The organism is Aquimarina rubra, assembly GCF_042684305.1.
GTDB classification, from domain to species: domain Bacteria; phylum Bacteroidota; class Bacteroidia; order Flavobacteriales; family Flavobacteriaceae; genus Aquimarina; species Aquimarina rubra.
This window is the reverse complement of sequence record NZ_JBHULE010000019.1, coordinates 100,570-331,255: the sequence shown is the minus strand read 5'-3', so window position 1 is coordinate 331,255 and position 230,686 is coordinate 100,570. Positions and strand designations below refer to the sequence as shown.

The window sequence follows — 230,686 nt, the reverse complement described above, 5'->3', positions numbered from 1 at the left end:
AAAATTAATAGCCGTTCGGCTCCATTATTATGCAAATTTTATTCTAATAAATGTGATCGAAAACGAAAGGGATATGGTAAAAAAACTACTTTTTATTACATTTTTAGCCTTACTTTTTTCTTGTAAGGAAACTTCAGTAACAACAATGACCAGTGCAAGTACAATGGCGTTATTGGAAAAATCGAAAGCTATTCAGTTACGTGCAGAGAAGGTAGAAAAGCATATGCGAGAATGGCAGGACTCTTTAGACCGCTTTGACAAGAAGAAGGCAACACAAATTACCGTCGATGATAATGAATTTGTGGATATAGAGACGCTTTCTAATTATTTTGTCTTAGATATGAAATATGCCACCGAGGATAACTTTTTGAAAAAAGCAGTATATTCTTGTGCAAAATGTTATGTGAGAGGAGTAGTGGCAAAAGCTTTGATTAAAGCCAATAAGGATTTCATGAAGAAAGGTTATAGAATTAAATTGTTTGATTGTTACCGACCCTATAGTGTACAGAAAAAAATGTGGAAAATCTTTCCTAACCCCGGTTATGTAGCGGATCCCAAAGGAGGATCGATTCATAACAAAGGAGCTGCTGTAGACATTACACTTACTGATTTACAAGGAAATCAATTAGATATGGGTACTGCTTTTGACCATTTTGGCAAAGAAGCCCATCATTCTTATAAAGAACTATCGGATGAGGTGATTGCTAATCGTAAATTGCTTAGAGAGATTATGGAAAAACATGGTTTCTCCATCATAAGAACCGAATGGTGGCATTACAATTTCAAGAACAAGAAGTTTAAGATTTCTGATTTCAGATGGAAATGTGATTAATAGTAATCAGTTCTTTCTGGTTATAAAAAAACAGCATCCGCCAATTAGCGGATGCTGTAAGAGCACAATAATAAAATCGGAAAAAATTAGAATTGTTTCACTTCTGTACTATTCGTGATTGATTGCTGTAAAAGATTTAGCTGCAGTTATACTATTCTTGTTCAGCATCAAAGTAAGTAGTACTAACGGATTCTTGATGTTTCACAGCACATAATCCATCTTTTTGTAATATAAGCTCTTCTTAAGTTTTGTTGATTCAGGATAAAGGAAACAAAACATTGTTGTGTTGTGCATGTTTGTTTTGTTTCCCTATTATCAATTGCTCCTGAACTATCTATAAATATTTGTATGCTTTTGTTGTTAAAAATTCTTCAAAGTTTTCTGAAGTAACGAGCTTGTAAAAAATCTGAATAGCGTTCTGATAATTCTCACCCTCGAAAAGAGCTTTTCCTGCCTGCTTCTCAACAGTTTTTAACTCATCCTCAAAAAGCATATGGAACATGTTAGAATTAAGTCGCAAACCATTTTCTAGTTTTACCTCATTCTTAAGCCATTGCCAAATCTGAGTTCTGCTAATTTCGGCAGTAGCAGCATCTTCCATAAGATCGTAGAGAGCAACTGCACCATTTCCTCCTAACCAAGTAGCGATATAATGGATTCCTACATTGATATTTTCACGAATTCCTTTTTCTGTAATAGTCCCTTGAGGGATTTCCAGAAGGTCTTGTTCTGTAACTACCACATCATCTCTTTTTACATCCAACTGATTAGGTTCTTGCATGTGCATATCAAAAACCCCCATCGCTAATGGCACCAATCCAGGATGTGCTACCCAAGTACCATCGTGGCCATTCTTTACTTCACGCTCTTTATCTGCTTTTACTTTAGCAAAAGCAAGTTTATTACGTTCTTCATCATTTTTAATTGGAATCTGAGCTGCCATTCCGCCAATCGCAAGGATATTTCTCTTGTGGCATCGTTGGATCACACGTTTGCTATATGCATCCATAAAAGGGCTGGTCATTGTTACTTGAGCACGATCCGGAACTACAAAACCCTTGTGGTTTCTTAGTTTTTTGATATAACTAAATATATAATCCCATCGTCCGCAATTAAGACCAACAATATGTTCTTTTAAGGCATAGATGATCTCATCTAACTGAAAACTAGCAGTGATCGTTTCTACTAACACGGTCACTTTAATCGTAGCGTGTTCCATCCCCAAATACTCCTCTGTGAAATCAATCACATCGTTCCACCAGATAGCTTCAGTAAAGTGCTCTAGTTTTGGGATGTAGTAATAAGGAGCGGTACCGTTTTCTTTTAATTGCTCATTATTGTGAAATGCGTACAATGCAAAATCAAATAGAGAGCCGCTAATCTCTTTACCTTCTATTAGTAAATGTTTTTCATTAAGATGTAAGCCTCTTGGTCGTACAATTAAGGTAGCTACTTCTTCATTAAGTTGATAGGTTTTGTCTTTCTTAGGATTGTAGAACGAAATAGTTTTATTGACGGCATCCATAAGATTTTTTTGTCCTTGCAAACAGTTTTCCCATAGCGGTGCGTTGCTGTCTTCAAAATCAGCCATAAATGTTTTTGCACCAGAATTTAGTGCATTGATGACCATTTTTCTATCGACAGGACCGGTGATCTCCACTCTGCGATCTTGTAGATCTCCAGGGATCGGAGCGGCTAACCATTCGCTGTTGCGAATCTCCTTTGTGTTTTCCGGAAAGGCCGGAGAAGTTTCCAGATCAAACAACTGTTGCTGTTGTTCTCTGTTTCTTAAAAGTGTTAATCGTCTTCCGTCAAAACGATTATGCAACGCTTCTAGAAAAGCTAAAGCACCATCCGTAAGAATCTCGGGATGATAATTTTTCACCTCTTTCGTAAAGCTAATTTTCTGACTTAGGTTTGTTTGAGTTTCCATAACTATATCGTTTGAGTGAACAATATTAAAAAAAAGTTTTTTATAAAACAAGCGAACGTTCGCTAAATGTGATTTTTTTGTTTTTGAAAATGTTCGCAAAAATTGCTACTTTTGGTTTTATGGCAATAGCAGAAGAATATATTAGATTAATTTTTGGCTTGAAAATCAAGCAGATACGAACGGATAAGGACTTGTCTCTTTTTGGTTTGTCTAAGTTAAGTGGATTGTCTAAGTCCTATTTGAATGAGATAGAAAAAGGAAAAAAATATCCTAAAACAGATAAAATAATTAAGCTTGCAGAAACCTTAGAGGTTCCGTATGATAGTTTAGTTTCGTTAAAATTAGATAAAAACCTGGCTCCTATAGGGGAGATTTTGCAATCCGGGATATTAGATGAAATCCCACTTGAACTTTTTGGCATACAGCAAAGTGACTTGATTGATATTATAGCTAATGCTCCTTCTAAGGTAAATGCATTTATCAGTACCATCATAGAGATTGCCCAGCACTATAATATGAGTAGAGAAGGATTCTACCTGGCTTCATTACGATCGTATCAAGAAGCTCATAACAACTTCTTTAAGGATCTTGAGGATACTGCGGTACGTTTTGCTAATTCTTATCAATTGGATTTATCTGGTAAAATAACCTCTGAAGAATTAGAGGAAATTTTAAAAGAAGAATATGGGTATACTATTAATACGGCTGGAATACCTCACCACGAGGAGTTGGATAATTTGAGATCTGTATTCGTTCCTTCTACAAAGACACTGCTATTATCGGATAGAGTAGATGGACCTCAGAAAACATTTATCTATGCTAAAGAATTAGGGTATCAGTATATGAAAATTAAAGATAGACCTTATACTTTTTCTTGGATACGTTATGATAATTTTGAAGAAGTGTTGCACAACTTTTATGCTTCTTATTTTGCAGGAGCTTTAATTATACCTAGAAATCACTTAAAAGAACATCTCAAAGAACTATTTGCAGCTAAGCGATTTTCTGAGAAAGCTTTTCATAAAATCATGAGGTTGTATAATGCTTCTCCAGAATCTTTTTATCAACGATTAACTAATATATTGCCAAAAGATTTTGGTATGCAGAATGTATTCTTTTTAAGATTTACGCATAAAAAAGGAATGGAGCGCTTTAACTTGGTAAAAGAACTGCATATAACACATCAGCAACAACCTCATGCCAATGAAATAGATGAGCATTATTGTAGACGATGGATGGCTATTAAAACATTACAGCGAACGGCTAATGAAGATTTAGACTATTCTTTTGATATACAGATATCGGATTATGCGGATACTGATCAGCAATATCTTGTGTTTACATCAGCAACTAAAGATCCCTTTAGAAAAGACTATTATCGTAGTATAGGTATTGGGTTTTTAATTTCATCTGCCTTGGAGAAAAAGATCAGTTTTGTGAACGATTCTAAAATCCCAAAGGTAAAGGTTGGCGTTACTTGTGAGTCGTGTTCTATTATGGATTGCGAAGTTAGGAAAGCTCCACCAAAAAGATTATTGGCTAAAGAAAAGTACAAAAGAACGTCTCGATTGGTAGCAGATATTGTGAAAGAGTATTCTTAGCAGCACGTAATTTAGAATATTAGTTAAAGACTTTGCTAAGTTTACTTAAATATTGTGATGTGGTTTCTTTTAGATATAAGCCCATAGCAATAGCAGTTTTGTCTAATAGGTTCATTTTGAAAAATGAATAATCAAAGTGGTGAAGTTGTCCGCTTGTTAAGGAAGTGCGTTTTTGTATTAAAATTTCACATTCAGAACGAGATATATTATTAATTCCTCCTGCATTAATATAGTTACGTAGTCTGTTTTCAGTATTTGTGAGTGCTTCTTCTAAAATAGATAAGCTTGTTGCTGCGTCTGCAAGAATCTTTCGTTGTATGTTAATATGATCAATAGCTATTTCTTTTTCAGATTGTACCTGCTTATCTGACTTTTCAATCGAATAATAGTCTTTGTCAATATCACGATTAAACTGTCTAATAGTTTCTAGGTGTATACTCGCTAAATCTCTCATTGAAGCGATAACGTTCTCAAATTTATTTTGTAACATGGCATAATACTCCCGTTCTCCGGCCAAAGTTCCCTGGTCATATTTGTCATTTGCAATCAGGAAAAAATCGAGTATTCCTTTTTCTACCTCATGATCTATTGCGCTTGTACGAGTAAGTAACTGAGAAAATGGTTCTGCTTTTGCAGTAAACCTTTTGATTAATGATAGTATTTCGTCCAGAGATTCTTTTCCCGTTTCGGAAAAACGATTATTATCAAAGTTTATAGAGTCCAACTTGGGATCGACTGGTTTATTTTCCTTTCCATCCTCTTCAAACAAATCATCATATAAGCCTGGCATATTGTTAGTAAAAGTTAAAGTTGGTTTCGTATTATATTCTATAATCCAAAGATACTGTTTTAGAAAAAGTATGAGTGAATAAAATAGAATCCATGCGAGTATTAAAAACAAACCCCGTTTCGAAAATTCGAAACGGGGTTTTATATTTTTTAGCAATCAGTAATAATTATAAACTTGCTAAAAATTTTTCACTGCAGCTGTGCGATTTACAAACAGGCTAAATAACTTCGCTGTCGTCGCACGTCCTACATCATTCCTGGCATACCTCCGCCCATTGGTGGCATTCCACCTCCGGCAGGAGCATCTTCTTTGATATCAGTTAATGCACACTCTGTAGTAAGAATCATTCCTGATACAGAAGCTGCATTTTCTAAGGCGATACGAGTTACTTTTTTAGGGTCAATAATACCAGCTTTTAACATATCTACATATTCCTCAGATTTTGCATCATATCCAAAATCACCTTTACCTTCAAGTACTTTAGAGATTACAACAGAACCTTCTCCACCTGCATTTTCTACGATAGTTCTTAACGGAGCTTCGATAGCACGGTTTACAATTTGTACACCTGTTGCTTCATCGGCATTTTCAGTTTTTACCTTTTCTAAAACAGATTTAGCTCTAACTAAGGCAACACCACCACCAGCAACAATACCTTCTTCTACTGCTGCACGAGTAGCGTGAAGTGCGTCATCAACACGGTCTTTCTTTTCTTTCATCTCTACTTCAGAAGCAGCACCAACATAGAGTACAGCAACACCACCAGCTAATTTAGCTAAACGTTCTTGTAGTTTTTCTCTATCGTAATCAGAAGTAGTAGTTTCTATCTGTGATTTGATCTGGTTTACTCTATTTTTAATTAAATCTTCTGCTCCGGCGCCGTTTACAACAGTTGTATTGTCTTTATCGATAGCAACTTTTTCTGCTGTACCTAAATGTTCTATAGTAGTATTTTCTAAAGTAAATCCGCGCTCTTCAGAAATTACAGTTCCTCCTGTAAGGATGGCAATATCTTCTAGCATTGCTTTACGTCTGTCTCCAAAACCAGGCGCTTTTACAGCTGCAATTTTTAAGGCACCGCGTAATTTATTTACAACTAAAGTAGCTAATGCTTCTCCATCTACATCTTCTGCAATAATTAAAAGAGGTTTTCCTGTCTGAGCAACTGGCTCAAGTACAGGTAATAAGTCTTTCATTGCGGAGATTTTCTTATCAAATAAAAGAATATAAGGATTCTCTAAATCTGCAGTCATTTTTTCGCTATTCGTAACGAAATATGGAGAAAGGTATCCTCTATCAAACTGCATTCCTTCAACTACATCTACGTGAGTGTCTGTTCCTTTAGCTTCTTCGACAGTGATCACACCTTCTTTTCCTACTTTCCCAAAAGCTTTGGCAATAAGATCTCCGATAGTTTCATCATTATTGGCAGAAATTGCAGCGACTTGTTTGATTTTATCAGAAGAACTTCCTACTTCTTTAGTTTGCTTTTCTAAATCCTCTGTAATCGCAAGAACGGCTTTGTCAATACCACGTTTAAGATCCATTGGATTAGCACCTGCTGCTACATTTTTAAGACCTTCTTTTACGATAGCCTGTGCTAGTACAGTAGCAGTAGTAGTACCATCTCCTGCAAGATCATTAGTTTTAGAAGCAACTTCTTTCACCATTTGCGCTCCCATATTCTCAAGAGCATCTTCTAATTCTACTTCTTTAGCAACAGAAACACCATCTTTAGTTACTTGAGGCGCTCCAAACGATTTACTAATTATTACGTTACGACCTTTTGGTCCTAAAGTTACTTTTACTGCATTTGCTAATGCATCCACACCGCGTTTGATTCCGTCACGTGCTTCTATGTCAAATTTTATGTCTTTAGCCATAATATTTTTTTAATTTTTTAAAACTTCAATATTTCTTTGATTCCAAGATTATCGAAAGTTTTGATTTGTGTTTTTTGATTCAGTTTTAAACGATAGCAAGGATGTCATCCTCACGCATTATTAAATAGTCTTTTCCATCTAATTTTAACTCAGTACCAGAATACTTTCCGTAAAGTACAGTGTCACCAACTTTAACAGTCATTTCGTGATCCTTTTTACCACTGCCTACTGCAGCCACTTTACCTTTTTGTTGTTTTTCTTGTGCTGAATCAGGGATGTATAATCCTGATGCCGTTTGCGTTTCCGCTGGAAGTGGCTCAATAACCACGCGATCCGAAAGAGGTTTAATATTTACTCCCATTATGATTAGTTTTATATTTTAAAATTAAAATGACTTATTCGATGCTATGCATTTCAGAAATTATGCCAGTGGTGTGATACTGACAAATTGAAACAAAAAATGCCGACTGTATGACAAGTCGACATTTTATCTTGGTTTTTCAAGATATATTATTCTTCAGGTGTGTCATCTGTTGTAGGAGCAGGTGCCACAGGTGTGTCAATTACTTCCACATCATTGGTGTCAACCGTTGGATCTTGGCTTGTAGCTCCGTCCATTAAATCTACATTAGATAAAAGGATTAGTGCTAATAATAGCGTTGCTAGTGCCCAAGTACTTTTGTCAAGGAAATCTGTGGTTTTCTTCACACCACCTAATTGTTGAGTTCCTCCACCACCAAAAGAAGATGATAAACCTCCTCCTTTAGGGTTCTGAACCATAATTACTACTACCAGCAAAAATGATACTACTACGATTAGTATTAAAAAGATTGAAAACGTTGTCATTATATATTGTTATTTATTTTCTTGTATTTTTTTTATCGCTCGAATTTGGTCTGCAAAGAAACCACTTTTTTCGGGATTTTTCAAAATTAATATTTTATATGCCTGAATTGCCTTTTTATACTTTTTTTGAGCCAAGTATACCCTGGCTAAAGTCTCTGTCATTAACTCGTCTGGAGCGACCGTATGTTCATTGGCAAGGTTGCGTGCAGGAGCATTTTTTTCAGCAGGTTTGATCTTAGGGTTACTTGCTATAAACTCATCAATCAAATTGAACTTATGTTCCTGATCTGGTGTTGCATCTATTTGCTTTTCTTCCTGGGTTTCTTCATTTTTATGCAGAGGATCTTTCTCTTCTTCAATACCTCGATCGATAGGTTGTATAGATGTAAGCTTTAACCATTCTGCAAAAGAGTGAGATTCTTTTTTGCTAAAATCCAAAGGTTTGTCTACTTGTAACTCTTTTTCAGGATTTTTTTCGTTAGTAGGCGCTACTATCGAATTGTTTTTCTCTGATTGCTCAATGATGGTTTCTGCAATTGTGATATTTCTGGATGTATTCTCTTCTTTTGATGAAAACAGAGATGGATCGAGCACTTCTTCGGCTTCTTCTATTTTCATAGATACAGCGTCATCAAGAGAAATTCTGGAGAGCACTTTAATTTCTTGTGCATCTACTACATCAATATCGGTCTTACTCTTCTTTTCTGCAGTCGATTCTTTAGAGTTTTTATCAAAAACAGGAGAGGTTATAAAATCAAACAAAACTCCTCGATCTGTCGTATATGCTGCGGTTGTTTTTAGCTCTTGATTATATCTAAAACTTTCATCGTCTTTTAGACCTTTTAATACTAAAGCTCTTGCAGACTGAAAATAGGGAAATTCTTGAATGATTTTTTCCAAATTTTCTGTTTGCTCCTTATTAATTAAGGAGGGATTTTGAAACAAATATGTAAGTTCTTTAGTATTCAAAAAAACAATGATTAAATTATTACCATTTTGCCAAAGTAGCGTTTAGTATATCCTGAGTAATTCTATCGTAGATGATTTGTATCGCCTCGTCTCTAACTGCAGTTTCTGCTTGTGATGCGGGATAGTCAAAAAAGAAAGAAAAACGCTGTTCTAAATCCTCCTTTGGATTTTTAGTATCATAAAAACGAACATTGATCGCAATCGTTAATCGGTTTTGCGCAGCTGTATTAGAAGATGTTGCATTCGTAGGAGCTACATAATATTGAACAATTTCTCCTTCGTATACCAAGTCACCACTGGAAGTGGTTAAATCTAGGTTTGTCTGATTGAGAATTATATCCTGTAACTGATTGGTAAACCTTTGGTCAATTCCAGGAATAATTATGGATGCTTGATTTTGAAAAAACTCTACCTGAAATGTCTTAACGTCTGGAGAGATATTAGTTCCTGTAAAAGAATATGCACCACATCCTTGAAGTATTACTAATCCAATGATTGCTACAAAGAAGTATTTTAATTTACGCACCAATTTTCTATGTTTTAAATTCTTTATTTTTTGTAATAAATATCTGATTATTCAGATTTATATAATAATTTCCTCAAACCTCAAACCTCAAACCTCAAACCTCAAACCTCAAACCTCAAACCTCAAACCTCAAACCTCAAACCTCAAACCTCATTAGAGGTCATATTGTTTTATTTTCCTGTACAAAGTTCGTTCACTGATGCCTAATTCCTCAGCGGCTGCTTTGCGTTTTCCACGATGGCGTTCCAGAGATTTTTTAATTAATTCCAGCTCTTTATCGTGTAGTGAAAGTGTTTCTTCTTCTTCAATTTCTTCTGCAAAATGATATTTATCGTCCTCTTTTTTAGTTGTTTCAGCAGGAGTTATTTGTAAAACTTCCGTTGTTGGTGTGATGGGTTCTTCAAAAGGGATTTCTTCTTCATCTTTATCTTCGCGATAAATCTTTCTGATTAACCCTTCGTGCTCCTTTTGTACTTGCTGAGAGTTTCCGCTCTGCATCAACTCCATGGTTAGCTTTTTAAGATCATTCAGATCATTTTTCATGTCAAAAAGAACTTTATATAATATCTCTCTTTCATTACTGAAATCACTATCCTTTTTGTCCGAAGAAATTATAGCAGGTAGATTACTTCCTATATTTGGTAAATACCCGCGCAATGTATTTGCCGAAATCGTTCTATTTTGTTCAAGGACTGATATTTGCTCTGCAATGTTGCGTAATTGTCTGATATTACCACTCCAATGATATTTTTCTAATAACTGAGCCGCATCATCTTCTAATCTAATGGTTGGCATTTTATACTTTGTGGCAAAGTCAGAAGCAAACTTTCTGAATAACAGATGTATATCTTGTTCTCTTTCGCGCAAAGGAGGTAATAGAATTTCTACAGTACTTAAACGATAATAGAGATCCTCACGAAACCTTTCTTTTTTGATGGCTTCAAACATATTCACGTTGGTCGCTGCTACAATCCGCACGTCTGTTTTTTGCACTTTTGAAGACCCTACTTTGATAAACTCTCCATTCTCCAGAACTCTCAGAAGTCTTACCTGAGTGGTTAAAGGCAATTCTCCAACTTCATCAAGAAATATAGTTCCTCCATCGGCTACTTCAAAATATCCACTTCTTGTAGAAGTCGCACCGGTAAATGCTCCTTTTTCATGACCAAACAATTCACTGTCAATAGTTCCTTCAGGTATGGCTCCGCAGTTAACAGCAATATACTTGCCATGCTTTCTATGAGATAAAGAGTGAATAATTTTAGGAATACTTTCCTTACCTACACCACTTTCTCCGGTAACCAGAACCGATATATCTGTAGGAGCTACTTGAATAGCTTTTTCTATAGCACGGTTTAGTTTAGGATCATTTCCTATAATCCCGAATCGTTGTTTTGTAGCTTGAACTGATTCCATTTAATAAACTATATTAGTTGGTTTTCTATATTAGACTTTAATTATTGTCAGAATATCCTATTGCTTCTCCAAGTAGAGTTGCACTTGTACATTCATCGATACGAACCATCACAAAATCTCCTATTTTGTAATCTCCTTTTGGAAAAACAGCTACTATATTTTGAGTATTTCTTCCACTCCAGTGAGCATCAGATTTTTTAGATTCTTTTTCTATTAATATTTCAACCGTTTTACCAATAAAAGCTTCGTGTCTGTAGGTGCTATGATTACGTTGTGCTGTAATTATTTCATTAAGTCGTCTCTTCTTGGTTGCTTCCGGCACATCATCCTCTAGCTTACGGGCTGCAAGTGTTCCAGGTCTTTCTGAGTATGCAAACATAAAGCCGTATTCATATTTTACATATTCCATAAGAGATAAGGTGTCCTGATGATCTTCTTCGGTTTCTGTAGGGAATCCGGTGATGATATCTTGAGAAATGGCACAATCAGGAATTAATTTTTTAATATTATCAATCAATTCAAAATATTCCTCACGTGTATGCAAACGATTCATTTCTTTCAAAATACGATCACTACCACTTTGTATTGGTAGATGAATGTATTTACAAATGTTTTTATGTTTTGCCATCACTTCGATCACATCCAATGTCATATCTTGTGGATTAGATGTGGTAAAACGCAGTCTTATTTTGGGATATTTTTCAGCAACCATATCCAAGAGCTTAGCAAAATTAACCGCTGTTGCTTTTTGGAATTCACTGGCTTTTTCAAAATCTTTTTTCAGTCCACCGCCATACCATAAATAACTATCAACATTTTGACCCAGTAGTGTGATTTCTTTAAAGCTTTTAGAAGCTAAGTCATCTATTTCTTCCATAATACTTTGTGGATCACGACTACGTTCTCTACCTCTGGTAAAAGGTACTACGCAAAAAGTGCACATATTATCACAACCTCTGGTGATAGATACAAAAGCAGATACGCCATTGCTTTGTAATCGAACAGGAGAGATATCTCCGTATGTTTCTTCCTTAGAAAGGATTACATTCACTGCATTACGTCCGGCATCTACTTCTTCAATTAGATTAGGAAGGTCTTTATAAGCGTCCGGGCCTACTACTAGATCAACGATTTTTTCTTCTTCCAGGAATTTACTTTTTAATCGTTCTGCCATACATCCCAGAACGCCTACTTTCATTTTGGGATTAATGCGTTTTACCGCATTATATTTTTCCAAACGTTTCCTAACGGTCAACTCTGCTTTTTCACGAATAGAACAGGTGTTTACCAAAACCAAATCTGCATCTTCCAGGTTTTGAGTAGTGTTAAAACCTTCTTTGGCTAGAATAGATGCTACAATTTCGCTGTCGCTAAAATTCATCTGGCACCCATAACTTTCGATAAAAAGTTTTCTGGTGTTTCCTTCTTTTTTGTCTAGAGACAATGCTTGTCCCTGGATGTTTTCATCAATAATCTTCTCCATGTATGATAATGTCCTTTCCGTTTCAACTCAAATAGTGTGCAAAGATACTCTTTAAAACGATATATGACAAAGTGGCAGAGTTATATTTGTTTAAATATTTATATTTGAGAAAGCTAATCTGCTAAATAACCTTCGGTATGAATACAAACCAGCTCTTCGAAAAAATAGAAAACAGTAACCCCATCGATTTTGGAAACATTTTCAATAAAAGTATTGAGCTTTTTAAGAAAGTCTGGTTGCAAGGTTTTATACACTTGTTAATTTCTATGGTGATTATTATTCCATTAATTATTGTGATGTATATTCCTATTATTGCGATCGCGGGATTGGCAGGCTTTGAAGAATCTTATGGCGAGTATCCAAATCAGTTTGAAGAAATTTCTATTGGATTAGCTATTTTATTTGTGATATTAGTGGTTATCATTTCAATGATAGCTTCGGCTTTTCAATTTGGGATTATTGCCCATTTCTATCAAATTTGTAGACAAGAAGATATAGGGCAACAACAAAGGCCAAATTATTTTATGTTTTTTAAAGGTAAATATCTTGGAAAGATTTTAGTTCTCGCTATAGCAATTACATTGATTTCGCTTGTTGCTACCTTGTTGTGTTTCTTTCCGCTTTTGTATGTTCTGGTGCCATTGCAGTTACTTGGTGTTATATTTTCGTTTAATCCTGATCTTAGCTCATCAGATTTGATAAAGGCAAGTTTTAAATTAGGGAATAGAATTTGGCTAATGGCTTTTCTATTAATTTTTATTTCATCAATATTGGCGGAGATTGTTGGTTTGATGGCTTGTGGTATTGGTATATTTTTTACGGTGTTTTTTGTCCGTATTCCAATTTATTATATGTACAAGGATACTGTCGGTTTGGAAAGTGAAAGCAAACCGGAAGGCTGGAGTGCTATTGTCGAATAATAAACAAAATAAAACCTGCTCCTTTGCAGGTTTTTTTAGTATAATCTTTGAGAAAAAATTTTGATCTCAAAAAATTGATATACTTTTGTTCTCAGAAATAAGCCCTTGTGGCTGGGTTGCCACCAACCAAAAAAATGTTTATTGGCTATTATATCTGTCAATCGATAAACATGAATTATCAACAGATGAAAAAAAAGGATTATGGCTAAGAATTTAGTGATCGTAGAGTCACCAGCTAAGGCAAAAACAATAGAGAAGTTTTTGGGCAAAGACTATACAGTAGCCTCTAGTTTCGGGCATATTGCGGATTTACCTGCAAAAGAACTTGGGGTAGATGTAGAAGAAGGTTTTAAACCAAAATACATTGTTTCCAAGGATAAGAAGGATGTGGTAAAAAAGCTGAAAGACCTCGCTAAGAAAGCCGAAATGGTATGGTTGGCAAGTGATGAGGATCGAGAGGGAGAAGCTATTGCCTGGCATCTGGCAGAAGAGCTAAAACTAGACAAGGATAAAACACGTAGAATTGTTTTTCACGAAATAACCAAAAAAGCGATACTTAAAGCCATTGAAAACCCTAGAAGTATTGATTATAATCTGGTAAATGCCCAACAAGCGAGACGGGTTTTGGATAGACTGGTAGGTTATGAATTATCTCCCGTTTTATGGAGAAAAGTAAAAGGAGGATTGTCTGCAGGTAGAGTACAATCTGTTTCTGTTCGTTTAATTGTAGAGAGAGAAAGAGAGATACTTGGTTTTAAGCCCGTTGCTTCATATAGAATTGATGCAGAATTTGCGAATGAAAAAGGAAAGTCTTTCAAAGCAAAGCTTCCCAAAAATTTCGCGACTAAAGAAGAAGCTGAAGCATTTTTAAAGAAAAACCTGGGAGCTGGTTTTAATGTTGCAGATCTTACTACCAAACCAGCCAAAAAATCACCGGCACCTCCATTTACAACATCAACATTACAACAGGAAGCATCAAGAAAATTATATTTTTCTGTTAGTAAAACGATGACAATGGCGCAACGTTTATATGAGGCAGGACTTATTACCTATATGAGGACGGATAGTGTAAACTTATCAACCGAGGCTCAGAATGGTGCAAAAGCAGAAATTGTTTCTGCATATGGAGAAGAATATAGCAATCCAAAACAATATAAAGGGAAAGCCAAAGGTGCTCAGGAAGCTCACGAAGCGATAAGACCAACAGATTTTTCAAGACATACAGTTCCGGTTGATTATGATCAGCAGCGTTTGTATGAATTAATCTGGAAAAGAGCAATAGCATCACAAATGAGTGATGCCAAGTTAGAAAGAACAAATGTAAAGATTGGTTCTAAATCACATAATGAACAATTTGTTGCAAACGGAGAGGTAATAAAGTTTGAAGGTTTTCTAAAAGTATATCTTGAAGGGAATGATGACGAAGATGAAGAACAAAGTGGAATTTTACCGGCAATGAAGGTCGGAGAGCATTTGTTCAATAATTATATTACAGCCACAGAGAGATTTACAAGACCTCCAAGTCGTTATTCTGAGGCAGCTTTGGTAAAAAAGCTGGAGGAATTAGGTATAGGTCGTCCATCTACGTATGCACCAACAATTTCGACTATCCAAAATAGAAACTATATAGAAAAAGGTTCTAAAGAAGGAGAAGAGCGAGGATATGTTCAGATTACACTTTCTGGTGATGCTGTCAAAGAGAAAAACCTAAAAGAAAAAGTAGGAAGTGATAAAGGAAAATTGATCCCTACGGATGTCGGGATGGTGGTTAATGACTTTTTGGTAAACCATTTCTCTTCCATTTTAGATTATAACTTTACAGCGAAAGTAGAACAGGACTTTGATGAAATAGCAGAAGGGCAGGAAGACTGGACTCATGTGATGAAAGAATTCTATGAAGAATTTCACCCTAGAGTAGAGGATGTAGCTCAGAATGCAGAACGCGAAGTAGGAGAGAGAATTCTGGGAGAAGATCCTGAATCTGGAAAACCAGTAAGTGTTCGTTTAGGGAAATTTGGGCCTATGGTACAGATTGGTACCGCAGAAGACGAAGATAAACCAAGGTTTGCTAGTTTGGCTCCAGGGCAAACATTAGGGAGTATTACTTTTGAAGAAGCAATGGATTTGTTTCAATTGCCAAAAGAATTAGGAGATTATAAGGGAGAAATAGTTACTGTAAATAATGGACGTTTCGGTCCATATGTGAAGTTTGGCGCTAAGTTTGTCTCATTGGATAAAGGAGAAGATCCTTTAAGTACATCACTAGAAAGAGCTATTGAACTTATTGACGCTAAAGAAAAAGCAGATGCTCCTGTATATATATACGAAAATTTACCGGTGCAAAAAGGAACCGGTAGGTTTGGACCGTTTATTAAATGGAATGGGATGTTTATCAATGTGAATAAAAAATATGACTTTGATAACCTTTCTGATGAAGATATCATTCAATTGATTGAAGAAAAGAAACAGAAAGAAATTGATAAAGTAATTCATCATTGGGAGGACGAAGGGATTAGAGTCGAAAAAGCGAGATGGGGACGTAGTAATGTTATAAAAGGTAAAATAAAAATAGAATTACCTAAAACTGTGGACGCTACTAAACTTACTTTAGAAAAAGTAAAAGATCTTATCGAAAAGAATGCTCCTAAGAAGAAGACCGCTGCAAAGAAGAAAACAACAAAAAAGACTACTAAAAAGAAATAGGTATATCATATGTCTTTAGAATTTCTTGCACCAGTTAGTGATATAGTGGCTGCACATGTTGCATTGCTTCCAGATCAATCACTGGGTAAACAAATTAAAATACATACAGCTGATTACGGTGTTCCTGATTTAGATAAAGTTGATATTGCGATTATCGGAGTTAGGGAGAATAGAAACGACATTAATTTCCTGGGAGAAGAAGTTTATTTTGATAGCATACGCAAATCTTTGTACGATCTCTTTCCTGGTAATTGGGATAAGGCAATTGTTGATTTGGGAGATATTGTTCCGGGAGAAGAGGTAAGCGATACTTATTTCCTGATGAAGGATGTGCTTTCTACACTTCTTCAGAAAAATGTAATTCCTTTAATAATTGGTGGAAGTCAGGATTTAGTTTATGGCCAATATCGTGCCTTTGATATTTTAGAAAGGATGGTTAATCTGGTCAATGTAGATAGTAAATTTGATTTAGGAAACACCTCACAACCGATAACTAATACTTCTTTTGTCGGTAAAATTATTGTAGAACAGCCTTATAATCTTTTTAATTATAGTAATATAGGGTATCAGACGTACTTTAATTCTCAAGAAGAAATAGATCTTATCGAAAAATTATATTTTGATGCCTATCGATTAGGAGAAGTAATATCTGATGTTACTATTGTCGAACCGATTATGCGGGATGCGGATATTGTTGCTATAGATCTTGGAGCGATGAGCTCTACATGTCTTAATTATCAGTACGCCTCACCAAACGGTTTTAATGGAAGAGAGATTTGTGCGATTGCAAGGTATGCCGGTATAAGCGATAAGGTAAAGAGTTTTGGTGTTTATGAATTTAAAAATTTCAAACAAGAAGAAACAACTACGCTTTTAATTGCACAGATACTTTGGTATTTTATTGAGGGTGTTAATTACAGATCAAATGAACTGAATATCAAAAATCAATCAGGAACACTTCACTATAATGTACCGGTAGAAGATGAAGTTCTTTCATTTTATAAAAGTCATAAAACAGAAAGATGGTGGATAGAAATACCATTTATTTCATCTGGAAATAATAAATTGAAAAGACACACGTTATTACCTTGCACATACAACGATTATGAGCGTGCTTGTAATCAAGAAATACCTGAAAGATGGTATAAGGCAAAACGAAAAAACGAAGTTTAACATTTTTATTAGGGAGATTTAAGGTTTTTTTTGGAAAAAAATTGTTTTTCTGGAAATAAATAAATAGGTTTACCACCTTAAATCTCGAAGATCTTAACCTAAAACACGTTATGAAGAAATTTGTATCACTCTTTGCTATTGTAGCAATGCTATATAGTTGTGGCGGAGGAAACCGCGGAGAACTAGTTGGAGTAAAGGGTAAAAAATGGCATCCTGAGAAACCTTATGGAATGGCCCTCATCCCCGGAGGATCATTTATTATGGGTAAATCCGATGATGACAAGGCAGCATTAGCCAATGCGCCTACAAAGACAGTTACCGTTCGATCTTTCTACATGGACGAAACTGAAGTTACTAATAGTGAATACAGACAGTTTGTTCGTTGGGTTCGTGATTCTACCGTAAGGATGAAGTTGGCTATAATGGCTGATGAATTGGGAAAAACTCCTGGAGACGATGGAATCGGAGAATATGCATTTCTTGATGCAAATACCGAGGATATGTCTGTATACGAAAAATATGTTTACGACAACTATAGTGGTACCGGAGAAACTGGCTATGAAGGTCGAAAACTTAACAAAGACATAGATATCGAATGGGATACTGAAGATTATCCGGATGAATTTTACACTGAAGTAATGGATTCATTATATATACCATTAGAAGAATCTTATAATGGTAGAAGAACTTTCGATGTACAAAACTTTAAGTTTAGGTTTACTTGGATGGATATTCAGGCAGCTGCCCGAGCTAAAAAAGGAAGAAGGAAAGATTTCGTTAAAGAAACAGTGATCGAGGTATACCCGGATACAACTGTTTGGATTAAAGATTTCAATTATTCTTATAATGAACCAATGCACAATGATTATTTCTGGCATAGTTCATACGATGATTATCCGGTAGTAGGTGTTTCCTGGGAGCAGGCAAAAGCTTTTTGTACTTGGAGGACTATCGAAAAGAATTCTTATCAGAAAAAACGTAATAAGGAGTTCGTAAATTATTTTAGACTACCTACAGAAGCTGAGTGGGAATACGCGGCTAGAGGTGGATTGGAGTCTGGAACATACCCTTGGGGTGGACCTTATGCGTTGAATGACAGAGGTTGTTTCTTAGCTAATTTTAAGCCTTTAAGAGGTAATTATGCAGCGGATAACTTCTTGTATACAGTAGAAGCAAAAACATTTGAGCCTAATGATTATAACCTATACAATATGGCAGGTAATGTTTCAGAATGGGTGCAGTCTTCTTATGACCCTGCAGCCTATGAATATGTATCATCAATGAACCCAAATGTCAATGATGATGAGAACAAACGAAAAGTTGTGCGTGGTGGATCTTGGAAAGATGTTGCTTATTTCCTACAGGTAAGTACCAGAGATTACGAATACGCAGATTCAGCTAGAAGTTATATCGGATTCAGAACCGTACAGGATTATATGGGTACTGACGTTACTGGAGAAGATAATACTAGAAATTAGAATAAGTCCCAAAATTTATCTATCAAAACCCTAATTACTAACCCTTTTTTAATTTAAGATTTTTTAAAAAATTTAAAAAACTAAACACATTTATTATGGCAAATTCAAAATCAAGCAAGAAATTAATGAATATGGTATACGGTCTGGGAGCAGCCGTAGTAATCCTTGGAGCATTATTTAAAATTATGCACTGGCCTTTTGGTAACGAAATGCTTATCATTGGTCTAATTACGGAAGCATTGGTATTTACCGTTTCTGCTTTCGAACCTGTGGATGATGATTTAGATTGGTCTTTAGTATATCCAGAATTAGCTGGAGGTAACAAAAAAGATAAGAAAGAAAATCAAACTCCAGAAGGAATGTTGTCTAAGAAATTAGATGAAATGCTTAAAGAAGCAAGAGTAGATTCTAGCCTTATGAGTAGCCTAGGTGACAGTATCCGTAACTTCGAAGGAGCTGCAAAAGGAATTGCACCAACGATTGATTCTATTCAAGGTCAGAAAAAATATAGTGAAGAAATGCAAAAAGCTGCTGCTTCATTAGAGTCTCTAAATAGTCTTTATAAAGTTCAATTAGAATCTTCAGCGTCTCAGGCAGAAGCTAATCAAGCTATTGCTGATAATGCTCAGAAGCTTAAGGATCAAATGGAAAGTCTTGCTAGTAATTTATCTTCTCTTAATGGAGTATATGGTGGTATGTTAAGTGCTATGAACAGAAACTAGTATTTAACTTAATTTAAAAAATAACTACCAAAATATAGAAATATGGCAGGAGGAAAATTATCACCAAGGCAGAAGATGATCAATCTTATGTACTTGGTATTTATAGCGATGATGGCATTAAATATGTCAAAAGAAGTATTAGCAGCTTTCGGTTTGATGAATGAAAAGTTGTCTGCAGCTAATAGTACAACTACCGAAAGAAATCAAGCTTTCATGGGTGGTCTAGCAGACAAAGTTTCTGAACAACCGGCAAAATATCAGCCTTTAAAAGAAAGTGCCGATAAGATAAGTGCTAGTTCAAATGACTTATATGGTTATATTGATAACTTAAAGTCAACAATTTTAAAGGATGTTTCTGATCCAACTGACTATCAAGTAATGGACAAGAATACCGTATTAGATGAGTACTTTTTCAAAAGTGGTAATATAACTGCAGCTGGTCAGGAGTTTGTTAAGAAAGTTGACGAATATAGAACTAGTGTAAGTGCAGTTATAAGTGAGAAGTATCCAAAAATTGCAGGCGATATTGAAAAAGAATTTTCAACTGATAAAGTTGAGAATAGAGATGAAGTAAAAGTAGATTGGTTAAAGTATAGCTTTGAAGGATTTCCAATGATTGCGTCAATTACTAAATTGACACAAATGCAGAATGATATCAAAACTACAGAAAGTAAAGTACTTTCTGCAATGTTATCAGGACAGTTAGAGTCTGAGGTGTCTTTATCGAATTTTGAAGCAATTGTTGTTCCGGATAAAACGGCTTTTTTTAGCGGTGAGAAATTTAAAGGGCGTATCATTCTAGGTAAGAAAGATAAAACTTTAAAAGCTTATAAAGTGGTTGTTAACGGTAAAGAACTTGAGCCTGAATCTATGCAAGAGGGTCAAACTATTCTTGATTTCCCAGCTGGTAATGTTGGTGAAAGAGATATTAAGGGAGAGTTCCAGTTTAAAGAAGGTGATTCGATAGTTACTATACCTATTGAGAGTTCATATGCGGTAATACCTAAACCTAATTCAGCGGTTATTTCGGCTGATAAAATGAATGTGGTTTATCGTGGAGTACAGAATCCAATGACGATTTCTATTCCTGGTGTTCCTAGTGTAAATGCTACTGCACCTGGTTTAAAAAAGAGAGGTGGAGCCGGTAAATACGTGATGAACGTTACTACGGTTAAGGCTAGAGAGGTAGCGATTAAAGTAAGCGGTAAGTTGCCAAATGGATCTACTGTAAGTGATAGTAAGAAATTCAGAATTAAAGATATTCCTAGACCAGTAGGAACTGTAAGAGGTGAAGATGGTAGCATCAAGATGTCTAAAAGTGGTTTAGATAAGGCTTCGATTGGAGCGATCCTACCGGACTTTGATTTTGATATTAAATTAAAAGTAACAGGCTTTAAGTTTAAAGTAGAAGGTCAGCCAACTGTTAGTGTAAGAGGCGGTAGATTAGATTCAAGAGCAAAATCTGCACTTAAAAAGGCAAAAAGAGGATCTTCTGTTCAGGTAATAGACATTAAAGCACAGTTAACAACTAATGCAGGATATAAATTAAAGAAAATATCTCCGGTTATCGTTGAGTTAACGAACTAAAATAAACTAATGATTATGAATTTGAGAAATTTGTTATTAACCGTTTTTGGCCTATTCGTGACCTTGTTTTCGTTTGGTCAGGCTAACATTTTAAATGCTGATAGTCCAGAAGATATCGGAAAGAAGACAATTGAGCAGATTCAATTGGATAATGACCTTCCGTTAGAGTACGGTTACGTGGATGAGCGTGATGTGCTTTGGGCTAAGACGACTTGGGAAACAATTGATCTTGATGAGCGTATTAATTTTCCATTATATTATCCAATCGATACGGTTAATATAGGAGCAGATAGACGTGCATTATACGATGTTTTGTTATCAAACGTTAAAAATGGTAAAATCAAGAAAATTTATGCAGATTCATATTTTACAGAAACACGTACATTAAGTGATCTTGATGGTACTTTGTCAAAAATTGATACACTGGATTTAGGATATGAGCAATTTAATGCAGGCGAACCTGTAGACCCTCAGTATGTTGAGGTTACTACTATTAGTGCTGCAGATATTGCTGAATATCAGATCAGAGGATATTGGTATTTTGACAAGCGTCAGGGAGAATTAAGATATAGATTATTAGGTATTGCTCCTGTTGCACCGGATGTAAACTTTATAAACGATGATGAGCCGGATATGGTTCCATTATTTTGGGTTTGGTATCCTGATGTAAGAGAGATACTGCATAACGCAAAAGCATTTAATAGAAAAAATACTTCTATGCCTTTTACGTATGATCACGTGCTTAATGCCAGACGATTTAATTCTGTTATATATAAGGAAGATAACATTCAGGGTGACCGGGAAGTTAACGACTATATCATAGATAACGCTTTGATGCAATTGTTAGAAAGCGAAAGAATTAAAGAGAGTATCAGAAACTTTGAAATGGACATGTGGAGTTATTAAGCTCTATTGTTTCTAAATAATATTAAAGACGCCCAACGTATTCGTTGGGCGTTTTGTTATTTTTGATTTATGATAGATTATATAGTTGTTGGCTTTGGATTAGCAGGATTGGCTTTTGTAGATAAACTAGAGAATAACAATAAATCGTACACCGTTTACGAAAATTATTCCGAGAAATCTTCTAGAGTGGCAGGAGGATTGTACAACCCAGTTATACTAAAAAGGTTTACGGCGGCTTGGCTTGCTTCTGAACAATTACAGTTGGCACTATCGGTTTATAAGGGTATAGAGGATAAACTTGGAGAATCTATAATTTCTGAGCTTGCAGTTCTAAGAAGGTTTAATAGTGTTGAAGAGCAAAACCTATGGTTTGAGGCTTGTGATAAGCCTATTTTGGATAGGTTTCTTTCTTCAGAATTAGTTCGTAATGAAAATGACGCACTCGATATTTCTTTTCATTACGGAAAAGTAAAACATACAGGGAGAATCAATGTTAAAAGGATGTTGTCTTTATATCTGCAAAATGTAGAGAAAAAGAAGAAACTTATGAAAGAATCTTTTCAGTATGATCAATTGGTAATTACAGAAGATTTTATAGAATATAAAGGTATAAAAGCAAGAAATATTGTTTTTTCTGAAGGTTATGGAGTCAGAAACAATCCTTTTTTTAACTATTTACCGCTGATAGGTAATAAAGGGGAGTATATAACAATTAAATCCAAAAGGTTGAAATTAGAAGAAGCAGTAAAGTCATCCATCTTTATTATTCCGCTAGGTGATGATTTATATAAAGTAGGCGCTACCTACAACAATCAGGATAAGACTCCGAATACTACTAAATCTGCGAAAGAAGAATTACAAAGTAAATTAGAGCGTTTCCTAAAAGTGGATTATGAGGTAGTGGATCAGGAAGCAGGAATAAGACCTACAACAAGAGACCGAAGACCATTAATAGGTACGCATCCTGAGCATAAAAATATGCACATTATAAATGGACTGGGAAGCAGAGGGATATTGATAGGGCCATATGTGGCAGAAAAACTCTATGATCACATCGAAAAAGAAAAGCTTTTAGACAAAGAAATAGACATCAAACGTTTTGAAAAACTATAATGAGTTTTTCTTTTTTCCATAATGCATAAAAATATTAATCCAGATGTTTCTTGATAATCTAAGGATTATTGGGAAAAATACTATAAGTGTTCCCACAATCGTGAAAAAAGTATTTAGGAGGTTCATTTTTAAAAAAAGATTGCCAATTACAAAAGCTGCTATCGCAAAGGCAATACCCACGCCGTAACTCACATACATTGCTCCGTAAAAAAAAGAAGGTTCTATCTTATATTTAGTGTTACAATGACTACAGCGTTCATGCATTTGGAAAACTTTTCCCAATTTATAAGGATTTTGCTCTTTATACATGCTTTCGTTCTGACAAACAGGGCAGGTACCTGTAAAGATGCTATATATTTTAGTTCCTTTCAAGAAGTTCATAGTACTTTTATTCTATCACAAAATTAGTCATCTTTGCAGAAAATATTCAAAAGCTGATGTTAAACATACATAACCTTTCAATTTCGTTTGGAGGAGAATATCTTTTCGAAGAAATAGCCTTTAGATTAAATGCAGGAGATCGAGTGGGTCTGGTAGGAAAGAATGGAGCAGGAAAGTCAACAATGCTTAAAATTTTATCCAAAGAGCAGGAACCGGATTCTGGGCAGATTGCTATGGATAAAGAGGTAAAGATTGGTTTTCTAAAACAGGATATAGATTTTGTTTTAGGAAGAACTGTTTTGGAAGAGTCATACGAAGCCTTTACTGAAATCAAAAAGATAGAGAGAGAAATTGATGAGATTAATGCACAACTTGCTGAGCGCACAGATTATGAAAGCGAGAGTTATAATCAGCTGATAACAGATTTAAGTGATCACACGCATCAATATGAGATTCTCGGAGGATATAACTATCAAGGAGAAACAGAACGTGTATTACAAGGATTGGGATTTGTTAGAGAAGATTTTGATAAGCTTACTGATACTTTTTCCGGAGGTTGGCGTATGAGGATAGAATTGGCAAAATTATTATTACAAAATAATGATGTTCTTTTATTGGATGAGCCTACTAACCATTTGGATATAGAATCTATCATATGGTTAGAAAGTTTTTTAAAAAACTATCCAGGAGTTGTAGTTATTGTTTCTCACGATAAAATGTTTTTGGATAATGTAACCAATAGAACGATTGAAATATCATTAGGAAGGATTTACGATTATAATAAGCCATATTCTAAATATTTAGTACTTCGCAAAGAAATACGAGATCAACAACTCGCTGCTCAGAAAAATCAATCCAAACAAATTGAGCAAACCGAAAAGTTAATAGAGAAGTTTAGAGCAAAAGCAACAAAAGCTTCGATGGCGCAATCACTTATCAAAAAATTAGACAAAGTAGAACGTATTGAAGTTGATGAGGATGATAACGCTGTAATGAATATTAGTTTTCCGGTAAGTGTACAACCGGGTAAGGTTGTAATCGAGGCTGAGCAAGTGGGAAAAAACTATGGAGAAAAAGAGATTCTGAAGGATATTAATTTATTAGTAGAACGTGGTTCAAAAACTGCGTTTGTAGGACAGAATGGACAAGGGAAATCTACTTTAGCTAAGATCATAATCGATGAGATATCACATACTGGTAATCTAAAACTAGGCCATAATGTGCAGATCGGATATTTTGCACAGAATCAATCCGAATATCTGGATGGCGAAATAACGATTCACGACACGATGATAAATGCGGCAAACGAAAAGACCCGAAGTAAAGTAAGGGATATGCTAGGAGCATTTTTATTTAGAGGTGATGAAGTAGATAAAAAAGTAAAAGTGCTTTCTGGAGGTGAGCGTAATCGATTAGCTCTGTGTAAAATGCTTTTAGAGCCATTTAATGTATTGGTTATGGATGAACCTACAAACCATTTAGATATTAAGTCAAAGAACATTCTGAAAGAGGCGCTCAAAAGTTTTGAAGGCACATTGATTTTGGTGTCGCACGACAGGGATTTTCTGCAAGGGTTAACCAATACAGTATATGAATTTAAGAATAAACAAATTAAAGAGTATCTTGGGGATATTGATTATTACTTAGAGCAGAGACGAGTAGATAATCTTCGCGATATTGAAAAGAAAGATAAACAAGCAAAATCAGCCTCAGAAACAAAAGAAACTGCAAAACAATCCTACGAGAATCAAAAAAAATTAAAATCGCTTAATAATAAGTTAAGTAACGTAGAGTCCAAGATTAATAAAATCGAAAAAGAAATCAAAGAAATAGATGTGGAGTTAGCGATCAATTATGACCAGACTATTGCAGAGCCGGATTTTTTCGATAAGTATCAAGCAAAAAAAGACAAATTAGCTTCTTTGATGGAAAATTGGGAAACTTTACAAGAAGAAATAGATACATTGTCTTAATCCTTGTTTTAGAGGTGATATTAGAAAATTATTCAAAAAACTGAGATGTAAATTAAGACTCTCGCATTGTAACACCTCTATTTTTAAAGATCCTTGAATTATAGTATGTTACCTGAATGTTAAGATGAAAACAAATCATATACTTGATGATAATTTTTATCGTTAGTTTCAGGTTCAACTGAATATTTATAGATATTTTTGTATTTGTAAATTAAATTATACAATGTATGAATGATACAAAAGCCATCGACTTAAATGCTCACGCACTATCTTGGGTTGGAAAGATTCATTATGATTTTGGGTTTTTAGTTCAGAAAGCCTTTGGTGAAAATGGTTTGGATTTATCCAAAGAACAATGGAGTGTTTTGAAGCGTTTGAAGGTAAATGATGGGCAACCGCAAAATGATTTGGCTTTTATTACCCATAGAGATAAGACTTCTATGACCAGATTGGTTAATACTATGGAAAGTAAAAATCTTGTGGTTAGAAAAAGTGATGAAAACGATAGAAGAGTAAATAGAATCTTCCTTACCGATTATGGAAAAGAAGTGATCGAGAAGGTAACTCCTATTATGTATGATCTTATCCCGGCAGTACAGGAAAGTTTGAGTGACGAAGAAATCGAAAATTTGATTAGTACACTTAAAAAGATCAAAGCTAAAATTGCGGAGATAGCAGATTAATAAGTTAAATAGCATACAAACTAAAAAAAGACGTCTAATTACTTTAGATGTCTTTTTTTAGTTTAATTAGGGAGGTGATTTTTTATGAGTTCTTTAACTGCAACAAAAGCTTGTTGTTGATAGATTTGTGTAACTTTTTAAGCGACAAGCTTAAACAAAATTTATCTATGAGAAACATTATACTTGGTATTCTTGGGTTATTACTTATTGCCGGAGCTTTATTTGGTGCAAAAAAAATGATTGATAGTAAAACCAGAGTTAAGCCCAGATCTGCAAAAGTGATTAAAACCGTTTTTGTAGATACCATTAAAAATGGTACGGTGCCAATTAAAATAGCTGCTAATGGTAATTTAACTGCAAAAAGAAGATTAGAGTTGTTTTCTGAAGTGCAAGGCGTTTTTAGAGGTGGTTCTAAACTTTTTAAAACTGGTCAGCAATATAAAAAAGGGCAAACGTTAATCCGAATTGACGCTTCAGAGTATTATGCCTCTGTACAGTCTGCTAAAAGTAATTTATATAACCTGATTACTTCTATAATGCCGGATTTACGACTCGATTATCCCGATATTTACGATAAATGGCAAAACTATCTTACCAATTTTGATATTAATAAAGTAACACCGGAACTTCCGGAAACTTCCTCAGAAAAAGAAAAATATTTTATTACAGGACGTAATATCTATACGACCTACTATAATGTAAAAAATCTGGAACAACGTTTGTCTAAGTATAGAATTTCCGCACCATTTTCTGGAGTGCTAACAGAGGCTTTGGTTACTGAAGGAACACTGATTCGTCAAGGACAAAAACTAGGAGAGTTTATAGATACCAGTGCCTATGAAATTGAAGTGGCTATAGGAAAAGAATATTCAGATTTATTAAAAATAGGAGAATCGGTGGTGCTTTCAGATCTTAATACATCTAAAACATACACAGGCATTGTAACCAGAATAAACGGAAGGGTAGATCAGGCTACACAAACGATTACCACTTTTATTGAGGTCAAAGATGCATCGCTTAAAGAAGGAATGTACCTAGAGGCAAGTCTGGATGCAAGAAAAGCTGAGAATGCTATAGAGATTGATCGTAATTTGCTTCAAGATGGAGACAGGATTTTCGTAGTTAGAGATAGTATTTTAGATATGATTGATGTGCAACCTGTTTATTTTTCTGAAAAAAAAGTCATCCTTACCGGAGTTCCTGATGGAGATGTGATTCTTAATAAACCTGTTCCTGGAGCTTATGCAGGTATGTTGGTGAAAATATATCAGGGTAAAGGAAAGAAACCTACCACTTCTGATAGCAATGTAATTAGTACTAATTCCAAATAAGTAATTATGCGTAAGATCATTTCTTATTTCATCAGATACCACGTTGCTGTAGATGTAATCGTTATTGCATTTATCGTATTTGGAATTTTTGGAGCACTCTCGCTCAAGTCGTCTTTCTTTCCGCTTACTGATTCTAAAAACATAAGTATAAATGTTGTTTATCCCGGTGCCTCTCCATTAGAAGTAGAAGAGGGAATTATTCTTAAAGTAGAAGATAATCTTAAAGGATTAGCCGGTGTTGAACGAGTAACCTCAACCTCAAGAGAAAATAGCGGTAGTATTAATGTCGAAATCGAAAAAGGAAAAGACATTGATTTTATGCTACTCGAGGTCAAGAATGCTGTAGATAGAGTGCCTACATTTCCTACTGGAATGGAGCCTATAGTTGTGTCCAAACAAGAAGCAATTAGGCAAACGATTAATTTTTCTGTTAGTGGTAATGACATCCCTCTTAGTACGTTAAAACAAATTGCTCGACAGATCGAAAATGATCTAAGAGCGATAGATGGGATATCGCAGATTGGTATTAGTGGATACCCTGAAGAAGAGATAGAAATAGCAGTGAATGAAAATAATTTACTGGCATTTAGGCTTAGTTTTAATGAAGTTGCACAAGCAGTAAGTCGGGCAAATATTTTGACTACAGGAGGTACTATCAAAACAAATGCAGAAGAGTATCTTATTCGTGCAAATAATCGATCGTATTACGCCAATGAACTTGCTAACTTAGTCATCCGGGCGGATGCGTCTGGACGAACCATTAGACTGAAAGATGTAGCAGAAATTAGAGATCGTTTCTCAGAGTCACCTAACGCTTCTTATTTTAATGGTGATCTATCCGTGAACATTCAAATAACAAGTACTAATACCGAAGACCTTATTTCTTCCGCAGAAAAAACAAAAGAATACATTACAGAGTTTAATCAAAAGTACAATAACGTTCAGCTAAATGTTATTAGCGATCGTTCTATCACCTTAGTACAACGCACTAAACTACTTACCGAAAATGCTATCATAGGAATGCTCTTGGTGCTTATATTCTTATCCTTATTTCTAAATACTCGTTTAGCATTTTGGGTGGCTTTTGGATTGCCGATTGCCTTTTTAGGAATGTTCGTTTTTGCGGGATATTTTAATGTAACCATTAATGTATTATCACTTTTCGGGATGATCATTGTAATTGGTATTTTAGTAGATGATGGTATTGTAATAGCCGAAAATATCTATCAACATTACGAAAAAGGAAAAACTCCGATACAGGCAGCTATTGATGGTACAATGGAAGTAATTCCACCAATCGTTTCGGCAATATTAACTACTATTATAGCTTTTGGAATTTTCTTGTTTTTAGATGGACGTATCGGTGACTTCTTTGGAGAGGTATCTGTAATTGTGATTCTTACCCTTGCAGTCTCATTAGTAGAAGCTTTGATCATTCTTCCTGCACATTTAGCACATTCTAAAGCCTTAAGAGCAGAAGATGCAAAACCCAAAAAAGGTATCGCTAAGTTGTTTTCAAAATTGCGTTACATCAATACGTTTGGTGATAAAATTATGAGATGGCTACGTGATAATATGTATAGTCCTACACTCAGTTTTGCACTAAAGAATAAATTTTTCACTTTTTCTATTTTTATGGTTATACTCATATTCACCATTGGAAGTATAGGAGGAGGAATTGTTAGAACTTCATTTTTTCCTCGTATTGCAAGTGATGTAATTTCGGTGGATTTAGGAATGCCTAATGGTACCAACGAAAAGATAACGGATTCTATTATTTCTATGATCGAAGAAAAAGCCTGGATCGTTAATAAAGAATTAAGTGAAGAGTTTTTGATAGGTGAGGATTATGAAGGAAAACAATTATTCGAAAATATAATTAGAAGCATAACCTCTTCGTCGAATGCCTCCCTTCGTATTAATATGTTACCGGGAGAAGAGCGACCTAATGTGGTAAACTCCGGATTGGTAGCGAACCGAATACGAGAAAAAGTGGGTCCTGTTTTTGGGACTGAGCGATTAATTTTTGGGTCGGGAGGAAATTTTGGAGGTAGTCCAGTTTCGGTTTCTTTATTAGGAAGTAATATCCAGGAATTAAAAGCTGCAAAAGAAGAGTTTAAAACAGTTTTAGAAAATGATTCCAGGCTCAAGGACGTTGCGGATAATGACCCTGCAGGGATAAAGGAAATTCGACTGGAACTTAAGGAGAGTGCCTATGCACTGGGTCTCAACCTAAGAGATGTAATGGCACAAGTACGAGGTGGATTCTTTGGAGTACAAGCACAACGTTTTCAAAGAGGTCAGGATGAGATACGCGTTTGGGTTCGTTATGATAGAGAGAATCGGTCTTCCATTTTGGATTTAGATAATATGAGAATTTCTACTGCTACTGGCGAGCGAATACCATTAAGTGAAATTGTTGATTATTCTATAGAGCGAGGAGATGTGGCTGTAAACCATCTGGATGGCAGACGAGAAGTTCAGATCTCTGCCGATTTAAAAGATCCAGAAACTACAAGTTCTACAGATGTTTTAGATGAGATCAGAACAGTGATTATGCCGGAGATTATAGCTAAATATCCAACAGTAACGCCCTCATACGAAGGTCAGAATCGAGAGGCCGGTAAGTTTCTCGGATCCTTAGGACCTGTTGGACTTACCGCTTTGGCATTGATCTATATCACTATTGCTTTTACATTTAGAAGCTATAGCCAACCTTTATTGCTTCTATTGTTGATTCCTTTAAGTCTTCCTGCAGTGGCACTAGGTCATTGGATACATGGGTTTCCGATTAACATTTTATCATTATTAGGAATTATTGCACTGATTGGTATTATGGTAAACGATGGATTGGTACTCATAGGTAAATTTAATAGCAACCTTAAAGCCGGAATGACATTTGATAGCGCTATTTATGAAGCAGGAAAATCTCGTTTTAGAGCAATTTTTCTAACGTCTTTAACTACCATTGCAGGATTAGCACCTTTGATTTTTGAAGAAAGTCGTCAGGCAAAATTCTTGATACCAATGGCAATTTCTATAGCATATGGAATTGGCTTTGCAACGGTACTTACTTTGTTAGTATTGCCACTATTCTTATCATTTAGTAATAAGGTCAAAGTAGGCACCAAATGGTTGGCAACCGGAAATAAAATTACCAAAGAAGAAGTAGAACGTGCTATAAAAGAACAAAAAGAGGAAAATGAAGAGCAACTTGAATTACAAGCATAAATATATAGTAAGATTATTCTTGTTTTTGTTTATGGTCGGAGGTAACGCTTTCGCCCAAAAATTAACAAAACAAGAGGCGATCCGCTTGACATTAGAGAATAATTACGGAATTTTAATAGCCACCAATAATATTGAAGCTGCAAAAAATAGCAAAGGAATATTAAACTCGGGATATTTGCCTACATTGGCAGCAAATACAGGTGCAAATTATCAGGAGACATCTTCTACTACTTCATTTCCAGGGGTAATTAACCCAGATACAGGACTACCAAGAGAAGATATTGAAATCTTAGGAGCTGAAACACAAAGATATAATGCTTCACTTAATCTCAATTATACCTTGTTTGATGGTTTGGGGCGATTTTATAATTATAAAAGACTAAAAGAGCAGTATAATCTCACAGAGTTACAGGCCAGAGAAACCATTGAAAACACATTGCTTCAGTTATTTTCTGTGTATTACGAAGTTGCTAGATTGACAGAGAATGAGCAAGTTCTTGAGGAGACACTTAGAATTTCTAAAGAACGAATAACCAGATCTACCTATCAATTTGAGTATGGTCAAAACACAAAATTAAATGTACTAAATGCTGAAGTAGATGTTGCTAACGATAGCATAAACTTGTTAAATACGAGACAGCAGCTTGCTAATACAAAACGAGATCTAAATGTAATTGTCGACAATGAGTTGGAAAAACAATTTACGGTAGATACTATCGTTAGTTTTATTTCGAGATTAGAAATAGATAGTTATTTAGAAAAGTCAGCTGAAAATAATGTGACACTATTACAAAACGAAACCAACATACGCATAAGTGATTACGATGTAAAGGTTAGCAAGTCGGGTTATTTGCCAGTTATCGGTCTGACTGGTTCGTATGGCTGGAATGAAAACAGGAATCCACCCTCAGCTTTTTTTCCTGGTAATATCGGAGATACCTATACCTTAGCAGCAGGCGTAAGTTTAAGTTGGAACCTTTTTGATGGTGGTGGTACGATTACTAGAGTTAAGAATGCCAAAATTGCTTTAGATAATCAGGAATTAGCAAAAATTCAGGTAGAGCAACAGGTAAAAAGAGATATTGCTAATGCCTTGGGGAATTATGAGAACCGCTTAAAAGTATATGAGATTCAGCAGCAAAATGTTTTAACGAATCAAAACAATTTTGAACGATCCAAAGAACGATTTAACCTTGGCCAGATCACTTCTATAGAATTTAGACAAGCTCAGATTAACCTGATACAAGCACAAACAAATAAAACGTTGGCGAAATATGATGCTAAGTTAGCTGAGTTACAGTTACTACAACTCACGGGTCAATTATTAAATATTGAATTTTAGTTTATATGTTCGAACATTTTTTTCAATGTCCTTATTGTTGGGAAGAGATTTCCATGTTGTTGGATCCTTCAGTACTGTATCAAACATACGTAGAGGATTGCGAAGTATGCTGCAATCCCATAGAGTTACATCCTAGGTTTGAAGACCGGGAACTAGTGTCTTTTGAGGCTTTGAGTATTGAGCAGTAGTAGTATGATGTTTTTGTTATTCCGAAGTGTCATATTGAGCTTATCGAAATGTAGGCTGGAATCCATATTAAATAACAGAGTCAAAGAAATAAAGTACAATACGTTGGAAAGTTTTATTTTAGTTGTTGTAATGGTATCAAGCAAGTAGTACAAAAACTAAAATGAAATCACTAAACTTAAATACCTCATATAAACATCATACTATTGTTGCATTTATTATTGGAGTCTGGTTGGCGCTTTTCTTAGTTCTTATTGCTCCTTTTGATGCCTCGGATCTCTCTTTTTTGATTCGTTTGCAAATACTACCTTTTTATGGAGTCATTACATTTTTGAGTTATCTTATACTCATACCAGTACAAAATGTAATCTTTAAAAAAATAAGAACCTGGAATATTGCTTTGGAAATAGCCTATATTATCGTTTACAATATAATAGCCTTAGTTGGATGTTATTTATATTATAAAACAGATATTATAAATGGAACGTACCAGTTTCAATATTTTACGCTGAATATTTATTATCCAATCTTTTTTGTACTGTTGGCAGTTCTAGTTTTTTCCAGATGGTTTTTGAATAAGAAAGTAGAAAGAATCGAAAGCGAAAAAATTTTTTTGAAAGGAGACAATAAATTGGATGTATTACAGATTGAATTATCAAATCTGATAAGTGTATCCAGTGCAGATAATTATGTTGAAATCAATTACCTCAAAGATGGTATTCTTATAAAGAAGCTTTTGCGCACAACACTGAAAAATATACATTCAGTTGTTCCAAGCTTAGTACAAGTGCACCGATCACACCTTATAAATCCATCACAATTTATTGATTGGAAAGATTCTAGCACCTTACGTTTAACTCAGGTAGAAGTGCCAGTTTCAAAAAAATACAAAAAGGACGTACTCTTCTTGAATCATTCACCCCAAAAATCGAATCATTCACCCCAATCCCATTAAAATAGGCATCTATGGGAATTTCCGTTTGTATTTTTGATGTAGAATCAATAATCAATAAAACGAGTAATGAAAGCATTTATAAAACTCTTAACAATTATAGTAGTAACTTCTAATAGCTTCTGCCAGGAAGAAAATCCTGATAAACTTCTCGAACAGATTGTATCAGAAAGTAAGGTGGTTGGTGTTTCGGCAGGATATTCTATTAACGGTGAGACTTTATGGCAAGCGGCTAATGGTTATGCGTATAAAGAAAAGAAACAACAGTTTCTGAAAGAGACCAAAGTAAGAATGGCTTCTATAGCAAAACCAATGACCGCACTGGCTGTTATGCAATTGGTAGAGCAGAATCTTATTGATTTAGACGCTCCTATTCAAGCATATATCCCTGATTATCCAAAACAGCCTAACACACAAATCACCACTAGGCATCTATTATCACATACCTCTGGTATTGGTGGTTATAAAAATGGTAAGGAAGCACAAACAAAAGTTAATTACCCAAGACTTTCTGATGCTATTGAGTTTTTTAAAAATAGACCTCTTCTTTTTGAACCTGGTACACAGTACGGTTATACTACCTATGGATATACCCTTTTAGGCGTTATCATCGAAAAAGCTTCTGGGATTACATATGAAACATATATGCAAAAACATATTTGGGATAAAGCAAATATGACGAATACAGGTATAGAGATATTTGGAAACAACAAAGAAAATGGATCTGGTTTATATCATAAAAATAAGAAAGGAAAAATTAAAGAAGGAAAGGAGAATAACTTAAGTAATCGTATTCCTGGTGGTGGCTTTTACACCACAGTTGGGGATATGCTGAAATTCGGAAATGCTGTGATAAACAACACTTTTGTTAAACCCGAAACCCTAAGTCTTATGCGAGAGCATCATAGTTTAGAGAAAGAAAGAAACGCCTATGGTTTTGGTTGGTTTTTATATAACCCTAAACCTAACGAAGGAGCAATCATAGGTCATTCTGGAGGGCAAACAGGTTGTTCTTCTCAATTATATATTGTCCCTGAGAAAGGAATCGTTACGATAGTACTTGCGAATACTTCGGGCGCATCTAAAGAAGCAACTATATTTGCATCTCAACTATTAAAAATCGCTTTAGATACGTTATAGAAGTTATTAGAATATATGTACAGATATGCCTGTAATCGTATATATTGAAACATTTGTTAAATAAAACCCAGACAGCGCTAATTCACAAGCTGTCTGGGTTTGTTAACTTATATATTCTGCACTAACCAATCTCCAACTTCACTGGTTTTGTAAGCTTTTTGTTCTCCAGCTAAATCCTCAGTAACAACTCCTTCATTTAAAGATTTATCCACTACATTTCTGATAGCTTGTGCTTCTGCGTTTAATCCAAAAGCTGTTTCGAACATCATTGCTGCTGATAGTACTGTTGCCAACGGATTGGCGATGTCTTTTCCTGCTGCCTGTGGATAAGATCCGTGAATAGGCTCGAATAAAGCAGTTTTCTCTCCCAGAGATGCAGAAGGCATTAACCCCATGGAACCTGATATTACAGAAGCTTCATCTGTAAGAATATCTCCAAATAAATTCTCGGTAATCAAAACATCATAAGAATTTGGCCATTGTACCAATCGCATCGCTACTGCGTCAACGAATTCGTAGCTTACTTCAACTTCTGGATAATCTTTTTCCATAGCTTGCACAGTTTCTCTCCATAAACGAGAGGATTCTAGCACATTTGCTTTGTCTACACAACATAGTTTCTTGCTACGTGACATCGCCATTTCGAACCCTTTTTTAGCTAAACGTTTTACTTCTTCTCTGGTATAGCTGCAAGTGTCATAAGCAGTATTTCCATTATCCTCTCTTCCTCTTTTTCCAAAATAGATTCCACTAGTTAACTCACGCAGAAATACCAGATCAGTTCCTTCGATTCGTTCTCTTTTTAAAGGAGATTTGTCGATTAATGAAGGAAAAGTAAACGTTGGTCTTACATTAGCGAATAACCCTAATTTTTGACGCATTTTTAATAAACCTTGCTCCGGACGGACCTTGGCAGACGGATCATTGTCAAATCTAGGATGGCCGATTGCTCCAAATAATACTGCATCTGCATTCATACAAATTTCGTGAGTTTCATCCGGATATGGTTCTCCTACGGCATCAATGGCAGCAGCTCCTGTTAATGCTGAAGTCCAATTTATTTTATGCTCATACTTTTTTGCAACTGCATCACAAACTTTGACAGCTTGATCTATAACTTCTGGTCCAATACCGTCTCCGGCTAGTAGTGCTATGTTTAATTCCATTTTTCGTATTCTATGTTATTCTGTTTTATTACGTTGGGCATTGAGCGTAGCCGAAATGCCGGTTAGGTTACTCTATCGTATTTACAATTCAATAATATTTAACATTTTTTCTGTTGCCTTAATGGCGGAAACCGTTTGATCAGAATCCAATCCTCTGGTTACAAATTCCTTTGCTTCAGTTTTCCAGGTGATCACCGTTTCGCATAGTGCATCAGAATTACTTCCCGGAGGAATCCGAACTGCATAATCAATAAGTTTTGGTAGAGTCTTGTCTTTTTGTTTGTATACTTTTCCTAATGCATTCATAAATGCGTCATATTGTCCATCACCTTGCGCGTGTTGTTCAATCACCTCATCATCCATTTTGATAGCCAATGTAGCAGAAGGTTTTAAACCTTTTGCATGAGTTAAGGCGTAGGATTTAATTTTTACCTTGTCTTTATACAATTTGCTATCCAATACATCCGAAATGATATACGGTAGATCTTCCTGAGTTACGACTTCTTTTTTATCACCGAGTTTAATGATCTTCTGGGTAATTTTTTTAATATCTTCAGGACTTAGCTTTAACCCCAATTCCTGAAGGTTTTTTTCGATATTAGCTTTACCCGAAGTTTTTCCTAAAGCATATTTTCGTTTTCGTCCAAAACGCTCCGGCATTAGATCATTAAAATATAAATTATGCTTCTTATCTCCGTCTGCGTGGATTCCTGCAGTCTGCGTAAATACATTATCACCTACCACAGGTTTATTCGCAGGAATTTTAAATCCGGAAAAGGTTTCTACCAGCTTACTCACCTTATATAGTGCTGATTCTTTTACATTGATACTAACTTCTGGCAGGTAGTCATTAATCACAGCTACCACACTTGCCAGAGGAGCATTTCCTGCCCGTTCTCCCATGCCGTTCATAGTGAGGTGTAGTCCATTTACCCCGGCTTTGACTCCCTCGATAGCATTGGCAACCCCTAGATCATAATCGTTATGCGCATGAAAGTCGAAATGTAAATCAGGATATCTGCTTCGTAAAGAGGATAAGTATGTATATGTCTCAGAAGGAATAAGAACTCCCAGGGTATCAGGCAATAAAACTCTTTTTACAGTTTGTGTTGATAGAAAATCAAGAAACTGATATACGTACTCAGGAGAGTTGCGCATACCATTACTCCAATCTTCTAAATACACATTGGTGATAATTTCTTCCTGTGCTGCTTGTTTAAAAGTGGCTGCAATGTCCTCAAAATGCTGTTCGGGAGTTTTTTTTAACTGATAGGTAAGATGATTTAAAGATCCTTTGGTAAGAAGATTTTGAACTTTGGCTCCGGTATCTTTCATCCATTGTATGGATTTGCCACCATCTACAAAAGTTAGTATTTCTACTTGATCAATGTATCCATTTTCATTTGCCCAATTAATAATGTTTTTAACTGCTTCAAACTCACCTTCAGATACTCTGGCGGATGCCACCTCTATACGATCAACACATAATTCCTCTATCAATAGACGTGCGATCGTTAGTTTTTCTGAAGCAGAAAACGATATCCCAGAGGTTTGTTCACCATCTCGGAGTGTAGTATCCATGATTTCTATTGATCGTTTGGTCATATTTATTTTCTTTATTATCTCTTGCGTTAAGGATAGAAGTGTCATCCTTTTTTAAATTTGTGCCCAGAGGTTCTCGAGGGGTACAAGTTTAAAAAAGATATAACGGACCTGCCTGCTCACCGCAGGTAGGCAGGTAGCCTGCCCGCCTTAGCGGAAACGCCCAAATAACATAATTAAAAAGGTCTTGCTTTAGCGAATTCCTGAATTTCTGATTTCATTTTGGTTAGATAATCAATATCATCATATCCGTTCAGCATGTTCTCTTTTTTGTAACTATTAATATCAAAGGATTCTGACTCACCAGAAGCTTTGATCGTAATCGTTTGCTGAGGTAAATTAACTTCGATTTCTGTATCAGGATTAGTCTCAACAGCTTTGAATATTTTTTCTAAAAATTCTGGACTTACTTGAACCGGTAGTACACCAATATTCAAACAATTTCCTCTAAAAATGTCAGCAAAAAAACTAGAAACTACACATCTGAATCCGTAATCATACACTGCCCAAGCGGCGTGTTCACGAGAAGATCCTGATCCAAAGTTTTTACCACCTACAAGGATTTTACCACTATAGGTTGGGTTGTTTAGTACAAAATCTTCTTTTGGAGTATCATCACTATTATATCTCCAATCCCTAAAAAGATTATCTCCAAATCCTTTACGTTCTGTTGCTTTAAGAAAACGTGCCGGAATAATCTGATCAGTGTCTACATTCTCTATCGGTAATGGTACTGCGGTAGTGGTTAATATTTCGAATTTATCGTATGCCATTTTTTAATTACGAATTATGAATTGAGAATTACGATTTCGGTATTCCAATTCTAAATTAATGTTATGCTAATGCTTCTTCTTTTAAAAGAGTTCTTGGGTCTGTCACAACTCCGGTAACAGCTGTGGCAGCTGCAACTAGAGGGCTTGCTAGTAGAGTTCTGGATCCGGGTCCTTGTCTTCCTTCAAAATTTCTGTTAGAGGTACTCACCGCCAGTTTTCCTGCCGGAATTTTATCAGCATTCATAGCTAGACAAGCAGAACATCCGGGTTCTCTTAGTGTAAACCCTGCTTCTGTGATGATGTCTAGAATACCTTCTTCTTTGATCAATCCTTCGACCTCATGCGATCCCGGAACCAACCAAGCTGTAATATTTTCTGCTTTCTTTTTTCCTTTTACGATAGAAGCAAAAGCTCTGAAATCTTCAATTCTACCATTGGTGCAACTTCCTAAGAATACATAATCTACAGGCTTGCCAATCATCGCATCTCCTTCGTTAAAATCCATATATCCCAAGGATTTTTTATAGGTAGCGACACCACCTTCTACATTGGATGCATCAGGGATATGATTCGTAATACCAATTCCCATTCCCGGATTGGTACCATAAGTAATCATAGGTTCAATATCCGCTCCATTAAACGTAAGTTCTTTGTCAAAAACAGCATCTTCATCTGTTTTTAGGGTTTGCCAATATTCCATTGCCGTATCCCAAGCTTCTCCTTTTGGAGTTAACGGTCTTCCTTTTATATAATCGAATGTTTTCTGGTCTGGAGCAATCATTCCGCCTCTTGCACCCATTTCTATACTAAGATTACATACGGTCATACGACCTTCCATCGTCATATTTCTAAACACATCACCTGCATACTCTACAAAATATCCGGTAGCACCAGAAGTTGTTAATTTAGAAATGATATACAATGCAACGTCTTTTGGTGTTACCCCAAAACCAAGTTCGCCATTCACATTGATTCGCATCTTCTTTGGCTTAGGTTGCATGATACACTGTGTGGATAATACCATTTCTACTTCTGAGGTGCCAATACCAAAGGCAATAGCACCAAAAGCACCATGTGTAGAAGTATGAGAATCTCCACAAACGATGGTAGCTCCAGGTAATGTAATACCATTTTCTGGTCCAACTACGTGTACAATACCATTTTTTTGATGTCCTAATCCCCAATGCGAGATTCCCCAAGCTGCTGCATTTTCTTCTAGTGCTTTTAGCTGGTTTGCCGATAGCGGATCTTCTACAGGCAAATGTTGATTGATGGTTGGCGTATTATGATCTGCGGTAGCGAAGGTACGCTCTGGATATAGAACGGTGTTTCCTCTGCTTTTTAGTCCTAAAAAAGCTACAGGACTGGTCACTTCATGTATGAAATGGCGATCAATAAAAAATACATCAGGTCCATTTTCTATGTTACGTACTACATGTGAATCCCACACTTTGTCAAATAATGTCTTACTCATTTTATGATCTATATTTATGATGCCTTGCGCATTTTCTTATTAAAATGTTAAAAAGGAGGTAAATTTACGAGTTATGGCAGATATCAGCTAATAAAACGGTAAAGAGGAGTGTAGTTTTAAGCATATCTCAATATTAGTTGAAATTTTAGATAATTTGATAAAAAAGGTATTGCTTTTAGCGAAAACTTTTATTTTAAATTGGAGTATATGATTTAAAATCAGACGGTAAGAATAGCAGGTTTAAAAAAAATGTTAGTTTTTGTTAAATATGCTTTGTAAAGCTAAAAAAGATTGTATATTTGCCGTCCGCAAGGGATAATAAGTAGTTTGTCGAGCTCATAACTCGAGGTTTAAGAGACAAGTAAATTACAAATTATATATCGCGGGATAGAGCAGTAGGCAGCTCGTCGGGCTCATAACCCGAAGGTCACTGGTTCGAGTCCAGTTCCCGCTACTAGTAAAGATAAGGCTTCACAGAAATGTGGAGCCTTTCTTTTTTCCAATGGGTACAGAATAGGTACAGAATTGAGCCTTTTTCAAAGCTTTAATAAATTTTGTTTGGGATTAGTTGGATTTGAAATGAAATTGCTGGTAAAAATTTTCTAAAAATTCTTTGAAACTAATGTTATTCTTCAATTATACTTGATTCGAAAGGCTTGTAATAAAAATCTCGCTAAGAAAAAGATGTTCAATTTCAGCACTTTATTAAATTTATAGCAGTGTTTGAAAAAATTGAATCCAACAAGTTCTAACATATCGTCTACAGACAAATCCATTGCCGTATTACCTTTTGTCAATATGAGCAATAACATTGATAATGAATATTTTTGTGACGGTCTTACGGAGGAAATTATCAATGCTCTGGCAAGAATTAAGGAATTGTCAGTTACTTCAAGAACCTCTTCATTTTACTTTAAAAACAAAAAAGTAACCTCACAAGAAATAAGAGAGCAACTAGGGGTATCTATTTTTATTGAAGGAAGTATTAGAGTGTCGAAAGACACAATGAGAATTACGGTTCAGATGATAGATGCTCTTAATGATTTCCATTTTTGGTCAGAAACCTTTGATAGAAACCCAGAAGATGTTTTTGCTATTCAAGACGAAGTAAGTCTATTTATTGCCGAAAAGTTACGTGAACATATAGGTCATATTGAGATTGAAGACAAATTAGTTGAGCCCATTGATGTGCCAACCCATATTTATAGAGAATATCTAAAAGGAAGATATTATTTAATGAAAATGGGGTATGAAAACACGGTTAAAGCAATTTCAATTTTTGAAAGTATTATCCAAAAAGCACCAAACTTTCCGAATGCATATATAGACATAAATCACGGCTACACCTATATGGGAGCTATGGGGCTGATGCCTGCTTTTGAAGGCTTTCAAAAAGCACAACCTTTTCTTAAAAAAGGGTTAGAACTCAATCCAAACCTTTATCGTTCACAATTAAATTTATCTTGGATAGAATGTTGGCAAAACTGGAATCTAAAGAAAGCCTATCTGCACGCAAATAAAGCATTAGAAATTCAACCTGCCGATGAGATTTATCTTACTATATCTAATTATTTAACGGTTGAGGGCAAATTAAATTCTGCTCATAATTATATCGATAAGGCCTTAGAACTCGACCCTTTCTCCGCAATGAATATTCATTACAAGGGCTTTTTATTATACCTTCAAGAAGATTACAACGCGGCACTGCCATACTTTCAAAAAGCGTTAGAGCTAAATCCCATTTTGCCATTTCCACCATTGTATATTGGAGAGTGCCTTTTATTTACAGATAAAAATCAAGAAGCATTAAATTATTACAAAGGGCTAAATGGTGTCTCCATAAACGATTTAACGCAATTAGGCGGCATCACTATGTGCTATGCAAAAATGGGTGACATTGAAAAATGTAATGAAAAGATTCTTGAGTTAGAATCTTACTTAACATCCGAAAAGATGGATAAAGCCTTCAATTTTTTAATTCTGGTAAATGTTTTATTAGGGAATTATGACCAGGCTTTAGAATTTATAGAGCAAGCCTTTGAAAATCATCTACCTCTAATTTTATTATTGAATACTGAACCTATTTTAAAGCCAATAAAAAACCTTGAAAGATTTAAAAAATTAATGGTTCAGGCTATACCAGATAATAATAACTACAAATCACAAAAAAAATATAAGCAAATCTTATTGAGTGATGATGAAATTGAAAGACACGGCAGTGCGTTGAAGAAAATAATGAAAGAACATAAGTTATACTTGAATCCAGATGTATCTTTAAAAGATTTAGCTTCTTATCTAGAACTTCCGACTAACTATGTCTCACAGCTTTTAAATCTGGGGTTTCAAAAAAACTTCTCTGAGTTTATCAATACGTATCGAGTTGAAGAATTTAAACAGCGTGTTATATTAGAGGAAAATAAAGGTTTAACCATTATGGCGGTAGCTTACGATAGTGGTTTCAATTCTAAAACAGTCTTCAATACGTTTTTCAAAAAGATTGAGGGTACTACACCCAATTCTTATCTAAGAATGAATAGAAGGAATTAGTTCCGTTTTCTAAACACGAACTTTTTTCGACTAATCCTACTGTAGATTTGTCTCATATTAATCGTAAAACGAAAAATTATGAGAAAGACTAGAAAAATTATACCAGGAGCACGATTGGCATTCGGTATTATATTAGGTTGTATCGTTGGCTATTTAACTTCGAATACAGAAGTATGGTTTATTTTGGGTATCTCTATTGGTGCTGCCTTAGAGTATGGAAACAAAAAAGCAACAACCAAACAATAGATAAAGTGAGCTAGTTATTTCAGTTGCGGAAAAACAATCTAATTTCAAATAATCATAATCTAGGTTACACTCAATCTTAATAATAGAGTAATGTCCTGAGGAATCGAAAATAAGAACTAATCGTTAATCAATATTAATTCGTCAATAAAAAAACGAAATTTAATAAAGTGTAGGCTTCCCCTATTGTGATAAATAATGAACTGCACATACCTGAATCGACTTTGTTTTACCTTTCAAGGTTTTAGTTCCTAAATTTTCCAAACTATAATCTTCCGAAGTTTCCAGCTTTCGCGAAAGCGGTTCAGAAATTAAGAAATCTTCTTTTAATTTCGTAGTTAATCCTAGTATCCTTGCTGTGGTATTGAGCACATCGCCCGTAAAGAAAATGTCTTTTTTTAATGCGCCTATTTCACCTGTGGTGACTTCGCCGAAGTGCATAGCTGCTTTGAAATTTGGAATAGTGTTATACTTCTTTTCAAAATTCTGTGTTTGTTTTTCTAAAGCAGTTTTCATTTCAAAAAAACATTGAATACATCGGTTTTGTTTTAATCCGTCATCCAAATTCCAAGTGATAACAATCTCATCACCCACATATTGATAGACTTCCCCGTAATTCTTGATGATAGCATCAGAAAAACTTCGGTAATAGTCTTTGAGTAATTTGAAGTAGTTTTTATGACCTAGTTTTTCAGCAATAGTGGTGCTGTCCTTCATATCTACAAACATAAAGATGCGGTTTTCATCTACAGGTTTATGGTAGCGGCCTGTAAAGAAATTATATAAGATGTTTTGACCTAGATTCTCGCTTACTTCGGCATAAATTAATGAGACTAATAGTGAAAATAGCAATTGCACCCAAGTGCTTACGTGCGTTATGCTAGTAAAGAATTGGACATATTGATTCCAGACGGATTTACTGAAAACTGATTCTTTAGATACAATGCTGGCTGCTATCAAGTAAAGTATAAAAACCAGAATAAAAAGTACTGTTGTGTACAGTAGAAACTTACCTATAATTTTTTTTGGAAAGCTTTGATTGGCAAAAAGCTTATTGACTACAAATACCTCAATCGCACCGACTAAGCAGCCCACTATAAAAACACTTACAGAGGAAAATACAAAAATGGCTGGTGTAATGGGTATCACCCATTCATCCACTTGTGATTGGTCTGCCAACACAGCATAGTCTGACCATAACAATAGTAATGAAATAGCAAGCCAAATGATTCCGAAAGGAAGTATGCGTTTAAGATAGTATTTGTTTTTGGCTGAAAGTGACATCATTACAAAGTTCGTAGAATTCAAACCACAATTCCAAAATCAAGGGTCTAAAAAAGTTTTAATGCTTATCATATAGGTTCTGATTTTCATTTCAGAACAATTGTCTTTTTTTTTAAAATTATCTTTGTACCATCAAATTACAAGAGTTTATTCATCAATCAAATCGATACAGTATGAAAACAGATTTTTATTTGCTCGCTACCTACGTTAAAGAGCCGCAACTCTTCGCAATACAACCGCATTTAGATGCTATCGTAGGAAAGGGACAATGGAATTTTGACCTTGAGGATTGTGACAAGGTATTGCGATTGCATTGCAACTACGGCACAAAAGAAAAGATGATTCGTTTTCTTGACCGAAACGAACTTTTTGACAAAGAGCTTCACTATTTAGAAAGTGAGCAATATGCACATATCGGTAAAGTAAGACCGCTATCGGTTTACAATATTGCCATAAACGCTTAAACCTATCAAAAATGAAAGCAATAGTATATTCTAAATATGGCGCACCAGAAGTCCTACAACTAAAGGAACTGGATAAGCCAGTGCCCAAGCCGAATGAAATTTTGGTAAAAGTGTTTGCAACCTCTGTAACATCTGGTGACGTTCGCTTACGAGCTTCAGATTTTCCTCCACTATTTTGGTTACCGGCACGATTGATTTTCGGATTGTTCCGTCCTAAAAAGCAAATCTTAGGTCACGAATGGTCTGGAGTCATTGAGCAATTAGGCAGCAAGGTATCAAAGTTTAAGGTTGGCGATGAAGTGTTTGGCACCACCACTCTGTTGAAGACAGGAGCCTATGCCGAATATATGTGTATTCCTGAACATTGGAGTCAAGGAGTTGTTATCAAAAAACCAAAACAGCTTTCTCACAAAGAAGCTGCGGTTTTGCCTATTGGTAGTATGACGGCGCTGTTTCTACTACAAAAAGCAAACATTCACAGAGACCAAAAGGTACTTATCTACGGAGCTTCGGGTAGTGTGGGAAGCTATGCAGTACAAATTGCTAACTATTTTGGAACACGTGTTACGGGGGTCTGTAGCACTCAGAATATCGAAATGGTTGAACAATTGGGAGCAGAAACCGTAATCGATTACAAAAAACAGGATTATACTCAATCACCAGAGCGCTACGATATTGTATTTGATACCGTAGGTAAAACTTCGAAGTCGGCTGCTAAAAAGGTACTCAAGGACAACGGTAAATTCGTTACCACAAAAATGCTCACAAAAGAAAGCACAGAGCTGCTTTTACAAGCCTGTCAATTGGCAGAAACAGAAAAAATAAAACCATTTATAGACAAAGAATACAACCTAGAAAATATAGTTGAAACACACCGATATGTAGATTCTGGCAGAAAACGAGGTAACGTCTCAGTAGTCGTCCATCATCAAAATATCTAAATCAAGAACATTATGAAACCACTCATTGTACTTATTGTAAGTTTTGCTATCTCAATTTTAGCTATCAAAATCATCAAAAAAGAATATGATTTTGCTTTGTCTGCAAGAATAGCGATGGCCATAATGCTCGTTTTCACAGCCATTGGACACTTTGTATTCACCAAGGGAATGACAATGATGATACCCGATTTTATTCCTTTTAAGGAGAGCTTTGTTCACTTTACAGGAATATTTGAAATCATTATGGCTGTTGGCCTTCTTATTCCAAAGTATCAGTCACTATCTGGTTGGGTACTCATCATTTTTCTATTGCTAATGTTACCAGCCAATATTTATGCTTCAGTACATAAAATAAATTATCAAACAGGAACATTCGACGGACACGGTCTTGCTTATTTGTGGTTTAGAATTCCATTGCAAATTCTTTTTATAGCCTGGGCGTATATCAGTTCCATCCGAATGTAATACTACTAAAACCAAAACATATTATGAAAACACTAGTCCTCATTTTAACAATATTCCCCTTCCTGCTCAATGCACAGGAAATTTCAGAACTTTTACAGGAGAAACTTATTGATAGTACAGAAAACCCTGTTCACGGTATATCATTTCTTATTGAAAAAGATGGAAATGTGTTGGTCAATGAAGCTGTAGGGCAACTTCAAAAAGACGGAGATGCTCTACAGGTAACAGACCAGTTTAGAATAGCTAGTAGCACCAAGACATTTACTGCAACTGTAATATTACAACTAGAAGAAGAAGGCAAGCTTTCCCTTTCAGATAACATCTATTCGTATTTAAAAGATATTGAATATTTAAGACTGGACGATTTTCATTGGTATGAGAATTCCGCTTTCGCGAAAGCAATAAGCATACAACAGTTGCTATCACACAAAAGTGGATTAGCTGATGTTTTCAATGACAAACAAGAAGAACTGTTGGGGCTGGTGATGCAAAACCCAGGACAACAGTATCTACCCAAAGATGTGGTTGATTGGTATTTTGAATTCGGGCTTCATAAAGAAGCAAAATTCAAACCGGGAGAAGGTTGGCATTATTCGGATATGAATTATGTACTACTCGGGTTATTGATTGAAAAGTTAGACCAAAAACCACTAGCGCAATCCATAAGAGACCGCATTCTCAAGCCCCTTGATTTAAAAGACACCTATTTAGAATATTATGAGAGTGCGAGAGACAGCAAACCTAGATTGCATCAGTACGTAGGCACCATCGATTTTAATAGTGTAAATACCTCTTTTGATTGGTCAGGTGGAGGGCTGGTCAGTACACATCAAGACGTAGCTACATTTATCAAGGCGCTGTTCAATGGAATGCTTATTTCTGAAAAGTCATTACAAAAAATGATAACCACGGAAGCAACTTTTGAAAACCACCTTCCCTATGGGCTTGGAGTCTATGAGTCGGTTTATAATGGTCAAACCTTCTATGGACATTATGGCTTTTTTGGTACGTATATTGGCTATTGTCCAGAAACCAAAACGGTATTGTCTTATTGCATCACTCAGGCAATGCCTTCTTTTAATGTGTATGAATTTGTAAATTACATTGTCGAAAATTCAAAATGAATATACGTAAATCCATAGCTATTTCTTTCTTTTTAATCGCCTTGGTGATGGGTGTTGTATTCTATTCATATTTGAATTTTCCTGTAGGTTTAGAAGGGTATTTCACAAGATCGTATTATGCCCAGTTTGGTGCGCTTGCCATTGCCATAGAATTGATAATCGCATCATATTATTTGTTTCGGGGAAATAACAAAGCAAATTTCTATCTAGCACTATACGGTTTTACAGCTGTTTTGGATATACTATTTCATATCAGCGGTTTTCTCACCAGTAATGTTCCGATTTATGGAATGATTATGTTTGGAATCTGTACTATCCTCTCCTTTTACATTTCATTTTCAAACTCTTTTAATTTAGGCAAGATATCCCTTTGGGGTGCCTTATTGAGCTTTGTAATGGGGAACGTTATTGAGTGGTTTTTTAATTTTAGTTGAATAGTTTACACTATTACTTGATGTGTAAATAGCTTGAATGGGAGTATCGAATTTTAGTTTATTTTCTCTTGAGTAAGGTAATGCCGTAATTACATAATGTCTCTCATTTTTATGTTTTTTATTATCACATACAAATTCATAATAAATGTGATTATCTGAAACCCAAGTAAGTTGGCTTTGGTCATTTACTAATGCATAATGCGGATTTTCATAATCTAGCTTTCCTTTTGCATTAAAATGATATACGTGGCCTAAGATGATTATTTCCTCTCCTTTCTGAATCAAATAATTCCATCCAAATCCATCTCCTGTAAAACAAGTTTGAAAACCGATTATTTTAAAAAATTCATTAATTTCAAGATTAATTTCTTTGAATGAAAGCCAAAGATGTCTTACAGGCATCGATTTCCATTTACCACTCCATTCACCAGAAAATGTATTTAAAACATCTGAATCTTTTAAGGTTTTGGAAGGATGCTTTGATAGTTGCTTTATTGGATGTTTTACGTCTAGATGATGAATGAGTTTCTTTTCAATTATTCTATTTAATTTTGATTGTTTTATATAATAAGATGACTGATGGAAATTGAAGGACTTTATCGCACCATTGTGAAAATAGGTTTCAAAGTTCTCTTGTGTCACTCCATATAATCTCATTTTTTCAGAAAACTCTAAAATTTCTTGGAAATCCGTTGCCAATTGTTCTCTAAGCCTTGAAGATTTCAATTTGCCATTTACAGTATCAAATTGATTACTCGAAAAACAAGTCATTAATACTATCAGTCCTTTGATATAGATTTTGGCAATCATAACTGACTATTAGAGGGAGTGATTTTTTTAGATTGTGGTAATTTCCACGCTATTCGTAAAATGATGATAAGAAGAATATTTTCAACAATCACAAAGAAAATATCATCCATATCAGCTGCTGGTAAAGTACTTAAGAAACCCAAAGATGTAATTACTGCAGCAACAGTATTGTACCATTTGTTGGCCTTGTTTTTTAATATTCTTGACAAGAGTATCATAAGAATGGGTACTTGAGCCACAAAACCATAAAACAACATATTTATTTCCGGCACTTGAAGTGACATCATTTGTTCTATATAGCCTTCACGTAAAAACTCGTGTAGGTCTCTTACTATCATATTAAACAGTATGACAATCCATAAGGTAGATAGTAGTACTTTTGGGTCTATGTTTTTTGTGTTCATAATGAATTATTTTGTAAATTATTAGTTGTGAACCATTAGTTTGCTTGTACTAAATTTTGAATGGTTATGAATTTTAAATCATCTATTACGGCATTAGATTGCCCCCAATAATAACTATCATCACTGCCAGATATAATTTGAATGACAATAGTTAAATAATTACCCTTAGGAATTTTGTTGATATCTAAATGAAACCACTCAAATTGTGCTTCAGGCGTAGTTATGTTCAGTATTGTAGCTTTTTCAGGAAGTATAATGGGAGTTTCATCCATTGAACTTTCAGAAGAAAAAACTGCAATGCGTAAAGTATCCTTAGCAGTATCAATATCTGAGCCTGAAAATTTATATCGCCCAACTAGTCGGAGGTTTTTTTTGTTTTGAGGAATTGAAAAACTTGTGATTATACTATTAGCTTGTGCATCATATGTTCTGTGTAACGCCAAAGCATTTTCGTTGGCATCTGGTAAGTAATATTTGTACGCAAAACCGTGTCCATCATCTAGTCTTGAAACTTCATTTTTTGGATGCTCTTTCCAACCTACAGGAACGTCATAAGTGTGTTTGTTGGTGATAATGGTTTCAAATAGATTAAAGTCACCATTTGGAACTTCTATTTGCGCTACCATTTCAAATGATACGCAGAGAATTAATAGTATTATTTTATACATAATAAAGTATTTTGAAAGATTTTGTTTTGAATGCCAATTAGAAAGGCGAAAGGGATGCAGTAACAAATTGCTAAGTGAGCTTTATTGGTTTCATCAAAATTTATAGCCTATGAAAAACCAAAAATTGTTTACGAATTTATGAGCTGAAATTGTTGTATCTCCCCATTCTGTTTCTGGAATGTCATTAAAATAGTATCGAAACGGTATAGATATATTAGCATATAAATGCTTAAGACCAAATAACTTCTCTTTTCTATAGCCAATGGCAAACCCGACCGTAGCAGTTTCATTTTCTAGGCTGTTATCCGAAATAAGGTGATTGTATTCGTCCTTGACGTAGGCTATACTGCCACTGTAATAAAAATTCTTACGTTTTCCAAAATATCGGTCGTAGTATAATTCATAGATTCGGAAGTACCCTTCCACATTATTTCCATCTACAGCTGTAGATTCCCATTTACTAGACAAGTGTCTTTCTGTTAGATTGACTTCCCCAATCATTAATCTTATTTGATTTTTATCATCGAAACGATAGCCTACCTCACCTGCAAAATTTTGAAACTTATTCATAGTCATTTCAAAGGTTTCATAACCAATAAAAAATGATGACTGGTCCTTGTCCTGAGCATTAATTGAACTTGCTAGTGAGCAAATGATAAACCCAACAATTATTTTGAATTTATTGCTAATTGAATTTGTTTTTTTAGTCATAATAAAAGATTTTAACCTGATAAAAGGTTGATTATGAGGCAAATATTAGCATATTCAAATGACTAAAAAATTGTATTATGCAAGGTCTGTATAGCTATCTGCGAAATGGTCTTTTTAATCTGCAAAAGATTTTGCTTTAAGAGCTGTTTTAAAAAAAAGTAATGGGGAATTCTGAAGTGGTTACCATAAATATCTCAGTGGTAAACCAATACTATAATTCTAACTTTTTAATTATATAGTGAAAAGGTATGATGCGCAAGTACCCAATAAAAAAGCGATTAGTTTCTAATTTGAAACTAATCGCCATATATGAAAACCCATTTACAGGCTTTGTTTTGTATTATTTTATGAAATCACCATTTACTGTTACTTATTTGCTCAAAAAAACTAGTTTTATACGTTTCTGAAATAGGAATGAGCTGGTCTGCAATTCTTATTCTATTTCTTTCTATGGAATCGATTTTACTTAAGGAAACCATATAGGATTTATGTACTCTACATACCAAATTGGGCGGTATAATTTGTTCAAATTCTTTGAAATTTTGTAAGGTCATAATCCTTTTATCAATGGTATGAATTCTTCGATAATCACGCATTCCTTCAATGTATAAAATATCTTGAAGGTTAATTTTCTCTAATCGATTCTCTGTCTTAACAAAAATAAATTCAGGAGTAGAATTTGTCCCTACTTTGTTTAAATTATCCAGAGCTTTATTAGCTGCTTGAAGAAATCTATTAAAAGTAAAAGGTTTTAGTAAGTAATCGGTAACGTTTAGCTCATAGCTTTTTAGTGCATATTCTTGGTAAGCCGTAGTAATGATTACTTGACTTTCTATTTTTGAACTTTCTAGTAATTCTACTCCAGTTAACTCATCCATATTAATATCTAGAAAGAGGACATCTACTTTGTTAGCTTTAAGGTAAGCGAGACCATCTAATGCATTGTCAAAAGTTGCAGATACTGCAAGAAACGGTACTTTATGAGTGAACTCTTTGGTTCTCTCGAGCGCCAATGGTTCGTCTTCTATGATGATGCAGTTATATTGTTTCATTAGTGATGTGGTTCTTTATAAAATCATTGACTAATCGATAATTTGACGCTGTATAATTCGTTTTCTTTTTCAACTTTTAAATTGTGTTTTTCAGGGTATAAAAGATTTAGTCTTCTTTCAATAAGCGTATTGCCCAAACCACTGTTTTTCTGACTTATTTTTCTATTTGGATTGAATTTGTTTTTACATTCAAATGCTACAGTTTCTTTACCTATAATAATATTAATTGTAATTGCATTGTCTAACTTCTTATTAGTAGTATGCTTAAAAGCGTTTTCAATAAATGGAAGAAAAACCATTGGGGCAATAGTTTTACCTTCTGGTGAACCTATAATTTCAAAGTTTACATAGTTAGAATTTACTGTTCGTATTTTCTGCAGCGCAATGTACTTCTCAATATATTCAAGTTCTTTGTAGAGTAGAATTTTATCCGTTTTTGTTTCAAACAACATAAACCGCATAATATCGGACAGTTTGTTTAAGTAAGTAGAAGCCTCTTCTGAATTTTTAAGAATTAGAATATCAATATTGTTCAATGTATTAAACAAAAAATGTGGGTCTAGCTGCGATTTAACCAACGCCATCTCCATTTCGTGATTTTTTTGCTTCAATTCCTCTTTCAATTTTAATTCTTCGTACCAAGAAATAAACCCTTTAGTAATAAGAGCCACTACACCAGTTGCAAGACAGACAAAAGAACTGAAAATTATACCAACAATCATAGATTGTCCACGTTCCGTTAAGCTCTCTATCCCTAAGAAAATATAAATTAGAAGATTCCCCAATAAAGATGCCCCAATTGCAAAAGACAGTGCATAAATAAAGGACAGTACAAATTTCTTTTCACGAATTTTTGGAAAGACAAGAAAATAGAATAAATAATAAGAAATAACAGACGGAATTACCGTAAAATACAAAACTCTTTCTGTTGTTTCATCAACAATGGTATTATTATCCTCTCCTTGCAATGAAAGGACAACTAATACAATGGTTAAAACCAAATAACATAGCCAAAACCCAATATGTAATCCTATGATAATTGATTTTTTCACGATTATAAAATACTAAATAATTTTTAGCAAATATCAATTTATTTATTACCCAGAAAAAAACCATTCTGCAAATTGGAACTATTTATCTGCGAAATGGTATTCGTTTATTGCTTTCAGATTTTAACAATAGCTGGCAAGATGGAAAACACCAGAGTTTTGGAGTGCGAATTGGGTCGAATTTTTAAATCTGCTAGTAATTATTTAAATTGCTTTCACTTAAACATCGTATGTAATTGAATTATAAAGAATCTCATAAGCTTTTACTTAGCAATGTATCTCGGTTTATCAACTTAACTGAGTTAGAAAAGCAGAAATACATCTCTTTACTCACCGAAATAAAGGTGAAGAAAAAAGATTTTTTGATGCAAGCAGGTGAGATTACTAAATATGAATATTTTATCACCAAGGGATGTTTGAAAGTGTATACTTTAGATGAGGAAGGCGCACCTCATATCTCAATGTTTGCTATTGAAGATTACTGGACTGGTGATTTGTCAAGCTTTATGACCAAGGAACCTTCAAGATATTATATTAAAGCAACGGAACATTCAGAACTTCTGGGAATTTCGAGAGAGAATTATGATTTGTTGTTTCGAGAGATTCCAAAATTTGAACGTTTTTATCGCATCTTATATCAAAAGTCTTTAATCAGTTATATCCGTCGTTCAAACTACGGCATATCTTTAACAGCTGAAGAACGATATTTAGAATTCAAAAAGAAATATCCGCAAATTGTCAGTAGAATTACTCAAAAAGACTTAGCCGCATACATTGGGATTACTCCAGAATTTATGAGCAAAATAATTACAAAAGTCAACCGAAAGTAAAAGTCTTAAACTAGTTCATTTTTTTTCACACTTCACCATCGCAATTTTGAAGTGTGAAAAGAATAGGACTCATATCGGCAACATTCCTAATTGGTTTTGTAAGCACCTTACAAGCTCAATTTACCCAACTAGAACTCTTTTCGGGTTTTGAGAAAACAGACTTCACTTTGCTGTCTAATTATTCAATTAATGACAGCAACACCTTAAGCATAACTACCCTAGCTTTCTTTCAGAAATTTAGAAAAAAAGAAAATCAAATCTTTGATGAAGTAGGCGTACAACCTACATTATTCTGGAATTTTAATGAGACTATATCCGTCGGACCTTCCCTATACTATAATAGTTTCGGAGGGTTTTCAGAAAGACTATCAGCTAAGTTCACCTTAAAGAATTCCAACGCTCTATTTATTGTTATTCCAACTCTAGCATATTCAGAAAAGAAACAGGCTAGTCAAGCCGAAATATTTACCCAATTTCAAATACAAAAACTACTTAATGCAAAATTTAGTCTATGGCTAAACGGGCAGTTGTTAACTGTTTGGGATAAGTTCAAATCACATTCCCGAAGTTTTCAACAATTACGTTTAGGTCTAGCCTACAAAGGACATCAATTTGGACTTGGGGCAGATTTTGACCAATATGGACATAAACCTATTCAAAAATCCTCTTTCGGATTGTATTACCGTAAAACATTTTAAACCATAAATATTATGAAAAATCTATTCAAAAAATTAATTACGACACACCCTAATTTGGGGTTTAGTATTGCACGTTTAACGCTAGGATTAGTCATATTTCCGCACGGAGCACAAAAGTTATTAGGACTCTTTGGTGGATATGGTTATTCCGGTACGATGGAGTCGTTGACTACCCAAATGGGTTTGCCCAGTATTGTAGCATTCTCAGTGATTATGATTGAGTTTTTTGGCTCTATTTCATTGGTTCTTGGACTCTTTTCAAGGTTTTGGGCAATGTCTCTTGCAGGTATGTTTACTGGCATCATAATTACTACGCAGTTAGAACACGGATTTTTTATGAACTGGTATGGTAACCAAGCAGGTGAAGGTTACGAATATTCTCTTTTAATAATTGGTCTTGCATTGAGTGTGTTATTAAATGGAAGCGGAAAATGGTCAATTGATTCTATAATCTTAAAAAATAAATAATTATGAAAAAAGTAATCACAATTGCAGGCAGCAACAGTCAAAAATCCATCAACAAAATGCTCATAGAGTACACTGTCACGCTTCTGAAGGATGTGGAAATCTTGACCATTGATTTAAATGATTATATACTTCCCATCTATGGAGAGGACTTTGAAGCAGAGAATGGCATCCCCACAGCCGTCAAGAGACTAGATGAAATCATCAATACGGCAGATGCATTTATTATCTCTTTAGCAGAACATAATGGTTCCTATGCCGCAGTATTTAAAAATACCTTAGACTGGTTATCACGTTTAGATATGAAAATTTGGAAGGAGAAACCTATGCTGCTTATGGCAACTTCACCTGGAGGAAGAGGCGGTGCAACTGTACTGCAAGGGGCAAGCACCTATTTTCCATTTCTTGGAGCAAAACTCATAGGAACATATTCGTTACCATCTTTTTATGACAACTTTAAAGAAGGTGAAATCATAGAGGAGAGTTTTAGAAAAGAATTAGAAGATAAAACAGTCAGATTTTCTAAAGAACTCTAAACCAGTTTATGGGAATGAACTTTTCGAACAAATCATATTTCCGCTCGAATAAATGATGTGGAGTATATCTACGCAACTTTGTACCATAATTACCAATCAACCTTTTAACAATGACAACATTAGTAAAATTAATTATCGCCATCTGTCTAGCAATTATGACAGGGAAAAATGACCCTCAAGCATTATCTGATAGATATGAAAGTCTAGCGTATGCAGGTCTATATAAAGAAGACCCGATAGAGGAAAGAGCGTTTACGGTTCTTACAAACAAATGTAATGTCTGCCACGAGAAACGCAATCGTAGACGTGTCTTTACTGAAGATAATATGAATGACTGGTCGAGTGATGTGTACAAGCAGGTATTCATAAAGAAACGAATGCCTAAAGGCAAGAAAATCAAACTCACCAGCGAAGAGTATCAAGATTTACTAACCTGGATATCATCCATAAAAAATAATGAAAATGGAAATCAACTTTAAAATTATCGTATTGATGCTAGGCGTCTTATTTACAGGGCTTACCGCAGGATTATGTTTTACGTGGTCTAATGCCATAACCCCAGGAATCGGTAGACTGGATGATTTAGGGTTTCTGCAATCATTTCAGGCGATGAACCGAGCCATCATTAACCGCAGTTTTCTCATCACCTTTTTTGGGCCAGTAATACTACTATTCATCAATGCCTATTTGCATCGTAATGCACATCCCACGACATTTTGGTCATTTATGCTAGCTGCTATTTTATTCTTAATAGGAATCGGATTGATAACGGTTTTCAAAAATGTACCGCTTAACGAACTGTTAGATAAAACGGTGCTTGAAGACCTTTCGACTATAGAGCTTAAGGACCTACGAACCAAATTTGAGCAGCCTTGGAATCGTTGGCATATTCAGCGTACCATTGCTTCTTTCACATCCTTTTCGCTACTGCTTATAGGATTGATTTACTCAAAATTTTAGTGCTTTTGCTAAAGCAAGTAGAAGTAACAACAGCATAAATACAGAAATTATGAAAACAGATTTTTATTTACTCGCTACGTATGTTCAAAAGATACAGCTTCTAGCTATCCGACCCCATTTGGATGTTATAGCGGGTACTGGTCAATGGAATTTTGACCTAGAGGATAATGATAAGGTTTTAAGATTACACAGTAGCCATTCAACTAAAGAGAAGGTGATTCGTTTCCTAAAACGAAATGAACTCTTTCATAAGGAACTTCATTATTTGGCAAGTGAGCAATTTGCGCATATAGGTCAAGTAAGACCACTTTCATTTTACAATCAATCAAAAACGAACAGTTATGAAATATTTTAGAGCTATCAGTATTGGAATTATTATCTGGATAATTGGGGTGAGCGTATACAATATATCGTTTTTCATCCCCATCTTAGAAAACCCAGCAGAACAAGCAAACACTACGTTATTCATTGCGGTAATACCCTTGGTGTGGCTTGGAGCAAAGCGGTATTATGAGAAGGAAAATCATACCCAAGGATACAGGGTTGGACTAACATTCTTTTTAATTGCGGCCATTCTGGATGCATTAATAACAGTACCTCTTTTTATTATTCCAAACGGAGGTTCTCATTACGAATTTTTTACAGACTTGGGCTTTTGGCTGATAGGTCTTGAGTTTATAGCCATCGCTACACTCTATTGGTTTGCTAAAGTCTATACCAAAAGAACCATATCAAATTTTCAAAAATAGAATCAAAAAAGACTTCAAGAGGTGAAGTATAATTATTTATCAATTTAAAAACAAATAAAAATGAAAACTGAAAACATCGTAGTCATCGGAGGAACGGGAAAAACTGGTCGCCGAGTAGCAAAAAAATTAGAAGCATCTGGATACAACGTTCGAGTTGTCGGCCAAAAAACGAGTCCCGCTTTAGATTGGGAAAATCCAGAAACCTATGACGCCGTACTAGAAGGTATGGATAGAGCTTATATTGTGTATTACCCAGACTTAGCTGTACCAGGCTCGAAAGAAGCAATAACTACCTTAACGAAAAAAGCTATAGCTGCTGGTTTGAAAAAAGTAGTATTGCTTTCTGGTAAAGGGGAAACCGAGGCTGAAGCCTGTGAACAAATTGTGGCTAATTCAGGCTTAGATTACACCTTGGTCAGAGCGTCTTGGTTCAATCAGAATTTTAGCGAAGGTGCTTTTATAGATTTTGTATTAGATGGTGTTGTGGCATTGCCTATGCCTGAAGCTAGAATTCCCTTTGTAGATGCTAATGATATCGCAGATGTGGTCTCTAAGGTACTGGTAGATGATTCTTACAATGGACAAACTATAACGGTTACAGGTCCAAAAATGAGAACTTTTGAAGAAGTTGTCGGGATTATGGCGGATGCCTCTAACAGACACATACAATTTGTACCTATTTCTATTGATGAATTTAAGGATGGAATGAGAAAAGCGGGATTGCCAGATTCTTATGTTTGGCTATTTGGTTACTTATTTAAAGAGGTTCTAGGAAATCCAGATAACCAAGAGATTTCTTATGACGTTGAAAAAGTGTTAGGTAGAAAAGCTATCGACTTTACTGAGTATGCTGTAAAAGTGGCAGCTACAGGTGCTTGGAAACAAAAGAGTTTAGTATAAAAACGTAGAATAATAAGGCTGTGTTCACGTCATAGGTGTAACACAGCCAATAAAAATGATAAAATGAAAAAGAAATTGATATTAGGGTTGATTTTTGGAGCAGGAATCGGGCTTTGCGTCGGCATCTTCACCAATACGATTGCAATAGGACTAGCACTTGGAGCTGGCGTTGGTTTGGTTTTTGGCAGTCTTATTAAAAGATAATTATGAAACGTTTTTTCAAATATTCTTTTCTGTCATTTATACTCATAGCAGTATGGGTGATAGTGATTTTCTTAGGCACAGACAAAGGCTGGTGGCACTCACCATTTACTCAAGAAAATAAGCCTAATGAGTTTATCTCCTCAGTACAAGGGGAACTCCAAAATGAATTCGTCGGAAGTATGGCTATTGGAGTATTTAAAGATGGAAAAATAGTAAAGGAATCTTTTCACTCGAATGGTAAGACTGTAGATAGAAACACCGTTTTTCAAGTGGCATCATTATCTAAGTTTGTTTCTGCCATTGGCGTGATGAAACTTGTACAAGATGGAAGATTAGATTTAGATGTTCCAATAAACCAATACCTGACCAGATGGCACTTACCAAAAAGTGACTTTGACAATTCAAAAGTAACAGTAAGATATTTGTTAAGTCATACCGCAGGATTAACCGATGGTCTCGGTTATGCGGGTTTTGAAAATACAGAAGATGTTCAAACTTTAGAAGCATCCTTAACCAAAGCGAAAGATGCAGACTCAGGTAGTGATGGTAGAACGGTCGTTGGTATCGAGCCAGGAATTGAGTGGCGATACTCAGGTGGTGGTTTCACCCTTTTGCAACTTATTGTTGAAGAAGTAAGTGGGCAATCTTTCGATACGTATATGAGAACGGAAATTTTTGAGCCATTACAAATGATATCGTCCTTTTATGAATGGGATGAACACTTTCGCGAAAGCATAGCAGATTTCTACAATTCAGATGGTTCAAAAGCAAGACATCGCTATTATACAGCGCAGGCAGCAAGTGCGCTTTACACCACTTTGGCTGACCTAGAAAAGCTCTTCTATTCTTTGAATGAAGATGAGCGCAAACAAAAACCGTTGTCAGTACAATTTCAAAAAATGATGTGGCAAGCCGAAGCAGAAACGCTGGGGACACCCATCTATGGGTTAGGCACTTTTTTGTATGCCGAACTAGAAAACAATTCTTTCATCATTGGTCACGATGGCAAAAACAATCCACCAATTAACACCGCTTTTCGATACAATCCTGTTTCAAATGACGGCATTATCATTTTGACAACGGGCAGTACAGATTTTGCTACGAGAATTGCTAGTGACTGGGTCTTTATAAATACAAGAAAGATAGATGCACTCCTTTTTAAAATGCAACTGAACAAAATGATTCAAACGATAATAGTTGGGGGGATAGCTATTCTAATTCTAGTAATATCTGTTGCCATCTTACGCAGAAAGCGAAGTAATTCTTAATAACAAGATGATGATATCCTATCCATTAATTAAACCAAAATATTATTGGTCTTTGATAAATGATTTATACAATTTTATTAAGTCGCCCAATTATAAGACAGGACAAGAAAAAAGCACGAGAAACAAAGTCTATGATACCATTGGCCTCTTTTTAATCAAGGTGGTTTTCTCAGTAGTAGTCGCATCATTACTTCAGTTTATCTATGACCCTGAAAACTTGACGTCCACAAGTATGGCGGAACGTTTTTCTCCATTACTCTTACTGCTAGTAGGTGGAATTGTGTTACCTCTATTCGAAGAAGTGACCTTTAGACTGTCATTAAAATTTAATCCAATGTATCTAGCCCTGACTGCGGGAGGGTTTACCTATTATATTCTAACTAAGGCAATCTTTAAAAGCAGATTATCTCTTGTGGATGATACGTTTTGGTACAGAGTAATTAGCGCTGTTATAATTGTTTTGATTGCTTATGCGGTCTGTAGTAGAAATACCGTCAATGTCAATGCACAGCAGTTTTGGGAAAAGCATTTCAGAATGATATACTACTTGTCTTGTCTAAGTTTTGCTTGGTTACACATTTTCAATTTTGAGTTGAGTTTAGTCAATCTATTGTGGATGCCTATTCTAACACTTCCACAATTATTTAGTGCTACCATAGCTGGTTATACAAGAGTAGCTTTTGGATTTCAATATCCACTTTTAGTGCATATGATAACCAACATTTTCTTTTTAAGTCTCACATTTTTACCGATAGACTAAGTTGGAAAGACTAATGAAAAAAGGTTCAGCTATTTAATTTGACTTGGTCGATAGCCAAACTTTTTCGCGAAAGCGTTAGAAAATGAACTAAGGCTGTCGTACCCCACTTGCCAAGCGGCTTCTTGCACTGTGGCTTCGTTCTCACTAATCAGTTTGTGGGCGGAAGTGAGTCTTTCGTTTTGAAGATATTTAAAAACGGGGACGCCAAAGATAGCTTTAAATTCCTTTTTAAGTCGAGTCGTGTTAAATCCAATGGCTTTGGAAAGCTCTGAAAGTGAAGGTGGATTTTCTAAATTTTCCAAAAGAATCTCTTTTGCCTTATTCAATTGTTCTCTATGCAGCGGTTTTGAAGCTCCTTCCTGCTTCAATGCAAGCTGACCAAAGAAATGCGATAGTAAAGCAGTAATCTGACTTCTAAAAAACATCATTTTGGTTTTTCCCGAATAACTATTTGAGAAAAAGGCATCAACGATGTTTTCCATCTCTGGTGTCATAAAGAAACTTGGTCCTTCTACGTAATGGTCTTTTGGGTTTACCAATTCGTTCAAAAGGTCTGAAAATAATTCACCCTCTTCATTGGGAAGTGTTTCAAGCTTACTCATCTTTGTAGCCACGACAATACATCTTAAACTTTTATCTGGGCTAATGGTATGCTCAAATTCTACTTTTTCGTCTGCGTAAAAAGCAAAGGATAGTCCTTTGGTATAGTGAAAATCTTTTTTCTTTTCCCCATACTTAACTGCTAAATCTACATTACCAGAACCATAAAAAGCGATAGCTACTATGGGTTCATCAAAATAACACGTATCGACTTCTACCTTAGTTGAATTTGCTTCTTCAACTAAAATTACAAAGTCATTGATATGGATAAAATCACGGGTCATTTTTCGAATGTTAATTTAATAAATTTTGACGTTTTCTCATACACTGTCTCTCCAGTTTTAGGTTCGGCAGGTTCTTCTATAAAAACCGAGATACAATGCCGTTCAGCACATTCCCTTTCATTTCGTTGCTCTTTATTTCAGGAAAAGAGCTTCACTACACAAATCTTGGACACAATCCCCACTTTTGACTTTTCATTTCGCTAACCCTTTCCGTTATGCTAGAAAGGAACACTTCACTTCGACTAAGCTCAACGCAGGCATTCCCAAGTAAAAAGTGTGAATTAAGTCCGCTTTTTTTATAAGGAAAATTGCATTTGCATATTGTTCCGCTGCCTATGCTTTTGTACTTCACAAGAAGTTTAGACTCACCTCCCGAGTCATCACCGCTATACCTTTTTTTGACAGCAAAATAACAACATTCACCCTTGGACGACGGCATAAACCAGGCTCGTGCCTCGCTCTTTTTTATACGTCTTACCAAGCTTGAATATTGAACCGCACCAAGCAACAAAAAAAGGTAACAGTGACGGCTCTATGGGAAGTAAATCTAAAATGAATCTTATGAAATCTTACAAAAACATCAAAAAGGAAGCGGAACAAAAGTTAAAAAAACAACAAAAGGAAAACGCTCTGGATATAATAAGTAAATCAATAATTCAAACCTGCCCGAATATGTCAGGCGGGCAAATATTAATCTTTAAATCTTTTATTATGAGTACGCTAAAAAACAAAGTACAGTTAATTGGAAACGTGGGAAACGAACCCGAAGTTAAAACCTTAGAAAGTGGTAAAAAAGTGGCTAATTTTTCAATGGCTACGAATGAAACTTACAAGAATTCTAATGGGGAGAAAGTGCAAAACACACAATGGCATAATATCGTTGCTTGGGGTAAGATTGCTGAAATTATCGAGAAGTATGTCGGTAAAGGAAAAGAGGTAGCAATTGAAGGTAAATTAACTTCAAGAAACTATGAAACTGAAGCAGGAGAAAAACGATATGTTACTGAAGTGGTAGCAAACGAAATCTTGTTATTGGGTATCAAAGGCGAAGAAACTGCCGAGTAGTTAAAAAGATAAAGAGGGCGTACCTGTGGAAAGTTTCGCCCTCTTTTTCATTTATAATCACGTTAAGTAAATTACAATGAGAAACAAAGTTAATGAAATAAAAATAAGTTATGAGGGTGGTATCAAATCCAAAAATTGGGTGCAAGTATCTACCTCGGCACAAGCTGCGGAAGTCCTATTTGAACATTGGGATAAAAGCACAATGCAATTACAAGAGACGTTCAAAATAGTACTCTTAAATAACAGTAATAAAGTGAAGGGTATTTGCCAAATTTCGCAAGGCGGAATTGCAGGAACTTTGGTAGATATTCGCATCCTTTTTGCCACTGTTTTAAAATCGCTTTCTGTGGGTTTGATATTAGCACATAACCATCCAAGCGGAAAGTTGGAACCGAGTGAAGCGGATATAAAATTGACTAAAAAAATCAAGAAAGCGGCATCTGTTTTTGACATCAGATTATTAGACCATTTAATTTTTGCACCTGATGGCGATTATTACAGTTTTGCCGATAGTGGGAGACTTTAAATTTTATGCTATGGTCTATATAAATTTTACAAACCTAGATAATGAGACGCAACAAAAATTGTTGTCTGATTCCAAGGAAGATGTGAAGCGAAAATTTGGAAATCAATTGAAACGATATGCCCAAGAAAATCATATTAATTATGATACACTTTTGGAACAGGAAGCGATGCGAAATTTATATTCTTACAATTTTGTTTTTAATATTTAGAACGCACTATTTTAACCTAATAGACCTTTGAAATTTCAAGGGTCTTTTTTTGTTTTATTTTGAAATTCGCAACGATATTTCAATTCTGTTAGTGATTGTTTTAAAATACCATTTTTCACTTCTTAAAAAACAGAGCTTTCTTTTTAAGCAGATAAAAAGCCATTACATTTTTGGATGTAATGGTACTTGTTTTTTGTCCCGTGCGCGGGACGAAAAGGAATAGCAAGAGGATAACACGCTGGCGCGATGTTTCATTATTCCTTTTCTTCGAAACCCTTATAAACAGGGCTTTTTCAACCATTACTTGTTTTGAATTTTGATTTTTAAGCTCGGTTTTTTCAGAAAAAACATTCGCAGCCCAATAAAATCAAGCAATTTTTTCTGAAAAAATGGATAGAGGTTATGAAAAAGAACGATTTGAAAAGCTGGGAATTAAGGTTTCCGTAGCGCAGAAATTTAGGCAATTCTGTAAAAAAATGTCGCTATCTCAATCGATGACTTTGTTGTTAATGATTGAGTTTTTTGAAGATAATGGCATCTCACCACACGAGTCTGTTGGACCAAAAATGCAGACACTAGAATCTTTAATCAAGAAACGAATTAATGGTGTGATTGCCATTATGAAGGACATCGAAAAGAATCAAACCAAACCTACGGTTGCGATGATACAATCGCTATTTCAACAGGCAAAGCCAGAACAAAAAAAGCTGCTTTTGGAAAAAGAAATTCCAGAGGAAAAGAACACAATACGCTTTCGCGAAAAGCTAGAAACGGACAATGAATTGTAAAATAAATAGCTATGTACATTACAATAACAGCTCAAAAAATAGCTGCTAATTATTCGCAAAGTTCTGGTGATTTTGTGGCGTATCTGGAGAAAGAAAATCAAGGATTGGAACAAGAAGAAATGGAACATTTTTTCAATCAATATGGTGATGAAATTGGAGCTGCAGAAGTGGTAAAAGATATTGATAGTAACAGTGCAAAACTCAAAAAGAAAGAGCCAAAATTTTATTCAATAACTGTAAGTCCTAGTAAATATGAATTGAGAAAATTGGAGAATAATCGAGAGGATTTGAAGCGATATACGAGAGCAATAATGAAAGATTATGCAGCATCTTTTAATCGCGAAATAAACGGTAAAAAAGTATCGGTAGATGACATAAAATATTATGCCAAAATTGAACATCAACGCACCTTTAAAGGAACAGATAAACAGGTGAGAGAGAATCAACCTTTTGCTACAAAAATCTTAAAGTTGAAACAAGAGGTACGCAAAATTCAGCAGGGAGAAGCAACTGGAAATATTGAACGATTGAAAATGAAAATAGGTAAACTAGAAAAAGAAGCACCACATCAGCAGGATGGGAAACGAATTGTTCAAGGAATGAAAAAAGCAGGCGACCAAAGTCATATTCATATTATCGTGAGTAGGAAGGATATGTCTAATTCTGTAAGTCTATCACCAGGGAGTAAATACAAAGCTTCGGAAGTAATTATGAATGGTAAAATGGTAAAGCGAGGATTTAATAGGGATTCATTTTTCGCGAAAGCTGAACAAACATTTGATACCACATTTGGGTACAAACGCAACTATGCGGAATCCTACAAATCGAAAAAGGATTTCATTAAGAATCCGAAGTTGTACTTCTCAATTTTGGTAGGATTGCCAGCAAATGAAAAAGCAGTAGCCTTTAAAATTTTAGGGAAAGCAGGTGTGCCAATAGCCAGCATTCCAACTAATAAAGTACAACTCGCCTTAAAGACCATTCGGTATTTGAAACGAGGTGTGGATGTGGCAATTAAATCTGGCTCGATAGGCATATAGTGATGGAAGGATTGGTATTTAGCATAGCGATGTATATTGGAATGAGTTTGATGTTTTACAGTTTGTTTAAACTAACACGCTATGCCTTTACATTAAATCTAATATTGATAGTGGGCAGTTTTGTATTCCTATTTCATAATGAGTTATTCCTGTCGAGCTTCTTTCATTTTGTGTTGTATTTGGGTTGTCCACTGTTGTTGACCAATACGGTTATGTTGGTGTATTTGGTCAAGGATAGTAAACCAAAATCGGGAGATAAATTTCAAGTGCATTTTAAAACCAAAGGCGCATCATTTAAGGTAGATAATATCAAACGTGGGGCTTCCGTAATAGGAGCAGCTGGTAGCGGAAAAACAGAAAGTGTAGTGTACACCTTTCTGTTTCATTTTAGTTCTAATTCTTTTTGTGGGGTCATTCACGATTACAAACATTTTGAAATTACCGAAATGGCATTCCCACTCTTTCAAGAGAACGGGGTTGATTTTAAGATTGTATCGTTTGATAGAATTTTTAATCGAGTGAATCCCATTGCACCTCGATATATGCAAACTGAAGAAAGCGTGAATGAAGTAGCTCGTGTCTTGATTGAAAACCTTTTGGAGCAAAAAGAAAGTGGAAGTACCGGAACGAGCAAATTCTTTAATGATGCTGCCGAAGGTTTAATAGGTGGAATGATTTGGAAACTACGTACTTCTTATCCCCAATACTGCACCTTGCCGCATCTCATAGCGATTTATCAATTACTTGACACAGATAGTCTCATTGCCTTTTTAAGCTCTAATACGACCTCTAGAGCTATGGCTGATGCTTTTATTAGTGGGAAAGATTCTGACCGACAAACCGCAGGAGTTAAAAGCACCCTGGCCAATGCGCTCAAAAAGATAAGCACCAAGCGTATTTTTATGGTGCTCTCTGCAGATGAGACACCTTTAAATGTGAATAGCCAGGAGCGACCGATGGTCGTTTCGGTAGTTAACAATCCACAATTTGAAACCGCCTATTCCCCAATCATTGCAACCGTTATTCATACAATTACCAAACAAATGAGCATTCGAGCTGCGAAACCTTCTTTTTTAATGATGGAAGAAGCACCAACTATTCGACTTTTGAATATGCATCGTATTCCTGCAACTTTACGGAGTTACAACATCGCTACCATTTATGTGATGCAAGATAAAATCCAGAATGATATGATGTATGGCGATAAGGCAAGCAAAGCCATTTTAAGCAATCTATCCTATCAGTTCTTTGGAAAAGTAAATGACCCTGACACCGCTAAATATTACGAACGCTTTTTCGAAATCATTAAAAAGGAGACCACAAGCGTAAGTCGCGGACACAATCTCAATTTTGACTCTCGCATTACTACTGGAGAACGTGAAGTTGCGAAAAGACGAGCTGATGTATTTTTTAGGTTAAAACAAGGTGAGTTTATCACTTTTGCTGATGGTGAGGACAAGAAAATACAGTTTAAACTCCCAAAGATTGTGAAGCAATTACCATCTGATGTTATAGATTATACCGAAGCTGATTTGGATGAAAATTTTGAACGGATTTATAGTGAGGTGAGGGGGATTTTTAACGGATGATATTCATTTCATAAATAAAATTGTATTTATTCAATAATAAAGTATAGAAAATTTTTATTTTAAGCTCTTGTATTTAAGTAACTGTATTAAAGAATGATTGAATGAAAAACTTAATTTATTACCCAAACTTTGAATCTAGTGATTTAGAGTGGTTAAAATTCTCATTACTATATCTTGATAGCTTCAGTCCAATTATTCCAGATACAGGAATTCCCTTTTTGTCGGAGTTGTATAAGAAATTGCAAAATGAAACAGATTTACTTAAACTGCAAAGTCCAGGTTATGGAGCTGGAGAAAGAGCAACTAGAAAGGCTATAGATTATGTTACAAAAGTTTTACAAAACCCTCATTCTTATGCAAATGAATTACATTCTGCGAACATAATTCGTGTATGGAAAAATCCAGAAAAACAAAATTACACTCTTTTTGATGAGAAATTTGTTGGGCAATGGCGATGGTTTTGTGAAGAGAATGATTTTGTCAAAGATTCTAAATTTGGAATAGATATTTCAAAAGATTTAGGTCAATTGTATATGACCTTTCTGGCTCAGGAAGTTGCATATGAAAAAGAGGCCTCACCAATTACAGATAACAAAAAATTAGATGACTTATCTATTGCAATAAGAACAAAAGATGTTACCAATGACAATAAAATTTTAGTGGCAAAAAGTATAATAGAGCACCAGCTTCCGTTAGATTTTAGTGAAATAGAAATTGATAAAGTTATTGCTATTCGGAATAGTGCTGACTTCAAAAAAAAGCAATCAGCTTTTCATTCTGAGTTAGATAATGCATATACAAAATTAGGCAAGGGAATTGACCCGTCAGAATTCAGTAAGTCTTTTAACAAAACACTAAAAGAATGGACTGGAGAATTAACAAGTTTAGGGATAAAGACAATAAGTTATGGCCTTTCGACATACGTATTATTGGAAAATATTGAAGCGTCAAGTGTCGATTACATCAGGAAAGTTTTAGAGGCAGGTCTGATTCTTCAAGGAGGAAAAAGTCTGATTAAAAATATTAATAAAAATCACGAAAGAAAATATTGTAGACAATATTTAACTCAATTAGAATCTTTATAAATGAAATTAGAAGCAGAAATTAAAAACATTAAGAAGATACTGGTAGATGACGAGAATTTCTTTCAGATTCCAGATTATCAAAGACCTTATTCTTGGGATAAGGAAAATATATCAGACTTAATCGATGATTTATTAACTGCTTTTCAAAGGAATAATGATGAACACTATTTTTGTGGTTCACTTGTATTAGTAGATAACAAATCTGATAATAGATATGATATTATTGATGGTCAACAACGAATCACAACCTTTACAATAATTGCTTGTGTTTTTAGGGAGTTATTTGGAGTCAGTCTGGGAAAAAAGGCATCGAAGTATATATCAAACTCCATACAGGATGAATATGAAGAGGATAAAAGAAAATTAAAGTTTTTGACTAATGAGAAGTATCAGATTGACTTTGAAGAGACGGTTTTGAAGAGAATTAGTTTTGTTGAAACGAAGAATATTGAAAAGACTTTTCCGGATAATAAATATTTGCAAAATGCTCATTATATAAGACAGTTTTTGAAAGAAAGAGTTGAGCAAGACAACATCAATATTGAGGATTTCGTTATTTGGTTTTACGAAAGTGTCGTTCTAACAAGCATAACTTGCCCTTCCCAAGATAGTGCAATTCAAATTTTCAATGTTCTTAATGATAGAGGAATGCCTCTCAGTTCGATAGACATTTTAAAGTCTACTTTGATGTCTAAATTGTCCTCAAAAGAGGACAGAACTGCCTTTAAGACTAAATGGGAATTAATTAATTCGAACTTGAAATTTTCCGAGTTAGAGATAGATAATATGCTCAACACATATTTGTATTACAAGATATCTTCTAACCCAAAAAACAGATTAGACAAAGAGTTAATTGATGTATTTACAAAAGAAGAAAAATCTTCATTAGAAATCATCAAAGAGATAAGTGATTTTTCTGATGCGTTTATTTTGATGTCAAATCAAGAGGATAAATACATTTACTGTTTACGATATCTAAGACACAAAATATATTGGAATAGTATCTTAACAACAGCCATTTTTGAAAAGTATAGTCATATTGAAAAGTTGAAAGAATTAATGGTTGCATACTATTATCAAAATTGGGTAGCTGGCGCTACCGTTGCAAGAATTAAACAAACTTCATTTAATGTTCTAAAATTGGTTAAAATCAATGCAGCGATAGAGAAGATTGTTGAGGAGTTTAAAACGAATATTGATAAATATTCAACAACAAAAACCTTTAAAGAATCAATAGAAAGCTCTTCTGTTTATGGAAGAAAATGGGATAGGGCTATTTTGCTTTTAATTGAATATTTTTCATCAGATGAGGATAAAAATAATTTTATACCACTTGGACCTAAATTACACTTAGAGCACATCTTGCCTCAAACACTTACCAAAACTTGGGAAGAAACTTTTTCTGCTGAAGAAATTCTAGAGTGGACAAACTCAATATCTAATTTGACGCTATTATCTTTGAGGAAAAATGTCCAAGCTAAAAACAATAGTTTCCAAGAAAAAAAGTTAGCATACAAGAATAAAGATAATGTGTCAACGTCTTATATAATTACTCAACAGATTCTTGAAGAAGAAAATTGGAATGTACAATCCTTAAAGGATAGAAAAATAAAGTTGCTTGATAAAGTTTATAGTAAAACATTACTATTCAATTAGGAATACAAACGAAAAAGAATAGTCTAGAAAATATTGAAAATTCTACTGAACGAAATAATACCTGATTCACTTTTCAAATACCGAAATTTTCAATCGGATTTACACAGGCGTATAATTACCCACCAGGAAATCTATTTTGCAAAACCTTCAGAGTTTTTAGCTGCTTATGATTGTGAGTATACTATTGACAGGGACTATTTAAAAAATGAAGATAATCGTAGAGAGTATTATTCTAAGTATTACGATATAAGCGACCCAAATCATCCATATGTTGATTCTTTGATAGAATCTAATCCCATAACAGATGAACTTATTGACGGCATAGAACTAGCAACTCGAAAAAAAATTGATGATATTTCAGGAATATTCTCAGGAAGTTTAACCAATAGAAACGCAAATTTATGGAAGGTATTTGGTGGGAATCATAAGGGGTTTTGTGTTGAACTAAACTTGTTAGATACTTTTCCTCTTAATTTTGGCTCAAAGGGTTACGTGAAATATGTTAAGGATGCGGACCTTCCTAAAAGCAAAGTTCTTAATCACGATAATATTCCAGAGTATTTTAGTTTCATTACGGACTTAATATTTAATCTTCCATTAAGGTATAGTGAAGAACAAGAATACCGAATTGAAAAGTTATTTTTTGAAGATTCACAAAGAGCGAAAAAAATAAGAAAAGAGCAAATTAAATCTATTACTCTCGGTTATAAAATGTCTAAAACGCAACAAGAAGAAATCATTGAACTCATAAGAGAACACTTACCCCACGTTACAATTCGAAGATTGAAATATGACCGACCAAACTTAAAAGAAGTAATAATTAATTAAGAAGTTTGGAGGTGCAAAGGCTTATAAGAAAACCTACCTATAGATACTGGAGCAACAGCTTGGTATACATTTGCTTTTGAGTACTTTGTTTTTACAATATTAATTACTGCCTCTACAAATTTTGGTTGGGCGTCATATCCTAAAATAATATTTAAAAGTGAAGTAGAATCAAAAGAGATTCTTCCTGTCCTGTCTTTAAGAAGTCTCAATTCTTTTTCATAAGACCATTTTTCAGTTTTCTTGTAAAATAGGTCTATAATATGGTTAGGCTCAGAAATAGCGTTGTATTCTCTCTTTTTTATATCTGAAACATAATGCATTGGTAGAACATTATGGAAGAATGTTGGGTCAGCTGCACTATCAAAATGAAGACAAACACCTTTATGATTATCGGCATAGATTTCCCATAAATCCTTATTCATTGGATACATAGTAAAACAAGCTATCCCGAAACTAGATACAAATGGTTTGATTTTCGTTTCCGCAAATTCTTGAAGCGTTTTTAAATCCATATTTCTATCAAAATATAGCTTTGTTTTTTCGTCAAGAATACTCTCAGCAATTGTATTGTATAACAATTGAAGCTCTTCAGGATTTGTTGAAAGTTTAACAAATTCTGGATTAGAATCTAATTCATCATTCAATGAATCTCTATCAGAAAACCAAACATAATTTTCTGCTAGTTCACTTAAAGTATTTTCGTTAGGTGGTCTAAAACGAAATACATTGGGAGGTCCCATTTCAATTGAAAGAGGATGGTTTTGGTTGAAGATAGAATACATAAGGACAATGTACTCATAAATTGAAATAGATAATGCAAAGAAACAAAGATTCTATTTTTAAAAAGGCGCAACCTCACGTCGTCCTTTCTCAGTTACGTTCCATTGTCCATCTTCCTTCCGAAGATTTTTAAGAATTTACCATCTGATGTTATAGACTACACCTAATCTGATTTGGAGTAAAATTTTAAGCGGATTAAACGGGAGGTGAGGTCAATTCTTAAAAGCTAAAAATTACCCATTATCGAGTATTTTAACAATTCATAGAATTGTTAATTTTATTAAATAAAAAAATGTAACTTATACTTTATAAACTAATTACCAAAAAAATATGAAATTCTTTATTGTACCTGCAGTAGTTTTAGTTTGCTTTATTTTATTTATGCTTTTGTCTGGATGCTCGGTTGTGAAAACTTCGGAACTGAGTAAAACAGGTGAAAAAGCAAATATGTATTATCATTTACCAAAAGGATTACTGAAAATAACCAGTACTGTAAAGATTTTTATTTACACGGATAAAAAAACGAAACATCTAAAAAAGATAGATATTGTTTCTCAGTCCTTTGACTATGAAAAGGAAATTGTTCCCGATAACAGTCAAACTCTAAAGCTTAATTATATCAATAATCCATTGTCAAAAGACGATGTTGATATTAAAATTAATGATAAAGGTCTTCTTACGAATGTTGATATTACTACCGAAGATAGGCTACCTAATATAATTGAAACTCTTGCTAATGCACCTTCGGAAATTCTTGGAGTTGGTGGCGCAAGTAAAGGTGATGATGAAGATGACGTATCAGTAAAGGAGATAACAAAAACCTTTATAGTTGACCCAGAAAATTTCCCAAAAGACCAAATATGGGTAATAGCTGAAAATGATAAGTATGGTAACTCAAAAGATTTGAACGTTAGTTTTAAAATAAGCTTAGTCTCACCAGCAACTGTTTCAGCTTCTTCCAAAATAGATAGCAAAGAAAAGATAGATGGAATAGTTACACGGCCAATGTCTCTTTACAAATTCTCGATAGAACCAAAAGCCACTAAACTCAATGGTTACTTGGTTGAATTCTATGAATATTTACCAAATAACACACTTAATATTACCGTACCTCTTAGTAGAGCTCTTTTTGCAAAAAAGACAACCAACATAGTGTTAGTAGATGGTTTAATGAAGGAAAATAAAATAAATAAGCCTTCAGAAGTTGAAGGTTTCATTTCTATTCCGATAAACTTGGCAAAAGCTATCGTATCGGTACCTGGACAAATTTTTCAATTTAAAATTGATAATACAAAGCGTAAAACAGAATTGGAAAAAGAGATTCTTAATCTTGAAAAAGCAATAACAGATAAAGAAAGAAATGATTTATTGTCTGCTCTTGAGACTCAAAAAAAACAACTAGAGGCAGACAAGAATTTACTTACTGTTCAAAAAGACTTAGATGCACTTAAAAATGAAATTTCATTAATGCCTCAAGTTTCAGAGTTAGAAAATCAAAAAAAGCTTTTAGGTTTAGAAAAAGAAGTCAGCACATTAATTAATGAAACGAAAATTTTAAAAGAAAAACAGGTACTACAAAATGAAAAGACCATATTACAATTACAGAAGGAAATAAAAGTACTAAAAGACGAAATTGATAAACTAAAAGGCTAGAATGATGGGTAAAGTAATTGGTTTACATTTTGGATTGAATAAGCTTGGTTTTAAACCTCCAAAACCAGTTGATGAGTTAAGGTATGCCGAAAATGATGCTTTGGCATATCATCAAATTTGCGCAGATTTGGGCTGGTCATCGAAATATTTCCTGGGTTCCAACGCAACTCTTTCAACTTTTTTGGAAGAAATTATAAAACTATCTCATAATAGTGTAAAGGATGATTTAGTTGTAATTACTTTTTCAGGTCACGGAACAAGAGTAGAAGATATAAACCTAGATGAAAAGGATGAATATGATGAAATTTTAGTCTTTTACGACAGACTACTCTTAGATGATTTGGTGAAGGTGCAGTTCTCTCGATTTAAAAGAGGAGTAAACATTTTGTTTATAACAGATTGTTGTCACAGTGGAACTATTTCTAGGTTATTTGGAGAAGAAGAGAAAGATGAAGAAGAATTTATAACAAGAGGGTTTGACGCGGAAACTGGGCAGCTAATATTTGATGCAAATCCAGAATATAAAATTATGAAGCAAAGTATAAATGAAAGAGCAGTTAATATAGAAGCATCAATAATCCATTTAGCGGCTTGTCAAGACGACGAAACCGCTTATGATGGGAGCGTTATTATGAAACACGGTCTATTAACTCATCGCTTACTCAAAACTTGGGATAAGGGTAGTTTTTCCGGTACTTATTCAGATTTTTTTTTACATATCGAGTCTCAAATGGGCGGAAATCAAAATCCAAAATTAAATTTTGAAGGAGTGGTAAATGATAGCTTTATCCAAAGTAAGCCTTTCAACCAAATTATATCTTAAAAAGGACTTTTTTCCCGTCTACCTTTCTCGGTCACTTTCCATTGCCCATCTTCCTTAACTAGCTTGAAAATTTCAGGAGTTTCTTCATACGAGGTTGAGAATTGTACCCAGGCAATGTCGCCATCTACAGTTTCCTGTAATACTTTAAAATTTGATGCTCCTGTAGCTGGCTCACTGGGAACCATCACAGCTTGTATGGACATAAAGGAAGCATAGCTTTCTTCTGTGGTATGTTTCTTTAGTTTGCTATTGTCCTTTTGGTAGAAACTTTCAACGACAACCTTGGCCGTATCAGTATGAGACAATTGACCTTGACTGCAGGAAGGCACAGCCAAGGTCAGGAGGTAAAATGCTATTTTTTTCATAATACTATCAATTAGGATGATTTATAAAATGGTCTGCTATTAACAGCGCCAAATTACGTTCGCCATTGGTCTCATTTAGTTCTACTACTACTCGACGTTCGTTACTAATAGAAAACTTGGGTAGTACAAAGACCATTCTAGCTGATGTGCCTTTCTTTATTTTAGTGGGCTTTTTATGAACATAACTCGGTGTTTGATATAGCTTCTGCAAAGACTTCTTTTTTCCTTTTTTACGAGTGGTAATCGAGAAGTCCATAAAATTCAGGTCATAGTCTAACGACGACCTATTATCGACTTGTACAACGAAGTACAATTCTTCCTTATCAAAAACAATATTTTCAACGGCCATAATAATACCGCTTTGTCTTGTTTTTATCCTTCCGATGCGCTGTGTTCGCTTTATCAGATATGAGCAAAATCGTTCATAGTATGCTGACTTATCAAAGCGTGGCGCAGGTAACGTATCAAGGTTAGTTAGTAGGTCTTTCTTTGGCTTTTCATTGCCAATTGCGGTCGAAAGCGGTATAAAGTAGTTGTACCGTTTTAAGTGGTTTTTATACTTTACAATATACGAAAAAATATCACCATTATTGTTGATTATCAGTAAATTGCTTTCCTTTCCAGGCTTGGCTTGAAGCAGTCCAAAATGCTGTTCTCTTTCACGGTTATATGTAAATACGAAGTGATTTGCTCCAGTAATTCCCTGGCGTATGGGATTAGGGAAAAACAGGGCTACGTTCTTATCATCATTGGCATAAATAGTGTCCAAAACTTCAGGAGTGTGCTTGGTGGTTTGTGCTTTCGCGAAAGCAGTATAACAAATAAGACTGCATATTAAGATTAACTTTTTCATATTGTATAATTTTAATACCCCTAGAGGGCGATTATTCTTGTTTTAAAATGAGTTTGTAATTGTTTACAATCGTTGCTTTTACATTGCGATTACTACGTTGGAAGAGTTGCTTAATACCGCTAACTTGTGGTACTCCACCAATATTGATATCGTTTACGACATCTTCGACAATTTCACGTCTGGCATCAGCCCGAAAGCTATTTTCTACATAAATACCCTCGCTGCCATCTTCATAATCGAATGCTGTTAGATGTACTGATGTATTCTGAATATTTTCAATCTCAATTAAAACACGATTAGGCTGAAAGCTTATAAAGCCAAACACAGGTGTGTTTTTTGGGATGAGCCTGTTATTGATTATGGCATCCTTATCAAGTCGCATACGTAATCTGAAATCCGCCTTAACGGTCTGATTGCCGTCCACAGCTACATATATCTGATTGTCGGTTTTCACATTGGCAGATAGTTCGTTTTTAAGAGGATTGGAAGCAAAGAATAGTTGATGTTCTAAGCCTAGTTCTTTGGCTTCAATAGTTGGGTCAACCTCGGTAACGATGCTATCTTTTTTAGGAGGAATGGGCTTTACTTTGATTTTCGGAGCGGCATCCCGATATCGATTTTCTTTGTAATCAATTTTTCCAAGTCGGTAAATGCTATCTACAATGCGCTCCTTTTCTTTGATGGCATTTTCTGGGTCATAGTAACCAAGTGAGTCCAAAAGGCTTTCATCGTAGATACTCGGTGCATTGGTTTCCCGTACTTCCTTAAGGTCGTTAATGGCATCCAACTTTGAAGTGTAATCTTCCTGCTCTTGTTCTAGTTCTGGAACGAGGGTTTGCTTTAGATTTTCGGTATCATCTTCGTCATCTCCCAAAGCAATGAATGAGTAGGAAATCAAGAAAATCACAACTACTGCGATGACTCCCCCAAAGACTAATTTATTCTTTTCAATTTTCATAATTAAGTGTTTTAATCCCTATGATTAGGGGTTTGTGTTTTCAATTTTCTTCAAACTACTTTCAAAGTAGTTGGTGATGAGTAGTCCGTGTGTGTTATGTGGAAAGTTGCGATTCACATTGATTAGGTTTCCAGTAGAAACCAGTTCATACGTATCGACTACAGTACCACGATTAATTTCAAAAAGGGTGGTGGTTCTAAAAGCAAAGGATTCTGCATTAAGGTCGAGTTGAGTATCAATACTCAGCACTTTTTGGACTAGGGAATATTGGAGTAGTCTGTTATAAACCCCATCTGCTTTTTTCTGTCGGTAGAGATTATCCACAGAACTATTACCAAGCCATAAAGCTTTCTCCAAGTTCTTCTCATAATTGCTTGCATCGATATTGTAGAAGTAGGTATGAAATAACTCCAAATGTGCGAGTGCTTCCACTTGAAAATTTTCCTTTTGCGCTACCCATTTCAAGGGTATAACCGTGCCATCTGTATTAATGGCAAAGGAACTGTTCAATGCTTCGGTGTGGGTTTTGTGAATTAGAAACCCGCAAAACCCACTTGTCCCCAAAGCACACACAACAACCGATAACACAATGAAGCGATTGATTCGTAATACAGCGTATATGTTTTTATAAGATGTTTTCATTTTAAGTGAATAATTTAAAGGTGAAGGTCGTGGCACGTTTGTATAGTTTGAACTTTAGAAATACAATGAAAATGATAGACCCAAGTTCCACCACAGGCGCAAAGAAGTTGCTGCCTACGTCTGTACCGAATAAGTCCACCCAAAAAGTGGTGTTGATTTCAGTATAAATGGCATTGATAAAAACATTGACTAAAAAGAACGCTGGTACGAGCATATACACAGCAGCATATAACTTGAAGAAGTTATAGGCCATAGACCTGAATTTTTCAAAAACTGCAAGACTCAATACTAAAGGGAAAAAGGCTTGCATTATACCTAGTAAGAAATAGCGTTCTGCTAGGAACAGTGGATAAATGAAAAGGTCCAAAATCCATAGTCCTAAACTGATGATGAACGATATGATTTTCCAACCGAACAAAGGTGTAACCAAAGCATCGTAAAGGAGCGCCATTGCCTTTTTGGCGGCTTCCAATGCGCCCACATCTTCTTCAATAGGAATGTCCTGTAATTGTAGCGGAAGGAGCGCAGGAGCCGTGTTTCGGTATTGCCCCTCGATGGCGACTAAAATGCCGTCAAAGAAACCGAGGACTTGTGTAGAGAAGATAACCAGGAGAACAACCGCAAAGTTTTTGGCAAGTTCTCCTGGACTCAATCCCCAAGTATAACCATCCTTGTTTGCAATACCTTCATTGTACTTCTTTAGGATATTGACCAAGAAAAACAGTACCGCAAGGGTTTTCATTCCTGCAATAGTGTACTGCGAGAAGTCACTGTTTTTTATCACTTGAAAAACAGCATCTATATACTCTAGTCCTATTCCTAAAAAGATATTTGCTATCATCTTTAGTATGATGTTGCGCGATTATTAATCTTATCCTGCATTTTTCTAAAGGAGATAATGTCTTGATAGCGTTTTGTCTTTTGGTTGATTTCGGCAACCATTTCAGCAGACTCACGTTCTTTTGCTTTCAGAATTTCGGCACGCTCAGCATCTGTCATTTTTAAATAATCGCTCGATAGAATTTCATCAATAAAGTCTACAGTGTCGAGTGAGCTTTCCACAATAGCATTAAAGGAATTGGTAATCGCGTTTACTTCCTCTACTTTGATGTATGGGGAGCTTAAAATATCATTGAGGTCGCTTTGTAATACATTGAACAGCTGTTGATGATTGTTGGCTATTTCCTGTACAGCTTTTAACTGTCTCACAACATTTGTTACTTTCTCGATGCTCTCCTTGGCATCTTTCATAAACTGAACAGTCTTTAATAACTGTGAAGTTTGCTTTGCAGATTCTATAAGCGACTTGGCAAGGCTTATAAAATTGGTGTTGTCATATACCGGCATTCCCTGAGCGGTTGCATTGAAGCTGCCCAGGAATAGCATTACGATAATTAAGATTTTTGCTTTCATTTGTTTTTGTTTTAAGATGAATATTCATTTTTAAGGTATTCGGTGATAGCCTTTTCCATACAGTTATGCTTATTATAAATCGCCATTATGGCGTCGTTTTCTTCGCCGTCGGTTAAGTAGGCGGCAAAGACTTTCTTCGGAACTTCTAACCGGAAGATGTTACTCTCCTTTCCAATTTTGATGAACATTTCGGTGTACTTTCGAGCTCCTGTGAGATTATTTTTAATAGATTTTAGTTGGTTCAAGTCGTGGCTTGAAAGATTGAGACGTTTCTGTAATTCATCATAACCTTTTTCATTATTCAGACTGTAAATGACCTGCGTGTTTTCTAGTATACTTGCCGAAGTAGAATTATTAGGCAACTGATTGATGGATTGTAAAATGATACCGATGGCACCATTCTGTTTTCTAATCGCTTGGTAGTAGAATTCAACACTCTCCAATACATTATCGAACTTCAGTTGTTTTGCAAACTCATCGAAAAGGATGATGCCTTTTTCAGCGCGGTTTCTCCAAATGGTCCGTTGGATGGCAGACTTAATGAGCTTAAGCATTACAGAAAGGATTTCCTTGTTATCCTTTACTTCGTCAAGCTCAAAAACGATTAAACGCTTGTCTTCAATTTTGTAAGTCTGGTCTTCGCTTACTTCAAAAAGGAAACTGTATAATCCGTCACCAACATATTCAGACATTATGTGTAAGAAGTTCGTAATATTGAAATAGTCCTCGTGGATTTTCAACTGCTGCAGTAGTTGGTCTTTGTTGGCTTCGATAAAAGCATAAAAGTTATTTAGGGAATGTCCTAAAGCTGTTTGCTTATAGTAATGCCGAAGAATCTTTTTTACAGAAACCGATTGCGCTTTGGTCACTTTTAAATCTGAAGCAAACAACTCGAATAAGAAAACCGAAAGGTCTTCTAATCGCTCCGGTGTGATATCCTTTTGATTGCTGATGTAAAACGGATTGATACCAAGGTTCTTTCCGCTTTCATAACGAAGTACTGTGTACTGTTCTGGATAGAGTTTGGCAAACTTGGTGTATGAACCACCTAAATCAATAATGACTAGGCGTACACCACTTTCAAAGTATTGACGTAGGATGTTATTAGCTAAAAAAGACTTTCCTTCTCCTGTAGGAGCGAAAATGGCAAAGTTCCGAGCTTTGATGCGCTTCTTTCGTTCGTCCCAAACATCCTTTAGAACCGGAATATTGTGTTCACGGTCATTGAATATGATGCCTGTTTTATCTGATTTATAATTGCTGTTATTAATCAGTAAGCATAAAGCGTGTTTCAAGTCGGTTACGTAAACATCCTCGTTTGAAAAATTTGAAGAATGGCAGAAGTAACTATTTAAAAAATAGTTCTTCCGTTCTTCACCGCGAGGATAGTATGGGATGATATCAAGCTCTTTAAACTCTGTTTTGATTTTGGATGCGATGCGGTTGAGTTGTTCGGGATTCGTATGCCAGTAAACAATATTCAAATGTCCTCGAATAACACGAGCACGGTCATCAGCATTAATCTGGTCTAGGATGTGTTGTATTTTTCCAAGAACGACTTTATTCTGTGAACCAAAGTTGGAACTCTTGTTGAGTTCTTCTACTTTCTTATCGAGCAGCTTGCGCCATTTTTGTTTGTCATCGAGATAGATGATTTGATTGACAATATGATTCTCATTTAAAGTCAATCCCAATCCATCAATATATCCTTGATGAAAGACAAAATCATCCGAAGTGAATTTGTCATTTGTTTTACTCGTTTGTACGCTTTCGCCAAAGCATAATTCGCTATTTACGGCAAGCGCATCAAAGTAATGCTCACCGATATTGGCATTGGCTTTATCTAGAATAATATCTGTGTCCAGACCATTGTTAAATCCGTTGAAGTAGTTGTTTGTAAGCGTATGGATTTCCTGTTCTGTCAAGGGTAAGAATTCCATTTTTCGACTATTGTTAATAAACGAAATGGAGTCATTCACAGCACTAACAAAAGCGTTCACGTTATCATCCATTTCCCGAATTGCTTTTTCAGAAACTTTGCGAAAAGGATTTACATATTTGCTGTTATTTAATGCATTGTTTTTGGTGAGAATAAAGAACAGATACGATTGATGTTCCATATATTCCCGACCTTTAAAATGAGCGTGTGTCGCTCTCTCAAGAAAGGTTTTGTTAGGTAGTTGCTCCGCATCATAGTTTTGCTTTATGTACACCTCTTGCTTATGAACTACGCAGCCAGTAGGCAACGATTTTAACGCCTGAAACCAGGAGCTGTGCATATCTTCAAAGTCTTTTTCAGATAAGGAATAGATTTCGGGTAAACTACCTTTGTAGCATAGTACTACATTACCATTATTGGCAAATACCACATTGTTTTGAATGTCAATGATGGGATGATATGCAGCAAGATTTATTTTATTCATAATACAAGGCAGATGATTTTTTATTACTGATGATTCTTGGGAAAACCTTTGCGAATTGAAGCAGCTGCGGATTGTGAGCAAATCGGGTAAGACCTATATAAAGTCCAGCGTTGAAAACGAGTACACCGATGATGATACCGAAGCTGAATGAAAAGATGATGACTAAAAGCGATGCAATGACAGCTACCATCATTAATGCAAACAGGGATACGGGCAATCCAAAAATCATTGCCCGCTTCCGTATGTTTTTATAGACCTCGAACTTTTTCATAATGCGCTTTTAATAAAGCCCTCGATGAGGGTCATTATACTACGATGCCTATTAGGTAAGTGAAGATGCCTACTACAGCTCCTGCGATAAGTACAAACACTAATACTCTGGTAATTCCTTTCTTCAGGTCGGCATTCTCTCCAAAGAAATGTCCTGCATTAAATAGAAAGCCAACAAGAAAGATGACCCCCAAGAGAATCGGGAAGATGGCTCTTATGGTATCGCCAACATCGTTTACGGAGTCTTCAATACCACCAATTTGCGCAAAGCTAGGAGCGGTTACAAAGAGTAAAGCCAATAGCTTAAGAATTGATTTTTTCATAATGATTTCGATTTAGCCTTACGGCATTGATTATTAGAATTTTGCGAAATCTATTATGAGAGGATGATTATGTAGAAAATCTACTAAAATTTAACGTAGCGCGCTGTTAAATTTTGTAAGATTCCTATGGAAATATTGAAATCATTGCATTTTGTGTAAAACAGAATTTAAAAAATGAGAGTTCATTTGCTTACCATACTATGTTTAATTTCTTGTGGTATATTAATGCCTATTCAGAGTCAAAGATTGGCTAGAAAACCAATCGTAATTATTGACCCTGGACACGGTGGAACAGACTATGGAGCGGTTAGCGGTAATAGTATCAAGGAAAAGGATATAGTATTGAATATTGCCTTGAAGATTCTGCGATTAAATACACTGGTTTTCGAGAATAGCTTTGAAATATATCTTACCAGACATATAGATACTTTGATAGCTCTCGGTGATAGAACAAAGCTATCCAAGGTTTTAAAACCAGACGTTTTTATTTCCCTGCATTGCAATCAAGCAGATAACGCTTTCGCGAAAGGAATCGAAGTGTATGTCTTTGATAATAGTATTTACAAAAGAAGCTCGACGTATATAGCTTATCAAATTCAAGCAGAAGCCAAAGAGAAATTAGGTTTTAAAACTAGAGGTGTAAAGCAAGCCAGTTTTCAAGTGTTACGAGAGACACAATCGGTTTGTCCTGCGATATTGTTAGAGCTTGGTTTTTTGTCCGCTGCGGACGAAGGTGGTTATTTGGAACGAAGTGATAAGCAGGATGCACTGGCCTTGGTGGTCTTGGAATCACTTATTAAATATTTTGAGTAATGACAGAACTATATATAGAAGTTGTTAGGTGTTTGAAGAGTATTACCGTATCTACTTTAAAGGAAATAAAGGTTTTACTTAGCAAATAAAAGCTTATTTATTCTTCCATTTCCAAGTACAATTTGGGGAGAATAGTTCTGGCTCAAAGTAGGCTTTATTTATCATATTAAGAAATTGGTTGCTTTTTAAAAGTCCTCCACAATGTTCAGGCTCTGTAGCTATTGTAAAGCCGAGTAATCTATTAAATATCCAATTCAATAAAGGCCTTTTATAGTTGAGAATATCTTCAATCTCATTGTTCTTTAAATAAGTGAAATCAAAATTGCCATTATGTAACCCGCTATCTAGAACAAAAAAATCTAAATCAATATCAAAAAAAACTTTCTCTTCCTTGGATTCAAGAAGAAAATTCTCAAGCTCCTCAATTTCTTTAAACTTTTTAATTAAGTGAATATTACCAAACTTATCAACTAATTCTTCATCTTCCCAAGCTTCTTTAAATGAGGCTTGTCTGCAATGTACATAAATATTACCAACAAGATTTAAATATGCCGCTGCCAGAATATGCCCATCATTTAATCCATTAAGTTTTGCCCAAGAAAATATTGAAGTATCAGCATCACTTGATAAATCCAAACTGTCTAGCCATTCTTTTTCAGTCTCACAAGGATAGCATAAATCCTGATGCCAGTCTAAAGAAACTAAGCACGGAGGAATAGTCATTCGTTTTTCCCTAATCCATTTATTCCAAAAGAAAAATGCATAACGATGTTCTTGAAAAAGAGCTAATTCAACTACTCCATTTTCTTTTACCGGATGCGATAAGATTTGACGTAAAGAACCAGGTGGTTCAATGTGATACGGGTTTCTAAATTCTATCATTTTATTCCTTGCTCCATTTCATATTCACTGCCCATTTAGTATGAATGCCAATATCATATACTTGCTTTTTTTCTCTATTGTCGTGACCCAAACATTGAATTAATTCTGTATCAGCCCATTTATGATATTTTTTATCTCCCTTTTCTTGTAGCTTCCTTAATTCTTGCCTTTGCTCAGGAGTAGGAATGATATCAAGTATATCATACTGTAGAATTTCATAGCAGTCCCATCCTGGAGTCCTTTTTACAGGTGTTCGCACTCTTCCTTTGAAGTTGTAATTTATATATGGAAATTTTTCTTTATCCAATAATTTTGCTTTGCCTTCAATTAGTTCTTCGTAAAATTCTCTCCAATGACTAATTTCACGGTCCTCTCCTTGATTAAACCAGTCCAAAAACTTAATTGCTTTACCTGCAGGAATAAATAAGGCAAAGTCATCTTTCATTAAGTCTTTATTCGGTAGCTTAGGGTCATCAATAGCGTCAAATTCCTTTTGTAGAAATGACCTCGTACCATCCAAAATTTTATATTTTCCGCCAACCAATTGGTAATGTGGAAAATTACTGTTTTTAACTAAAAGATATTTGTCATCTACCTTTATTCGATAAAGGTATGACATTGAAAACCTTATCCTCTGTTTTTTTAGACTCAACCATTTACAATAAATTATTAGTCCTAACCTTTTTCGATTCGTTATAATAGATTCAACAAGTAAAGCTAGAAGAGTGAGCAAACCTATTACACCAGCTCCTATGAATTCAGGTTGTAAGTCCGAGCCGGATAAAAAGAAATAGCCATATATTAACAGACCTATTGCAAGTATTGCTTGGAGTATTTTTCTTATCATTTTATTTCTGGACTTGGTTTAATTGAATTAATAGTTTCTTTTAGAATAGAAAAAGATAATGGCTCATTTGGAAAGGCGTTAGCAATTGCTTCTGGTAAAACTTTTAAGCGAATATCGGAGAAAGAATAACCTAGGCCTGATTTACCTTCAGCTACAGACATTTTTGCCAACTCATCTAATTGTTCAGTTGTAAAGTTTAATCCCTTCAAACTTTGTGAATACAACTCTTTACATTCCTCAAAAGTAGGTCTTTCAAACTCTAAGATAACCGCTGCTCTTCTTAAAATTGCTTCATCAATGAAATGTAGCCTATTGGTTGACATAAAAATTATGGCTCTACCATTCATTTCCCTTATTTCGTCAATTTTTTGAATTAATGTGTTTACAGCAGCTTTTTCTTCTTGATGCATCTGGTTTGTAGCTCTTGTGGTAGCAATAGCATCGGCTTCGTCTATCAATAAAAAGGCAAAACGTCTTTTACCTGCTTGTTGCTTCAATTGTGAAAAAGCTTCATTTACTAGTTTTCCCATTTCCCCGTGGAGGCCTTCCCCTCTAACTCTAGTACTTAGTTTAAGAAAAAAACCTTCTTTTTTAAGCTCTCTGGTCATTCTATCCGCTATTGCGGCAGCAGAAATAGTTTTACCAGTTCCAGCATCACCAGCCAGTATAATCAAAGGATACTTCTCCTTTAATTGTTTTATAATTGGAAGTTCTACTGAATGATGTTTCTTACTCCATACAGTTAAACTATCTTGGTCTAGAAGTAATTTAAGATTATTGTAAATTCTATTAAACTTGCTTTCAAAACCGACTAAAAATTCAGTTTGAGCTTGAATTTCCTTATTTGGAAGTTCTATAGTATTATCAAATATTGTCGCCATTATTTATAATTGGTTTTTTGTAGTTCGTAACCTTTACTGGAATATAGTTGAGCATTGCTGTTGCTTAGATGTGGAAAGGAATTGTCAATAGATGATGAACTCCAACTTACTTTAAAATTATTATTGTTCTGAAAATCTCTTTTTTGCTGAGAGGTCAAATTATGCCATTTTGAAGAATATGATAAGATTACTGTTAGATGGGTATTATCTATATTCTGCCAATCATTATTACGTCCAGCCCTGTCACTATCTGTTGAATTCCCGTCTTCATTTATTTTAAACTTGGAAGCTCTTAAGACCTTGTTATCTGAATCTCTCAATAAAGCGATATCTACTGTATTCAAATATTTATTTTCTGCAAGCTTAATAACGTCGTGCATTATATTATCTACATAGTCGGTAGACCACTTTCCAGTTCTTCGAGCTATTGTGCGAATATCAGCTTCGCAATTTTCAAAAGTTTTACGAATATCTACCACGGTATAAGTATTCGTATTTGTTTGTGTACTATACATATTAATTTAAACTAAAAGTTGGACCAAAAACACGCTTCCATTCTTCAATAGTTGCGCCTTCATTATTTCTTGATTGGGCTAGATTTAATGAGTCAAAGGCATCTTCTGCTTCTTCGATTATTTCATTCCATCTAGTACTATCAATTTTTTTAGCAGCGTTATTTTCATTATTGGTATCGTCTGCTATATAAATAGGTGTATTATAATAGGGTATACTGTTTATTGCGTGGTCAAAATTTATATTTGGAAAATCTGATTCGCTTAAAAATTGAAAAAACCTAATAATACCTTCTTCGATATCTGTTTCAATACCTCGATTTTCATCTAAATAAGCTACAATTAACTCGATAGAAAATGAAGAAATTCCTGGTTCATCATCATACGGTTTAAGTTCCTTATAATTTTTCCACCATTTCAGTGCTCTGACTATTGATGTATACGATGGATTATTTTTTCTCAGGCTAACTGAAAAATCCAAATGATTTTCAACGCTTGTAATATATTTTCCTCCTCCGCCACGTTGCGGTTGCCAAACATATTTATCTGGACTTTCTAACGGTACAACAGGCACGATATCTACTTCTAGTCCTGACCCAGAAAAGCGAATCTTTATTGATTTTGTATTACCCTCAGCATCAACATCTCTATTGATGTCTTTTTGTGGGTAAATCTCTTTCAAGTATTCAACGATAAAATCGTGCAGCTTGGATAGGTCGTTTTGTATATTATCATCACCAGAAACAAAAAGAACTAAGTCAATATCAATCGGGTTATCTCCAGTAGGTCTGAGAATGGTATGTTTTTTCCAAGAACCAGCTAAAAGATATTTTGTAACCTTAAGACCATTACTATCGTCATTTTTAATTTTGTCTTCTAGTTTTGTTTTTAAGTTATTAATCTGGTCTCTATATTTTGTCATATTGTCTTTGTGTAACCTTATTTTATCAATAAAAGGACGAAGACTGTTATTATCTAATTTCATTTTTCTTTAATATTTTCTTAACAAATTGTTTCAATTTTCGCACCATTCTTGAAATTCTTTAAACTATGACAAAATGGCTTCTTTTTGTGTTGATTTTTAATTATTTAGCTATGATGTTCATTTGTGTAAGACCATCATAGCTAAATTTTTAATTGGATTGCTCCAATAATGTAGATATGCCACTTATAACAACAAGGGTTGCAATACCAAAGACGATAGCTTTTGCTATATCACCCTTAACATTCACACAATTGTTATTATGACAAACTCTAAGCTCTCCTTTGGAGAAATTAATGCTATTCATAAATGAATTATTTAAATTATACATTCTCCATTCAGAGCTGTGGAGTTCCGCTCGTTATTTAAGGAATTTACTCCTTAGTAATTCTTGCTGTTTCATATTCATTATATTGGTCCTTCAAAAAACATATGCTTGCCGAATTGTTTTTTTTGCCATCTACTGGATAATTTTTTATTTAAGCAAGCATAATTATAATAGAGAGCAATTATATGTGGGAATCCAATAAAGATGTTGCTGAAATTTTTAAGCGATATGGTACAGATGAATTAGACGAACTCATTTTGAGGATGAGAGCGTACGCTAATAAAAGGCTAGGCAACTTTAATGATAATCACGATGGACAACAGAAGTTAGATTTTGTTTTCAAAGTATTCGAAAAAGCACTTACTAATATCAGAAAATGGAAAAAAGATGAATTTGAATTTGAGGATTTTCTTTTTGGTGTTTTAAAAAGTGAGATAAGTGCGTATCACGAAAAAATTAAGAGAAGGGAACCTGCCAACGAAGATACAGAAGAGAATGAATCTTACATTCTCGATTTACCCGTATATGGGGAGGAGGTGGGTTATGACGACCAATCATTCAACGAAATAGATAATAAAAAACAAAAGGACAGCTATGTTAAATTACTTGAAAACTCCGGTGCATCGGATTTGGAGATGCTAATTTTTGAATGTTGGTGCGACGGTATGGATAAGCCTGCTGAGATTGCAGATTTTCTAGAAACCGACATTACAGATATTTACAATGCCGTAAAAAGGCTTGAAAGAAGAAAAAGTAAATTAAACAGTCCGGCGAAATGAGCGATTTAAAAAACAAAATAGATAAAGGGATTACCGAATTTTATCTGAATTCAGATATTGATTTAATAAAGAAATCTCTTATTGATGAAGGTGTAAACCTTGAAAGCGAAAGTGCAGAAATAACAAAGTTTGTAAAGCGATTAAAGTTTACTCAAAGTGCAATTAAGATAAAGGATAGCAACAAATTACTATTAGATAGAATTGTCGAAAAATTCCAAGATGCAATTAATAGAAATATAGATAAACCTATATCTACATTAATGGGTATGATTGAATCTAAAGAAATGCAAGTGCAGTTTAGAAACTTAGATAAATTGACTCCGGAAGAGATAAAAGAAATAATTAAAGGAAAAAATTTGGTTGATTTAATGGATGAATTGGATGAATTGGATGAAGAATAATCTTCGATATAATAGAGGTTCTGCTGCTGCCAAGGATTTATTAGAACAAAATGGTTTTGATAATTTACTAGATTTCCCACTTGATTTGTTTGCAAGTGGTTTGGGTGCAACAGTTATAGAAAAAGAACTTTTAAATTCAGATGGGAGAATAATCTTTGGTAAAAAACATACAATTATTGAAATCAATGAAGAGATTGAATTTGAGCAAAAGAAGCGATTTACACTTGCTCACGAAATAGGACACCTGGTGCTTCATAAAGGAATTGAAATTCATAATGATAATGAATCAACCACTTCTTGGTTTAATAATAAAGAAAAGCAAGCAAGAAACGGTCGGGTAGAATACGAAGCAAACCAGTTTGCATCTGAACTTTTAATCCCTAGCCTTTTATTTATTGAAAGACAAGAGGGTAAAAAGTTTTCACCGCAGTTATTAAGAGATTTAGCCGTTTATTTTAAAGTAAGTATAACTGCCATAGCTTTTAAATATTTTCAATTAGGCGACCATCCTATTTGTTTATTTCATTCTCATAATAAGAAAGTAAGCTATTGGATGTGGCCAGACAATTACCCTCATTATATAATAGATAGAACAAGGCTTACTCCCCCAGAGGATTCGGTAGCTATGGAATTTTTTGAAAAAGGAAAGATTTATTCAAAACATCAATCCAAACAACAAATATGGAAATCAACTTGGTTCGACTTGAAAAGTTCGCAAAGTGATACTGACTTTAATTTTTATGAATATTGTATTGTTTCAAATGCTTATAATTCTGTTTTAAGCGTGGTTTGGGAGGAATAAATTAAATCTCAATCTTCCCCCAAACCACAGGATGCTCGCTAGCTGCTAGGGTTTTATTCGTAATGCTTTTATAGATAGACCATTGCGGGCGTTTTACTGGCCAAACCGCCTTGCGGTTGAGACCACTATCCGTCATCTTTTTGTAAAGTGCTGGCGACAGCAACATATAGTCTTTTTGCTTTATGTTTACGCCCAATCGATATGCCCCTAGTCTAAAGTAAGTAGCGTCATCTCCCTCATCTATATCCACTTCAAAAGAAAGATGTTTTGTAATGTCTTTTACATCGGTTTGTTGCACCAATGGTGACAACGAATCACAATAGGATGGTGCATTAAATGTCCCTGTGATGATGACATTTTTCTTTCCTTCGGTAATCAACTTTTCATAAATACTAGCAATGTTCTTGACTTGACTTTTTCTAATAACATCTGCGGTTTTTACATCAACATCTTGCTTGGCTAAATAAATACCTAGCACCCAAATTTTTTGAGCGGTGGGTGTAGTGATTTCAAATTCTAAAAGATGTTGAAAGGCATCGCTATAACCACCAATCAAATGCGTTTTTACACTTTGCAGCTTATAACCGTCTCGCAGTAGAATTGCCGTTTCCAATCCTTTCATATCATTGCTTTGTATGACGAACGATTGGGCATAAGGTTTGCATTTTATTTCTGGTAAAATTACCTGATTAAACTCTTCAAGAGAAGAGCGGTCTTCCACTTCGTGTAGTAACAAAATATCGGCATTTACATCTGCAATGACTTGGGCTTTATGTTTAGTTGCTAATGGTTTTATAGGTAGTGTTTGTAGAGCAATCCATCCGTTCCAATTAGTAAGTTCACTGGCTTTGGTTTCAATGGAGTGGTGTATGCCTTTCATATAAAGCAATCCTGCTTTTCTACGCATTATAGCATAAGGTTTTTGGCTTGTTTTTTCAAACCCAATCAAGAAAGATAATTCGCGTATGCGGTCTTGTTCTGGCACGTTAGTAGTTGGTTTTCGCATAAGCGTATCAAGTTCGGTTATCCAATCGCTCATTGATTTGCTTATGGATTGCTTCATAAGGCTCTTATCTCTATGGAAAAGGTTCTGAATATTGTACGTGGCTATTTTCATAATTACTTTCTTTTGTCATTGGCATTTTTGTGAAATGCAATAAGGTTGAACAATTGGCGCATACGGCTTCGCACTCGATTTCCATAGAGGTCTTCCAGTTCTTGCGCATTAAGGTTGGTAGTGGCGTGGGTTTTTATTTTGGTTGAAATAAAGAGCTCGTAACGTGATAGAATGACTTCACCCATAACATTGCAATCCTTACCGTAATGCCTACCTATGGGTTCTACACCCAAATCGTCAAAACAGAAAAATGAGCCATTGCCATAATCTTCAATAGTTTTGTAACCAATATGGTTGAAGGCAAAGACGATATTTCGGGAAGGGATAAGACTATACGGTCGTTGGTGCGGCACTAGATGCTTGAGAAGTTGCATTAGGCTCGTTTTACCGCATCCAACAGGTCCAGAAAGCAAAATACCTTTGTCCAGGTCTATTTCGTTGGTCTCACAAGCTCTTTTATCTTTCACGAAATAGTTGCAGAGCTTCAAGATGATATCACGGTCATCACTATAAATTTTAAAGTGCTTACCGAAAAGCAGCTTGCCTTTAGCATCGAGATAGACGAGGATTTTCTGAAAGTCATATTCTACACTTTTTCCATCAAATGTCCCTATCGAATATTCGATACCACCTTCGGTTATTTTAGAGGGGTTGACCATAATCTTTCACTTTAGTAGTTCTTAAGTTGTCCTTATTTTGAGACAGTTCTTTTTCGTTTTCAATGGCATCTGCTTTTAGTACCCAATTGCCTGCTGACGCTTGCCAATCCACAATTTTTATTTTGCCGCCAATTTTCCAACCGATGGCTTGATAGTGGTTATAAAATTTCAAGGCTTCCGTAGCCGACCATTCTTTGGATTTAAAAAAATCAATGACTTCCATTTCATTTTTTGGTAGCTTAGTTTGTTTACTGTTTTCTATAGTTTGATTATTGTTTGTATTAGATACTTGTGCTTGTTCATCACTTGTTTCGTACTGGTGTAGCGCTTGTTCAGAGGTTGTATCAAAAATGAGCATCTTAACCTGGCTACCTTTAAATGGGTTGTGTGAGGGCAAGTATTTTATGTACTCCCAAGTATCTAATTGTTGTAAGCAGCGATGGTATGTAGCTTTTGAACCAATTTTTGAAAGCTGCATTACTTCTTGACGATTGATGTAGAAACAGTCTGTAAAACGGCTGATATTCCAGAATTGAAATAGAGCAACATATAGACTGACGTGCGTCGGGTTGAGCCTTGAATCCTGTATGAATTTCTGGAAAGTGGCGTTGAGATGTTTTATGTAATTCATACATCTTTAATCGATTTTATGTTGAACACGATTAGCCGACATTACCTTTTGGATTTCATCGGCCTCGTAGTAGATAATACCGCCCATTTTTGTGTAGGGTAGTGTGCCATTAATACGGAGATTTTGAAGTGTGCCGGGACTAATCTGGAGCAAGTCCATCACTTCTGAAGATTTCAGATATTTTTTGAGTCCACTATTGGAATGTTTTTGGAGTAGCTTCTTTATTTCATTGAGTAAATCCAGTTTGAAATCAATGAGGTCGTCTGTGGTAATGATACTTGTTGGCATAATCGAACGTGTTTTGCATTTCGTAAATAGCACTTAGAGCTACTTGATACGTTTTGCATATTGTTCGACAAAATTGAAGGTGTTTGACAAGATTTGTTCACAAGATGTACCCGACTATGGTGAAAATTTAACATCTTGAAATTTGCTGCGATTTAATTGGATTTGATGGAAAAGAGTACGCTTTCGCGAAAGCGGAATACGAAAAACCGATAGAAAAACTAGAAAGCAGGAGGTAAACCCGAGTCGGGTTAAAATGTGACTACTCTTCGGAGTTGTTCATCTGCGTGATAAGACCAGCGGAGAGGTCGTCTAAGAATTTGGTACGGCTGATTTTTCGTGATTTTATCTCAGAGTAAATTTTGTAGAAATCGCCTAAATCGAATTGAATCACTTTTTGAAGAGAGGCAACTATCTCTTTGATTTCTACATTACCGTTATTGATAACACGGTTGCAATGCAAAGCGTAAATCAGCTCGGTTAGACCAGTTTTTGAGGCTGTCCATTTTAGCGGTGTATTGGTGCCGTTGTGATAACCATTTACCTGACCATTTTTAGGTTGCTCCAATCGCTTCTGAAGATACTGTACAAGCATTTTATTAGCTTTCACTTTGCCAAGAAGCATATCCCTGGGCGTGGTAAATTCTGGGTCTTGAAAATAAAAATCCGACGAAGTAATATGATAGAAGTCTATAAAATTTCTCGTGTAAAATTGTAAGTCAAAATGCTTTAGACCATTATCTACATACTGAACAAAGTCCAGGTTATGAGAAAAAAAACGATTCAGCTTCCTCATTTTTATGCCCACAAATTTCTCTTGAGTTTTGCGGTTTACTTTAGGGAACTGAAGCTCAAATGAGCGGATTTCGGAATAGTAAATTAAGGGGGTTAAGGGTATTTGTTTGGTATGTTTAAAAAAATGGATTTCAGCCTCTACTTTCTTAAATTCGTTGCTTTGGATGTACTTTTTAAAAGTGCTTAAAATGTTTCTGGCGAGAATGATAATCTGATTGGCACAATCAAGAATACTAGAGCTGTTTTGCTCGATATTTGAGACTTCGATTTTAAAGTCGTTTGTTATTTGTTCGAAATCCAAAACCATCCTATCAATCAGTATAGCCAACTGTAGTGGAGGTCAATTAAGAAGTTCGTTAAAGTCTCGTCAATTCAAATCCAAAATCACAGTAGGTTAGGAATATCCAATTCCTCTTTTTTTTAGCAAATCAATATCCATATTGAATATTGATACATAAATGTAAACTATTGAGAATAAATTAACAGGAAAACACAGCGTATTTATATACGGATTCAGATTTAATAAGCCTTAGCGGTTTTATTTTGAACCAAATCTCTTGGTGAATTGCGTTCTATTTTTCACTCCTGTTTTCTTAAATATGTTTGAAGCGTGTTTTGATACGGTACTTTCAGCAATATATAAGTCTTCGGCAATTCGTTTATAACTTAACTTGCTTAATATGGAAACAGCAATTTCAATCTCCCGACGCGTAAGATTACCATTGATAACTTCTGATTCGTTTATAGCTTCAGTTCTACCTTTATTGAAAAGAAATACCTCATATAATTTGTTCTTGTTCTCAAGAAAAAATAAATGTCTATCTACTTCAATAACACTTATGGCATAAAAAGCAATATTCATAATTGTAAATGTTATCCATTGATAGTCTCCTATAACCGTGCAAATGGGTAATAAAGCAATAGCAGTAACACTTATAATTGAAAGTTTATTTCTTCTTACTATGAATGAATTAGGATTTTTGGGATGAGAAATTCGTTTGTAAAAGATACCAAGAAAGATAAATGCAACTATCGATATCGGAACAGTGTAAAGTAATCGTGCTGTATTCAAAGACGTTGTAAAGAAGTAGGGTATGAGATAAAGGATAATAAAACCCCCAAATGCAACAATAGCCAAATTCCTGATAGATGAGCGAAATGCAAGTACTACAAAATCATATTCTTTGTATAAATAGTAAACAATATAAACACATAAGGTAATGGCAACACCGTACGTAATGATGTATTGAATGATTAATGGGCCAGGGAAGCTCTCCGTGGGTAAAAATCCTCCTGAGGCATTATAGGCAATAAATAATAACCCAAGGTATAAGAATCTTTTGAGGCTATTACGATTTAGCTTTCGAGATTGGTAGAATGCAAACAATACAATGACCGTATCTATTAAAAGATAGAAGAACGTTGTCCAATGTATTTCTGTACCAAACATTATTCATCATCATTACGCTCAAATGTGTTAGTTTCTAAATTTTTTGTAACGTTTTTCCAGTGAAATACCTGGCCATTCATTGCGATAAAAACATCGGGTTTTAGAAATTGTAATGAGCTTATTGCATAACCTAAATTAAATGGAGCATCAGTATTAGCTAATGTTCCTAATATAAACGAACCTACAAGTACTATCGTTTTGCCAAGTTGCATTTGCCCGAGAAAACGGGCAGTATGCTCCATAGTGAATGTACCGTGGGTGATTAGTATTTTTTGAGAATCTGAGGCCTCAATTTTATCGAGAAGTAATTTCCTATCTGCATCATTTATATGCCTACTATCTTTTCGGAAAACATTCTCGATAGTATAGTCGATTGAAATGTTAGATGCTTTCAGAAAACTATCAATAGTGGTTATAGGTTGGCTTTTCGAATTTTTATCATCTACATAATCCAATCCTTCAATAGTTCCGCCTGTGGTGAAAATATGTATCATAAGGATGTATTAAGTATCTCAATATCAGTTATTAATATTGTTGAAATTCACTTTAAAGTTACGGAATTAAAAATTTATCACACGCTCCAAAGCCTCGTCTGTCTCCTTGTGGATGAAATTTGCTTGGTAATTCAAGGTAGTTTTCAAATCGCTATGTCTATACAATTTTTGTAGCATCTGTGGATGAATTCTATCACCTGCAATATTACCAAAAGTATGTCTCGCAATATGATTAGATAAGTTCTTGTCGATATCACAGGCAGTAGCGATACGCTTTAAATATTTATTAAAAAGCTTGGTGGCATTTCTGATTTTTCGGAACAAATCTTCTTCATCCTGTGGGTTCACGTCTTTAAGAAAAGGGAATACGTAACCGTTATTTTCATTCTTCTGCGATTTATAACTGTTTGTGATTTTCAATGCTTTGTCCGAAATTTTTAAACTAACAGGCTTTTCGTTTTTGTCCATTGTGTACAAAAGTCTACCGTCTTTAATTTCAGCCCATTTCAATTGCACGGCATCGGATATTCGTATTCCTGCAAAGTAAAAAGCTGTGAGCCACACGTTTTTGGTATGCCAAATGCTTGTCTGCTTTTCTAGTTTTAGTGATTCAATCCGTTCTACTTCATTTGGAACAAGACCAATTTTGTGACTCGTTCCTATTTTAATTTTTTCATTCTCTCCGGAAAACGGATAGAAAGTAGAGTCCACAACTCCTTCTTTTATGGCACTATTGAATAAAGTGCGAATGAAAATAAGTTGATTAGTAATGGTTCTTGTTTTATGCTCAAGGTGTGAACTACAAAAGACTTTGTAATTTTTTATAAACGTATCTGAAATATCTTGGAAATGAAGCTTCTTATTTTTCTTGAAAGATGCAATGGCATCCTTCAAATGAAGCTCGTTCTTTCTAGCTTTACTAATTCTTTCTTTTCTTCTTTTTTTAATTTCAAGTCGTGATTGCTCTAGAGTTAGTGAATCGTCCTTGCTCAAAAACTCCGAAAGGTTATAAAGAATAGACATTTCTGATTTGGCAACCGAGTACACCTTTTTATTAAACTTTCGCTCAACTCGCTTTGCTGCAAATTCAAAAAATGATTGTGTACCACCTGGTCCTTTTAATTTTTCTTTCGCTTGCTTTGTAGACAAAGGTTTTACATTGGCTAGATACAAGTCGTTAGCTTCTGTTAATCTCTTTCTTAAATAATTATTGAGTTTTTTAGAGTTAAGATGTGACCTTTTAACAAGTCCAGCTTCCTTATTCCAATCTTTCTCAAGAACGTATTGACCAATGAAGACGTAGTTAGTTTTGTAATCCTTACTAATACGAATAGCCAGAGGGGCAGTACCGTCTTTCCTCTGCTTATTCTTTCTGCGTATAATCTTAACACTTGCCATAGTACAAAGATACAGAAAATAAAAGTATTATGGGTACAGAATAGGTACAGAATAAGTAGATATTAAATAGTACTATTTGCTATCAATAATTATTAAAAGTACTATGAATAATAGGTTTTATAAGGTTATAGTAAAAATTTACTGTTGTGTAGTTTAGGCTCATAACCCGAAGGTCACAGGTTCGAGTCCTGTTCCCGCTACTAGTAAAGCTTCACAGAGATGTGAGGCTTTTTTTATGTTTAGGGCACAACATTATTGGATCAAGACCAATATGTTTTCAAAATTCGATCATTAAAACAGTATCTTATCTAATTCATTCAAATAGGTGTCACCAACCGGTATTCTTTGGTCATTGATAACAACCCAATTTTTTCCTTTACTAGTAACTTGATCTATCCTTATGATATATGAACGGTGTACTCTTACATATTCTAACGCATCCGGTGTGGTATTAATAAAATCTCCGATTTTGCATCGAATTGTATACGTCTTCTTGTTTGTAGTTATGTCTAAATAATTTCCTTGCGAATTGATATATTGAATTTGATGTGTCGGGATTTTAAAATCCTCGCTATTAGCCCTAAAATTATAAAATTGCTCTTTTCTTTTTAAGCGCTTAATGGCTAGTCGAATTAGTTCCCTAAAAACATCCTGGTTATAGGTGAGAATACGAATTTTAAAAAACAAGTAGACCAAGCAAGAAAATAAGACGAAACAAATGCCATAAAACCACCAGCTTTTCCAGAATGGCGGTAGTATGGTGAATGTATAAGAAACTAAATGATTATCCGGATTGTCTAATACATTAGCTTTTGCCTGAAATGTATAAGCTCCAGGTGATAAGGATGGAAAATGAATCTTTCTATTATCGGTTTTTGTCCAAGTAGTATCAATTTCTTTTAATCGATAGAAGTAGTTAATTTTATCTGTGTTTCTATGGGATACCGCCTGAAGTGTAAAGTCTATAGAATTTTGATGGTGTTTCAGGTTTGTATTTACGCTACCGATACTGGTATTGTTTATGCTGACATCTTTTAGTTTTAGAGATATAATTTTAGAAGCTTCTTTTTCTTTAAAAAAATCCTTTGTAAAGTAGCCTAATCCTTTTTTGGTGGACACCCAAATTGTATCTCCAATAATTTCAATATCATCAATGTCATTGCTTAGTAACCCATCTGCTTTGGTAATGGTCTTGACAGAATAGGAATTGTCCTTTTTGAAATTTATCCTATTAAGTCCAGAGTTTGTACAAGCCCAAACCACAGTATCATTTTCAATATGAACTTCGCTAACAATATTATTTGTAAGGCCATTTTTCTGAGTTATGTTATATATACTATCTCCATATACGATAACTCCCCGGCCTTGAGTAGCCATATAAACAGTATTTAATTTTTTATGAAGGTCAATATCATCGATTCTTGATCTTAAGATGTTTGTTGGTTGATGTTTCTTAATTACTTCGTTTTTTAGGATAAATAATCCTGAAGATGTTCCGATTAAGACATCACCGTTATACATACATACATCCTGTACTTTTTCGGGCAATTTATATCTTATAACTGCATCATTTTTTCGGAGATTAAAATAACCCGTACCAGAATTTAATAGTGGATCGTCAATATATTCAGGAAGTTTATTGGCTGGGAGAATAGATGGCTTGTTTTTATTACTATAATTGATCAGATAGTTATCACTATAGCCATATAAATTATTATTTCTACTATCGAATTCTACATAAGCAGGATGGTCATTCAATCCTTTATAAATAATATCAATTTGCTTTTTTGAAATCTTCGCAATGTCACCATTACCATAACCTGCATATAAAACGTTGTTATTATCTTTTACTAATGAAGAAATATGGTCTTTTGTTAGTACCTTAATCCCTGGGTTTTTTATACAATAAACTCCATCGTCTAATGTACTAAACCAATAACTACCTTCTGCATCAGTCAAAAAGCCTGTAACAGACTTTTTGGGTAAGAATGTTTCAATAATTTCTCCCGATGTATTTCTGATTTCTGCACCATTACTGTAATAACCAACAAAAAATGTATCATCATCAATTCGTTTTATTCCTATGGGATTATGTTGAGTTTCATAATATTTCAACCCTTCTTTCTTGGATAAAACACCAAGTTTTCTATCGATAAAAACAGATTTATTTTTATTTAAAAATATAAAATCTAATCTGGAAGCAGGGCTATTTTCTGAATTAACAATAACTACGTCGTCTTCTGAGTTGTACTTATGACATATAGAAAAAAAAGCCTTTTTTGTAGTCAGGACACCAAAATTGATTTGAGCATCTTTAATTGATTTGGTAGATCTTGAATCTAAATCAAATCGCTTAGAAAGCTCGCCATTCGAAGAGACTCTAAATAAACCGCATATTCCGTAACCACCTGTGTACAAGGTTTCGTTTTCATCCAAAACAATACTTTTGATAATGGTGTTTCCATCAAATTCACTCTTTAACATGCTATTGTACTTGTAATCTGTAAAACCAGAAAACACCTCATCAAAATAAAATAGGCGCTGACTATGGTACCCAAAACACCATATTTGCCCGTTTTCTTGAGGGTAAAAATCTAAAATCGTATTATCAGGTAACCCATCTTTGGTGGTGAAGTTTTCAAATTCGGAACCATTAAAGCGAGACAATCCTTTATCTGTAGCAAACCAAATGTATCCTTCTTTGTCTTGATATATGTCATAAACTTCAGAACTAGGTAAACCTTCATCAACGCCATAATGCGTATAAATATGAGTTTGAGAATAACTCATCTGAAGCGCGAAATATAGAATAAGTAGGTAGTTTTTGAAATTCAATGCAATTGTTTTTAACAAATGTATGATTATTTAAAAAATAACTCATATACAGTGTTTTGCATTCGTCACTAATACATAGGTGTTCGTCACAAACATCTATAAACAGTAGGTTTTGAGGATGTGTCTGCAAGTTTTTAAGACTAAAATATCTGTTTTAAAATGAAAAAACGAGTCTAAGAAATTCATCACTTTTTTCTATGCAGTTCATCACAAACCGTTTTTTTACTTATGAATTGACAAAATTTTAACAATAAATTAGTAATTCATGTAATTAAAAAAAGATCTCGATATGATAAAAAATACTTTGGTTGTACTACTGATTGTAAGTCTAATCTCCTGCGGAGGAAGAATAAGCAATCAACCGGCAAACGAAACAGGGTTTAAGGCTATTGAAAATGAATTAAAAACTCAATTTGGAGATAACGCCTATTATACCAATGTATCAATCACCTACAATAAGTCTATTGGAAACACAGTGATTGTTATCGTTACAAAAGATCCCGAATCTCTAAAAATGGGACAATGGAATCTAGTACAGGATTCTTGGGGACAAAATTCTGATGTTACTATTACAATTCCCGATGGTACAAGAGCAACCGATTTTATGTTTCAGTTAAATGATAAAATTAATCTGGCAAAACTTGGAGAATTGGTTGAACAGTCTGTAGAAAAATTAAAGACAGAAAAAGATTTGGACAATCCAACACTTAGTATCGCCAATATAAAATTTCCTAAAAACGGAGATGTATCCAAAACAGAGTATACCATAAATCTTACACCTGAAAATGGAGGTACCACATTTATGTTTTACTACACCTTGGATGGTAAACTCATCAAAAAGAATTATTAGAATTCTAAAAATAGAATTGAATAGGGTAACAATTTTTAATGAAGCTGTATCTAAAAACAGAAAACACCTAAAAACAAAAAAATGAAAAAACAACTACTACTTATTTTAATGATTTTATTCACATCTATGGGTGGGTATTCACAAATGGTTGGCGATACCTTTATTGATAGTTTTATAACGTATGAAATCACATCACTCTCACCCAATATTGTAGAGGTTATTAATTATAATCCCAATGGAGGTACAGATGTTGTCATACCGGATACCGTTACTCCTGCATCTGCAGGCAAATCATTAATGCCGACCTATAGCGTTACTAATATTGATGTTAATGCATTTAGATCAAAAGGGTTAACAAGCGCCATAATTGGAGATAATGTGATTTCTGTGGCTAGTGAAGCTTTTGCTGATAATTCGTTAATGTCTGTTTCTTTCGGTAGCAACCTTCAAACTATAGGTTTTAGAGCCTTTGGTAATAATCCATTAACTAACATAGAACTTCCGGATAGTTTGATACAAATGGAGCTACGAGCATTTGAAACCGCTTCAATCACTACAGTTGTAATACCGGTTAATGTTACATCAATTGGACTAGGTGCGTTTAGAAACAACCCTTTATCTTGTATTGTTTCAAGACCAACTACCGCTCCTACTATTACTACTGGGGGTACTAATGATTCATTCAACATAGATAGATCTAATATCGATTTAACTATACCTACAGGAACAGGAAGTTCGTATACTTCTGCGCAATGGACAGGATTTAATAATATAATCCAAAGTGATTTTGGGGCTACTTTTATAGCAGATGATATCACTTATTTAATCACCGGGAGTCCAAATAACGAAGTGATTGCAACTAATTATGATACTGCGGGTGGGGTGGTAGTTGATATTCCTGCTACCGTAATAAACGCTTGTGTATCCTATACTGTAGTTGGGATTGGAAATAATGCTTTTAGTAGTAATAATTTGGATAGTGTTACCATTCCTAATACTGTAACAACCATTAATTTTGCGGCTTTTGCCAATAATAATTTGACCAGTATAACCATTCCAGATAGTGTAACAGAGATAGGCAAGGATGCTTTTAGAAATAATCAATTAACAAATGTAGTTCTATCAAACAATCTAGCAACTATCGGAGAGACGGCATTTGCCTTTAACGATTTAACAACCGTTATTATTCCAGATAGTGTGACTACTCTTGATAATGGTGCTTTTGTTCAGAATAACAATATGACCACGGTTACTATAGGAAGCGGACTTACCAGTATTGGTGATTTTGCTTTTCGATTTAACAATTTGAATAATGTTGTTATTCCTGATAATATAATTCACATTGGAAACCTAGCTTTTGAGCAAAATAATATATTCAATTTGGATTTAGGAAATGGTGTTCAGACTATTGGCAATAATGCTTTTTCATTTAATATCGTAGAGCACGTGGTAATACCCGATAGTGTTTTAAGCATAGGTGATAATGCATTTTATACTACAAGTAATGCTCGGGCAAGTATCACGCTGGGAAATAGTTTGACCACCATCGGCGCTGGGGCGTTCATTAGTGGTAGTTCTGCTCCAATAAACAGTGTTACAATCCCCGCTAGTGTTACTACTATTGGAGATACTGCTTTTCAGATTCCAACCTTAACCGATGTGTTTTGCGAGGGTACTACACCTGCTATTATTACAACCGGTGGTGGCGCAGATACTTTCTCGGTGGATCGTAGTACGATACATTTACATATTCCATCAGGTACTATGGGGGTTTACGTTACAGATTCTGGAGCTTTATGGACAGGTTTTAGTCCAATAACAGAAGGAGGAACTTTAAGTATTTCAGAATTCGAATTAGCCAATAACATAGCAATCATAAACACTACAGAAGGTATACAAATAACAGCTGATAATGATACTAGATTACAAGATTATACCATATATGCCTTATCCGGAGCTAAAATTTCTGTAGGTAATGAATTGAATATCAATACAGCCTCTTTAACTACTGGTGTGTATCTTTTAAAGCTTGATTTTGATAAGGGAACAATGGTTAAAAAAATAGTAATTCATTAGAATCAAAACTTTGCTAATTAAAAAAGGGAATGGTCACCCTCTTAAAAAATGGGTGACTTTTTAAGTTTATAACAAAAAAAGTAAAATCAATGGAAAAAAGAATAACAATTAAGAACGAATATAGCTCACTAGACGCACTTCATAATTTTTTAAAAACAACATCTACGCTAGAGAGCACCAAGGAATATGATATCTGGGAACATAGAACAGATGAAAACGGACAAATGGAGCAGTGTTTGGTGTTAAAAAAGAATAGTATGCACGCCATTAAGATGTATTTTGTAAATGATAACACGGTGAAGGTTAACTACATTATCCCAAACAAACTGATGCATGCATATTTTGGTAAAAGCGTTAAAGCCAGAAGAGACATCTTTGAAATAGTAACCGGAAAAATTAAGGAAGCATTACTAGCTCCTGCTCAGAAGAAGGCTTTTGAAGAGTTAGAAGCTGAAGTATATAAAGCAGTATCCTAAAAAATAACATTCTGAAAATTGTAAAATTTAAATAAAATACTCAATGGAAGAATATTTTTATCAATACCCCATTATCAAATGGATCTTAATCGGTGCAGGAGTTTTATATTTATTAGATAAATATGGAATTTTTAGTCCCGTAGACAATCTGATTAACCTAATTGGAAGGTATAAATTTAAAAGTCACGGGCATTTAAATGACCCTCAACTTAAACAAATAACAGAGTACTTTAACAAGAAACAATTTAGCAATGTGGAACAGTTGCTTAAAAGTTTTAACGCCGGTAAACGATCTTTTGCTTTTCAATCTTTAGGGCAATATGGTGACTCAAATGTGACTGATGAATGGATTAAAAAGGAATCTGCCAATGATTTACCAAAAATCATAAAAGGATATCAATTAATCCATAAAGCCTGGGAGATACGAGGAAGAGGCACTATAGATAGCGTGTCTAATCAAAAACAAGTAGCTTTTAAAAATCATTTGAAAAAAGCTGAGGCTATTTTAGTTGCAATCAGCCTTAAAACCAGTGTTTATAGGACAAATGCCGTTGCTTGTTTATTAACAATATATAAGGCGATCGATGCAAATAGGCAGTATGTGCATCAACTTTTTGAAGATACCATCAAACAATTTCCAGAAGATGCAGAGCTTCATTTTAGTTATTTACAATTTGTATCTCCCAAATGGGGAGCCACGGTTGAAGAATATGAGAATTATATAAACCGTATGAATGAGTGGTCACCTTTTATTCAGCAATTAATACTGGCACAGTATTATTTTGATTTGAATTACTTTCAAGATTATGATGATCCTGAGGGCAAAATAGATCAGTTTATGTCAGAGATTAAGGCTAAACCTATTGAAAATACCAACCCATATCGATATGAATTGTATAAGCTTTTATATTGGACAGCGAGTAACTTAAATTTGGCTCAGCACAAGACATATTATAAAGAAATGGCGGCTCCGTACTTACAGGATTAAATTATTTAAGTCTCCTTTAGTGAAACGTCTCAAGTTGTTTTTAAATTATAGTGTATGAAGCATTATTCCCCAATTGCTAGCTGTGTTTTATATCCTGCCTCTTTTGGGTGTCTTACGTTATGTTTTAGAAAAAGTAATAGATGTAATTTAAAAGGCGAATGAATAAAAAATTACATAACGATTGGAAACAAGAAAAGGGACTATTTAACAACCCTGTTCTTTATTGTGAGGTTGAATATTCATCTGACATTCAACTGAATATTTTAGAATTAATTTGGCGATTTTTGGATGCAAAGCTTGAGAAAAATGAAGAATTATATTTTTTAGAAGACTGGCACAATCATGACGGTCATATTACAACAGAAAAGAAGATTACCAAAAGAGAATTAGAACAAATGCTTCTTAAACCGGAAAAAGTTTTGAGAAATAGAGAACTGGATGTTTATGACCTGGTATTTAATGCAAAAGAAAGCTTTATGTTAAGGTGGTATTGTGAATTGGAGCTAGAAGATGAAATTTATTGTGATTTCAGTTTAACACTATCTGATAAAAATGAATTGGTTAAATTAAAAGAAATAATTCAAAAAAAATATCCGAACCAAGGCCTTAAAATTTCAAGTACAAAAGAATATGTAGATGAGCGATATGGAGGTTAAAACGATGTCCCGGAGAAATTATTAAAAAGATGAAAATAATTAACTAAAACTTTGAAATCTAAAACTTTAAAGGATAATATAAGGATTGAAGAAGGCACAGAGGGTGTGGTTTTTAACCATTATTCTTTTTGTGAAATGATTAAACATATCATGGTGAAATATGGAAAAGTTACGTATGATGAAGCTCGTAATAAATTAAAAAATAGTTTTTTAATTGAAGCCCCGACGTCTCTTGATGATGTATGGTATATAACACACGAGTTGGCGTATCATTGGGCAATGTTGCTAGTTCATGGTGATATGTACTGGACAAAGGGAATCCCAAGCGATTTTAATGATTTTGAAGATGAATATTTAATGTGGAAAACAGAGGTCAGACGTGAACATAACTTGAAAATCCCGTATGAATATTATGATATATAAGTAGAAAATGAAGGTTGCTGAATTTGAAAATAGAGCGAAATACCAAAATGGATACGATAGAGAATTTGGTGATTGGAAAATAATCGATATACACCAAATACCTACCGAATTTATTGAGAGTAGTGAAATTGATTTCTATTGTTCTAATGGAAAAGTAGTATATCTATTAAGGCTTAGATATAGAAAAACCGAATCTTATGTTATAAGTGAAGAATCTAAAGATTTGAGCTGTACTTATTTAATTGCTGAGTTTCCGATACAGAAAATAGATAATGAAGTTTTAAGAGCGACATTAGGTAAATTTAAATACAAGAGCTAAAATGAAATCAACCAATGGGCTTTGAATATAAAATAATAACAAAGCTGACTGATAAAACTCGTGCTGAGATTGAATATTTACTTGAAAATAGTAAAACGTTTGACAAAAAGTATGAATTTGAAAGCAAGATATTTTGGGACTTTAGACGATCTGATAATACTGGAAAAATGCCCAATATGAGTATCATTTTTGAAAATGATGGAATATACATCTGCCAATATAACGCGTCATATGTATGGACAGAGTTGGAAGAGCTTAAGCATTATCTGGATGATAAAAGTGTTACATACACAATAATAGATTATCAAGACTAAATTTTACAATTGCCAATTTAAATTGGTTTAACATGGGAAAAGAAAAAACTAAAAAACAGAATTAAGTATATGAAAACAGTACTTACCATACTATTAAGTATTATACTAAGTAATTTTTGCTATGCACAAGTAGATTATAGTGCTGACTGGGCTAATTCCGGTCATGAATACAATACTGAAGATGATGTACTTATAGATGTCACAAAAAAAGTTATCCATAAAAAAGATTTATCTTACTTATTGAAAAGTAGATATCCTAACTACAGCCTAAAAAAAGAAATCATTCCTTTATATGGGCTTTTAGGAAACGATTTCAATAAAATAGAATTTGTTTTTGCCGATATCGAAAAAAGTGATAAAAACGTATCTCAATATCATATAAAAGGTAAAACATATCTTAAAGGTAAGATCAATGACTTTAAAGGATATATTACTTTCGAAAAGGCAATTGCTCGTGTTCCAAAAAACACCGAAGAGTCAACTAAAATCGTTCTAATTGGTTCCTATGAACTAACAGAAGACAGAACGAAAAAGAATTCAGGGACTTATCTGGGAAAAGTAAAAATGATCCTTTCCACCAAGAATGTTGATACAGATGATGTTTTATTTAATATGGGTTTGCAATACGAAGAAGGAGCTGTAAGAGGCTTTGTTGGAATAAGAAAAAACCATGAAAATGATATTTCACAAAGTTGTATATGGGGTTTTACTAGATTTCCACATAAATACGCGCAATATTTTGATATCGGAGACGGAGAAGAAGTGATTAATATAAAATATGCTAAACCTTGGTTTAACTTTTCAGAACAAAAATGGAATAATATTATTAATGGTCACGATAAAGATTTCTATCTACACAGCACCAATAAGGATAAAGGAATTCATACTTCTCATAAAGCATATATAAAACCCGAAGAAGCTACTTGGCATAAATTAAATCCAACTGATTTAGAAAATAGTATTATCGAACAATTAAAATTAAACCCCAATCAAATCGAGACAAGAATACATAAAGAGCTCCCTAATAATTTAAATGAAACTGTAATGGTTATGGCTGAAACTGAAAATGATGTCTCAGAAGAAGATTATAGTTTAACAAGTCATATTTTGATAGTGAACTCAATAACAGGTAAGATTAAGAACTATTTTTCTGAAAATTCAAAATCAAACGGCTGGGTTTCAAATGCCATATTTATTGATAATATTGCTATAGATACCCTAAGTTATAAGCTAAATTCATCTAAAAATGCTTTTGGCGTGATAGTAAAATTTAGGAGTAGCTCACAACCAAATCCATACAGCGAAGAAAGAATTTCACTTTTTACAAAAGAAAATGATAGTCTTAAAAAAATACTAGATTTTTATATGATTCATGAAGATTCAGGAATAGTCAATGTAAACATGAATACGTGCTATTCAGATTTTAAAATAACCACTAATAGACTGTCAATTAGTAACACCAACACTAATGGATATTACGATATCGTAGTGAACAAAACAATCACACAAAGAAATTTTCGGGATGATGAGAATGGCGAATGTAACCCAAAAGAAAAAATCATTGCGACTGAAGAAATTGTACTAAAGTTTAATGGTAAAGAATATAAATAAGGATACAGTGGAATGAAATTTAATAAAACATATGAAGGTGAAAGTTTCGAAAAATATGCCGAATATCTTCAATTCATAAAAAATAGAATTCCAGAAAAGCTATTTTGTTTTGTATCGAATCCAGAAAGACACGATTTAGGAGAAAAAAGTTTACACGATGCTCGTATAAAGAAAATTGAATATGAACTTATTTCTAAGGACAACTATGAAATGACCTTACTATTACTAGGCGAAAATAGAGAATTCAAAATAAGGTTTGTCAATGTGAGTCAATTACATATGAATCAGGTGAATTTTGGAGATATGTATAAAGATCTAATAACGTATGAAGTAGGAATTGAAAAAGATGCTTTAGAAAATGATAAGCTTGTATTTAGGGCTCAATTTCCTTTTGAAAATGGAATTATAGAAGTGTTTTCAGAGAATATAGAAATAGAAGAAAACTTTATACAAAGGAGTAGATGATTATGTACAATGATCCGTAGTTTAATTTGGTCTCAAAATGTGAGAAACATAAAATATAATGTAAACTGAAAATGCAGTATTAATTAAGAATAGTGTAGAATTAACATCAATTATGAATGCAATTTATAAATCTTCAGCTTACTTAGAATTCAAATCAAAGTTGTTGCAGATGGAATCAGCTTCTGATAAATGTAAATTTTTGGATGATGTATCATTCGATTGGAAAAAACTGGATGTAGAGGATGATGATTTGGAGTTTGAAGTGAAGAATTCTCGAGATTTTTATGAAAAAACGAATCTGATTCCACTTTTTTTTCACGTTGAGGACAGAGTTTTTTATTGCTTTTCACAAAAATCTGAAGACACAATACAAGTATTTGCATTACATACAACTGTTTTTTCTTACAAAAGTTTTAAGGAATTACTAGCTGAATTTTCGAAATAAAAGCACAGCGCTGTGTTGGGTCAAAATAATAACAATACAATGTGGTCAGACAACTACTATTATTTAAATATATATAAAGACGAATCTTTAAGTCATGAAGTGTCTACAAATAAATTGATAGATTTTATAGATGCGATTCCAGAACTGGAGCGAAGCGGAGCATATAAATTTAAGAACACAAAATCGTTTCCATATACTCAATTGTTATTGTTGAAATCAAAAAATTTGGACAGTTGGAACGAAAAAGATACAAATGCAAAAAGTACGAATCTGATTACCATCGTATGTTCAAAAGGAGCGCATATCGATTTTAAAGAAATAGAAAGAGTTTTTGTAAAAATTGCTTCATTCTTGCAATGGACTATAGTAGAGGAGAAAAACGATGATGGAATTGAAAATTATACCATCTGGAAACCGGAATAAAAAAATTAAACGCTGTACTAAATTGTAATTACAGTAAGCACTTAAAAACTGACAAATGGAGATACTACTAATTATTTTCTTATTAACCATTGTGGGCATAGTCTTATTCTTGCTTTTTAAAATCCTTAAATGGGTTTTTCAAAAAAAATCAAGAATGGTTGGGGTACTTTTTTTATCAGTGAGTATTGGTGCTGGGATCATCATAAACAAGCTCTTTTTTGTAAAAATGGAGTTTATACAATCAAAAGTATATCCGGATTTATACATCATTAAAAATCCAACAGAAGACAAAAATGTTTTGCAAAAAGCCATAAAAACCATTGTCTTAGAGAAAACAAAGAAAAATTTAAACAATTCAATTTCTGATGTAGAGCATAGTATAGATTTCTATGAATATACTAAAGGTTCTTTTTTTATACCTTTTAACGATGCAGGAACTTATTATTTTATAGATCACGAAGAAGACCCCGGCGGTTTTAGTGTAGAAGTTTTAGATATGTATTCAAATTACCGTATTGCTGAGTTTAGTTTGCAACGGTGTCAGGAAGATACATCAAGTTATTATGGAAAATTAAAGTATTACAAGGATGCTAAAATTATAAAAACAGATACAATTCTAAATTCGTGTGATAAATCAAAAAAATGATAAAGTATGAACGGTTAGTATATGGCGATTTCAAAAAAAGGATTGAGAAGCATTACTGTGGATGGACAGAAATTTTACTGGAAATTCGACGGAAAAGTCTTGGTGTATTCTGATCAAATTAAAAATGGCTTGTTGATAGTTGATTTTGGATGGTATGATACGTGGTTATTTGTAAATGATAACGACAATAGGCCTTCTGATTTCGAACCAAAATCAGTGACTCCAAAGTTTGTAAGTGAGTCTATTGCATTTGCTCTTACTAAAGGATGGAAAGAAGGAAAAATGGAAATAGCATTTAAAAAAGGATCTTATAAAAAGAAAGCATAAACTATGCTTATGCTTATGATAATTAGGAGATGAACAAAGAAAAATTAATCAACAAAATTAACCAAGCTTTTAAAAGCGTACAACTTGAGGAAGGGATCGGACTTTGGGAAGCACAAGGGCACGATGACCGACTTACAGCTAAAGAATGCAGAGAACTAAGAAAAAAAGATGAAAAAGAGGATTGGAGCAAAATCCAAATAATTGATTTGTATAAGTATAGTAGTTCATTATCATTTTTTGATGCAAAGGGAATGCGCTTTCACACACCAATGTTCCTTCTACTTGCTCTTAATGTATTCGAGCTAGAAGAAAAAGAACTGAACAAAAAAGGAAGTATTCAATCTTGCTTAGAACCAGATATTGAATTTCATTTATTGTCAGGATTAGCATACCTGAAATCAGATAATGAAATAATGAAAAACTATAGTGAAGAACAATTTTCTCTATTTACTGCTCCGCAAATAGAGTGCATTGTAGAATTTCTAAAATATCGCATGAAAGAAATGGAAGAACACTATAGTAACAAATATGCCAAGGAGTTAGGAACAAATCCCGATGCTGTAATATATGATAAAGATTATATCCAACTTAAACACGGAGTTGACTATTGGACTAAAAAATATAAATTATGAAACACCTACTTATACTGTTTGTTTTTATACTGTTTTCTTGTAAAGAGAAAATAAAAGATGATGCGAAAACAATTCAAACAGCTGTAACCGAAACACCAGAAATAGAGAAAGCAAATAATCCCGAAAAACCAATTGAAAAAGCAATAACAAAAGCACCACAAACTGAGTTTAACTTAATTGATGCCGTTGTTAGACAACTAAAAATCAACCCGGATAAAATAGAATTTGTTGCACATAAAAAGTTGCCAAATATCGAAAAAGAAAGCATTGTTGTCATCGCTGAAACTGCAACAGAAGAGGATGATTATTTTAGGTTCAACAGCCACGTCCTTGTAGTAGAAAGTGCAACCGGACAAATTCTCAACACCTTTTTTGAAAGCTATGAAACAAACGGCTGGCAATCTGATGCATTGTTTATAGATACGATTGCTATAGATACAGCGCCTTATAATGTTACAGAAACAGATCGAGCATTCGGGATTAGAATTTATTCTCGTACGCTATCTCAGCCCAATCCGTATAGCCTGGAATCAATATCTTTATTTGTGAAATCTGAGAATACACTTAGAAATATTTTAAAAAACTACGAAGTAAAAGTATATGGAGGAGAATGGGATACGATCTGTTATGGGGAATTTACAGATGTAAAAAAGACATTAATTATTTCTAAAGAAAAGAGTAATGACTATTTCGATATAGTAGTAAAAAGTAACATCACTGAAACCAAAAACGATGAAGATGAAAATGGAGAGTGTATTTCTAAAGAAAAGAGGACTACCTCAAAAACGGTATTGAAATTTAATGGTAAAGAATATAAATCGGAAAACCTATAATCTTTTCGAATCACATAGAATGTCTAAAAATCAGCGTGTATGAAAACCTTAAAACAAATCGGAGCCTATAGTATTTGGGCAATCATAGCCCTATTACTTGGTATTGGTTATATGCGAATTGTTTTAGGTCCTAATGAAACAGCCAAAGACGGTTTATGGTACCTACTTCATGTTTTTTATGATTTAGGTTTACTTCATGTAGGTTTAGTAATTGGAGTTGTAATCGCAGTATTATTTATTTTTTTAGATATGGTTTATTTAAAAAAGAAACTAAAAGACCGCAAAAAATCAAAAGGTATTCGTTTTTTATTTCTTCTTGCTATCACTATGGTTGTAGGTGTAATTCATTATATCTTAGAGAAAGTTATTGATGTTATTTAGAACAAAAAATCGTATTAAAAAAAACATATGAAATTAAGTAATTCATTTAGCGGAGCATTAAGAACATTTACATACTTCATTGCCAGCGGAACACATTATCAATTAAAAGGAGTTGAGTATCTAAAGCTATTTGGCAGTGAACCAAGTGCTATAGAACAAGCTTATGCCATATTTGCCAATGTTATCGAATTAGATGAAGACGGAAACGTACTAAATGCCAAACATGCCGAAAAAAGAGCCGTTGATTATATTCGCTCCTATTGTGAACCCGATTTTAAAGTAGAACCTCCTTATGAGGATTGGGAAACAGAACTGCATTAATGTTTTATAAAATTAAAAAAATGGATAAAATTATTGTAGATAGGATACATCAGAATTTTAATCCTGAAGATATAGAATTAGTAATCAATGAACTTTCTTCAATTACATTAAATCATTATAATGGCAGCTTCTGAATATAATTTAAAAAACAATAGGTTATCAATTTTGAGGTTAGAAAAGAGAGAAGTAAATGATGTTATTGAATTGACCAAAAGTGCTACAGTTGTTTTTCGAAATGTGATCATGTGGGCTACTCAAGAAGAATAAATTATAAAGAAGAAAATGAAGAATAAAATACTTTTAAATGCTTAAAAAAGAATTAGACTATAATTTTCATGACGCGATTGTTGTTTCCTGTGAAATGGAAAAAGAAGATAGGTTAAGCTTGGTAGTAATGCTATATGAGGTTTTTTATCTAAACAAGGGGTATTTGAAAATTACCTTTTCTGGAATTTTCAATTCTGGAAAAGTAAATGAATTCATTTATCAACTGGATAAGGATGCTGTCGAACCTAATTGGAATGGAACAAGAATTGACAATTTAAATTACCATACCAAGAAGATTTCTAAAGATTTAGACCAGAACCTTGTGCTAAACCTTGATGGATATCAACCAATAAATATTCATTGTAAAAAACTAAGAATAGAAAAACAAACAACAAGTAATAGTATATGATACATAAAGTACAATCATTTAATATCAAAAACACAAGTAAAAAAAAGACCATTGTGATGGTTTTGATGCTTTATATAGGCTGCTTATCATCTCAAGCTCAAAAAATGAAAAGTCTATTACACAAAGAACTCACAGCAAAAGTTGGAGCTATTTGTGAGGAGACGCCAGATGATAATCCTTGTGCAGGTAGTCAAATTTACCTAACATTTTTGTTTGATAAAGAACAAGTGCAAGTATCAGAAAAAGAAATATCAACGTGTTATAAGGAATCTATACACAACATAGGAAACTATACTTGGAAATTGCTAGACAGTAAAGAAATTAAGGTAGATTTTGATCCAATGATGATAAAAGGTACGTATGCAGAGCATATTTTTTTAGAACTACGTGATAAACAACTGATAGGAAACATAACACACGAGAATGGAGAGGTTGTAGCATATACATTTGAAAAAACAACAAATGCCAGCCATTCAGTGACTGATAAAAAACAAGAACTAAAGTTAGCTACCATTGATTCTGTAAGTATTACAGAAATAAAAGGAAATACCAGTGAAGACTTATCAACTATTTTTGACTACTACAAGAAGGAACAAATAGATGAAGTAGATATATGGTCTGATAAAATGTTTGGGAGATGTTGTACTGAAGCGGATTTATCGTACTCAGAACTATTATATTTTGACATTACAGCAAATGTAGAGAATAATAAGTATCCATTTAAAAACGTATTCGATAGAAGGTATAGGACAGCCTTTGTATTTAAAGAAAATGATCAAGTAGAGATTTCTCTAAAATTAAAGCGAAATGAAGAAAGCCATAAATACCATACAGAATTATTGGTTGATGATGTCCTGAAAACCAATGACACGTTGTTAAAACCCTTTAGATTAAGTCTGGTAAATGGGTATGTGAAATCAGAGAAAACTTTTAAAGAAAACGCTAGAATTAAAGAAGTAAAAGTGTTTTTAAATAAGGATTATAAAGGCACTATAAAACTACTGGATACTCCATTGATACAGGAGTTTGCATTAGATTTTACATTTTCAAAAAATGATACTGTTCAACTAAAACCTATAAGTTATTATAAAGGAACCAAATACGATGATGTTTGTATTTCTGAGATACAAAGTTGTCTGGCGCATATCACCCATACTAGTATTAATAAAAAGTATAAAGTACGTGAATTATGGGAAATTGGATATGCTTTAAAAAAAGACAAAAAATGAAGAAAGCAATTTATGTAATACTAGCAATCATACTTCTTGCCGGAATAGGAATTTATTTTTATGATGCGAGTAAAGTGCTAGAAACCCATAAAAGTCCGGATGGAGACTATGTCATAATTGTAAAAAGAGAAAACAGTTTTTTTGCAACAACAATGCCTGGGGATGGTGGTACGAGTATTCCAGTAGAAGTTATTCTAAAAAACACAAACGGAAAAGTAATAGGAACGAGTAGTAGTAATAAGAATTGTGGTGTTTTATGGTTTAGTATTGAAATAAATTGGGATTTGGAAAATCACGAAGTATGGTATGGACGAGGTAAGACAATAAACTTAAAAACAGGTGAAGTAAGTTGTTGAATTATTGAATGCGGGTACTGCCAATTTAGAATTATCTAATCTAGAAAGTGATAGTAGTTACCTATAAGGGATGTGTTTTACAATAGTAAAGTAGTATAAAATAAATGAGACCCAACGTATAACAAATAAAACGATGTAACAATATAAAATACGTCAGTATTTAGAGTAGCAGACACTAATAAATTAATAACAATCGGGAAAATGAAAATTCGATATATTCTAATCACATTTATTTTAATCTCTTGTGCTCAAAACACAAAAGAAAAAAACACTAAAACTAGTGATATAAAATCAACCACAGAATTTAAAAAAGCAGTTGAGTTTAGAGATACAATCGCAGTTGATTATCATAAAAATAAAACACTTCTTAACATCCTTAAACAATTACCAGAAACTACATTGAATAGTTGGGAATGGAGTAAAAAAGACAGAATAAAAACTGTTGATTTTATTAAAAAAAACAACTACCTAATTGATTCTACTGAAACTTATAATACCATAAAATATATTAAACCAAATACGATTGGTATTCAGGTTGTTGATGGATTCTGGACATTATCCATCTACGAGTTTAACGAAAATCACCATTTTATTATAACCAATGATATAGTTGGAGATGGAAACGATGTTCAAACATTTAACTTTATAAACAATGAAATAAAACCCTTAAAAATGACAAACTGGTTTGATGGTTTTGAATATAATCTACTTTCAAATAATAAAGTTGATTGCATTAAATTACTAGAAGATCAGCAGCTGACTTACAATTATAATTTGAAAGATAAAAGTAGTATTGAAATTTCATCTTTTTCATTAGCTAAAAACGAAGCTAAAAATTGTTTAAACGGAAACACCATAAAATACAAACTCAATAAAAGAGATAAAACATTTGATATTATTGATGTGTATTGGAAAAAAGATAAGACTATTGACTCGCTTAAAGAAAATGAAACTGTAATTTTTAACAAAATTATAAGCGAAATTGAAGTAAAAACGACTCCATTAGTCGAGGCTACAAATTTTGATAGTTTTATTGATGAAGATGATTATAAAGAAGTAAATGTAAAAGTTTTAAAATTAGAAAAAATATATCCAGAATTCTATAAAGAAGGGTACAATTATAGCGCAATAGCTTCCTATAAAATAGAGTATTCAAGTAATTTTTATTCTATTGTAGTAACAGTTCTCAAAGGAGATAACGAAATGGAATCCGTACTCATCAATTATGATATGGATGGAGAAATCCTAGATTCTAAAGTCATTTCTTTTGATGAGATAGCAGAAGGCTATTCAAAGATTGAATCTAAAATAGAGGGTAATACACTAACGATTCATAACATATTTTGGATCGATGAAAAGAAAGTAGAAACTACATCATTCAAAATACAAGCAAATGGTAAAATTGAACCTATTCCCTTAGAAGAAACTCTTATTGATAGTGCAATGCAACAACTTAATTTAGATTTTTCAAAAGTGAATACAGATTTGCTGATCGCCAAAATACTACCTAACAACGCTAAGGAAACTCTCATAGTTATACCGGAATATGTAGATACGGATAACGATGAATACCATTTTGAACTCAATAGTCACATAGTATTGGTAGATAATACTACGGGCAGAATAACCCATACATATTTTGAAAGTTCTAAAACTAACGGATGGGTTTCTGATGCAATAGAATTAAGAAAACTAGAAATTGATACAGCAGCGTATAACATTACTAAAGGTACCCCAGCTTTTGGAATACGAGTACATTATGTAGGACTGTCTAGAGCCAATCCGTATCGTAATGAAACACTTTCTTTATTTATAAAATCAGGCGATTCTTTACAACCAGTTTTAAAGAACTACAATATAGATTCCGAAATTGGCCATTGGGATACCAAATGTACCGGCAAGTATCTAGCTTATGAAAAGACGCTTAGGATGACAACTAACATAACAAATAATTACTACGATATTTTAGTAAAAAACAAAATTATCCACACTATAGATGATGAAGATAAAAATGGAGATTGCGACAGTAAAGAAAAGGTTGCTACAGAAGAAATTGTACTAAAATTTGATGGTTCATTGTACCAAGGAAAAAATGTTCATCTTTCGATGGAATCTCTAACGAATAAAATAAATTCAAATAATGATATATCTCCTCAGGAATTAAAGCTATTAGCAAAAGACAAAGCGATTGAAAAATACGGCACACCTTCATCTATAAAACAATTTATTTTGGATGATGCTCAGGGAGAGTTTAGAAATGGTATTTCCTATAAATACACAGAAAAGGAAAGACAAAGTGAATCTATTTTGATAGATGAGGTCACTTGGGAAAAAGATAAAAACACTTGGATAACAGTTTGGTACGAAGCTCAAAAAGAAAAATCAGTGCCCAAAGAGGTTTATGAATGGAAAAAAGGAAGTGAGTTTTAAAGTATAGAAAATCAAAATGCACGTAATCGGAGAAATAAAAGAAGAGAATAAGTTCAAATCGGTATATGCGGTTTTTGAGGATAAAATAAATGCAGATGCCTACCACAAAAAGAATCTAAATCAATTGGAGACTATAGAAATTGAAACTGTGTTTCCTTTTTTTATAATCGAAGAGTTTACGAATCAGGAGAGATATTATAAAAGCATTACTAAGGAAGAGTTAGAAATTAGAACTCAAAAAATTAAAGAATTAGATACCGCTGCATCTGTTTATTTTAACCTTTGGCGGATTGATAGGGATTTGTATAACAAAAATTTTCCCGACGAATCTGTACTAAGAGGCACGGACTTTCATATACATTTCACCGATACTGATATGAAAGAAATTGAAACAAATGGTTTTGATGCCTATTGGGATGATATTGTAATAATTTAAAGTATAGTAGAAATATGAAAAACGGATGTACCATCGCAGACGCAATGAACACATACAATATTGCCTTAAGGATTATACTATCTAAAGGTTATAAAGTTTTTCTGATACCCGACAAAAGAGAAGAATATTTTGGTGATTTCTGTGCAGTAAAAGACAATCGTAAATTCATTGGAGGTGACCCATTAAGAGTATTAGGACTTATTTCTATTTGGGAAAATACGGGTGATGACTGGCAAAACAGTCATTTTTCTGAGCAAAATGTAAAAACAGAATCTTTATATGACAAAATCCTTTCAAGAGCTTATCCCGATAGTGTTGAAGATTTCAATAGTTTATCAGACAAAGAGTTTTCAGATTTTGTGTTGGATTATAGATTGTTTTTTACACACGTTTTGGATGAAAAATTTCCTAAAAATCCATCAAGAAAAGATATGTTTCAATTAGTCAGTACATTTTACTTGGAATAGAAATTAAAAATGGAAGCAGTAAAAACAGAAGTGTATTTTATTCTGGATAAGAACTGGGAAAAGGATTTATTCAGCCTTTCCAGAAAACATCCTATTTGGATCTGTAATTCCAAATCAAATGATGTTCAAATAAATAAGAGTTGGAAAAAGAATCATTCTAGTTTTAATCCTAATAAAAGTGTTACCTCATTTGAGATGAATGATACCATAGAAAATACATTTTATAATTTTCTGGGAATTATAGATGATCATCATAAAGAAGGGTATTCGAACATATTAGAATGGAATAAAATATTGGTTTTTGGGGTAGACTTTAAAAAAGTAACAAAAACAGAAATAGAAGAAGTTTTAGGGTTTCCTGTTACAATTAACAGTTTAGATGGGAGCTTTGAGATTATCAAAGAAGAAAAATTAATTTAAAACGGAATCATTTGTTGAAAATGTAAATAAGAGTATCGTAAAATAACAATGGGAGCAGTCAAAACAGAAATAGAACAAGCTATTAAAACACTAGAACTAGAGCAAGAAGATATTTGTTTAGTTTCGGATGTTAAAACTTTGTATGTAGAGCTGTTAACTCATTTTGTAAAATCAGGAGATCGGAGATGGTGGTGGGAAGATTTTAAACAAGACTCCTTTAATTTTATGAAGTACGAGCGTCCTTTTGAGCAGCTGATTCATATTATTCCTAAAGATATAGATAAAGTCTGGCTTATGGTAGAAGATGATGAAGAGGAGTATTACCCAATTTACAATTGCAAACCCGCTGTTATTGGTGGTGTTATCGGAGAATGTTCTGCATTTGAATACTATGTAATAGATAAAAACAAAGCGTGGTTACTTTGCGAAAATCATAGCGATCAATTAATAGGAGTTGGAGAGAAATTAAGAACAAAGAATTCTGATAAATTACAGTAGACAAGTAGTTCTGATGTATAAGATGATAATATGAGATTAAAATATAGCATCGTTAATTTAACGCTACTAATAGCAGTAAGTTCTTGTGTAACGTTTAAAAATCAAAAAAGTAGGAGACCTATCATCCATGAGTTGATAATTCTGGGAGAAGAGTCTGGTGACATTTCTATTAAATACTTTAAAAAACGCCATGCTATAAATGATGCAAATCAAATAATTGAAAAAGAATTTATTTGGGATTCAATTAAAAATGATATGGTATATAGTGGTAAAAGTATCCCAATAGAATTAACGACTTTGGTTAATTATGATACCCAAAATAACAAATTTGATAGTGAAAGGGTAGTCATACAAAGTGGCTTTGTAACAGGTACTTATAAAGCGCATATGTTTACAAAAGAAAAAGGTTTCGATTCAATTAAAACTATTGAATATGAGAAAGGAAGTATTTCTGGAGAACTAAAAATATTAAATGTAAAAGATAGTATTTTATATCAAACCACCTTTAAAAAGGGCAATGGATACTGGAAAGATTATTATTATAAGGAAAGTAAATTACGAGGAGAGGGCAAGGTAAAAAACAACTATAAAGAAGGAGAATGGAAATATTATAATGTATACGGAAATGAAGATAGTACTAAAACCTATACTTTAAATGATGCTGTAGATGTTCGTTATCCACATTGTTTTTTTAATAAAAAAGAACCTTGTTATTAATTTTTTTTAAACATAACCTTCTTATCGAGTTGATATTAACTCTAACAACAATGGAAGTATTTAAAATGTTATGAATAGTACAGAGAAACATCAAATAAAACAACAACAAGCGATACAGGATAAGGCTAGTTTTATGAACTCGACAAAGTGGAAAGCACTGTTTACAATCATAAAAAGTCTAAACCTGGGATATATTGCAAAAGTAAAGCTCCTTTTAGATAAGGAAGCAAGAGAATTTACTATACCGAATGAAGAGAGTTTTTCGAACGAAAAATATATAGAAGAATATTGGGGAGTTTTTGAATTGCAAGAAATTGAATGGATTTTAATTCCCTCTGAAGTTATATCTGAAAGAAAAAATCGAAAAGAGTTATTAGCTCCAAAAGTGAAAACTCAAAATATTGAATTGATAGAGACAGCATTGCAAACAGGAAAGCAATTTGAATACGAACTATCAAAATCGGGATTAAAAATTTATGGCTACAGATAAAAAAGCTACTTATAAATGAAAACAAAAAACATGAAAAATAAAACCTGGTCACTTGTAATACTTGCCATTTTACTATGTTTTTGCCTAAATGCTTGTAAAGATAAATCTGCAGTGTCTAACAAAACAGAAAGTAATAGCAAGTTTGAAATAGAAAATAAAAGTGAAGACGCTGTACAATCTAAATCAGAGAAAAAAACACCTGATCCAAGTAAATTGAGCAGTGCATTAAGACCCAATGAAAAAATAGAATTTGGTAAAACATATACCGACACGGTAAATTTTATAAGCTTTGATGATAATTCTGATTATTGGTATTTTTTAGCACAAAAAAATAAGGATACTATACAAATAATGTATTATGCCGATGCACCCATAAACAAATTAGTAAAGGGAGATAAAATAGAAATCAATTGGGAGATGAAACGTTTAGAAGAAGCTGGGGATCCTGAAATTTCATACATTAAACCTTACTTAGGTTCATTCAAAAAAATAGGCTCTACTAAACCCACCGATAAAAACATCAAAGTGTTATGGAGAGAAACACTTTATGATAAAAGTCTAGAAACAGACATTAATACCATTGTGCTTAATAAAGACTATCAAAAAAACATAGCTAAACCCGAAAGAGCAGCTTTGGGTTACGTAGCAACATTTATAGGAAACGAATGCGAATGGGATGGAAAAGCAAATGAAAATAGAAGTAATCTTCAATGCAAGCTACTGTCATATTTAGATTTGGGATATCAATGCTCTGATAAGCACTTAAGTTTTTTAAAAAAATCGTTTTCAAAAGATACGGTAGCATTAAAAAAACTTAAAACATGCCCTACAATACCAAATACAGCAACGATACAATCAACATTTGATGAAATTTCAATAGAGACAAATACACAAGAACAAACTATATTGATTCACTATAAAGTTAGTAGCATAAATATGCGTGAAAGTAGTGTGTCTAGTTACACCAAAATAGACACATTTAAATATGATGGAGATCATCTAACATTGCTTAATTCAGAAAAAATAGAGAACAATGGGGCTTCTAATCTCACGGACAAGAAATCCTTTGTAATATCCTGTGGTTCGGGATGCGCAATGACCTATTCTGAAAGTGAAATTATCGCTAATGACAATCTTAAGGAGGTAACATTTACAGTTGAAATGTATATAAATGAAAAGCTATCAGAGGAATATAATGAAACTTACATATATAAATGTGATACTTCAAACGAAGGAGCGCAAATAGAATTAAAAGGAAATGACGATTTTAATATAGAAGATCAACATCCGGAAATTCAGGAAAATCTGAAGTCGTACATAGGCAGATTATGTAACAAATAGTCTTCTGAAATTAGATGTGAGAATAAAGAATTACTGCTAATGAAACTACTACTTACAGATATAAAAAAAGTGCAAAAAGCTGAAGTGCTTGTAGAAAGTTTTGAGGATAATTTAGTACAAGGTGTTATTGTTTCATATTCATTTGATAATGAGTTGCTTCAAAAAATCACTGAGTTCGAAGATCTTGTAAACAGTTTTGTTATTGGAGAATTGTTAGATGAGGTAACTGATCAATTGGATGCCTATAATTGGCAAGTAAAAGATAAAGATTGGACGATTTTTGACTTTCAGGTATTTAATGAAAAAGATATTTCATTTAGGATTAAACAGCCTGACAGTAATGTTTTGGCTACAACCGATTTTAGAGCAGAGCTCCAATTTTTAACTACCGAACAAGGTGGGCGAAAAAGTCCTGTGGTATCTGGCTATAGACCGCATGTAGAGTTTGAAGACTATCCAGAGTATATAACTTCTGGACAGCAAACCTATATCGGTCAGAAAAAAGTTGAACCAGGAGAAACTGTGTTGGCAGAAATTTCGATTTTGAGCAAAGATTATTTTGCAGATAAACTCTTTGAAAATATGTTTTTTGAGTTTTATGAAGGCAAACATAAAATGGGTGCTGGAAAAATATTGGAGATTGTGAATGTAAGTTTGAAAATGAAATAGCCGTTTTTACAGATGTAAATAAATTATTTATAGTAAACCAATATACACCGATGACTACCCTACGAATATGGATTGATTATAGATGTATAAAACGATTATATTTAATATAGCAGTGCTATTATTCATATACTATCTAATTAGATGTATAAAAGGAATAAAGGTACTAATACAAACAAGTTGTAAATAATTAAAAATGATTAAACCTTTATCAAAATACCTTCTTTTAATTCTGCTAATAAGTAGTTTAAATGCTTTTTCGCAAGAGAGAAAAATTAGAATAGTAAATAATATTGAAAGTTTTTTTCAAGCGCTAGATAATGATACAGAAATAATTGTAGAAATAGATACATTAGACTTTACGTCTTATAAATTATCAAAAAATCATGGAGTTAAAAATTTTGAACTAGCTACTAATAAATCAAAGTTATTTGCTAGTAACGAAATGAAAACTTTTTTCGTTCAAGCTGGAGAGGGATTGGTTTTATATGGCTTTAGTAATCTAAAGATAAGATCGAAAAATAATTTAAATATCATTTCGCATAATGAGTATGATGATATTTTAACATTTCGCAATTGTAATAATATCTCTCTTGAGAATATATCAATATTCCATACGTATCCAACCTGTACTGGGAATGTGTTGTCTTTTTATTTCTCTGATGATATTACATTAAAAGAAAGTAGTTTAAATGGTAGTGGAGGAATTGGACTTTACTTAATAGGAACCAATAAAGTAACCTTAGAAAAGACTTCGATTTACAACAATGCTTTCAATGCTATTTCAGCCATTAATTCTAAAAACGTTAGTTTTTTAAATTGTGATATTTATGAAAATAATACTTTGGATACCTATTTTTTAATAGATACTCAATTTAGTGAGCTATACTTTGATAATTGTAATTTTTATTCTAATAATGCAGATCGATTATATAACAATAATGATGATATAGATAATTATGTTTTAGGCATAGAAGAAGTGGGATACACTAAATATTTTAAAGATGACAACAGCAAAGAATATAATTTTGATGTAAAACCATTTATTCCTTCATTAATAGATTGTTCTTTTGATGCAAACGAATTTGAGTTCCTTCAAGATCAAAAAGAACATACATTGAATAATAGTATTCATCAAAAAGTCATACTTGATTTATTTTTGAGTTCTCTAATTAAAATTATTGATAACTATTGGAACAATAATTTAGAAGTTTATAAACTAATGAGTTTTATAGCTAAGGAAAATGTTTTTTTAATGAAGGAAGAATTTAAAACGCAAAATGATTTTTTAAATTTTTACTATGATTACAGAACTAACAAGGAATATGGAACATTTGATGCGTTTAATTCTTTAGAAAGTATAGAGAAAATAGCTGAAAACACCTACTCGATAAAAATTATCGTTTCCTACAAAGATAAACCGATCGAAGTTGAATGGGTTATTGAATTTAACAATGATAATGAAGTCATAAAATGGACTCAAACTTAAAAACATTAACTGTTGATGACAACATATAGAGTTCGAAGAGTATTCAGAATATATAACTTCTGGACAGCAAACCTATATCGGTCAGGAAAAAGTTGAACCAGGAAAAACTGTGTTGGTAGAAATTTCGATTTTGAGCAAAGATCATTCTGCACATATATTCTATGAAAATATGTGTTTTGAGTTTTATGGAGGCAAACATAAAATAGGATCAGGAATAATATTGAAGATGGTGAATGTAAGTTTGAAAATGAAATAGCTGTTTTTACAGATGTAAATAAATTATTTATAGTAAACTAATAAATAACAATGACTACGCTACGAATATGGATTGATAATAGATGTACAAAACGATTATATTTAATATAGCAGAGTGTTATTATTTATATACTATCAAATTAGATGTATCAAAGGAATAAAGGTACGAATACAAACAAACAGGTAAGCTAACCATACATAAAAGAAATGAAAACAAACCAAATTAACATCTTATTTCTAACAATCATTTTATTTGGGTTATATAATACAATATATTCTCAAAATATGGATACTTGGTCTGGTAATTTTATTTTGAAATCTTCAAAATCTGAAACTATTGACTCTATAAGAATTAGAAGAACTAGTGATGTAAACAAAGATGATGTCGCTGGTAGATTTGAATCTGATGTAAGTCGATGGAAAATAACTTCGAAAAACGACAACTATCAAAATGAAGTAATAGCAAGACGATTCCTTTTTGATATAGAAAATGATGAAAATGAATATGAACAATTTGATTGGACTGAAATGTATTTAAAAAGAGAAATAGAATGTTTAGATGCAGGTCATTTTTTTATTTGTCAAACAAAACCAAATAGTAACGTCAAAATTGAAAATGAATCCTTTTTTACCAAAACAGGTATTTTCGGAATAAGGCTGCATTATGGATTATTTGAATTAGAAAAATATGAATAAGCTTAAAAAGTACACTAGTAAACATTAGCAGCTCATTGCGGCTGAGTCCCTTAATTGAAATTCATAGCAATTTTGCAATCTTATGGATGCATCGTAATGTTTCCTTAGGGAAATTCTGGAACAAGTCATACGTAAATCGTTAGTCACAAATAAAAAAATTCTCTAATAGATGGATTACAAAGAAATTGAAAACTGGATAAGAGAGAATATAACAAAGAATGGAAACGTATCACTACATATTTTTTCTAAAGAAGAGAAGATTTTTGAAAATCCGTTTGGTTTTTCTCAAGAACAATCTGAATTGATTAATCTCAATGGATTTCTAAAAAAAATCGGAAAATTTTTAACTAAAGTTGGACAGATTAAATCTGTTTTCTGGTTCAAAATAAATCTAATTGACAATGCAGTTTCAGATTTAGTTGGATTAGGAAAAATAACTGATTTGAACGATTTAGAGCTAATATCAAGCTTAATTATGTATGATAAAGCTGACCAAAACGGAGATGTAGTTGTTGGGATATTTGATACATCAAAAGAATGGTTAATAAAACTAACGAATGACCAAGACCAAAATAGAGTTTATATACGGTTATATGGGAAAGGTAAAATAATTCAATTATTAAAAAACAAAGCCAATGGCTAACCATAGCTAAGACTTAACAGTAATTACCTAAATAAATATCATTTATTAATGAAAAAAGCAATTATACTACTATTATTATCTCAATTTCAATCTGTTATTGGTCAAAAAACTTTTGAACAAATCATTGATGAAATACCTTTTTATAGAGACTTTGGTTATTATGATAGTGCTGAAAAAAAACAAGGGTTTTCTATACAAAATGAGACTCAAATTTTAAAAAGATTAGAACTTCCTTCTTTAAAGAATAGAGAATATTATATTATAGGTAAATATGAAATAAACAATTTAATTGTTCTTTTCTTTTCAGAATATTCAGCTTCAGAAAATATTCATTTTGCTATTCTTCTTGATAAATCATTAAATATAATAGATAGGTTAAAGGAAACTGCTTATGATAATGAAGAAGGTTTTTATGGAGTAAACTCATGGATAGACTATAATATTTTAACTGTCAATATTCATAATATATATAACAATCCAGAATACGTAAAAAAACAATATTCAATTACAGATAGAGGTTTTATAGCTATAAAAAATCAGGTTATTATAAAAACACCATCAGGAATTAGAGTACGTAATAAACCAACAACAAATAGCGCTATTGTAGCTACTGCACCAAATCTAAAAGTTTTTGATTATTTATCTACTGTATCCGAGATAGATTCAACATCTGTGTTTGATAACGGAAAATATTTAAAAGATCGGTGGTTAAAAATTGCTACAAAAGATTCTATACAACAATTAGGATATGTTTTTGGTGCTTTTGCAAAAAGACGTATTGAAGTAACGACTAATGATTATAAAGTGATTCTTGATGAAATATCGAAAGAAGAATTTTATCAACAAGAAGGTGAGAATTATAGTAATCCTTCTGTTAAAAAAATTACAGGTGCTAAAAAAATAAAAAGTATTTTAAAAAATCAATTAATCGGAGCGTACGATGAAGAAGATAATTATAATGTAAAAAAAGTATTGACAGACAACGGTAACGAAGTCAGTGGCTTTTATGAAGAAGAATGTGTGATTTCGGCCTACTATCCTCAATATCATTATTTATTATTTGAATGTGGCCATGCTTCTGACTATTTAATAAATCTAAAAAATGGAGAAGACGATATTAACCGAATAGGAAATCCGGATTATTACCTATCATCTCCACAAAATACATTTCGTTTAAACGGCTATTATAGTGGACAAACGAATGTTCATTTTTTAGAAAAAAATAATAAAAATGCTGCTCCAGAGTATCTGTTCAGTATTTCAAGCCTTATTCAGTCAGATTACTTAGAAACATATTTTTGGAAAGATGATAACACTATCCTAGTAAAAGTTGAAAAAATGCATTATAAAATACAATTACAACAACTTTAATTTATGATAGTAACAAACTATTGCTATCAAAGTGTAACGCCTTTAGCCGCTAAATGCGTTTATATCATTTGCACCGAACGTGGAATATAATTAGAAAATGAATAAAGAAGAATTTTACAATAATTTAATCAAAGCTACGGAAGCTGTGTATCCTTTTACCTGTAAAATGGTTGTTAACCAACTTCCAGATGATTTTAAATATGTTGTAAAGATATATTCGAATTTTAGAGAAGGACTGGAAAAAGGAGAAATGACTTTTCCTGATGTGAAAAAACTGAACCAAACAACAAAACCCATTGATGCTAAAGAAGTAATAGATATTCTTTGGATGGATAACGCAATTCCTGAATGGATTAATATTCAAGTGGATGATTATGATGAAAATTACACCTATTTTTCTCTAGAGTGTTGTGGAAGATATTCTAAACGTAAAGAGCATTTGTATCATGTTCAAGAAGGGTATCCTCCTTTTCATTCTTTAAGTCCTGCTTTACCATCAGCGTCTTTAAATGAAGATGGTGAAGTAATCTTAAAATTTGATATACGCTGGAATAAAAAATAACTGTATAAGATAGGCTAGACCGAAAATAATCGTTTGTTTTCTGTCATACTTGCTATATATTAAAATGGTTCTAATTCATTTTGAAAATAGCTTGTATGAAAATAAGACATTTCAATTTTATGAAGGGCCCCATTTAATAGGCTTTGGAAAAGTATTGTAAATCGTGAATTTGAGTTTGAAAATGAAATGGCTCATTTCCCAAGGTTTAAATATAATGAGTTTTGGTAATTCAATAAATATGGATTCTAAATCTACAAATATAGATTGACAGTAGAATTATAAGATAAATATATAATATAACAACAAGTAACTATAATAATGCCATCAAATTACAGATATCACATAAATAAGGGGCCGATATAACTTTTTAGACCCAATAAGTATAAATGAAAAATCATTTTGAAATAAGAGAAATAAAAAAAGATGATAAGAGAATAAATTTCGACTTTTTTATAGACGGGAAAGCATTGTCCAAATCGTTAAATATTAGTCGTTTTGATTTGGCTTATTGTGATTTTGATTTAGATATAATTGAGATTGATATAGCTAAGTTTCCAAAGTATGATAGAACAAAAGTTAACAAAAATGCTGTTGCTCAGTTTTTAGGGAATAATGAGCCGTGTAATCAATTTGACACAAACCGAATGGTATTGTATAGATGCCATTGTGGAAGTGATTATTGCGGTGTTATTTCATTTAACTTGGTTAAGCAAGATGATGTGATAGTCTGGAAAGAGATAACCTATGAGGATGATGATTTTGAATATGGGAAAGAGATAGAAAACAGCGGAATAAAACCAATAACAGAACTAAAATTTGCCAGAAGGGAATATGAATTGGAGTTTGAAAATTATTTAAAAAAATACTGTGTCTAATAATTTGATTAATAGTGATTTAAATGGCGAAATGAATATAAAACACGATGAATAAAAAAATATTATTAAATCTAAATATACTAACCTTTACAATTTTGTTTTTTAGTTTCCATGGAAAAGCACAAAAAATGAAGAATTTGGAAAATGTTTATAAGACTGAACTGGAAAATGGAACTTGGATAACCGATAGGATTTTAGGCTTAGACCCTAACATTAAACAATACAATTTAACAAAGTTTATTGAAAGAAAATTTGCTGGTAATTTGACAAGTTTTGGAGATAAAATGATTTTTAATAGTAGCTATGTTGCACCTTGTGGGAATGATAATTTTACAACAGTAATTGGAAAATATGAATTCTTCGACAAGGAAAAAATAATCATTTCCGTTGACTCTGTTACGTATTCTGGTGAATGGGAAAAACCAACTGAGTATAGAAAACCAAAAAAGATAATATTTTTATTATCTAAAGTTGATGAGACAATAGTTTTTACAAAACAAATTGATAAGAAAAACTAAAACGAACCAATTACTTAACCAATCAAATGATACAAGTCGTTTACAATTAAAAAATCTGAAATTATTGATTATTCACCAGAATCTTTAAAAGATTTCGAATTGTTGATGTATGAATATATAGACAATCTACATTTTACTTTAAACCCAAACAAGTGCCTTGAAAATGCAGATGAATATATTGCAATTGCTAAAGAAAGATTTTTAAAATCCGGTTGAGCTGGAGATGGTAATATCGAATTAATGTGGGTGCCACCATTCATGCTAAAGGATGAAGATGGGAAGACTTTATTTTGGAAAAAAACAAAAGGAATTATTGTCTGGCATGTTAAACAGGAAAGCGATGGGATTTCTTGGTTATTAATTCCAAGTGAATTAAAACTGACGTAAGAAAACCAATCTCCAAACTTGAATAGCAATTGTTTATAAAAGAAATAAATACTGTAATTAAAATGACAATAGAAGAAATAAAAAAAGAAGCTGCACAGTATCAATTTGAGGATGTAAAATCTCTTTCTATAAAAGTTGCTGAGCTTAAAATTAAGGGCGTTTCCTTTTTAGGTTGTGTAGCATTTGTACAAGTCAACCAGAAGATCTCATTAAAAGAAGCCCAAGAATTAACCTTACAGCTAGAAGCATATACCAAAGGTGAAAAGAGAAGAATCGAAGAGGGAATTGATGTAATGCTTAGCGATTTTAAAGAGGAAGAGTAAAAGTAATCAGTAAATGGAAACCCAAATTCAACAAATAGAACAATTATTTAATATAAAGCTTGAAAAGCATGATTACAACAACAAAAACCAAGTAAATACCTATACTACTTGGACACAATTAGAAGGTATTAAAGAATTAAAGTTAGAAGACATTAAGATTGATGATATTGAGTTGCTGTTACCTTTCTCAAAAAACTTGCACACCTTAAAATTGATTAACTGTACTATTGGAAATATTGCTGAGTTATACAATTTTGAAGGTTTGTGTAATGTAACGTTAGACAATGTTTGTATTCAGGATTTAGATGAACTTTACCAAAACAAACGCTGTACCACTGATTATGATGGGAATTTAAGGCAGGTAAACCTAAAAAATATGGAAATTAAGCATCTTGGCGTATTACAACCTATGGCTAAGAATCTAGATCATGTTTTTATTACCAATTGTACCCTTCATAATTTTTATGAAGTAAACCTGTTCCCCAAACTATACGATTTGCGATTAAACGGTGTAACCTTGAAACAATCAGATAAGGATCGTTTATATAAGCCAAATCCTGATAGAAATTTTACCTGGTTATCCATTACTAAAATGAAGATTGAAGACATTAGTTTTTTCGCACCAATCTCCAAAGGCCTACACGGGATTACTATTAATAGCTGTTCAGTAGGTAGTATCAGAAAATTATCCGCGTTTACTGAATTAAAAGAATTAGAGATAGATTCTTCAACAAGTATTAAAGATAGAGAGTCTCCACAAGATCAACAAGCCTCTTTTCTAATTAAAGAATGCATTGTGGGCGAAGAGCGAACTAACCCAAAAGCAAAAGTTGATTTACATAATTTAGTATCTGTAGCACAGTATATCAAAAGTTTACATTTTCATCAGTATGTGCCTAATTCAACTGCTTTCTTGTCTAATTTTTCTCAACTTGAAAAATTAGAGTTTACCTATAGCTCAGTTTTGCTTAGTGATTTTTTGCCCATAGCAGATCAAATTAAAAAAATATCTTTCAATCAATCAGAATGTATAGATCCAGAAGCCTTACAATATTTCAAGAAATTAGAACGCATAGAAATTGAAACCGATCCTCATCAACTTGGACTCAAAGATTTTAAAAAAATAGGGCCACTACAACATCAGTTAAAAAAACTAAAGATTAATGAAGATGAGGTAGCCAATATGGAAGCTATTAGAGAGTTTACGGCATTAGAATCTTTAGATATCGAAGTGCAATCTATAGCGGCAACAGAAAGTGTTTTATCCCTAAGTACCTTGTCCAAACTAGATGTATATATAGATATTGAGTCAGAACCTACAGAACCAATAGTACTAGATCTTCAACATCTTAAGAATATTGAAGAGTTGGTTTTAGGTGGAACGAATACATTCAAGTTTATTGGGTTTGAACATTTGAAGCATTTAAAAAAGTTGACGCTCTTTTGTGATTGCAAAATCCATGGTTTGGAAACGATAAAGAATCTAGAATATTTATCCATAGAAGAAAGCATCGATATTAATAAAATACCTGCTATGGATTCTCTTAAAACACTGGTGTTAGAAGTAGATAAAGAGTACGAAATTTATTCATTAGAACAATTTCCAAACCTAGAGAATCTAAAAATTCAAGCGACCAATAACATTCATCTAGGAAAACTGAGTAAACTTAAGGTGTTGTATATTCTATGGGTAGATATAGAAACCACAACTTGTTTTGATAATTTACCAAATCTCGAAAAATTAGATCTAGCATGTCGTAACCTTTCTGTGATTAAAAATCTTGATAAGCTTACTAATTTAAAAATGTTGAATCTTTCAGAAAATAAGATTCAAAATATAGAGGGGCTAGCAAATTTAAAAAGTTTAGAACGGTTGAATTTATATGAAAATGAAATCTCAGATATAAGTGTATTGAACACCTTGCCAAATTTGAAAGAAGTCAATCTAGCAGGGAACAAATTAGTGGATAAAGAATTCAAAAAACAATTGCAAAATCCCGAAATAGCTGTTTTTTATGGTATAGGACGTGTGCCTTTTTGGATATGGAAGGATAGATGTTTTAAATTATAATAATGTTTTTAAACTATATTAGAATATGATAGAAAATTGGAAAGACACTGCATTTGGCTCTGATTTTGGCGGTGATTTTTTAGAGCTAGTAGAAAACATAACTGATGATACGCTCACTATGGATTTAATATATACTAATATCGATGTAAAAAAGTATATTGATAATCCTGATGTACTTAAAGAACGAACCGATAATAATGTACAATTCACGAATTCAAAATTCGAGCAATACATTCATTTCGAAGATTTGATTATTGCACTTTCAGCAATAATTGTCGAAGCTCAATTAAATGGCCAAGTAGACTTAACCAAAGCATTCGGCAATAAAGTATTGAAATTTCAAGCAGAAAAAGAGGAAATCATACCTATTTATAATGCTTTGCAAACAATTTATAATACTCCTGATAACTATGTTTTGTTTGAAATGTGTATGCAAGAAGAACGAGAAGAAACGCTCAACGATATAAAAAATATACTTACAGCTTTTGAGAAAATAGTAAGCTAAAACTAGGTGAATAATTTCTTCATTTTGAACGGATGAGATGAATCTAAAAAAAACAATAGAAAAAATAATAGGAAGAACTCTTTTTTCAGAAGAAGGGATACAGAAAGCTAGTATTCTGGAACAAGAAAAACGGTTGAATATTAAAATCCCATCGGTACTCAAAGAATTGTATAGTACCGCCGGAAACAATACTTTATTCTCTGATGGCTTTCATCATTTAGCTGAAATTACAGAACTATTTATCAAGGATAATAAGTTGGTGTTTCTTCAAGAAAATCAGTCTGTATTGCATTGGGCTGTTGATTTAGCAGATTCAAAAACAGTGTATCAAACCACTGATCAAAGTTTTGATAAAGATGTTGAATGGTATAGTGAAGAACTACATGTAGATCAATTTATCGAAACGATTATATATCTTCAATGTGTGATGTCTGATGAAAGCTTTCATAATAAAGCAAAAAGTGGATTTCGATATTTTGCATCTCTGGATATTAGTGAATATCATAACAATAAAAAATCTAAGAATTTTATAGATAATTTACATAATGATTTTAGACAAATAGTGAATGGAAATGGATTGTCTATCTATTGGAATCCTGAAACTATACTCTTGTATTTTCTTGATAAAGAAAATCAAATAAGTGATATGATATTGACCTGTACAAAAAATGAAGATGTGTTCGATAGCCTGATTGATGAATATGGGTTTTGGGAATTATAAAACATATAAAAAGCATTTTGAATATAAGAGATCGATATCAAGAAATAAGTAAGGGAATGGAGTCTGAGGATAGACTTGTCCAATGGAATACCATGGTTTCCTGGTGTGAAGTATGGATTCATCATGAAAATCAGAATCTACAAGCCTTACTCGAATTGATTCACCATCTAAAGACTGTTGGTTTTGGGATGAGTTTTACCCGAGTCAATCACATAGAGCATTGGGATTATCAACTGGAAAAAATTACAATGAAAGATATGATTTACCCATGGTGTATATACGGTATAATGACGAAGACAATAACTTTAACATTCAATATCAAAAAGGCCAAGGCGGTGAGACGAAGCTTGTAGAATGCGCAGATAACCTTACTGAAAATGATTTAAATGAGATTAGACTTTGGTTACATAATACAAGTAACCGTAGAGAAAAATGAATAAAGCAAGTTTAAACAGGTAACAAAATAGATAGAAAAGATATCTATAAATGATAGAGGGTGTCACAATACTATCAGTAATAAGTACAAACAATTATATGGATAAACCTTTGATTCAAATTTGGGATTCGGTTGGATTAGGGCTCATCATAGAGTTTCCTTCTGGTATCATGATTTCTAACCAAACAGGAGGAACTAGTTGTCTTCACCCAAAAATTGAAGGCGTGTATGTGCCATTAGCTAATGATTATAAAGAGAAAAACAAAGAGTTTTTGAGTCCGGAAATTGAGCTGACAGCATATTTTCAAGGATCGAAATATAAAGGAAGTGGAGCTATCAAAGGTATTGATCTTGAAGATGCAAAAGAAATACATACAATTATGGCTACATCAGGTTTGCATGAATGTATCGAAATAGACTTAAACAGGTTAAAGGAATCCCACGAAGCCTGGATTAGAATAAAAATTTATGATAACCCAAATAATGAACTTATTAGTGGATTTAAAGAGTATCCTTTAAACGGAATATTAACTTGGTCTAATAGTGATTAAACAAGGTCCAAAAGTATTCGCTAATAATAGAATCTTATCGGTAATTCTAAATAAATGAAACTAAAAACCCCCATAGAAATGGATTACTTTATTTTTTAAACATGAGAAATGGAAATTAACTATAATCACGTAATTAAGCTTTTAAATTCTGAAACAAATAAAATTGTTGAAGAATTGCGAATAGATAGTACTAAGGAATTAGTGGATAGAAAAAAGAATATTAATAACGCAATTAAATGGTTGAAAAAAGGAATGGATAATCAAATCAATCCAGATTTAAATATCATTATGATTCCTGAAAAAATTACAAAAACACCATCTTCCGAATATAGATTAATTGAAGATCATGAATCTGATGAAAGAAAGTATTGGACTGAGGTTAAACTTAATAATGAGGAATTAAGACCATTGACTGGAGATTTTTTAATTATGAAATAAACGAACAACATAAACGAACCCTAGTAGAGCGTCAATATTAATTAGTAAAATGAAATTATCAACCCCTATAGAAATTGATTTTTTGGAGTTTTTTAAAACGGGAAAATTCGATTATTTAAAACTAGGACAAACCAAAGAATGGATCATCAATAATTTTCCGGATCCAGATTGCTATGACGCCAGTTTTTTGACAGAAGAGGTAAATATCTGGACCTACGGTGGTATTGAGTTACATTTTGAAAATAAAAAGCTGTATTTGATATTTTCAGATTATTGGTACGAAGGGAAATTAGAAAATAGTAAACAATTAAAACTTAACAAATGGATTTTTAATGATATTGGTAAACTGAATTTACGATTTGTTTTAGAGTCATTAAATGCACAGAACATCGATTTCAAGAAGAAAACAGACAAATTAGGGGTGCTTTTACGATTAAATAGCGGTGTGGAGTTAACGTTTGAAAATTTAAATGATATCGAAGGATTAGACACAAATGATTTTCACTTAACTTCTTTCGGACTTGTAGCAGAAAATCCTCATCGTTGGAAAGATGATATGTAATCTGAATTTCACGGATATGGAGTTCTAGCCTACGAATATTAGCCAACTATCGTATATAAGCCATTAGGATAATTTAAAGAAATAGTTATGATTTTAAAAGAGAAGAGCAAAGCCATAGGAATCCTTAAAAAGGTTTATCACCACGCAAACACGGATTACGAAACTCAGTATGATGGGATTGTTGGTTATAAAACTGATTTTCTTTCTCAAGAACAATGGAATATTTTAAAGGAAAATAACCTTATTCCAAATAAGATTGAAAAATGGACGCACGATGATTTTATAAATAGTTTCTTAAAATTGAAGGAGAATAAAAAACTTACGTTGGAGTTTTCTAAAGCATTGTTTTTAAAAGGTATAACAGGAGATTTTCCGAGATATAGGCAAACTTTAATTAGCTTTTTATATCTACAAAAGGTTGAAGAACATACCTACATAGCTTCCAAAAAATATTCAGGCTGCGCTATTTGCGGATTACCTGAAAGTACAACCGAAGATAGTACTCATAATTTATTTACATATTACTTGGGACATTCTTGGAATGAATCCCCTAAGCACTTTGCGGCAGAATTAGAAGACATACTTCAATATCCGAAGCCAGAGATTTATGAAAAAGACAAAGAGCTTTTGGTAAAACTTCTTTTGTCTATTGATGATTCAGATAAAAATGAAACACCAGGACAACTTGAAAAAAGAATAGCTAAAGAAAAACTTTTACCAAAAACAGATAAATACAAGAGATATGGGATTTTACAAACACTAGCTATATTAGGAATATTACCTAGCAATGCAGAGTTTGATAATCAACCAGCTCGTTCTGACATAGTTTTACCCCTAGCAGGATGGAGAGGAGAACTTGGGGTGGATTTTCAGAAGGCGATTGAAATATTTGAATTGAAAGTGCCCAAAAAAGGAGTGTAAAAAATTTGGTTATATATCTATTCATATACAAGAGTCCAATCGGCGGTTGTTTTCAACTAAATTTTACGAATATAAATTACCACCCGACTGATATTGATTCATTATAGGATCATAAAAATGAATATGCTTAATTTATATAGAAGTTGCTTTATAACCTGTATGTAGGCAGATAAACATAAAAAAGTGTATTTATAAACGAGTTGTAATACATTGACAAAATGAACGAAATAGTAATAATAGATAACCATCCAGAATGTAGTATAGGAGCACCGTGCCCGACTATAGTGGCAAGTGAACATAAGGTTGTCTTATCCTATTATACAGACGATGACACTATATGCCAAATTATATTCTCTCATTGTTTTGAATTCAAAATGGGGATGCCAGATGAAAATATGATCGAAAAATATCCATTAGGTGCTTCAGGATTAATGGACTACGAATTTCAAAAAGTTAATCATTCATCCTGGATATCAGCTATTGAGAATCAATACAAAACCATCTCAGAATATTCACGCGATGGAAGAAAATATGAACACTATATTTTTACTTTTCATGATAGAAGTTTTGAATGCATTTCTTCAGGGTTCGAAATCAAGATTAGTGAGAAGAATACTATGAATGAATCAATGACGGATGCGATTCATGAAATATAAATGGATTACATCGATAACTAATAGATTATTAAAAAGGAAACAAAATGAATTGGAATAATTATTTATCTGAAAACAAATCACCTTCTAGTTATCCTCATTTAGGAGTTATAGAAGGAACTGTACGCTGTCCATTTGATATATCAGAGTTATCCAAAAATGCTAAAATAATTGAGATAATTACACCTCCCAAAAAGGTAAAGTTGAAATATTCTAATTATAACCATTTGGCAAATAATGATGTTATTGAAGCAATAATAACAAATGATATTGATGAAAATCAGATAGATGTTTTATCTTCTTTACCTAATCTAAAATACCTCCATATTTCTAATAACAAAAAGGAATCTATTCCGAGTTTATCTGCATTAAAATCGTTAAAAGTTTTGATATTAGATGGATTGATAAAAGTTGAAAGCATTGATTTTTTGAAAGATTTAAAAAAAATAGAAACACTATATATCTATGGAATAAACAATCTTTACGATTTGACACCACTCGAAACACTGCCTCAATTAAAGGAGTTATGGTTAGATCACGGGAAAATGAGTGGAACTGGAAAAGCAATTAAGAGTATGAAACCTCTTTCAAAACTAACAAATCTGGAGTATTTAAACTTCATTTTAAATACGGAAAATAAAAATTATGACATTTCACCTTTATTAGAACTAAAAAAATTAAAGCATTTGAGAATCTTACCGAGGTATTTAAAAAAAGGTCAAAAAGAAGTTTTGGAAAAAGAGCTTCCTTTAATCAAACTGGTTTAAAGAACACTATCAATGAATCAATGACGGATTCGATTAATGAAATATAAAAAAGCAGAGATTTTAACAGTAATAGAATGAATCTTCATCAAGACATAAAATATAGCATACTAAAGCATTTTGATTTTCTAAAGGATGTAGGTTTCTCCGAATTTGAAGAAAAACAATTGGCATATGAAATTCATTTTTTTTGTCATAGAGAAGAGGTGAAATTAGATATCTGTTATGAATTAATATATTCTACACCTATTTGGATAACAATTAACGGTATAGATATAATGACTATTCAGAAGAATAATTTATTGATTAAAAATATTTATGAAGAAAAGAAAAGTTTATATGATTCGAATTTTAAAGAATATTTAAAATCAAATAAAACTGAATACTTGAAAATTAATGAAAAGAAATACGAAGCTGTTGGGAAAAAATTGAATGATAATTTATTACAAGAAGTTTCAAGGGTTTTAAAGGACAAAGGGAATCTTCTACTAAGCGATTTTAGCGAAATAGAAAAGGCAGAAAAACAAAGACTAACTGAAATCGAAAATCAAAAGAAGGAATATCTCAAAGAAAATGGAATCTATACTTGTGAATATAATTGGAACGGTTTGATTTGTGAACATGAAGGTACATTGAGAGAAATAGAAGAACATCTTATGGAAAGAAAAGATATGGATTTGACAGAAATAGTGATTCTAGATAGGAATGGAAATAATATTAAGAAATAATCGCAGCCATCACGTTGTATAAAACAGAGTTAGTAAAAGCTCTTCGAAACGATATGAAAATTAAATTAACCATCTTTATTTTAGCATTAAGCTCCACTTTGTTCTCGCAAGAGTTAAAAATAATTCACGCAGTTCAAGAAAAGGATGCTAATTTTTTTGACTACGAAGATTATGAGGCACCTGATAAACCAATTGGTAAATTAATATTTTTAAAAGGTTGCAACTGGTATTGCGGAGGTTCTGTAAAGTCAATTAGCGCTTCGTCTCAATTGAAAGAAAATAACGGGATAAATTACGCACCAAAAAATACACACGATTTTGATAAAAACACAGCTTGGGTAGAGGGAAAACCTGATTATGGAATTGGAGAATTTATTGAATATCGTTTTGATTTTAGCGAAATGAAAGACTACAACGGAGGTCTAGGAATTAATCGAATAATATTGGCAAACGGATATAAAAAAAGTAAGACGACTTGGAAAAATAATTCCCGGATTAAGCGGTTGAAAGTATATCTTAATGACAAACCATTTGCTATGTTACATCTTTTGGATTCTTTTGAAATCCAAACTATTGACATTGGCGAAATCAAATTTCCGGTAAATACGGAGACAAAACTAAAATTCGAGATAATTCAAGTGTACGAAGGAACAAAATATAAAGACACTGCAATAAGCCTGTTAATGTTTGACGGCATTGGAGTGCATTAAAAAACATAAATCACAGATAGCTAACTCTTTATTATAAGTAAAAAAATGAACAAAATAGTATTTCTTTTAACCTGTATAGTATTCACTTCCTGTTCACAGAAGAAAGAGAATGCTAATGATTCGATACAACCTGAGCCTAATGATAATCAAATTTCAGAAATAGAAAAGTCAAACACAGCAGAACTAAACGAAGAAGTTTCATTAGGTAACTACAAAGGGAAAATTGGAACCAACTTAGACGTTGTATTTCATTTAGAAAATGAAAATGGAAACGTGTCAGGATTTTATTATTATGAAAAAACAGGAATAGATATCAGCATACGTGGTCATATAAAAAAGGATACTTTAATAGCCTATGAATTAGATTTTAAAAACGACACTACTGCTATAATAAAGGGAACTATCAGAAGATCGGGCATTCATGGAAAATGGATGAATAGTAAAACCAATAAAGGATATCCATTAACCTTGGATATCATAAAAGATAAAGTACAGCCTTTGCCCAAAACTATAGAAGGAAAATATTATGATGAAATGTGTGGTCTAACACTCTCTTTATTCAAGTCAAAAGGCGCGTATTTTTATAAATATAGTTCAAGCGAGAGAAACTTAAAAGGTAAGGTTCGTTTTATCAGAGGTGATGAATTGTATATAAACTTGGAAAATATAGAATATGCAGAGGATTATTTTGATGTAAGTTTAGCAGAAGATGATCCTGAAAAATCAAAAGAATATGACAGATTGAAGAAAATAGGAAAACGAAAAATCGGAGTAGAATGCCTTTATACTGCAGAAGAAATCCTTATTCAAAATTATGGCAATGCAATGAATTATTATGTGAAATTATATGATTGTGGTGAGAAATATATTCATTTAAAAAAACAGTAATTAAGGCTGATATCATACTTAACAAAACTCAATTATAATATGGTTAGCAGCAAACAAATACTTTTATCCTTACCTTTTCTTAAATGATTACGAAATGAAATATATACACTACGTTATAATATTAATAATAGGATGTTTTACCTCTTTCTTTATTTGGATGTATATACAAAGAGCAAATCTTGATTATAATACTGAAGGCACATTTTTATCTCTAGAAGATGGAGTGGTTTATAAAGAACAAGCGAAAGAAGTATATGGGATCCTTGCACTTTGTGGACTTATTTTAACAGGAGTACTTGTTTACAAATTGATAAAAAAATAAAGTCAATGGATATTACGCAGGCCAAAAAATTAATACATAAAGAGTTTAATGCACAAAATGGTTTAGATGTACTCTTTAGAATGAGTGCTGATATAGAAGAAGAGCGAATAACCGAGTTTTTAGAAGCACTAAAATGTATAGAAGAATATTATGCGGACAAAAAAACTATAGAAAAAAAGTTGGTGTACCAATTGTTTAGTATGCACCAAACTTTAAAAGCAAGCATGGGACATTGGAAAGTGAGTAGACCAGAAGGTCTAGATAAAGATACGTGTTGGAAGATTTTTGATGGGATCAGGAGTGTCTTCTCGAGATTGTAAATAAATTTTATCCCGTGTGTGGATTGACGTTACAAAGCAGCGCTTTGAAAACCTTTTTCCACCAGTATAAGATTTATTTTGAGTTAAAAAATCTTGAAGCCTTGGAAAGATTTTAGCAAAATAAACCTGGTTTTAAGTGAAGCTTAAAAATACCTTGGAAAAAGCGCCTTTTCTTTTGTTTCGTTTTCTTTGGGCGAGCAAAGAAAATGAAAAAGGTTAAATCCAAGAGATAAAGTTTAAGATTGTAACTTTTTAAATCTTTAAAAATCAATACGATACATAATATGTCAATGGTAGTTAAATTATAAAAAAAATGGCATTAGACTTTCATAGACTTAGTAACAATGAGTATTTATTTGGAATCGATGATCATAAAAACAATCATCTAGAGGAAATATATACAGAATTCAAAAATTGGACAGGAATATATGTGGATCGTTATGGAGATACAAATCTTACTGTCGACCATCAAAAACTGATGATAAAAATAATAGATAGTTACATTCATAAAACAGACTTGAATGTAAACAAGCAAAAAACTATTGATATTATAGAATTTAGAGCATTGATGGACTATTTTTCTGATAAAGGAATTGACCTAAAAATGGTAGGAGACTAAATAAATTTTAAGAAAATATGATTATCCGTAATTAAGAATAGTAGTTTTCGTCAAGCTGAACTTGTTTCAGCTTCTCATCAAAGTATTAGTTATGATGAGATTCCAAAACAAGTTTGGAATGACGCAAAGAAATAATTTATTACTAACAAAAGAAATTCAATTAAAAAAACATCAATGAATAGAAAAAACAACCGCAGATTACTCATAATCACTTTGATTTCTATTTTGATACCATCTCTTGGTTTTAATCTATTCCAATGGAAAGAAAAACAATCGTATATAGAACGAATTATAAAGAAAGATAAGGCCATTACAGAGATTCGGAATACGATAAAAATTATTACAAAAGCACCTAATTCGATAGATGCAATTCAGGGCGCACTAAAAAAGGATTTCAATGTCGCTTCAGAAATTATGTATAGCGAAATAGATAGTTCATTTTCTTTTGTTGTTACACCCAAAGATTGGAATCAAATTGATTATCAAGGAATATGGACATTTTATGGGCTACAAATTGTTTTTGATAAACAGAAAAAATTTCAGCAAATTGACTTTTATAAACCATAACCAATAAAACAAAAGGTAGTACAGTAATAACGTCCAGGAATACTAAAAGGACGCTCTAAACATCCTTTTCTGTAATATGAATATAGAAGATATAAAACATATTAGAAATACCTTAAATATTGGGTTAACCGAAGCAAAGCAATTGCTGTCAGAAAAGGAAACAGTAGAAACTGCCATACAAAAATGGAAAGATGCACAAGCTGAAATCTTAGCAATCGAAGAAAATAAAAAACATATTGACTTTAAGGATTGGTTTTACATTAAAGATTTTTTTGTGGAATGCTCGCAACGTTTTTTTAATGACAATGAAACCATCCCAAATAAAATTAAACCCTTGTCAGAAAACTATTCGAAAGAACTTTGGAATAAACATGTTTCTGAAAAGCATCGTCATTTAATGATGGTAAGGTCTGACGAGGATTGGAATATTAAAAATATTCAATCTTTTGCAAACGAATGGAGTTGGGGTACAAGTTGGAATAAGGATGATTATTCAGCATTTGAAAAAAACGTTAAGCACAGACTAGATTGGAATGATAATGATATCATATACTTTTTTTGGGGAAGGTATACTGCAGCAGAAACCGATTGGGAAACACTATATAAATATTGGATTCCCTTTATGTATGAAGATGAAATGAACATTGTTTTAAACCTGAAAAGTAAAAAGGCACTAATAATTGGAGTTAACGGAAGTATTGGGATAGGGGAGAGAAGGGAACTTTAATAACAATGAAATCGATTTATGACAAACGAAGACAAATACAATCTCTATAACGCTGTTGACTTAAAGGGGATGACATTGTTTGAGAAATACAAATATCTTACAGAAAACGATGCAGATATTGTAAAACTCAAAAAACAAATTAAAAAAATTGTAGCCAGTAAAAAGTTGTCATCAGTAATGAACGATACCAAGTGGTTGGAGTTACAGCAAGGAATAGAAACCCTACCATTTCCACCTGCGTATAACGAAAAGTTAGTACAATGGAATGAAATCAAATTTAGGTTTAGTGAGATTGAAAATGAACCTGCTTTTTTAGGAGATTGGTCGAGTTTTTGGGAAGAAGGCCTTCCTATATTCTTTACTATCGAATGGCTCGAAATAAGACCAAAACACAGAAAAAACATAGGACGGTTAGTTCCTCCAAAAATACTAGATGAAACCACAGAATTGATTCAACTATTGAACAAGTTGAATATCCCTTTTGAAGAAGAAAAAGGAACAATAATTATATATGGCTATAAGTAAGCCATAAGAATAAAAATAAATGAAACGCACTGCAGAAAACATAAAACAATTAGTACAACAAGAGTTATTGATGATTACAAACCCTACTGTCAAAAATGAATTGGTATCATTACTTGTGCCCAAACCCATTGCTCATACAAGAGACTGGGACTACGGAGTAGCTGATGACACCTATGAGTGCTGGACGATTGCTATGGATGAAAAAACAGATACATCCATAGTATATTCTGATTTTGGATTTGGTCCAAAAACACCTTGGGGACTAGTTCCTACAAACAAGTTATGGATAGGAGCCGATTCAGGTTGGTTTGGTAATTTAATGCAATGTTATCTAGATTCTTTTTCTGCTGGCGAATTACCTATTTGGGTAGTAGAAAAGGAGGTGGGTGCCATACGAACTGTATTAACTCAAAATACAAAAATGGATATAGCTTTTAATCAAAGAGATACCTTGATGAAAGAGGATAGTAAAGGAAGATACTATGTGACCTATATGTTGGAATAAGATGATAGTATTTTCTAGATCGAATTAAAGAAACCTATTGAAAATGAATTTTGAATCATTGAAGCAGCAAATAAAAACGGCCACTAAAAATGCCTTTTTAGAAAATCTAAACAAATACGGAAAAGAAATTTGTGGATTTGCATTGGTAAGTGATGATGGTGCTATGACAGTAGTTCCATATACAAACACCAGTACCCACTTACAAAAAATGCAAAAAGAAGATCCATTATATAAAGAAGTATATGAATTTGAACCTGCTGAATGGTATACATCAGATGGAGCAAATGATGAAGTAAATGCTATTTGTAAAACTTTAAATAAAGAGGTTTTAAGAGAAAATGTAAATTTTGAGGCTTTTAAAAAACAGTTATTTGAAACTTGCGTAGAAGTATTGGAAGAATTACAACATGATAATTTTTTCAAGGATAACTTACAGAAAGCCATTTTAGTATTATTTAGTATTTCCGACACAGATGAACCAGAAGAGAATCTGATAAAATGGTCAAAACGCACTAATACTATGACTTATGGAGAAGCATACCAAGCATATCAAAATAAAGTGTGGGAATAAAAATTAGAGGATAGTATGATAAAATTTGTAGAATGCTTAAACGATACTTGGGATTATTTCTTTTTAACGGATCCCGCCAGTCTTTTACAATTTAAAAAAGAAAATAATTTGTCAGACGATTTAATGTATGAATTTACAACCAATGAAAGTGCTGAATTAGCTACTCAAAATGGAGTAATGATACCTATGAGTAATATTAGTAATCAACCATACACTATTTTTTTTAATATCAACAATCAAACTTCTGAATTTGATAAAGAAACAAGCGCTTTATCATTTAAAAAAAGTGGATACGTTTTGAATGTAATCAATAATGAAATTTGTTTAGTGACTGTTCCTTATTTGAAAAACTGGACTTTAGAAAATGGAATGAATCGTTTAAAAGAGGCAATAAAAATGGGTGTAAGACAAAGTGTTACGCTTCAAAACGGTTGTTACGCTGTTACTATTTTGGGAGGATTTACAATACAGGACAACGAACAAGAAGCTACGTTTGAGTTTCGAATCAATCCAATAGCAAAAGGAACACAAAGTACCGTTACTGATATTGGATTCTGTTATTTAATAGAATAAAAAATACAATGAGAGAATACCCAGCAACATATCAAGATAAAAGAGGCACCGAAGAAATTATTATAAAATCTGATGGCAGCGATATGTATTTTACCCTAAGAGGTATTGATTTTGAAGGTACAGATTTTGAAATGCTTACTGCAGAAGAAATAGATGATTCTAAATTTGACTATGAGATGTTTGCTGATGGTTCTGGAGATGTAACCAACTTTAAACTTACTATAACAATTCCTACACAATTTTACAATTCCCTATCCAACCAAATCTTTACAGAAAACTTAGTAGCGCATATAGAAGTAGGTGAAACTACTACGATTGATGGATTAGATAGCGAACTAACTAGTTTGCTATTAACGACATCTTTTGGTGAGTTTAAAGTTGAAAAAAAGCTCGAATGGATGGAAGATGCTCTAATTGCATTGCAAGATCAATTGCCTCCAAATATCTATTTAAAAACTTGTTTGAGTTGTAAGTACTCTAACTATCATCCTGTTGGAAATGGTATGTTTGGTGGGCTGTGTTGTTTCAAAAATTATAAAGCAGAGCTAAGACAAATGAACGATAAGCACGACTTAATGAATTTATGGACAGAAGAGAGCGTAAAAAATGAAAGCCTGTTTTTTGTACAGGAAACCTTTGATTGTCCAGAGCATCGACTGCCAACAGAAGACGATTGGTACTATAAAAGTTGGACAAAGTTAATTGCCAAAAACAAAGAAATAGAACTAGTAGAAAATACCTTATTTTATAAGGAAATAAATACTCTTTTACGAAATCAGTTTTCTGCTATCAAACAAACGATACATCACCGATATGAACAAGTATTAAAAGAAAGACAATTCTACCACGCATTACCAATCATTTGTAGGTTTGAATATGCTACTTGGGGAGGAAACAGACAATGGCGATTAGAATTAGATTTTGATGAGTATCAGTGGTCAAACGAAACAGTAAAACCACATTTTTTAAACGCCTTAGTGTATTTAAGCATAGGAAAAGAGTTGATTTATTTTAAATATCAATTGTGCAGTTCATTTAATGATGAGCTACTTCCAATGGAAGAAGAAAAAATTGAGATTCAAAAATTAAATGATACAGATTTTGTAACAGAAAAAATAGAAGAAGTACAACAGTTTTTAGATTGTTTACCAAAGCGTTTTATTAAGGAAATAGAGGAAATAGATTTTGATGATTTAGAGTTCTTAGAAGAGATGGAAGAATTGTATCAAGTAATCAACTTACATAAACTTAATGACACAAAAGAATTTCATGCACGAACCCAATTATTTCTTTTAGACGCCATAGCGTTGATGAGTATGCATATTAAGGACTATGAAAAAATCATACTAGAGTATGCCAGAAAAATGTATACTAAAGAAATACCATTCTGTATGAATACGCTGAAAAGCTTCCGAATTATTATAGCAAAAAAAAGGCTCAGTGAGGTTAATAATAAAGAGGAGAGAGTACACGTGTTAAATGCAATGAATGGATTTTTAACACCCTTTGAGGAATATAATGAAAATGATAAAATCGAAAGACCGTATGAACTTGAATACAAAATTGATTATTTGGTACAAGCAGGATTAGAATGGAAACAGTTAATTCCTTTATTAAAAGAACATTTCCCGGAAATTTAAAAAAATAGAGCTTTACAAATTAGAATTTTTAGAGAATGATGAAGATGAATAAAAAAATACAAGACAAATGGAAAGAAGGCTATCTACCGGGTTATGATTGCATCACCTATGGAGATGGAACGTTTACCATTGCGAATACCTATAGTGTTATTGAAACGGAAACTAAAAAAAACAAACGCTTTTGGTTTCCATTATGTGATACAACATTAGAAGGAATTCTGAAGTATGATGATGATATTTGGACCGAAATAGACATTTATCACGGTGCTTTTGAGTATGAAAATCAAAAATTTGTATTTGGTGATGGAGCTATGGGTAACGAAGGCTACATTGCTTCAATAACGGTAACAGGAGAATTAAATTGGGCTATTTTTTTTACATTTTCAAATCCCATAAACAAAGCCGAAGTGAAGAACGAGCACCTAATTTGTTATGGGGATACAGGTGCAATTATTGATATAGATTTAAACAATATCACCAAAATAAAAGTCATCCAACAAAATGATTGGGCAGAATAATAACCCTGCTTACTATTATATGGAAGAGTTATATATAGATTTAAAAAGTAGATACGGACAGGCAGAAATTAATCTGATAAATTTAGAAACGATTGAAGTATATTTTAGTAAGGCTAAAGAACCTGTAATTATTCAAAAAGGATCAGAATCAGGTTACTTTATGGTTTCATATCCTAAATTAACATCAGAACATAATGGAATCAAGGAGGAATATACTACAAGTCCTAAGGTGCTATTTGAAGGTTTGCTTTGGATTTTGAAAAAAGTAAATCGAGACGGTAAAGTACTGCCTGAAATTTAAAATGAAGTTATAAAAAGCTCACAAAATTGAAATATAACTTAATATCTATTTTACAACAATTATCTACTATTCATTTTAAAGAAATAGAAGGCAGCTTTACAACTCAAGAACTTTGGGAATGGTTACTTTTTGATCAAGAAAATAATATTCTGAACGAGTCCCTACTGATACATCAACCCTCAGGTGTACCTATCAAGGGTAGAAATATTGACTTAGACAAAACCCTAACCATTACAGGAGATTATTATTGTTTTACATATATAGACCATCAGCCAGCGTATCACCTACAAAAGCTGAAATCTCCTGATGAAGTAGCAAATTTAATACTATCAAAAAGCGGTGTAACCAATTCGTTTACAACTATAATGATTCCTATTGTTAAAGGAAAAGTGCGGCCTATTGTTTTAAAAGAAAACCTAACGCAAATAACATTAGAATTATTTAACGAAATACAACAGATACTATGTTGCTTTAACGGTACTAACTTTCAGGAACTATCAGAACAAGGATATAGGTGTTTGCTTGAGTATAAAAAATTGGGATTGTCCCAACAAAACACCTACGATACCGTACATTTTATTGCACAAGTTTATCAATCATTTGACTTAGAAGCTAAAAATGATTTAGCCGATGAGTTTTTAGATTATATCAGCGGTTATATAGGAAATAAAAAATATTGGATATGGGATAAACCATTGTAATTAAAAGGTGACATTGAAGGTTTTTGAACCAAAATAAGAAAGGTGACCTATGATTAGGTCACCTTTCTAAAATAACTTCAACTGAAGTTTTATTTATCTAAAGCCATTACTGGTTCTTCAGTAGTTGCTTTAATTTCAAATTGATTACTGGTATTTTTTTCTCCACCAGCTTTTAACGCTTTTTCACCTGCAAAGAACGTCTTATGATCATCTCCTAAGTCTGAACCTGCCATACGTTGGTGTTTTACACAAGATACTCCTTTACGTATTTCCTGACGTTGCACAGAATCCACATACGCTAACATTCCCTCGTCTCCAAAATAACCTTCTACCAGATCATTCATATGCAATGCCGTAGTATGGTATGTTGGCAATGTGATTAGGTGATGGAATACACCAGCATCACGTGATGCTTCTGCCTGGAACAATCGAATCATTTCATCTGCTCGTTTAGATAATTCAGTACCATCATATTTAGCGTCCATTAGCTCGGCACGATTGTAAGCAGATGTGTCCTCACCTTGCTCTACCATCAAATCAAATGCCTGCTGACGGAAATTGATTGTCCAATTAAAAGAAGGGGAGTTGTTGTATACCAACTTGGCATTTGGCACCTGTTCTTTTACGCGATTTACCATATGTGCAATTTGCTTCACATTTGGAGTAGGAGTCTCGATCCACAATAAATCTGCGCCATTTTGCAGACTGGTAACACAATCTAATACAACACGATCAATATTTGAACCGTCTTTAAATTTATATAAACCATTTGGTAATCTTACCGGACGAACTAATTTGCCATTACGTTTAAATAATACATCATTTTCGTTCACTTCTTCCATTGAAACTTCTTCTGCGTCAACAAAATCCATATACTGTGATGCTAAGTCTCCTTCCTCCTGAGAAACTGGTAGTTTTTGTGTTAAACCGGCACCTTCAGAATCTGTTCTGGCAACAATTACACCTTCGTCTACACCAAGTTCTAAGAACGCATATCGAAGTGCGTTTAACTTAGCTATAAAATCTTCGTGCGGAACAGTTACTTTACCATCTTGATGTCCACATTGCTTAGCGTCAGATACTTGATTTTCGATTTGAAGAGCACAAGCACCCGCTTCGATCATTTTTTTAGCTAGAAGATACGTTGCTTCTTCGTTACCAAAACCTGCATCAATATCAGCGATGATAGGTACAACGTGTGTTTCGAAATTATCGATCTCAGCTTGTACATCTTCACCTGCATCCAAACGACGAAAAAGATCATTTAATTCTACTGCATCAGCCTGACGCAAGAAGGTATAGATTTCTTCAATTAACTTAGGAACCGAAGTTTTTTCGTGCATGGATTGATCAGGTAAAGGGCCTAATTCTGAGCGCAATGCCGCTACCATCCAACCAGAAAGATATAAGTATGTTTTATCGGTTGTGCCTTTATGTTTTTTTACGGCAATCATTTTTTGTTGGGCAACAAAACCGTGCCAGCAACCTAGAGATTGGGTGTAGTTTACGCTATTAGCATCATATGCTGCCATATCTTTACGCATAATAGAGGCTGTGTATTTAGCAATATCCAATCCTGTTTTAAATCTGTTTTGTACCGCAATACGGGCTGCATTTTCTGGTTTTATGGTAGCCCATGTATTTCCATGTTTTGCTTTTAATGTGCGTACAGTATCAAGTGCCGAATTATAAGTAGTCATAATGTTATTGATTTAAATTCTATTTTACGGTTAATGTCTTTGTTTGAAACAGTTGTTTTTTCTGGACGCTGTAATCATACGTATTGTAATCAATCGTATTATTAATAGCCCAATTGGTAACCAGTGTCTTAGTTTTTACTTGAGATTTCATCCTTCCTGATTTTGTTTTTATTAATAATTTGAATTCCAATTGCTACTTAGTAGCGTCTACCAGATTCTTTTTTTTGTAATACTCTTTACCAAGTGATGTAGTAAATTAATTACAGGACAATATTATAAAAAAGTTTTTGATAAAAAAAGCGAACGTTCGCTAAATGTATAAAAAATGTGAAAAATATAAATTCGCAAAAAAGAATTTTTCGCTGAGTAGAAATTATATAAAGGAATTAAAATTTAATTATTTTTGCTGATAATCAGTTATATATAACTATTCTTGTAGCTTTTCTTGTTTTGAAGCGATGTAAGTTTTTTAGTTTTTGATTGCTTCAAATTTTTTTAGAATTCGGAAAGAATATGTATGCTAAAAATTGATAAGATGTTCTTTTTTTTTGAAATTTGGTGTGTCTTATGATCACATTTAGTCATCAATTCTGATGAAATTTAGGTGAATTTAGAAATGTAATAACTAGGATCATTTGATAAATTCTATGTCTTTTTTAGGGAGATGGAGTTAATAGGATTCTTAATCATTTATACGAGTTTTTTGTGAGTTTTAAAAAAAGGTACAATGAAGAAGCTGATGTTTTTTGTGACAAAATTAGTCTAAGGGACTTTTGTATTGATGTCTTTTAAAGCTGTAAAAAGAGCTTTAATTTTGGATAGAGTCCAATTATTATCTTACGCAAATATTCAAGTAGATTGAAAAGAAAGGAATGATGCAATTTTTAAGTTACCTAACTTAATCCTATTAATACTTTTACCTCTTAATTGATTTTGAAAATTTTAATGAAGGCCGTTTAAACAAAAAAAGTACCCATATTATTCCTATGGGTACTCTAATTCTCAATCACGGTTTAATTATTCTTCTACAGAAAGAGTGTCTAATACTTCTTCAGTTTCTTCGATTTCATTTTCTTCATTCTGACCTTCAATTTCGATGTCATCAGATTCTGAGTTTTCATCTTTAGAGGTTTCTTCCTCATTCTGAGGGACTGCTTTTTCTGTTTGGGTTTCTTCTTTTATTTCTTTTTTAGTGTCTCTGCAGGAGACGGAAAGCACTAAGAAAAGAGCTATAACCCATAAGTTTTTATTTATTTTCATTATAATGATGTTTTTGATGTTAATCTAATAATTCCAAGTCTATAATAGTTCTAACTGTATATGCCTGTTCATCGCCATCTTCATCAACTTCTGTTTCTGTTTCAGAAATGAAGGTAATGCTAAATGTTTTGCCATTGTACTTTTCGTCACTTAGATTGTATTTTGTTAATACTCCATCATTTGCTTTAGAAAAAAGCATAATATCTTCTTCATTGTTTTCATCAGTAATATTAAATATGAAATTTTCTCCATCAAAAGTGTCGAATACTCCTGTTATAGTTTCCGTGTCCTGATCAATGCTTTCTTGTGCATTTGTCTGTGGGCAGCAAAAAAATAACAGGATCATTGTGCATAGTGTATATATTGTTTTTTTCATTTTATCTAAAATTTAGTTGTTATTCTTATTTATTGTTAGGATCCAGATTTTTGTCACGTCAAGTCTGGGGCTTTTAGTAAGTTGTCTTACAGATACGTACGTGTGACGGGTAACTTATTAACTGTTTTCTAAATTTTATTTTTGAGGGTTTCTGTGTAAAAATTTGATTCTTAATTGATTCTATTTTAAGCAAGTTCTAATTTTTCAATTTTATACCATATAAAATCATCATCATCATCCTCTATGTATTCGGAATATGTAATTTCAAAACTTTTACCTTGGAATACATTAGATTTAAGGTCAAATTTCCTGATAACTAAAGGAGATGCCTCTTCAAACACTAGTGTATCTCCGTTGTCCATAATAAATTGGAAGTAACCGTCATAGTATTTTTTAAATACTCCGTACTCCACATTTTGGTTAATAATAGAGCCTTTCATTTGTATTATCTTTAATGATTAATTTTACAAGGTTTAAACAGTTCTTTGATTGTTTTTCTATCTGATTTGCCCAAGAATTTTACGGCATCTTTCCAATACACCCAATCGATTTTTCTAAACTTATGAGGTTCTTTAAGGATAAACGGTTTTGTGTAATCTTCACAAACAAAGTAATGTTTGGAAAGTCTTTGCTTATTGTCCAAATCAATAGTAATCGCACTATGGTATTTAAGATCTTTTGAAGAAAGTTTAACAGATGTTTCTTCGTAGGTTTCCCTAATCAAGGCTTCTTCAGGTGATTCTCCTTTTTTTAGAAAACCACCTATAAGTCCATATTCAAGTTTATCGCTAACTTTTTGGAATACTAGTAACTCATTTTCTTTGTATATGATGAGTCGTGATTTTTCTCTATGCTTTCTTATTTTCATTTGTTTTGCGGTTATATATTCTACCCTTGTTTATTGGATTATCTGACCGTTGTTCCTTTCGTAATAATTGGTTCTTATAGATTCCATTTTCGCTTCACCTTTTTCTATAAGTAAAATGAGAGACCATAGGTCCTGGTCAATTAATTCCAGCAAAGGCTGTTGAACTTTTGAAACATGTCTAAAAGCACTGAGAAGTTTCTTGTCCCAGAGTGCATGATATTTCAACAAGTCATCAGGATACACTATTTTGCGTTTTGTACCTTCTTCTATTCCTCTAAAGGGGCGATCTATATTAAGATAACCATAATCATCGGTTAGCTGTTCGCCAGGGTAAATGTCTCGGATCGCAAGTTCAAAATTATAGGCAGTGGTAAGGCAATTTGCATTAAAACTATGATTTACAAACCTTCCGTTGTCCCAACATAAAACAAGATTTCCTCTGTTATTTTTGTAGGCATATGTCTCAAAGATATCTTTGTAAACAGGTTCCATATTTTCTAGTTCGTTTGGAGTAAACTCGCGATCCAGCTTATCCAAGACCCAAGTGATGGTGCCTTTTGGAATAAATTCTTTGGCTACCACTCCGTAGCCGATATCGTTATTGATAAATTGTATTTCTGTTTTTGGATGTATCATCTGCACCTTGTTTTAAATCGAATTGATGAGCGCTTTTTTTTACGTTTTAATCTTAGTCTAATATCTTCTTACTCGAAATATCTGTTTTGCAGTGTTCTTTACTAATTATAAGCTTGGAACAGTATGCTCGTATAGAAAAAAAAGAAATTTCGTTTATCATGTTTATTAGGATGGTTGTATAGCAAATAATTCATCTTTGTTCTTAAAATTTTTAAACTCTACCATGTATCCATTAGGGTCTTTAACAAAAAAAGATTCATGTTCTCCTACATTATTTTCGAAAAAAGTCGCTTTTTTAGTCACTTCTAAATTCATCGAGATTAGTCTCAGATATAGCATATTCCATCTTTCGGAGTTAACGATAACTCCAAAGTGAAAGGATGGTAATACTTGATCACTTAAGCGATAGCTTTTAAAATTGAAATCAAAAACCCCGGCCTTGGTAAAAGTTATTTGATTTCCCCTCAAATTAATATCAAGCCAGGTATTTGAAGATCTTCCTAGTTGAGCTCCAAGTTTATACACGTAAAAGTGTTTTGTTTTTTCCAAATCTTCACAAGGAAGAGCAAGGTGGAATGAGGCATTTTTCATTGTTCGTCATTATTGTTTTATTTTCTGGTTCATTCGTGTAATATGTATTCCTTTACATTACTTAAATCATCATATATGTTAATATTTATTCTAGAATTTTGTGAGAATGAACCAGGTATCTTTACTAAGCTGCATTTTATTTATTCTCCTCAGTCTATTTGGAATTTGGTTTCATCAATGTATTTACCAAAAACTAGAAAATCAATGATTAATAAACTTTTATAGTGGCAGCATATAGGTGTAATTGAACGTGGTACGTTCAAAAAATTGAAGTGCGGAATAATATTTTTTAGAAGTCAGCCTTAGAATTCGGTTCCCCATCCCTGAGGCAGCTTTTGGAGTAGACTTCTTTATCACCCTAAGCCCGAATCTGAAAATAGTTTCCATTTATGTAGGCAATGCGTCTGTATTGATCAGACTCATTATCGATTATATCAAATGTAATAAAAAAGTAATATCGCAATCAATTTTTCTTTAAAAATTCAACAGTATTACTTGATTTAAATGAAATCAAAGAAGATAGAAGCAATAATACTATTTATGAATTTATAGTGTTCAACATCGAAACGTCTCGAAAGAGTTAATCTTGTTTGCAGGTTGGATGAAATAAAAGTAGATGTATGTAAAAAAAGCTTCAGAATGTTTCTGAAGCTTTTACTTGTTTGTCAAAATTGATAAAAATAAGTTGGTTAACTTTTGTTTACGGAGTGTCTTCTCCTTCACCAACAGGTTCTTTTCCGGTACTAAGCGATCCCCATTTTAGAGTAGTATGAAACTTGACGTACACCGGATCTTCATTTCTAAGCGTATCAAGCAATGTTTCCATTTCTGCTTCGTGGAAATAAATATTAAGGATATTATTAGAATGCTGTACATTTTGTGGTAATGCCTGTCCATCCTTTATAATTCCAAAATATCCCAGGTATTTATTATTTGCATCATACAGATATAAAAATCCTATCTGTTTTCCTCCTGAATAATTACTAATAATTAAGGTGCTATAGTCCTTGATTTTGTGTGAAACTACCATTTTTTTTGTTTTAAGAGTTAAATTTTATGTAAGCACAAAAGTAGACTATGAGTTTCTTAAAAAATAGAGTTAAATGACTGATTTTTAGAAGGTTGTTTTCCCTTTTTTAGCGCCAATTATTAAGACAAGAGTATTCTGTCAAAATTTAATTATTTGTACTGGTTATAGTTGAAACTGAAAATCAACAATATCCTATTCACGCTCCACTAAATATTGATACTCTTCAAAATCAAACTTTCCTTGAAAAATCCGGATTGATTTTTTAATTAGTTTCAGAGCCCTTTCCTTAGAGCATCCCAGACCAATTGCATAATTATGAATCAATTTCATTTCTTCCTGATCAATAAAATGATCTGCAAAAATCATTTTGAAAAGGTCAAATAAATGCTGCAAACGTTCTTCTTTAGAACTCACAGGAATTAAAGGATACTTCTTAGGGTCTTTAAGGACCTGATCGTATTGTTCTTGGTTAATATTTAGTTTTTCAGCAAACTTGGCTACTAATTCTTTTTCATCATCATTTATTTCTCCGTCTATAAAAGCCATATTTACAATATTGGCAAAGTGCGCAGTATTATTCTTCTGAATGCCGGATTCGTATATTTTTGATATTGACATAATTATTAAAAGTATTGTGTTTACTTTTAAGACACAATATGCCGAGTTAGGTCACATTTTTGCTATATTTAGTAAGTTATTAATGTTACGAAAATGAACTCTGTTAAGGATATAGTTTCCATACTTGAAGAAAAGAAATCTAGCATTCTACTTAAGGATGCAAAAGACTTAACAGATGAGAAGTTAGTAGAGCAGATCAAAGGGTCTCAGAATCAGCTTTACTTTGGTGTAATATACGAACGGTATCATAAAAAAGTCTATCAGAAATGCTTTAGTTTCGTAAAGAGCGAGGATGAAGCTGAGGATCTTACACAAGAAGTATTTATTAAATTGTACCATAAAATTAATGGATTTGAGGGCAGAGCAAAATTTTCTACCTGGTTGTTCGTGTTTACCTATAATTTTTGTGTGAACTACATTAGTCGTGATAAAGAAAAAAAAGTATCAAGTATTGCAGACAGGATAAAAAATAAGGAATACAAAATATCATCTGAGGAATCTGAATTAGATGAGGATTTTTTCGAAATTAAATTGTCTAAACTGGAGAAGGCTTTAGAAATGATTAATCCTGAAGAAAAAGCGATACTGATGCTAAAATATCACGATAATGTATCTATAAAAGAATTACAGACCCTGTTTGGAATAAATGAAAGTGCTTTAAAAATGCGATTAAAAAGAGCCAGAATTAGGGCTGTAGAAGCACATAATAAAATCGCCTAAATTACAGATGCCGATTAATCAAAATGTTCTTCATCATTTTGTTCATCTTCTATACTCTTTTCTCCTAATATTTCAATTCCTTTCTGAATAACCAGTGCGTTTGGTAATGTAATATCACGACCATCATCGGTTTTCATAAAAAGATAAAAACCCGTAATATCTTTTACGCGTCCGGTCCAATCAAAATCTTTATCCAGTATTCTGATTCGATCACCAATCCTCAAAGGATGACTAAAAAATAAAATTACACTTGCCGTCAAATTCGAGAGAATAGACCATTGAGCAAAAAAACCAACACCAAGTACCGCTAGTATAGAAGAAATAAACAGAGCAAATTGCCTATGATCAACTCCCCAAATGAGTGCGAGTAAGGATCCCCCAGTTATATAAATCGCAAGATAGCTTAAATTGAATATGATTTTTCGACGATTGACATCTATGGCTTTCACAAAACTAAATCGTCTAATAGCTCTTTTAGTTATCAGTATTGTCAATATAATGGTGGCAACCAAAATTAAAGTTAAGAGCAATTCCTGTTTGTAATGTAACATATGAGTTAGTAAAATAGTTTGAAATGTTAAGCACAAAAATAAGATGCTTTATCCAAGAAATAATACGTATTAAACGGTTATTTTAAAACGCCTTTATTTTAGCTCGGATAAAATTAATAATGGTAGAGGGCTATTAAAGCTTATTTTGTCTACAACGTCCTCTTGTAATAGTTTTTGGAAAAAATTATGTTTATGATGTACCAGAGCAATCAGATCACTTTCTGTGTGTTTAGCAAAATCTTTTAGTGCATTCGTCTCTGATGTTTCGACGTCGATTTTACAAAAAATATAGTCTAAGTCACTGAATAGCCCTTTTAAAATTTCTTTGTTTTCTTTTTGACGATCTGTTAAGTACTCTTCTTGCATAATTCTTGCAATATTTATTTTGGCATTATTAGCTACAGCGATGTCAACTAATGGAGTCAATTCTTCTCTAACAAAAGCTCGTTTAAAGTTTGTTGAAAATGCAATTAAGGATGGTGGTTTTGGAATATAATTTTGTGGAACAACAATTACTGGGCAGTTTTCGATACCATTAATAACTTTCACAGCATTACTGCCAAGAAATACTTCTTTACTGCCTTTTGCTCCTTTGGTCCCCATAACTATATAGTCGATTTTGTTAGAAATAACCACAGCATTCATCACTTTAACCAAACCTCCTATTTTAGAAATTATTTCAAAAGAGTGTAGATCATCGTTATTTTCTTTCTGGGCGATATTCAAAAAGTCTTTTAAATCCTGCTCTTCATTACCGGACATTTCATCAAGGATAGAAGTATTATGTTCGGTACTTAAAAGATTTGAAGGGGCACTGATATATACGTGTAATAAATAAAAGGTAGTTGCATGACCCGAAAATAAGGTCTTTGCGTAATTTAATGCATTGTACGCATTATCCGAAAAATCTATAGGTATTAAAACTTGCTTCATGGTAATTAGGTTTTATTTACTATTAAATGTACAAAATTAAACTCCATACCAACTGATAGATAGAGCTTAAGATTTTGAATATGTTTGACACAGAATAAGAGTCTAAGTCACTTGATGTAAGTAATTTGAAAAAATTCAAAAAAAAATTCAAAAAAAGTTTTTGAAGTCACTTTTTTATTACATTTGATTTTACAAATGAGTCATTTAATAAGACGCATTGCCTACATAAATGAAAACGTATTTCAGATTCGGGTCTAGGAGGATAAAGAAGTCTGCTCCAAAAACTGCCTCAGGGATGAGGAACCGAATTCTCAGGCTGACTTCTGAAATGTATATCAATTTGATTAGATCTTCAGAACGAATATCATTCGTTCCCCATACCGTTTCTATTATTCGAGTGTGAAAAATAGAATGCTCACGCATTAACATTACAACTAACAATTTTAATTCTCTAATCTCCTTTCATGAAATTAATACTTCGGTTTTAGGTTTTTGTGACTATGACCAAGGTTGAATTTCATCTGTAATAAATAATAAAGATGAAAACAAAATACATCGATCTTATTGATCAAACTTTTTATTTTCCACAGGAAGAATTTACTTTACAAAATAATGAATTGCATTTTCACGGTGTAGATCTTATGGCTTTGATAGCGCAATATGGAGCACCTTTAAAATTTACATATCTGCCCAAAATATCCGAGAATATCAATAGAGCAAAGAGCTGGTTCGAAACAGCTATAAAAGCAAATAATTATGCGGGTAACTACAACTATTGTTATTGTACTAAAAGTTCTCATTTTAAGCACGTATTAAACGAGGCTTTAAAAAATGATATTCATATAGAAACCTCATCGGCTTTTGATATAGATATTGTCGAAAATTTAAAAGCTCAGGGTAAAATCACCAATGATACCTATGTGATCAGCAACGGATTTAAACGAGATAGATATGTTAAAAACATCGCTCGGTTAATTAATAACGGGCATCACAATTGTATTCCTATAATTGATAATTATGAAGAACTAAATCTATTAGGAGATGAGATTGAAAAAGATTTTCAGGTTGGTATCAGGATAGCTTCAGAAGAAGAACCAAAATTTGAATTTTATACTTCGCGTTTAGGAATCGGATATAAAAATATCGTACCATTCTATAATGATCAGATAAAAGGAAATCCAAAAGTGAAACTTAAAATGCTTCACTTCTTTATTAATACAGGGATTAGAGATACTGCTTATTATTGGAACGAATTATTGAAATGTCTAAAGGTTTATATCAACCTTAAGAAGATTTGTCCTAGCTTGGATAGTTTGAATATTGGTGGCGGTTTTCCTATTAAGAACTCTTTGGCATTTGACTACGATTATCAATATATGATCAATGAGATTGTTAACCAAATCCAAAAAGCTTGTGAAGAAGCAAGAGTAGACGTTCCAAATATCTTCACTGAATTTGGTAGTTTTACAGTAGGTGAAAGTGGAGGAGCCGTTTATGAAGTCTTGTATCAAAAGCAACAAAACGATCGCGAAAAGTGGAATATGATCAATTCGTCTTTCATAACTACTATGCCTGATACCTGGGCGATAAATAAGCGTTTTATTATGTTGGCTATTAATCGATGGGATCGCGAATACGAACGGGTATTGCTTGGTGGTCTTACCTGTGATAGTGATGATTATTATAATTCTGAGCAGCATATGAATGCGATTTATCTTCCAAAATATAAAAAAGAAGAGCCATTGTACATTGGGTTTTTCAATACAGGAGCTTATCAAGAGACTATTGGAGGTTTTGGAGGTTTACAACATTGTCTGATTCCGCAGCCTAAACATATTTTGATAGATAGGGATGATCAGGGTAATATCACTACAGAAGTTTTTGCTCCACAACAAACATCAGAGCAATTACTGTCGATTCTTGGATATCAAAATATGGTATCTGAATCATCTGATGAGCAGACCAATGAGAAAGTATTATTACAATCAAGTAATCCATTAATTTAAGTACCATAATACCATGAAAATTGACAAAACATATGCTGGTATCCAACAACAATATGCTAGCTATGAAAAATCTAAAGTAGTATTAATTCCTGTGCCATATGATGGAACCAGTACCTGGGGAAAAGGGGCGGACAAAGGTCCTGAAGCATTTTTACATGCTTCTGAAAACATGGAGCTTTACGACATAGAAACCGATACTGAGGTTTATAAACAAGGCATTTACTTGGCAGATGAAGTGACCGAAAACAGTTCTCCAGGTGCTATGGTAGAGGCTGTACATAAGACGGTGAAAGAAAATATCAAGCGTAACAAATTTGTTACCATGTTTGGGGGAGAACATTCTGTTTCTATTGGAGCCATTCGTGCGTTTAACGAATGCTTTGACAATTTAACCGTTTTACAGATTGATGCCCACGCAGATTTAAGAAAGGAATATGAAGGCTCTCCATTTAATCATGCCTGTGCTTTATACGAAGCGAATGAAAATACGAATCTGATTCAGGTTGGCATACGAAGTATGGATGTTGCAGAAAAGTCTATTATGAATGAAGAGAATGTATTCTTCGCACATGAAATGGCTACAGATGATTATTGGATGGATAATGTGGTTGATTTATTGGGAGACAATGTGTATATCACTTTTGATCTTGATGCATTGGATCCATCTATTATGCCTAGCACTGGTACACCAGAACCCGGAGGCTTATTTTGGTATGAGACCCTTGAGTTTCTAAAGAAAGTATTCGAAGAAAAAAACGTAGTAGGATTTGATATTGTAGAACTATGCCCTAACGAAATTGACAAATCATCTGATTTTCTTGCTGCAAAACTCTATTATAAAATGTTAAGCTACAAATTTTTAAAGAAAAATGAAGACGAAGAGAATGATAATCTTTACACCTTCCAAAAAGAAAATAATATCAATAAATTAAAGTACGATCAGGATGAAGACTAAAGGAGCCATCTCTCAATTTATAGAAAAGTATTATCTGCATTTTAATGCTGCGACCGTTGTAGATGCTGCTAAGTCTTATGAAGAACAAATTAATAATGGGTCAAAGATGCTAGTTTCGCTTGCAGGCGCAATGAGTACTGCAGAATTAGGGAAAATATTTGCAGAAATGATTCGTAAAGATAAAGTTCATATCATATCCTGTACGGGAGCAAATCTGGAGGAAGATATTATGAATTTGGTAGCGCACAGTCATTATCAAAGAGTTCCGGATTATAGAGATCTTACACCTCAACAAGAATGGGATTTGCTAGAGAAAGGTTTGAATAGAGTCACAGATACTTGTATTCCCGAAGAAGAAGCTTTTAGAAGGCTGCAGCAACATATTTTTAAAATCTGGAAAGATGCTGAAGAAAATGGAGAACGATATTTTCCGCACGAGTTTATGTATAAAATGCTGTTATCAGGAGTATTAGAACAATACTATGAAATCGACATCAAGGATAGCTGGATGTATGCAGCTGCAGAAGCAAATTTACCAATGGTTGTTCCCGGATGGGAAGACAGTACCATGGGTAATATTTTTGCTAGTTATGTGATGAAAGGAGAACTCAAGGCTAGTACCATGAAGTCAGGTATCGAATACATGACTTTCTTAGCGGATTGGTACACGGATAATTCTAAAAACGGCATAGGATTCTTTCAAATTGGAGGAGGTATTGCAGGAGATTTTCCTATTTGTGTGGTGCCAATGTTATACCAGGATATGGAGCGAACCGATACACCTTTTTGGAATTATTTCTGTCAAATTAGTGATTCGACCACAAGTTATGGTTCCTATAGTGGAGCTGTGCCCAATGAAAAAATAACCTGGGGGAAACTGGATATAAATACTCCAAAATTTGTTATAGAATCTGATGCTACCATAGTAGCACCGTTAATATTTGCTTATTTATTAGACATGTAGAGATATGAAAGGATCAAGAAATAGTAATCTTAAAAGAGTAATAGTTGATTTCAAAAAGTTAAACAATAATATTCTCGATTTGTTAGTTGAGAGGTATCCCGATGGATATGACGAAGATGATATTATCACGTTTAGAAATGCACAAAATGAAATTGTAGAATGCGTAGAAGTCAAAACCGAAGACACCTTGTATTTGGTGAAAGTCAGTAAACGTTTGGTTGCTGCAATGGAGGATCACGAAGAAGAGAGTGATGATAATTCTGACATAGAAGTGCCTGACGAAATGGATGATGTAGAGTAGTTGTAAAAACCAATAATACCATGAAAAAAGCCGAATTTCATCTTGCTCTTCCGTGCGAAGATCTCGAAGTGACCAAAGACTTCTATATTTCTAAATTAGGAGCATCTTTAGGAAGACATACGGATACCTGGATAGATATTAATCTTTATGGAAATCAAATCACATTTACCAAAGCAGGGAATTTTAATTTTGATTTTAAAAATTATCGATTAGGGGATCAGATTTTACCATCATTTCATTTTGGCGTCATTGTAAATGTACAAGTTTGGGGGACCTTATATTCCAGGCTATTTTCCATGGATCTAGAAGTAACTACAGAAGCCACGTTTTTTGAAAATAAAGTGGGCGAACATCTTTCTTTTTTTGTAAAGGATCCTAATGGCTATATGGTAGAATTTAAGAGTTTTAAAGATCACGGTGAGATATTTACCGTTTAACGATCATGAAAAATAAAGCGTACGCAGTTCAGATAGCTGAGGTTATCTCTATCAGAAATTGCAAGAATCAGTATAAGGCTACATTATTATTTTCGGATGCAGACGAATTGTTCTACAGTCTAAATGAAGAACAGTATGTTTATGTATTTAAATATGGTGTAGTTTGTTTTTATAATATAGATGAAAATCAGATAGAGAAGATTTGTTCCGAAATTTTGGTGTTTGCTAGAAACCACAATATTGGTAATATGTCCGAGAGCATGGAAATTACCCTTGGCGGATCAAGTAACTTAGTGTCTTTTTCGCAGGTATCACTTAAGGAATTTAGTCTAGAGTCGTTACGACTTATAATGCTCAATGTTTCTCAATCAGTAGCTCTTGATAATTATGCGAATATATCTGAACAGATTTTAGAAGATACTAAAGTGCATACAACCTATCTTGAAGAAAAAGGTAAACTTGATATTGGTGGTAAAAAACTAAAAAAATATATCGGAAGAGTACTGAATATCAAAAATAAAATTTCTGAGAACTTATACATTTTTGACTCTCATGATGTTACCTGGGATGATGAGATACTTAATAAACTTGATCAGGATTTGAAACGGGTTTTTGATCTAAAGGATAGATATAGAAGTATTCAGGATCAGGTGGAGATCATCAAAGAAAATCTAGAGCTTTTTAAAGATATTATGTTTCATAAAGAAAGCAGTAAGCTAGAATGGATTATCATTATTCTGATACTCGTAGAAGTAGTAGATATGTTTATTTTAAAATTAATATAAAACTCAGTGACCTTTTTAATGAATCGGTGTCTTAATTAATAATTAATCAGATACAATTATAAACTTAATTAATAGATAAGATGAAAGATTTTAAAATTCTAATATTGATGGTGATGTTATTATCAAGCAGTCTTGTGGCTTTTTCCCAAGAAGAGGAGGAAGAGGAAGAAATTGAGGAAGTTGAAGAAGTAATAGAAGAAACTGTCGCCGAAGGAATAGAAGTTATCAAGGGAGTGTTTGAGGGATTTGAAGGGGATTCGTTTAGTTTCAATTATAAAAATGAAGATAATGAAGAGGACACTTTGTTTTTTAAAGATATAACTCCCGAAGTTTTAAAAACGTACAATCTAAAGGATAAAAAATATATCGGTAAAAAGTTTGAAGTAACTTTTTCCTTTGCATATGAGGATGAAGTAGATGAAGATGGAGACAAACAACAGTTTATTAAAAGAACAGTTACAGGATTAAAACCTTTAGACTAGTTTTAAAGAAGCAGTAGATCATTTGTTTAATGAGTATTACGCAAACTCAACTAATGAAAATGCCTACATACGTGTAGGCATTTTCTATTCATAATTTAGTAGTGACGTTAGATACTTCTTATAGCCACTTTTTTCTTTTAAAATAATACAGTAACCCAAAGAAAATGACAATCATCAGTCCCCAAAGTACAAAGTATCCGTGTTTATATTTTAGTTCAGGAATGTATTCAAAATTCATTCCGTAGATTCCTGCCAGGAATGTTAAAGGAATAAAGATAGAAGCTATGATGGTAAGTACCTTCATCACTTCGTTCATTTTATTACTGATAGTGGTCATATACATATCCATTAATCCCCAGATCATTTCTCGATAGATATCGATACTTTCTGAAACCTGAATGATATGATCATATAAATCCCTTAAATAGAATTGTGTTTTATCAGTAATCAATGGATGATCACTTTTTTCGATTCTGTTTACCACTTCTCTTAGTGGAAATACCGCCCTTCTAATTTTTAAAATTTCTCTTTTCTGACTTTGTATGTCATAGGTAATATCATCGTTAGGTTTTTCTTCGAACAAGTCGTCTTCTAACTCTTCAATTTTTTCTCCCATTGCCTCAATCAGATTAAAGTAATTGTCCACAACTGCATCCATCAAAGCATATAAAAGATAGTCTGATCCCATAGTTCGGACTCTACCTTTACCTGTTCTAATACGATTTCTGATGGCGTCAAAAACATCACCATCAGCTTCCTGAAAAGAAATCACATAATTAGGTCCTAAAACAAAACTGATATGCTCAATTTCTAGTTCTCCTTCTTTATTGAAATAGAGCATTTTAAGAACTACAAAAAGATACCCTTCATATTCATCAATTTTGGGACGTTGTTGGGTATTGGCAATATCTTCGAGAATCAATGGATGTAGTTCGTAATGATCACCAATTTTTTCAATAGCTTCTGTATGATTAATCCCATTGACATTGATCCAGGTAACCGGTTCGGTATCTGCATAAGAAAACGCTTCTTCTATTTTATTCAATTCTTTTTCTTCAAAAGAATCTTTATCGTAATCAAAAACTTCGATGAATAAATCACCAGATGATTTGTTTCCGGTATAGACAACCGTTCCGGGAACTAAACCGGATTGTTTGTTTGCAGGTGATACTGTATTATTTGCCATACTCTGTACTTTGTATGATTACAATGTAGTATAATTTAAATGTCTTTACAAAATAATCGTAGAGTTCAGGCTTTCTTTATTGTCTGTTTTTTTTGGCTTTATAGAAAAGATGATGTATACCTTTTATTATCGATGCATACTATCCAAAATCTCCATTACTTCCACTTTTTTACGAACAGAAACAGGAACATTCTCACCATTTTTTAGCATCAAATACCCACCATCGGCTTTGATAAAAGCACTAATGCATTGCAAATTAATTAAGTGACTTTGATGAACTCGCAGAAACTGATAATTCTTAAGCATGTCTGCAAAATATTTTAATGTTTTGGTTACAAAAACCTTTTGTCCATCTTGTAGATAAAAGATGGTATTGTTACTATCTGATTCGCAACGAACAATGTCATCCAGACTAACAATAATAATCTTATCCAAAGTGTGTAAGGATATTTTATCAGGTTTTTGTTCCGGAGCAGATAAGGTATCTTTAAGTATGTCCAGGCGTTCCTTATTAGGTTGGATTTGTTGCTTTGCTTTGCTTACGGCTTGTGCTAATTCTTCATTAGAATATGGTTTTAGCACATAATCTATGGCAGCAAACTTAAAAGCCCTGATCGCATATTCATCACTAGCGGTGACAAATATGATTTTGGATTTTAATTCCGGAAATATTTCTAATACATCAAATCCTGTCCCATCACCAAGCATAATATCCAGGAAAAGAATATCGGGTTCGTTAGTTCTAAGTGCCTTAGCAGCTTCTACTACGCTTCGAGCGGTATCGATAATTTTTATTTCGGGATGGTTTGTTTCCAGATCATTCTTTAAAAGTTGAAGCGCATCTGGCATATCTTCTACAATAATTGCTGTTAGCATAGTGGTTATTAATAGTCGGTTAATAATGGTATTCTGAACGATATTTCGGTGCCTGCTACAGTAGCATCTTCTTCTAGAATTTCTTTTATCTGTAGCGCATCTTTTCCTGAGATTGATTCTAATCGTTCTCTGGTTACCGTTAAGGCCATGGATTGATGATCAGTTTTGGTTTTAGCTTTTTGAGATTGAAAAATACCCAATCCATTGTCTAATATCTTACAATGTAAGAATTCTTCATCAGTATCAAAAAATACTTTTAGTTTTCCGTCTCTGTTTCCTTTCAGGATACCGTGTCTTATGGCGTTTTCTACAAAGGGTTGAATAAGCATTGGTGGAATTAATACTTCTTCAGGATCAAATTCTGAGTCTATAGAAATTGTATACTCAAAAGGTTTATTAGCCATTAGCTTTTCGACTTCTATATAGTGTTTTAGCGTCTTCATTTCCTGATCCAACGTAATATGATCTTTTCTGGAATTATAGAGCGTTTCTCTAAGAAGCGTAGCAAATGTATTGATGGTACTGTTCATTTTGGTTGGGTTACTGGTGCCCATAGCTTTGATGCCATTTAACACATTAAAAATGAAATGCGGATTCATCTGCAATCGTAACGCCTTTTGTTCTAGCGAGAGAAGATGGTTTTGCATTTGCAGTTTTTCACGTTCCTCGGCATTCTTCAATTTAACCTTTCTAATGTATAAAAATGTAATGATAGTGAGTACCAAAAGTAAAATCCCAAGCATACTAAGCTGAAACCATATTTTTTTATAAATGGGGCTGTCGATAAAAATTTTGAAGGTAATGGGCTGGCTTTCTTCCCATCGATAATTTCTGGATTGTGCAGAAAACGAATGTGCTCCATATGCCAATCCTGCCAGGTTTTGCTTCATTTCTGAAGACCAAGGACTCCAGGCGGTATTGTTTAATTTATAACGATATTCTATATCGTTAGGATGATCTAAATCAATAGTTTTATAACTGAATGATAATTCTGTTTGCTCTGGAGATAACTGTAATACGTTATCGTTTTTCGCCCATATATCCGGATTGATAGAATCCAGCGTTTGGTAGGCTATTTCAACATTTTCGAAGTGTATCTCGGGTTTAACGGTAGCTTTGCCAATTTCTCCCGGCTCATATTTTGTAAGTCCGTAGATAGCGCCAAACCATAGGTTGCCTTCTATGTCTTTTGAAATTGCATTAAGACATGTTTCGATTCCTAAAAAACCATCATTCCTTCCAAAATGCAACACATCTTTGATTTGGTTGAGAAGATTAATCTCTATACGATCCACTCCACGCTCGGTTCCAACCCATAGATTCTCTTCATTATCAAAAATCATTTGATAAATATTGTTAGAATATAAATTCTTTTCTCCATTTAATTTTTTGAAAGAAAGTTCTCCTTCTAAACTGCTCCACCATATACCTTGTCCTGCAGTTCCGAGATATATTTTATTGTCTTTAAAAACGAAAGAATTGATTGCGATTTTTTGATCAAGGACGTTGTTATGATGGGTGACTTTATTTTTTTTGATAAATCCAATACTTCCATTTTCTGTAGAATACCATATTTTCCCTTTTCCATCAGAAGCCATATGTTTGATCTCCAAGTCTTTTATTCCTCGTTTTTTTGCAAACTTTCGTATGGATCTTACCTTGTGTTTTTTGTAATCATATATAAATCGTGTAATTCCGGAAGAATAGGTAGCTGCCCAGACAGTATCATTAGAGAGATGTATCGATCTCACCCAATTAGCTGATAATCCACGTTTTTTGTTGATGATATAGTTCTTAATTACTTTTTTAGTAAGTGTGTCCCTTGTAGGGTTTTTGGAACTCTTATTAGTAATTACAATACTATCTTTTAGTTTAATTTCTTTTAATAAAATACCTTTTCCTTCTGTTCCGGCCCAGATATTTCCTTTATCATCACTTGTAATAGTTTTTATTTTTATTTCAGATAATCGTTTGTCTTGTTTGATTTGGTGTATGCCCGCAGTATCAATCTTTATAAGCCCTGCTTCAGAATTAGATGCCCATATTTCATCATCGATGGTATGGACCGAATATACTCTGTTGCCTTTTAATCCAGTATCCTGATTATAATGAGTGAAGTTGTTTTGAGAATACTTATAGAACCCTCCTCCTGAGGTAGCAATCCAGATATTAGATTGACGGTCAGTAATACTTTTGCTGATATTGGAAACTGCCAGGCCGTTTTTACGATTTATTTTTTTCTTTAGTTTATAGTTCTTGGCGTCTAGAACTGTAATTCCGGCGTTATTTGTAGAAAACCACAATTCAGAATTGAGTATTGCAATATCGTTAACGTTTAATGGTTCCTGTATCCACTTATTACCATAACTTTTAGCATTCGTATTTAATACTAATATACCTTGATTGATAGCCGCAGCAAATACTTTTGTTTTGTGATATAATATAGCAGTAAAATTATAAGCACTATGTCTTACCATAATACTTGCATCCTTTTCAATTTTATTGAGTTTCCAGAGTCCTTTATTAGTAGCAATCCAAAATAATTTTCCGTCAAACACAATATCGTTTACAATGCTTGTGTTGATTTTTGGATCTAATTGAATTTTCTTTATTCCGGAGGAGGATTCATATAAATGAATTCCAATGTTGGTCGCCAGATACGTTTTGTTATGAATTCTAAATATTTTATTGATCTGTAATCCTTCAAAATTCACAAACTGCTTTTTTGTTTTGATAGAAAGCCCTCTTCTTGTTCCGATAAATAAACTATCATTTGCAAAATGCAGTGCGTGGATGTAATTAGATAAGAGGCCGTCGTCTTCGTTCCACGTTTTAAATTCTTCTCCATTAAATCTGCTTAGACCTCCGCCACGTGTTCCCAGCCATAAATAGCCAATATCATCTTGTATGATATCATTTACCTGTGATTGAGGAAGTCCGTCCTCTAGAGTGTATGCTCTAAGTCCGTTATTTTGGGAAAATAATGTGTGAAATGAACTTATTCCTAGTAAGGTTATAAGTAATACATAAGAAAAACGATTGGGGCTCATAAAACTATGATTTGACAACAAATATAATCAAACCGATTTTTTTGTTTCGTAAACCCATAAAATAGTGAGATAAAAATGTGGTTTTTAAAACCGTATACAAGCAGGCAGTTTTTTTGGGAAAAACAATAATTGGAAATAATTGGACGCGCCTGCTGTATACATTGGTTTTTAAACTGTTAATAGAAGATCTTAAAACTTAATACGGTAATGAAACCAAACAAAAACAAACAGTATAATAAAATTATAGAATAATAGATGTTGTGTCGTTCTTTACTTATCATGTTAATTGCTAGTAATTGCCGTATTTCTTATAGTGCCTACCTTGTTATCGTTCCAGGTTAAGCTTTGTTTTAGATTTACGTATTTAATAATTTCTGATGTTTCTTTATAAAGCGTTTCGGTTTCCAATATATTTCCCTTTATACCATATTCTTGGTTAGGAAATGTGTATTGAGTATCCGTGTCTGCATTTTCACAATATACATTTGTTAATTGCGGAAGCGGAATAATTGTGTTACTATCATCGGTTACCAAAAAATAGTAGGACTCTACCTGAGCACAACACGCAAGGTATTCAACTTCCATCTTAATCACCTCAGAGATCCCTTCCAGACCAGGGTTCTCTAAGGTTGTGATAAAGATGTCCTCAAAAAGCTCAATGTCATTAATTGTGAAAGTAGCTAAGTCTTCTGAAATTCCCCCCAAACGAGTCAGATTAACAATGCAAGTTGGTTGTTCTGATCCATTCTCTTTAATTTCAGTAACTGCTGCATACTTTCCAGTGTTCTGAAAACTTTGTGCTTTCATAAACTGAAATCCTAAAATTAGGATGAAAAAAACAATGATCTTTTTCATAACAGTATATTTTGAGGTTGATTATTTTGTACGAATTTATGTACTTCATCCAGTTGTAAAGTTTGGGTTTTAGAATTCGTTGCCATCAATTTAGAATTCGTACCACTTATTGGTTTTCGATGAATTTTAATTGTGATTAGATTACACAGTTTATATTTTTGTGATATGATTGATAATTTTGAAAACGAGTTCTTCGGTATTGGGATTCAGAATGGAAAAACACCTGAGAATCTCGGGGTTTTATGGAGAACCGCTCAGAATATGGGAGCCAGCTATATATTTACCATTGGTAATCGCTATGCTAAACAGGCGTGTGATACTCATAATGCGGTAAAGTCAATGCCTTATTTTCATTACGATACTTTTGAGGATTTTTATCGTCATCTTCCCAAAGGAGCGATGTTAGTAGGTGTGGAGTTATCAAAAGAAGCGGTCCCGCTGGAAACGTTTAAACATCCAAAACGGTGTGTTTATTTATTAGGTGCAGAAGATCATGGGTTGTCTAAAACTGCGATTGAAAAGTCACATTTCTTAGTTAAGTTTACATCAGAGTTAAGTGTTAATGTCGCGGTTGCAGGTAGTATTGTGATGTATGACAGGGGAATTGATAAACCCAGATTCATTAGAGCTTCAGAATAATCTTTTGGGCGTGCTCCGCCTAAGGCGGATCGGGCTATCCGCACTGCACGGTAGCTTGCTTCTATCCCTCACGCAAACAACAGCCTCATTTCAATTTTAGAATTCTTTTTTAACTACATTTATACAATTCAATGTAGTAATATGATTAAAGCTCTAGAAAATGCAATCGCTGCATTTAGTTCTTGGATATGGGATTGGCCTTTGTTGATTCTTTTAGTTGGTGGAGGGTTGTTTTTTCTTATCTTTTCTCGATTTACTCCTTTTTTATATTTTCGACACGCTATTGATATTCTCAGAGGTAAATATGACCACGAAAATGCTCCAGGACAATTAAGTCATTTTCAGGCATTATCATCTGCCATTGCTGCGACTGTTGGGATGGGCAATATTAGTGGAGTAGCCATAGCGCTGGTTATGGGTGGTCCGGGAGCTATTTTCTGGATGTGGATCAGTGCATTAATCGGTATGGCTACTAAGTTTTATACCTGTACGCTAGCCGTAATGTATCGATCAGAAAGTGAAGAAGGCACTACACTTAGTGGCCCTATGTATGTAATCACAAAAGGATTAGGAAAACGTTGGAAACCATTGGCAGTTTTCTTCGCCCTCGCAGGTTTAGTTGGTACTTTACCAGCTTTTACAGCTAACCAACTTACACAAACATTAGTGGACGTATTAGATTGGAAAGATAGCGATAAGTTCTATGTAGGACTTGTTCTTGCAGGTATTGCATCTTTTGTTATTTTGGGAGGAATTAAAAGAATAGGTTTGGTTGCCAGTAGATTAGTACCTTTTATGGTGGCTTTGTACTTCATCACGGTGTTTGCTATTCTAATTTTGCAGATCGATCAAATTCCGAAGATGTTTGTCTTGATTTTTTCTGATGCTTTTACAGGAGAAGCTGCTGCAGGTGGTGCTTTAGGGTATTTAATTAAAACTGGTGTAAAACGAGCAGCTTTTTCTAACGAGGCAGGAATTGGTACTGCTCCGATGATGCATGGAACAGCTAAAACGAATGAGCCTGTAAGAGAAGGGTTGGTAGCAATGATAGGTCCTGCGATCGATACGTTACTGGTATGCACATTAACAGCATTAGCCATTCTATCTACCGGAGTTTGGCAACACTCTGATGATAATGGAATTTCATTGACATTACAAGCATTTAATTCCGTTTTACCCTATGGAATAGGAGATGGCGTGGTCATAATTATGGTGCTTGTATTTGCTTTTTCTACCTTGTTTTCTTACTCTTATTACGGAGTAACCTGTTTAGGTTTTTTAACCAAACCAAAATACGGAAAGTATTATAATTATATTTATATAATATCAATAGTAGTTGCGGCGGTCGTCAAGATCGACTTTGCAATTAATTTAATTGATAGCGCCTTTGCATTGATGGCAATACCTACGGTAGCTTCGGCATTGTTATTAGCACCTAAAGTAAATAAAAGAGCTAAGATTTATTTTGATACCATTAAGGCTGGTAAGAAATAGTATCTATTTTAGCATTTGTTTTACGGAAAAAATGGAAGAGAGAAAACCATACGTTATATTTTTTCGTATATATTTGAAATAACCTCAAAATAATAGAAAATGAATAGATTTTTTTGCGCCCTTACATTAGTATTTTTGGTCATCACGTCTTCTTGTGAAGAATTAAATAGATTAACCGTATTCGAACTTGATTATGAATCAGAATTTACGGTTGCCTCTACTACTATTATTGATGTGCCAATTAGTATAGAAACACCACCGGTACCTACAAATTCTGAGTCCGAGTTTGAAAACAACAATACCAGTAGTTCTTTAATAGAAAGTATTCAGCTAAAAAGATTACGGTTAATTATAGAAAACCCAGCCGATGGAGATTTTAACTTCTTACAAGAAGTACGTTTGTTTATTGATGCGGAAGGTTTAGAAGAACAAGAAATTGCTTTTGCCGAAAACCTAGAAAATCAAGATCTTAGAGTGATAGAGTTAGAAACCACAGGAGTAGAGCTTAAAGAGTACTTGAAACAAGATTCTTTTTCACTAAGAGCATCGACTACCACAGACGAAACCATCAACGAGAATCACGATATCAAAGTAGATTGTGTGTTTAGAGTGGATGCTAATATTTTAGGATTATAATAGTATATGGAAAATACGAGGGATATAATTATTCTCTCGTTTTTTTATAAAACTGTTTTGAGTTATTGGTAATGGTCAATTGATGAAGAGAAGATCTACTCCCTAACAATAAATTCACTTCTTCTATTTTCTTGATGCTCTTTTTCTGTACAAGGAACGCCGTTGGCGCATTTATTAATAAGTCTTCGTTCTCCATACGCTTTTCCTCTTATTCGTCTCCAGTTAATCCCACCATTACGTATAATGTAGCGTACAGTGGCGCGCATACGTTTAACACTTAGTCTTTTGTTGTACCAGTAGCTGGATCTACTATCAGTATGAGAACGAACTTCTATTTTTAGATTAGGATTTTGTTTCATTACAGCGATTACTTTTTGTAAATCTGCTATCGCATCCGGTCTGATTTCATCTGTATCCAGATCAAAGAAAATAGTTCTTAATTGCAATGGAGCAACGATATCATCACCTATATTAACAGGTTCTGAGGTGGTAGAGAGTAGTTCTTCTCTCTTAAATGCTATAGGAACCTTGTTAGTGGTTTCATAAGATGCTTTTGATCTAAAGATAATGTCATTAGGATTAAATCCTTCAATTGATGCTCTGATGATATATTGTTTGTCACAATCTACTTCGAAAATATAACTTCCATCATAGTCAGACTTTATGTTGTTTACGATGTTTCCGTCCATATCTATCAATGAGACATCAACATTAGCTAAGGGCTCGTTAGTTTCACTATCCGTAATAACACCTTCTAAATATTCTTTGCAAGAGGTAATTAATTCCTCGGTTTGTCTAAAACTGTAAATATCATCGTTCCCTTTTCCACCTTTTCTGTTACTTGCAAAATAACCTGTCTTGTTTTCTTCATTCAGTACAAAAGAAAAATCATCTTTTGGGCTATTAATTGGTTTGCCCACATTGAATACTTCATAAGATCCATCTTCTTTGGCGATGGCAACAAAGACATCTAATCCACCTAGTCCAACGTGTCCATCACTGGCAAAATACAATCGACCGGTATCACTTATATAAGGAAAGGTTTCTCTGGCTTCAGTATTGATATCATCTCCCAAATTTCTCGGCTTTCCGTATTTTCCACCAGGAAGAATGTCGACTACGAATAAATCGGATTTACCCCGTGTTCCTTTCATATCGCTGGCAAAATATAGTTGTTTACCATCAGGACTCAATGCAGGATGAGAGATCGAGTAGTTATCACTGTTAAAAGGTAGCTCTATTACATCAGACCATCGATTATTGTCAAAAGTAGCCTTATACAACTTCAATAAAACGACTCCTTTTCTGCTTTTTCCAAGTTTGTTGTTCGTAAAATTATTTCTGGTGAAATATGCTGTATTTCCATCTTTGGTAAAGCTTGTAGAAGATTCGTGAAATTTTGTATTGATTTTACCTTTTAATTTTTTTGGCTCTTCTGTAGATACATTATCTTCTTTAATAGCAGAAGAGAATAAGTCCAAAAAAGGCATCTTATTCCATTCGTGAACCTTAGAGTTTTTACTTCGGGATGAAGCAAATACAATCTCACCTTTATGGTTAAAACTCGGAGCATAATCCGAATATTCAGAATTTATATTCAATGTGTATAAATCATATTTACCAGATTGTTTTTCTATAAAATCCAGGTAATCTCTTTTATCAATAAACGATTTAGCTCGTTTGTCATTTCCGGTAACAGCATCAAACCTTTCCATAATAGCATCTGCATCACCGTACCGCTCAGCACTTTTTAGACTTTGAGCATATCTAAATAGGTATTCAGGTTTTACTTCCTCAGAAAAAGTTGAGATTAGCTTTTCATACCAGGCTACTGATTCTTCGAGTTCTCCGGTAAAATAGTAAGAGTCAGCTAATTTTCTATACAAATCATAAGAAGAAAATCCTTGTTTTGCAACATCTAGATAAATATCCCTAGCATTGATATAGGCTAATGCTTCAAAACTTTGATCAGCTTTAGCAAGTTGCTTATCTCTATCTTGTCCAAAACCGGAATGAGAAAACAAAAGCATTGCTATTACAAACATAAATGAATACATGTTGCAATATAGTTTCCAAAAAGGCGAAAAAGTAATAGAATAGTTTCCCAAAATGATCCCAGTATTATGATAATAAATTCCTTGTTTTCGTGGGGTTTTGAAAACGTACTGGAATTAAATTTACGAAAAATTAACATAAGGTTCATTTTCTAGGCACTTTTTTACCATCTAAACTCCGAGATTAAACAATGTTTTGTAGGCAAAATAATGTATTTGAGAATGAATAATCCTTTGAAAGATTCCATAAACTTGAAGAATAATCAACTAACTTTGCAGCAAAATCTTAAATATGGGTCATAAAGCTGGTTTTGTTAATATCATCGGGAATCCTAATGTTGGAAAATCTACTCTGATGAATGCTTTTGTTGGAGAGCGACTATCTATAATTACTTCTAAAGCACAAACTACAAGGCATAGAATTCTTGGTATTGTAAATGGAGATGATTTTCAGGTTATTCTGTCGGATACTCCGGGAATTATTAAACCAGCTTATGAATTACAGGAATCTATGATGGGTTTTGTAAAGTCTGCTTTCGAAGATGCCGATGTGTTGATTTATATGGTAGAGATCGGAGAAAAAGAGCTAAAAGATGAAGCTTTTTTTAACAAGATTACAAATGCTAAAATTCCGGTTTTTTTATTATTGAATAAGATTGACCAGTCTAACCAAGAACAATTAGAAGAGCAGGTGCAGTTTTGGGCAGAAAAAGTACCTAATGCCGAGTTGTATCCTATTTCAGCTTTAGAAAATTTCAATGTCAAAGAAGTTTTTGGTAGAATTGTAGAGTTATTACCTGAATCTCCTGCTTTTTACCCTAAGGATCAATTAACGGATAAACCGGAACGCTTTTTCGTTAACGAAGCTATTCGCGAAAAAATCTTAATGCACTACAAAAAAGAAATTCCATATTCTGTAGAGGTTGAGACGGAAGAGTTTTTTGAAGATGAAAATATTATAAGAATTAGATCTGTGATTATGGTCGAACGTGATTCTCAAAAAGGAATTATAATTGGTCACAAAGGATCTGCACTAAAAAGAGTTGGCGTTGAGGCTCGAAAAGAATTAGAAAAATTCTTTGGAAAACAGATTCATATAGAATTATACGTAAAAGTGAATAAAAATTGGCGTAGTAGTGAGCGTCAATTAAAACGATTCGGATATAATAAGTAAAAATTTGTGGTAAAATACTCCTAATAAGTTGGTTTGTAAGATTTTTGTAAGTTTTACAATTTCATTGTTTACGGGAAAACTGTAGTTTGAAGATAAAATGCTGCATTTGAACGTTTTTACGTCTTTTTTTTATGTTTTTTTAACGTGAATCCTATAATTTAGCAATCCTAATCTTTTTAAAAACGCCCTAAAATATGATATAAACATTACTTTATCTTCACACACTTTTTCAAATAACGGCTTAACTTTAAAAATCAAGTACATTTCAGCGGATTACCAAATATCCATAGAGTCTTAGACTATTATGTGGTTTTTTGTCTCCTGTTTTATTTGATGAATACCCAAAATAAATTAACCAGATTGAATTTTTAAATTCGAACGAAAAAACAACTACACAATGTCAAAATTTACTAATAAGCTTAACTTTTTAAGCCAAAAGATTAAAACGACTCCTTTAGCGTCGTCTTTGTTTGGTTTAACTATGATCGTCATTTTCATGATGACTTCTGGATTTAATTCAGTAGTCGAAGAAAATAAAAAAGAACTTACTAATCAGCCAATAAGTAATTTTCATTCGCCATTAAATACGGGTTGTGAATTAACTGTAGATGCTGGTGGGGACTCTGAGTTTTGTGGAGAAGGAGAGGTAACTCTAACAGCCACTATCTCCGGAGCGTCAGAATGTACAGATTGTACAGGAGAATACGGTGTAACAAACACTAATAACTGCAGAAGGGATCAAGACTATGTGATGTGGTTAACAGATGGTGATAATCCAAGATGGTTTTCTAATATAGATTTAGAGTGGAATGAGTTAGCTGATGGTACGGCCACATTAACAGGAACTATTTTTGATCATACATTAACTCAATCAACGTATGAGGTGAATGCTGTATATTCAGGAAGAACAAGCACTACACCTACCAATAGTCCTAAAGGGCATGAATGTAATAATGAAGACGAATCAGGATGGATTTATTATACTGAATTAACGGGTACTGTAACCAGCACCGATGGATCCTGGTCAATTGATTTATCAAGAAGAGGTCCTGCTTTTCAGTTAGGAAACGGAGCTAATGTTACCGAAACAGAACAAGGAAAATATGGAGCCTGTGGATGGTTTAATACCACGGATGGTCAATATAACAGAGGAGATTTTAATTTTAATCTCGGAGATTGTGTTACAACATCAACTACAGAGGTTAGCTATTTATGGTCCACAGGAGAAACTACTCCATCGATTACCGTAAATCAAGGAGGAACTTATACAGTAACAGTTAAGGACTGTGAAAATTGCGAAGCTACAGATGCTGTAGAAGTAATTATAAATGACGCTCCAGTGGTAGATGCCGGAGAGGATCAAGAAATATGTTTAGGTGACGAAATCATTTTAACAGCTACAACTAATGGTAACCAAAGTTGTGAGAGTTGTATCGAATACGGTATTCAGGACACGGACTATTGTCGTGGTAATCAAAACTACGTATTATGGTTGAAGGGCGGAAGATTCTTTTCTAATGTGGATTTGGAATGGAATGAACTTCCGGATGGAACGGCTACCCTAAAAGGTACAGTATTTGATTACACAAACACACAATCAAATTATGAAGTAGATGCTGTTTTTACTGGAAAAACAAGTAATACTCCAGCTAATAGCCCTAAAGAACATGACTGTAATAACGAAGATGAATCAGGATGGGAATATTATACAGAATTTACAGGAACTATTACTAGTGAAGATGGATCTTGGTCTACAAGTTTAACTAGAAGAGGTCCAGCGTTCCAAATAGGTAATGGTGCTAATGTAACAGAAACAGAACAAGGAAAATTTGGAGCTTGTGGGTGGTTTGATACGGATGATAGCGAATATAATGTAGGAGATTTTAATTTTAATTTAGGAGATTGTATAACTTCTGAAACAAATAATACTTCTTTCTTATGGTCTACAGGAGAGACTACAGAAAGTATTACAGTATCACCGGATCAAGATACTACGTATTCGGTAACGGTAACCAATTGTAATGGATGTACTGCTACTGATGAGATTAAAGTATTCGTTAAATCTGCAGCAGTTGATGCCGGCGATGATCAGAATATATGTTTAGGAGACACAGTTACATTGGCAGCTACTGGAGAAGGAGTATTTATCTGGTCCACAGGAGAAACTACAGAAACTATTATTGTGTCACCAACAGAAACAACTACTTATACAGTGACTGCAACTAGCGGAAGTTGTGAAGCTTCAGATTCTGTAACAGTTGTTGTGAACGATCCTGTAATCGTAGATGCAGGAGAAGATCAGGAAATTTGCTTAGGCGATGAGGTAACGCTTACTGCGCAAATAACTGGCGGCGATAATTGTGGTGATTGTATTGAATACGGAATCAAAGACACTGACTATTGTAGAGGAAGACAACATCAGTTTGTAGTATTTATCAACGATAATGGAACTAGATTATGGTTTAGAAATGTAGATCTAGTTTGGAATGAAAATACAGACGGAACTGCAACATTAAAAGGTGAAGTGTTTGAATATAATTCTACCAATACATCATTTATGGTAGACGCTACGTTCACAGGGTTCACTAGTACACCGCCTGCGGGTAGTCCTAAAGATAGTTCTTGCCAGACAGAAGACGCAACTGGTTGGGTATACTATACTGGAATGAGTGGAACTATTACTCAGATCGACGGTACTTTGAGTTATGATATTTCTAGAAGAGGTGAGGCATTCCAAGTGGGAAATGGTGCTAATGTATTTGAGTATACACCAGCTGTATATGGAGGATCTGGATGGTTTAATTTAGAAGGAAACCCAGACTCTTTTGGAGATTTCAATATTAATTTTGGAGATTGTATTGCCCAAGAACAAGGACAGATTCAGTATCTGTGGTCAACTGGCGAAACTACTCAAAGTATTACAGTATCACCAGAAGTGGATACAACCTATACTGTTACTGTAACTAGTTGTACTGATTGTGTTGGTGAAGACGAAGTAACAGTAGTCGTAAATTCTGTAACAGCAGATGCCGGAGATGATCAAACTATAGCTACAGGAGAAACAGCGACGCTAACGGCTACAGGAGGTGATACATATCTATGGTCTTCAGGGGAAACCACCGCAACTATAGATGTTTCTCCAGCAGAGACAACTACATACACTGTTACTGTCTCTTCGAATGGATGCGAAGATATTGATGATGTAACTGTATTTGTAGAAGGATGCGCCGTTACCGCTGATGCAGGAGAAGATCAGGAGATTTGTTTAGGAGAAGAGGTTGTACTTACAGTAATAGGCGAAGGGGATGTTTTATGGTCTACAGGTGAAACAACGGCTAGTATTACCGTTTCTCCGGGGGATACTACCACCTATTCCGTTATTGTAACCAATGGAGCCTGTGAAGCAATGGATGAAGTAATCGTAGAAGTAACAATAGTAGAAGCCAGTGCAGGAAGAGACAGATTCTTGTGTGAAGGATTTGGTGAAGAGGCAATACTTGCTGCTTCTGGAGGTGATAGTTATCTGTGGTCAACAGGTGAAACCACTCCAACAATCGTTGTTTCTCCCGCTGTGACAACAGATTATTCTGTAATTGTAACCATAGGTAACTGCAGTGAAACTGATGAAGTAACGGTTTTTGTTGATAATTGTGATGAAAGCATTATAGCTTCAAAAGTATATCCAACAGTATTAAAATCGGGAGGTAAACTTACTATTGATGTGATGTCCAAAAAAGAACAAAATATAAGAGTGTCTGTTTATAGTATGTCAGGATCTAGTATGATGCCGGTATTAAACAATAGTATTAAAAATGGCAAAACTTCTTTAACTGTTGATATGGCAGGAACTATGAAATCAGGAATGTACCTGGTAAAAATAGATAAAGAAGAAGGCACAGAATACAAGAAGTTTATTATAGAATAATTAATATTTCTAACAAGAAAATTTATAAAAAAACGGTCTAAATTTTTAGACCGTTTTTTTATAAATTATAGATAATTTATTCTTCTCGTAACATTAAGGATATACTCATTATTCATTTTTGATAACTAATTCAAATCAAATTAATTAATAATGAAAACTTTCAATAAAGCTACGTTGACCTTGGTCCTAGTAAGTATGTTTATTTCTTGTAAATCTGATGATGATAATGGAATGGACTCTATTAATACTTCAGAGTTAACTTTTAAAAAAATTGGAGCTTTTAGCAATGGTACAGGCGATGAGGGATTTGCTGAGATCTCTGCATTTGATCCTATGACCAACAAGTTGTTTATAGTAAATCCTAATGATACAGAAATATCAGTTTGGGATTTGTCTAATCCATCAACTCCAACGCCCGGTACTGATATAACCGTGACCGGAATACCTAATAGTGTGGCCGTTGCTAACGGAATCGTGGCAGTTGCATTAGAAAATTCGTCTAGCAAACAAGCCAATGGAACGATAGCTACGTATAGCTCAGATACACAAGCTTTTCTTAATACCTATAATGCAGGAGCGCTTCCGGATATGGTGACTTTTAGCCCTGACGGAAAATATATTGTAGCTGCTAATGAAGGAGAACCGGATGATTTATATACCAATGATCCTGAAGGTTCGGTTACTATTATAGAAGTTGCTTCGGGACAAACAACGACTTTAGATTTCACTTCTTTTAATTCACAGACTATCAATAATAACTTTAGAGTATTTGGTCAAGGAGCTACGCTCGCTCAGGATGTGGAGCCAGAATATGTTGCTATTTCTGATGATGCTGAAACGGCTTATGTTTCTTTACAGGAAAATAATGGGCTGGCAATAGTAAATCTCGAAACTAAAACGATAACCAATATTCTAGGACTTGGGGTAAAAAATCATTCGCTTGCGCAGAATCAAATGGATGCCAGTAATCGTGATGATATGGCTGGTAATTTTAAGAATTGGCCGGTTTTTGGAATGTATCAGCCGGATGCGATTGAGTATGTTACCATTAATGGTACAGGGTATATCGTTTCTGCCAATGAAGGAGATGCCAGAGATTATGATGGATTTTCTGAAGAAGAAAGAGTCAAAGATTTAACGTTAGACCCAACAGTATTTCCTGATGCAGCTACGCTACAGTTAGATGAAAACTTAGGAAGATTAAAAACGACTACTGCAAACGGAGATATAGATGGAGATGGAGATTATGATGAAATATACGTTTATGGAGGAAGGTCCTTTACCATCTGGAATACATCCGGAAATGTAATATATGATAGCGGAGATTTTATCGGTAAGAAAACTTTTGAGTTAGAACCTTTACTGTTTAATAATGATGAAGGACAGGTAGATGATCGATCTGATGATAAAGGAGCAGAGCCAGAGGCTGTAGAAACCCTAAAAATCGATGACAGAACATTACTGTTTGTTGGTTTAGAAAGAACAGGTGGCGCAATGGTATTTGATATCTCAAACCCAACGAATCCTACGTTTTTAGATTGGATGATAGATACTGACGATGTAGGGCCAGAAGGGTTGATCGCTGTAAAAGCTTCAGATAGTCCAACAGGTAATGATTTAGTAATTATAACACATGAGGTTTCTAATACGGTGGCAATTTATGAGATTAAGTAATCAATCGTCCATAAAAAGTTTGCTGTTTTACAGTAACCAAGATATCTGTTTTTGTTTTTATCTTTGAAGTAAGTAATTATTTCACTGACTGACTATCAATTATGAAAAAGTTCAATAGGTCGATGCGCTGACCGTTGAGCTTTTTCGTTTTTTAGAACCTTCGCTTTTACTGTATTCGTCAAATATTTAAATTTCAATCCTAACTATGTAATAGATTTTCTAACACATAATCAGGGTTCAATAGTTTAGGTAGAATAAAAAGACTAATTTTGCACAAATTTTAGAATTCAGATAATGAGTAATATAGTGGCAATTGTAGGGCGACCTAATGTAGGTAAATCTACTTTTTTTAATAGACTGATCCAGAGAAGAGAAGCAATCGTAGATGCGGTGAGTGGAGTTACTCGTGATCGTCACTATGGTAAGAGTGATTGGAATGGTAAAGAATTCTCTTTAATAGACACTGGTGGTTACGTAGTAGGTAGTGATGATATTTTTGAAGCAGAAATCGATAAACAGGTTGAGTTAGCCATTGATGAAGCAGATGCCATTATTTTTATGGTTGATGTAGAATCAGGTGTTACCGGTATGGATGAAGAAGTAGCGAACTTACTTCGCAAAGTAGATAAACCCATCTTTGTTGCTGTTAATAAAGTAGATAATGCTAAAAGAGCTGCAGATGCAGTAGAGTTTTATAGCTTAGGACTGGGAGAATACTATACCATAGCCAGTATCAATGGTAGTGGTACAGGAGAACTTTTGGATGCATTAGTAGAAGCTTTGCCAGAACAAGTAGATGAAGAAGAATCAGAACTGCCAAGGTTTGCAGTGGTTGGAAGACCCAATGCAGGAAAATCATCTTTCATTAATGCATTGATTGGCGAGGATCGATATATTGTTACTGATATTGCAGGAACAACAAGAGATGCAATTGATACCAAATACAATCGTTTTGGTTTTGAGTTTAACTTGGTGGATACCGCTGGGATTAGAAGAAAGTCTAAGGTAAAAGAAGATTTAGAGTTTTACTCTGTTATGAGATCTGTTCGTGCTATAGAACATAGTGATGTGTGTTTGTTAGTGGTAGATGCTACAAGAGGATTCGATGCGCAGGTGCAGAATATATTTTGGTTAGCAGAACGTAATCGCAAAGGAATTGTGATTCTTGTGAATAAATGGGATTTAATCGAAAATAAGGAAAGCAATACCTTAAAAGATTTTGAAAAATATATCCGTAAACAAATTGAACCATTTACGGATGTCCCAATTGTATTTATTTCTGTATTGACCAAGCAAAGACTTTTTAAAGCAATAGAAACTGCTGTAGAAGTATATAAAAATCGTTCTAAAAAGATCAAGACTAGTGTGATGAACGATACAATGTTGCCAATAATAGAAAGAAATCCACCACCGGCTTATAAAGGAAAATATGTAAAGATTAAATACTGTATGCAATTGCCTACACCTCAACCACAGTTTGCGTTTTTCTGTAACCTGCCACAGTACATAAGAGAACCTTACAAACGATATTTAGAGAATCAATTACGTAAAGAATTTGATTTTCACGGAGTGCCTGTAGCGGTGTATTTTAGGAAGAAATAAAAGACATAGTAATGAAATAAGCCATAACCATTAAGTTGATATCCAACAGAAGTGATGCTATGGCGATTCCATTCTTGCACTGAGCTCAGCCGAAGTATAACCTTAAAAAAGCAATACATATAAATAGATGAAAAAACCACTTTTGATCATACTGGTGTTATTGGTTTTTGTTGTATCAGGAATCAGCTTTTTAGTTTCTAGAGCCAGAAAGAAAATGTTTACGGATTATGTTCGTATGGATCAAAAATTAGAGCAAATAGCATATCCTTTAGAAAAAGAAAATGATTCGTTGTTGAGATTGATTACAGATCCGGATCTATGGTCAAAAGCACAAGAGGTAAACTTCTTAACCAAAGACTATAAAAAATACCTGGAATCTGTAAAACTGAAAATGCTGGATGATAAAGACCCTGATGATTATGAATTGATGGATAAGCCTAATAATATGTTTTTTACAGAAAATGGGTTATCTGAGAAAGGAAAAGAGTTTATTACAAGAACCGATGAGCTTAGGGAGAATCTTATTGCATTAGTAGAAACTCCAGGACTAAAAACCAAAATAAATAATACTTTAAGTACTGACCAAGTGCATGATAGGGATGGTAGAAGGAGGAATTGGTTAGAATTTAACTTTAAAGATTTCCCCTTAATAGCCAGCATCACAAAGCTTACTCGGATGCAATCGGATGTTTCTAAGATTGAAGCCGATATTTATAGGAATTACCTTATGACAAAGGAATAATTAGATGGTTACAACTGCTCCTTGATTTTAAGCAATTGCCCTCTGATGGATTCTAGTTTTCTGATGATATCAAAGCTATCCAATGCTTCTTGTTTTTGTTCTTTTAGATGAATTTTAGCTCCTTCTAAGGTAAATCCGCGTTCTTTTACCAAATGATATATCAACTCTAGATTTTTGATGTCGTCTGGAGTAAACTTTCTATTTCCTTTAGCATTCTTTTTGGGTTTGATGATATCAAATTCTTTTTCCCAAAAACGAATAAGAGAAGCATTCACATCAAACGCATCAGCGACTTCGCCAATACCATAGTACATTTTTTTTGGTAAGTCAACATACATAGTTAATTCTCATTTTTTTGGGTAAAACTTCCGTCTTCTTCAAAAACCAAGTTACTCTCCGGAAAATCTTCCTCGGTCAATTTTTTAATTTCTTTAAGCGCTCTTTTTTTATCATCCATAAATGGATACACCTCATCGATTTGTTTAGCAGAATGCAATTTTCCTTTGATAAAATTACCTTCAGGATCTACTTCTATTTCTGCGATCGGAGCGTACCCTTTTATTCCGGTTAAATTAAACCTAGAATAGGTGCAAAAATTACCTAAACTATAGGCAATAAACTTATTGTTATACACCTCAAAAGCTCTTGATACGTGAGGGCCGTGCCCTAAAATGATATCAGCTCCCGCATCTATTAAGGTATGTGCAAACAGATATACATTTCCACGATCTTCTCCATAAAAACGTTCGGTCTTTCTGGTTACGTGAGTATGATCTGTTCCTTCTGCACCACCATGAAAAGATACGATTACGATATCCACCTTTTCTTTAAGTTCTTTTACAATCCTTTTTGCCTTTGTTAAGTTATGAATTTTTACGCAATCTTTGTTTGGGGCAAAGGCACAAAATCCATACGTGATACCATTTTTTTCAAATATCGTAGATTCCTGAGCAAAAACTCCGGCATATGCAATATTATGTTTTTCCAAGGTTTTGGCAGTGTTTTTAATACCGATAGTTCCAAAATCACCAATGTGGTTGTTGGCAATACTCATCACATCAAATCCGGTTTCTTCAAGATACTTACCAAAAGATTCAGGAGATCGAAATGAATAACATTTAGAAGGATCAGAACAGCGTTTAGCATTTTCGCCTTCATCGGTAAGCGTTCCTTCTAAGTTACCAAATAAGATATCGGCTTGTTGTAATACAACATTTACATCATCAAAAGGACCTTTATCTTTTGGGGGCATATAACTTTCATTAGGGAAATTAGTTCCCATCATGATGTCTCCCACAGCCATCAATTTGATGCTTTTAGGAGCGGAAAGTTTTTCCATTTCCAATTTGAAATTCTCAATAATAGTCGTCATTGAGTCGATTTCTTCTTTTGAAAATTTTTGAGCTTGAATTGTATAACTAAGGCCAAATAGAATTACAAAAAGAAGTGTCTTTCGCATAGGAGCTAGTCTAGAGTTTCGTTGATTACAGAAGAAGCTTTGAGCATTTCATTAAACTCTTCAGAAGTTAAACTTCCGTAGTAAAAATTACGTGGGTTGATGCGATCTCCATCTTTAAATATTTCATAATGAAGATGAGGAGCAACAGATCTCCCCGTACTTCCTACATATCCTATGATATCACCACGTTTCACTTTCTGCCCTTTTTTTACATTGTATTTACTTAAATGCGCATAAAGGCTAACATAATTAAATCCGTGATCGATACGCACGTGTTTCCCATATCCACTGGAATTAGCATCTGCTCTTGTCACAACTCCGTTACCGGATGCGTATATGGGTGTTCCCGTAGCTGCAGAAAAATCCATTCCGTAATGAAATTTTCTGGCTTTTGTAAAAGGATCACTTCTCCATCCGTATCCAGATGCCATACGTTTTAGATCAGAATTTTGTATCGGTTGGATAGCCGGTATCGTAGATAGTAATTCTTCCTTTTGTTCTGCCAATTCTTTAATTTCATCTAGCGATATAGATTGTACGGCTATTTGTTTGGTGAGCTCATCGATCTGTTTTTGAGTTTCAATAATAATTTCAGAATTATCGTACCCTTCATATCCTTTATATCTGTTTACACCTCCAAAACCTGCGTTTCGTACTTCTTCAGGGATTGGAGGGGCACCAAAATAAAGGCGATATATGTTGTCATCTCTTTCTGCAATTTCGTCAAGAACAGCATGATCCTTTTTCAATTGTTTGTTCATAAGCTCATATTGGAGCTTCATATTTTCTAACTCTCTTCTGTATGCTTTTTCTTTGGGCGTCTCTAATTGAGGAATATTAAGGTAAATAAGTAATAATACAAAACCAGCTAAAAATGCTCCAAGAACACCCAAAATGGCGAAGCCAAATTTGCGTCCTTTCTTTTGTTCAATTCTACGATAAGATAGCGTCTCGCTATCGTAGTAATATTTAACCTTTGACATAATCTAAAATATACTATTTTTGCAGGATATTAGCCAAAAATAGGCTTGTTTATACTTTGGGGCGAGAACAAAGATAGTAAAATGTCACAAAGTCCAGAAAAAACTGACGAGTATCGGTAGCATATCTTTAGATAAATACTGGTAATTAATTGATTATTAAGAAAATATAAAAAAATGAAATCCCAAGACATCAGAAACCAATTTTTATCGTTTTTTGAATCCAAAAAACACAGTATTGTGCCTTCTGCACCGATGGTGATTAAGGATGATCCTACCTTGATGTTTACCAACGCCGGGATGAACCAGTTTAAAGAATATTTTTTGGGAAATGGAATTCCTAAAAATAATCGAATTGCTGATACGCAAAAATGTCTAAGAGTTAGTGGTAAGCATAATGATCTGGAAGAAGTAGGAATGGATACCTATCATCATACCATGTTCGAGATGTTAGGGAACTGGAGTTTTGGTGATTATTTCAAAAAAGAAGCAATCGAATGGGCTTGGGAGCTGTTAACAGATGTTTTTGGGATTAATAAAGACATTCTGTATGTTTCTGTTTTTGAAGGAGCAAAAGATGAAAACCTGGACATGGATCAGGAAGCTTATGATCTGTGGAAAAATATTGTCCCCGAAGATCGCATTATCATGGGTAATAAGAAAGATAATTTCTGGGAAATGGGAGATCAAGGACCTTGCGGACCTTGTTCAGAAATTCACGTAGATTTAAGGTCAGAAGAAGAAAAAGCAAAAATACCAGGTCGTGATTTGGTCAATCAGGATGATCCATTGGTAGTAGAAATCTGGAATCTTGTTTTCATGCAATTTAATCGCAAGGCAGATGGTTCCCTGGAAAAACTACCAGCACAACACGTGGATACAGGAATGGGATTTGAACGTTTGTGTATGGCACTGCAAGGTGTGAAATCTAACTACGATACCGATGTGTTTACACCACTAATCAGAGAGATAGAGACCATTACCAATGCTACATACGATAAAGATAGTTTGCCAACCGATGAAAACGGTAAAGTAAGTGTAGCAATCCGTGTGATTGCGGATCACCTTAGAGCCGTTTCATTTTCTATAGCAGATGGTCAATTGCCAAGTAATACTGGTGCAGGATATGTGATCCGAAGAATTTTGAGAAGAGCTATCAGATATGGATTTACATTTTTGGATACCAAGGAACCTTTTATCTATAAACTAGTAGATACGCTCAGTAATCAAATGAGTGATGCTTTTCCGGAATTGAAATCTCAAAAGAATTTAATCACCAATGTTATAAAAGAAGAAGAGAATTCGTTCTTGAGAACCTTAGACCAGGGATTGGTATTATTGGATAATGTAATTAAGAATACGAAAGGTAAGGTGGTTTCAGGAGAAAAAGTGTTCGAATTATATGATACATTTGGTTTTCCTGAAGATCTTACGGCTCTGATTCTATCTGAGCAAGGATATGAATATGATATAAAAGTATTTAAAGCAGAATTGCAAAAACAAAAAGATCGTTCCAGAGCTGCTTCCGAAGTAAAAGCTGGAGATTGGGAGATTTTGATTCCTGATGTCAAAGAGGAATTTATCGGATATGATCATACTTCAAGCGAAGCGAAAATATCTCGTTATCGCAAAGTAAACAGCAAGAAAGATGGTGAGTTGTATCAATTAGTTTTAGATAAAACACCTTTTTATCCTGAAGGTGGTGGACAAGTTGGAGACAAAGGATATCTGGAAGCTTCTAACGGTGATGTGTATTACATTTTAGATACTAAGAAAGAGAATAACCTGATCATTCATTTTACAAAAAGTCTACCTAATCATGTAGAAGACACTTTTACGGCAGTAGTAAGTGATAAGGCACGTGCTACATCTGCATCCAATCACTCGGCAACTCATTTATTGCATCAGGCATTGCGTTCAGTTTTAGGAACCCATGTAGAGCAAAAAGGGTCTATGGTGCAAAGTGCAAACTTACGATTCGATTTTTCTCATTTTTCTAAAGTTTCATCGGATGAGTTACAGCAAGTAGAGGATTTTGTGAATGCCAGAATAAGAGAAGCATTACCATTAGAAGAAAAGCGAAATATATCATACGACCAAGCTATTGCCGAAGGAGCAATTGCCTTGTTTGGTGAGAAATATGGAGATTCTGTTCGCGCCATCCGTTTTGGAGAGTCTATGGAATTATGTGGAGGAATCCATGTACAAAATACTAGCGATATTTGGCATTTTAAAATCACATCAGAAAGTGCGGTTGCTGCTGGAATTCGAAGAATTGAGGCGATCACCAGTGATGCGGCTAAGGATTATTTCACCAATCAATCTGAAGCATTTTCTGAGGTAAAAGCTATTTTGAAAAATCCAAAAGATCCAATTAAGGCCATTACAGCGCTGCAAGAAGAGAATGCAAGTCTTAAGAAACAAATAGAGGCTTTGCTTAAAGATAAAGCGAAGAACCTGAAAGGAGATCTTAAATCAGAGTTTGAAGATATAAATGGTATTCAGTTTTTAGCTAAGAAAGTAGATCTTGATCCAGCTGGAATAAAAGATTTGTCTTTTGAAATAGGTGGAGAAATAGAAAATGCTTTTATGCTTTTTGGAGCTGATAATAATGGGAAAGCATTATTGTCGTGTTACATTTCAAAAAATCTGGTAGAAGAAAAAGGATTGAACGCAGGTCAAGTAGTTCGAGAACTAGGAAAATACATCCAAGGCGGCGGAGGTGGACAGCCATTTTTTGCCACCGCAGGAGGTAAAAACCCAGCTGGAATAGAAGAAGCTTTGGAGAAAGCAAAACAATATGTATAACTAAAACTAAAGCCCCCTCTCTCTCTTTGGGGATAGGGTTGGGGTGAGGGGCTTATGAACCTACAAACCAAAATACCCTTAAAACCTCAGCAACCTAAAATTGATTATGATGCCGAGTTGTTATTGCTAGGATCTTGCTTTGCGGAAAATTTAGGAGAAAAGTTTGAGTACTTTAAATTCAAAACCTTGATCAATCCTTTTGGGATACTTTTTCATCCAAAAGCTATTGAAACCTTTCTTTGGATGGCTACTCAGAAGGAAAAGTATACAGAAACTGATTTGTTTTATCATAACGAGCAATGGCATTGTTTTGATGCGCATTCTAAGTTGAGTCATCCGGATCAGAAACAGTTGTTGCAGTCTCTTAATGAAGCATTGGATCAAACATATAAGAAGATTCAGTCTGCTACACATATCTGTGTGACTCTAGGTACAGCTTGGGTGTATCGTTTGCAAGCATTAGATATGGTGGTGGCAAATTGCCATAAAGTACCGCAAAAAGAATTTCAAAAAGAATTATTATCTGTAGAAGAGGTAGGTCAATGTTTACAGAATAGCATTGGGCTGATTAGAAGCTTAAATCCTAATGTGAAGATCATATTTACAGTATCTCCGGTAAGACATAGCAAAGATGGTTTTGTAGAAAACAATCTAAGTAAATCACATCTGATTGCTGCTGTGCATAAAACTATAGCTGCTGATAATAATTGCGGTTATTTTCCTTCATATGAAATTATGATGGATGAACTAAGAGATTATAGATTTTATGATACTGATATGATTCATCCGAGTACAATTGCTATTGAGTATATATGGGAGTATTTTAAACAAACATGGATTTCAGAAGAAGCGTTAAAAACGATGCATAGAGTTAAGGAAATCCAAAATGCAATGGCGCATAGGCCATTTAATCCAAAAAGCAAGCAACATCTTTCTTTTCTGCAAAATTTGGAACACAAAAAACACCAACTTCAACAAGAATATTCTTTTATCAAGTTTTAAAATCTTTCTTATCTGAAAGCTTTAGCTTGAATGAAGACGTTTTTAATTAAAAATACTAGATATAAGTTGTAAACTACCAGCTACGATCCCAGCTCCAAATGAGTCAGAGCCTAAAGGATTGTCCCAAGATTGTTGCCGTAGAGAAATATTTACCACAGGATCAAAAAGTGATTTATGGGTAAAGGCATTGTTTCTTACTACTAAATATGGCCGAGCTCTCGAGATACCGAAAGATGGATAGTCCGAAACTCGAGAAGTTCCTATAAATAATCTATAATCATTATTGTTGTTACTAATTCCCGTTAAACGATAGTCTTTAGGAGTAGTGACCGGAATAGAATCTATAATCAATGTTTTGGTAGTCTTTTTGTGACTTAAAGATGGGTTTTTTATTGATTGAGAATAGGTCGAACCAGTATATGTTAAGAATATAACCGAGAATAGAAGTTTATAGGTTCTCATACTAGAAAATTTAGCTGCTTAATTAGTTTCATGTATTGCTTCAAAAAATATTCCGTAAATAAATATACTTCAAAATGTTAACCTATTTATTTTGAACAATACTAATAAGTAGGATAGATACATAAGTACAAAAATCTTTATTGTGAGGTTTTTTTACGTGAGATCGGGTAATAGCTTTCTAAGTTGTGCCCGATCTTTTTTAATTATTCCTTCGTAATTCCTCTTCGAGTAAAACAATTTTAGTCTCTAAATCATGTAAACGGTCATAGACATCAACAGGTTCTGGCATTTGCTTAGAAGCAAACATTGTAACATACCAGGCTTCTACGATTTCTTCAGAATTGATGGTATAGGTTGGATAATTACCATCTTTATTGTCTGATTTAAGAATAAGTTTCCCACGTTCCTCAATTCTATTAATAACTCGTTTTAATACAATACCATCGTTTTTACTAACAATAACATAGATTCTTCCATCTTTAATATCATTCAAATCCTCTACATATTTCCCAAAAACCAGATCTCCGTCAAAAAAAGTACGTACCATAGAATTTCCCTGTACTTCAAAACATCTAAAAGTTCCATTAGTAAGATGCGGCATATTAAAAGAAGGTAAGGTTTCTATAAATTCAGTATCGCCATATCCGTCCAGATATCCTGCTCTTGCCTTAATCGGCACATAAACTACATTTTCATCCCCTTCCTGATTTACAGCAACTACCTGTGGAATTCCACCATATGTTGTAATTTCCTGGCTTTTTTGCTTTAACATGTGATGACTTTTTCCAAAAAGATACTCCGGGTCAATGTTGAATTCATCAATGATACGCTCTAGTAAATCGTATCCAGGCTTGGTGCGTTTTCTAGAGCCGTCAGATTGGAGTCTTCCTGTGGTAATGCTATCTATTGTGGTGCTTGTAACTCCTATTCTTTTGGCAAAAGAATGATTGTTTAGACCAAAAAAATCTATTATTTCCCTAATTTTTTCGTCGATTGCTACCATGTGACCAGCTTTTTAGTTAAAAACATATGATGAATATAAATTTAAACATTTTACAGAAAAATTCTGTATTTTGTTGTTTATTTCTGTAAAATGTTGTATATTTGTACTGTAATTAGTTGCTAAAGTACGAAAAAGAATTCATAATCAAACATTTGTGTTACTTCAATTGCAACATTTTCAGGTGAACTAGTATAAGACGTCGTGCTAAAATCACTTTAGACGGGTAACTATTCAAACTTTTGTTTGAATAGGGTGGTGTTTTTGTGTCTAATTTTAAATTTAAAAGACCTATGCAACGAAGTAAACTGTTATTAGAAAAGCGTAAACAGTTTGTTCAGAATTATGTCGAAAACAATTCAGAAAAACAAATGAAAGTCATTGTCGAAGAGCTGATAGAACAGCTCTTCATTTCAGAAAAAACAATTTATAACATTTTAAAAGACTAAACATGAGTCAAAACATTAAGAACACATTATACAGATTCGTAACCATGCGTTCTCCAGAATTAATTGGGGATCAGGAAAAAGCAAATGGATTTATTAGTTATCCTTCGGATCCTGTAGATAGTGTGATGTTGTATGCTGCAAAAGTTGAAGGAACAACCGAAGAAAAAATTCAATCTGTTAATGATGCGCTTGATTCGTTCACACCTACGTTTGCTAAGATCGAGGATCTCAAAAGTATATTTACCGAATTTGCAGACTTTGCAAAATGGTTAATAGCTAACAGAAAGACCCTTACTGTAGATGAGGTTGATCAAAAAGTATCATTACTGGAGGGTGATTCATTAACACCTTCGCAGATGCTCTCAATTTGGGATGACTTGCATCATAGTATTCTAGCTGGTGGATCACCTTATTTGAGGGATTTGTTGTTGTCATATATTGTTGCGGATTTCTTTTTGAAAGAGTATAGCACTAAGGAAAAAACAGATGAAGCTTTTAGAAAATTGGCTCAGTCCAGGGTAATTATTGATAAAGATTTATTTCTCCAGGTTACAGATTCTGAAACCCCTAGAGATCTACCGGTACTAGCAAAAGATTTTCAGAAAGAAATGGATATTGCGGTGGCTACAGAAAAGAATGATGAGTTGAGATGTGTCCTTGAGGAGATCGAGAATGCAGAAAAAGTATACATTAAGGAAAGTCAAAAAACTCAGGATCTTTATCAAAAAGATTATGATGGATTGGTAAAGCAAGCTTATGATGAAGCTACTTTCGTAGAAAGAGTTATAGAGGATTCTGAAACAGGAGCGACGGTAGTAAGAAAAGATTATGATAATTTAATCTTACCGAATTATGATTTTACGCCGATAAATGAATTAGAAGACCCAAAAGCACTCAGTCTATTGAGCGAAAAAGCTCTTTCATATGTAAATTCTTTGAGCTCAAAGCTTTTACTGGATTCATTTAGTGATATTAGAGAGTTCATCAATGAGGAAATCAAAAAAAACGTAGCAATCATATCTGATAACACTGATCTTGGAAACAAGCAGGTGAATATATTAGGTGCTACTCTACCTGTAAAAAATATGTTAGAAGGAAGTCAATTCACTTTTAACTGTTGTGCGCTTGGATCCATTGAGTCAAATCTTTACTCTATTATTATGACCATTAAGGTTCCAGATAGTAGTTATGATGTAGCAGGAACTATATATCATATGAATTTTGCTGATGGTACTAGCAATACCAATGGATTTTTTAAACAGCGAAAATTTAACAATAGTATTTCATTGACTTTATATAATGGAATTACATTAAATAAAGAGATTGAGAGATTTAAAGGAACGATTAATTTTTCTAACGGGAGTAATTATAAATTCAATATTCCTGGATTTAGTACTAGTGGATGTTCTACAGGTACATTAACACTTGTTTCAGGTGGAGATGAAACACCAATCGATGAAGTGCCTACAGGATTCGGAATTCAACGATTAGGAATTGCAGATTATCGCAAGGTAGAACAAGAAGTATGTTGTTATGTTCCTGGAGAGGTTTCTCATATTGAGAATATTATGGCTCGCGAGTATAAAGAAAAATCTACTCGAAGACTACGCAGGCAAGAGGATACTTTGACTACATCTACTGAGCAAGAAACAGAAAGTTTAACAGAAACTACGTCTACAGGTCGTTTTGAGATGAATCAAGAAATTGCATCTGTGATCGCAAAAGATCAATCTTTTGCAGCGGCAGCTGGTGTTTCTTATTCTAATGCAGGGTTTAGTGCCAGCGCTAATGCCAGCTACGCCAATAGTACGAGCAAAGAAGAATCAAACCTTCAGGCAATTAGTCAGGCAAAAGAATTAACAGAAAGGGCATTAGATAGAGTGGTCCAAAAAGTTCGTGAGGAACGAGTAATCAAGGTAGTCGAAGAATATGAAGAGAATAGTTCTCATGGTTTTGATAATCGTAAAGGCGATAAGCATATCTCTGGTGTATATCGATGGGTAGATAAGATTTACAACAATAGTATTCTTAATTATGGGAAGCGATTGATGTATGAATTTATGGTTCCAGAGCCCGCTGCTTTTCATGACCTCGCAGTAAAGTTAAAAGGTGATAGTGATGCAGAAGTATTGGTAAAGCCTCTGGATCCGAGAGCGGTCTCAGGAACAATGAATCTCAGGGATTATAGAAAAATTACCGACAGCACATTAGCACATTGGGCAGGAATTTATAACGTTGAGGTTGATAGTATTGCTAAAGAGATCAATGTTTCAGATGCGTTTAGTGTAACAGGAACAAGTTATTTAAGTGCTCATAATTATCCGGGTGCCAGCGATTTTAGCTTAAGAATTCCTGAAGGATATAAAGCCACCAGAGCCTATGTAAATGGTGGGTATACCTACGTTCCAAATAGAATCGAATTAAGTTATGCAACCATTTCTGTAGGAGATAAAAGCTTTGGGTTATCTGGTAGAAGAAATTGGGATCTGGAAAGAACATTGTATCTAAATGGTGTAGAAAATGATCTTGCAGTTTCTGTAATCGGTTCTGATGTTGGAGGAATCCGTGTCAACGTAGTAGCTAAATGTGTTTTGACAGAAAAAGCAAAGCAACAATGGCAAATGGAATCTTTTAGCAAAATTATCGAAGCGTATGAGGCTAAGTTGGCTGAATATGAGGAGAAATTGGCTGAACAAAAGCAACTTCAGGAAGAAACTTTTAAAACTAATCCAGGATTTTATCGTCAGATAGAAAAAACGGTATTGCGTAAAAATTGTATCACATACTTATTAGGTCACGAAAAGATCGGATTAGATATGTATACCGGTAATAAAAACAAACTCGATGAATATCGTCCGGATCATACCAATGATGCATTGAATGCTTATGCTGCCAAGGTGAAATTCTTTGAGCAAGCTTTTGAGTGGGATATTATAAGCTATCAGTTCTATCCATTTTATTGGGCAAGTAAAAACAATTGGTCACAGCGATATATTATAGAAAATAATGACCCATTGTTCAAAGCATTCTTACAGAGTGGAATGGCAAGAGTAATCGTTACCGTTCGTCCTGGATTTGAAGAAATGGTAAACTGGTACTTAGCGACAGGTCAAATCTGGAATGGTGGTCAAGTGCCAACCATCGACGACGAAGAATTCGTTTCTATTGTAGAAGAACTTCAAAATCCGGAAAGTGTAGTAGAAGAAACCTGGGAAACTCGAGTTCCTACTTCGCTAACTGTTATTCAGGCAGGATCCATCGGTCTTAATGTGGAAGGATTGCCTTGTGATTCTGAGTGCGAAGACTGGTCTCAGTTTGATTCTGATCTTAATCCAATCCAACAAACCAATGAGTTGATTGGTGGTAATGATGAATCTACAGATACAGTAGGTATTGGATCTGATACGGTAGGGGATACCGCAGTATCATAATTTCATTTTAGATATAAGGAAAAGGTGAGTTGTAAAACCTAAAAAACGGTTTGTGATTCACTGCATACAGTGTTCCCGCAAATTAAGGATCAGGGGACACTGTATGCCTTAAAATAAGTGTTAATACAAAAGAAAATAAGTATGTATGCATATGAATATGGCGTCAGGAATTTTGACAAAAAATACCAGCCATTTCCAAATATTACCGTTTTTAATGATAAAATTGAGATACTGGATGAAGATAATAGTACAGCGACTGGAATTGGAATTTATCAGGAAATTATCTTATTGCCAAACACTAATAAAGCAAAATTACAAGAATCAGGAATTATTTATCCTGCAACAGTCGTAGAAGATTATTTGATTCCTCAACAGGTCTTTTTCAATACCGAAGAACAAAGAAGAGTGGATCAGCTCAATAGAGAGTTTGATATTTTTTCATTCGATGATAAATACTTTATCCACCTTCCAGAAAGCAATGTGTTGGATGAGGTATTGATAACAGCTAAGGGAACAGGAAAAAAAACGAAATTTCCTCCGAGACTTACAGAGCTTAATGATGAACTGAATCAAAAAAAAACGTCGGTTATTCTTTTTATCTCTAATGATGGTGTAAAACTAGAAAGAGCCTATCAAAAAGCAACTGATATTTTAGACAATGAAATAGTATTGTTTATTGAGAAAAATGACAAGTACAATCTTTTTGGATCTGTTATTAGAATACGTTCTGGAAATGCAATCTCACAAAATGCTGATCTTCCGTTTAAAGATATCACAAAACTGGCAAGAGCATATGACTTAGATGTTAGTAGTGGAGCTATTCTTGAAGTATTGCAAGATCACCTGAAAGATAAGAGCAGTAACTTTTATTTTATAAGAAAAGCATTGTTGTGGGGTAGTCGCGTCAGTAAGATTCCTATGAATTTTGCTTTAAGCAAGATTGCAAGTGCGATGGACGATGTTTCCAAAGCTATCGAGAATAATCTAAAAATTGGAGATAACTATTACAAAGCCTATGATCAGGAAGGTAACATATCCAAAACCTATACACCAATTTTACCAGGATTTGACTTGATTCAGGCTGCAGATAAAGCAAACGAAAATGCAGATTATGAGCAAGCATTCACTCAATTTACCAGAATTTTGGATGCTTTAGAAATCCAAATTCAAAGAGGGGTAGATTCATTGAGAATAGATTCGCTTAAAAAATATATCAAAAGAAGACTTAGTGTATTATTTGATATCATCAAAGAAGCCAAAGGTTTTATTAAAGATATTATTGGTCAGGCGATTGATTTCATCAAAAGCTCCTTTGTGTTTATCAATGCTTTTTTGGTGGGAATTATTAATAGTCTGGTAGATGTGGTCAAAGGGATTTTTGATATTATCAGTTTGATTTGCAAAGCGGTTGTTGGGTTAAATAATGCACAACAAAACACTTTAGAAAATCCTAGTTCTCAATTTAGCCTGTTTATGGAAATGTTTGAGAATGCGCTGGAAACTACAGTAAAGCTCTTTACTCTCAAAAATATTAAGGCTGCCTTTGTGTTTATGACGAACTTGTTTGTGCGTTTTATTACATCGCCACCAAGCATCAATATTACCGGAGATTCGCTAGGCTATGGTATTGGATATCTGATTGGTTTTATAGTCGAAGAAGTAGTTTTTGGAATCCTTACTGGTGGGGCCAAAAACGTGGGAACCGCACTGAAACTCGCTGTAGAATCCTATGCCACTTTGGTCAAAGGAGCCTATAAGGCAGTAAGAAAAACTGTGACGATGAGCGTGGATACCTTTTTATCACTGATCGCCTTTATCCGCAAAAAACTGGAAGATTTCCCGAAGATGTTAAAGGATTTAGAGAAGTGGTTGGATGAGGTATTCCAAGCAGGAAGAAAAGTTATTGATGATGCTTACAAAGCATTACTAAGTGTTCAGGAAAAGCAACTGCTAAAAAAGATGGGTTTTACACCCACCAAATTTGATAATGGAATATTAACGCTTTGCCCAGTTGGCAAATAATCACAATAATAATATGAGAAAATGGTTAAAAAGACTTCTCAATTATTGGGAAGCTAAACAACACCGAAGAAAATTAATTCAGCATTTGTTGGACTTACCTCAACTGAATATTAAATTTAAGAAAGATTCAAGTATAGTTTTAGGGTGTTTTGCAATCCTGTCTAGAGGTCAACCAAATAGAATCCTGACTTGGAAAGGACAGGAGATCTTAACAGAAGTTAAGCCTAAACAAATAGAGAAAAAACTCCGTCAAATAAAAGAAGAGGCTCGTAAAACAAATCAAAAAGCATCTGATTATATGGACGGTTTGGCAAAAAGAGAATCTAATTTTAAACGATTTGGTTTCAAGGTTTTCAAGTTTTCTTCTAGATTTATAGATCATTTGAAGTTTGGTCATATTCGAATCAAAGTTGTGGATGGTAGTGTTCCTAAAAGGCTTGCTAATGGAAGTGCTAATCCTGCATTTATTAGGAATGAATACGATTATTTACCCGGTAGGGGTAGGCCGCAAAGTTCATTTATGTCGCCTTTACAACCCAAAGTTCAAACTGTAGGAGGGTTGCATATTTTAAAAAATATTGATAATAATATTACCAGAATTGTTGAAAATGTGGGTACTTTTAAACTTCCAACTGGAGAAGTGATTAGAAAAGTTAAAATTGAGTTTTGGGTAGAAGAAACACAACGTTGGATGCTGAAAAAAGGCGCATCCACGATGTGGCCAAAGAGTTGGACGATTGATAAAATTCAAAAAACTATTTTGGAAGCGAGCAATAATGTTATTTCCTATGATGGAATAAATAAATTCAAAGGTAAAACTAAAGATGGATTGTTTATCGAATATTTTGTCGATAAAAGAACTAAAGAAATAGAAACAGGTTATATAGTATTTGAATAAATTAAAATTATGAAGGTTAAATTTGAAAAAATAGAAGGTGCAATTTCGGCAGTAACATCTGAAATAAAATACAATTTATTGTCTTTATTTTTAGAGGATTATAAGGAAAACGTAATCATGGATCCAATAATTGAAGATTTAGAAAGTCTTATGTCTGGTGAAAAAGTATTTGATGATATACAGGATTCTAGTGCTTATTGGAGTTACGGTAATGGTCAAGGATATTTTGAGGTAGAAGGCGATACTGCATATTTTGAGCCATTTGAAGAACGAACAAGTGCTCCTAGAATCGTAATGCCACTAAAAGAAGTGATTGATCTTTTGAAGGAATGGAGAGTTTTTTTGAATAGTTAAATCCTATTATATAGACATTATCAAACCGCTCAATTCGAGCGGTTTTTTTTATTCTTATTTTAGGTATAAAAACAACTTTTTAATAAAAATGGTAGGTGTTTTTACTAGTTAATCTATTGAAAAACTGGAGAATAAGATTGTGAAAAGATCTGAGATTCCCCCAAGATTTTGGTGTTTTTTACCTTATCTTTAAAACTATAAAACCAATTTAATTATATAGACTGCTTCTTAACCAAAGCAGATTTTACACAAACACTCTTAAAAACCATGAAGAAAAAACTAACGCTTGCCTTATGGGTCTGTATGATCCTGGGCACCTCACTATTTGCACAGCAAACCCAAAAAGAACGCGCTACAGAATACCTAAACCTAAAAGGAGAGGTGATATTTGATATTGTTATAAACAGCCCTTCTCAATTACAGTCTCTTACTCAAGAGTTGTCCATCGTTCATTATGATGAAGCTACAGGAATTGTAAAACTAATGGCAAATCAAGCGCAGTTTGATCAGTTTTTGCAAACAAACATTCCTTTTACCACAACAGAAGAGGATAATATCATAGGGTATAGAACGATGACGTCAGACCTGTCTGTAAAAGCAGCAACATTTCCATTAACTGCATATCCCACCTATGCAGATTATGTAAGTATAATGAATGATTTTGCTACTAATAATCCTACGATATGCCAAGTAGAAAATATAGGAGCTACTACAGAAGGAGATAAATCCTTACTTTTTGTAAAACTATCGGATAACGTTGGGTCAAATGAGCAAGAACCACGTATAATGTACACTTCTTCAATGCACGGAGATGAGATTGCCGGATATCCTATGATGCTCAATCTTATTGATTTTTTATTGACTACGTATAATGATACATCACATCCAAGACATGCAGAGATCAAACAACTGTTGGATAATAATGAGGTGTGGATTAATCCATTAGCGAACCCAGATGGAACGTATAGAAATAGTGCTGGTAATACATCGGTTGCCAATGCTACCAGAGGAAACGCTAATAACGTAGATCTTAATCGAAACTATCCTGATCCTGATGACGGAACAAATCCTGATGGGAATAGTCATCAGATAGAAACACAGCGATTTATGGATTTTGCGGCTTCGAAACATTTTGTGCTATCGGCTAATTTTCATGGTGGAATTGAACTAATCAACTATCCTTGGGACACCTATGCCGGCGCACATCCTGATGAAGACTATTTTGTTTATGTATCAGAAGAATATAGAGATTTTTGTCAGCAAAATAGTCCTAATGGATATTTTGATGCACTTAATAACGGAATTACCAATGGCTATGCTTGGTACGAAGTGCAAGGAGGGCGACAAGATTATCAGATATATTATCATAAGGGAAGAGAAGTAACCGTGGAGCTTTCTAATGCCAAAACACCTGCAGCAAATCAACTGGTTAATTTCTGGAACTATAATCAAGAAGCATTGATTGGTTTTCTAAAACAAGTGAATTATGGGATACGTGGTGTTGTTACTGATGCGGTTACTGATCAGGGGATTGATGCTAAAGTAACTGTAGTAGGAAAAGAAAACTATGAAACCTGGACACCAACAGAATTACCAGAAGGTGATTATTACAGGCCTATCAAAGCAGGAACTTATACTTTAGTTTATGAAGCAGAATGTTACGAATCAAAAACAATCACAGGTGTTACGATTGCAGACGGTCAAGCAGTAATTCAAGATGTACAATTAACTCCAATAGGAACAGTAGCGCCTACAGGATTGGTTGCATCTTCTGTGCAATCAACTTCGGCTACTTTGAGCTGGTCCGTAAGTGCAGGAGCTACGTTTGATGTACGATACAGAGAAACAGGAACTACAAATTGGGCTGTGGTTTCTGCAAATACTAACACTGCGAATCTTACGAATCTAGCAACAGAGACGGCTTATGAAGCTCAGGTGCGTAGTATATGTGCCGGTACAACTACGTCTCCATACAGTAGTTCAATATCTTTTACTACAACAGGAGTACCTGATTGTGCGGGGATTGTTACATTTCCGTATACCGAAGGATTTGAATCAGGAATAGGAGTTTGGACCAATGCTAGTGGAGATGATATTAATTGGACCCGTGATAGTAATGGAACACCATCTAACGGTACGGGACCATCTTCTGCTCAAGAAGGGTCATTTTATTTATTTACCGAAGCTTCTGGTAATGGAAATGGATATCCTGGAAAAATAGCTTTGCTCGATAGTCCTTGCATTGATCTGGAAGCCTTAACCGGTGCGACCTTAGAATTTGGATATCATATGAACGGAACCAATATGGGGTCTTTAGAGGTATTAGCAAGTACTGATGATGGATTCAGTTATACCTCACTTTGGAGTAGAAACGGAAATCAAGGAAATCAATGGAACCAAGCTTCTATAGATCTTTCTGTATATGTAGGATCTGTAATTAAGCTTCAGTTTAAAGGTACTACAGGAAATGGATTCCGAAGTGATTTGGCAATTGATGATCTTAAAATTTTGTCCACTACGCCAGATACTCAGGCTCCATCTACACCAACCAATGTAACAGCATCAAATATTACAGGAACAACGGTTGATGTATCCTGGAATGGATCTACGGATAATATTGGGGTGTCTGAATATGAAATTTATCAGGGAGCCACTTTGATTACTACTTCCGTCGCTTCTAATACTACTGTTGGTGGATTGAATCCTAATTCAGAATACACATTCGTTGTAGTAGCAAAAGATGCAGCCGGAAATAGCTCTTCGGCTAGTAATCCCGTGACTTTTACCACAACAGGAGTTGTATTAACCTATTGCAGTAGTCAAGGTAATAATATAAATGATGAATACATTGATTATGTAGGTATCGGAGGAATTGATAATGTTTCAGCAGCAACGAGTGGATATACAGATTATACCAACCAAACAGGTGCTATATCTTATGGTCAAAATACCATGATATTAAGTCTTAATTACACAGGAACGGTATACACAGAGTACTGGAACGTATGGATTGACTATGATCAAAATGGAACTTTCGAAAGCTCAGAGAAAATAATTTCAGAATCAACCCGTAGTGAAGCAAATCAATCGTATGATTTTACAGTGCCTGCTAGTGCATTGACAGGAACAACTAGGATGAGAGTGACTTTGAAATATAATGCTACTGCCACTCCTTGCGAAACATTTACCTATGGTGAAGTAGAAGATTATACCGTAAACATTGGTGGTGCAATTACTTCCAGAGTGAATACTGCGATTAGTTTTAATACTAGTGAAGAGTTTCGATTGTATCCTAATCCTGTAACAGATGGCGTTCTGTTCGTTAGAGGAGTTTTAGATCAAGAGATTGATATTACCATCTATAATTATGCAGGGCAAAAAGTGATGAACACAAAAATTTTAGATGGCAATATTGATGTAGGTAATTTATCTAATGGATTGTATCTGCTTCAGCTAGGAAATGATGCTAACAAAAAGATCAAAAGGTTCATAATACAATAAAATCACTCTTTTTATAAAAGGGAATATTCAACTTTATAAAAGGCTGGATTCTGAGGTGGTTTACCTAGGATTCGGCCTTTGTTTTTACTCCCGTAGTTGCAGTAAGTAAAGGGTAAAAACCTTTATAAACTTTGGTTGTATTCGTATATTTGTATACGCTTTTCAACGCACTGTAAATCATCGATTTTAATGACGGGTTGATGATAGAAGTGCACTAACAGTTTACTGTATTTCTGTGTAAAAAAAGAAAGGGTTTTTAGGTTCCTGCAGGTTTATAATTAAGTCTGAAAATCTTAGTTTTTTTATGCAATTAATTCATTTCTGTGTAATGAACACAATTCAAAAAGAATCCTCAAAAAGGTTTCGCGAAGCTTCGTGATGAATAGTATAGATTTTTTTGAATTAGAGTCATTAACGTAGAAGTAATCAAAACATTTTTAACGTATGAAATAAGTCACAACTACCAGGTTGATGGGAATCTCATGTTGTATGGCGAATTCCATACTTGCACTGAGCTAAGCCGAAGTGTGACAATAAAAAAAAATAAAAAAAAGAACAGATGAATATTTTAGAAATGGCACTGTCTCAGTACGGTGTTACTGAGATTAGTGGCTCCAAAGATCATCCACAGATCGTTTCCTATTTTAATGAACTTGGCTTTGATGGTGCTCAATTAAAAGATGAGACTGCCTGGTGCAGTGCATTTGCCAATTGGGTGGCTAAAAAATCCGGTTATTCCTATTCTGGTAAGCTTAATGCACGTAGTTGGCTCAATATTGGGCAATCTACCAATGCTCCTACGGCAGGAGATGTGGTTGTATTATGGCGTGAAAATCCAAATAGCTGGAAAGGTCATGTTGGTTTTTTTATCAAAGAAACAAAAGGATTTGTATATGTTCTGGGTGGTAATCAAAACAATAAGGTATGCATACAAGCATATCCCAAAAACAGAGTTTTAGACTATAAAAAATTAACTAAACATGGATAAAATTATAAATATGGCATTCTGGTTACTTACGATCCTGTCGCCTGTTAATGGCGTGATGATGACAATGGTCTTCCTTATTTTGGTGGATTTTATAACAGGTTCGTACGCATCCTACAAAAAGAAAATTCCGATAAGCAGCCAAGGAATCGGTAATACGATCTCTAAGTTTTTTATCTATAATTTGGTGATTCTGGCATCCTTTTTATTAGAAACCTTTATCGTAGATGAGGTTCCTTTTCTTAAAATTATTGCAGGATTTGTCGCCATCACAGAGATAAAATCGATCTTAGAAAACTTCAATAAAATTTATGGTATAGATCTCTTTAAAGCATTAATGACTTTAATGAAATCGGGTGGTCTTTCAGAAACCATAAGCAGTATCTCTAAAGAAGGAAAAAAATAAAGAGATAATTAAAAACGCCACTTTCTGGTTATTTCTTCATTGAAATTACAATAAATATCATTTTTGAAAACCCTAAACATATGTGACACCTGGCAGGTTGTGACAAGGATAAAAACGTGGTAAACTCAAGATTAGGAAAAACCAGAGTGTGGAGTTTTTAGAAAAAAAAATTAATAATGTATCTAAAAAATAAAAATGTCAATAAAAACAAAAGAAGAGTTAAAATCATATTTTGAAACTGGTGATGTTCCAACAGAGCAGCAATACGAGCAGTTAATAGATGGTTTTTATCATAAAAATGATGGAGAAATCTTAAAAAACGTAATTAAGGATGCTGATGCTGCTGTAGTCATAGAATTTACCAATGGGACTACGGTAGATATTCCGAAGTTTTGGGATATGGATCAGATAAATGGCTTATTAGAAGCGCTGACGAATAAAGTAACAGTAGAGACTAATAAGGGGTTGTCTACGAATGATTTTACGAATGCAGAAAAGGAAAAATTAGCTTCCTTGTCTGTTGTTGGGGGGAGTGTTACAGTTGATAATGTATTATCAGCTACATCAGTCAATCCGGTTAGAAACAACGTGATTAATGCAGCTCTAAGTAATAAGGTTTCGATTACGGAGGGTGATTACAAAGCATTAAAAAACTCTGTTTTAAAGTATGATGTAAGGACTTATGCGAATGTAAAAGTAGACGAAATAACATTTGACAAAGATTTTATTGAAGTTGATAAACTCCAGGATGCTGATGGCAGTGTTATCGGAAGTTTTTTCTTTGTGAAAAATGTATACTCGTCATCTACCGGTGCTTTTGCATATTTTAAAAACAAAGGCAAAATAAAGGTTAGAGCAAATAGATATCCTCTATCCTTTATTGTGGACACAACCAAAGATACCTTTACCCAAGGTAACTATACTGGATATAGAATGATATCCTATAGCGGGCCAGTGACAAATAATCTTTTAGAAGATGTTTCTCTAAAGTTTGAACTAATTCAAGTTGATACTTCAGAAGATGAAATAGCAGCTATTAAAGATCGCGCGATTGAGAATATAGATATTGTAAATGGATATCTACAATTGACTACCGATACTAGTCCAAGAAAAGTGGTTGCTCAGATTTCTTTAAAAAGTTTAAAAACTGCTTTGGATCAAGTAGTATAAAATCAAAGAGCTTAAGGTCTTAATTGTCTAAAAACCGGGTTGCATTTGTGCAACCTGGTAAACTTTATAAACTTACAGTAATATGTTGAATAAACTATCCACAAACAAGTTTTTGCTTCTCGTCATCTTAGTCCTGTTTTTATATGTTTTAATCCAAAGACAGTGTAATTCAAAGCAGATAGATAGTGCTAATAAGGAGAAGATAACAATAGTAAAAGATACGATTTATCAAACCAAAATAGATACTTTTTATATTCAGACTGGAAAATATAAAACTGTATATGTTCCTAAAATCATTGTTAAAACGAATCCTAAAATTATGGTTAAAGACAAACGAGAGGTTTCTAATGGAGAAAAGCATCTTTTTGAAGAAGCTAGAGAATATCTGGATACATTGCAAAATGAGGATATCGAAATCTATAGCTACAGTTTGCTGAAAGGAAAACTACTAAATAGTAGTCTTGCTTATAAGTTAAAAGTTCCCAGAGAAATTCATATTACTAAGACTATAGAACATCCTCCAACATATCGAAGTGGTTTATATGGTTTTGGAGAAGTAGGAGGTAATCAGAAACAATTCAATAATATAAGTCTTGGCCTGCAATACAACCGAAAAGGAAAGTGGTTTGTGAGTTATAGAATGAATTTTAGTGAATTATCGAATATGACTCATAATGTTGGGATAGGAATCAGAATCAAATAGACTAAAAAACTGAAGTTGTCTAAAGAGAAGTTTATCTGTGTCAAACTAACTGTGTCTATAGAAATTTTTAAAAATCAGTTTTTCGAAACAAAAGATCTTTAGCTTATCAAAGTATTTTGTGTAATAATTTCAATACCACTATCAATCAAGTGTTTGATTTCTGATTTAGTCTCTTTAACAACTTCTAAATGTTTTAGAATATGATCTGCAAAATTAAGGTCTCTGTCGTAGACAAGTTCATAGATTTCGATAGCTAATAACCAATCTTGAGAATGATCTTTTTTTATGATAGCAAAAACAGCTTCCAGAGAAAACTTAGTGTTTTCACCATTTCTTACATTTTTCACTGCCTGATATAGCGCATGTAATTCTTCTTCTTTTGCAGAATAAGTTCTTTTTATGGTATTCATATCAGGATTATGAGAAACCATATCAAAAGAGTAATCATCGGCCGGACCTGAGAAAGCAGATACAATTTCTTTTCCTACTGCAAGATCAAAAGTTCCCCATTCCGGTTTAAATAAGTATTCATCTTTGTATTTAATCGTACATTCTTTAAACTTAATAAGTATTAGCTCTCCTTTAATATTTCTCATTCCGGTGATATTTATTCCGGCAATCGTGATTCCACTTTCAAACTCAAATTCTATATACTCACCATCATAAAAATTATAGGCTTTCAGATCTCTTGGGGACATGTTTTCAATAGCCAGATTGATCCCTTTTAATTTTCCAAGAGGTGATCTAAATCCATTAGGATGTGCGTCAATACCTTGACCAATCAACTCTTTTTCTCGGTGAGAAAGTGCAGTAGGACCTTCTGTTTCAAAGTAAATCACTTCATTGTCCTCGTTTTTGATCATTCTGGTGAAAACTCCAGAGATTTGCAAGCCGGTACTTAGTTCTATAGTACCCAGATTTTGGGACTCAATAAGTTTAGCAAGTCCGCGGTGTCCTCCTTTTCGCAGCGCCATGGTATCTGCAAATTCTTCAAGAACCTGACATAGATATGCAAAATCAGGAGTTACGAACAATTGTGGTTGAGGTTTTGTAATGTCAAAATCCTGAAACGCAGCATCTGGACTGTACGGAAGTTTCTTTACATTATCTGTCATACACCATTCACTTTCTCCAATAGAAGACAATAAGCCGGCACCATAAATTTTTGGATCATCAACATTTCCAATAAGTCCATATTCTACAGTCCACCAATGTAAATTACGAATCAAAGCCATTTCTGAGGGTTCTGACTTTTGATTCTGTAATTCGTTGACTCTATCTTCTGCATTTTCTATCTCTTCTTGAGAAGTATCAGCAGATTCTTTTAAAATAGAGAGTGTACGAACAGCATCATACATGTCGTAATCTTTTTTCGATGAAATAGCTTTGCATCCAATTTTTCCAAAACGGCGCAAATACTCAGCATAATCCGGATTAGCAATAATGGGGGCATGACCCGCTGCCTCGTGAATAATATCAGGAGCAGGTGTGTATTCTATATTTTCTAACTGTCTGATATCAGATGCTATAACCAGTATATTGTACGCCTGAAATTCCATAAAAGCATTAGGTGGTATGAATCCATCGACCGCAACTGCCGCCCAACCAATTTCCTTAAGGATTCGGTTCATTCCGTACATACTGGGAATTTCATCAATAGAAATACCTGTTTTTTCTAATCCTGTTAAATATGATTTATGGGCCACTTTACTTAAAGAGGCAATGTTTTTACGCATCACATACCTCCAAACAGCTTGATCAATAGGGGTATATTCATCATAGTTTTGAGGCTTGATAAACTGTTTAAGATGAGGTGGTAGTCTATCGAGTAAAGGGTTGGATTCTATCTGTTTAGGCATTTCTAAATCTAATTTTAAGCTGCTTTTTTGTTGTCGAAAGTACTGGTTTTGCCGTTAATATTGGAATTAATTAACTAATTTTGTTAAGATGCATTAGAGTTTTAACACGGTTCACTGTTATAACTATAGAAAGGTATTTGATGATCTCATCTTTCTAATTACTTGATAAACAGAAAAAAACAGACTAACTTAATATATCACACAAATATTATGAAAAAACTTATATTATGTACTGCAACTTTACTTGTAAGTATTATTGCTAGCAGTCAGGTAACGAATGAAGGATCTCCAAAGAGCTGGGATTTAGATTTTTTAAGTATTGAAAAACAAGGTTTAACAGCCATAGAAATGCCGACTTTTGATCTGAAAAAAATTCAGGAGGAAGATGCAATAAATGATCAGGATAAATCAAAAGTATATCGTTTTGGTTATGAATTTAAAGTTGACCTGGGTTTTAAAAATGCAGGTATATGGAATCAATTAGAAAGCGGTAATTGGATTTGGAGAATTAGAATAAAGTCAAAAAACGCTAAAACCATCAACTTTGTTTTTGATAATTATAAATTACCAAAAGGCGCTTCTGTATATTTTTATAATACTGATAAGTCTGACTTACTGGGTGCATATACGGATGTATTTAATAGGGATGATAAAATGTTAGGGACTTGGATGATAGAAGGAGATGATATTATTGTAGAATATTTTGTTCCTGCATTAATGAAAGGAAAAGGTGAATTGAATATATCCAAAGTAATACATGGATATAGATCCGTTACAGATACAGAACTAGAGGCTAAAGCTTTAAATGATTCAGGGAACTGTAATCAAGATGTTGATTGCCCTGTAGGATCGGATTTTGATAGTTTGAAGGATGGGCTGAAACCTGCTGTGGCGTTATTTATTCTAGGTGGAGGTGTTTGTTCAGGAACATTAGTAAATAATACCAGTAATAATAGAAATCCCTATTTTCTATCTGCAAATCATTGTTTTGAAGGTACCGGTGGGACTAGTAACCCTGCTACTTGGGCGTTTAGATTTAACTGGGTTAGCCCAAATCCTTCTTGTGGTAATACAACGCCAAGTACTAATGGAACTTTTGATCAAACCACCAGTGGAGCAACGATACTGGCCAATAATAGAAAATCTGATGTTTTATTGGTAAATATTGATACAAACTTGCCCGAGAGTTGGAACTTAGAATGGGCAGGTTGGGACAGAACGGGTAATGCGCCGAGTTTTGTAGTGGGAATTCATCACCCATCAGGTGATATTATGAAGGTATGTCGCGAAAATGTAAGTCCTACAGTTGCTAATAGTGTTAATATTGGAGGTTTACTTGCTCCACCTGATACTTGGAGAGTTGCTGACTGGGATTTGGGTGTTACAGAAGGAGGGTCCTCAGGATCAGCCATTTTTGATCCTTTAGGTCGAATTATAGGTCAATTGGCAGGAGGATCTGCTTTTTGTGCTAATGGTGGTTCAGGAACTAATGATAATAATCAACCGGATTTTTATGGAAGGTTTGATGTTTCTTGGGATTTCGGAACAACAAACTCTACAAGGCTATCTAATTGGTTGGATCCTACTAACACAGGAAGAACTACGCTGAATTCATTATCCGAAGAAATAGCATTGGGTGTAGATGAAAATGAGCTTGCTGAAAGCACATTTTTATATCCAAATCCATCTCAGGGAATTTTTAATGTAGAAAATAAGTCCGGAAGTCAGTTGACATATGAAGTTTACAATATGGTTGGTCAACAAATTAAAAAAGGTGAAGTCGCTTCTGAAAACTCAACTATAGACCTTTCTGCAAATGTCAACGGAATATATTTCATTTCAATGACTAATACCTCCACAAATCTAAATACTACAAAAAAAGTTGTAGTGAACAGATAAAATATTATTTAGCATCTCAAAACCTTATATATTTTATTAGGTTTTGGGATGATTTTAATCGGCTTTTTTAGCCGAAAGAATATTTTCTTGCTTACCGTTCGTTAAAAGAAGAATATTTCCTTCAAGATTTTTATTTTTTTCTTCAGAAAAGACTTTGAAAAACTGTTTTTCCAAATCACTGGTTTTTTCACAATACATCTTAGTTCCTATCGGAAAGCTAGTCGTTAAAGATTTTCCATCCAAACTGTAATTACAGGTATAAGAATTACACCCTGAGAATCCTGAAAGTGTTTTTTTAGAAGGATCAAAGATTAAAGTAAGCTTGTGCTCAGAAACATCTTTGCCATAAAGTGTAGTCACGATATAAGTACCTTTAAGTTCTTGTCCTTTTTGAGATGCGTCGTTTTTTTTGTTCACTGCATTTAAAGTATTACAGTTACTTAATAATGTGATGGAAAATAAAAGTAAACCTAAGTATTTCATGATGATTTGGATTTTATATAAAACATCAAAGCGATGCAGAATATACATAATATAACAAATTTATTATATTTTAGTCTATAATCTCTTTTGTGAAGCATTAAGTAGAGTCTAAATTTTGTTATTAATTATAATATAAACCCCATTTGCCAATGAGACAAGAAAGTAGAAAGCAAGAAATTGTAAATGCCGCAGCAATTCTTTTTAAAGAAAAAGGGTATAGTGCAGTTACCATGAGGGATTTGGCAACTACGATGGGTATCAAAGCAGCTAGCTTGTACAATCATATTCAATCCAAACAAGAGATTTTATCCACCATTATTATCGAGCTTGCCGAAGAATTTACATCCGGAATGAATGAAATAGTAAGTTCTGACCAAAATTCAATTCAGAAATTAGAGAACATAATAAGCCTGCATATTGATGTAACCTTACGAAATGCAGACGGATTGGCTTCACTTAATAACGATTGGATGCATCTGGAAGAGGATAATCTCTTGTATTTTGAGAAAATGCGTCAGGATTATGAGGATAATTTCAGGCAGATTGTTAAAAAGGGAGTAGATGTGAATGAGATCAAATCCAATAATATAGAGATTATAGTATTTTCTACATTATCTACACTCAGAACCCTCTATCTATGGTATCCAAAACAAAAAAATATTGATGCCAATATTCTCAAAAAAGATATGATCTCTGTATTGCTAAAGGGAGTGGTTTAAAATTAACAATTAATTAGTTGTTTATAAAACTAACAATTGTTAGTTTTGTTCTACTATAACGATATAGTAGAGCGCCAAATGAACGATTTTCATACCATAAAAATAGCCGAAGTTCTTAAAGAAACAAAGGACTGCACCGCAATAACTTTTGATATACCTCAGGATCTCAAGAAAAAGTTTTCGTATAAACAAGGTCAGTATTTGACACTAAAAACGATACTGGATGGTGAAGAGGTACGACGAAATTATTCGTTATGTTCCAGTCCTATTGAAGATAAATGGCAGGTAGCAGTAAAGAGAATTGATGGAGGACTTTTTTCTAACTATGCTTGTAATGTATTAAAAGCTGGGGATGAATTAGAAGTTTTACCACCTAACGGAAGTTTTTATACCGAAGTTGATGCAACTAGGCCTAAGAATTATATCGTGTTTGCAGCTGGAAGTGGTATTACGCCAATTCTTTCAATAATAAAAACACATCTAGCCTCAGAACCTAATAGTACATTCAAGTTATTTTACTTGAATCGCACTGTAAAATCTATTATCTTTAAGGAAGAGATTGAAGCCTTAAGAAATACCTATTTTGGTAGGTTTGAAATATTTTATTTTTTAACCAAAGAGCATCGTGATATTCCATTGCTTAATGGAAGATTTACTTCTGAAAAGTTAAAAGAGCTGACCGATAAAATTATCGATGTTTCTGATATTGATGAATGTTTTATTTGCGGCCCTGAAGAAATGATCTTTTTAATACGTGATGAACTGGTAGAAGCTGGATTATCTAAGGATAAAATTCACTATGAATTATTTTTCTCAGGAATTACAGAGGAAGATAAAAAAAGAGCTGAGACAGCTATAGAACATAAGTTTGATGGAACCGAAGTTACGATCATTGATGGTGGTAAAGAATTTCACTTCGGGATGAATGACGAATATGATAACATTTTAGATGGCGCACTAGCAGCAGGAGCAGATCTTCCATTCGCTTGCAAAGGAGGAGTTTGTAGCACCTGTAAGTGCAGACTAGTAGAAGGAGAAGTAGAGATGAAAATAAATTATGCGCTGGAAGAAGATGAAGTCGCAAAAGGACTGGTGCTATCTTGTCAAGCAGTGCCAACTACAGAAAAAGTAGTAGTAGATTTTGATGTATAAAAAAATCCTTGCTGACTCCCTTCTCCCTTTGGGAGAGGGGATGGGGGTGAGGGCTTCAAACTATGAGTGAAAAAGAAATAAAAAACACTTGGACTGAGCAAAGTCGAAGTCTTGAGGAAATCTTTGAGCAGAGAATTGCCAGAGATGAAAAAATTGAGCCAAAGGATTGGATGCCTGAAAAGTATCGAAAGACCCATATCAGACAGATATCGCAGCATGCGCATTCTGAAATAGTGGGTATGTTGCCAGAAGGCAACTGGATATCAAGAGCACCGTCTTTGAGACGTAAAGTAGCTTTGTTGGCTAAGGTTCAGGATGAAGCTGGCCATGGATTGTATCTATATAGTGCTTGTGAGACGTTAGGTATTTCTAGAGAAGAACTTTATGAGCAGTTGCATACCGGAAAAGCTAAATACTCCAGTATTTTTAATTATCCTACCTTAACCTGGGCAGATATTGGCGCTATCGGTTGGTTGGTTGATGGAGCAGCAATTATTAATCAAGTTCCTCTGTGTAGCACTTCTTATGGGCCATATGCGAGAGCAATGATTCGTGTATGTAAGGAAGAGAGTTTTCATCAACGTCAGGGATTTGAAATTATGATGACTTTGGCAAAAGGCACCCCTGAACAAAAAGAAATGGCGCAAGATGCGTTAAACCGCTGGTGGTGGCCATCACTTATGATGTTAGGACCTACCGATTCAGAATCTGTGCATACGGAGCAGTCAATGAAATGGAAGTTAAAGCGAAAAACTAATGATGAACTTCGTCAGCAATTTATAGATCAAACCGTACCACAAGCTGATCTTATAGGCTTAACTGTTCCAGATCCTGATTTAAAATGGAATGAAGAAACAAAACATTACGATTTTGGCGAAATTGATTGGGATGAGTTCTGGCAGGTAGTTAAAGGTCACGGACCTTGCAATCAAGAAAGATTATCGGCAAGAGTAAATGCGTGGAACGAAGGCGAATGGGTTCGGGATGCGGCAATGGCATACGCAGATAAACAGCAAGAGAATAAAATAAAGAAAGCAATTTAAAAAAGTTCCTCAGTTTCTTTTTGCAATAAGATAGAATAATGAGGATATATAAGGTATGAAAAAAAATTGGCCACTTTGGGAAGTCTTCGTTAGAAGTAAAAATGGACTAGAGCATCGTCATTTTGGAAGCTTACATGCTGCTGATGCAGAGATGGCTTTGGAAAATGCCAGAGATGTGTACACTCGCAGAAGTGAAGGAGTTAGTATTTGGGTGGTAGAATCTAAAAATATCACCGCTTCTAATCCTGAAAATAGTGGAGAACTGTTCGAACCGGCACAGGACAAAGTATATAGACATCCTACTTTTTATACATTACCTGATGAGGTAAAACATATGTGATTTGCGGAGCAAATCACCCTGAGCGAAGCCGAAGGGTAAAACTTGTAAAATTAAAGCTAGCTTTAACAGATGAAAAAAGAAAATTTAATTCATTACATCTACGGGATTGCAGATAACGCATTAATATTAGGACAGCGGCTTTCTGAATTATGTGGACACGGGCCAAATTTAGAAACTGATATAGCTTGTACTAATATGGCGTTAGACCTATTAGGACAAACTCGTAGTTATTATCAGTATGCAGCTCAGCTATCAGGAGAAAATGTTACTGAAGATGATATTGCTTTTCTAAGAACAGAAAGACAATATAAAAATGTATTGCTAGTAGAACAACCAAATAATCATTTTGGATATGTGATTACACGTCAGTTTTTTTATGATGTGTTCCATTTGTTACTACTACAAGAGCTACAGAACAGTACGGACATAACGCTTTCAGCAATAGCAAAAAAAGCAATTAAAGAGGTAAGTTATCATCAACGTTTTTCTTCTGATTGGATTAAAAGATTGGGAGATGGCACAGAAGAGAGTCATCAAAAAGTTCAGGAAGCAGTAAATGATCTTTGGAAATTTACTGATGAGCTGTTTCAACTTACAGAGGACGATAAAAAGGCCGTTGAGCTTGGTGCTGGAGTAGATGTTAGCCTTTTAAAAGAAAAGTATTACCAGATTGTAAATGACGTTTTAGAAGAAGCTACGTTGTCTGTTCCAGAACTTAAATGGTTCAGAAAAGGAGGAAAAGATGGAATACACAGCGAACATATGGGATATTTGCTTTCTGATTTGCAATATATGCAACGCACGTACCCTAATATGAAATGGTGATAAACTACATCCTATTAGTATCCTGTATCTGTTGAAAAATCATTTAAGGATTCATATTAAAAGTACAAAATGACAATTGAACTAGAACAACATATTGATCCTAAGTTATACTCAATTCTCGAGAAAGTTAGTGATCCCGAAATCCCGGTATTATCTATTATGGATATGGGAGTTGTAAGATCTGCTCAAATGGTAAATGATGTTGCTGAGATTACAATAACACCAACATATAGTGGGTGTCCCGCAATGGATGTGATTGGTGACGACATTGTCAAAGCTTTTAAGCAAGAAAATATCAAAGCGAAGGTATCTCTCGTACTATCTCCGGCCTGGACAACAGATTGGATCACACCAAGAGGTAGAAAAGCACTAGAAGAATATGGAATAGCTGCACCTTTAGAGGAAGAAGCAGATAAAGAAGCGTTATTAGGGAATAAGAAGATCGTAAAATGTCCTCAATGCCAATCTACTAATACCAAAATGATAAGCCAATTCGGTTCTACAGCTTGCAAAGCTTTATTTCAATGTGAAGATTGTCTGGAACCTTTTGATTACTTCAAATGTCTTAAATAACATGCTAGGACTAAGAACCACTATATATAAAGTCAGTGATTTAGAAAAAGCCAAAGAATGGTATGCAAAGGCTTTTGATACAAAACAATATTTTGATGAACCATTTTATGTTGGTTTCAATATCTGTGGATATGAACTTGGACTTTTACCAGAAGATGGTATTCTAAAAGATAAAGCAGATAGTGTGCTTTCCTATTGGGGAGTAGATGATATTCATAAAACCTATCAAAAACTTATTGAATTAGGAGCTAAAGAACACGAAAAGCCTACTAATGTGGGAGGTGAACTGATGGTAGCTTCGGTAAAAGATCCTTGGAATAATATTATTGGAATTATTTACAATCCACATTTTAAAATAGAAAAAACTTTAACAGATTAAAAAATAACCTAAAAACTTTCTTCTTATTGGGAGAGCGTTGAGGTGAGGGCCTATGAACTCAATAGAATTAAAAATAGAAAACGGAATTGCCAAAGTAACCTTAAATCGTCCGGAAACTTTTAATAGTTTCAATAGAGAAATGGCACTAAGATTACAGGATACTTTAGATGTTTGCGAAACTAACGATGAGGTTAGGGCAATAATTCTTACAGGTAATGGTAAAGCGTTTTGTGCCGGTCAGGATCTTAAAGAAGTTACTTCTCCTGAATTAAACCCCGGTTTTAGAAAAATACTAGAGGAACATTATAATCCAATTGTAAAAAGAATACGAAGCATTGAGAAACCAATAATAGCAGCAGTTAATGGTGTGGCAGCAGGAGCCGGAGCAAATATTGCTTTAGCTTGTGATATAGTTGTAGCAGTAGAAGCAGCAAGTTTTATACAAGCATTTAGTAAAATCGGATTGATTCCTGATAGTGCGGGGACTTTTTTTCTGCCAAGATTAATTGGTTTTCAAAAAGCTTCAGCTTTAATGATGTTAGGAGATAAGATAAGTGCAAAAGAAGCAGAAGGATTAGGAATGTTATACAAAGTATTTCCTATCGAAATGTTTGAAGAAGAAGTACTGAAGTTGGCTTCAAAAGTTGCTCAAATGCCAACAAAAGCGTTAGGGTTGACAAAGAGGTTACTAAACCAATCTATGGTCAATAATTTAGATCAACAGTTGGTAATGGAATCTGATTTGCAGATAGAAGCAGCAGAAAGTGAGGATTACGCTGAAGGTGTTAATGCTTTTATAGAAAAAAGAAAACCAGTTTTTAAAGGAAAGTAAAATACGATTCAAAAAATATCAACACAAAAATTGTTAATCGTAATTCTTAAATCAAAAATATGATCATAGGCGTAATAGGATCCGGGACAATGGGCAGCGGTATTGCACAAGTAGCAGCCACTGCTGGTTGTAAGGTAAAAGTTTTTGATACAAAACAAGAGGCTCTTGATAGAAGCAAAAAATCTCTGGATAAAATTCTTTCTCGTTTAATAGAAAAAGAAAGAATAGATGAGGTAGAAAAAAATCGAATTCAAACCAATATCTCCTACGTAAGTACACTAAAAGACCTAAGCGAGACCAATCTTACGATTGAGGCGATCATTGAAAATTTAGAAATAAAAAAGAAAGTATTTTCAGAATTAGAAAGCTATGTTTCTGAAGACACTATTATAGCATCGAATACATCGTCATTATCTATTGCTTCAATCGCATCTTCTTTAAAAAAACCGGAACGTTGTATCGGAATTCATTTCTTTAATCCAGCTCCATTGATGAAGTTAGTAGAAATTATACCTGCCGTACAAACATCTGATCAAGTAAAAAATAAAACTGTTGATATAATAAAAGATTGGAAAAAGGTGGTGGCAATTGCTAAAGATACACCAGGCTTTATAGTGAATCGTGTTGCAAGACCCTTTTATGGAGAATCACTCCGCATATATGAAGAAGGATTAGCAGACTTAGCTACCATCGATTCTAGTCTGAAGGAATTAGGAGGGTTTAGAATGGGGCCTTTTGAGCTGATGGATTTCATAGGTAATGATGTGAATTATACAGTAACCGAAACAGTTTTTGAAGCGTTTTATTACGACCCTAGATATAAACCCTCATTTACTCAAAAAAGATTATCTGAAGCAGGATACCTGGGAAGAAAATCAGGTAAAGGATATTATAATTACAATGAACAAGGTAAAATAATATCTCAGAATATAGAAAGTCCTGTTGTTCCCAATGGAGTTGACAAATTATCTAAAGAAGAGCTTTCTCAATATATCTTTAATCGTGTGTTGGTGATGTTAATTAACGAAGCAGCAGATGCTTTATTCTGGAATATTGCTTCTGCAGAGGATATTGATAATGCAATGACCAAAGGGGTTAATTATCCTAAAGGTTTGCTGTCTTGGGCGGATAAAAAAGGAATCGATTGGTGTGTTAATAAATTAGATAAGCTATACAACGAATATAGAGAAGACCGATATCGCTGCAGTCCATTACTAAGAAGAATGGAGCAGGAAAACAAAAAGTTTTTCTTGTAGGGATAAGGTTTGAGAATTGAGGAATGAGAAACAATAGTTAAATATGGATTCTAAATATAATTTTAAATTCGAGAATTTAACAGTTTATAACAAGGCAATGGAGTTTGGAGAAATTGTGAATACATTGACGAAAAAGTTTCCAAAAGAGGAACGATTTGAGTTAAGTTCTCAGTTTAGAAGAGCAGCAGATTCTATAGCTCTCAATATAGCTGAAGGATCTGGAGGAACGGACTCTCAGTTTTATAATTATTTGGGAAATGCTTGGCATAGCGTTCATGAATGTGTTTTCTGCAGTTCTAAAGCTAGAATGAGAAGGTACGTAACTTTAGAAGAAGATGAAGAAAACAGAAGAATACTTACAGAGCTTTCAAAAATGATAACAACATTACGAAATAGAATTTCAGACAGAATAAAAAGTAAGAAATAGTAAAACATGACAAACCTCACGCCTACTCCCTCAAACCTCATACCGGTCAAGATGCTTAGCCAAGACCCTTTTAGTCAATGGTTGGGTATTGAAGTTTTAGAAGTGGAAAAAGGAAGATGCAAGGTAGGAATGACTGTCCGGAAAGAGATGCTCAATAGTATGGGGAAAGCTCACGGAGGAATTTCATATAGCTTAGCAGACACAGCTTTTGGTTTTTCTGCAAATACCCACGGTAAATACGCAGTTTCCATAGAAACGTCTATTAATCATATCGAAGCATTAGAAGAAGGAGATTATTTAATTGCAGAAGCGGTGACCGATATAGCAAAAACTAAGATTGGTTTTAATATCGTTGAGGTTAAAAGAGGAGAACAGATCGTAGCCCTTTTTAAAGGAGTTGTATACAGAACCAATAAAGACTGGTAATAATTTTTTAATATAACTAACTAACACAAACCAATGAGAACTTTTTTAGTAGCAATAATGTTTTTATCAATTATTTCCTGTGGAAAGGATACAAAATCGAAAAAAGAAACATTAAAAGGAACAAATCCTATTGTCACAGAAACCAAAGAAGAAATTGCTGATAAAGAGGAAAACGCTATGGGAGATCTTTTTGGAGATCAAATAGCGATGGAAATAGATGAAACCGTGTTTGTTATAGATAATGGTACAAACCGTGCCAATGAAGATATGTCTGCAGGTATTATGAAAATGCTGGCGCCTCAACCTTATGATACCTTCAAACAAAGAATGATGGAAGAACCTGGAGAACAAAACGGAGTAACTTCTTTGGGAATTATAGAAGTTGAATTGGATGGTAAAAAGGTACTTGTCCAGAAATCGATGACACTGGATGAAACGGGTGAGAAAATGATCATGATGATGCACGCACTGCCCGCTGGAGAAAAAACGATCATGATATCTTCTTATTTTATGGAAAAAGAAGAGTCTAAATACTTACCCTTGATAGAAAAATCTGTGGTGACAGCAAAACTGAAAAAATAAAGAATATTGAATAGGGAATAACGAATGAAGAAGTTTTAAAAAGAAAACTATGAATAATGATGAAGAGTAAATATGATTTAGAAGATCGTTTGATTCGTTTTTCCGTTGATATTATCGTAGTGTGCCGAGAATTGGAAGGAGATTATGCTTCACAACATTTGTCTAAGCAATTAATCCGATCAGTGACATCAGCAGCTTTAAATTATGGAGAAGCACAAAGTGCTGAATCTCCACGTGATTTTTTGCATAAAATGAAATTATGCTTAAAAGAACTAAGGGAATCCTTGGTCAATTTAAAAATTCAAAAAGGTGTAAATTTAATTGGAGATTTAGACGGGCTAGAGAATCTTTTGAAAGAAAATAATGAACTAATTGCGATTTTCGTTTCTAGCATTCGAACTTCACAAAATAAAAACAAAACATAATTTTTAAGGATGCTGAATTATAGAAATATTTCAATATTCAGTATTCAAAATTTGATATTCGATATTTAATGGAAGCATATATAATAGATGGAGTTCGAACTCCCATAGGAAGTTATAAGGGAACATTATCTGCTGTTAGAACTGATGATTTGGGAGCTTTGGTTATCAAAGATTTGGTAGAAAAGAATCCAAACATTCCTAAAGAAGACTATGATGATGTCATTATGGGATGCGCTAATCAGGCAGGAGAAGATAATCGAAATGTGGCTAGAATGTGCTCTTTATTAGCTGGACTTCCATTCACCGTACCAGGAGAAACTGTAAATCGTTTATGTAGTTCAGGGCTCTCTGCGATCATACACGCGAATAGGGCAATAAAAGCAGGAGACGGTGACCTTTTTATTTCTGGAGGAGTAGAAAACATGACACGTGGACCCTATGTCATAGCAAAACCATCTTCAGCGTTTGGTAACGACTCTAAAATGTATGACTCTAGTTTTGGATGGCGATTCGTAAACAAAAAGATGCACGAATTGTATGGTACAGATGGAATGGGAAATACTGCTGAGAATTTAGTAGAAAAATATAATATATCACGAGAAGACCAGGATGCTTTTGCATATTGGAGTCAGATGAAAGCAACCAAAGCACAAGAATCCGGACGGTTGGCAAAAGAAATAACTACTGTAGAAATTCCACAAAGAAAAAAAAATCCAATTCAGTTTTCTAAGGACGAATTCATCAAACCAACCACTACCAAAGAGGTATTGGGTAAATTACGACCTGCCTTTAAAAAAGATGGAAGCGTAACTGCAGGAAATTCATCTGGACTCAACGATGGTGCTGCTGCTACTATTATTGCTTCAGAGGATGCAGTAAAAAAATATAATTTAAAACCTCTTGCACGGATCGTAAGTTCTGCAGTAGTAGGGGTAGAACCTAGAATTATGGGGATAGGCCCTGTTCAGGCTTCTAATAAAGCTTTACAAAAAGCAGGAATTACAATAGATGATATTGACGTGATTGAACTAAATGAAGCTTTTGCTTCACAAGCGCTAGCGTGTATCAGAGAATGGGGATTAAAAGATGATGATCCCCGTATCAATCCTAACGGAGGATCTATAGCTATAGGACACCCTCTTGGAGTTACGGGAACCAGAATTGCATACTCCGCAGCTCTGGAATTACAAGAACAAAACAAAAGATACGCATTAATCACCATGTGTGTAGGTGTAGGACAAGGATATGCCGCTGTTATTGAAAATGCTAAAATGAAATAATTATGGGCATCCCTTTTATAGTCTTTGTCTTTACCTTAATTATTGCTGTTGTTATTTTTAACTCCAGCAAAAACCCCAATGCAAAACCAATACGCAATGCTCTTTTAGTCATTCTAATGGTACTTGGGACATACATAGTAACTGCAATTACTTGGGATCTATATGAAGATTATTTAGAGGAGGAGGTTTTTACAGAACAAGATGCGAATAAACAAATATTGGCTAACAAACAAAAATTAGAGATTTTTAGAAAAGAAAGTACAGAAAAACAATTATACATAGATATTAAAAATCATTATGAATATCTAAAGAATACTAGTGAATATATTTTACAGCAACATACAACCAAATCCGAATTATTTGAGAGTTATACCTTTAGGAATGAAATAGAAGAAGAAGCGTATGATGATGGTATGGATTATGATTCTGAGTATTTTTTCAATACTTCAGTAGAAAAATTATCAGATGGAATACCACCGCCAATTCCGTTTTGGGTAATTCTTCAAAATATCTACACATATTCAGACTTAGAGATAGAAGAGGATATTTTATACGATGATTATGATTTGGCAGAGTTCAAACGTAACTTTTTTAAACCAGAAAGCGTTTCTGTAGATACCTTCATTAAAGAGAAAGTAGCAACCAAACACTTGATGGAGTACCTGTCTCAAGATATTCGTTCTGTTGACTTTATTGATAATTTTTGGAAATCTCATAAAAATAGAATAATGAAATTTATGCCTTCCATAGAGATGAAATATGGTGAAACACCTGAGCAACGAATAAAAGATTTATTGAAAATATTTAATCAAGGTGTTCTTAAAACTCCTTATAAGTCTCTATTCAAAGAATATAACTATGATGACAAAGAATTAGTTGATGAGATAAAACCAATATTAGAGGATATTAACCTTAGCGAAATAGACACAGTTAAGTATTATTATGTTAATGAAATGGAACGTAAAATAGAATTGTATGGTTTTTGGGATCGAAGATATACAGAAGGAAATTTAGAGGTAGTATTAAAAATTTTAAATGAGATTCAATAAAAGTATTTAAACCGTGAAAAAGACATATTGGATTTTCGGAATAATTAATACGGTCCTAATTGGCTTAGGAGTTTATTTTTATTACCAGGTTCATCTGGTAGAGAAAGGCGCATCAAGAAAGACAATGGATGAACTGTATGAACATAGTTTAGCTCTGCAGGAAGCAAAAGATAATGAGAACAATTATTCTGAAACCGTAATTCATTATTTCACAGATACAGAAGATTGGGATGTATATAAAGCATTGGAAATTGAAAAAAGAGATTTACGAAGATATAGCGATACATCTGCTCCTCAACTTTTGGTAAATTTATTTAAGTCAGAAGGAGAAATGACTTTTTATAAAAGCATTTTAGGTTATGAGTTGTTCCACCGTAGAGCTGAAATTGATACAAGTAATTTTTCGTTGCACAGTTTTGTAAGTAATTTTATTTATCGGGACTTGAATACTCCTGAGGGAATTATGATATCGGTTATAAAAAATCAGATGGATACTTTAAGAAATCCTATTCACCTTAGAAATACTTTTGAAAAGTATAAAGGAGAGTTTTTTAATTATATTCCAAAAAGTTTTTATCAAAAAGTGTTTGAAAAACAAGTTGCAGAATTATTAAAGTCCTATGATTTTGTCGATAAAATAGAAGATCAAGAATCATATTTTGAAGAGTTGTTTTTAAAGGCTAATGAGACGCAAACACATTTTGAGGTATGGGACAAAACCTTTTGGTATCGAAGAACATTAGAAAATAATAAAGAAGAGGTATTTCAAATTTTATCAGAGATTGAAACGTATTATCAGCAATAAAGATTAATTAAAAAACATGAAGCTACAATCATACATAACCGGAAAATGGGCTGAAGGTTCTGGTGAAGGAATCGTAATGAACGATGCCGTTACTGGAGAAGTTATAGGCACATCTACTACCGAAGGCTTGGATATTCCAGAAGTTTTACAATACGGAAGAACGAAAGGTGGTGAGGTGTTACGAAAGATGACTTTTCAGGAGAGAGGAAATATGCTTAAATCTTTAGCACTATATCTTACTAAAAGAAAAGAACAGTTCTATGAGTTAAGTTATAGGACAGGAGCTACTCGAGTTGACAGTTGGATTGATATAGAAGGTGGTTTTGGCAATCTTTTTGCCAATGCGTCTTTACGTAAGCTATTTCCTAATCAATCCTATCACGTAGAAGGAGATCCTATTGATTTGTCAAGAGGAGGAAGATTTATGGCACATCACATATTAGTACCAAAGCGAGGTGTAGCGGTTCATATCAATGCCTTTAATTTTCCGATTTGGGGAATGCTGGAAAAATGTGCTGTAAACTGGATGGCAGGAATGCCGGCAGTGGTTTTACCAGCACCACAAACTGCATATCTTACCGAAGCTGTGGTGAGAGTAATTGTGGATTCAGGGATTTTACCAGAAGGATCATTGCAGCTTTTAAGCGGAATGACTAAGAATATCTTAGATACAGTAGGATCACAAGATGTAGTAACATTTACAGGTTCGGCACATACAGGAAGAATATTAAAAGCACATCCAAGATTGATAGAAGAATCTGTTCCGTTTACGATGGAAGCAGATTCATTAAATGCTTGTATTCTAGGAGAAGATGGAGTGCCGGGAACTCCGGAGTTCGACTTATTCGTGAAGGAAGTTAGAAAAGAAATGACCGTGAAAACAGGTCAAAAATGTACAGCGATTCGTAGAATCATAGTACCATCAAAACTTGTGGAAGATGTACAGATTGCTTTAGGCAAACAATTAGATAAAGTAACTATTGGTGACCCTAGATTGAAGGAAGTAAGAATGGGAGCTTTGGCAAGTAAACAACAAGTAGAAAGTTTTAAAAATAATGTTTCCGAAATTGCTAAAACAGCTCAGATTGTGTATGGCGATCTAGATAAAATAGAAACTGTTGGTGCAGATGCGCAAAAAGGAGCTTTTGTTAGTCCAATTTTGATGAGACAAGATAATCCTTTCCAAAATACTAATGTTCATGAAATAGAAGCTTTTGGACCGGTATCTACTATTATTCCATATGATACATTGGATGATGCCATTACGTTAGCCCAAATGGGGAAAGGATCTTTGGTGTCTTCTATTTTTACATACGACGACCAAATTGCAAAAGAATATGTAGTTGGAGCAGCTTCTCATCATGGACGTATTTTAGTAGGAAATAGAGAAAATGCAAAACAAAGTACAGGTCATGGTTCTCCATTGCCAATGCTTACACACGGAGGGCCAGGAAGAGCAGGTGGCGGAGAAGAAATGGGAGGAATGCGTGGCATCAAACATTATATGCAACGATGCGCCGTGCAAGGAACACCAACTACTTTAACTGAAGTGACCGGAATCTATCAGGCGAATTCAAAATATAAAGAATCAGATAAACATCCATTTGCATATCATTGGGAAGATATCCAACCAGGAATGTCTCTTAAAACTCATAAGAGAACAGTAACAGATACAGATATTATCAATTTTGGTAACCTGACTTGGGATCATTTTTATGCCCATACCGATATCACCTCTTTAGAAGGAAGTATTTTCGAAAAACGTACTGCTCACGGATATTTTATTCTAGCCGCAGCAGCAGGATTGTTTGTGTATCCTAATAAGGGACCAGTGACAGCCAATTATGGATTAGAAGAATGTAGATTCTTACGCCCTATTTATCATAATGATACTGTCTATGTGAGATTAACGTGTAAACAAAAAATAGATCGAGATCATCGTGGCAAAGAATTACCTAGCGGAATTGTAAAATGGTTTGTAGAGGTATTTGACCAAGAAGATGAATTAGCAGCAATCGCTACAATTTTGACAATGGTACAAAAGAAATCACCATTTGTACAAGTAAATCGATCAAATATTGAAGGATATTTAGCAAAGCTAACAGGAGACACCAAACCTAAATGGGGAATGATGACTGCACAGCATATGGTGGAGCACTTAGAAAAAACAATTAGAATTGGTGGCGGAGAAATTCAGGATTTTGAGATTGCTACGCCAGAACAGTATTTAGAGAAGGTACAAGAGATGATCTATAATCATAAACCAATGCCCCAAGGACATAATCATCCTTTAATGAAAGAAGGAGTATTAGAAGAGTTGGTTCATGACAATTTAGCTACGGCCAAGATGAAATTATTGGAAGCAATGGATGAATTTGAAACGTATTTCAAAGAAAATCCAGAAGGGGTAACAAAAAATGTAGTGTTTGGAGAGATGAATAAGTTCGAATGGGATTTATTAAACGTAAAGCATTTGAATCATCACCTTGAACAATTTGGATTATTGTAAAATTTAAGAATAAAGAATTGACAGCACCTTACGTAAACATAGAAATAGAAAACGGAGTAGGAACTATAGAGTTTTTCCATCCAGCCCATAACTCGCTACCAGGTGATATTCTGGCAAAGTTAGCTCAGACTATAACAGATGCTGGGAGTAATGACGAAATTAAAGTTATTGTGCTAAAAAGTGGAGGAGATAGAACGTTTTGCGCAGGAGCCAGTTTTAAAGAATTGATCAATATAAATGACGCCCAAACGGGTAAAATATTTTTCTCGGGATTTGCTAATGTGATTAACGCAATGCGTAAATGTCCAAAATTTATTATTGGTCGCGTGCAAGGTAAAACAGTTGGTGGAGGAGTTGGAGTTGCATCAGCAACAGATTATTGCATGGCGACAAAATTTGCTGCTATTAAATTAAGCGAATTGAATGTAGGTATAGGGCCTTTCGTTGTAGGACCTGCTGTAGAAAGAAAAATAGGGCTATCAGCAATGACACAAATAGCGATCGATGCTAATTCGTTTTATGATGCAGAATGGGCAAGAGATAAAGGATTGTTTACCAAAGTTTTTGAAGATAGCGAGACGTTAGATACAGAGGTAAAAGCATTTGCAGAACACTTATGTACCTATAACCCTGAAGCAATGCGAGATATGAAGAAAGCTTTTTGGGAAGGAACGGAACACTGGGACACGCTTTTGGCAGATAGAGCCGTAATAAGTGGAAGATTAGTTTTAAGTGATTTTACAAAAGAAACCTTGAAAAGATTTAAATAAGAGGTAAGATAGAGAAGATGAGAGTGAAGATTAATGGCTTGAAATATATAAAGTGTCCTAAGAAAGTTCAGCGTAAAAAATGAAGTGAACTAAGCAGAAAATTAAATTCGCAAAATGTTAGAATTGATAAATTATTTCAAAATATAATTGATCAATGGGAGGCACAAACTAGCAGTAAGGCTTCATTTAATTTAGCGTAGAGAGCGATATTTTTAGCTGAGGTTTCTTAAGACTAGACTTTTTTGTTTCTTTTTTGGGCAATGCAAAAAAGAAAAGAATAAAAAAACAAAACATGATTTACAGTTTCAAAGGATACATACCAGTAGTACACGAAAGCAGTTTCGTACATCCGTTAGCCGCAGTAACGGGTAATGTTATTATTGGTAAGAATTGTTATATCGGTCCTGGAGCTGCCATACGAGGAGATTGGGGTGAAATTATTCTTGAAGACGGAGTGAACGTACAAGAAAACTGTACCGTACATATGTTCCCTGGTAAATCTATTGTACTTAAGGAAAGTGCTCACGTAGGCCACGGTGCTGTTATTCATGGAGCTAATTTGGGACGTAATTGTCTTGTAGGAATGAATACGGTTATTATGGATGATGCAGAGATTGGAGATGAGTGTATCGTTGGCGCTATGTCTTTTGTAAAAGCAAATGCCGTTTTTCCAAAAAGAAGTTTGATTGTTGGCAATCCGGCAAAAGTTATTAAAGAGGTAAGTGAAGAGATGATTAACTGGAAAACGAAAGGAACAAAGTTATACCAACAATTACCAGCGGATTGCTTTGAGTCGCTAGAAGAAGTAGAACCATTAAGAGAGATGCCAAAAGATAGGCCAACGCAAGAGGCGTTTTATAAAACACTAGAGGAGTTTAAAAATAAATAATTTAGAGAAAAAATTAATGTCTGGAGATTATCAAAGATATTTTGAATTTATCTGTTTTACTGTGATTACTATAGTAATTAATGTGAATGGTTATTCGCAGACGCAAACCGATATGAATAAACAGGCGTATCAGGATTTCCTTGAAGTTGATGCAAAATTAAATGCTGCCTATCAAAGGATATTAAGTGATTATAGAGAAGATTCATTATTCATTTCTAATCTTAAAAAAACTCAGCGGTTATGGACACAATTTAGGGATTCAGAGTTAGCTATGAAATATCCTGATCGTGGGACGTTGTATTATGGAACGAGTCATTCGATGTGTATTTCAAATTATTTAATAGAGCTGACAGAAAAAAGAATTGAGACATTAGTGCCTTGGGTTAAAGGTGTTGAAGAAGGAGATATGTGCAGTGGATCGATAAGGACGTACTGACCTTTAGTAACATTCTCTTTAAAAAATTAAAAAAGGAAAAGATAATAACTAACAAACATTAGTTCGTTGAAAACAGTAGGATTATAATTATAAAAGTTAAACCGTAATTCTGAATTCATAATTATAAAAAATGTCAAGAGTAGAATTAAAAATGCCCAAAATGGGCGAAAGTATATCCGAAGCAACCATTCTTAGTTGGTTAAAGAATGTAGGTGATACTGTAGAAGAAGATGAAACTATTTTGGAAGTTGCTACAGACAAAGTAGATTCTGAAATACCTTCTCCTTGTAATGGAACAATTACAGAGTTACTTTTTCAACCTAATGAAGTGGTTGAAGTAGGTCAGGTAATAGCAATTATTAGCGCAGAATTAGGAGCTATATCCAATGTAGATAAATCCGAGAAATCACAAAATCTTTCGTCTGATGAACAAAAACGTGATCAAGCTTCTCTCCCTTTGGGAGAGATGTCCGCCAAAAGCGGACAGAGAGGGCAATTTAAGTCAGAGCTTTCCTCGGTAAACGATGTTTTCTTGTCTCCGCTAGTGATCAGTATAGCTCAAAAAGAAAACTTGACCATAGAAGAAGTTCAAAGTATTGCTGGTACCGGAGATGGTGGTCGTATTCGTAAGAGTGATGTGATGCTGTATCTTAAAAACAGAAAGTATCCATTACCTAGCAGACCACAAGCTATTGCTCCAAAACCATCATATAATGCACCTCCAATTTCTTATATAGAAGGAAAAGATCGTATTGTAGAAATGGATCGTATGAGAACCATGATTGCAGATCATATGGTGTATTCTAAACATACATCACCTCATGTAACAAGTTATATAGAAGTAGATGTAACAAACTTAGTCAATTGGAGAAGTAAAGTAAAACATGAGTTTTTAGAAAAACATGGTGAGAAATTAACCTTTACTCCAATTTTTGTAGAAGCTGTAGCCAAAGCAATTCAGGAATATCCAATGATCAATGTTTCTGTTGATGGCAAAAAAATTATAGTTCATAAAGACATCAATGTTGGTATGGCCACAGCATTACCTAGTGGAAACTTAATTGTTCCTGTAGTTAGAAATGCTGATGAAAAGAACTTATTAGGTCTAGCCAAAAATGTAAATCAATTGGCAAACAGTGCAAGAAATAATGCTTTGAAACCTGATGAGATTGGAGGAAGCACCTTTACAATTTCTAATGTGGGAACGTTTGGTAGTTTAATGGGAACACCCATCATCAATCAACCGGAAGTTGCTATTCTGGCTTTGGGGATTATTAAGAAAAGACCGGAAGTAATCAAAACAGACAAAGGCGACGAAATTGCAATCAGAAGTATGATGTATTTATCCTTGTCATTTGATCATCGGGTGGTAGATGGATTTTTAGGAGGTTCGTTTTTACGTAAAGTAGGAGATGAACTAGAAGCTTTTGATATAAATAGAGAAATATAATAAATGCGCAAGGGATAGTAGTGACATCCTTTTCTGGCACTTCGAGCGGAGTCGAGAAGTAAGACAGAAAAGATATAGCGGATAGCCCGACCCGCCTCAGGTGGGATGCGCCCAAAATAAATCAAAATGGAACAACAAATCAAAATTACCAGAACCTCAAACTCAAAACTAAAGGATATCGATTTTGATAATATTCCTTTGGGAACAACTTTTACAGATCATATGTTCATCTGTGAATATAAAAATGGAACCTGGAACAATCCTAGAATTGAACCATTGGAGCTGATCCCAACACATCCTGCAGCAATGGCACTTCATTATGGTCAAGCAATTTTTGAAGGAATGAAAGCGACTGTCGGAAAAGAGAATACTCCATTACTTTTTCGTCCTGAAGAGAATGCAAAGCGGTTTAACCATAGTGCGGCTAGATTAGGAATGCCTTCAGTTCCTACTGACCTTTTTGTAGAAGCGGTAAAGCAAATCGTTGGAGTAGAACATAGTTGGATTCCCCCAAAAGATGGAAGTGCATTATATCTAAGACCTTTTATGTATGCAGATGAACCGTTTATAGGTATGAGAGCAGCTACCAGCTATAAATTCATTATAATTTGTTCTCCGGCAGGTCCATTTTTTACTAAGAAAATTCGATTGTACGCAGAAACTGAATACATAAGAGCAGCAGATGGAGGAACCGGTGAAGCAAAAGCTGCAGGAAATTACGCAGCAGCCATACTTCCTACTGAAAAGGCAAAAGAAAAAGGATATGATCAGGTATTATGGTTAGATGCTAATGAACATAAATATATTCAGGAAGTTGGTACGATGAATATATTTTTCAAAATAGACGGTAAATTCATAACACCATCAACAGATGGTTCTATTCTGAAAGGAATTACAAGAGATAGTGTCATTTCTTTATTAAAAGATAAAGGTTTTGAGGTAGAAGAGCGTCCGATCACTATTGATGAGTTAATTGCATATGCCGGAAAAGGAAAGTTAGAAGAAGCTTTCGGTACGGGAACAGCAGTTGCTATTGCTATGATAGAAGCAATTGGTTATAAAGATGAAGTAATTACATTGTCTGATGATAATCCTGTAAGTCAGGATGTAAAAAATACATTGGATGGGATCAAGACTCAAAAAGTAGACGATAAATTTGATTGGATCATACCTGTTTCTATAGAAGAGAAAGTAGAATAAATACTAATTACGAATTAAGTATTCAGAATTGCGAGTAATCGTAACTCATAAATCGTACATCAAAAATTAAAGAGAGATGTTAGCTGAAAAAACAATAGCAAAAGAAGTTCTGAAAAAGGCGTTTAGTACGTTATGTACTGCTAAAAGTATGACAGAACTATATGAAGAAAATTTTAAGACGGTTTCAAAATATGTTCATGCAACATCCAGAGGGCATGAAGCTATTCAGATTGCTGTAGCTATGCAATTATTACCTCAGGATTACGCCTTTCCGTATTATAGAGATGATTCTATGTTGTTAGGGATCGGAATGAAACCTTATGACTTAATGTTGCAATTGTTGGCGAAAAAGAATGATCCTTTTTCTGGAGGAAGAACCTATTATTCGCATCCGAGTCTTAGAGATGATGACAAACCAAAAATTCCACACCAATCATCTGCCACAGGTATGCAGGCAATTCCTGCTACAGGAGTTGCATTGGGAATGCAGTATAAAGAACTGGTTGGGATCGATCATAAGGATTCCCATAAGAGTGAGATAAATAAACAGCCTATGGCTGCACCTCTCGTCGTATGTTCGCTGGGTGATGCATCGGTTACCGAAGGAGAGATTGCAGAAGCATTTCAGATGGCCGCTTTAAAGCAGTTGCCGATATTGTATTTGGTGCAGGATAATGGTTGGGATATTTCTGCGAATGAAGCTGAAACCAGAGCGCAAAGCGCCTATGAGTATGCAGCAGGATTCCATGGATTAGATGCCATCACCATTGATGGAGCCAATTTTACAGAAAGTTATGTAGCAGTACAAGAAGCCATTCGAATTATAAGAGAAGAAAGAAGACCCATTTTAGTTCATGCAAAAGTACCATTATTAAACCATCATACATCGGGAGTACGAATGGAATGGTATCGTGATGATCTGGAAGAAGCTCGATCAAGAGATCCATATCCGGTATTAAGAAACCAGCTATTAGAAGTCGGTTTTACTGAAGATGAGGTAAATGCTATAGAAGCTGAAGCAAAAGAAATAGTTGCGAGAGATCTTCAGGAAGCAATGAAAGCAGAAGATCCTAAACCGGAAGATTTGTTTACAAACGATTTTGCTCCAACACCAATTACAGAGGAAACTGGCCAACGATCTCCAGCGGATAAGGAAGAAGTGGTAATGGTAGATTGTGCACTTTTTGCTGTAGAAGAATTAATGCGAAAGCATAAAGAATGTTTGTTATATGGTCAGGACGTAGGAGGACGATTAGGAGGAGTGTTTAGAGAAGCTGCTACATTGGCACAAAAATTTGGTGATGAACGTGTTTTTAATACACCAATACAAGAAGCATTTATTGTTGGATCTACGGTAGGGATGTCTGCTGTTGGTTTAAAACCCATTGTAGAAGTACAATTTGCAGATTATATATGGCCAGGACTAAATCAATTGTTTACAGAGGTAAGTAGATCCTGTTATTTATCCAATGGTAAATGGCCAGTATCTATGATATTAAGAGTACCTATTGGAGCATATGGTAGTGGTGGACCTTATCATTCATCTTCAGTAGAATCTGTTGTTACAAATATAAGAGGGATCAAAATTGCATATCCAAGTAATGGAGCTGATCTCAAAGGATTAATGAAAGCTGCATATTATGATCCTAATCCTGTAGTAATTTTAGAACATAAAGGATTGTATTGGTCTAAGGTAAAAGGAACTGATGCCGCTAGAACCATCGAACCTGCAGAAGATTATATATTACCTTTTGGTAAAGCCAATATAATACAACAGATATGGCCACAGGAAGAAAAGGAAACAATGACTTTGGTAACATACGGAATGGGAGTACATTGGGCATTGAATGCAACAAAAGATCTGAAAGATGTTGTAGAGATTATAGATTTACGCACCCTATACCCATTAGATGAGGGCACTGTTATGGAATCTGTAAAAAAGACAAAGAAGTGTTTAGTAGTAACAGAGGAACCAACTAATAATTCTTTTGCCCGATCTTTATCAGGAAAAATTCAGGAAGAATGTTTCCGTTATCTAGATGCACCGGTAATGACTATTGGTTCCGAGAATATGCCTGCGATTCCGCTGAATAGCGTATTAGAACAAACCATGATTCCTTCTACAGGAAAAGTAAGAGTTAAAATTGAGGAGTTACTCAGGTATTAGAAGCCTGGTAAAATCAAGGTTTTTTTAAGAGTCATAAAATTAATTTTTATTGATTCCTGACTTTTGTTTTAAGTTCGGTATTTCTTAATGTAGTTTAGGGTGTAATCTTTAGTTCAATTTCAGGGTGTAAATTCGACTATCTTTTACTTTAAAACCTAACTGGGTATAAAGTTGAATTGCAGCGGTTCGATGGTCTTCTGTAAAAAGAAGTATTTCTGAAAGATTTTTTTGTTTAGCCGCTTCAAGTAGTTTGGTTATTAGTTTTCTGCCGATTCCCTTACCTCTAGAATCAGCTTGTACTACTACGTCTTCGATCCATCCCTTTTTACCCGAAATAACTTTATAAGTACCCATCAAGGCTATCCCTTCAATTTTAGTATTCTCAGAGCAATAAGCAAGTGTTATCTGATTTTTTTCTTCTAATATTTCACCTAGAGCTACTTGATTTTTATCACCACCTAATTGACGAAACAATTTGGATATCTGCTCTTGAATAAGAGGATTTAGATCGTGCTTGGTTAAAATGTCTATTCTCATTTTTAGTTTTTTAAATAAAAATTAAACGTCAAATTGATTTCTGAATATAATCAATTTGACGTTTAGGCGGAATTCGAGAACTCTAATTAAAAAGTTTACAATGTTGATATGATGTTACTACGATTGCTCAAACTTAATTTGAAGTGAACCATCGGTTGTAATGTAGCTTTGTTTATTTACTAAGTCAATCTCGTATTTTCCCTGACTCAAGTTAATGGTTCTTATTTCAGAACTACCTTCTTCTGCAGAGGCAACTACTGAACCTTGCTCATCGTAAATAGTGATGTCGGCATTAGTTGTATTTACAGAAATAGTAGCAATCGCTGACGAAGCAATTTCAAAATTTATTCCAAGTCTGTTATCAGGTTCGCAATCCTGAATACTAAATTCATAAGATTCATCTAGCGTAGTGGAAAGGACGCCAAGATTCATATCCGTATCACGAGCACCTCTTATGGAAATGGAAAGATCTCCTGCTAATTCTGTTGCATCTCTATTGATAATTTCTAAAGTCATGGTACCAGAAGATAGCATTTCTCCGCGAGTAATTTCAGAACTCACAGGATCACTTGTAATAAAATTATCTTCCGAGGCAAGGATATTATCTTCGTTGTCTTTTAGGATCAGTGTTACATTTTGATCTGATTTAATGATATAACTTCTTTGTAAATCAACACTAAAGGTATAGGTGATTTTATTGTCCGGTTCATTTTCTCTAAAAGAGTAATCAAAAGAGTTTTTATAAGGGATATTGAGTTCTCCTAATTCAAAAATTTGGGGATCAATAGTGGGATTTCCAAACATTATGCTTATAGATCCATTGATTGTAATATAATCTTGTTTGTTCACCAAATCGATCGTATATTTTCCAGCACTTAATGATGTCCCGGAAACTTCTGATTCGTCTAAAGATTCTGCTACCACTGTACCTTGTTCATTATATATTGCAATAAACACTTCTGTATTGGTGGAAATCGTATAAGTTGTAGATTCTACGATTTCAAAAGTAATCCCAAGTCTATTATCGGGTTCACAATCTTGTATACCAAAATCAAAAGATTCGTCTAGCGGTGTAGAAAGCACACCCAGATCCATATCTGTGTCACGAACATCTCTTATAGAAATGGAAAGGTTTCCTGTAAGTGGTGTAGCATTGTTATGGACAAGTTCCAAAGTCATAATACCAGAAGATGGTAATTCTCCAGGTGTGATCTGTGAACTAGAAGGATCGCTTGTGATGAAATTTTCTCCCGATGCTAGAACAGCACCTTGATCATCTCTCAAGATTAATGTTATATTTTGATCTGATTTGATAATATAACTTCTTTGCAAATCTACACTAAAAGTATAGGTTATTTTATTATCCGGTTCATTTTCTCTAAATGTGTAGGCAAAGGCATTTTTGTAAGGGATGTTTAATTCTCCTAATTCGATTAGTTGTGGTTCTAAAGCAACCGGAGGATTATCATCATCATTGCAACAAGAGCTGATAAAAATAGAAGTAAATAAAAATAAAATGTGTGAAATCTTTTTCATTAAAATTTGATTTAAATATTAGTAATTGTTTCTGTTTGGTAAGCTCATTTTTAAAACTGACTGACATTTGAGCTTGATTAAAAAATTATGTTTCTTTCTAAATTGAAAAAGGTTTTTTTTGGTTTTTGTTTTCGGGGAGCAAATCTAAGATTTAAAAACCCTTTTTTTCCTTGTTAAGCTCCCTACATTATCTCTACAGCTTTTTATTTCTGATCATAAAAAACCTCTACAATTTTGTTTTTTTTATTCTGATTTTCAGTCTTTTATGATTGAATCTTATCTACAGTAATGCTTTCATATAATTAATGAGTTCTTTGTAGTTTATGCGACATCGGTACAAGCGTGGGTATTTGATAAAGAATCAAAAAAGTCTTGTAATTTTTTATCGGAGGATAGATTTAGTTTTTTTCTTAATCTGTATCGTGCCATATCTACAGAACTTGGCGAAATATTAGATAAAATAGAGATGTCTTTTGAAGAATATCCTAATCTGAGCATAAGAGCAAGTTCTTTTTCTTTTGAGGAAAGGTTCGGAAATTTTGAATTCAAGTCAAATAAAAAGGTTTTGTGTAACTCCGTAATGTTCCCATAGAATTCTTTTCTAGACTTTTCTAGGTTCATCGTTTGTTTCACAAATGAATCAAGTTCTTTAATTTTTTTGATATTTTCCTCTTTTTCGAGTTTGGAGGTGGTGAGTTTGATTTTTTTGCTAATCTGGGTTAAAAGTTCGTGGTTTTTGATGATTTCTAAGGCCGAATTTAGTAACTCATTATTTTTAAAAACCAGCTCTTTTTTCTTGCTATTTAACTCATATTTTAATTTTAATTTTTCTGAAGTAGAATCCTGTAGCTTGTTTTTAAGATTTTTCTGGATCAATACGTGTTTTTCTTTCGTAATCTTAATTCGTTTTTTTTGTAACCAATAGAGTGTTCCTAAAACTATACAAACTACAAAAAGTGATAATCCAAAGATCAGGTACCACATTTTTTTTTCTTGTTGCTCATGTTTTATTTGTACTAGATTATTATCGTATTCGTGGTTTAATTCCAGTTGAGCAATTTGTTTTTTGGTTTGTTGATCAGAGATGCTATCGTTTACTTGAGCATATTTTTTAAACAACTCTAAGGATTTTTTATAGTCTTTTTTGAAGGAATAAATTTCACTTAGCTTTTCTAGTGAAAGCTTTACAAAATCAGAGATACCTCTTTCTTTGGAAAGCTCAAGAGACTTTTGCAGATAACTAATCGCATTTTCGTAGTTTCGAGTATCCATATAGTACAAACCGAATAGGTAATAAAACTCTGCCTTGTCCAGAAAATCATGAAGAGAGCTTTCGAGCGATTTTATATACGTAAGTTTGTCATATGCTTGTCCATATTGTTCTTTTTTTAGGTCTATATGTATAAGGTTTATATTACTATTAATTATATAGCTAGTGTCTTTGTAGTAGGATATTGCTTTATGTAAATAATCTGATGCCTCTTCATATTTATCTCTTTTGAATAACATATATCCAAGGTTGTTATAAATGTTTCCAATTCCACTAGAATCGTTGAGCATTTTATAATAAGGGAGTGATTTTTCGTAATAGGTTTTGGATTTATCAATTTCTTCTATTTTCGAATAATTCATTCCTATATAATTGTATATAGAAGCGTAAGAACGTTTTGATTGTACTTCTTCGTTTAATTTGATCGCCAAGAAAAGTTCTTCCTGAGATAGGTCGTGCCGGCTCATATAATAAAGTATAATTCCCTTTAATTGATGACCGGCCATTTTTCCATAAGCATCATCAATTCTTTCGGCCAACTGGATGGATTGATTAATGTATTTCATTCCTTTTTTAAGATCATAATCAAAAATATTCCTGCTTAAATGGTATAATTCATCAATTTTAGTCGTGTCATTTTTGGAAATAGCAAATTTATTGAGCAAGCTATCTTCCATTTTTAAAATTGCTTCAGGTATATCTTGCGCAGAGCAAAAAACAGTTTGAACAAGACATAAGAAAAGCGTTAGTCTATAGAAGGTTGAAAACAATGTATTCATATTTTTATTAAGTAAATATTCATTCAAAAAATCGTGAGCATTTGCGTATACGAATTGTTTATGATAACTGGGATTAAAGAAGTTAACGTAAGGCGTAGAATGTTTCAGCCTTTTTTAAATCATAGATATGAATCTAGCTCTTTAATTCTTTTCTTATTCTGCTTAACTGAGTTGAAGTAATATTTAGAAAAGATGCTATATGATAGAGAGCAATCCTATTTTCAATGTCAGGATACTGCTGTAACAAATGAAGATATCGTTCAGTAGCATTTTTTGTGGCGTAGAGAAATTCTTTTTCTTCTTTCTTTATAACCCAATTAACTTCTAAATATTTAAGATATAAATCTTTTAAATCAGGAAAAGTTTCAGTTAGCTTTCTGAATTTTTTAAAATTAATTCCAATTAGCGTAGTTTTCTCTATAGATTGGATGGAAATATTACTTTTCGTTTCTTGTATCAAACAAGAGGTGGCAGCAGGAAAGTCATTTTCAAATAGTAAATTCTTAGTATACACCTTACCATTTGCGTCTGTATAGTATAAGATCACAGAACCTTGATAAATAAAAAAGATATTTTTAGGGATTTGTCCTACTTCAATAATGAATTGATCTTTTTCTATAGAATAGAATTTCAGCAATTTTTCTAATTGCGTCCAGGATTCTGGCGAAATTTTACTTAAACCATTCATAACGTTTTGTAAACGTAAACTTAGGGCTACCGTATTCTCTTTTATTTCCTCCATTGATATTATCAAATCTAGTTAATACTATAACTAAGTAGAATTCTTTGATTATAATAAATGTTTCATTGATTTGAGGTCGGCAAAAGTATTAAATGATTGTGTTATAAAAAATTACATATGTTGATTTCTTTAGACATTCATATTTACATGAGTATGTAAGAATAATACTACTTATCTGTTTTTATTTGATATTAAAATATGTTAAAAAGCATATTTTTTAAGATAAAATACACAAAAAGTTTGGTAGAATGAAAAATAGCTGTATCTTTACACCAGAGTTAATGAGTTAGCGTTTTCATCCTCCCCAAGATGAAAACATTTATAAAAAGTGAGTTTTAATTTTAGAATAAGCCCCTAAATTAAGATGATTTGTGTGAAGAAAAAGAGCGTGGAGACGCTCTTTTTTGTTTTCTACTACTTTCTGTCAATAATTCCTTCCAGCTTTTTTGTTTAAAATTCATTTTCTGGTTTTCTACCTTTTAGATAATTGAGAATCTAATAAAGTTTTTCATTTTTATGGGGTACACCATTTATTTCTTTTAAAAAAACGGGAAGCTTGGATTTGCTGAAACAAAAATAAAGTAGGATTAATACTACATAATGGTCTTTAAATATTTTTAAAGACGTTAAAATGCATGTTTTTTAAGATAAAAAGCATAAAAAGTTTGGTGGAATGAAAAATAGA

The 230,686-nt window shown here is 33.8% G+C and carries 244 protein-coding genes and 1 tRNA gene; 170 read left to right on the top strand and 75 right to left on the bottom strand.

The genetic code is table 11. The annotated features are described in order from the left end of the window. Positions 1-223 precede the first annotated feature (223 nt). On the top strand, positions 224-832 hold the full coding sequence (locus ACFSR1_RS10130) for a M15 family metallopeptidase (RefSeq protein ID WP_378294491.1): 609 nt from the start codon (positions 224-226) through the stop codon (positions 830-832). A gap of 334 nt (positions 833-1,166) precedes the next feature. Here the strand turns inward: ACFSR1_RS10130 and aceB are convergent, their stop codons facing one another. Beyond that, positions 1,167-2,765 (bottom strand): malate synthase A, encoded by a 1,599-nt coding sequence (gene aceB, locus ACFSR1_RS10125; RefSeq protein ID WP_378292103.1) that lies wholly within the window; start codon positions 2,763-2,765, stop codon positions 1,167-1,169. A gap of 89 nt (positions 2,766-2,854) precedes the next feature. Here aceB and ACFSR1_RS10120 point away from each other — a divergent pair, with 89 nt between their 5' ends. Beyond that, positions 2,855-4,366 carry a helix-turn-helix domain-containing protein gene (locus ACFSR1_RS10120; RefSeq protein WP_378292101.1) on the top strand — a complete coding sequence of 504 codons (1,512 nt, stop codon included), beginning with the start codon at positions 2,855-2,857 and terminating at the stop codon, positions 4,364-4,366. Between the two features lie 19 nt (positions 4,367-4,385). On the opposite strand, the gene ACFSR1_RS10115 is transcribed toward ACFSR1_RS10120, so the two are convergent. From ACFSR1_RS10115 to miaB, 8 genes are all read right to left on the bottom strand, one after another. Further along, on the bottom strand, positions 4,386-5,156 hold the full coding sequence (locus ACFSR1_RS10115) for a hypothetical protein (protein WP_378292099.1): 771 nt from the start codon (positions 5,154-5,156) through the stop codon (positions 4,386-4,388). A 245-nt stretch (positions 5,157-5,401) separates the two neighbouring features. Continuing rightward, positions 5,402-7,039, bottom strand: coding sequence for a chaperonin GroEL (groL, locus tag ACFSR1_RS10110; RefSeq protein ID WP_378292097.1), 1,638 nt, complete (start codon positions 7,037-7,039; stop codon positions 5,402-5,404). Between the two features lie 85 nt (positions 7,040-7,124). After that, on the bottom strand, positions 7,125-7,400 hold the full coding sequence (locus ACFSR1_RS10105; protein WP_219007873.1) for a co-chaperone GroES: 276 nt from the start codon (positions 7,398-7,400) through the stop codon (positions 7,125-7,127). A 149-nt stretch (positions 7,401-7,549) separates the two neighbouring features. Next, complete coding sequence (gene secG / locus ACFSR1_RS10100) at positions 7,550-7,885, bottom strand: preprotein translocase subunit SecG (RefSeq protein ID WP_378292095.1); 336 nt, start codon at positions 7,883-7,885, stop codon at positions 7,550-7,552. 9 nt (positions 7,886-7,894) lie between these two features. After that, complete coding sequence (locus tag ACFSR1_RS10095; RefSeq protein ID WP_378292093.1) at positions 7,895-8,854, bottom strand: hypothetical protein; 960 nt, start codon at positions 8,852-8,854, stop codon at positions 7,895-7,897. Between the two features lie 19 nt (positions 8,855-8,873). Further along, on the bottom strand, positions 8,874-9,380 hold the full coding sequence (locus tag ACFSR1_RS10090; RefSeq protein ID WP_378294490.1) for an LptE family protein: 507 nt from the start codon (positions 9,378-9,380) through the stop codon (positions 8,874-8,876). Positions 9,381-9,533: 153 nt separating this feature from the next. Beyond that, a complete protein-coding gene (locus ACFSR1_RS10085; RefSeq protein WP_378292091.1) occupies positions 9,534-10,796 on the bottom strand; it encodes a sigma-54 interaction domain-containing protein in 1,263 nt (420 codons plus the stop codon). A 37-nt stretch (positions 10,797-10,833) separates the two neighbouring features. Continuing rightward, positions 10,834-12,279: a tRNA (N6-isopentenyl adenosine(37)-C2)-methylthiotransferase MiaB gene (gene miaB / locus ACFSR1_RS10080; protein WP_378292089.1), complete on the bottom strand. Its 1,446-nt coding sequence runs from the start codon at positions 12,277-12,279 to the stop codon at positions 10,834-10,836. 137 nt (positions 12,280-12,416) lie between these two features. On the opposite strand from miaB, the gene ACFSR1_RS10075 reads away from it, so the two are divergent. The 8 genes from ACFSR1_RS10075 (at position 12,417) to ACFSR1_RS10040 (ending at position 22,881) form a co-directional block, all read left to right on the top strand. Further along, entirely contained in the window at positions 12,417-13,199 is a 783-nt protein-coding gene (locus ACFSR1_RS10075) for a hypothetical protein (protein WP_378292088.1), read from the top strand. A gap of 201 nt (positions 13,200-13,400) precedes the next feature. Then, entirely contained in the window at positions 13,401-15,902 is a 2,502-nt protein-coding gene (gene topA, locus ACFSR1_RS10070) for a type I DNA topoisomerase (protein WP_378292086.1), read from the top strand. Between the two features lie 9 nt (positions 15,903-15,911). Then, positions 15,912-17,075, top strand: a complete 1,164-nt coding sequence (locus ACFSR1_RS10065) for a formimidoylglutamase (RefSeq protein ID WP_378292084.1) — start codon at positions 15,912-15,914, stop codon at positions 17,073-17,075. A 110-nt stretch (positions 17,076-17,185) separates the two neighbouring features. After that, positions 17,186-18,553: a T9SS ring complex lipoprotein PorK/GldK gene (gene porK / locus ACFSR1_RS10060; RefSeq protein ID WP_378292082.1), complete on the top strand. Its 1,368-nt coding sequence runs from the start codon at positions 17,186-17,188 to the stop codon at positions 18,551-18,553. A 95-nt stretch (positions 18,554-18,648) separates the two neighbouring features. Next, entirely contained in the window at positions 18,649-19,275 is a 627-nt protein-coding gene (gene porL / locus ACFSR1_RS10055; RefSeq protein ID WP_378292080.1) for a type IX secretion system motor protein PorL/GldL, read from the top strand. Between the two features lie 42 nt (positions 19,276-19,317). Beyond that, positions 19,318-20,862, top strand: a complete 1,545-nt coding sequence (porM, locus tag ACFSR1_RS10050) for a type IX secretion system motor protein PorM/GldM (protein ID WP_378292078.1) — start codon at positions 19,318-19,320, stop codon at positions 20,860-20,862. A gap of 15 nt (positions 20,863-20,877) precedes the next feature. Then, positions 20,878-21,768, top strand: coding sequence for a type IX secretion system ring subunit PorN/GldN (porN, locus tag ACFSR1_RS10045; protein ID WP_378292076.1), 891 nt, complete (start codon positions 20,878-20,880; stop codon positions 21,766-21,768). Positions 21,769-21,837: 69 nt separating this feature from the next. Beyond that, entirely contained in the window at positions 21,838-22,881 is a 1,044-nt protein-coding gene (locus ACFSR1_RS10040) for an NAD(P)/FAD-dependent oxidoreductase (protein WP_378292074.1), read from the top strand. Here ACFSR1_RS10040 and ACFSR1_RS10035 read toward each other — a convergent pair. Further along, positions 22,876-23,262, bottom strand: coding sequence for a DUF983 domain-containing protein (locus ACFSR1_RS10035; RefSeq protein ID WP_378292072.1), 387 nt, complete (start codon positions 23,260-23,262; stop codon positions 22,876-22,878). The genes ACFSR1_RS10040 and ACFSR1_RS10035 overlap by 6 nt on opposite strands. A gap of 56 nt (positions 23,263-23,318) precedes the next feature. Here ACFSR1_RS10035 and ACFSR1_RS10030 point away from each other — a divergent pair, with 56 nt between their 5' ends. The 8 genes from ACFSR1_RS10030 to ACFSR1_RS09995 all read left to right on the top strand — a co-directional run bounded on the left by ACFSR1_RS10030 (position 23,319) and on the right by ACFSR1_RS09995 (position 34,100). Then, positions 23,319-25,235, top strand: a complete 1,917-nt coding sequence (locus tag ACFSR1_RS10030) for an ABC-F family ATP-binding cassette domain-containing protein (RefSeq protein ID WP_378292070.1) — start codon at positions 23,319-23,321, stop codon at positions 25,233-25,235. 227 nt (positions 25,236-25,462) lie between these two features. Then, positions 25,463-25,918 (top strand): MarR family winged helix-turn-helix transcriptional regulator, encoded by a 456-nt coding sequence (locus ACFSR1_RS10025; RefSeq protein ID WP_378292068.1) that lies wholly within the window; start codon positions 25,463-25,465, stop codon positions 25,916-25,918. Positions 25,919-26,085: 167 nt separating this feature from the next. After that, positions 26,086-27,249 (top strand): efflux RND transporter periplasmic adaptor subunit, encoded by a 1,164-nt coding sequence (locus tag ACFSR1_RS10020; protein WP_378292066.1) that lies wholly within the window; start codon positions 26,086-26,088, stop codon positions 27,247-27,249. 6 nt (positions 27,250-27,255) lie between these two features. Continuing rightward, entirely contained in the window at positions 27,256-30,480 is a 3,225-nt protein-coding gene (locus tag ACFSR1_RS10015) for an efflux RND transporter permease subunit (protein WP_378292064.1), read from the top strand. Further along, on the top strand, positions 30,452-31,822 hold the full coding sequence (locus tag ACFSR1_RS10010; RefSeq protein ID WP_378292062.1) for a TolC family protein: 1,371 nt from the start codon (positions 30,452-30,454) through the stop codon (positions 31,820-31,822). The genes ACFSR1_RS10015 and ACFSR1_RS10010 overlap by 29 nt, the downstream gene beginning before the upstream one ends. Before the next feature lie 5 nt (positions 31,823-31,827). Further along, complete coding sequence (locus tag ACFSR1_RS10005; RefSeq protein WP_378292060.1) at positions 31,828-32,010, top strand: CPXCG motif-containing cysteine-rich protein; 183 nt, start codon at positions 31,828-31,830, stop codon at positions 32,008-32,010. Between the two features lie 161 nt (positions 32,011-32,171). Then, entirely contained in the window at positions 32,172-32,963 is a 792-nt protein-coding gene (locus ACFSR1_RS10000) for a LytTR family transcriptional regulator DNA-binding domain-containing protein (protein ID WP_378292058.1), read from the top strand. Between the two features lie 66 nt (positions 32,964-33,029). Further along, positions 33,030-34,100: a serine hydrolase domain-containing protein gene (locus tag ACFSR1_RS09995; RefSeq protein ID WP_378292056.1), complete on the top strand. Its 1,071-nt coding sequence runs from the start codon at positions 33,030-33,032 to the stop codon at positions 34,098-34,100. 107 nt (positions 34,101-34,207) lie between these two features. Here the strand turns inward: ACFSR1_RS09995 and leuB are convergent, their stop codons facing one another. The 4 genes from leuB to leuC all read right to left on the bottom strand — a co-directional run bounded on the left by leuB (position 34,208) and on the right by leuC (position 39,115). Beyond that, complete coding sequence (leuB, locus tag ACFSR1_RS09990) at positions 34,208-35,266, bottom strand: 3-isopropylmalate dehydrogenase (RefSeq protein WP_378292055.1); 1,059 nt, start codon at positions 35,264-35,266, stop codon at positions 34,208-34,210. Between the two features lie 81 nt (positions 35,267-35,347). Beyond that, entirely contained in the window at positions 35,348-36,871 is a 1,524-nt protein-coding gene (locus tag ACFSR1_RS09985) for an alpha-isopropylmalate synthase regulatory domain-containing protein (RefSeq protein WP_378292053.1), read from the bottom strand. Between the two features lie 173 nt (positions 36,872-37,044). Further along, on the bottom strand, positions 37,045-37,641 hold the full coding sequence (gene leuD / locus ACFSR1_RS09980; protein ID WP_378292051.1) for a 3-isopropylmalate dehydratase small subunit: 597 nt from the start codon (positions 37,639-37,641) through the stop codon (positions 37,045-37,047). A gap of 61 nt (positions 37,642-37,702) precedes the next feature. Further along, the gene (leuC, locus tag ACFSR1_RS09975) at positions 37,703-39,115 is read right to left on the bottom strand and encodes a 3-isopropylmalate dehydratase large subunit (RefSeq protein ID WP_378292049.1); all 1,413 of its coding nucleotides are present in this window, start codon (positions 39,113-39,115) and stop codon (positions 37,703-37,705) included. A 381-nt stretch (positions 39,116-39,496) separates the two neighbouring features. Between leuC and ACFSR1_RS09970 the strand changes: the two genes are divergently transcribed. The 3 genes from ACFSR1_RS09970 to ACFSR1_RS09960 all read left to right on the top strand — a co-directional run bounded on the left by ACFSR1_RS09970 (position 39,497) and on the right by ACFSR1_RS09960 (position 41,908). Further along, positions 39,497-39,569: transfer RNA gene (locus tag ACFSR1_RS09970), tRNA-Met, on the top strand. 269 nt (positions 39,570-39,838) lie between these two features. Continuing rightward, the gene (locus ACFSR1_RS09965) at positions 39,839-41,662 is read left to right on the top strand and encodes a tetratricopeptide repeat protein (protein WP_378292047.1); all 1,824 of its coding nucleotides are present in this window, start codon (positions 39,839-39,841) and stop codon (positions 41,660-41,662) included. 78 nt (positions 41,663-41,740) lie between these two features. Then, positions 41,741-41,908, top strand: coding sequence for a hypothetical protein (locus ACFSR1_RS09960; protein ID WP_378292045.1), 168 nt, complete (start codon positions 41,741-41,743; stop codon positions 41,906-41,908). 180 nt (positions 41,909-42,088) lie between these two features. On the opposite strand, the gene ACFSR1_RS09955 is transcribed toward ACFSR1_RS09960, so the two are convergent. Next, on the bottom strand, positions 42,089-43,192 hold the full coding sequence (locus tag ACFSR1_RS09955; RefSeq protein ID WP_378292043.1) for an adenylate/guanylate cyclase domain-containing protein: 1,104 nt from the start codon (positions 43,190-43,192) through the stop codon (positions 42,089-42,091). 170 nt (positions 43,193-43,362) lie between these two features. Here ACFSR1_RS09955 and ACFSR1_RS09950 point away from each other — a divergent pair, with 170 nt between their 5' ends. The 5 genes from ACFSR1_RS09950 to ACFSR1_RS09930 all read left to right on the top strand — a co-directional run bounded on the left by ACFSR1_RS09950 (position 43,363) and on the right by ACFSR1_RS09930 (position 46,617). Beyond that, positions 43,363-43,653: a hypothetical protein gene (locus tag ACFSR1_RS09950; RefSeq protein ID WP_378292041.1), complete on the top strand. Its 291-nt coding sequence runs from the start codon at positions 43,363-43,365 to the stop codon at positions 43,651-43,653. A gap of 80 nt (positions 43,654-43,733) precedes the next feature. Continuing rightward, the gene (locus tag ACFSR1_RS09945) at positions 43,734-44,594 is read left to right on the top strand and encodes an NAD(P)-dependent alcohol dehydrogenase (RefSeq protein ID WP_378292039.1); all 861 of its coding nucleotides are present in this window, start codon (positions 43,734-43,736) and stop codon (positions 44,592-44,594) included. A 12-nt stretch (positions 44,595-44,606) separates the two neighbouring features. Beyond that, positions 44,607-45,059, top strand: coding sequence for a DoxX family protein (locus tag ACFSR1_RS09940; protein WP_378292038.1), 453 nt, complete (start codon positions 44,607-44,609; stop codon positions 45,057-45,059). Between the two features lie 23 nt (positions 45,060-45,082). Further along, positions 45,083-46,183 carry a serine hydrolase domain-containing protein gene (locus ACFSR1_RS09935; RefSeq protein ID WP_378292036.1) on the top strand — a complete coding sequence of 367 codons (1,101 nt, stop codon included), beginning with the start codon at positions 45,083-45,085 and terminating at the stop codon, positions 46,181-46,183. Next, positions 46,180-46,617, top strand: a complete 438-nt coding sequence (locus ACFSR1_RS09930; RefSeq protein ID WP_378292035.1) for a hypothetical protein — start codon at positions 46,180-46,182, stop codon at positions 46,615-46,617. The genes ACFSR1_RS09935 and ACFSR1_RS09930 overlap by 4 nt, the downstream gene beginning before the upstream one ends. Here the strand turns inward: ACFSR1_RS09930 and ACFSR1_RS09925 are convergent. The 6 genes from ACFSR1_RS09925 to ACFSR1_RS09900 all read right to left on the bottom strand — a co-directional run bounded on the left by ACFSR1_RS09925 (position 46,564) and on the right by ACFSR1_RS09900 (position 51,314). After that, entirely contained in the window at positions 46,564-47,427 is an 864-nt protein-coding gene (locus ACFSR1_RS09925) for a hypothetical protein (protein WP_378292033.1), read from the bottom strand. The two genes, ACFSR1_RS09930 and ACFSR1_RS09925, sit on opposite strands and share 54 nt — an antisense overlap. Continuing rightward, positions 47,424-47,831: a DUF6326 family protein gene (locus ACFSR1_RS09920; protein ID WP_378292032.1), complete on the bottom strand. Its 408-nt coding sequence runs from the start codon at positions 47,829-47,831 to the stop codon at positions 47,424-47,426. Before ACFSR1_RS09920 ends, ACFSR1_RS09925 begins: the two co-directional genes overlap by 4 nt. 35 nt (positions 47,832-47,866) lie before the next feature. After that, entirely contained in the window at positions 47,867-48,499 is a 633-nt protein-coding gene (locus ACFSR1_RS09915; protein ID WP_378292030.1) for a hypothetical protein, read from the bottom strand. Positions 48,500-48,592: 93 nt separating this feature from the next. Continuing rightward, positions 48,593-49,210: a hypothetical protein gene (locus ACFSR1_RS09910; protein WP_378292028.1), complete on the bottom strand. Its 618-nt coding sequence runs from the start codon at positions 49,208-49,210 to the stop codon at positions 48,593-48,595. 353 nt (positions 49,211-49,563) lie between these two features. Next, positions 49,564-50,262 carry a LytR/AlgR family response regulator transcription factor gene (locus ACFSR1_RS09905; protein WP_378292026.1) on the bottom strand — a complete coding sequence of 233 codons (699 nt, stop codon included), beginning with the start codon at positions 50,260-50,262 and terminating at the stop codon, positions 49,564-49,566. A gap of 23 nt (positions 50,263-50,285) precedes the next feature. After that, entirely contained in the window at positions 50,286-51,314 is a 1,029-nt protein-coding gene (locus ACFSR1_RS09900; RefSeq protein ID WP_378292024.1) for a sensor histidine kinase, read from the bottom strand. A 233-nt stretch (positions 51,315-51,547) separates the two neighbouring features. On the opposite strand from ACFSR1_RS09900, the gene ACFSR1_RS09895 reads away from it, so the two are divergent. The 12 genes from ACFSR1_RS09895 to ACFSR1_RS09840 all read left to right on the top strand — a co-directional run bounded on the left by ACFSR1_RS09895 (position 51,548) and on the right by ACFSR1_RS09840 (position 58,681). After that, positions 51,548-52,141: a Crp/Fnr family transcriptional regulator gene (locus ACFSR1_RS09895; protein WP_378292022.1), complete on the top strand. Its 594-nt coding sequence runs from the start codon at positions 51,548-51,550 to the stop codon at positions 52,139-52,141. A 53-nt stretch (positions 52,142-52,194) separates the two neighbouring features. Beyond that, the gene (locus tag ACFSR1_RS09890; RefSeq protein WP_378292020.1) at positions 52,195-52,839 is read left to right on the top strand and encodes a hypothetical protein; all 645 of its coding nucleotides are present in this window, start codon (positions 52,195-52,197) and stop codon (positions 52,837-52,839) included. Positions 52,840-52,851: 12 nt separating this feature from the next. Then, positions 52,852-53,307 carry a DoxX family protein gene (locus tag ACFSR1_RS09885; RefSeq protein WP_378292019.1) on the top strand — a complete coding sequence of 152 codons (456 nt, stop codon included), beginning with the start codon at positions 52,852-52,854 and terminating at the stop codon, positions 53,305-53,307. Between the two features lie 2 nt (positions 53,308-53,309). Then, a complete protein-coding gene (locus tag ACFSR1_RS09880) occupies positions 53,310-53,840 on the top strand; it encodes an NADPH-dependent FMN reductase (RefSeq protein ID WP_378292017.1) in 531 nt (176 codons plus the stop codon). A 155-nt stretch (positions 53,841-53,995) separates the two neighbouring features. Then, entirely contained in the window at positions 53,996-54,319 is a 324-nt protein-coding gene (locus tag ACFSR1_RS09875) for a hypothetical protein (RefSeq protein WP_378292015.1), read from the top strand. Next, on the top strand, positions 54,303-54,800 hold the full coding sequence (locus ACFSR1_RS09870) for an anthrone oxygenase family protein (RefSeq protein ID WP_378292013.1): 498 nt from the start codon (positions 54,303-54,305) through the stop codon (positions 54,798-54,800). The genes ACFSR1_RS09875 and ACFSR1_RS09870 overlap by 17 nt, the downstream gene beginning before the upstream one ends. Positions 54,801-54,849: 49 nt before the next feature. Next, complete coding sequence (locus tag ACFSR1_RS09865) at positions 54,850-55,155, top strand: hypothetical protein (protein ID WP_378292011.1); 306 nt, start codon at positions 54,850-54,852, stop codon at positions 55,153-55,155. After that, entirely contained in the window at positions 55,142-55,549 is a 408-nt protein-coding gene (locus ACFSR1_RS09860; RefSeq protein ID WP_378292009.1) for a DUF5367 family protein, read from the top strand. The genes ACFSR1_RS09865 and ACFSR1_RS09860 overlap by 14 nt, the downstream gene beginning before the upstream one ends. A gap of 60 nt (positions 55,550-55,609) precedes the next feature. Beyond that, a complete protein-coding gene (locus ACFSR1_RS09855; protein WP_378292007.1) occupies positions 55,610-56,449 on the top strand; it encodes an NAD(P)H-binding protein in 840 nt (279 codons plus the stop codon). A gap of 63 nt (positions 56,450-56,512) precedes the next feature. Next, complete coding sequence (locus tag ACFSR1_RS09850) at positions 56,513-56,653, top strand: hypothetical protein (protein WP_378292005.1); 141 nt, start codon at positions 56,513-56,515, stop codon at positions 56,651-56,653. A gap of 2 nt (positions 56,654-56,655) precedes the next feature. Then, complete coding sequence (locus tag ACFSR1_RS09845) at positions 56,656-57,921, top strand: serine hydrolase domain-containing protein (RefSeq protein WP_378292003.1); 1,266 nt, start codon at positions 56,656-56,658, stop codon at positions 57,919-57,921. Between the two features lie 7 nt (positions 57,922-57,928). Next, positions 57,929-58,681, top strand: a complete 753-nt coding sequence (locus ACFSR1_RS09840) for a hypothetical protein (RefSeq protein WP_378292001.1) — start codon at positions 57,929-57,931, stop codon at positions 58,679-58,681. Positions 58,682-58,710: 29 nt separating this feature from the next. Here ACFSR1_RS09840 and ACFSR1_RS09835 read toward each other — a convergent pair whose 3' ends face one another. Next, positions 58,711-59,565 carry a helix-turn-helix domain-containing protein gene (locus ACFSR1_RS09835; protein ID WP_378292000.1) on the bottom strand — a complete coding sequence of 285 codons (855 nt, stop codon included), beginning with the start codon at positions 59,563-59,565 and terminating at the stop codon, positions 58,711-58,713. A gap of 711 nt (positions 59,566-60,276) precedes the next feature. Between ACFSR1_RS09835 and ACFSR1_RS09830 the strand changes: the two genes are divergently transcribed. The 9 genes from ACFSR1_RS09830 (at position 60,277) to ACFSR1_RS09790 (ending at position 68,350) form a co-directional block, all read left to right on the top strand. Continuing rightward, on the top strand, positions 60,277-60,630 hold the full coding sequence (locus ACFSR1_RS09830) for a single-stranded DNA-binding protein (protein ID WP_378294489.1): 354 nt from the start codon (positions 60,277-60,279) through the stop codon (positions 60,628-60,630). A 76-nt stretch (positions 60,631-60,706) separates the two neighbouring features. Then, positions 60,707-61,156 (top strand): JAB domain-containing protein, encoded by a 450-nt coding sequence (locus tag ACFSR1_RS09825; protein WP_378291998.1) that lies wholly within the window; start codon positions 60,707-60,709, stop codon positions 61,154-61,156. 10 nt (positions 61,157-61,166) lie between these two features. Beyond that, positions 61,167-61,364, top strand: coding sequence for a hypothetical protein (locus tag ACFSR1_RS09820; RefSeq protein ID WP_378291996.1), 198 nt, complete (start codon positions 61,167-61,169; stop codon positions 61,362-61,364). 389 nt (positions 61,365-61,753) lie between these two features. Continuing rightward, the gene (locus ACFSR1_RS09815) at positions 61,754-62,152 is read left to right on the top strand and encodes a BfmA/BtgA family mobilization protein (protein WP_378291994.1); all 399 of its coding nucleotides are present in this window, start codon (positions 61,754-61,756) and stop codon (positions 62,150-62,152) included. An 11-nt stretch (positions 62,153-62,163) separates the two neighbouring features. Next, positions 62,164-63,192 (top strand): MobB family relaxase, encoded by a 1,029-nt coding sequence (gene mobB, locus ACFSR1_RS09810; protein WP_378291992.1) that lies wholly within the window; start codon positions 62,164-62,166, stop codon positions 63,190-63,192. Between the two features lie 2 nt (positions 63,193-63,194). Beyond that, entirely contained in the window at positions 63,195-64,781 is a 1,587-nt protein-coding gene (locus ACFSR1_RS09805) for a type IV secretory system conjugative DNA transfer family protein (RefSeq protein ID WP_378291990.1), read from the top strand. Positions 64,782-64,882: 101 nt separating this feature from the next. Further along, a complete protein-coding gene (locus tag ACFSR1_RS09800; protein WP_378291988.1) occupies positions 64,883-65,866 on the top strand; it encodes a hypothetical protein in 984 nt (327 codons plus the stop codon). Beyond that, positions 65,867-67,522: a DUF262 domain-containing protein gene (locus tag ACFSR1_RS09795; RefSeq protein WP_378291986.1), complete on the top strand. Its 1,656-nt coding sequence runs from the start codon at positions 65,867-65,869 to the stop codon at positions 67,520-67,522. Positions 67,523-67,555: 33 nt separating this feature from the next. Beyond that, complete coding sequence (locus ACFSR1_RS09790; protein WP_378291984.1) at positions 67,556-68,350, top strand: DUF2971 domain-containing protein; 795 nt, start codon at positions 67,556-67,558, stop codon at positions 68,348-68,350. Here ACFSR1_RS09790 and ACFSR1_RS09785 read toward each other — a convergent pair. Continuing rightward, entirely contained in the window at positions 68,347-69,132 is a 786-nt protein-coding gene (locus ACFSR1_RS09785) for a DUF2971 domain-containing protein (RefSeq protein ID WP_378291982.1), read from the bottom strand. The genes ACFSR1_RS09790 and ACFSR1_RS09785 overlap by 4 nt on opposite strands. 328 nt (positions 69,133-69,460) lie before the next feature. Here ACFSR1_RS09785 and ACFSR1_RS09780 point away from each other — a divergent pair, with 328 nt between their 5' ends. Both ACFSR1_RS09780 and ACFSR1_RS09775 read left to right on the top strand, forming a co-directional pair. After that, a complete protein-coding gene (locus tag ACFSR1_RS09780; protein WP_378291980.1) occupies positions 69,461-70,783 on the top strand; it encodes a hypothetical protein in 1,323 nt (440 codons plus the stop codon). 4 nt (positions 70,784-70,787) lie between these two features. Further along, positions 70,788-71,606 carry a caspase family protein gene (locus tag ACFSR1_RS09775; RefSeq protein ID WP_378291978.1) on the top strand — a complete coding sequence of 273 codons (819 nt, stop codon included), beginning with the start codon at positions 70,788-70,790 and terminating at the stop codon, positions 71,604-71,606. On the opposite strand, the gene ACFSR1_RS09770 is transcribed toward ACFSR1_RS09775, so the two are convergent. The 9 genes from ACFSR1_RS09770 to ACFSR1_RS09730 are packed head-to-tail and all read right to left on the bottom strand — an operon-like array spanning position 71,603 to position 78,853. Further along, positions 71,603-71,971 (bottom strand): hypothetical protein, encoded by a 369-nt coding sequence (locus tag ACFSR1_RS09770; RefSeq protein ID WP_378291976.1) that lies wholly within the window; start codon positions 71,969-71,971, stop codon positions 71,603-71,605. The genes ACFSR1_RS09775 and ACFSR1_RS09770 overlap by 4 nt on opposite strands. 7 nt (positions 71,972-71,978) lie before the next feature. Next, the gene (locus tag ACFSR1_RS09765; RefSeq protein WP_378291974.1) at positions 71,979-72,824 is read right to left on the bottom strand and encodes a DUF4138 domain-containing protein; all 846 of its coding nucleotides are present in this window, start codon (positions 72,822-72,824) and stop codon (positions 71,979-71,981) included. Positions 72,825-72,855: 31 nt separating this feature from the next. Beyond that, complete coding sequence (traM, locus tag ACFSR1_RS09760) at positions 72,856-73,782, bottom strand: conjugative transposon protein TraM (protein WP_378291972.1); 927 nt, start codon at positions 73,780-73,782, stop codon at positions 72,856-72,858. Positions 73,783-73,806: 24 nt separating this feature from the next. Then, positions 73,807-74,424 (bottom strand): conjugal transfer protein TraK, encoded by a 618-nt coding sequence (locus ACFSR1_RS09755; RefSeq protein ID WP_378294488.1) that lies wholly within the window; start codon positions 74,422-74,424, stop codon positions 73,807-73,809. A gap of 1 nt (position 74,425) precedes the next feature. Continuing rightward, complete coding sequence (locus ACFSR1_RS09750) at positions 74,426-75,265, bottom strand: hypothetical protein (protein WP_073082268.1); 840 nt, start codon at positions 75,263-75,265, stop codon at positions 74,426-74,428. 2 nt (positions 75,266-75,267) lie between these two features. After that, a complete protein-coding gene (locus ACFSR1_RS09745; protein WP_073082266.1) occupies positions 75,268-75,837 on the bottom strand; it encodes a conjugal transfer protein in 570 nt (189 codons plus the stop codon). A gap of 11 nt (positions 75,838-75,848) precedes the next feature. Then, positions 75,849-78,260, bottom strand: a complete 2,412-nt coding sequence (locus tag ACFSR1_RS09740; RefSeq protein ID WP_378291970.1) for a TraG family conjugative transposon ATPase — start codon at positions 78,258-78,260, stop codon at positions 75,849-75,851. Beyond that, a complete protein-coding gene (locus ACFSR1_RS09735) occupies positions 78,253-78,531 on the bottom strand; it encodes a hypothetical protein (RefSeq protein WP_378291968.1) in 279 nt (92 codons plus the stop codon). Before ACFSR1_RS09735 ends, ACFSR1_RS09740 begins: the two co-directional genes overlap by 8 nt. A gap of 34 nt (positions 78,532-78,565) precedes the next feature. After that, positions 78,566-78,853, bottom strand: a complete 288-nt coding sequence (locus ACFSR1_RS09730) for a hypothetical protein (protein ID WP_378291966.1) — start codon at positions 78,851-78,853, stop codon at positions 78,566-78,568. A gap of 174 nt (positions 78,854-79,027) precedes the next feature. Here ACFSR1_RS09730 and ACFSR1_RS09725 point away from each other — a divergent pair, with 174 nt between their 5' ends. Further along, positions 79,028-79,666 (top strand): N-acetylmuramoyl-L-alanine amidase family protein, encoded by a 639-nt coding sequence (locus tag ACFSR1_RS09725; RefSeq protein WP_378291965.1) that lies wholly within the window; start codon positions 79,028-79,030, stop codon positions 79,664-79,666. Positions 79,667-79,759: 93 nt separating this feature from the next. Here ACFSR1_RS09725 and ACFSR1_RS09720 read toward each other — a convergent pair whose 3' ends face one another. From ACFSR1_RS09720 to ACFSR1_RS09695, 6 genes are all read right to left on the bottom strand, one after another. Next, on the bottom strand, positions 79,760-80,548 hold the full coding sequence (locus ACFSR1_RS09720) for a hypothetical protein (protein WP_378291963.1): 789 nt from the start codon (positions 80,546-80,548) through the stop codon (positions 79,760-79,762). Between the two features lies 1 nt (position 80,549). After that, on the bottom strand, positions 80,550-81,395 hold the full coding sequence (locus tag ACFSR1_RS09715) for an SMODS-associated NUDIX domain-containing protein (protein WP_378291961.1): 846 nt from the start codon (positions 81,393-81,395) through the stop codon (positions 80,550-80,552). After that, positions 81,392-82,276: an AAA family ATPase gene (locus ACFSR1_RS09710; RefSeq protein ID WP_378291959.1), complete on the bottom strand. Its 885-nt coding sequence runs from the start codon at positions 82,274-82,276 to the stop codon at positions 81,392-81,394. The genes ACFSR1_RS09715 and ACFSR1_RS09710 overlap by 4 nt, the downstream gene beginning before the upstream one ends. Further along, positions 82,276-82,791 carry an HORMA-1 domain-containing protein gene (locus tag ACFSR1_RS09705; protein WP_378291957.1) on the bottom strand — a complete coding sequence of 172 codons (516 nt, stop codon included), beginning with the start codon at positions 82,789-82,791 and terminating at the stop codon, positions 82,276-82,278. Before ACFSR1_RS09705 ends, ACFSR1_RS09710 begins: the two co-directional genes overlap by 1 nt. 1 nt (position 82,792) lies before the next feature. After that, on the bottom strand, positions 82,793-83,773 hold the full coding sequence (locus ACFSR1_RS09700) for a CBASS oligonucleotide cyclase (protein WP_378291955.1): 981 nt from the start codon (positions 83,771-83,773) through the stop codon (positions 82,793-82,795). 148 nt (positions 83,774-83,921) lie between these two features. After that, positions 83,922-84,077, bottom strand: a complete 156-nt coding sequence (locus ACFSR1_RS09695; RefSeq protein WP_378291953.1) for a hypothetical protein — start codon at positions 84,075-84,077, stop codon at positions 83,922-83,924. A 206-nt stretch (positions 84,078-84,283) separates the two neighbouring features. Here ACFSR1_RS09695 and ACFSR1_RS09690 point away from each other — a divergent pair, with 206 nt between their 5' ends. The 3 genes from ACFSR1_RS09690 to ACFSR1_RS09680 are packed head-to-tail and all read left to right on the top strand — an operon-like array spanning position 84,284 to position 86,080. Further along, positions 84,284-84,877, top strand: coding sequence for a hypothetical protein (locus tag ACFSR1_RS09690; RefSeq protein ID WP_378291952.1), 594 nt, complete (start codon positions 84,284-84,286; stop codon positions 84,875-84,877). After that, positions 84,874-85,278, top strand: a complete 405-nt coding sequence (locus ACFSR1_RS09685; RefSeq protein WP_378291950.1) for a hypothetical protein — start codon at positions 84,874-84,876, stop codon at positions 85,276-85,278. The genes ACFSR1_RS09690 and ACFSR1_RS09685 overlap by 4 nt, the downstream gene beginning before the upstream one ends. Continuing rightward, complete coding sequence (locus ACFSR1_RS09680) at positions 85,268-86,080, top strand: ImmA/IrrE family metallo-endopeptidase (RefSeq protein ID WP_378291948.1); 813 nt, start codon at positions 85,268-85,270, stop codon at positions 86,078-86,080. The genes ACFSR1_RS09685 and ACFSR1_RS09680 overlap by 11 nt, the downstream gene beginning before the upstream one ends. Before the next feature lies 1 nt (position 86,081). Here the strand turns inward: ACFSR1_RS09680 and ACFSR1_RS09675 are convergent, their stop codons facing one another. The 9 genes from ACFSR1_RS09675 to ACFSR1_RS09635 all read right to left on the bottom strand — a co-directional run bounded on the left by ACFSR1_RS09675 (position 86,082) and on the right by ACFSR1_RS09635 (position 95,744). After that, positions 86,082-87,197 (bottom strand): hypothetical protein, encoded by a 1,116-nt coding sequence (locus tag ACFSR1_RS09675; protein WP_378291946.1) that lies wholly within the window; start codon positions 87,195-87,197, stop codon positions 86,082-86,084. Positions 87,198-87,199: 2 nt separating this feature from the next. Further along, positions 87,200-87,856, bottom strand: a complete 657-nt coding sequence (locus tag ACFSR1_RS09670) for an ATPase (protein WP_378291944.1) — start codon at positions 87,854-87,856, stop codon at positions 87,200-87,202. Then, positions 87,840-88,487 carry a hypothetical protein gene (locus ACFSR1_RS09665; RefSeq protein WP_378291943.1) on the bottom strand — a complete coding sequence of 216 codons (648 nt, stop codon included), beginning with the start codon at positions 88,485-88,487 and terminating at the stop codon, positions 87,840-87,842. Before ACFSR1_RS09665 ends, ACFSR1_RS09670 begins: the two co-directional genes overlap by 17 nt. 6 nt (positions 88,488-88,493) lie before the next feature. Beyond that, a complete protein-coding gene (locus ACFSR1_RS09660; RefSeq protein WP_378291941.1) occupies positions 88,494-88,775 on the bottom strand; it encodes a helix-turn-helix domain-containing protein in 282 nt (93 codons plus the stop codon). Positions 88,776-89,034: 259 nt separating this feature from the next. Then, positions 89,035-89,874 (bottom strand): RteC domain-containing protein, encoded by an 840-nt coding sequence (locus tag ACFSR1_RS09655; protein ID WP_378294487.1) that lies wholly within the window; start codon positions 89,872-89,874, stop codon positions 89,035-89,037. A 231-nt stretch (positions 89,875-90,105) separates the two neighbouring features. Next, a complete protein-coding gene (locus ACFSR1_RS09650; RefSeq protein ID WP_378291939.1) occupies positions 90,106-91,017 on the bottom strand; it encodes a response regulator transcription factor in 912 nt (303 codons plus the stop codon). Further along, on the bottom strand, positions 91,017-91,511 hold the full coding sequence (locus ACFSR1_RS09645) for an asparaginase domain-containing protein (RefSeq protein WP_378291937.1): 495 nt from the start codon (positions 91,509-91,511) through the stop codon (positions 91,017-91,019). Before ACFSR1_RS09645 ends, ACFSR1_RS09650 begins: the two co-directional genes overlap by 1 nt. A gap of 66 nt (positions 91,512-91,577) precedes the next feature. Continuing rightward, positions 91,578-92,909 (bottom strand): tyrosine-type recombinase/integrase, encoded by a 1,332-nt coding sequence (locus ACFSR1_RS09640; RefSeq protein WP_378291935.1) that lies wholly within the window; start codon positions 92,907-92,909, stop codon positions 91,578-91,580. 291 nt (positions 92,910-93,200) lie between these two features. After that, positions 93,201-95,744, bottom strand: coding sequence for a ligand-binding sensor domain-containing protein (locus ACFSR1_RS09635; RefSeq protein ID WP_378291933.1), 2,544 nt, complete (start codon positions 95,742-95,744; stop codon positions 93,201-93,203). Between the two features lie 289 nt (positions 95,745-96,033). Here ACFSR1_RS09635 and ACFSR1_RS09630 point away from each other — a divergent pair, with 289 nt between their 5' ends. The 65 genes from ACFSR1_RS09630 (at position 96,034) to ACFSR1_RS09310 (ending at position 142,612) form a co-directional block, all read left to right on the top strand. Beyond that, entirely contained in the window at positions 96,034-96,594 is a 561-nt protein-coding gene (locus ACFSR1_RS09630) for a hypothetical protein (RefSeq protein ID WP_378291931.1), read from the top strand. Positions 96,595-96,675: 81 nt separating this feature from the next. After that, positions 96,676-98,670 carry a leucine-rich repeat domain-containing protein gene (locus ACFSR1_RS09625; RefSeq protein ID WP_378291929.1) on the top strand — a complete coding sequence of 665 codons (1,995 nt, stop codon included), beginning with the start codon at positions 96,676-96,678 and terminating at the stop codon, positions 98,668-98,670. A gap of 89 nt (positions 98,671-98,759) precedes the next feature. Continuing rightward, positions 98,760-99,146, top strand: a complete 387-nt coding sequence (locus tag ACFSR1_RS09620; protein WP_378291927.1) for a hypothetical protein — start codon at positions 98,760-98,762, stop codon at positions 99,144-99,146. Positions 99,147-99,189: 43 nt separating this feature from the next. Further along, on the top strand, positions 99,190-100,134 hold the full coding sequence (locus tag ACFSR1_RS09615; protein ID WP_378291925.1) for a hypothetical protein: 945 nt from the start codon (positions 99,190-99,192) through the stop codon (positions 100,132-100,134). A 158-nt stretch (positions 100,135-100,292) separates the two neighbouring features. Then, on the top strand, positions 100,293-100,790 hold the full coding sequence (locus tag ACFSR1_RS09610; protein ID WP_378291923.1) for a hypothetical protein: 498 nt from the start codon (positions 100,293-100,295) through the stop codon (positions 100,788-100,790). A gap of 135 nt (positions 100,791-100,925) precedes the next feature. After that, on the top strand, positions 100,926-101,213 hold the full coding sequence (locus tag ACFSR1_RS09605) for a hypothetical protein (protein WP_378291921.1): 288 nt from the start codon (positions 100,926-100,928) through the stop codon (positions 101,211-101,213). Between the two features lie 7 nt (positions 101,214-101,220). Further along, positions 101,221-101,532, top strand: coding sequence for a hypothetical protein (locus ACFSR1_RS09600; RefSeq protein WP_378291919.1), 312 nt, complete (start codon positions 101,221-101,223; stop codon positions 101,530-101,532). Positions 101,533-101,708: 176 nt separating this feature from the next. After that, positions 101,709-101,846 carry a hypothetical protein gene (locus ACFSR1_RS09595; RefSeq protein ID WP_378291917.1) on the top strand — a complete coding sequence of 46 codons (138 nt, stop codon included), beginning with the start codon at positions 101,709-101,711 and terminating at the stop codon, positions 101,844-101,846. 69 nt (positions 101,847-101,915) lie between these two features. Next, the gene (locus tag ACFSR1_RS09590) at positions 101,916-103,457 is read left to right on the top strand and encodes a PA3715 family protein (protein WP_378291916.1); all 1,542 of its coding nucleotides are present in this window, start codon (positions 101,916-101,918) and stop codon (positions 103,455-103,457) included. Between the two features lie 12 nt (positions 103,458-103,469). Further along, positions 103,470-103,922, top strand: coding sequence for a hypothetical protein (locus tag ACFSR1_RS09585; RefSeq protein ID WP_378291914.1), 453 nt, complete (start codon positions 103,470-103,472; stop codon positions 103,920-103,922). A gap of 169 nt (positions 103,923-104,091) precedes the next feature. After that, positions 104,092-104,367, top strand: coding sequence for a hypothetical protein (locus tag ACFSR1_RS09580; RefSeq protein WP_378291912.1), 276 nt, complete (start codon positions 104,092-104,094; stop codon positions 104,365-104,367). A 39-nt stretch (positions 104,368-104,406) separates the two neighbouring features. After that, a complete protein-coding gene (locus ACFSR1_RS09575; RefSeq protein WP_378291910.1) occupies positions 104,407-104,790 on the top strand; it encodes a hypothetical protein in 384 nt (127 codons plus the stop codon). 55 nt (positions 104,791-104,845) lie between these two features. Beyond that, a complete protein-coding gene (locus ACFSR1_RS09570; protein WP_378291908.1) occupies positions 104,846-105,436 on the top strand; it encodes a hypothetical protein in 591 nt (196 codons plus the stop codon). 21 nt (positions 105,437-105,457) lie between these two features. Beyond that, positions 105,458-105,763, top strand: a complete 306-nt coding sequence (locus tag ACFSR1_RS09565) for a hypothetical protein (RefSeq protein ID WP_378291907.1) — start codon at positions 105,458-105,460, stop codon at positions 105,761-105,763. A 29-nt stretch (positions 105,764-105,792) separates the two neighbouring features. After that, the gene (locus ACFSR1_RS09560; protein ID WP_378291905.1) at positions 105,793-106,395 is read left to right on the top strand and encodes a DUF6714 family protein; all 603 of its coding nucleotides are present in this window, start codon (positions 105,793-105,795) and stop codon (positions 106,393-106,395) included. Further along, on the top strand, positions 106,392-107,228 hold the full coding sequence (locus ACFSR1_RS09555) for a PA3715 family protein (protein ID WP_378291903.1): 837 nt from the start codon (positions 106,392-106,394) through the stop codon (positions 107,226-107,228). The genes ACFSR1_RS09560 and ACFSR1_RS09555 overlap by 4 nt, the downstream gene beginning before the upstream one ends. 39 nt (positions 107,229-107,267) lie before the next feature. Continuing rightward, positions 107,268-107,609 (top strand): hypothetical protein, encoded by a 342-nt coding sequence (locus ACFSR1_RS09550; protein WP_378291901.1) that lies wholly within the window; start codon positions 107,268-107,270, stop codon positions 107,607-107,609. Positions 107,610-107,636: 27 nt separating this feature from the next. Next, entirely contained in the window at positions 107,637-107,930 is a 294-nt protein-coding gene (locus ACFSR1_RS09545; protein ID WP_378291899.1) for a DUF7677 family protein, read from the top strand. 120 nt (positions 107,931-108,050) lie between these two features. Next, on the top strand, positions 108,051-108,197 hold the full coding sequence (locus ACFSR1_RS09540; protein WP_378291897.1) for a hypothetical protein: 147 nt from the start codon (positions 108,051-108,053) through the stop codon (positions 108,195-108,197). A gap of 37 nt (positions 108,198-108,234) precedes the next feature. After that, positions 108,235-108,606, top strand: coding sequence for a hypothetical protein (locus tag ACFSR1_RS09535; RefSeq protein WP_378291895.1), 372 nt, complete (start codon positions 108,235-108,237; stop codon positions 108,604-108,606). Between the two features lie 104 nt (positions 108,607-108,710). Next, positions 108,711-109,835 (top strand): NADase-type glycan-binding domain-containing protein, encoded by a 1,125-nt coding sequence (locus ACFSR1_RS09530; RefSeq protein ID WP_378291893.1) that lies wholly within the window; start codon positions 108,711-108,713, stop codon positions 109,833-109,835. Continuing rightward, positions 109,832-110,191 carry a hypothetical protein gene (locus ACFSR1_RS09525; RefSeq protein ID WP_378291891.1) on the top strand — a complete coding sequence of 120 codons (360 nt, stop codon included), beginning with the start codon at positions 109,832-109,834 and terminating at the stop codon, positions 110,189-110,191. The genes ACFSR1_RS09530 and ACFSR1_RS09525 overlap by 4 nt, the downstream gene beginning before the upstream one ends. Before the next feature lie 201 nt (positions 110,192-110,392). After that, positions 110,393-112,621 carry a PA3715 family protein gene (locus ACFSR1_RS09520; protein ID WP_378291890.1) on the top strand — a complete coding sequence of 743 codons (2,229 nt, stop codon included), beginning with the start codon at positions 110,393-110,395 and terminating at the stop codon, positions 112,619-112,621. Between the two features lie 16 nt (positions 112,622-112,637). Further along, positions 112,638-113,057, top strand: coding sequence for a hypothetical protein (locus ACFSR1_RS09515; protein ID WP_378291888.1), 420 nt, complete (start codon positions 112,638-112,640; stop codon positions 113,055-113,057). 14 nt (positions 113,058-113,071) lie between these two features. Then, positions 113,072-113,524 (top strand): hypothetical protein, encoded by a 453-nt coding sequence (locus ACFSR1_RS09510; protein ID WP_378291886.1) that lies wholly within the window; start codon positions 113,072-113,074, stop codon positions 113,522-113,524. Between the two features lie 9 nt (positions 113,525-113,533). Beyond that, positions 113,534-113,944 carry a hypothetical protein gene (locus ACFSR1_RS09505; RefSeq protein WP_378291883.1) on the top strand — a complete coding sequence of 137 codons (411 nt, stop codon included), beginning with the start codon at positions 113,534-113,536 and terminating at the stop codon, positions 113,942-113,944. A gap of 48 nt (positions 113,945-113,992) precedes the next feature. Beyond that, positions 113,993-114,442, top strand: coding sequence for a DUF6756 family protein (locus ACFSR1_RS09500; RefSeq protein WP_378291881.1), 450 nt, complete (start codon positions 113,993-113,995; stop codon positions 114,440-114,442). 30 nt (positions 114,443-114,472) lie between these two features. Next, a complete protein-coding gene (locus tag ACFSR1_RS09495) occupies positions 114,473-115,159 on the top strand; it encodes a hypothetical protein (RefSeq protein ID WP_378291880.1) in 687 nt (228 codons plus the stop codon). A gap of 70 nt (positions 115,160-115,229) precedes the next feature. Continuing rightward, complete coding sequence (locus ACFSR1_RS09490) at positions 115,230-115,649, top strand: DUF6678 family protein (RefSeq protein WP_378291878.1); 420 nt, start codon at positions 115,230-115,232, stop codon at positions 115,647-115,649. Between the two features lie 15 nt (positions 115,650-115,664). Beyond that, the gene (locus ACFSR1_RS09485; RefSeq protein WP_378291876.1) at positions 115,665-116,990 is read left to right on the top strand and encodes a hypothetical protein; all 1,326 of its coding nucleotides are present in this window, start codon (positions 115,665-115,667) and stop codon (positions 116,988-116,990) included. Between the two features lie 39 nt (positions 116,991-117,029). Continuing rightward, the gene (locus ACFSR1_RS09480) at positions 117,030-117,659 is read left to right on the top strand and encodes a hypothetical protein (RefSeq protein ID WP_378291874.1); all 630 of its coding nucleotides are present in this window, start codon (positions 117,030-117,032) and stop codon (positions 117,657-117,659) included. A 193-nt stretch (positions 117,660-117,852) separates the two neighbouring features. Continuing rightward, positions 117,853-119,145 (top strand): right-handed parallel beta-helix repeat-containing protein, encoded by a 1,293-nt coding sequence (locus ACFSR1_RS09475; RefSeq protein ID WP_378291873.1) that lies wholly within the window; start codon positions 117,853-117,855, stop codon positions 119,143-119,145. A gap of 462 nt (positions 119,146-119,607) precedes the next feature. After that, positions 119,608-120,096: a phosphate ABC transporter permease gene (locus ACFSR1_RS09470; RefSeq protein WP_378291871.1), complete on the top strand. Its 489-nt coding sequence runs from the start codon at positions 119,608-119,610 to the stop codon at positions 120,094-120,096. A 169-nt stretch (positions 120,097-120,265) separates the two neighbouring features. Next, complete coding sequence (locus ACFSR1_RS09465; RefSeq protein WP_378291869.1) at positions 120,266-120,739, top strand: hypothetical protein; 474 nt, start codon at positions 120,266-120,268, stop codon at positions 120,737-120,739. 48 nt (positions 120,740-120,787) lie between these two features. After that, entirely contained in the window at positions 120,788-122,110 is a 1,323-nt protein-coding gene (locus ACFSR1_RS09460) for an SH3 domain-containing protein (RefSeq protein WP_378291867.1), read from the top strand. Positions 122,111-122,207: 97 nt separating this feature from the next. Further along, positions 122,208-122,672 (top strand): hypothetical protein, encoded by a 465-nt coding sequence (locus ACFSR1_RS09455; protein WP_378291865.1) that lies wholly within the window; start codon positions 122,208-122,210, stop codon positions 122,670-122,672. Between the two features lie 386 nt (positions 122,673-123,058). Continuing rightward, positions 123,059-123,547 (top strand): hypothetical protein, encoded by a 489-nt coding sequence (locus tag ACFSR1_RS09450; protein ID WP_378291863.1) that lies wholly within the window; start codon positions 123,059-123,061, stop codon positions 123,545-123,547. 47 nt (positions 123,548-123,594) lie between these two features. Further along, positions 123,595-124,065: a hypothetical protein gene (locus tag ACFSR1_RS09445; protein ID WP_378291862.1), complete on the top strand. Its 471-nt coding sequence runs from the start codon at positions 123,595-123,597 to the stop codon at positions 124,063-124,065. 449 nt (positions 124,066-124,514) lie between these two features. Beyond that, positions 124,515-124,775 carry a hypothetical protein gene (locus ACFSR1_RS09440; RefSeq protein ID WP_378291860.1) on the top strand — a complete coding sequence of 87 codons (261 nt, stop codon included), beginning with the start codon at positions 124,515-124,517 and terminating at the stop codon, positions 124,773-124,775. Positions 124,776-124,788: 13 nt separating this feature from the next. Then, entirely contained in the window at positions 124,789-126,846 is a 2,058-nt protein-coding gene (locus tag ACFSR1_RS09435; RefSeq protein ID WP_378291858.1) for a leucine-rich repeat domain-containing protein, read from the top strand. A gap of 25 nt (positions 126,847-126,871) precedes the next feature. Further along, positions 126,872-127,351 (top strand): imm68 putative immunity domain-containing protein, encoded by a 480-nt coding sequence (locus ACFSR1_RS09430; RefSeq protein ID WP_378291856.1) that lies wholly within the window; start codon positions 126,872-126,874, stop codon positions 127,349-127,351. A 37-nt stretch (positions 127,352-127,388) separates the two neighbouring features. Continuing rightward, on the top strand, positions 127,389-128,072 hold the full coding sequence (locus ACFSR1_RS09425; RefSeq protein ID WP_378291854.1) for a hypothetical protein: 684 nt from the start codon (positions 127,389-127,391) through the stop codon (positions 128,070-128,072). Between the two features lie 220 nt (positions 128,073-128,292). Then, positions 128,293-128,508, top strand: a complete 216-nt coding sequence (locus tag ACFSR1_RS09420; protein WP_378291853.1) for a hypothetical protein — start codon at positions 128,293-128,295, stop codon at positions 128,506-128,508. 98 nt (positions 128,509-128,606) lie between these two features. Next, positions 128,607-129,059: a DUF6210 family protein gene (locus ACFSR1_RS09415; RefSeq protein WP_378291851.1), complete on the top strand. Its 453-nt coding sequence runs from the start codon at positions 128,607-128,609 to the stop codon at positions 129,057-129,059. 108 nt (positions 129,060-129,167) lie between these two features. Beyond that, complete coding sequence (locus ACFSR1_RS09410) at positions 129,168-129,497, top strand: hypothetical protein (protein WP_378291849.1); 330 nt, start codon at positions 129,168-129,170, stop codon at positions 129,495-129,497. Positions 129,498-129,546: 49 nt separating this feature from the next. Next, positions 129,547-130,059 carry a hypothetical protein gene (locus tag ACFSR1_RS09405; protein WP_378291847.1) on the top strand — a complete coding sequence of 171 codons (513 nt, stop codon included), beginning with the start codon at positions 129,547-129,549 and terminating at the stop codon, positions 130,057-130,059. 87 nt (positions 130,060-130,146) lie between these two features. Beyond that, entirely contained in the window at positions 130,147-130,980 is an 834-nt protein-coding gene (locus tag ACFSR1_RS09400) for a hypothetical protein (protein WP_378291846.1), read from the top strand. 218 nt (positions 130,981-131,198) lie between these two features. After that, positions 131,199-131,636: a hypothetical protein gene (locus ACFSR1_RS09395; protein ID WP_378291844.1), complete on the top strand. Its 438-nt coding sequence runs from the start codon at positions 131,199-131,201 to the stop codon at positions 131,634-131,636. Between the two features lie 44 nt (positions 131,637-131,680). Further along, the gene (locus ACFSR1_RS09390; protein WP_378291842.1) at positions 131,681-132,400 is read left to right on the top strand and encodes a leucine-rich repeat domain-containing protein; all 720 of its coding nucleotides are present in this window, start codon (positions 131,681-131,683) and stop codon (positions 132,398-132,400) included. Positions 132,401-132,474: 74 nt separating this feature from the next. After that, positions 132,475-133,125: a hypothetical protein gene (locus ACFSR1_RS09385; RefSeq protein WP_378291840.1), complete on the top strand. Its 651-nt coding sequence runs from the start codon at positions 132,475-132,477 to the stop codon at positions 133,123-133,125. 53 nt (positions 133,126-133,178) lie between these two features. Next, positions 133,179-133,835 carry an NADase-type glycan-binding domain-containing protein gene (locus tag ACFSR1_RS09380; protein ID WP_378291839.1) on the top strand — a complete coding sequence of 219 codons (657 nt, stop codon included), beginning with the start codon at positions 133,179-133,181 and terminating at the stop codon, positions 133,833-133,835. A 45-nt stretch (positions 133,836-133,880) separates the two neighbouring features. Beyond that, positions 133,881-134,723 (top strand): hypothetical protein, encoded by an 843-nt coding sequence (locus ACFSR1_RS09375; RefSeq protein WP_378291837.1) that lies wholly within the window; start codon positions 133,881-133,883, stop codon positions 134,721-134,723. Positions 134,724-134,817: 94 nt separating this feature from the next. After that, on the top strand, positions 134,818-135,045 hold the full coding sequence (locus ACFSR1_RS09370) for a hypothetical protein (RefSeq protein ID WP_378291835.1): 228 nt from the start codon (positions 134,818-134,820) through the stop codon (positions 135,043-135,045). Between the two features lie 5 nt (positions 135,046-135,050). Further along, the gene (locus ACFSR1_RS09365) at positions 135,051-135,365 is read left to right on the top strand and encodes a hypothetical protein (protein WP_378291834.1); all 315 of its coding nucleotides are present in this window, start codon (positions 135,051-135,053) and stop codon (positions 135,363-135,365) included. Between the two features lie 313 nt (positions 135,366-135,678). Beyond that, on the top strand, positions 135,679-135,984 hold the full coding sequence (locus ACFSR1_RS09360; protein WP_378291832.1) for a hypothetical protein: 306 nt from the start codon (positions 135,679-135,681) through the stop codon (positions 135,982-135,984). Positions 135,985-136,158: 174 nt separating this feature from the next. Then, complete coding sequence (locus tag ACFSR1_RS09355; RefSeq protein ID WP_378291830.1) at positions 136,159-136,551, top strand: hypothetical protein; 393 nt, start codon at positions 136,159-136,161, stop codon at positions 136,549-136,551. Positions 136,552-136,627: 76 nt separating this feature from the next. Continuing rightward, positions 136,628-137,278: a DUF2947 family protein gene (locus ACFSR1_RS09350; protein ID WP_378291829.1), complete on the top strand. Its 651-nt coding sequence runs from the start codon at positions 136,628-136,630 to the stop codon at positions 137,276-137,278. A gap of 18 nt (positions 137,279-137,296) precedes the next feature. Next, on the top strand, positions 137,297-137,803 hold the full coding sequence (locus tag ACFSR1_RS09345) for a DUF6678 family protein (RefSeq protein WP_378291827.1): 507 nt from the start codon (positions 137,297-137,299) through the stop codon (positions 137,801-137,803). Positions 137,804-137,822: 19 nt separating this feature from the next. Beyond that, on the top strand, positions 137,823-138,308 hold the full coding sequence (locus tag ACFSR1_RS09340; RefSeq protein ID WP_378291825.1) for a hypothetical protein: 486 nt from the start codon (positions 137,823-137,825) through the stop codon (positions 138,306-138,308). Positions 138,309-138,351: 43 nt separating this feature from the next. Beyond that, a complete protein-coding gene (locus ACFSR1_RS09335) occupies positions 138,352-138,879 on the top strand; it encodes a DUF4303 domain-containing protein (protein WP_378291823.1) in 528 nt (175 codons plus the stop codon). 15 nt (positions 138,880-138,894) lie between these two features. Next, positions 138,895-139,452 (top strand): hypothetical protein, encoded by a 558-nt coding sequence (locus ACFSR1_RS09330; protein ID WP_378291822.1) that lies wholly within the window; start codon positions 138,895-138,897, stop codon positions 139,450-139,452. 8 nt (positions 139,453-139,460) lie between these two features. Next, the gene (locus ACFSR1_RS09325) at positions 139,461-141,092 is read left to right on the top strand and encodes a DUF6304 family protein (RefSeq protein ID WP_378291820.1); all 1,632 of its coding nucleotides are present in this window, start codon (positions 139,461-139,463) and stop codon (positions 141,090-141,092) included. A 44-nt stretch (positions 141,093-141,136) separates the two neighbouring features. Then, positions 141,137-141,610, top strand: coding sequence for a hypothetical protein (locus ACFSR1_RS09320; protein WP_378291818.1), 474 nt, complete (start codon positions 141,137-141,139; stop codon positions 141,608-141,610). 19 nt (positions 141,611-141,629) lie between these two features. Beyond that, positions 141,630-141,911 carry a hypothetical protein gene (locus ACFSR1_RS09315; RefSeq protein WP_378291817.1) on the top strand — a complete coding sequence of 94 codons (282 nt, stop codon included), beginning with the start codon at positions 141,630-141,632 and terminating at the stop codon, positions 141,909-141,911. 26 nt (positions 141,912-141,937) lie between these two features. Continuing rightward, positions 141,938-142,612, top strand: a complete 675-nt coding sequence (locus ACFSR1_RS09310) for a hypothetical protein (protein ID WP_378291815.1) — start codon at positions 141,938-141,940, stop codon at positions 142,610-142,612. Between the two features lie 89 nt (positions 142,613-142,701). Here the strand turns inward: ACFSR1_RS09310 and ACFSR1_RS09305 are convergent, their stop codons facing one another. The 10 genes from ACFSR1_RS09305 to ACFSR1_RS09260 all read right to left on the bottom strand — a co-directional run bounded on the left by ACFSR1_RS09305 (position 142,702) and on the right by ACFSR1_RS09260 (position 149,691). Continuing rightward, complete coding sequence (locus ACFSR1_RS09305) at positions 142,702-144,312, bottom strand: isocitrate lyase (protein ID WP_378291813.1); 1,611 nt, start codon at positions 144,310-144,312, stop codon at positions 142,702-142,704. A 19-nt stretch (positions 144,313-144,331) separates the two neighbouring features. After that, positions 144,332-144,463 carry a hypothetical protein gene (locus ACFSR1_RS09300; RefSeq protein WP_378291811.1) on the bottom strand — a complete coding sequence of 44 codons (132 nt, stop codon included), beginning with the start codon at positions 144,461-144,463 and terminating at the stop codon, positions 144,332-144,334. 866 nt (positions 144,464-145,329) lie between these two features. Then, a complete protein-coding gene (locus ACFSR1_RS09295; protein ID WP_378291810.1) occupies positions 145,330-145,572 on the bottom strand; it encodes a hypothetical protein in 243 nt (80 codons plus the stop codon). A 19-nt stretch (positions 145,573-145,591) separates the two neighbouring features. Next, positions 145,592-145,948 carry a hypothetical protein gene (locus tag ACFSR1_RS09290; RefSeq protein ID WP_378291808.1) on the bottom strand — a complete coding sequence of 119 codons (357 nt, stop codon included), beginning with the start codon at positions 145,946-145,948 and terminating at the stop codon, positions 145,592-145,594. Positions 145,949-146,133: 185 nt separating this feature from the next. After that, positions 146,134-146,388 (bottom strand): hypothetical protein, encoded by a 255-nt coding sequence (locus ACFSR1_RS09285; RefSeq protein ID WP_378291806.1) that lies wholly within the window; start codon positions 146,386-146,388, stop codon positions 146,134-146,136. Between the two features lie 11 nt (positions 146,389-146,399). Continuing rightward, positions 146,400-146,816: an NUDIX hydrolase gene (locus ACFSR1_RS09280; protein ID WP_378291804.1), complete on the bottom strand. Its 417-nt coding sequence runs from the start codon at positions 146,814-146,816 to the stop codon at positions 146,400-146,402. Between the two features lie 30 nt (positions 146,817-146,846). Then, positions 146,847-147,452: an SET domain-containing protein gene (locus ACFSR1_RS09275; protein WP_378291802.1), complete on the bottom strand. Its 606-nt coding sequence runs from the start codon at positions 147,450-147,452 to the stop codon at positions 146,847-146,849. Positions 147,453-147,617: 165 nt separating this feature from the next. Then, positions 147,618-148,043, bottom strand: coding sequence for a VOC family protein (locus ACFSR1_RS09270; RefSeq protein ID WP_378291800.1), 426 nt, complete (start codon positions 148,041-148,043; stop codon positions 147,618-147,620). Between the two features lie 700 nt (positions 148,044-148,743). Next, positions 148,744-149,073 carry a hypothetical protein gene (locus tag ACFSR1_RS09265; protein ID WP_378291798.1) on the bottom strand — a complete coding sequence of 110 codons (330 nt, stop codon included), beginning with the start codon at positions 149,071-149,073 and terminating at the stop codon, positions 148,744-148,746. 192 nt (positions 149,074-149,265) lie between these two features. Then, complete coding sequence (locus ACFSR1_RS09260) at positions 149,266-149,691, bottom strand: tellurite resistance TerB family protein (protein WP_378291797.1); 426 nt, start codon at positions 149,689-149,691, stop codon at positions 149,266-149,268. Between the two features lie 93 nt (positions 149,692-149,784). On the opposite strand from ACFSR1_RS09260, the gene ACFSR1_RS09255 reads away from it, so the two are divergent. Then, a complete protein-coding gene (locus ACFSR1_RS09255; RefSeq protein WP_378291795.1) occupies positions 149,785-150,411 on the top strand; it encodes an RNA polymerase sigma factor in 627 nt (208 codons plus the stop codon). 14 nt (positions 150,412-150,425) lie between these two features. Here the strand turns inward: ACFSR1_RS09255 and ACFSR1_RS09250 are convergent, their stop codons facing one another. Further along, a complete protein-coding gene (locus ACFSR1_RS09250; RefSeq protein WP_378291793.1) occupies positions 150,426-150,962 on the bottom strand; it encodes a mechanosensitive ion channel domain-containing protein in 537 nt (178 codons plus the stop codon). 93 nt (positions 150,963-151,055) lie between these two features. Next, entirely contained in the window at positions 151,056-151,895 is an 840-nt protein-coding gene (locus ACFSR1_RS09245; RefSeq protein WP_378291791.1) for a universal stress protein, read from the bottom strand. Positions 151,896-152,434: 539 nt separating this feature from the next. On the opposite strand from ACFSR1_RS09245, the gene ACFSR1_RS09240 reads away from it, so the two are divergent. The 7 genes from ACFSR1_RS09240 (at position 152,435) to ACFSR1_RS09210 (ending at position 157,825) form a co-directional block, all read left to right on the top strand. Beyond that, positions 152,435-153,901, top strand: a complete 1,467-nt coding sequence (locus ACFSR1_RS09240; RefSeq protein ID WP_378291789.1) for an arginine decarboxylase — start codon at positions 152,435-152,437, stop codon at positions 153,899-153,901. A gap of 13 nt (positions 153,902-153,914) precedes the next feature. Then, positions 153,915-154,856, top strand: coding sequence for an agmatinase (speB, locus tag ACFSR1_RS09235; protein WP_378291787.1), 942 nt, complete (start codon positions 153,915-153,917; stop codon positions 154,854-154,856). Further along, positions 154,846-155,820, top strand: a complete 975-nt coding sequence (locus ACFSR1_RS09230) for a deoxyhypusine synthase family protein (RefSeq protein ID WP_378291785.1) — start codon at positions 154,846-154,848, stop codon at positions 155,818-155,820. The genes speB and ACFSR1_RS09230 overlap by 11 nt, the downstream gene beginning before the upstream one ends. A 4-nt stretch (positions 155,821-155,824) precedes the next feature. Beyond that, a complete protein-coding gene (locus ACFSR1_RS09225) occupies positions 155,825-156,121 on the top strand; it encodes a hypothetical protein (protein WP_378291784.1) in 297 nt (98 codons plus the stop codon). 20 nt (positions 156,122-156,141) lie between these two features. Further along, positions 156,142-156,558, top strand: coding sequence for a VOC family protein (locus tag ACFSR1_RS09220; protein WP_378291782.1), 417 nt, complete (start codon positions 156,142-156,144; stop codon positions 156,556-156,558). Positions 156,559-156,563: 5 nt separating this feature from the next. Continuing rightward, complete coding sequence (locus ACFSR1_RS09215) at positions 156,564-157,343, top strand: RMD1 family protein (RefSeq protein ID WP_378291780.1); 780 nt, start codon at positions 156,564-156,566, stop codon at positions 157,341-157,343. Positions 157,344-157,423: 80 nt separating this feature from the next. Continuing rightward, complete coding sequence (locus tag ACFSR1_RS09210; protein ID WP_378291778.1) at positions 157,424-157,825, top strand: hypothetical protein; 402 nt, start codon at positions 157,424-157,426, stop codon at positions 157,823-157,825. A 118-nt stretch (positions 157,826-157,943) separates the two neighbouring features. Here ACFSR1_RS09210 and corA read toward each other — a convergent pair whose 3' ends face one another. The 4 genes from corA to ACFSR1_RS09190 form a co-directional block, all read right to left on the bottom strand. Further along, entirely contained in the window at positions 157,944-159,011 is a 1,068-nt protein-coding gene (gene corA / locus ACFSR1_RS09205) for a magnesium/cobalt transporter CorA (RefSeq protein ID WP_378291777.1), read from the bottom strand. A gap of 126 nt (positions 159,012-159,137) precedes the next feature. Beyond that, positions 159,138-159,887: a LytR/AlgR family response regulator transcription factor gene (locus tag ACFSR1_RS09200; RefSeq protein WP_378291775.1), complete on the bottom strand. Its 750-nt coding sequence runs from the start codon at positions 159,885-159,887 to the stop codon at positions 159,138-159,140. Positions 159,888-159,895: 8 nt separating this feature from the next. Beyond that, positions 159,896-162,937 carry a ligand-binding sensor domain-containing protein gene (locus ACFSR1_RS09195; protein WP_378291773.1) on the bottom strand — a complete coding sequence of 1,014 codons (3,042 nt, stop codon included), beginning with the start codon at positions 162,935-162,937 and terminating at the stop codon, positions 159,896-159,898. Positions 162,938-163,219: 282 nt separating this feature from the next. Then, positions 163,220-163,792, bottom strand: a complete 573-nt coding sequence (locus ACFSR1_RS09190; protein ID WP_378291771.1) for a hypothetical protein — start codon at positions 163,790-163,792, stop codon at positions 163,220-163,222. Positions 163,793-163,957: 165 nt separating this feature from the next. Between ACFSR1_RS09190 and ACFSR1_RS09185 the strand changes: the two genes are divergently transcribed. From ACFSR1_RS09185 to ACFSR1_RS09175, 3 genes are all read left to right on the top strand, one after another. Next, positions 163,958-164,431 carry an RNA methyltransferase gene (locus ACFSR1_RS09185; RefSeq protein ID WP_378291769.1) on the top strand — a complete coding sequence of 158 codons (474 nt, stop codon included), beginning with the start codon at positions 163,958-163,960 and terminating at the stop codon, positions 164,429-164,431. A 141-nt stretch (positions 164,432-164,572) separates the two neighbouring features. Beyond that, on the top strand, positions 164,573-165,925 hold the full coding sequence (locus tag ACFSR1_RS09180; RefSeq protein ID WP_378291767.1) for an alanine/glycine:cation symporter family protein: 1,353 nt from the start codon (positions 164,573-164,575) through the stop codon (positions 165,923-165,925). A 99-nt stretch (positions 165,926-166,024) separates the two neighbouring features. Continuing rightward, positions 166,025-166,561 carry a hypothetical protein gene (locus tag ACFSR1_RS09175; protein ID WP_378291765.1) on the top strand — a complete coding sequence of 179 codons (537 nt, stop codon included), beginning with the start codon at positions 166,025-166,027 and terminating at the stop codon, positions 166,559-166,561. Between the two features lie 95 nt (positions 166,562-166,656). On the opposite strand, the gene ACFSR1_RS09170 is transcribed toward ACFSR1_RS09175, so the two are convergent. Then, on the bottom strand, positions 166,657-168,606 hold the full coding sequence (locus ACFSR1_RS09170; protein ID WP_378291764.1) for an OmpA family protein: 1,950 nt from the start codon (positions 168,604-168,606) through the stop codon (positions 166,657-166,659). A 301-nt stretch (positions 168,607-168,907) separates the two neighbouring features. Here ACFSR1_RS09170 and era point away from each other — a divergent pair, with 301 nt between their 5' ends. The 5 genes from era to ACFSR1_RS09145 all read left to right on the top strand — a co-directional run bounded on the left by era (position 168,908) and on the right by ACFSR1_RS09145 (position 177,732). Then, the gene (gene era / locus ACFSR1_RS09165) at positions 168,908-169,789 is read left to right on the top strand and encodes a GTPase Era (protein ID WP_378291762.1); all 882 of its coding nucleotides are present in this window, start codon (positions 168,908-168,910) and stop codon (positions 169,787-169,789) included. 397 nt (positions 169,790-170,186) lie between these two features. Next, positions 170,187-173,714 carry a T9SS type A sorting domain-containing protein gene (locus ACFSR1_RS09160; RefSeq protein WP_378291760.1) on the top strand — a complete coding sequence of 1,176 codons (3,528 nt, stop codon included), beginning with the start codon at positions 170,187-170,189 and terminating at the stop codon, positions 173,712-173,714. Positions 173,715-173,864: 150 nt separating this feature from the next. Beyond that, positions 173,865-175,388, top strand: coding sequence for a choice-of-anchor I family protein (locus tag ACFSR1_RS09155; RefSeq protein WP_378291758.1), 1,524 nt, complete (start codon positions 173,865-173,867; stop codon positions 175,386-175,388). A gap of 294 nt (positions 175,389-175,682) precedes the next feature. Then, a complete protein-coding gene (der, locus tag ACFSR1_RS09150) occupies positions 175,683-176,990 on the top strand; it encodes a ribosome biogenesis GTPase Der (protein WP_378291757.1) in 1,308 nt (435 codons plus the stop codon). A gap of 127 nt (positions 176,991-177,117) precedes the next feature. After that, a complete protein-coding gene (locus ACFSR1_RS09145; protein WP_378291755.1) occupies positions 177,118-177,732 on the top strand; it encodes a hypothetical protein in 615 nt (204 codons plus the stop codon). Positions 177,733-177,740: 8 nt separating this feature from the next. On the opposite strand, the gene ACFSR1_RS09140 is transcribed toward ACFSR1_RS09145, so the two are convergent. From ACFSR1_RS09140 to ACFSR1_RS09130, 3 genes are read right to left on the bottom strand one after another with little or no spacing between them, the layout of a single operon-like run. After that, a complete protein-coding gene (locus ACFSR1_RS09140; protein ID WP_378291753.1) occupies positions 177,741-178,070 on the bottom strand; it encodes a MerR family transcriptional regulator in 330 nt (109 codons plus the stop codon). Between the two features lie 2 nt (positions 178,071-178,072). Beyond that, entirely contained in the window at positions 178,073-179,191 is a 1,119-nt protein-coding gene (locus tag ACFSR1_RS09135) for a CapA family protein (protein WP_378291751.1), read from the bottom strand. A 5-nt stretch (positions 179,192-179,196) separates the two neighbouring features. Next, positions 179,197-180,174, bottom strand: a complete 978-nt coding sequence (locus tag ACFSR1_RS09130) for a peptidoglycan DD-metalloendopeptidase family protein (RefSeq protein ID WP_378291750.1) — start codon at positions 180,172-180,174, stop codon at positions 179,197-179,199. A gap of 174 nt (positions 180,175-180,348) precedes the next feature. On the opposite strand from ACFSR1_RS09130, the gene alaS reads away from it, so the two are divergent. Both alaS and ACFSR1_RS09120 read left to right on the top strand, forming a co-directional pair. Then, positions 180,349-182,979 carry an alanine--tRNA ligase gene (gene alaS / locus ACFSR1_RS09125; protein WP_378291748.1) on the top strand — a complete coding sequence of 877 codons (2,631 nt, stop codon included), beginning with the start codon at positions 180,349-180,351 and terminating at the stop codon, positions 182,977-182,979. Between the two features lie 54 nt (positions 182,980-183,033). Continuing rightward, on the top strand, positions 183,034-183,981 hold the full coding sequence (locus tag ACFSR1_RS09120; protein ID WP_378291746.1) for a GSCFA domain-containing protein: 948 nt from the start codon (positions 183,034-183,036) through the stop codon (positions 183,979-183,981). A gap of 42 nt (positions 183,982-184,023) precedes the next feature. On the opposite strand, the gene ACFSR1_RS09115 is transcribed toward ACFSR1_RS09120, so the two are convergent. Beyond that, a complete protein-coding gene (locus tag ACFSR1_RS09115; protein WP_378291744.1) occupies positions 184,024-184,443 on the bottom strand; it encodes a hypothetical protein in 420 nt (139 codons plus the stop codon). Positions 184,444-184,642: 199 nt separating this feature from the next. Then, a complete protein-coding gene (locus ACFSR1_RS09110; RefSeq protein ID WP_378291742.1) occupies positions 184,643-185,446 on the bottom strand; it encodes a S24 family peptidase in 804 nt (267 codons plus the stop codon). 290 nt (positions 185,447-185,736) lie between these two features. Here ACFSR1_RS09110 and ACFSR1_RS09105 point away from each other — a divergent pair, with 290 nt between their 5' ends. From ACFSR1_RS09105 to ACFSR1_RS09060, 10 genes are all read left to right on the top strand, one after another. Continuing rightward, positions 185,737-185,892 carry a hypothetical protein gene (locus ACFSR1_RS09105; protein WP_378291740.1) on the top strand — a complete coding sequence of 52 codons (156 nt, stop codon included), beginning with the start codon at positions 185,737-185,739 and terminating at the stop codon, positions 185,890-185,892. Between the two features lie 2 nt (positions 185,893-185,894). After that, the gene (locus ACFSR1_RS09100; RefSeq protein WP_378291738.1) at positions 185,895-189,323 is read left to right on the top strand and encodes a hypothetical protein; all 3,429 of its coding nucleotides are present in this window, start codon (positions 185,895-185,897) and stop codon (positions 189,321-189,323) included. A gap of 141 nt (positions 189,324-189,464) precedes the next feature. Next, the gene (locus tag ACFSR1_RS09095) at positions 189,465-191,345 is read left to right on the top strand and encodes a hypothetical protein (RefSeq protein WP_378291737.1); all 1,881 of its coding nucleotides are present in this window, start codon (positions 189,465-189,467) and stop codon (positions 191,343-191,345) included. 13 nt (positions 191,346-191,358) lie between these two features. Further along, positions 191,359-192,243 carry an EndoU domain-containing protein gene (locus ACFSR1_RS09090; protein WP_378291735.1) on the top strand — a complete coding sequence of 295 codons (885 nt, stop codon included), beginning with the start codon at positions 191,359-191,361 and terminating at the stop codon, positions 192,241-192,243. Positions 192,244-192,252: 9 nt separating this feature from the next. Continuing rightward, the gene (locus ACFSR1_RS09085; RefSeq protein ID WP_378291733.1) at positions 192,253-192,597 is read left to right on the top strand and encodes a hypothetical protein; all 345 of its coding nucleotides are present in this window, start codon (positions 192,253-192,255) and stop codon (positions 192,595-192,597) included. Between the two features lie 267 nt (positions 192,598-192,864). After that, positions 192,865-196,098 (top strand): M14 family zinc carboxypeptidase, encoded by a 3,234-nt coding sequence (locus ACFSR1_RS09080; protein ID WP_378291731.1) that lies wholly within the window; start codon positions 192,865-192,867, stop codon positions 196,096-196,098. 559 nt (positions 196,099-196,657) lie between these two features. After that, entirely contained in the window at positions 196,658-197,086 is a 429-nt protein-coding gene (locus tag ACFSR1_RS09075; protein WP_378291729.1) for a TIGR02594 family protein, read from the top strand. Continuing rightward, positions 197,079-197,489 carry a phage holin family protein gene (locus tag ACFSR1_RS09070; RefSeq protein WP_378291727.1) on the top strand — a complete coding sequence of 137 codons (411 nt, stop codon included), beginning with the start codon at positions 197,079-197,081 and terminating at the stop codon, positions 197,487-197,489. The genes ACFSR1_RS09075 and ACFSR1_RS09070 overlap by 8 nt, the downstream gene beginning before the upstream one ends. A 195-nt stretch (positions 197,490-197,684) precedes the next feature. After that, positions 197,685-198,659 carry a hypothetical protein gene (locus ACFSR1_RS09065; protein ID WP_378291725.1) on the top strand — a complete coding sequence of 325 codons (975 nt, stop codon included), beginning with the start codon at positions 197,685-197,687 and terminating at the stop codon, positions 198,657-198,659. An 82-nt stretch (positions 198,660-198,741) separates the two neighbouring features. After that, positions 198,742-199,362, top strand: coding sequence for a hypothetical protein (locus ACFSR1_RS09060; protein WP_378291723.1), 621 nt, complete (start codon positions 198,742-198,744; stop codon positions 199,360-199,362). Between the two features lie 98 nt (positions 199,363-199,460). Here the strand turns inward: ACFSR1_RS09060 and ACFSR1_RS09055 are convergent, their stop codons facing one another. Continuing rightward, positions 199,461-201,221, bottom strand: a complete 1,761-nt coding sequence (locus tag ACFSR1_RS09055) for an aromatic amino acid hydroxylase (RefSeq protein WP_378291721.1) — start codon at positions 201,219-201,221, stop codon at positions 199,461-199,463. 210 nt (positions 201,222-201,431) lie between these two features. Here ACFSR1_RS09055 and ACFSR1_RS09050 point away from each other — a divergent pair, with 210 nt between their 5' ends. Continuing rightward, complete coding sequence (locus ACFSR1_RS09050; RefSeq protein WP_378291720.1) at positions 201,432-203,120, top strand: T9SS type A sorting domain-containing protein; 1,689 nt, start codon at positions 201,432-201,434, stop codon at positions 203,118-203,120. Positions 203,121-203,174: 54 nt separating this feature from the next. Here ACFSR1_RS09050 and ACFSR1_RS09045 read toward each other — a convergent pair whose 3' ends face one another. Beyond that, positions 203,175-203,603, bottom strand: coding sequence for an META domain-containing protein (locus tag ACFSR1_RS09045; RefSeq protein ID WP_378291718.1), 429 nt, complete (start codon positions 203,601-203,603; stop codon positions 203,175-203,177). A gap of 149 nt (positions 203,604-203,752) precedes the next feature. On the opposite strand from ACFSR1_RS09045, the gene ACFSR1_RS09040 reads away from it, so the two are divergent. The 23 genes from ACFSR1_RS09040 to ACFSR1_RS08930 all read left to right on the top strand — a co-directional run bounded on the left by ACFSR1_RS09040 (position 203,753) and on the right by ACFSR1_RS08930 (position 225,137). After that, positions 203,753-204,322 (top strand): TetR/AcrR family transcriptional regulator, encoded by a 570-nt coding sequence (locus tag ACFSR1_RS09040; protein WP_378291716.1) that lies wholly within the window; start codon positions 203,753-203,755, stop codon positions 204,320-204,322. Positions 204,323-204,400: 78 nt separating this feature from the next. Continuing rightward, positions 204,401-205,474: a 1,2-phenylacetyl-CoA epoxidase subunit PaaE gene (paaE, locus tag ACFSR1_RS09035; RefSeq protein ID WP_378291714.1), complete on the top strand. Its 1,074-nt coding sequence runs from the start codon at positions 204,401-204,403 to the stop codon at positions 205,472-205,474. A 62-nt stretch (positions 205,475-205,536) separates the two neighbouring features. Then, entirely contained in the window at positions 205,537-206,517 is a 981-nt protein-coding gene (gene paaA, locus ACFSR1_RS09030; RefSeq protein WP_378291712.1) for a 1,2-phenylacetyl-CoA epoxidase subunit PaaA, read from the top strand. Between the two features lie 55 nt (positions 206,518-206,572). Beyond that, a complete protein-coding gene (paaB, locus tag ACFSR1_RS09025) occupies positions 206,573-206,857 on the top strand; it encodes a 1,2-phenylacetyl-CoA epoxidase subunit PaaB (protein WP_378291710.1) in 285 nt (94 codons plus the stop codon). Positions 206,858-206,926: 69 nt separating this feature from the next. Next, positions 206,927-207,682, top strand: coding sequence for a 1,2-phenylacetyl-CoA epoxidase subunit PaaC (gene paaC / locus ACFSR1_RS09020; protein ID WP_378291708.1), 756 nt, complete (start codon positions 206,927-206,929; stop codon positions 207,680-207,682). 69 nt (positions 207,683-207,751) lie between these two features. After that, positions 207,752-208,255, top strand: coding sequence for a 1,2-phenylacetyl-CoA epoxidase subunit PaaD (gene paaD / locus ACFSR1_RS09015; RefSeq protein WP_378291706.1), 504 nt, complete (start codon positions 207,752-207,754; stop codon positions 208,253-208,255). 1 nt (position 208,256) lies between these two features. Beyond that, positions 208,257-208,634 (top strand): VOC family protein, encoded by a 378-nt coding sequence (locus ACFSR1_RS09010; protein ID WP_378291704.1) that lies wholly within the window; start codon positions 208,257-208,259, stop codon positions 208,632-208,634. 52 nt (positions 208,635-208,686) lie between these two features. After that, on the top strand, positions 208,687-209,466 hold the full coding sequence (locus tag ACFSR1_RS09005) for an enoyl-CoA hydratase-related protein (RefSeq protein WP_378291703.1): 780 nt from the start codon (positions 208,687-208,689) through the stop codon (positions 209,464-209,466). Positions 209,467-209,525: 59 nt separating this feature from the next. Then, the gene (locus ACFSR1_RS09000) at positions 209,526-210,722 is read left to right on the top strand and encodes a 3-hydroxyacyl-CoA dehydrogenase NAD-binding domain-containing protein (protein WP_378291701.1); all 1,197 of its coding nucleotides are present in this window, start codon (positions 209,526-209,528) and stop codon (positions 210,720-210,722) included. Between the two features lie 43 nt (positions 210,723-210,765). Further along, the gene (locus tag ACFSR1_RS08995) at positions 210,766-211,149 is read left to right on the top strand and encodes a four helix bundle protein (protein WP_378291699.1); all 384 of its coding nucleotides are present in this window, start codon (positions 210,766-210,768) and stop codon (positions 211,147-211,149) included. Positions 211,150-211,155: 6 nt separating this feature from the next. Continuing rightward, a complete protein-coding gene (locus ACFSR1_RS08990) occupies positions 211,156-211,575 on the top strand; it encodes a PaaI family thioesterase (RefSeq protein WP_378291697.1) in 420 nt (139 codons plus the stop codon). Positions 211,576-211,608: 33 nt separating this feature from the next. Further along, positions 211,609-212,157 carry a hypothetical protein gene (locus tag ACFSR1_RS08985; RefSeq protein ID WP_378291695.1) on the top strand — a complete coding sequence of 183 codons (549 nt, stop codon included), beginning with the start codon at positions 211,609-211,611 and terminating at the stop codon, positions 212,155-212,157. A 56-nt stretch (positions 212,158-212,213) separates the two neighbouring features. Further along, positions 212,214-212,582 carry a four helix bundle protein gene (locus ACFSR1_RS08980; RefSeq protein ID WP_378291693.1) on the top strand — a complete coding sequence of 123 codons (369 nt, stop codon included), beginning with the start codon at positions 212,214-212,216 and terminating at the stop codon, positions 212,580-212,582. A gap of 68 nt (positions 212,583-212,650) precedes the next feature. Continuing rightward, positions 212,651-213,862: a 3-oxoadipyl-CoA thiolase gene (locus ACFSR1_RS08975; RefSeq protein ID WP_378291691.1), complete on the top strand. Its 1,212-nt coding sequence runs from the start codon at positions 212,651-212,653 to the stop codon at positions 213,860-213,862. 2 nt (positions 213,863-213,864) lie between these two features. Then, positions 213,865-214,911, top strand: a complete 1,047-nt coding sequence (locus tag ACFSR1_RS08970; protein ID WP_378291689.1) for a hypothetical protein — start codon at positions 213,865-213,867, stop codon at positions 214,909-214,911. A 13-nt stretch (positions 214,912-214,924) separates the two neighbouring features. Next, complete coding sequence (locus ACFSR1_RS08965; RefSeq protein ID WP_378291687.1) at positions 214,925-215,716, top strand: hypothetical protein; 792 nt, start codon at positions 214,925-214,927, stop codon at positions 215,714-215,716. A 16-nt stretch (positions 215,717-215,732) separates the two neighbouring features. Beyond that, the gene (paaZ, locus tag ACFSR1_RS08960) at positions 215,733-218,225 is read left to right on the top strand and encodes a phenylacetic acid degradation bifunctional protein PaaZ (RefSeq protein WP_378291685.1); all 2,493 of its coding nucleotides are present in this window, start codon (positions 215,733-215,735) and stop codon (positions 218,223-218,225) included. Positions 218,226-218,242: 17 nt separating this feature from the next. Further along, a complete protein-coding gene (locus tag ACFSR1_RS08955) occupies positions 218,243-218,995 on the top strand; it encodes an enoyl-CoA hydratase/isomerase family protein (RefSeq protein ID WP_378291683.1) in 753 nt (250 codons plus the stop codon). A gap of 292 nt (positions 218,996-219,287) precedes the next feature. Beyond that, the gene (locus tag ACFSR1_RS08950) at positions 219,288-219,884 is read left to right on the top strand and encodes an acyltransferase (RefSeq protein ID WP_378291681.1); all 597 of its coding nucleotides are present in this window, start codon (positions 219,288-219,290) and stop codon (positions 219,882-219,884) included. A 16-nt stretch (positions 219,885-219,900) separates the two neighbouring features. Next, positions 219,901-220,320, top strand: coding sequence for a lysozyme inhibitor LprI family protein (locus ACFSR1_RS08945; protein ID WP_378291679.1), 420 nt, complete (start codon positions 219,901-219,903; stop codon positions 220,318-220,320). A 130-nt stretch (positions 220,321-220,450) separates the two neighbouring features. Then, entirely contained in the window at positions 220,451-221,770 is a 1,320-nt protein-coding gene (locus ACFSR1_RS08940; RefSeq protein ID WP_378291677.1) for a dihydrolipoamide acetyltransferase family protein, read from the top strand. Between the two features lie 126 nt (positions 221,771-221,896). Beyond that, the gene (locus tag ACFSR1_RS08935; RefSeq protein WP_378291676.1) at positions 221,897-222,970 is read left to right on the top strand and encodes a branched-chain amino acid aminotransferase; all 1,074 of its coding nucleotides are present in this window, start codon (positions 221,897-221,899) and stop codon (positions 222,968-222,970) included. Positions 222,971-223,046: 76 nt separating this feature from the next. Further along, a complete protein-coding gene (locus tag ACFSR1_RS08930) occupies positions 223,047-225,137 on the top strand; it encodes an alpha-ketoacid dehydrogenase subunit alpha/beta (RefSeq protein ID WP_378291674.1) in 2,091 nt (696 codons plus the stop codon). 108 nt (positions 225,138-225,245) lie between these two features. On the opposite strand, the gene ACFSR1_RS08925 is transcribed toward ACFSR1_RS08930, so the two are convergent. The 4 genes from ACFSR1_RS08925 to ACFSR1_RS08910 form a co-directional block, all read right to left on the bottom strand. Further along, on the bottom strand, positions 225,246-225,674 hold the full coding sequence (locus tag ACFSR1_RS08925) for a GNAT family N-acetyltransferase (protein ID WP_378291672.1): 429 nt from the start codon (positions 225,672-225,674) through the stop codon (positions 225,246-225,248). 117 nt (positions 225,675-225,791) lie between these two features. Continuing rightward, positions 225,792-227,210 carry a hypothetical protein gene (locus ACFSR1_RS08920; protein WP_378291670.1) on the bottom strand — a complete coding sequence of 473 codons (1,419 nt, stop codon included), beginning with the start codon at positions 227,208-227,210 and terminating at the stop codon, positions 225,792-225,794. Positions 227,211-227,531: 321 nt separating this feature from the next. Continuing rightward, a complete protein-coding gene (locus ACFSR1_RS08915; RefSeq protein WP_378291668.1) occupies positions 227,532-229,259 on the bottom strand; it encodes a tetratricopeptide repeat protein in 1,728 nt (575 codons plus the stop codon). A 133-nt stretch (positions 229,260-229,392) separates the two neighbouring features. Then, complete coding sequence (locus ACFSR1_RS08910; protein ID WP_378291666.1) at positions 229,393-230,001, bottom strand: Crp/Fnr family transcriptional regulator; 609 nt, start codon at positions 229,999-230,001, stop codon at positions 229,393-229,395. Positions 230,002-230,686 lie beyond the last annotated feature (685 nt).

Coding starts and splice junctions, on each gene's coding strand:
- ACFSR1_RS10130 (WP_378294491.1), top strand. CDS start 224: ATGCGAGAATGGCAGGACTCTTTAGACCGCTTTGACAAGAAGAAGGCA.
- aceB (WP_378292103.1), bottom strand. CDS start 2,765: ATGGAAACTCAAACAAACCTAAGTCAGAAAATTAGCTTTACGAAAGAG.
- ACFSR1_RS10120 (WP_378292101.1), top strand. CDS start 2,855: ATGTTCGCAAAAATTGCTACTTTTGGTTTTATGGCAATAGCAGAAGAA.
- ACFSR1_RS10115 (WP_378292099.1), bottom strand. CDS start 5,156: ATGCCAGGCTTATATGATGATTTGTTTGAAGAGGATGGAAAGGAAAAT.
- groL (WP_378292097.1), bottom strand. CDS start 7,039: ATGGCTAAAGACATAAAATTTGACATAGAAGCACGTGACGGAATCAAA.
- ACFSR1_RS10105 (WP_219007873.1), bottom strand. CDS start 7,400: ATGGGAGTAAATATTAAACCTCTTTCGGATCGCGTGGTTATTGAGCCA.
- secG (WP_378292095.1), bottom strand. CDS start 7,885: ATGACAACGTTTTCAATCTTTTTAATACTAATCGTAGTAGTATCATTT.
- ACFSR1_RS10085 (WP_378292091.1), bottom strand. CDS start 10,796: ATGGAATCAGTTCAAGCTACAAAACAACGATTCGGGATTATAGGAAAT.
- miaB (WP_378292089.1), bottom strand. CDS start 12,279: ATGGAGAAGATTATTGATGAAAACATCCAGGGACAAGCATTGTCTCTA.
- ACFSR1_RS10075 (WP_378292088.1), top strand. CDS start 12,417: ATGAATACAAACCAGCTCTTCGAAAAAATAGAAAACAGTAACCCCATC.
- topA (WP_378292086.1), top strand. CDS start 13,401: ATGGCTAAGAATTTAGTGATCGTAGAGTCACCAGCTAAGGCAAAAACA.
- ACFSR1_RS10065 (WP_378292084.1), top strand. CDS start 15,912: ATGTCTTTAGAATTTCTTGCACCAGTTAGTGATATAGTGGCTGCACAT.
- porK (WP_378292082.1), top strand. CDS start 17,186: ATGAAGAAATTTGTATCACTCTTTGCTATTGTAGCAATGCTATATAGT.
- porL (WP_378292080.1), top strand. CDS start 18,649: ATGGCAAATTCAAAATCAAGCAAGAAATTAATGAATATGGTATACGGT.
- porM (WP_378292078.1), top strand. CDS start 19,318: ATGGCAGGAGGAAAATTATCACCAAGGCAGAAGATGATCAATCTTATG.
- porN (WP_378292076.1), top strand. CDS start 20,878: ATGAATTTGAGAAATTTGTTATTAACCGTTTTTGGCCTATTCGTGACC.
- ACFSR1_RS10040 (WP_378292074.1), top strand. CDS start 21,838: ATGATAGATTATATAGTTGTTGGCTTTGGATTAGCAGGATTGGCTTTT.
- ACFSR1_RS10035 (WP_378292072.1), bottom strand. CDS start 23,262: ATGAACTTCTTGAAAGGAACTAAAATATATAGCATCTTTACAGGTACC.
- ACFSR1_RS10030 (WP_378292070.1), top strand. CDS start 23,319: ATGTTAAACATACATAACCTTTCAATTTCGTTTGGAGGAGAATATCTT.
- ACFSR1_RS10025 (WP_378292068.1), top strand. CDS start 25,463: ATGAATGATACAAAAGCCATCGACTTAAATGCTCACGCACTATCTTGG.
- ACFSR1_RS10020 (WP_378292066.1), top strand. CDS start 26,086: ATGAGAAACATTATACTTGGTATTCTTGGGTTATTACTTATTGCCGGA.
- ACFSR1_RS10015 (WP_378292064.1), top strand. CDS start 27,256: ATGCGTAAGATCATTTCTTATTTCATCAGATACCACGTTGCTGTAGAT.
- ACFSR1_RS10010 (WP_378292062.1), top strand. CDS start 30,452: ATGAAGAGCAACTTGAATTACAAGCATAAATATATAGTAAGATTATTC.
- ACFSR1_RS10005 (WP_378292060.1), top strand. CDS start 31,828: ATGTTCGAACATTTTTTTCAATGTCCTTATTGTTGGGAAGAGATTTCC.
- ACFSR1_RS10000 (WP_378292058.1), top strand. CDS start 32,172: ATGAAATCACTAAACTTAAATACCTCATATAAACATCATACTATTGTT.
- ACFSR1_RS09995 (WP_378292056.1), top strand. CDS start 33,030: ATGAAAGCATTTATAAAACTCTTAACAATTATAGTAGTAACTTCTAAT.
- leuB (WP_378292055.1), bottom strand. CDS start 35,266: ATGGAATTAAACATAGCACTACTAGCCGGAGACGGTATTGGACCAGAA.
- ACFSR1_RS09985 (WP_378292053.1), bottom strand. CDS start 36,871: ATGACCAAACGATCAATAGAAATCATGGATACTACACTCCGAGATGGT.
- leuD (WP_378292051.1), bottom strand. CDS start 37,641: ATGGCATACGATAAATTCGAAATATTAACCACTACCGCAGTACCATTA.
- leuC (WP_378292049.1), bottom strand. CDS start 39,115: ATGAGTAAGACATTATTTGACAAAGTGTGGGATTCACATGTAGTACGT.
- ACFSR1_RS09960 (WP_378292045.1), top strand. CDS start 41,741: ATGAGAAAGACTAGAAAAATTATACCAGGAGCACGATTGGCATTCGGT.
- ACFSR1_RS09955 (WP_378292043.1), bottom strand. CDS start 43,192: ATGATGTCACTTTCAGCCAAAAACAAATACTATCTTAAACGCATACTT.
- ACFSR1_RS09950 (WP_378292041.1), top strand. CDS start 43,363: ATGAAAACAGATTTTTATTTGCTCGCTACCTACGTTAAAGAGCCGCAA.
- ACFSR1_RS09940 (WP_378292038.1), top strand. CDS start 44,607: ATGAAACCACTCATTGTACTTATTGTAAGTTTTGCTATCTCAATTTTA.
- ACFSR1_RS09935 (WP_378292036.1), top strand. CDS start 45,083: ATGAAAACACTAGTCCTCATTTTAACAATATTCCCCTTCCTGCTCAAT.
- ACFSR1_RS09930 (WP_378292035.1), top strand. CDS start 46,180: ATGAATATACGTAAATCCATAGCTATTTCTTTCTTTTTAATCGCCTTG.
- ACFSR1_RS09925 (WP_378292033.1), bottom strand. CDS start 47,427: ATGATTGCCAAAATCTATATCAAAGGACTGATAGTATTAATGACTTGT.
- ACFSR1_RS09920 (WP_378292032.1), bottom strand. CDS start 47,831: ATGAACACAAAAAACATAGACCCAAAAGTACTACTATCTACCTTATGG.
- ACFSR1_RS09915 (WP_378292030.1), bottom strand. CDS start 48,499: ATGTATAAAATAATACTATTAATTCTCTGCGTATCATTTGAAATGGTA.
- ACFSR1_RS09910 (WP_378292028.1), bottom strand. CDS start 49,210: ATGACTAAAAAAACAAATTCAATTAGCAATAAATTCAAAATAATTGTT.
- ACFSR1_RS09905 (WP_378292026.1), bottom strand. CDS start 50,262: ATGAAACAATATAACTGCATCATCATAGAAGACGAACCATTGGCGCTC.
- ACFSR1_RS09885 (WP_378292019.1), top strand. CDS start 52,852: ATGAAAAATCTATTCAAAAAATTAATTACGACACACCCTAATTTGGGG.
- ACFSR1_RS09880 (WP_378292017.1), top strand. CDS start 53,310: ATGAAAAAAGTAATCACAATTGCAGGCAGCAACAGTCAAAAATCCATC.
- ACFSR1_RS09875 (WP_378292015.1), top strand. CDS start 53,996: ATGACAGGGAAAAATGACCCTCAAGCATTATCTGATAGATATGAAAGT.
- ACFSR1_RS09870 (WP_378292013.1), top strand. CDS start 54,303: ATGGAAATCAACTTTAAAATTATCGTATTGATGCTAGGCGTCTTATTT.
- ACFSR1_RS09865 (WP_378292011.1), top strand. CDS start 54,850: ATGAAAACAGATTTTTATTTACTCGCTACGTATGTTCAAAAGATACAG.
- ACFSR1_RS09860 (WP_378292009.1), top strand. CDS start 55,142: ATGAAATATTTTAGAGCTATCAGTATTGGAATTATTATCTGGATAATT.
- ACFSR1_RS09855 (WP_378292007.1), top strand. CDS start 55,610: ATGAAAACTGAAAACATCGTAGTCATCGGAGGAACGGGAAAAACTGGT.
- ACFSR1_RS09850 (WP_378292005.1), top strand. CDS start 56,513: ATGAAAAAGAAATTGATATTAGGGTTGATTTTTGGAGCAGGAATCGGG.
- ACFSR1_RS09845 (WP_378292003.1), top strand. CDS start 56,656: ATGAAACGTTTTTTCAAATATTCTTTTCTGTCATTTATACTCATAGCA.
- ACFSR1_RS09840 (WP_378292001.1), top strand. CDS start 57,929: ATGATGATATCCTATCCATTAATTAAACCAAAATATTATTGGTCTTTG.
- ACFSR1_RS09835 (WP_378292000.1), bottom strand. CDS start 59,565: ATGACCCGTGATTTTATCCATATCAATGACTTTGTAATTTTAGTTGAA.
- ACFSR1_RS09830 (WP_378294489.1), top strand. CDS start 60,277: ATGAGTACGCTAAAAAACAAAGTACAGTTAATTGGAAACGTGGGAAAC.
- ACFSR1_RS09825 (WP_378291998.1), top strand. CDS start 60,707: ATGAGAAACAAAGTTAATGAAATAAAAATAAGTTATGAGGGTGGTATC.
- ACFSR1_RS09820 (WP_378291996.1), top strand. CDS start 61,167: ATGGTCTATATAAATTTTACAAACCTAGATAATGAGACGCAACAAAAA.
- ACFSR1_RS09815 (WP_378291994.1), top strand. CDS start 61,754: ATGGATAGAGGTTATGAAAAAGAACGATTTGAAAAGCTGGGAATTAAG.
- mobB (WP_378291992.1), top strand. CDS start 62,164: ATGTACATTACAATAACAGCTCAAAAAATAGCTGCTAATTATTCGCAA.
- ACFSR1_RS09805 (WP_378291990.1), top strand. CDS start 63,195: ATGGAAGGATTGGTATTTAGCATAGCGATGTATATTGGAATGAGTTTG.
- ACFSR1_RS09800 (WP_378291988.1), top strand. CDS start 64,883: ATGAAAAACTTAATTTATTACCCAAACTTTGAATCTAGTGATTTAGAG.
- ACFSR1_RS09795 (WP_378291986.1), top strand. CDS start 65,867: ATGAAATTAGAAGCAGAAATTAAAAACATTAAGAAGATACTGGTAGAT.
- ACFSR1_RS09785 (WP_378291982.1), bottom strand. CDS start 69,132: ATGTATTCTATCTTCAACCAAAACCATCCTCTTTCAATTGAAATGGGA.
- ACFSR1_RS09780 (WP_378291980.1), top strand. CDS start 69,461: ATGAAATTCTTTATTGTACCTGCAGTAGTTTTAGTTTGCTTTATTTTA.
- ACFSR1_RS09775 (WP_378291978.1), top strand. CDS start 70,788: ATGGGTAAAGTAATTGGTTTACATTTTGGATTGAATAAGCTTGGTTTT.
- ACFSR1_RS09770 (WP_378291976.1), bottom strand. CDS start 71,971: ATGAAAAAAATAGCATTTTACCTCCTGACCTTGGCTGTGCCTTCCTGC.
- ACFSR1_RS09765 (WP_378291974.1), bottom strand. CDS start 72,824: ATGAAAAAGTTAATCTTAATATGCAGTCTTATTTGTTATACTGCTTTC.
- traM (WP_378291972.1), bottom strand. CDS start 73,782: ATGAAAATTGAAAAGAATAAATTAGTCTTTGGGGGAGTCATCGCAGTA.
- ACFSR1_RS09755 (WP_378294488.1), bottom strand. CDS start 74,424: ATGAAAACATCTTATAAAAACATATACGCTGTATTACGAATCAATCGC.
- ACFSR1_RS09750 (WP_073082268.1), bottom strand. CDS start 75,265: ATGATAGCAAATATCTTTTTAGGAATAGGACTAGAGTATATAGATGCT.
- ACFSR1_RS09745 (WP_073082266.1), bottom strand. CDS start 75,837: ATGAAAGCAAAAATCTTAATTATCGTAATGCTATTCCTGGGCAGCTTC.
- ACFSR1_RS09740 (WP_378291970.1), bottom strand. CDS start 78,260: ATGAATAAAATAAATCTTGCTGCATATCATCCCATCATTGACATTCAA.
- ACFSR1_RS09735 (WP_378291968.1), bottom strand. CDS start 78,531: ATGAAAAAGTTCGAGGTCTATAAAAACATACGGAAGCGGGCAATGATT.
- ACFSR1_RS09730 (WP_378291966.1), bottom strand. CDS start 78,853: ATGAAAAAATCAATTCTTAAGCTATTGGCTTTACTCTTTGTAACCGCT.
- ACFSR1_RS09725 (WP_378291965.1), top strand. CDS start 79,028: ATGAGAGTTCATTTGCTTACCATACTATGTTTAATTTCTTGTGGTATA.
- ACFSR1_RS09720 (WP_378291963.1), bottom strand. CDS start 80,548: ATGATAGAATTTAGAAACCCGTATCACATTGAACCACCTGGTTCTTTA.
- ACFSR1_RS09715 (WP_378291961.1), bottom strand. CDS start 81,395: ATGATAAGAAAAATACTCCAAGCAATACTTGCAATAGGTCTGTTAATA.
- ACFSR1_RS09710 (WP_378291959.1), bottom strand. CDS start 82,276: ATGGCGACAATATTTGATAATACTATAGAACTTCCAAATAAGGAAATT.
- ACFSR1_RS09705 (WP_378291957.1), bottom strand. CDS start 82,791: ATGTATAGTACACAAACAAATACGAATACTTATACCGTGGTAGATATT.
- ACFSR1_RS09700 (WP_378291955.1), bottom strand. CDS start 83,773: ATGAAATTAGATAATAACAGTCTTCGTCCTTTTATTGATAAAATAAGG.
- ACFSR1_RS09695 (WP_378291953.1), bottom strand. CDS start 84,077: ATGAATAGCATTAATTTCTCCAAAGGAGAGCTTAGAGTTTGTCATAAT.
- ACFSR1_RS09690 (WP_378291952.1), top strand. CDS start 84,284: ATGTGGGAATCCAATAAAGATGTTGCTGAAATTTTTAAGCGATATGGT.
- ACFSR1_RS09685 (WP_378291950.1), top strand. CDS start 84,874: ATGAGCGATTTAAAAAACAAAATAGATAAAGGGATTACCGAATTTTAT.
- ACFSR1_RS09680 (WP_378291948.1), top strand. CDS start 85,268: ATGAAGAATAATCTTCGATATAATAGAGGTTCTGCTGCTGCCAAGGAT.
- ACFSR1_RS09675 (WP_378291946.1), bottom strand. CDS start 87,197: ATGAAAATAGCCACGTACAATATTCAGAACCTTTTCCATAGAGATAAG.
- ACFSR1_RS09670 (WP_378291944.1), bottom strand. CDS start 87,856: ATGGTCAACCCCTCTAAAATAACCGAAGGTGGTATCGAATATTCGATA.
- ACFSR1_RS09665 (WP_378291943.1), bottom strand. CDS start 88,487: ATGAATTACATAAAACATCTCAACGCCACTTTCCAGAAATTCATACAG.
- ACFSR1_RS09660 (WP_378291941.1), bottom strand. CDS start 88,775: ATGCCAACAAGTATCATTACCACAGACGACCTCATTGATTTCAAACTG.
- ACFSR1_RS09655 (WP_378294487.1), bottom strand. CDS start 89,874: ATGGTTTTGGATTTCGAACAAATAACAAACGACTTTAAAATCGAAGTC.
- ACFSR1_RS09650 (WP_378291939.1), bottom strand. CDS start 91,017: ATGTTTGGTACAGAAATACATTGGACAACGTTCTTCTATCTTTTAATA.
- ACFSR1_RS09645 (WP_378291937.1), bottom strand. CDS start 91,511: ATGATACATATTTTCACCACAGGCGGAACTATTGAAGGATTGGATTAT.
- ACFSR1_RS09640 (WP_378291935.1), bottom strand. CDS start 92,909: ATGGCAAGTGTTAAGATTATACGCAGAAAGAATAAGCAGAGGAAAGAC.
- ACFSR1_RS09630 (WP_378291931.1), top strand. CDS start 96,034: ATGATAAAAAATACTTTGGTTGTACTACTGATTGTAAGTCTAATCTCC.
- ACFSR1_RS09625 (WP_378291929.1), top strand. CDS start 96,676: ATGAAAAAACAACTACTACTTATTTTAATGATTTTATTCACATCTATG.
- ACFSR1_RS09620 (WP_378291927.1), top strand. CDS start 98,760: ATGGAAAAAAGAATAACAATTAAGAACGAATATAGCTCACTAGACGCA.
- ACFSR1_RS09615 (WP_378291925.1), top strand. CDS start 99,190: ATGGAAGAATATTTTTATCAATACCCCATTATCAAATGGATCTTAATC.
- ACFSR1_RS09610 (WP_378291923.1), top strand. CDS start 100,293: ATGAATAAAAAATTACATAACGATTGGAAACAAGAAAAGGGACTATTT.
- ACFSR1_RS09605 (WP_378291921.1), top strand. CDS start 100,926: ATGATTAAACATATCATGGTGAAATATGGAAAAGTTACGTATGATGAA.
- ACFSR1_RS09600 (WP_378291919.1), top strand. CDS start 101,221: ATGAAGGTTGCTGAATTTGAAAATAGAGCGAAATACCAAAATGGATAC.
- ACFSR1_RS09595 (WP_378291917.1), top strand. CDS start 101,709: ATGAGTATCATTTTTGAAAATGATGGAATATACATCTGCCAATATAAC.
- ACFSR1_RS09590 (WP_378291916.1), top strand. CDS start 101,916: ATGAAAACAGTACTTACCATACTATTAAGTATTATACTAAGTAATTTT.
- ACFSR1_RS09585 (WP_378291914.1), top strand. CDS start 103,470: ATGAAATTTAATAAAACATATGAAGGTGAAAGTTTCGAAAAATATGCC.
- ACFSR1_RS09580 (WP_378291912.1), top strand. CDS start 104,092: ATGGAATCAGCTTCTGATAAATGTAAATTTTTGGATGATGTATCATTC.
- ACFSR1_RS09575 (WP_378291910.1), top strand. CDS start 104,407: ATGTGGTCAGACAACTACTATTATTTAAATATATATAAAGACGAATCT.
- ACFSR1_RS09570 (WP_378291908.1), top strand. CDS start 104,846: ATGGAGATACTACTAATTATTTTCTTATTAACCATTGTGGGCATAGTC.
- ACFSR1_RS09565 (WP_378291907.1), top strand. CDS start 105,458: ATGGCGATTTCAAAAAAAGGATTGAGAAGCATTACTGTGGATGGACAG.
- ACFSR1_RS09560 (WP_378291905.1), top strand. CDS start 105,793: ATGAACAAAGAAAAATTAATCAACAAAATTAACCAAGCTTTTAAAAGC.
- ACFSR1_RS09555 (WP_378291903.1), top strand. CDS start 106,392: ATGAAACACCTACTTATACTGTTTGTTTTTATACTGTTTTCTTGTAAA.
- ACFSR1_RS09550 (WP_378291901.1), top strand. CDS start 107,268: ATGAAAACCTTAAAACAAATCGGAGCCTATAGTATTTGGGCAATCATA.
- ACFSR1_RS09545 (WP_378291899.1), top strand. CDS start 107,637: ATGAAATTAAGTAATTCATTTAGCGGAGCATTAAGAACATTTACATAC.
- ACFSR1_RS09540 (WP_378291897.1), top strand. CDS start 108,051: ATGGCAGCTTCTGAATATAATTTAAAAAACAATAGGTTATCAATTTTG.
- ACFSR1_RS09535 (WP_378291895.1), top strand. CDS start 108,235: ATGCTTAAAAAAGAATTAGACTATAATTTTCATGACGCGATTGTTGTT.
- ACFSR1_RS09530 (WP_378291893.1), top strand. CDS start 108,711: ATGAAAAGTCTATTACACAAAGAACTCACAGCAAAAGTTGGAGCTATT.
- ACFSR1_RS09525 (WP_378291891.1), top strand. CDS start 109,832: ATGAAGAAAGCAATTTATGTAATACTAGCAATCATACTTCTTGCCGGA.
- ACFSR1_RS09520 (WP_378291890.1), top strand. CDS start 110,393: ATGAAAATTCGATATATTCTAATCACATTTATTTTAATCTCTTGTGCT.
- ACFSR1_RS09515 (WP_378291888.1), top strand. CDS start 112,638: ATGCACGTAATCGGAGAAATAAAAGAAGAGAATAAGTTCAAATCGGTA.
- ACFSR1_RS09510 (WP_378291886.1), top strand. CDS start 113,072: ATGAAAAACGGATGTACCATCGCAGACGCAATGAACACATACAATATT.
- ACFSR1_RS09505 (WP_378291883.1), top strand. CDS start 113,534: ATGGAAGCAGTAAAAACAGAAGTGTATTTTATTCTGGATAAGAACTGG.
- ACFSR1_RS09500 (WP_378291881.1), top strand. CDS start 113,993: ATGGGAGCAGTCAAAACAGAAATAGAACAAGCTATTAAAACACTAGAA.
- ACFSR1_RS09495 (WP_378291880.1), top strand. CDS start 114,473: ATGAGATTAAAATATAGCATCGTTAATTTAACGCTACTAATAGCAGTA.
- ACFSR1_RS09490 (WP_378291878.1), top strand. CDS start 115,230: ATGAATAGTACAGAGAAACATCAAATAAAACAACAACAAGCGATACAG.
- ACFSR1_RS09485 (WP_378291876.1), top strand. CDS start 115,665: ATGAAAACAAAAAACATGAAAAATAAAACCTGGTCACTTGTAATACTT.
- ACFSR1_RS09480 (WP_378291874.1), top strand. CDS start 117,030: ATGAAACTACTACTTACAGATATAAAAAAAGTGCAAAAAGCTGAAGTG.
- ACFSR1_RS09475 (WP_378291873.1), top strand. CDS start 117,853: ATGATTAAACCTTTATCAAAATACCTTCTTTTAATTCTGCTAATAAGT.
- ACFSR1_RS09470 (WP_378291871.1), top strand. CDS start 119,608: ATGAAAACAAACCAAATTAACATCTTATTTCTAACAATCATTTTATTT.
- ACFSR1_RS09465 (WP_378291869.1), top strand. CDS start 120,266: ATGGATTACAAAGAAATTGAAAACTGGATAAGAGAGAATATAACAAAG.
- ACFSR1_RS09460 (WP_378291867.1), top strand. CDS start 120,788: ATGAAAAAAGCAATTATACTACTATTATTATCTCAATTTCAATCTGTT.
- ACFSR1_RS09455 (WP_378291865.1), top strand. CDS start 122,208: ATGAATAAAGAAGAATTTTACAATAATTTAATCAAAGCTACGGAAGCT.
- ACFSR1_RS09450 (WP_378291863.1), top strand. CDS start 123,059: ATGAAAAATCATTTTGAAATAAGAGAAATAAAAAAAGATGATAAGAGA.
- ACFSR1_RS09445 (WP_378291862.1), top strand. CDS start 123,595: ATGAATAAAAAAATATTATTAAATCTAAATATACTAACCTTTACAATT.
- ACFSR1_RS09440 (WP_378291860.1), top strand. CDS start 124,515: ATGACAATAGAAGAAATAAAAAAAGAAGCTGCACAGTATCAATTTGAG.
- ACFSR1_RS09435 (WP_378291858.1), top strand. CDS start 124,789: ATGGAAACCCAAATTCAACAAATAGAACAATTATTTAATATAAAGCTT.
- ACFSR1_RS09430 (WP_378291856.1), top strand. CDS start 126,872: ATGATAGAAAATTGGAAAGACACTGCATTTGGCTCTGATTTTGGCGGT.
- ACFSR1_RS09425 (WP_378291854.1), top strand. CDS start 127,389: ATGAATCTAAAAAAAACAATAGAAAAAATAATAGGAAGAACTCTTTTT.
- ACFSR1_RS09415 (WP_378291851.1), top strand. CDS start 128,607: ATGGATAAACCTTTGATTCAAATTTGGGATTCGGTTGGATTAGGGCTC.
- ACFSR1_RS09410 (WP_378291849.1), top strand. CDS start 129,168: ATGGAAATTAACTATAATCACGTAATTAAGCTTTTAAATTCTGAAACA.
- ACFSR1_RS09405 (WP_378291847.1), top strand. CDS start 129,547: ATGAAATTATCAACCCCTATAGAAATTGATTTTTTGGAGTTTTTTAAA.
- ACFSR1_RS09400 (WP_378291846.1), top strand. CDS start 130,147: ATGATTTTAAAAGAGAAGAGCAAAGCCATAGGAATCCTTAAAAAGGTT.
- ACFSR1_RS09395 (WP_378291844.1), top strand. CDS start 131,199: ATGAACGAAATAGTAATAATAGATAACCATCCAGAATGTAGTATAGGA.
- ACFSR1_RS09390 (WP_378291842.1), top strand. CDS start 131,681: ATGAATTGGAATAATTATTTATCTGAAAACAAATCACCTTCTAGTTAT.
- ACFSR1_RS09385 (WP_378291840.1), top strand. CDS start 132,475: ATGAATCTTCATCAAGACATAAAATATAGCATACTAAAGCATTTTGAT.
- ACFSR1_RS09380 (WP_378291839.1), top strand. CDS start 133,179: ATGAAAATTAAATTAACCATCTTTATTTTAGCATTAAGCTCCACTTTG.
- ACFSR1_RS09375 (WP_378291837.1), top strand. CDS start 133,881: ATGAACAAAATAGTATTTCTTTTAACCTGTATAGTATTCACTTCCTGT.
- ACFSR1_RS09370 (WP_378291835.1), top strand. CDS start 134,818: ATGAAATATATACACTACGTTATAATATTAATAATAGGATGTTTTACC.
- ACFSR1_RS09365 (WP_378291834.1), top strand. CDS start 135,051: ATGGATATTACGCAGGCCAAAAAATTAATACATAAAGAGTTTAATGCA.
- ACFSR1_RS09360 (WP_378291832.1), top strand. CDS start 135,679: ATGGCATTAGACTTTCATAGACTTAGTAACAATGAGTATTTATTTGGA.
- ACFSR1_RS09355 (WP_378291830.1), top strand. CDS start 136,159: ATGAATAGAAAAAACAACCGCAGATTACTCATAATCACTTTGATTTCT.
- ACFSR1_RS09350 (WP_378291829.1), top strand. CDS start 136,628: ATGAATATAGAAGATATAAAACATATTAGAAATACCTTAAATATTGGG.
- ACFSR1_RS09345 (WP_378291827.1), top strand. CDS start 137,297: ATGACAAACGAAGACAAATACAATCTCTATAACGCTGTTGACTTAAAG.
- ACFSR1_RS09340 (WP_378291825.1), top strand. CDS start 137,823: ATGAAACGCACTGCAGAAAACATAAAACAATTAGTACAACAAGAGTTA.
- ACFSR1_RS09335 (WP_378291823.1), top strand. CDS start 138,352: ATGAATTTTGAATCATTGAAGCAGCAAATAAAAACGGCCACTAAAAAT.
- ACFSR1_RS09330 (WP_378291822.1), top strand. CDS start 138,895: ATGATAAAATTTGTAGAATGCTTAAACGATACTTGGGATTATTTCTTT.
- ACFSR1_RS09325 (WP_378291820.1), top strand. CDS start 139,461: ATGAGAGAATACCCAGCAACATATCAAGATAAAAGAGGCACCGAAGAA.
- ACFSR1_RS09320 (WP_378291818.1), top strand. CDS start 141,137: ATGAATAAAAAAATACAAGACAAATGGAAAGAAGGCTATCTACCGGGT.
- ACFSR1_RS09315 (WP_378291817.1), top strand. CDS start 141,630: ATGGAAGAGTTATATATAGATTTAAAAAGTAGATACGGACAGGCAGAA.
- ACFSR1_RS09305 (WP_378291813.1), bottom strand. CDS start 144,312: ATGACTACTTATAATTCGGCACTTGATACTGTACGCACATTAAAAGCA.
- ACFSR1_RS09300 (WP_378291811.1), bottom strand. CDS start 144,463: ATGAAATCTCAAGTAAAAACTAAGACACTGGTTACCAATTGGGCTATT.
- ACFSR1_RS09295 (WP_378291810.1), bottom strand. CDS start 145,572: ATGAAAATAAATAAAAACTTATGGGTTATAGCTCTTTTCTTAGTGCTT.
- ACFSR1_RS09290 (WP_378291808.1), bottom strand. CDS start 145,948: ATGAAAAAAACAATATATACACTATGCACAATGATCCTGTTATTTTTT.
- ACFSR1_RS09285 (WP_378291806.1), bottom strand. CDS start 146,388: ATGAAAGGCTCTATTATTAACCAAAATGTGGAGTACGGAGTATTTAAA.
- ACFSR1_RS09280 (WP_378291804.1), bottom strand. CDS start 146,816: ATGAAAATAAGAAAGCATAGAGAAAAATCACGACTCATCATATACAAA.
- ACFSR1_RS09275 (WP_378291802.1), bottom strand. CDS start 147,452: ATGATACATCCAAAAACAGAAATACAATTTATCAATAACGATATCGGC.
- ACFSR1_RS09270 (WP_378291800.1), bottom strand. CDS start 148,043: ATGAAAAATGCCTCATTCCACCTTGCTCTTCCTTGTGAAGATTTGGAA.
- ACFSR1_RS09265 (WP_378291798.1), bottom strand. CDS start 149,073: ATGGTAGTTTCACACAAAATCAAGGACTATAGCACCTTAATTATTAGT.
- ACFSR1_RS09260 (WP_378291797.1), bottom strand. CDS start 149,691: ATGTCAATATCAAAAATATACGAATCCGGCATTCAGAAGAATAATACT.
- ACFSR1_RS09255 (WP_378291795.1), top strand. CDS start 149,785: ATGAACTCTGTTAAGGATATAGTTTCCATACTTGAAGAAAAGAAATCT.
- ACFSR1_RS09250 (WP_378291793.1), bottom strand. CDS start 150,962: ATGTTACATTACAAACAGGAATTGCTCTTAACTTTAATTTTGGTTGCC.
- ACFSR1_RS09245 (WP_378291791.1), bottom strand. CDS start 151,895: ATGAAGCAAGTTTTAATACCTATAGATTTTTCGGATAATGCGTACAAT.
- ACFSR1_RS09240 (WP_378291789.1), top strand. CDS start 152,435: ATGAAAACAAAATACATCGATCTTATTGATCAAACTTTTTATTTTCCA.
- speB (WP_378291787.1), top strand. CDS start 153,915: ATGAAAATTGACAAAACATATGCTGGTATCCAACAACAATATGCTAGC.
- ACFSR1_RS09230 (WP_378291785.1), top strand. CDS start 154,846: ATGAAGACTAAAGGAGCCATCTCTCAATTTATAGAAAAGTATTATCTG.
- ACFSR1_RS09225 (WP_378291784.1), top strand. CDS start 155,825: ATGAAAGGATCAAGAAATAGTAATCTTAAAAGAGTAATAGTTGATTTC.
- ACFSR1_RS09220 (WP_378291782.1), top strand. CDS start 156,142: ATGAAAAAAGCCGAATTTCATCTTGCTCTTCCGTGCGAAGATCTCGAA.
- ACFSR1_RS09215 (WP_378291780.1), top strand. CDS start 156,564: ATGAAAAATAAAGCGTACGCAGTTCAGATAGCTGAGGTTATCTCTATC.
- ACFSR1_RS09210 (WP_378291778.1), top strand. CDS start 157,424: ATGAAAGATTTTAAAATTCTAATATTGATGGTGATGTTATTATCAAGC.
- corA (WP_378291777.1), bottom strand. CDS start 159,011: ATGGCAAATAATACAGTATCACCTGCAAACAAACAATCCGGTTTAGTT.
- ACFSR1_RS09200 (WP_378291775.1), bottom strand. CDS start 159,887: ATGCTAACAGCAATTATTGTAGAAGATATGCCAGATGCGCTTCAACTT.
- ACFSR1_RS09195 (WP_378291773.1), bottom strand. CDS start 162,937: ATGAGCCCCAATCGTTTTTCTTATGTATTACTTATAACCTTACTAGGA.
- ACFSR1_RS09190 (WP_378291771.1), bottom strand. CDS start 163,792: ATGAAAAAGATCATTGTTTTTTTCATCCTAATTTTAGGATTTCAGTTT.
- ACFSR1_RS09185 (WP_378291769.1), top strand. CDS start 163,958: ATGATTGATAATTTTGAAAACGAGTTCTTCGGTATTGGGATTCAGAAT.
- ACFSR1_RS09180 (WP_378291767.1), top strand. CDS start 164,573: ATGATTAAAGCTCTAGAAAATGCAATCGCTGCATTTAGTTCTTGGATA.
- ACFSR1_RS09175 (WP_378291765.1), top strand. CDS start 166,025: ATGAATAGATTTTTTTGCGCCCTTACATTAGTATTTTTGGTCATCACG.
- ACFSR1_RS09170 (WP_378291764.1), bottom strand. CDS start 168,606: ATGTTTGTAATAGCAATGCTTTTGTTTTCTCATTCCGGTTTTGGACAA.
- era (WP_378291762.1), top strand. CDS start 168,908: ATGGGTCATAAAGCTGGTTTTGTTAATATCATCGGGAATCCTAATGTT.
- ACFSR1_RS09160 (WP_378291760.1), top strand. CDS start 170,187: ATGTCAAAATTTACTAATAAGCTTAACTTTTTAAGCCAAAAGATTAAA.
- ACFSR1_RS09155 (WP_378291758.1), top strand. CDS start 173,865: ATGAAAACTTTCAATAAAGCTACGTTGACCTTGGTCCTAGTAAGTATG.
- der (WP_378291757.1), top strand. CDS start 175,683: ATGAGTAATATAGTGGCAATTGTAGGGCGACCTAATGTAGGTAAATCT.
- ACFSR1_RS09145 (WP_378291755.1), top strand. CDS start 177,118: ATGAAAAAACCACTTTTGATCATACTGGTGTTATTGGTTTTTGTTGTA.
- ACFSR1_RS09140 (WP_378291753.1), bottom strand. CDS start 178,070: ATGTATGTTGACTTACCAAAAAAAATGTACTATGGTATTGGCGAAGTC.
- ACFSR1_RS09135 (WP_378291751.1), bottom strand. CDS start 179,191: ATGCGAAAGACACTTCTTTTTGTAATTCTATTTGGCCTTAGTTATACA.
- ACFSR1_RS09130 (WP_378291750.1), bottom strand. CDS start 180,174: ATGTCAAAGGTTAAATATTACTACGATAGCGAGACGCTATCTTATCGT.
- alaS (WP_378291748.1), top strand. CDS start 180,349: ATGAAATCCCAAGACATCAGAAACCAATTTTTATCGTTTTTTGAATCC.
- ACFSR1_RS09120 (WP_378291746.1), top strand. CDS start 183,034: ATGAACCTACAAACCAAAATACCCTTAAAACCTCAGCAACCTAAAATT.
- ACFSR1_RS09115 (WP_378291744.1), bottom strand. CDS start 184,443: ATGAGAACCTATAAACTTCTATTCTCGGTTATATTCTTAACATATACT.
- ACFSR1_RS09110 (WP_378291742.1), bottom strand. CDS start 185,446: ATGGTAGCAATCGACGAAAAAATTAGGGAAATAATAGATTTTTTTGGT.
- ACFSR1_RS09105 (WP_378291740.1), top strand. CDS start 185,737: ATGCAACGAAGTAAACTGTTATTAGAAAAGCGTAAACAGTTTGTTCAG.
- ACFSR1_RS09100 (WP_378291738.1), top strand. CDS start 185,895: ATGAGTCAAAACATTAAGAACACATTATACAGATTCGTAACCATGCGT.
- ACFSR1_RS09095 (WP_378291737.1), top strand. CDS start 189,465: ATGTATGCATATGAATATGGCGTCAGGAATTTTGACAAAAAATACCAG.
- ACFSR1_RS09090 (WP_378291735.1), top strand. CDS start 191,359: ATGAGAAAATGGTTAAAAAGACTTCTCAATTATTGGGAAGCTAAACAA.
- ACFSR1_RS09085 (WP_378291733.1), top strand. CDS start 192,253: ATGAAGGTTAAATTTGAAAAAATAGAAGGTGCAATTTCGGCAGTAACA.
- ACFSR1_RS09080 (WP_378291731.1), top strand. CDS start 192,865: ATGAAGAAAAAACTAACGCTTGCCTTATGGGTCTGTATGATCCTGGGC.
- ACFSR1_RS09075 (WP_378291729.1), top strand. CDS start 196,658: ATGAATATTTTAGAAATGGCACTGTCTCAGTACGGTGTTACTGAGATT.
- ACFSR1_RS09070 (WP_378291727.1), top strand. CDS start 197,079: ATGGATAAAATTATAAATATGGCATTCTGGTTACTTACGATCCTGTCG.
- ACFSR1_RS09065 (WP_378291725.1), top strand. CDS start 197,685: ATGTCAATAAAAACAAAAGAAGAGTTAAAATCATATTTTGAAACTGGT.
- ACFSR1_RS09060 (WP_378291723.1), top strand. CDS start 198,742: ATGTTGAATAAACTATCCACAAACAAGTTTTTGCTTCTCGTCATCTTA.
- ACFSR1_RS09055 (WP_378291721.1), bottom strand. CDS start 201,221: ATGCCTAAACAGATAGAATCCAACCCTTTACTCGATAGACTACCACCT.
- ACFSR1_RS09050 (WP_378291720.1), top strand. CDS start 201,432: ATGAAAAAACTTATATTATGTACTGCAACTTTACTTGTAAGTATTATT.
- ACFSR1_RS09045 (WP_378291718.1), bottom strand. CDS start 203,603: ATGAAATACTTAGGTTTACTTTTATTTTCCATCACATTATTAAGTAAC.
- ACFSR1_RS09040 (WP_378291716.1), top strand. CDS start 203,753: ATGAGACAAGAAAGTAGAAAGCAAGAAATTGTAAATGCCGCAGCAATT.
- paaE (WP_378291714.1), top strand. CDS start 204,401: ATGAACGATTTTCATACCATAAAAATAGCCGAAGTTCTTAAAGAAACA.
- paaA (WP_378291712.1), top strand. CDS start 205,537: ATGAGTGAAAAAGAAATAAAAAACACTTGGACTGAGCAAAGTCGAAGT.
- paaB (WP_378291710.1), top strand. CDS start 206,573: ATGAAAAAAAATTGGCCACTTTGGGAAGTCTTCGTTAGAAGTAAAAAT.
- paaC (WP_378291708.1), top strand. CDS start 206,927: ATGAAAAAAGAAAATTTAATTCATTACATCTACGGGATTGCAGATAAC.
- paaD (WP_378291706.1), top strand. CDS start 207,752: ATGACAATTGAACTAGAACAACATATTGATCCTAAGTTATACTCAATT.
- ACFSR1_RS09010 (WP_378291704.1), top strand. CDS start 208,257: ATGCTAGGACTAAGAACCACTATATATAAAGTCAGTGATTTAGAAAAA.
- ACFSR1_RS09005 (WP_378291703.1), top strand. CDS start 208,687: ATGAACTCAATAGAATTAAAAATAGAAAACGGAATTGCCAAAGTAACC.
- ACFSR1_RS09000 (WP_378291701.1), top strand. CDS start 209,526: ATGATCATAGGCGTAATAGGATCCGGGACAATGGGCAGCGGTATTGCA.
- ACFSR1_RS08995 (WP_378291699.1), top strand. CDS start 210,766: ATGGATTCTAAATATAATTTTAAATTCGAGAATTTAACAGTTTATAAC.
- ACFSR1_RS08990 (WP_378291697.1), top strand. CDS start 211,156: ATGACAAACCTCACGCCTACTCCCTCAAACCTCATACCGGTCAAGATG.
- ACFSR1_RS08985 (WP_378291695.1), top strand. CDS start 211,609: ATGAGAACTTTTTTAGTAGCAATAATGTTTTTATCAATTATTTCCTGT.
- ACFSR1_RS08980 (WP_378291693.1), top strand. CDS start 212,214: ATGATGAAGAGTAAATATGATTTAGAAGATCGTTTGATTCGTTTTTCC.
- ACFSR1_RS08975 (WP_378291691.1), top strand. CDS start 212,651: ATGGAAGCATATATAATAGATGGAGTTCGAACTCCCATAGGAAGTTAT.
- ACFSR1_RS08970 (WP_378291689.1), top strand. CDS start 213,865: ATGGGCATCCCTTTTATAGTCTTTGTCTTTACCTTAATTATTGCTGTT.
- paaZ (WP_378291685.1), top strand. CDS start 215,733: ATGAAGCTACAATCATACATAACCGGAAAATGGGCTGAAGGTTCTGGT.
- ACFSR1_RS08950 (WP_378291681.1), top strand. CDS start 219,288: ATGATTTACAGTTTCAAAGGATACATACCAGTAGTACACGAAAGCAGT.
- ACFSR1_RS08945 (WP_378291679.1), top strand. CDS start 219,901: ATGTCTGGAGATTATCAAAGATATTTTGAATTTATCTGTTTTACTGTG.
- ACFSR1_RS08940 (WP_378291677.1), top strand. CDS start 220,451: ATGTCAAGAGTAGAATTAAAAATGCCCAAAATGGGCGAAAGTATATCC.
- ACFSR1_RS08935 (WP_378291676.1), top strand. CDS start 221,897: ATGGAACAACAAATCAAAATTACCAGAACCTCAAACTCAAAACTAAAG.
- ACFSR1_RS08930 (WP_378291674.1), top strand. CDS start 223,047: ATGTTAGCTGAAAAAACAATAGCAAAAGAAGTTCTGAAAAAGGCGTTT.
- ACFSR1_RS08925 (WP_378291672.1), bottom strand. CDS start 225,674: ATGAGAATAGACATTTTAACCAAGCACGATCTAAATCCTCTTATTCAA.
- ACFSR1_RS08920 (WP_378291670.1), bottom strand. CDS start 227,210: ATGAAAAAGATTTCACACATTTTATTTTTATTTACTTCTATTTTTATC.
- ACFSR1_RS08915 (WP_378291668.1), bottom strand. CDS start 229,259: ATGAATACATTGTTTTCAACCTTCTATAGACTAACGCTTTTCTTATGT.
- ACFSR1_RS08910 (WP_378291666.1), bottom strand. CDS start 230,001: ATGGAGGAAATAAAAGAGAATACGGTAGCCCTAAGTTTACGTTTACAA.